This window comes from Thermosulfurimonas dismutans, from assembly GCF_001652585.1.
GTDB lineage: Bacteria > Desulfobacterota > Thermodesulfobacteria > Thermodesulfobacteriales > Thermodesulfobacteriaceae > Thermosulfurimonas > Thermosulfurimonas dismutans.
Window position 1 is genome coordinate 111228 of sequence record NZ_LWLG01000001.1, and the last position, 226515, is coordinate 337742.

General features: G+C 51.7%; 221 protein-coding genes, 11 tRNA genes, 3 rRNA genes, 3 other RNA genes and 1 pseudogene (2 of these 239 running past the window's edge). 126 read left to right on the forward strand and 113 right to left on the reverse strand.

What is annotated here, in order from left to right; translation table 11 throughout:
• On the forward strand, window positions 1-731 hold the 3' portion of the coding sequence (locus TDIS_RS00615; RefSeq protein WP_068668247.1) for a ParB/RepB/Spo0J family partition protein. Its footprint begins 127 nt before the window's first position; the window shows 731 of its 858 coding nt (coding positions 128-858); its start codon lies off the left edge, out of view; it ends in the stop codon at window positions 729-731.
• On the opposite strand, the gene TDIS_RS00620 is transcribed toward TDIS_RS00615, so the two are convergent.
• The 12 genes from TDIS_RS00620 to TDIS_RS00675 form a co-directional block, all read right to left on the reverse strand.
• Window positions 717-2108 (reverse strand): DUF342 domain-containing protein, encoded by a 1392-nt coding sequence (locus TDIS_RS00620; RefSeq protein WP_068668248.1) that lies wholly within the window; start codon window positions 2106-2108, stop codon window positions 717-719. The genes TDIS_RS00615 and TDIS_RS00620 overlap by 15 nt on opposite strands.
• A gap of 25 nt (window positions 2109-2133) precedes the next feature.
• Entirely contained in the window at window positions 2134-2733 is a 600-nt protein-coding gene (gene plsY / locus TDIS_RS00625; protein WP_068668251.1) for a glycerol-3-phosphate 1-O-acyltransferase PlsY, read from the reverse strand.
• 31 nt (window positions 2734-2764) lie between these two features.
• Window positions 2765-4147, reverse strand: a complete 1383-nt coding sequence (locus TDIS_RS00630; protein ID WP_068668253.1) for a M48 family metallopeptidase — start codon at window positions 4145-4147, stop codon at window positions 2765-2767.
• A gap of 81 nt (window positions 4148-4228) precedes the next feature.
• Entirely contained in the window at window positions 4229-5851 is a 1623-nt protein-coding gene (gene groL / locus TDIS_RS00635) for a chaperonin GroEL (RefSeq protein WP_068668255.1), read from the reverse strand.
• Between the two features lie 33 nt (window positions 5852-5884).
• Window positions 5885-6175, reverse strand: coding sequence for a co-chaperone GroES (groES, locus tag TDIS_RS00640; protein ID WP_068668257.1), 291 nt, complete (start codon window positions 6173-6175; stop codon window positions 5885-5887).
• Window positions 6176-6262: 87 nt separating this feature from the next.
• On the reverse strand, window positions 6263-8167 hold the full coding sequence (locus TDIS_RS00645; protein ID WP_068668259.1) for a hypothetical protein: 1905 nt from the start codon (window positions 8165-8167) through the stop codon (window positions 6263-6265).
• On the reverse strand, window positions 8164-8604 hold the full coding sequence (lspA, locus tag TDIS_RS00650; protein ID WP_068668261.1) for a signal peptidase II: 441 nt from the start codon (window positions 8602-8604) through the stop codon (window positions 8164-8166). The genes TDIS_RS00645 and lspA overlap by 4 nt, the downstream gene beginning before the upstream one ends.
• Window positions 8601-11420 (reverse strand): isoleucine--tRNA ligase, encoded by a 2820-nt coding sequence (gene ileS / locus TDIS_RS00655; protein WP_068668264.1) that lies wholly within the window; start codon window positions 11418-11420, stop codon window positions 8601-8603. The genes lspA and ileS overlap by 4 nt, the downstream gene beginning before the upstream one ends.
• 134 nt (window positions 11421-11554) lie before the next feature.
• Entirely contained in the window at window positions 11555-13090 is a 1536-nt protein-coding gene (locus TDIS_RS00660; RefSeq protein WP_161939448.1) for a sensor domain-containing diguanylate cyclase, read from the reverse strand.
• A 284-nt stretch (window positions 13091-13374) separates the two neighbouring features.
• Window positions 13375-13980 (reverse strand): SAM-dependent methyltransferase, encoded by a 606-nt coding sequence (locus TDIS_RS00665; protein ID WP_068668794.1) that lies wholly within the window; start codon window positions 13978-13980, stop codon window positions 13375-13377.
• Window positions 13981-13984: 4 nt separating this feature from the next.
• Window positions 13985-14794: a pyrroline-5-carboxylate reductase gene (proC, locus tag TDIS_RS00670; protein WP_068668268.1), complete on the reverse strand. Its 810-nt coding sequence runs from the start codon at window positions 14792-14794 to the stop codon at window positions 13985-13987.
• Window positions 14795-14978: 184 nt separating this feature from the next.
• Window positions 14979-15066: transfer RNA gene (locus tag TDIS_RS00675), tRNA-Leu, on the reverse strand.
• Window positions 15067-15179: 113 nt separating this feature from the next.
• Here TDIS_RS00675 and TDIS_RS00680 point away from each other — a divergent pair.
• Window positions 15180-15710: a GNAT family N-acetyltransferase gene (locus TDIS_RS00680; protein ID WP_068668271.1), complete on the forward strand. Its 531-nt coding sequence runs from the start codon at window positions 15180-15182 to the stop codon at window positions 15708-15710.
• Here TDIS_RS00680 and TDIS_RS00685 read toward each other — a convergent pair.
• Genes TDIS_RS00685 through TDIS_RS00700 form a run of 4 tightly spaced genes read right to left on the reverse strand, consistent with a single transcriptional unit; the run spans window position 15626 to window position 20176 of the window.
• Window positions 15626-16699: a M20 family metallopeptidase gene (locus tag TDIS_RS00685; protein ID WP_153303709.1), complete on the reverse strand. Its 1074-nt coding sequence runs from the start codon at window positions 16697-16699 to the stop codon at window positions 15626-15628. The genes TDIS_RS00680 and TDIS_RS00685 overlap by 85 nt on opposite strands.
• The gene (locus tag TDIS_RS00690) at window positions 16696-17445 is read right to left on the reverse strand and encodes a DUF169 domain-containing protein (RefSeq protein WP_068668275.1); all 750 of its coding nucleotides are present in this window, start codon (window positions 17443-17445) and stop codon (window positions 16696-16698) included. Before TDIS_RS00690 ends, TDIS_RS00685 begins: the two co-directional genes overlap by 4 nt.
• Window positions 17445-19340, reverse strand: a complete 1896-nt coding sequence (gene metG, locus TDIS_RS00695) for a methionine--tRNA ligase (RefSeq protein WP_068668278.1) — start codon at window positions 19338-19340, stop codon at window positions 17445-17447. Before metG ends, TDIS_RS00690 begins: the two co-directional genes overlap by 1 nt.
• Window positions 19340-20176, reverse strand: a complete 837-nt coding sequence (locus TDIS_RS00700; RefSeq protein WP_068668280.1) for a PSP1 domain-containing protein — start codon at window positions 20174-20176, stop codon at window positions 19340-19342. The genes metG and TDIS_RS00700 overlap by 1 nt, the downstream gene beginning before the upstream one ends.
• A gap of 79 nt (window positions 20177-20255) precedes the next feature.
• Between TDIS_RS00700 and TDIS_RS00705 the strand changes: the two genes are divergently transcribed.
• Window positions 20256-21617: a 4Fe-4S binding protein gene (locus TDIS_RS00705; RefSeq protein WP_068668282.1), complete on the forward strand. Its 1362-nt coding sequence runs from the start codon at window positions 20256-20258 to the stop codon at window positions 21615-21617.
• Between the two features lie 107 nt (window positions 21618-21724).
• On the forward strand, window positions 21725-22123 hold the full coding sequence (locus TDIS_RS00710; protein ID WP_161939449.1) for a DsrE family protein: 399 nt from the start codon (window positions 21725-21727) through the stop codon (window positions 22121-22123).
• On the opposite strand, the gene mobB is transcribed toward TDIS_RS00710, so the two are convergent.
• The 7 genes from mobB to TDIS_RS00745 all read right to left on the reverse strand — a co-directional run bounded on the left by mobB (window position 22112) and on the right by TDIS_RS00745 (window position 26602).
• Window positions 22112-22768 carry a molybdopterin-guanine dinucleotide biosynthesis protein B gene (mobB, locus tag TDIS_RS00715; RefSeq protein ID WP_068668284.1) on the reverse strand — a complete coding sequence of 219 codons (657 nt, stop codon included), beginning with the start codon at window positions 22766-22768 and terminating at the stop codon, window positions 22112-22114. The two genes, TDIS_RS00710 and mobB, sit on opposite strands and share 12 nt — an antisense overlap.
• Window positions 22769-22774: 6 nt before the next feature.
• A complete protein-coding gene (locus TDIS_RS00720; protein ID WP_068668286.1) occupies window positions 22775-23467 on the reverse strand; it encodes a metal-dependent hydrolase in 693 nt (230 codons plus the stop codon).
• A gap of 23 nt (window positions 23468-23490) precedes the next feature.
• Window positions 23491-23566, reverse strand: a tRNA-Gly gene (locus tag TDIS_RS00725).
• Between the two features lie 47 nt (window positions 23567-23613).
• Complete coding sequence (gene porB / locus TDIS_RS00730; RefSeq protein ID WP_068668288.1) at window positions 23614-24555, reverse strand: pyruvate synthase subunit PorB; 942 nt, start codon at window positions 24553-24555, stop codon at window positions 23614-23616.
• Between the two features lie 4 nt (window positions 24556-24559).
• The gene (gene porA, locus TDIS_RS00735) at window positions 24560-25735 is read right to left on the reverse strand and encodes a pyruvate ferredoxin oxidoreductase (protein ID WP_068668290.1); all 1176 of its coding nucleotides are present in this window, start codon (window positions 25733-25735) and stop codon (window positions 24560-24562) included.
• 2 nt (window positions 25736-25737) lie between these two features.
• Complete coding sequence (locus TDIS_RS00740) at window positions 25738-26037, reverse strand: 4Fe-4S binding protein (protein ID WP_084270876.1); 300 nt, start codon at window positions 26035-26037, stop codon at window positions 25738-25740.
• Between the two features lie 16 nt (window positions 26038-26053).
• The gene (locus tag TDIS_RS00745; RefSeq protein ID WP_068668292.1) at window positions 26054-26602 is read right to left on the reverse strand and encodes a pyruvate ferredoxin oxidoreductase subunit gamma; all 549 of its coding nucleotides are present in this window, start codon (window positions 26600-26602) and stop codon (window positions 26054-26056) included.
• Window positions 26603-26734: 132 nt separating this feature from the next.
• On the opposite strand from TDIS_RS00745, the gene TDIS_RS00750 reads away from it, so the two are divergent.
• Window positions 26735-26809, forward strand: a tRNA-Gln gene (locus TDIS_RS00750).
• A 10-nt stretch (window positions 26810-26819) separates the two neighbouring features.
• Here TDIS_RS00750 and TDIS_RS00755 read toward each other — a convergent pair.
• The 4 genes from TDIS_RS00755 to TDIS_RS00770 all read right to left on the reverse strand — a co-directional run bounded on the left by TDIS_RS00755 (window position 26820) and on the right by TDIS_RS00770 (window position 29151).
• Window positions 26820-27398, reverse strand: a complete 579-nt coding sequence (locus tag TDIS_RS00755; RefSeq protein WP_068668294.1) for a class I SAM-dependent methyltransferase — start codon at window positions 27396-27398, stop codon at window positions 26820-26822.
• 1 nt (window position 27399) lies between these two features.
• Window positions 27400-28368 carry an FAD-dependent thymidylate synthase gene (locus TDIS_RS00760; RefSeq protein WP_068668296.1) on the reverse strand — a complete coding sequence of 323 codons (969 nt, stop codon included), beginning with the start codon at window positions 28366-28368 and terminating at the stop codon, window positions 27400-27402.
• Complete coding sequence (locus TDIS_RS00765; RefSeq protein WP_068668298.1) at window positions 28365-28808, reverse strand: dUTP diphosphatase; 444 nt, start codon at window positions 28806-28808, stop codon at window positions 28365-28367. Before TDIS_RS00765 ends, TDIS_RS00760 begins: the two co-directional genes overlap by 4 nt.
• 61 nt (window positions 28809-28869) lie before the next feature.
• Window positions 28870-29151, reverse strand: coding sequence for a hypothetical protein (locus TDIS_RS00770; protein ID WP_068668300.1), 282 nt, complete (start codon window positions 29149-29151; stop codon window positions 28870-28872).
• A 293-nt stretch (window positions 29152-29444) separates the two neighbouring features.
• Here TDIS_RS00770 and zapB point away from each other — a divergent pair, with 293 nt between their 5' ends.
• The 8 genes and pseudogenes from zapB to TDIS_RS00805 all read left to right on the forward strand — a co-directional run bounded on the left by zapB (window position 29445) and on the right by TDIS_RS00805 (window position 34652).
• Window positions 29445-29684, forward strand: coding sequence for a cell division protein ZapB (zapB, locus tag TDIS_RS00775; RefSeq protein WP_068668302.1), 240 nt, complete (start codon window positions 29445-29447; stop codon window positions 29682-29684).
• Between the two features lie 4 nt (window positions 29685-29688).
• A pseudogene (zapA, locus tag TDIS_RS11520) lies at window positions 29689-29928 on the forward strand (cell division protein ZapA); the annotation flags it as partial.
• A 36-nt stretch (window positions 29929-29964) separates the two neighbouring features.
• A non-coding RNA gene (ssrS, locus tag TDIS_RS00780) (6S RNA) lies at window positions 29965-30154 on the forward strand.
• A gap of 56 nt (window positions 30155-30210) precedes the next feature.
• Window positions 30211-31773, forward strand: a complete 1563-nt coding sequence (gene rny / locus TDIS_RS00785; RefSeq protein ID WP_068668304.1) for a ribonuclease Y — start codon at window positions 30211-30213, stop codon at window positions 31771-31773.
• Window positions 31770-32549 carry a TIGR00282 family metallophosphoesterase gene (locus TDIS_RS00790; RefSeq protein WP_068668306.1) on the forward strand — a complete coding sequence of 260 codons (780 nt, stop codon included), beginning with the start codon at window positions 31770-31772 and terminating at the stop codon, window positions 32547-32549. The genes rny and TDIS_RS00790 overlap by 4 nt, the downstream gene beginning before the upstream one ends.
• Window positions 32543-33160 (forward strand): phosphorylase family protein, encoded by a 618-nt coding sequence (locus TDIS_RS00795; RefSeq protein ID WP_068668308.1) that lies wholly within the window; start codon window positions 32543-32545, stop codon window positions 33158-33160. The genes TDIS_RS00790 and TDIS_RS00795 overlap by 7 nt, the downstream gene beginning before the upstream one ends.
• Window positions 33136-33960, forward strand: a complete 825-nt coding sequence (locus TDIS_RS00800) for a 1,4-dihydroxy-6-naphtoate synthase (RefSeq protein ID WP_068668310.1) — start codon at window positions 33136-33138, stop codon at window positions 33958-33960. The genes TDIS_RS00795 and TDIS_RS00800 overlap by 25 nt, the downstream gene beginning before the upstream one ends.
• The gene (locus TDIS_RS00805) at window positions 33957-34652 is read left to right on the forward strand and encodes a MotA/TolQ/ExbB proton channel family protein (RefSeq protein ID WP_084270877.1); all 696 of its coding nucleotides are present in this window, start codon (window positions 33957-33959) and stop codon (window positions 34650-34652) included. Before TDIS_RS00800 ends, TDIS_RS00805 begins: the two co-directional genes overlap by 4 nt.
• Here the strand turns inward: TDIS_RS00805 and TDIS_RS00810 are convergent.
• Window positions 34649-35167 (reverse strand): ferritin, encoded by a 519-nt coding sequence (locus tag TDIS_RS00810; RefSeq protein ID WP_068668312.1) that lies wholly within the window; start codon window positions 35165-35167, stop codon window positions 34649-34651. The genes TDIS_RS00805 and TDIS_RS00810 overlap by 4 nt on opposite strands.
• A 61-nt stretch (window positions 35168-35228) precedes the next feature.
• Window positions 35229-36413 (reverse strand): aspartate aminotransferase family protein, encoded by a 1185-nt coding sequence (locus TDIS_RS00815; RefSeq protein WP_068668314.1) that lies wholly within the window; start codon window positions 36411-36413, stop codon window positions 35229-35231.
• A 71-nt stretch (window positions 36414-36484) separates the two neighbouring features.
• On the opposite strand from TDIS_RS00815, the gene TDIS_RS00820 reads away from it, so the two are divergent.
• From TDIS_RS00820 to TDIS_RS00840, 6 genes are all read left to right on the forward strand, one after another.
• Window positions 36485-36760 (forward strand): ArsR/SmtB family transcription factor, encoded by a 276-nt coding sequence (locus tag TDIS_RS00820; RefSeq protein WP_068668802.1) that lies wholly within the window; start codon window positions 36485-36487, stop codon window positions 36758-36760.
• On the forward strand, window positions 36757-36933 hold the full coding sequence (locus TDIS_RS10965) for a hypothetical protein (RefSeq protein WP_153303710.1): 177 nt from the start codon (window positions 36757-36759) through the stop codon (window positions 36931-36933). The genes TDIS_RS00820 and TDIS_RS10965 overlap by 4 nt, the downstream gene beginning before the upstream one ends.
• 24 nt (window positions 36934-36957) lie before the next feature.
• Window positions 36958-37200 carry a hypothetical protein gene (locus TDIS_RS00825; protein ID WP_068668316.1) on the forward strand — a complete coding sequence of 81 codons (243 nt, stop codon included), beginning with the start codon at window positions 36958-36960 and terminating at the stop codon, window positions 37198-37200.
• 259 nt (window positions 37201-37459) lie between these two features.
• Window positions 37460-38155 (forward strand): DUF5714 domain-containing protein, encoded by a 696-nt coding sequence (locus TDIS_RS00830; protein WP_153303711.1) that lies wholly within the window; start codon window positions 37460-37462, stop codon window positions 38153-38155.
• 21 nt (window positions 38156-38176) lie between these two features.
• Window positions 38177-38497, forward strand: coding sequence for a DsrE family protein (locus TDIS_RS00835; RefSeq protein ID WP_068668320.1), 321 nt, complete (start codon window positions 38177-38179; stop codon window positions 38495-38497).
• Window positions 38498-38527: 30 nt separating this feature from the next.
• A complete protein-coding gene (locus TDIS_RS00840; protein ID WP_068668322.1) occupies window positions 38528-38821 on the forward strand; it encodes a hypothetical protein in 294 nt (97 codons plus the stop codon).
• A 116-nt stretch (window positions 38822-38937) separates the two neighbouring features.
• Here TDIS_RS00840 and TDIS_RS00845 read toward each other — a convergent pair.
• The 10 genes from TDIS_RS00845 to TDIS_RS00890 form a co-directional block, all read right to left on the reverse strand.
• A tRNA-Gln gene (locus TDIS_RS00845) sits at window positions 38938-39012 on the reverse strand.
• A gap of 21 nt (window positions 39013-39033) precedes the next feature.
• Window positions 39034-39969 (reverse strand): deoxycytidylate deaminase, encoded by a 936-nt coding sequence (locus TDIS_RS11365; protein WP_244147451.1) that lies wholly within the window; start codon window positions 39967-39969, stop codon window positions 39034-39036.
• Entirely contained in the window at window positions 39970-41217 is a 1248-nt protein-coding gene (locus tag TDIS_RS00855) for a serine hydroxymethyltransferase (RefSeq protein WP_068668324.1), read from the reverse strand.
• Complete coding sequence (gene rpiB / locus TDIS_RS00860; protein WP_068668326.1) at window positions 41210-41662, reverse strand: ribose 5-phosphate isomerase B; 453 nt, start codon at window positions 41660-41662, stop codon at window positions 41210-41212. Before rpiB ends, TDIS_RS00855 begins: the two co-directional genes overlap by 8 nt.
• 12 nt (window positions 41663-41674) lie before the next feature.
• A complete protein-coding gene (fabF, locus tag TDIS_RS00865) occupies window positions 41675-42913 on the reverse strand; it encodes a beta-ketoacyl-ACP synthase II (RefSeq protein ID WP_068668328.1) in 1239 nt (412 codons plus the stop codon).
• A 13-nt stretch (window positions 42914-42926) separates the two neighbouring features.
• Window positions 42927-43160 carry an acyl carrier protein gene (acpP, locus tag TDIS_RS00870; RefSeq protein WP_068668330.1) on the reverse strand — a complete coding sequence of 78 codons (234 nt, stop codon included), beginning with the start codon at window positions 43158-43160 and terminating at the stop codon, window positions 42927-42929.
• Between the two features lie 70 nt (window positions 43161-43230).
• Window positions 43231-43974 (reverse strand): 3-oxoacyl-[acyl-carrier-protein] reductase, encoded by a 744-nt coding sequence (gene fabG, locus TDIS_RS00875; protein WP_068668332.1) that lies wholly within the window; start codon window positions 43972-43974, stop codon window positions 43231-43233.
• Window positions 43961-44962, reverse strand: coding sequence for an electron transfer flavoprotein subunit alpha/FixB family protein (locus TDIS_RS00880; RefSeq protein ID WP_068668334.1), 1002 nt, complete (start codon window positions 44960-44962; stop codon window positions 43961-43963). The genes fabG and TDIS_RS00880 overlap by 14 nt, the downstream gene beginning before the upstream one ends.
• 15 nt (window positions 44963-44977) lie before the next feature.
• Window positions 44978-45763 (reverse strand): electron transfer flavoprotein subunit beta/FixA family protein, encoded by a 786-nt coding sequence (locus tag TDIS_RS00885; RefSeq protein ID WP_068668336.1) that lies wholly within the window; start codon window positions 45761-45763, stop codon window positions 44978-44980.
• Window positions 45764-45771: 8 nt separating this feature from the next.
• Window positions 45772-46926, reverse strand: a complete 1155-nt coding sequence (locus TDIS_RS00890; RefSeq protein WP_068668338.1) for an acyl-CoA dehydrogenase family protein — start codon at window positions 46924-46926, stop codon at window positions 45772-45774.
• Between the two features lie 47 nt (window positions 46927-46973).
• On the opposite strand from TDIS_RS00890, the gene TDIS_RS00895 reads away from it, so the two are divergent.
• Complete coding sequence (locus tag TDIS_RS00895; RefSeq protein WP_068668340.1) at window positions 46974-47852, forward strand: sulfite exporter TauE/SafE family protein; 879 nt, start codon at window positions 46974-46976, stop codon at window positions 47850-47852.
• A 47-nt stretch (window positions 47853-47899) separates the two neighbouring features.
• Window positions 47900-49150: a class II fructose-bisphosphate aldolase gene (locus TDIS_RS00900; protein WP_068668341.1), complete on the forward strand. Its 1251-nt coding sequence runs from the start codon at window positions 47900-47902 to the stop codon at window positions 49148-49150.
• On the opposite strand, the gene TDIS_RS00905 is transcribed toward TDIS_RS00900, so the two are convergent.
• From TDIS_RS00905 to TDIS_RS00915, 3 genes are read right to left on the reverse strand one after another with little or no spacing between them, the layout of a single operon-like run.
• Window positions 49140-49574 (reverse strand): phosphate-starvation-inducible PsiE family protein, encoded by a 435-nt coding sequence (locus TDIS_RS00905; protein WP_068668343.1) that lies wholly within the window; start codon window positions 49572-49574, stop codon window positions 49140-49142. The two genes, TDIS_RS00900 and TDIS_RS00905, sit on opposite strands and share 11 nt — an antisense overlap.
• Window positions 49564-50913 (reverse strand): ATP-dependent 6-phosphofructokinase, encoded by a 1350-nt coding sequence (locus TDIS_RS00910; RefSeq protein WP_068668345.1) that lies wholly within the window; start codon window positions 50911-50913, stop codon window positions 49564-49566. The genes TDIS_RS00905 and TDIS_RS00910 overlap by 11 nt, the downstream gene beginning before the upstream one ends.
• 2 nt (window positions 50914-50915) lie before the next feature.
• Window positions 50916-51833: a TIGR01777 family oxidoreductase gene (locus TDIS_RS00915; RefSeq protein ID WP_068668347.1), complete on the reverse strand. Its 918-nt coding sequence runs from the start codon at window positions 51831-51833 to the stop codon at window positions 50916-50918.
• An 87-nt stretch (window positions 51834-51920) separates the two neighbouring features.
• On the opposite strand from TDIS_RS00915, the gene TDIS_RS00920 reads away from it, so the two are divergent.
• Window positions 51921-52736, forward strand: coding sequence for a permease (locus TDIS_RS00920; RefSeq protein WP_068668352.1), 816 nt, complete (start codon window positions 51921-51923; stop codon window positions 52734-52736).
• Window positions 52737-52968: 232 nt separating this feature from the next.
• On the opposite strand, the gene TDIS_RS00930 is transcribed toward TDIS_RS00920, so the two are convergent.
• Genes TDIS_RS00930 through TDIS_RS00950 form a run of 5 tightly spaced genes read right to left on the reverse strand, consistent with a single transcriptional unit; the run spans window position 52969 to window position 57550 of the window.
• Entirely contained in the window at window positions 52969-54135 is a 1167-nt protein-coding gene (locus tag TDIS_RS00930) for an RNA ligase (protein ID WP_068668356.1), read from the reverse strand.
• Entirely contained in the window at window positions 54116-55156 is a 1041-nt protein-coding gene (gene rtcA / locus TDIS_RS00935) for an RNA 3'-terminal phosphate cyclase (RefSeq protein ID WP_068668358.1), read from the reverse strand. The genes TDIS_RS00930 and rtcA overlap by 20 nt, the downstream gene beginning before the upstream one ends.
• 3 nt (window positions 55157-55159) lie before the next feature.
• Window positions 55160-56101 carry an ABC transporter ATP-binding protein gene (locus TDIS_RS00940; RefSeq protein WP_068668804.1) on the reverse strand — a complete coding sequence of 314 codons (942 nt, stop codon included), beginning with the start codon at window positions 56099-56101 and terminating at the stop codon, window positions 55160-55162.
• A complete protein-coding gene (locus tag TDIS_RS00945; protein ID WP_244147452.1) occupies window positions 56098-57096 on the reverse strand; it encodes an ABC transporter ATP-binding protein in 999 nt (332 codons plus the stop codon). Before TDIS_RS00945 ends, TDIS_RS00940 begins: the two co-directional genes overlap by 4 nt.
• Window positions 57062-57550, reverse strand: a complete 489-nt coding sequence (locus tag TDIS_RS00950; RefSeq protein WP_068668362.1) for an FKBP-type peptidyl-prolyl cis-trans isomerase — start codon at window positions 57548-57550, stop codon at window positions 57062-57064. The genes TDIS_RS00945 and TDIS_RS00950 overlap by 35 nt, the downstream gene beginning before the upstream one ends.
• A gap of 221 nt (window positions 57551-57771) precedes the next feature.
• Here TDIS_RS00950 and prxU point away from each other — a divergent pair, with 221 nt between their 5' ends.
• The 4 genes from prxU (at window position 57772) to TDIS_RS00970 (ending at window position 59785) form a co-directional block, all read left to right on the forward strand.
• Window positions 57772-58380 carry a thioredoxin-dependent peroxiredoxin gene (prxU, locus tag TDIS_RS00955; protein WP_084270879.1) on the forward strand — a complete coding sequence of 203 codons (609 nt, stop codon included), beginning with the start codon at window positions 57772-57774 and terminating at the stop codon, window positions 58378-58380.
• Window positions 58381-58439: 59 nt separating this feature from the next.
• Complete coding sequence (locus tag TDIS_RS00960; protein ID WP_068668364.1) at window positions 58440-59501, forward strand: cytochrome-c peroxidase; 1062 nt, start codon at window positions 58440-58442, stop codon at window positions 59499-59501.
• Window positions 59502-59583: 82 nt separating this feature from the next.
• An RNA gene (ffs, locus tag TDIS_RS00965) (signal recognition particle sRNA small type) lies at window positions 59584-59682 on the forward strand.
• Between the two features lie 7 nt (window positions 59683-59689).
• Window positions 59690-59785, forward strand: a tRNA-Sec gene (locus TDIS_RS00970).
• Window positions 59786-60139: 354 nt separating this feature from the next.
• Here the strand turns inward: TDIS_RS00970 and TDIS_RS00975 are convergent.
• The 8 genes from TDIS_RS00975 to TDIS_RS10770 all read right to left on the reverse strand — a co-directional run bounded on the left by TDIS_RS00975 (window position 60140) and on the right by TDIS_RS10770 (window position 68724).
• Window positions 60140-61336 carry an HD domain-containing phosphohydrolase gene (locus TDIS_RS00975; protein WP_161939450.1) on the reverse strand — a complete coding sequence of 399 codons (1197 nt, stop codon included), beginning with the start codon at window positions 61334-61336 and terminating at the stop codon, window positions 60140-60142.
• A 53-nt stretch (window positions 61337-61389) separates the two neighbouring features.
• Window positions 61390-62685, reverse strand: coding sequence for a radical SAM family protein (locus TDIS_RS00980; protein ID WP_068668368.1), 1296 nt, complete (start codon window positions 62683-62685; stop codon window positions 61390-61392).
• Window positions 62686-63960: a bifunctional folylpolyglutamate synthase/dihydrofolate synthase gene (locus TDIS_RS00985; protein ID WP_068668370.1), complete on the reverse strand. Its 1275-nt coding sequence runs from the start codon at window positions 63958-63960 to the stop codon at window positions 62686-62688.
• 71 nt (window positions 63961-64031) lie between these two features.
• Window positions 64032-65828 carry a sodium:solute symporter family protein gene (locus TDIS_RS00990; protein ID WP_068668372.1) on the reverse strand — a complete coding sequence of 599 codons (1797 nt, stop codon included), beginning with the start codon at window positions 65826-65828 and terminating at the stop codon, window positions 64032-64034.
• A 16-nt stretch (window positions 65829-65844) separates the two neighbouring features.
• On the reverse strand, window positions 65845-66108 hold the full coding sequence (locus TDIS_RS00995) for a DUF4212 domain-containing protein (protein ID WP_068668374.1): 264 nt from the start codon (window positions 66106-66108) through the stop codon (window positions 65845-65847).
• 250 nt (window positions 66109-66358) lie between these two features.
• The gene (locus TDIS_RS01005; protein ID WP_068668378.1) at window positions 66359-66817 is read right to left on the reverse strand and encodes a 3'-5' exonuclease; all 459 of its coding nucleotides are present in this window, start codon (window positions 66815-66817) and stop codon (window positions 66359-66361) included.
• A gap of 2 nt (window positions 66818-66819) precedes the next feature.
• A complete protein-coding gene (locus TDIS_RS01010) occupies window positions 66820-68379 on the reverse strand; it encodes a DUF294 nucleotidyltransferase-like domain-containing protein (RefSeq protein WP_161939452.1) in 1560 nt (519 codons plus the stop codon).
• Between the two features lie 21 nt (window positions 68380-68400).
• Complete coding sequence (locus TDIS_RS10770; protein ID WP_084270881.1) at window positions 68401-68724, reverse strand: Crp/Fnr family transcriptional regulator; 324 nt, start codon at window positions 68722-68724, stop codon at window positions 68401-68403.
• Window positions 68725-68871: 147 nt separating this feature from the next.
• On the opposite strand from TDIS_RS10770, the gene TDIS_RS01015 reads away from it, so the two are divergent.
• From TDIS_RS01015 to hemL, 15 genes are all read left to right on the forward strand, one after another.
• Window positions 68872-69423, forward strand: coding sequence for a hydrolase (locus TDIS_RS01015; protein ID WP_068668380.1), 552 nt, complete (start codon window positions 68872-68874; stop codon window positions 69421-69423).
• A gap of 13 nt (window positions 69424-69436) precedes the next feature.
• Window positions 69437-70735: a hypothetical protein gene (locus TDIS_RS01020; RefSeq protein ID WP_068668382.1), complete on the forward strand. Its 1299-nt coding sequence runs from the start codon at window positions 69437-69439 to the stop codon at window positions 70733-70735.
• Window positions 70736-70761: 26 nt separating this feature from the next.
• A complete protein-coding gene (acs, locus tag TDIS_RS01025; protein ID WP_068668384.1) occupies window positions 70762-72747 on the forward strand; it encodes an acetate--CoA ligase in 1986 nt (661 codons plus the stop codon).
• Window positions 72748-72824: 77 nt separating this feature from the next.
• The gene (locus tag TDIS_RS01030; protein WP_068668386.1) at window positions 72825-73532 is read left to right on the forward strand and encodes an NAD-dependent deacylase; all 708 of its coding nucleotides are present in this window, start codon (window positions 72825-72827) and stop codon (window positions 73530-73532) included.
• Window positions 73533-73535: 3 nt separating this feature from the next.
• Complete coding sequence (hslO, locus tag TDIS_RS01035; protein WP_068668388.1) at window positions 73536-74411, forward strand: Hsp33 family molecular chaperone HslO; 876 nt, start codon at window positions 73536-73538, stop codon at window positions 74409-74411.
• On the forward strand, window positions 74411-75526 hold the full coding sequence (locus TDIS_RS01040; protein WP_068668390.1) for a serine hydrolase domain-containing protein: 1116 nt from the start codon (window positions 74411-74413) through the stop codon (window positions 75524-75526). Before hslO ends, TDIS_RS01040 begins: the two co-directional genes overlap by 1 nt.
• Window positions 75527-75556: 30 nt before the next feature.
• On the forward strand, window positions 75557-76243 hold the full coding sequence (locus TDIS_RS01045; RefSeq protein ID WP_068668392.1) for a response regulator transcription factor: 687 nt from the start codon (window positions 75557-75559) through the stop codon (window positions 76241-76243).
• The gene (locus TDIS_RS01050) at window positions 76236-77363 is read left to right on the forward strand and encodes a sensor histidine kinase (protein ID WP_068668394.1); all 1128 of its coding nucleotides are present in this window, start codon (window positions 76236-76238) and stop codon (window positions 77361-77363) included. Before TDIS_RS01045 ends, TDIS_RS01050 begins: the two co-directional genes overlap by 8 nt.
• 29 nt (window positions 77364-77392) lie before the next feature.
• Window positions 77393-78436: a phosphate ABC transporter substrate-binding protein PstS gene (gene pstS / locus TDIS_RS01055; protein WP_068668396.1), complete on the forward strand. Its 1044-nt coding sequence runs from the start codon at window positions 77393-77395 to the stop codon at window positions 78434-78436.
• Between the two features lie 86 nt (window positions 78437-78522).
• A complete protein-coding gene (pstC, locus tag TDIS_RS01060; protein WP_244147453.1) occupies window positions 78523-79395 on the forward strand; it encodes a phosphate ABC transporter permease subunit PstC in 873 nt (290 codons plus the stop codon).
• The gene (pstA, locus tag TDIS_RS01065; RefSeq protein ID WP_068668400.1) at window positions 79392-80237 is read left to right on the forward strand and encodes a phosphate ABC transporter permease PstA; all 846 of its coding nucleotides are present in this window, start codon (window positions 79392-79394) and stop codon (window positions 80235-80237) included. Before pstC ends, pstA begins: the two co-directional genes overlap by 4 nt.
• Complete coding sequence (pstB, locus tag TDIS_RS01070) at window positions 80227-81012, forward strand: phosphate ABC transporter ATP-binding protein PstB (protein ID WP_068668402.1); 786 nt, start codon at window positions 80227-80229, stop codon at window positions 81010-81012. Before pstA ends, pstB begins: the two co-directional genes overlap by 11 nt.
• Window positions 81012-81278, forward strand: coding sequence for a TMEM165/GDT1 family protein (locus TDIS_RS01075; RefSeq protein WP_068668404.1), 267 nt, complete (start codon window positions 81012-81014; stop codon window positions 81276-81278). Before pstB ends, TDIS_RS01075 begins: the two co-directional genes overlap by 1 nt.
• On the forward strand, window positions 81263-81748 hold the full coding sequence (gene ahbB / locus TDIS_RS01080) for a siroheme decarboxylase subunit beta (RefSeq protein ID WP_084270882.1): 486 nt from the start codon (window positions 81263-81265) through the stop codon (window positions 81746-81748). Before TDIS_RS01075 ends, ahbB begins: the two co-directional genes overlap by 16 nt.
• 9 nt (window positions 81749-81757) lie before the next feature.
• A complete protein-coding gene (gene hemL / locus TDIS_RS01085) occupies window positions 81758-83044 on the forward strand; it encodes a glutamate-1-semialdehyde 2,1-aminomutase (protein WP_068668405.1) in 1287 nt (428 codons plus the stop codon).
• A gap of 67 nt (window positions 83045-83111) precedes the next feature.
• Here the strand turns inward: hemL and ilvC are convergent, their stop codons facing one another.
• Window positions 83112-84104 (reverse strand): ketol-acid reductoisomerase, encoded by a 993-nt coding sequence (ilvC, locus tag TDIS_RS01090; protein WP_068668407.1) that lies wholly within the window; start codon window positions 84102-84104, stop codon window positions 83112-83114.
• Window positions 84105-84218: 114 nt separating this feature from the next.
• Here ilvC and TDIS_RS01095 point away from each other — a divergent pair, with 114 nt between their 5' ends.
• Complete coding sequence (locus tag TDIS_RS01095) at window positions 84219-85895, forward strand: 2-isopropylmalate synthase (RefSeq protein ID WP_068668409.1); 1677 nt, start codon at window positions 84219-84221, stop codon at window positions 85893-85895.
• Here the strand turns inward: TDIS_RS01095 and TDIS_RS01100 are convergent.
• From TDIS_RS01100 to trpC, 4 genes are read right to left on the reverse strand one after another with little or no spacing between them, the layout of a single operon-like run.
• On the reverse strand, window positions 85882-86643 hold the full coding sequence (locus TDIS_RS01100; RefSeq protein ID WP_068668411.1) for a tetratricopeptide repeat protein: 762 nt from the start codon (window positions 86641-86643) through the stop codon (window positions 85882-85884). The genes TDIS_RS01095 and TDIS_RS01100 overlap by 14 nt on opposite strands.
• A 27-nt stretch (window positions 86644-86670) precedes the next feature.
• Complete coding sequence (gene hisG, locus TDIS_RS01105; RefSeq protein ID WP_068668413.1) at window positions 86671-87549, reverse strand: ATP phosphoribosyltransferase; 879 nt, start codon at window positions 87547-87549, stop codon at window positions 86671-86673.
• The gene (hisI, locus tag TDIS_RS01110; protein ID WP_068668415.1) at window positions 87530-87916 is read right to left on the reverse strand and encodes a phosphoribosyl-AMP cyclohydrolase; all 387 of its coding nucleotides are present in this window, start codon (window positions 87914-87916) and stop codon (window positions 87530-87532) included. The genes hisG and hisI overlap by 20 nt, the downstream gene beginning before the upstream one ends.
• Window positions 87917-88684 (reverse strand): indole-3-glycerol phosphate synthase TrpC, encoded by a 768-nt coding sequence (gene trpC / locus TDIS_RS01115; protein WP_244147454.1) that lies wholly within the window; start codon window positions 88682-88684, stop codon window positions 87917-87919.
• 84 nt (window positions 88685-88768) lie between these two features.
• Between trpC and rpmH the strand changes: the two genes are divergently transcribed.
• From rpmH to TDIS_RS01175, 12 genes are all read left to right on the forward strand, one after another.
• The gene (gene rpmH / locus TDIS_RS11270; protein ID WP_068668419.1) at window positions 88769-88903 is read left to right on the forward strand and encodes a 50S ribosomal protein L34; all 135 of its coding nucleotides are present in this window, start codon (window positions 88769-88771) and stop codon (window positions 88901-88903) included.
• A 2-nt stretch (window positions 88904-88905) separates the two neighbouring features.
• The gene (gene rnpA, locus TDIS_RS01125) at window positions 88906-89247 is read left to right on the forward strand and encodes a ribonuclease P protein component (RefSeq protein WP_068668421.1); all 342 of its coding nucleotides are present in this window, start codon (window positions 88906-88908) and stop codon (window positions 89245-89247) included.
• The gene (yidD, locus tag TDIS_RS01130) at window positions 89241-89468 is read left to right on the forward strand and encodes a membrane protein insertion efficiency factor YidD (protein WP_068668423.1); all 228 of its coding nucleotides are present in this window, start codon (window positions 89241-89243) and stop codon (window positions 89466-89468) included. The genes rnpA and yidD overlap by 7 nt, the downstream gene beginning before the upstream one ends.
• Window positions 89468-91063, forward strand: coding sequence for a membrane protein insertase YidC (gene yidC, locus TDIS_RS01135; RefSeq protein ID WP_068668425.1), 1596 nt, complete (start codon window positions 89468-89470; stop codon window positions 91061-91063). Before yidD ends, yidC begins: the two co-directional genes overlap by 1 nt.
• A gap of 5 nt (window positions 91064-91068) precedes the next feature.
• Entirely contained in the window at window positions 91069-91716 is a 648-nt protein-coding gene (jag, locus tag TDIS_RS01140; RefSeq protein WP_084270884.1) for an RNA-binding cell elongation regulator Jag/EloR, read from the forward strand.
• On the forward strand, window positions 91713-93107 hold the full coding sequence (mnmE, locus tag TDIS_RS01145) for a tRNA uridine-5-carboxymethylaminomethyl(34) synthesis GTPase MnmE (RefSeq protein ID WP_068668427.1): 1395 nt from the start codon (window positions 91713-91715) through the stop codon (window positions 93105-93107). The genes jag and mnmE overlap by 4 nt, the downstream gene beginning before the upstream one ends.
• Window positions 93108-93130: 23 nt before the next feature.
• Window positions 93131-94456, forward strand: a complete 1326-nt coding sequence (locus TDIS_RS01150; protein WP_084270885.1) for a thiamine-phosphate synthase family protein — start codon at window positions 93131-93133, stop codon at window positions 94454-94456.
• A 69-nt stretch (window positions 94457-94525) separates the two neighbouring features.
• Window positions 94526-94813, forward strand: coding sequence for an Asp-tRNA(Asn)/Glu-tRNA(Gln) amidotransferase subunit GatC (gene gatC / locus TDIS_RS01155; protein ID WP_068668430.1), 288 nt, complete (start codon window positions 94526-94528; stop codon window positions 94811-94813).
• A 9-nt stretch (window positions 94814-94822) separates the two neighbouring features.
• Window positions 94823-96271, forward strand: coding sequence for an Asp-tRNA(Asn)/Glu-tRNA(Gln) amidotransferase subunit GatA (gatA, locus tag TDIS_RS01160; RefSeq protein WP_068668432.1), 1449 nt, complete (start codon window positions 94823-94825; stop codon window positions 96269-96271).
• A gap of 3 nt (window positions 96272-96274) precedes the next feature.
• Entirely contained in the window at window positions 96275-96598 is a 324-nt protein-coding gene (locus tag TDIS_RS01165; RefSeq protein WP_068668434.1) for a hypothetical protein, read from the forward strand.
• Window positions 96588-97466: an HDOD domain-containing protein gene (locus TDIS_RS01170; protein ID WP_068668436.1), complete on the forward strand. Its 879-nt coding sequence runs from the start codon at window positions 96588-96590 to the stop codon at window positions 97464-97466. Before TDIS_RS01165 ends, TDIS_RS01170 begins: the two co-directional genes overlap by 11 nt.
• The gene (locus tag TDIS_RS01175; protein WP_068668438.1) at window positions 97441-98415 is read left to right on the forward strand and encodes a diguanylate cyclase domain-containing protein; all 975 of its coding nucleotides are present in this window, start codon (window positions 97441-97443) and stop codon (window positions 98413-98415) included. Before TDIS_RS01170 ends, TDIS_RS01175 begins: the two co-directional genes overlap by 26 nt.
• On the opposite strand, the gene TDIS_RS01180 is transcribed toward TDIS_RS01175, so the two are convergent.
• Entirely contained in the window at window positions 98341-99114 is a 774-nt protein-coding gene (locus TDIS_RS01180; RefSeq protein ID WP_068668440.1) for a prepilin peptidase, read from the reverse strand. The two genes, TDIS_RS01175 and TDIS_RS01180, sit on opposite strands and share 75 nt — an antisense overlap.
• Window positions 99111-99470, reverse strand: coding sequence for a PilZ domain-containing protein (locus tag TDIS_RS01185; RefSeq protein WP_068668442.1), 360 nt, complete (start codon window positions 99468-99470; stop codon window positions 99111-99113). The genes TDIS_RS01180 and TDIS_RS01185 overlap by 4 nt, the downstream gene beginning before the upstream one ends.
• Before the next feature lie 78 nt (window positions 99471-99548).
• On the opposite strand from TDIS_RS01185, the gene TDIS_RS01190 reads away from it, so the two are divergent.
• The 10 genes from TDIS_RS01190 to ssrA all read left to right on the forward strand — a co-directional run bounded on the left by TDIS_RS01190 (window position 99549) and on the right by ssrA (window position 107061).
• Entirely contained in the window at window positions 99549-100421 is an 873-nt protein-coding gene (locus TDIS_RS01190) for a KaiC domain-containing protein (RefSeq protein ID WP_068668444.1), read from the forward strand.
• Window positions 100418-101209 carry an LbetaH domain-containing protein gene (locus tag TDIS_RS01195; RefSeq protein ID WP_068668446.1) on the forward strand — a complete coding sequence of 264 codons (792 nt, stop codon included), beginning with the start codon at window positions 100418-100420 and terminating at the stop codon, window positions 101207-101209. The genes TDIS_RS01190 and TDIS_RS01195 overlap by 4 nt, the downstream gene beginning before the upstream one ends.
• 20 nt (window positions 101210-101229) lie before the next feature.
• A complete protein-coding gene (locus tag TDIS_RS01200; RefSeq protein ID WP_068668448.1) occupies window positions 101230-102096 on the forward strand; it encodes a peptidylprolyl isomerase in 867 nt (288 codons plus the stop codon).
• A complete protein-coding gene (locus TDIS_RS01205; RefSeq protein WP_068668449.1) occupies window positions 102093-102698 on the forward strand; it encodes a ribonuclease H-like domain-containing protein in 606 nt (201 codons plus the stop codon). The genes TDIS_RS01200 and TDIS_RS01205 overlap by 4 nt, the downstream gene beginning before the upstream one ends.
• Entirely contained in the window at window positions 102682-103656 is a 975-nt protein-coding gene (locus TDIS_RS01210) for a DNA integrity scanning protein DisA nucleotide-binding domain protein (protein ID WP_068668450.1), read from the forward strand. Before TDIS_RS01205 ends, TDIS_RS01210 begins: the two co-directional genes overlap by 17 nt.
• Window positions 103657-103669: 13 nt before the next feature.
• Complete coding sequence (locus tag TDIS_RS01215) at window positions 103670-105178, forward strand: DegQ family serine endoprotease (RefSeq protein WP_068668451.1); 1509 nt, start codon at window positions 103670-103672, stop codon at window positions 105176-105178.
• Between the two features lie 148 nt (window positions 105179-105326).
• Window positions 105327-105923 carry a sulfurtransferase-like selenium metabolism protein YedF gene (yedF, locus tag TDIS_RS01220; protein WP_068668452.1) on the forward strand — a complete coding sequence of 199 codons (597 nt, stop codon included), beginning with the start codon at window positions 105327-105329 and terminating at the stop codon, window positions 105921-105923.
• 59 nt (window positions 105924-105982) lie between these two features.
• A complete protein-coding gene (locus TDIS_RS01225) occupies window positions 105983-106240 on the forward strand; it encodes a hypothetical protein (RefSeq protein WP_068668453.1) in 258 nt (85 codons plus the stop codon).
• Between the two features lie 6 nt (window positions 106241-106246).
• Window positions 106247-106702 (forward strand): SsrA-binding protein SmpB, encoded by a 456-nt coding sequence (smpB, locus tag TDIS_RS01230; protein WP_068668454.1) that lies wholly within the window; start codon window positions 106247-106249, stop codon window positions 106700-106702.
• Window positions 106702-107061: a transfer-messenger RNA gene (gene ssrA, locus TDIS_RS01235) on the forward strand. The genes smpB and ssrA overlap by 1 nt, the downstream gene beginning before the upstream one ends.
• 159 nt (window positions 107062-107220) lie before the next feature.
• Here the strand turns inward: ssrA and TDIS_RS01240 are convergent.
• A complete protein-coding gene (locus TDIS_RS01240) occupies window positions 107221-108159 on the reverse strand; it encodes a LysR family transcriptional regulator (RefSeq protein ID WP_068668461.1) in 939 nt (312 codons plus the stop codon).
• 163 nt (window positions 108160-108322) lie between these two features.
• Between TDIS_RS01240 and TDIS_RS01245 the strand changes: the two genes are divergently transcribed.
• Both TDIS_RS01245 and TDIS_RS01250 read left to right on the forward strand, forming a co-directional pair.
• Window positions 108323-109351, forward strand: coding sequence for a sulfurtransferase (locus tag TDIS_RS01245; protein WP_084270887.1), 1029 nt, complete (start codon window positions 108323-108325; stop codon window positions 109349-109351).
• 220 nt (window positions 109352-109571) lie between these two features.
• Window positions 109572-109928 (forward strand): hypothetical protein, encoded by a 357-nt coding sequence (locus tag TDIS_RS01250; RefSeq protein WP_068668466.1) that lies wholly within the window; start codon window positions 109572-109574, stop codon window positions 109926-109928.
• Window positions 109929-110002: 74 nt separating this feature from the next.
• On the opposite strand, the gene TDIS_RS01255 is transcribed toward TDIS_RS01250, so the two are convergent.
• From TDIS_RS01255 to rplM, 6 genes are read right to left on the reverse strand one after another with little or no spacing between them, the layout of a single operon-like run.
• Window positions 110003-112345, reverse strand: coding sequence for an EAL domain-containing protein (locus TDIS_RS01255; RefSeq protein ID WP_068668469.1), 2343 nt, complete (start codon window positions 112343-112345; stop codon window positions 110003-110005).
• Between the two features lie 53 nt (window positions 112346-112398).
• A complete protein-coding gene (locus TDIS_RS01260; protein ID WP_068668470.1) occupies window positions 112399-113595 on the reverse strand; it encodes a pyridoxal phosphate-dependent aminotransferase in 1197 nt (398 codons plus the stop codon).
• The gene (gene truA, locus TDIS_RS01265) at window positions 113592-114383 is read right to left on the reverse strand and encodes a tRNA pseudouridine(38-40) synthase TruA (protein ID WP_068668471.1); all 792 of its coding nucleotides are present in this window, start codon (window positions 114381-114383) and stop codon (window positions 113592-113594) included. The genes TDIS_RS01260 and truA overlap by 4 nt, the downstream gene beginning before the upstream one ends.
• Window position 114384: 1 nt before the next feature.
• The gene (gene argC / locus TDIS_RS01270) at window positions 114385-115419 is read right to left on the reverse strand and encodes an N-acetyl-gamma-glutamyl-phosphate reductase (RefSeq protein ID WP_068668472.1); all 1035 of its coding nucleotides are present in this window, start codon (window positions 115417-115419) and stop codon (window positions 114385-114387) included.
• 24 nt (window positions 115420-115443) lie between these two features.
• The gene (gene rpsI / locus TDIS_RS01275) at window positions 115444-115845 is read right to left on the reverse strand and encodes a 30S ribosomal protein S9 (protein ID WP_068668474.1); all 402 of its coding nucleotides are present in this window, start codon (window positions 115843-115845) and stop codon (window positions 115444-115446) included.
• 11 nt (window positions 115846-115856) lie between these two features.
• Entirely contained in the window at window positions 115857-116300 is a 444-nt protein-coding gene (gene rplM, locus TDIS_RS01280; protein ID WP_068668475.1) for a 50S ribosomal protein L13, read from the reverse strand.
• Window positions 116301-116446: 146 nt separating this feature from the next.
• Between rplM and TDIS_RS01285 the strand changes: the two genes are divergently transcribed.
• The 3 genes from TDIS_RS01285 to TDIS_RS01295 are packed head-to-tail and all read left to right on the forward strand — an operon-like array spanning window position 116447 to window position 119772.
• Entirely contained in the window at window positions 116447-118525 is a 2079-nt protein-coding gene (locus TDIS_RS01285; RefSeq protein WP_068668477.1) for a bifunctional diguanylate cyclase/phosphodiesterase, read from the forward strand.
• A complete protein-coding gene (dtd, locus tag TDIS_RS01290; RefSeq protein ID WP_068668479.1) occupies window positions 118513-118962 on the forward strand; it encodes a D-aminoacyl-tRNA deacylase in 450 nt (149 codons plus the stop codon). Before TDIS_RS01285 ends, dtd begins: the two co-directional genes overlap by 13 nt.
• A 6-nt stretch (window positions 118963-118968) precedes the next feature.
• Entirely contained in the window at window positions 118969-119772 is an 804-nt protein-coding gene (locus TDIS_RS01295; RefSeq protein ID WP_068668480.1) for a 50S ribosomal protein L11 methyltransferase, read from the forward strand.
• Here TDIS_RS01295 and TDIS_RS01300 read toward each other — a convergent pair.
• Entirely contained in the window at window positions 119752-121050 is a 1299-nt protein-coding gene (locus TDIS_RS01300) for a bifunctional L-myo-inositol-1-phosphate cytidylyltransferase/CDP-L-myo-inositol myo-inositolphosphotransferase (protein WP_068668481.1), read from the reverse strand. The genes TDIS_RS01295 and TDIS_RS01300 overlap by 21 nt on opposite strands.
• A gap of 36 nt (window positions 121051-121086) precedes the next feature.
• Here TDIS_RS01300 and TDIS_RS01305 point away from each other — a divergent pair, with 36 nt between their 5' ends.
• Window positions 121087-121902 (forward strand): ATP-grasp domain-containing protein, encoded by an 816-nt coding sequence (locus TDIS_RS01305; protein WP_068668483.1) that lies wholly within the window; start codon window positions 121087-121089, stop codon window positions 121900-121902.
• On the opposite strand, the gene TDIS_RS01310 is transcribed toward TDIS_RS01305, so the two are convergent.
• The 6 genes from TDIS_RS01310 to gcvH are packed head-to-tail and all read right to left on the reverse strand — an operon-like array spanning window position 121857 to window position 125778.
• Complete coding sequence (locus TDIS_RS01310; RefSeq protein ID WP_068668485.1) at window positions 121857-122426, reverse strand: 2-oxoacid:acceptor oxidoreductase family protein; 570 nt, start codon at window positions 122424-122426, stop codon at window positions 121857-121859. The two genes, TDIS_RS01305 and TDIS_RS01310, sit on opposite strands and share 46 nt — an antisense overlap.
• Window positions 122416-123168: a thiamine pyrophosphate-dependent enzyme gene (locus tag TDIS_RS01315; protein WP_068668488.1), complete on the reverse strand. Its 753-nt coding sequence runs from the start codon at window positions 123166-123168 to the stop codon at window positions 122416-122418. The genes TDIS_RS01310 and TDIS_RS01315 overlap by 11 nt, the downstream gene beginning before the upstream one ends.
• Window positions 123144-124202, reverse strand: a complete 1059-nt coding sequence (gene vorB, locus TDIS_RS01320) for a 3-methyl-2-oxobutanoate dehydrogenase subunit VorB (protein ID WP_068668489.1) — start codon at window positions 124200-124202, stop codon at window positions 123144-123146. The genes TDIS_RS01315 and vorB overlap by 25 nt, the downstream gene beginning before the upstream one ends.
• Window positions 124199-124408 carry a 4Fe-4S binding protein gene (locus TDIS_RS01325; RefSeq protein ID WP_068668490.1) on the reverse strand — a complete coding sequence of 70 codons (210 nt, stop codon included), beginning with the start codon at window positions 124406-124408 and terminating at the stop codon, window positions 124199-124201. The genes vorB and TDIS_RS01325 overlap by 4 nt, the downstream gene beginning before the upstream one ends.
• Complete coding sequence (gene fabD, locus TDIS_RS01330) at window positions 124409-125341, reverse strand: ACP S-malonyltransferase (RefSeq protein ID WP_153303714.1); 933 nt, start codon at window positions 125339-125341, stop codon at window positions 124409-124411.
• Complete coding sequence (gene gcvH / locus TDIS_RS01335; RefSeq protein WP_068668495.1) at window positions 125341-125778, reverse strand: glycine cleavage system protein GcvH; 438 nt, start codon at window positions 125776-125778, stop codon at window positions 125341-125343. Before gcvH ends, fabD begins: the two co-directional genes overlap by 1 nt.
• 160 nt (window positions 125779-125938) lie before the next feature.
• Here gcvH and TDIS_RS01340 point away from each other — a divergent pair, with 160 nt between their 5' ends.
• Genes TDIS_RS01340 through TDIS_RS01370 form a run of 7 tightly spaced genes read left to right on the forward strand, consistent with a single transcriptional unit; the run spans window position 125939 to window position 131250 of the window.
• On the forward strand, window positions 125939-126691 hold the full coding sequence (locus tag TDIS_RS01340; RefSeq protein ID WP_068668497.1) for a hypothetical protein: 753 nt from the start codon (window positions 125939-125941) through the stop codon (window positions 126689-126691).
• A gap of 32 nt (window positions 126692-126723) precedes the next feature.
• Complete coding sequence (locus TDIS_RS01345) at window positions 126724-127251, forward strand: YeeE/YedE thiosulfate transporter family protein (RefSeq protein ID WP_068668499.1); 528 nt, start codon at window positions 126724-126726, stop codon at window positions 127249-127251.
• A 21-nt stretch (window positions 127252-127272) separates the two neighbouring features.
• Complete coding sequence (locus tag TDIS_RS01350; protein WP_068668501.1) at window positions 127273-127797, forward strand: YeeE/YedE thiosulfate transporter family protein; 525 nt, start codon at window positions 127273-127275, stop codon at window positions 127795-127797.
• Window positions 127794-128564, forward strand: coding sequence for a dihydroorotate dehydrogenase electron transfer subunit (locus TDIS_RS01355; RefSeq protein ID WP_084270890.1), 771 nt, complete (start codon window positions 127794-127796; stop codon window positions 128562-128564). The genes TDIS_RS01350 and TDIS_RS01355 overlap by 4 nt, the downstream gene beginning before the upstream one ends.
• Window positions 128548-129399 carry a dihydroorotate dehydrogenase gene (locus tag TDIS_RS01360; RefSeq protein ID WP_153303715.1) on the forward strand — a complete coding sequence of 284 codons (852 nt, stop codon included), beginning with the start codon at window positions 128548-128550 and terminating at the stop codon, window positions 129397-129399. The genes TDIS_RS01355 and TDIS_RS01360 overlap by 17 nt, the downstream gene beginning before the upstream one ends.
• A gap of 9 nt (window positions 129400-129408) precedes the next feature.
• A complete protein-coding gene (gene ybgF, locus TDIS_RS01365; protein WP_068668506.1) occupies window positions 129409-130212 on the forward strand; it encodes a tol-pal system protein YbgF in 804 nt (267 codons plus the stop codon).
• 3 nt (window positions 130213-130215) lie between these two features.
• The gene (locus TDIS_RS01370; protein ID WP_068668508.1) at window positions 130216-131250 is read left to right on the forward strand and encodes a type 1 periplasmic-binding domain-containing protein; all 1035 of its coding nucleotides are present in this window, start codon (window positions 130216-130218) and stop codon (window positions 131248-131250) included.
• Here the strand turns inward: TDIS_RS01370 and waaC are convergent.
• Together waaC and uvrA are read right to left on the reverse strand one after the other, a co-directional pair.
• Window positions 131219-132241 carry a lipopolysaccharide heptosyltransferase I gene (waaC, locus tag TDIS_RS01375; RefSeq protein WP_068668510.1) on the reverse strand — a complete coding sequence of 341 codons (1023 nt, stop codon included), beginning with the start codon at window positions 132239-132241 and terminating at the stop codon, window positions 131219-131221. The two genes, TDIS_RS01370 and waaC, sit on opposite strands and share 32 nt — an antisense overlap.
• Window positions 132238-137481, reverse strand: coding sequence for an excinuclease ABC subunit UvrA (uvrA, locus tag TDIS_RS01380; protein WP_068668513.1), 5244 nt, complete (start codon window positions 137479-137481; stop codon window positions 132238-132240). Before uvrA ends, waaC begins: the two co-directional genes overlap by 4 nt.
• A 65-nt stretch (window positions 137482-137546) precedes the next feature.
• Here uvrA and TDIS_RS01385 point away from each other — a divergent pair, with 65 nt between their 5' ends.
• Window positions 137547-139073 (forward strand): sensor domain-containing diguanylate cyclase, encoded by a 1527-nt coding sequence (locus TDIS_RS01385; protein ID WP_068668515.1) that lies wholly within the window; start codon window positions 137547-137549, stop codon window positions 139071-139073.
• Window positions 139074-139152: 79 nt separating this feature from the next.
• A complete protein-coding gene (locus TDIS_RS01390; RefSeq protein ID WP_068668518.1) occupies window positions 139153-140718 on the forward strand; it encodes a methyl-accepting chemotaxis protein in 1566 nt (521 codons plus the stop codon).
• A gap of 13 nt (window positions 140719-140731) precedes the next feature.
• Here the strand turns inward: TDIS_RS01390 and TDIS_RS01395 are convergent.
• The 3 genes from TDIS_RS01395 to TDIS_RS01405 all read right to left on the reverse strand — a co-directional run bounded on the left by TDIS_RS01395 (window position 140732) and on the right by TDIS_RS01405 (window position 141051).
• Window positions 140732-140804 (reverse strand) — tRNA-Thr (locus TDIS_RS01395).
• An 18-nt stretch (window positions 140805-140822) separates the two neighbouring features.
• Window positions 140823-140915, reverse strand: a tRNA-Ser gene (locus TDIS_RS01400).
• Window positions 140916-140962: 47 nt separating this feature from the next.
• Window positions 140963-141051: transfer RNA gene (locus tag TDIS_RS01405), tRNA-Ser, on the reverse strand.
• Window positions 141052-141146: 95 nt separating this feature from the next.
• On the opposite strand from TDIS_RS01405, the gene TDIS_RS01410 reads away from it, so the two are divergent.
• Complete coding sequence (locus TDIS_RS01410) at window positions 141147-141611, forward strand: tetratricopeptide repeat protein (RefSeq protein WP_068668520.1); 465 nt, start codon at window positions 141147-141149, stop codon at window positions 141609-141611.
• On the opposite strand, the gene TDIS_RS01415 is transcribed toward TDIS_RS01410, so the two are convergent.
• Window positions 141608-142678 carry a branched-chain amino acid aminotransferase gene (locus tag TDIS_RS01415; protein WP_068668522.1) on the reverse strand — a complete coding sequence of 357 codons (1071 nt, stop codon included), beginning with the start codon at window positions 142676-142678 and terminating at the stop codon, window positions 141608-141610. The two genes, TDIS_RS01410 and TDIS_RS01415, sit on opposite strands and share 4 nt — an antisense overlap.
• A gap of 62 nt (window positions 142679-142740) precedes the next feature.
• On the opposite strand from TDIS_RS01415, the gene ftsY reads away from it, so the two are divergent.
• From ftsY to rsmI, 10 genes are all read left to right on the forward strand, one after another.
• A complete protein-coding gene (ftsY, locus tag TDIS_RS01420; RefSeq protein ID WP_084270891.1) occupies window positions 142741-143766 on the forward strand; it encodes a signal recognition particle-docking protein FtsY in 1026 nt (341 codons plus the stop codon).
• Entirely contained in the window at window positions 143763-144401 is a 639-nt protein-coding gene (locus TDIS_RS01425; RefSeq protein WP_068668524.1) for a nucleoside monophosphate kinase, read from the forward strand. Before ftsY ends, TDIS_RS01425 begins: the two co-directional genes overlap by 4 nt.
• Before the next feature lie 21 nt (window positions 144402-144422).
• Window positions 144423-148574 (forward strand): acyl-CoA dehydratase activase, encoded by a 4152-nt coding sequence (locus TDIS_RS01430; RefSeq protein WP_068668526.1) that lies wholly within the window; start codon window positions 144423-144425, stop codon window positions 148572-148574.
• 115 nt (window positions 148575-148689) lie between these two features.
• On the forward strand, window positions 148690-148932 hold the full coding sequence (locus TDIS_RS01435) for an AtpZ/AtpI family protein (RefSeq protein ID WP_068668528.1): 243 nt from the start codon (window positions 148690-148692) through the stop codon (window positions 148930-148932).
• A gap of 3 nt (window positions 148933-148935) precedes the next feature.
• Window positions 148936-149412 carry an ATP synthase subunit I gene (locus TDIS_RS01440; RefSeq protein ID WP_068668530.1) on the forward strand — a complete coding sequence of 159 codons (477 nt, stop codon included), beginning with the start codon at window positions 148936-148938 and terminating at the stop codon, window positions 149410-149412.
• Complete coding sequence (gene atpB, locus TDIS_RS01445) at window positions 149382-150146, forward strand: F0F1 ATP synthase subunit A (protein WP_068668532.1); 765 nt, start codon at window positions 149382-149384, stop codon at window positions 150144-150146. Before TDIS_RS01440 ends, atpB begins: the two co-directional genes overlap by 31 nt.
• A gap of 61 nt (window positions 150147-150207) precedes the next feature.
• Window positions 150208-150567 carry an ATP synthase F0 subunit C gene (atpE, locus tag TDIS_RS01450; RefSeq protein WP_068668534.1) on the forward strand — a complete coding sequence of 120 codons (360 nt, stop codon included), beginning with the start codon at window positions 150208-150210 and terminating at the stop codon, window positions 150565-150567.
• Between the two features lie 82 nt (window positions 150568-150649).
• Entirely contained in the window at window positions 150650-152164 is a 1515-nt protein-coding gene (locus TDIS_RS01455) for a YifB family Mg chelatase-like AAA ATPase (protein WP_068668536.1), read from the forward strand.
• Between the two features lie 15 nt (window positions 152165-152179).
• Entirely contained in the window at window positions 152180-152761 is a 582-nt protein-coding gene (locus tag TDIS_RS01460; RefSeq protein ID WP_068668537.1) for a CDP-alcohol phosphatidyltransferase family protein, read from the forward strand.
• Entirely contained in the window at window positions 152736-153638 is a 903-nt protein-coding gene (gene rsmI / locus TDIS_RS01465) for a 16S rRNA (cytidine(1402)-2'-O)-methyltransferase (RefSeq protein ID WP_068668539.1), read from the forward strand. The genes TDIS_RS01460 and rsmI overlap by 26 nt, the downstream gene beginning before the upstream one ends.
• Here rsmI and ispG read toward each other — a convergent pair.
• Window positions 153563-154657 (reverse strand): flavodoxin-dependent (E)-4-hydroxy-3-methylbut-2-enyl-diphosphate synthase, encoded by a 1095-nt coding sequence (gene ispG / locus TDIS_RS01470; RefSeq protein WP_068668540.1) that lies wholly within the window; start codon window positions 154655-154657, stop codon window positions 153563-153565. The genes rsmI and ispG overlap by 76 nt on opposite strands.
• Window positions 154658-154717: 60 nt before the next feature.
• Here ispG and TDIS_RS01475 point away from each other — a divergent pair, with 60 nt between their 5' ends.
• Window positions 154718-155617 (forward strand): selenium metabolism-associated LysR family transcriptional regulator, encoded by a 900-nt coding sequence (locus TDIS_RS01475; protein WP_084270892.1) that lies wholly within the window; start codon window positions 154718-154720, stop codon window positions 155615-155617.
• Window positions 155618-155620: 3 nt separating this feature from the next.
• Entirely contained in the window at window positions 155621-155941 is a 321-nt protein-coding gene (locus tag TDIS_RS01480; protein ID WP_068668541.1) for a hypothetical protein, read from the forward strand.
• On the opposite strand, the gene gpmI is transcribed toward TDIS_RS01480, so the two are convergent.
• Genes gpmI through dnaN form a run of 6 tightly spaced genes read right to left on the reverse strand, consistent with a single transcriptional unit; the run spans window position 155925 to window position 162763 of the window.
• Window positions 155925-157475, reverse strand: coding sequence for a 2,3-bisphosphoglycerate-independent phosphoglycerate mutase (gene gpmI / locus TDIS_RS01485; protein WP_068668542.1), 1551 nt, complete (start codon window positions 157473-157475; stop codon window positions 155925-155927). The genes TDIS_RS01480 and gpmI overlap by 17 nt on opposite strands.
• Window positions 157472-157825: a ribosome silencing factor gene (gene rsfS, locus TDIS_RS01490; RefSeq protein ID WP_068668543.1), complete on the reverse strand. Its 354-nt coding sequence runs from the start codon at window positions 157823-157825 to the stop codon at window positions 157472-157474. The genes gpmI and rsfS overlap by 4 nt, the downstream gene beginning before the upstream one ends.
• Entirely contained in the window at window positions 157826-158029 is a 204-nt protein-coding gene (locus tag TDIS_RS01495; RefSeq protein ID WP_068668545.1) for a DUF6485 family protein, read from the reverse strand.
• 27 nt (window positions 158030-158056) lie between these two features.
• On the reverse strand, window positions 158057-159247 hold the full coding sequence (locus TDIS_RS01500) for a multiheme c-type cytochrome (RefSeq protein WP_068668546.1): 1191 nt from the start codon (window positions 159245-159247) through the stop codon (window positions 158057-158059).
• The gene (gene gyrB, locus TDIS_RS01505; RefSeq protein ID WP_068668547.1) at window positions 159240-161636 is read right to left on the reverse strand and encodes a DNA topoisomerase (ATP-hydrolyzing) subunit B; all 2397 of its coding nucleotides are present in this window, start codon (window positions 161634-161636) and stop codon (window positions 159240-159242) included. Before gyrB ends, TDIS_RS01500 begins: the two co-directional genes overlap by 8 nt.
• Before the next feature lie 14 nt (window positions 161637-161650).
• Window positions 161651-162763 carry a DNA polymerase III subunit beta gene (gene dnaN, locus TDIS_RS01510; protein ID WP_068668550.1) on the reverse strand — a complete coding sequence of 371 codons (1113 nt, stop codon included), beginning with the start codon at window positions 162761-162763 and terminating at the stop codon, window positions 161651-161653.
• A gap of 241 nt (window positions 162764-163004) precedes the next feature.
• Between dnaN and TDIS_RS01515 the strand changes: the two genes are divergently transcribed.
• Complete coding sequence (locus TDIS_RS01515) at window positions 163005-165116, forward strand: ATP-dependent helicase (protein WP_068668817.1); 2112 nt, start codon at window positions 163005-163007, stop codon at window positions 165114-165116.
• On the opposite strand, the gene TDIS_RS01520 is transcribed toward TDIS_RS01515, so the two are convergent.
• A complete protein-coding gene (locus tag TDIS_RS01520) occupies window positions 165113-166570 on the reverse strand; it encodes a TrkH family potassium uptake protein (RefSeq protein WP_068668552.1) in 1458 nt (485 codons plus the stop codon). The two genes, TDIS_RS01515 and TDIS_RS01520, sit on opposite strands and share 4 nt — an antisense overlap.
• Window positions 166567-167916: a Trk system potassium transporter TrkA gene (gene trkA, locus TDIS_RS01525; protein ID WP_068668818.1), complete on the reverse strand. Its 1350-nt coding sequence runs from the start codon at window positions 167914-167916 to the stop codon at window positions 166567-166569. The genes TDIS_RS01520 and trkA overlap by 4 nt, the downstream gene beginning before the upstream one ends.
• A gap of 60 nt (window positions 167917-167976) precedes the next feature.
• On the opposite strand from trkA, the gene TDIS_RS01530 reads away from it, so the two are divergent.
• Window positions 167977-168765, forward strand: coding sequence for an energy-coupling factor ABC transporter ATP-binding protein (locus TDIS_RS01530; protein WP_068668554.1), 789 nt, complete (start codon window positions 167977-167979; stop codon window positions 168763-168765).
• Window positions 168716-169543 (forward strand): hypothetical protein, encoded by an 828-nt coding sequence (locus TDIS_RS01535; protein ID WP_068668556.1) that lies wholly within the window; start codon window positions 168716-168718, stop codon window positions 169541-169543. The genes TDIS_RS01530 and TDIS_RS01535 overlap by 50 nt, the downstream gene beginning before the upstream one ends.
• Here TDIS_RS01535 and TDIS_RS01540 read toward each other — a convergent pair.
• From TDIS_RS01540 to TDIS_RS01555, 4 genes are read right to left on the reverse strand one after another with little or no spacing between them, the layout of a single operon-like run.
• Window positions 169524-170315: a 4Fe-4S binding protein gene (locus TDIS_RS01540; RefSeq protein WP_068668558.1), complete on the reverse strand. Its 792-nt coding sequence runs from the start codon at window positions 170313-170315 to the stop codon at window positions 169524-169526. The genes TDIS_RS01535 and TDIS_RS01540 overlap by 20 nt on opposite strands.
• Window position 170316: 1 nt before the next feature.
• Window positions 170317-171036, reverse strand: coding sequence for a 4Fe-4S binding protein (locus TDIS_RS01545; RefSeq protein ID WP_068668560.1), 720 nt, complete (start codon window positions 171034-171036; stop codon window positions 170317-170319).
• A 1-nt stretch (window position 171037) separates the two neighbouring features.
• Window positions 171038-171565: an FmdB family zinc ribbon protein gene (locus TDIS_RS01550; protein ID WP_068668562.1), complete on the reverse strand. Its 528-nt coding sequence runs from the start codon at window positions 171563-171565 to the stop codon at window positions 171038-171040.
• A 51-nt stretch (window positions 171566-171616) separates the two neighbouring features.
• Window positions 171617-172828: a cation:proton antiporter gene (locus TDIS_RS01555; protein WP_068668563.1), complete on the reverse strand. Its 1212-nt coding sequence runs from the start codon at window positions 172826-172828 to the stop codon at window positions 171617-171619.
• A gap of 59 nt (window positions 172829-172887) precedes the next feature.
• On the opposite strand from TDIS_RS01555, the gene TDIS_RS01560 reads away from it, so the two are divergent.
• From TDIS_RS01560 to extKL, 3 genes are all read left to right on the forward strand, one after another.
• Window positions 172888-173472 carry an epoxyqueuosine reductase QueH gene (locus TDIS_RS01560; RefSeq protein ID WP_068668567.1) on the forward strand — a complete coding sequence of 195 codons (585 nt, stop codon included), beginning with the start codon at window positions 172888-172890 and terminating at the stop codon, window positions 173470-173472.
• Between the two features lies 1 nt (window position 173473).
• The gene (locus TDIS_RS01565; protein ID WP_244147462.1) at window positions 173474-173668 is read left to right on the forward strand and encodes a DUF2905 family protein; all 195 of its coding nucleotides are present in this window, start codon (window positions 173474-173476) and stop codon (window positions 173666-173668) included.
• A gap of 126 nt (window positions 173669-173794) precedes the next feature.
• A complete protein-coding gene (extKL, locus tag TDIS_RS01570; protein ID WP_248595816.1) occupies window positions 173795-175027 on the forward strand; it encodes a multiheme c-type cytochrome (seleno)protein ExtKL in 1233 nt (410 codons plus the stop codon).
• A gap of 19 nt (window positions 175028-175046) precedes the next feature.
• Here the strand turns inward: extKL and TDIS_RS01580 are convergent, their stop codons facing one another.
• Window positions 175047-176378, reverse strand: a complete 1332-nt coding sequence (locus TDIS_RS01580; protein WP_068668577.1) for an EAL domain-containing protein — start codon at window positions 176376-176378, stop codon at window positions 175047-175049.
• A gap of 47 nt (window positions 176379-176425) precedes the next feature.
• Here TDIS_RS01580 and truD point away from each other — a divergent pair, with 47 nt between their 5' ends.
• The 3 genes from truD to TDIS_RS01595 are packed head-to-tail and all read left to right on the forward strand — an operon-like array spanning window position 176426 to window position 179123.
• Entirely contained in the window at window positions 176426-177595 is a 1170-nt protein-coding gene (gene truD / locus TDIS_RS01585; protein WP_068668578.1) for a tRNA pseudouridine(13) synthase TruD, read from the forward strand.
• A complete protein-coding gene (waaF, locus tag TDIS_RS01590) occupies window positions 177595-178566 on the forward strand; it encodes a lipopolysaccharide heptosyltransferase II (protein WP_068668580.1) in 972 nt (323 codons plus the stop codon). The genes truD and waaF overlap by 1 nt, the downstream gene beginning before the upstream one ends.
• Window positions 178563-179123: a D-glycero-alpha-D-manno-heptose-1,7-bisphosphate 7-phosphatase gene (locus tag TDIS_RS01595; protein WP_068668582.1), complete on the forward strand. Its 561-nt coding sequence runs from the start codon at window positions 178563-178565 to the stop codon at window positions 179121-179123. Before waaF ends, TDIS_RS01595 begins: the two co-directional genes overlap by 4 nt.
• On the opposite strand, the gene TDIS_RS01600 is transcribed toward TDIS_RS01595, so the two are convergent.
• The 5 genes from TDIS_RS01600 to TDIS_RS01620 form a co-directional block, all read right to left on the reverse strand.
• Window positions 179112-181772: a PhnD/SsuA/transferrin family substrate-binding protein gene (locus TDIS_RS01600; RefSeq protein ID WP_068668584.1), complete on the reverse strand. Its 2661-nt coding sequence runs from the start codon at window positions 181770-181772 to the stop codon at window positions 179112-179114. The two genes, TDIS_RS01595 and TDIS_RS01600, sit on opposite strands and share 12 nt — an antisense overlap.
• Window positions 181773-181855: 83 nt before the next feature.
• Window positions 181856-183286, reverse strand: coding sequence for an RtcB family protein (locus TDIS_RS01605; protein WP_068668586.1), 1431 nt, complete (start codon window positions 183284-183286; stop codon window positions 181856-181858).
• 47 nt (window positions 183287-183333) lie between these two features.
• Window positions 183334-185298 carry a hydantoinase/oxoprolinase family protein gene (locus tag TDIS_RS01610; protein ID WP_068668588.1) on the reverse strand — a complete coding sequence of 655 codons (1965 nt, stop codon included), beginning with the start codon at window positions 185296-185298 and terminating at the stop codon, window positions 183334-183336.
• A complete protein-coding gene (locus TDIS_RS01615) occupies window positions 185298-185786 on the reverse strand; it encodes a YfcE family phosphodiesterase (protein ID WP_068668590.1) in 489 nt (162 codons plus the stop codon). Before TDIS_RS01615 ends, TDIS_RS01610 begins: the two co-directional genes overlap by 1 nt.
• A 34-nt stretch (window positions 185787-185820) precedes the next feature.
• Window positions 185821-188367 carry a cation-translocating P-type ATPase gene (locus TDIS_RS01620; RefSeq protein ID WP_068668591.1) on the reverse strand — a complete coding sequence of 849 codons (2547 nt, stop codon included), beginning with the start codon at window positions 188365-188367 and terminating at the stop codon, window positions 185821-185823.
• Window positions 188368-188509: 142 nt separating this feature from the next.
• Between TDIS_RS01620 and TDIS_RS01625 the strand changes: the two genes are divergently transcribed.
• The 6 genes from TDIS_RS01625 (at window position 188510) to TDIS_RS01650 (ending at window position 195840) form a co-directional block, all read left to right on the forward strand.
• Window positions 188510-189955, forward strand: a complete 1446-nt coding sequence (locus tag TDIS_RS01625; protein ID WP_068668592.1) for a DUF342 domain-containing protein — start codon at window positions 188510-188512, stop codon at window positions 189953-189955.
• Between the two features lie 189 nt (window positions 189956-190144).
• A complete protein-coding gene (locus TDIS_RS10970) occupies window positions 190145-190465 on the forward strand; it encodes a CZB domain-containing protein (protein ID WP_153303716.1) in 321 nt (106 codons plus the stop codon).
• Between the two features lie 3 nt (window positions 190466-190468).
• Entirely contained in the window at window positions 190469-191458 is a 990-nt protein-coding gene (locus tag TDIS_RS01635; RefSeq protein ID WP_153303717.1) for a carbohydrate kinase family protein, read from the forward strand.
• The gene (locus TDIS_RS01640) at window positions 191455-192846 is read left to right on the forward strand and encodes a TldD/PmbA family protein (protein WP_244147456.1); all 1392 of its coding nucleotides are present in this window, start codon (window positions 191455-191457) and stop codon (window positions 192844-192846) included. The genes TDIS_RS01635 and TDIS_RS01640 overlap by 4 nt, the downstream gene beginning before the upstream one ends.
• A 139-nt stretch (window positions 192847-192985) precedes the next feature.
• Window positions 192986-194362, forward strand: coding sequence for an amidophosphoribosyltransferase (purF, locus tag TDIS_RS01645; RefSeq protein WP_068668596.1), 1377 nt, complete (start codon window positions 192986-192988; stop codon window positions 194360-194362).
• A complete protein-coding gene (locus TDIS_RS01650; protein WP_068668822.1) occupies window positions 194362-195840 on the forward strand; it encodes a menaquinone biosynthesis decarboxylase in 1479 nt (492 codons plus the stop codon). Before purF ends, TDIS_RS01650 begins: the two co-directional genes overlap by 1 nt.
• A 10-nt stretch (window positions 195841-195850) precedes the next feature.
• Here the strand turns inward: TDIS_RS01650 and TDIS_RS01655 are convergent, their stop codons facing one another.
• The 5 genes from TDIS_RS01655 to TDIS_RS01675 are packed head-to-tail and all read right to left on the reverse strand — an operon-like array spanning window position 195851 to window position 200799.
• Window positions 195851-196261, reverse strand: a complete 411-nt coding sequence (locus TDIS_RS01655) for a 2-thiouracil desulfurase family protein (RefSeq protein ID WP_068668597.1) — start codon at window positions 196259-196261, stop codon at window positions 195851-195853.
• Entirely contained in the window at window positions 196258-197304 is a 1047-nt protein-coding gene (purM, locus tag TDIS_RS01660; protein WP_068668601.1) for a phosphoribosylformylglycinamidine cyclo-ligase, read from the reverse strand. The genes TDIS_RS01655 and purM overlap by 4 nt, the downstream gene beginning before the upstream one ends.
• Before the next feature lie 3 nt (window positions 197305-197307).
• On the reverse strand, window positions 197308-198051 hold the full coding sequence (locus TDIS_RS01665; protein WP_068668603.1) for a GltB/FmdC/FwdC-like GXGXG domain-containing protein: 744 nt from the start codon (window positions 198049-198051) through the stop codon (window positions 197308-197310).
• An 18-nt stretch (window positions 198052-198069) separates the two neighbouring features.
• The gene (locus tag TDIS_RS01670) at window positions 198070-199245 is read right to left on the reverse strand and encodes a class II glutamine amidotransferase (protein ID WP_068668606.1); all 1176 of its coding nucleotides are present in this window, start codon (window positions 199243-199245) and stop codon (window positions 198070-198072) included.
• A 3-nt stretch (window positions 199246-199248) separates the two neighbouring features.
• Window positions 199249-200799, reverse strand: a complete 1551-nt coding sequence (locus TDIS_RS01675) for a glutamate synthase-related protein (protein WP_068668608.1) — start codon at window positions 200797-200799, stop codon at window positions 199249-199251.
• A 110-nt stretch (window positions 200800-200909) separates the two neighbouring features.
• Here TDIS_RS01675 and TDIS_RS01680 point away from each other — a divergent pair, with 110 nt between their 5' ends.
• A complete protein-coding gene (locus TDIS_RS01680; protein WP_068668610.1) occupies window positions 200910-201320 on the forward strand; it encodes an acyl-CoA thioesterase in 411 nt (136 codons plus the stop codon).
• Here TDIS_RS01680 and TDIS_RS01685 read toward each other — a convergent pair.
• Window positions 201278-202192 carry a transposase gene (locus TDIS_RS01685; protein WP_068668613.1) on the reverse strand — a complete coding sequence of 305 codons (915 nt, stop codon included), beginning with the start codon at window positions 202190-202192 and terminating at the stop codon, window positions 201278-201280. The genes TDIS_RS01680 and TDIS_RS01685 overlap by 43 nt on opposite strands.
• A 131-nt stretch (window positions 202193-202323) precedes the next feature.
• Between TDIS_RS01685 and rpsU the strand changes: the two genes are divergently transcribed.
• The 11 genes from rpsU to TDIS_RS01745 all read left to right on the forward strand — a co-directional run bounded on the left by rpsU (window position 202324) and on the right by TDIS_RS01745 (window position 214242).
• Window positions 202324-202527 (forward strand): 30S ribosomal protein S21, encoded by a 204-nt coding sequence (gene rpsU / locus TDIS_RS01690; protein WP_068668615.1) that lies wholly within the window; start codon window positions 202324-202326, stop codon window positions 202525-202527.
• A complete protein-coding gene (locus tag TDIS_RS01695; protein WP_068668617.1) occupies window positions 202528-204810 on the forward strand; it encodes an endonuclease MutS2 in 2283 nt (760 codons plus the stop codon).
• A complete protein-coding gene (gene dnaG, locus TDIS_RS01700) occupies window positions 204807-206555 on the forward strand; it encodes a DNA primase (protein ID WP_068668619.1) in 1749 nt (582 codons plus the stop codon). Before TDIS_RS01695 ends, dnaG begins: the two co-directional genes overlap by 4 nt.
• A 43-nt stretch (window positions 206556-206598) precedes the next feature.
• Window positions 206599-208128, forward strand: a complete 1530-nt coding sequence (rpoD, locus tag TDIS_RS01705) for an RNA polymerase sigma factor RpoD (RefSeq protein ID WP_279614529.1) — start codon at window positions 206599-206601, stop codon at window positions 208126-208128.
• A gap of 42 nt (window positions 208129-208170) precedes the next feature.
• A tRNA-Ile gene (locus tag TDIS_RS01710) sits at window positions 208171-208247 on the forward strand.
• Window positions 208248-208265: 18 nt separating this feature from the next.
• A complete protein-coding gene (locus TDIS_RS01715; RefSeq protein WP_068668625.1) occupies window positions 208266-209057 on the forward strand; it encodes a Nif3-like dinuclear metal center hexameric protein in 792 nt (263 codons plus the stop codon).
• 15 nt (window positions 209058-209072) lie between these two features.
• Window positions 209073-209831, forward strand: a complete 759-nt coding sequence (locus TDIS_RS01720; protein ID WP_068668627.1) for a zinc ribbon domain-containing protein — start codon at window positions 209073-209075, stop codon at window positions 209829-209831.
• A 176-nt stretch (window positions 209832-210007) separates the two neighbouring features.
• Window positions 210008-211045, forward strand: coding sequence for a class I SAM-dependent methyltransferase (locus TDIS_RS01725; RefSeq protein WP_084270894.1), 1038 nt, complete (start codon window positions 210008-210010; stop codon window positions 211043-211045).
• 395 nt (window positions 211046-211440) lie between these two features.
• Window positions 211441-212385 carry a sulfotransferase gene (locus TDIS_RS01735; protein WP_068668635.1) on the forward strand — a complete coding sequence of 315 codons (945 nt, stop codon included), beginning with the start codon at window positions 211441-211443 and terminating at the stop codon, window positions 212383-212385.
• A 2-nt stretch (window positions 212386-212387) separates the two neighbouring features.
• Window positions 212388-213533, forward strand: coding sequence for a glycosyltransferase (locus TDIS_RS01740; protein WP_068668637.1), 1146 nt, complete (start codon window positions 212388-212390; stop codon window positions 213531-213533).
• Window positions 213534-213636: 103 nt separating this feature from the next.
• Complete coding sequence (locus TDIS_RS01745) at window positions 213637-214242, forward strand: BUD32 family EKC/KEOPS complex subunit (RefSeq protein ID WP_161939453.1); 606 nt, start codon at window positions 213637-213639, stop codon at window positions 214240-214242.
• Here the strand turns inward: TDIS_RS01745 and TDIS_RS01750 are convergent.
• The 4 genes from TDIS_RS01750 to TDIS_RS01765 are packed head-to-tail and all read right to left on the reverse strand — an operon-like array spanning window position 214224 to window position 218975.
• Window positions 214224-215834 (reverse strand): ArnT family glycosyltransferase, encoded by a 1611-nt coding sequence (locus TDIS_RS01750; RefSeq protein WP_068668641.1) that lies wholly within the window; start codon window positions 215832-215834, stop codon window positions 214224-214226. The genes TDIS_RS01745 and TDIS_RS01750 overlap by 19 nt on opposite strands.
• The gene (locus TDIS_RS01755; protein WP_068668643.1) at window positions 215827-216963 is read right to left on the reverse strand and encodes a glycosyltransferase family 4 protein; all 1137 of its coding nucleotides are present in this window, start codon (window positions 216961-216963) and stop codon (window positions 215827-215829) included. The genes TDIS_RS01750 and TDIS_RS01755 overlap by 8 nt, the downstream gene beginning before the upstream one ends.
• Window positions 216960-217994: a glycosyltransferase family 4 protein gene (locus TDIS_RS01760; RefSeq protein ID WP_068668645.1), complete on the reverse strand. Its 1035-nt coding sequence runs from the start codon at window positions 217992-217994 to the stop codon at window positions 216960-216962. The genes TDIS_RS01755 and TDIS_RS01760 overlap by 4 nt, the downstream gene beginning before the upstream one ends.
• A gap of 39 nt (window positions 217995-218033) precedes the next feature.
• On the reverse strand, window positions 218034-218975 hold the full coding sequence (locus TDIS_RS01765) for an SPL family radical SAM protein (protein ID WP_068668647.1): 942 nt from the start codon (window positions 218973-218975) through the stop codon (window positions 218034-218036).
• Between the two features lie 279 nt (window positions 218976-219254).
• Between TDIS_RS01765 and TDIS_RS01770 the strand changes: the two genes are divergently transcribed.
• From TDIS_RS01770 to rrf, 5 genes are all read left to right on the forward strand, one after another.
• Window positions 219255-220829, forward strand: a 16S ribosomal RNA gene (locus TDIS_RS01770).
• A 117-nt stretch (window positions 220830-220946) separates the two neighbouring features.
• Window positions 220947-221025, forward strand: a tRNA-Ile gene (locus TDIS_RS01775).
• Window positions 221026-221050: 25 nt separating this feature from the next.
• Window positions 221051-221126 (forward strand) — tRNA-Ala (locus TDIS_RS01780).
• A gap of 126 nt (window positions 221127-221252) precedes the next feature.
• Window positions 221253-224276: ribosomal RNA gene (locus TDIS_RS01785) — 23S ribosomal RNA — on the forward strand.
• Between the two features lie 84 nt (window positions 224277-224360).
• Window positions 224361-224477: ribosomal RNA gene (gene rrf, locus TDIS_RS01790) — 5S ribosomal RNA — on the forward strand.
• Together the 16S, 23S and 5S rRNA genes with 2 tRNA genes alongside form the textbook arrangement of a ribosomal RNA operon.
• Before the next feature lie 364 nt (window positions 224478-224841).
• Here the strand turns inward: rrf and TDIS_RS10975 are convergent.
• Both TDIS_RS10975 and TDIS_RS01795 read right to left on the reverse strand, forming a co-directional pair.
• The gene (locus TDIS_RS10975; RefSeq protein WP_153303718.1) at window positions 224842-225006 is read right to left on the reverse strand and encodes a hypothetical protein; all 165 of its coding nucleotides are present in this window, start codon (window positions 225004-225006) and stop codon (window positions 224842-224844) included.
• 1 nt (window position 225007) lies between these two features.
• The gene (locus tag TDIS_RS01795; protein ID WP_068668649.1) at window positions 225008-225472 is read right to left on the reverse strand and encodes a hypothetical protein; all 465 of its coding nucleotides are present in this window, start codon (window positions 225470-225472) and stop codon (window positions 225008-225010) included.
• A 174-nt stretch (window positions 225473-225646) separates the two neighbouring features.
• Here TDIS_RS01795 and TDIS_RS10980 point away from each other — a divergent pair, with 174 nt between their 5' ends.
• Together TDIS_RS10980 and TDIS_RS01800 are read left to right on the forward strand one after the other, a co-directional pair.
• Complete coding sequence (locus TDIS_RS10980; protein WP_153303719.1) at window positions 225647-225823, forward strand: hypothetical protein; 177 nt, start codon at window positions 225647-225649, stop codon at window positions 225821-225823.
• A 420-nt stretch (window positions 225824-226243) separates the two neighbouring features.
• On the forward strand, window positions 226244-226515 hold the 5' portion of the coding sequence (locus TDIS_RS01800) for a hypothetical protein (RefSeq protein ID WP_068668651.1). Its footprint extends 202 nt past the window's final position; only the first 272 of its 474 coding nucleotides appear in the window; it begins with the start codon at window positions 226244-226246; the stop codon falls past the right edge of the window.

The window sequence follows — 226515 nt, forward strand, 5'->3', positions numbered from 1 at the left end:
GGCGAAACTTCTCCGAGGAATCCCTAGCAGAGCTTGCAGCCTCCATCAAAAGTCGGGGACTACTTCAGCCGCTCCTCGTACGAGAAATTGCCCCGGGGACCTACGAACTAGTAGCTGGGGAGCGACGCCTTAGGGCCGCTAAGATGGCCGGCCTTTCAGAAGTCCCGGTTTTGATAAAACACTTCTCGGATGAGGAGGCCTTGAGTGTAGCCCTTATCGAAAACCTTCAGCGCGAGGATCTTAATCCTCTTGAGGAGGCCGAGGGATACCGGCGCCTTATAGACGAATTCGGTCTCTCCCAAGAAGAGATAGCCCGTCGGGTAGGCAAAGATCGCTCCACAGTGGCCAATGCCCTAAGGCTCCTCAAGCTTCCGGAAAAAGTAAAGGAAGATCTGCTTGAGGAAAGGCTTTCGGCTGGACACGCCCGAGCCCTTTTAGCCTTAGAAGATGAAGGGCTCATCCTCAAGGCTAGAGATCAGGTCCTGAAACGCAAACTTTCGGTAAGAGAAACCGAACGGCTGGTAAACAGATTAAAGGAAGGCCGGCCCCAAAAGAAAAAAGCCCTTCCGGATCCGGATCTTGAGGCCCTGGGACGAGAACTCGCCGAACTTTCAGGGGCTAAAGTAAAGGTCGAAGTAGTAAAAGGACGCCCTCGTTTCCGCTTCGATTTTGAAGACCTGCAATCTGCCGAAAGGTTCTTAAGTCTCCTGAGAAGACTATCTAGATGTTGAAAGGAGGCGAAATTTTATCTTCTGGTCCTCAAGATAGAATTCTCCCGGGCCAGAAATTTCGCTTTTGACCTCGTATTTATTTCTTCCAATAAAAACTCTTACCCCGGGGTAGACCTTCTCCAGTACCTGTAAGGTATAATTCTGATAAGATAGGAGTTCTTCTTCCTTTTGCTTGATTTTTTCTTGAAGATCAGCCTGTTCGAACATCTTCTCCCTAAAGACCGCTTGAATCTTCTGTAATATCCGGAATTTTTCCGGGGTAAGTTTACCTTCCTTTTTGAGTTTAAGCCCCAGAAGCATGGCCTTGCGGAGCTTCTCCGTGGTCTCATCAAGAAGGAGCAGTTCCGCTTTAAGTTTTTCGATCTCTTCAAAAATTTCCGAAGGATGGCCCACCTTGATATAGGTTGGCATAAAAGATTCGTTGCCAACCACTTTAATCACCGCCCCTTCGCCGACCTCCACCTCCCCAGCGGCCAAAAGTCCTCGGCCCTCGATCACGGAAAGGTTCTTTCCTACTTTAACTCGGGCTTGAAGAATATAGTCTTTGACCGTTAGAGAGCCTTTCACTTTAACCGTAGCGTATTCAATGGCTTTGATAATAGCCTTTCCAGAGATCTCAACGAAGGTATTCTCACCATGAATGAGACCCCCTACAGAAAGATCGCCGTCTACTTTGATCTCGGTCCCGTCTTCCACGCCACCGCCGATCTCCACGTCTCCTTCAGCTAGGACCTTGAAGCCCCGCTTGACTCCGCCAGTAACGACCAGTTTTTCCCCATAAAACCGGATATTTCCCGACTTCCAGTCCACATCCCCTTCAAGGGTATAGGTGGGAACCAAATTTAGCTTCCCTTGTTTTTCGATCAGGCACCCGTCCCTTTCGGCGATAAGGATCTCGTTTTTTTCATCAGGACGAAGGCCTTCGCCGTAATTGAAAGAGACATCCTTTACCGGAGGCGGAGGGATAACCTCTCCCCAAATATTACAGCCCGGTTGTCCTGGCTTAGGAGGAATGTGCCTTATGATCGGAGTTCCGGCCTTAACCGAAACCACCAGATTCATTTCTCGGAAATCAATACGATTCTTATCAACCTCCCTTGGACCATGGGAGAGGTCTACCAAAAGCTCCAGACGGCCATCCTCCCCAGGCGTAGGCGGTTTACCCCGGGCGACAACGATCTTGCCATTCTTTACTTCCGGCTTCTCTAAAATTCCCGAAAGCCCGAGATTGGAAAGTTCTTCCCTAATCTTTGCCCATTCCTCAGCCGAAGGTATGCTTGCACCCTCCAGGTAGGCCTCTAGCTCATCATTTGAGGCCCGAAGGAGATAATCTCCCAGGGGGTAACCTTTTTTCTTCAAAGCTTCTCTTATACCCATGTTCTAAATATCTTATCGGCTGAAACTAGCGCTTACGCCAACTCTTCTCCTCTCCTCGAAGGAGACGTTTAATATTCTCGCGGTGTTTGATCCAAATGAGAACGGCCATAAAAGAAGCCAGTATCATATAGGGAACTCGGGGACAGAAGAGATACACCCATAAGGGTGCCGAAAGCGAGGCCAGAAGGGAACCTACCGATACGTACCCGCTAAGGGCCACCGAAAATATAAATAGAGGTAGGCTTATCCCTACTGCCAGTGGACAGAGAAGAAGCAAAACGCCGGTAGCACTGGCCACCCCCTTTCCTCCTCGGAAACGGAGATAAATTGGGTAAAGATGTCCAAGAAAGGCCGCCAACCCCACTCCGGAAAGCCACCAATAATAGTAAGGGTCGGTTCGTAAGAGATATTTAGCCAACGCCACCGGGCCAAGGGCCTTTCCCAAATCACCGACAAGGGTAAGGAATCCCCATTTTTTCCCCAAGAGTCGGGCCACATTGGTGGCTCCCGGATTTCCGGAGCCTGCCTTTCGAGGATCTATCCCAAAAGGTTTACATATTAGAATAGCAAAAGGGACAGAGCCCAAAAGATAGGCTCCGATTATAAAGACCAGGCCTTTTAGCATAAATCACCCATATCAGAATTAGGGCTTAATATCAAGATTTATGGCGAGCTTGGGACTTAAGCTTCTTTTCTATCTGTTCCCTTAACGGGTCATCCGGTGGGAGATTTTTTAAGGCCTTTTGATAGTGGTAAGTAGCCACCTTAAAGTCGCCCTTCAAGGTAAAATAACGCCCAAATTCGTAGTGGGCCCGACCTTCCTCTCCCAAATCCGAAAGGAGTTTCCCAAAATAAAAGTGGAATTGTGGGAAATCGGAAAGTTCGTCCTCGAGCTTCAAAAATTCTTCATGGGCCTTTTTCTTGAGTTTCAATTCCTGATAGGTCCGGGCAAGCAACCAGCGGGCCCGCACCTCTTCGGGATGGTATCGAAGATAGCCCTCTAAAACCTGAAGGGCTTCTTGATATCTACCGGCAGAAAAGTAAACCTCAGCCAAATCCAGGCGAAAGTAATCCTTTTCGGGGTAAACCGAAACCACGTAGAGCAACTCTTTGATGGCTTCCTTGAAGAATCTTCTTTTGGCCAATGCCATGCCTAGACCGTAATGAAGCAAGGGGTCTCTTGGAGAATACTTTAGGGCCTCTCGGTATCGGACTACCAGGGTTCCAGGATCATGAGTTATAACCTTGAGTCTTACCTGTATGCGACGAAGATAAAGAGGATCCGTCCGACGCCAGGGACGGGTTTTGTATTTCTCCACCACGGTCTCAAGATAAGTAAGCCGTTCCGGAGGGGCCGGATGAGTAAGAAGATAGTTGGGGCCATTCTGGGTAAGGAGCCACCGGTGTCGAACTATCTTGCTGAGAATAGTAAGAAAGGCTTGTGGATCGTAACCCGCGGCTATCAGATACTCAAAGCCCAGACGATCGGCTTCTTCTTCATCCGCTCGGCTATAAGAGAGCGCCCGAGTAAGGGCTAGAGCCGAACTCGTAGCCGCAATAGCCCCGCCAGCCTTACCGCCTCCCAAGAGAAGACCCGCGATGGTCACAGCTCCGGTGGCGATCTGAAGACGTTTCAAGGCCTCAAGTCTGCGGGCCACATGCCTGGCCTGTACGTGAGCAATCTCGTGGGCCATAACCGCTGCCAATTCATCCTCCCGGTCAACCTCTTCGATCAGACCAGAGGTAAAGAAGATATAACCTCCAGGTACCGCAAAGGCGTTGAGGCTGCTATCTCGGATGATGAAAAACTTGAACGGGAAATACTTTGGGCCTGCCTTTTCAAGCAGGTTCTGACCTATACGCTTCAAATAGGCGAGAACCTCCGGATCGTTTACCAGCTCGGCCTGGGCCCTAATTTCTGCGAGGATCTTTTTTCCTAAGATAGCCTCATCTTCAGGGGAGAGAACGGCCTTAGCCGGGGAAATGCGAACACCAAAAAGTAAAACTACCAGTAAAAAGAGCCAGAAGGTTCGTTTCATAACATAATTTTAAACTTTACCCTCAAAATAAAAAGAGGGGGCCGAAGCCCCCTCTTAGGTTTCCTCTCTCAAAGGGTATCTTTAGAACTCAGGCGGAGCGCCCGCGCCAGCCTTCTCTTCCTTCTTGGGTTTTTCGGCCACCATGGCCTCGGTAGTAAGGAGAAGACCGGCAATAGAGGCCGCATTCTGAAGGGCCGAACGACTTACCTTTTTGGGATCGATCACTCCGGACGCCAGGAGATCCTCGTACTCGCCCTTGGCGGCGTTGAAGCCCCGGGAACCATCTTCGGCCTTCACCTTTTCTACCACGATGGAACCCTCAAAACCGGCATTTTCCGCAATCTGACGAAGCGGCTCCTCCAGGGCCCGCATAATGATCTTGACACCATGTTTCTCGTCCCCTTCAACTTCATCAAGAAGCTTCTCAAGGGCAGGCAGGCAGCGGATAAAAGCCGTGCCACCTCCAGGGACAATACCCTCCTCTACCGCCGCCCGGGTAGCATTGAGGGCGTCTTCCACGCGAGCCTTCTTCTCTTTCATCTCAGTCTCGGTAGCCGCTCCCACATAGATCACCGCCACACCGCCCACGAGCTTGGCCAGACGCTCCTGAAGCTTCTCGCGGTCGTAATCCGAAGTAGTCTCCTCAATCTGGGCCCGGATCTGCTTCACACGGGCCTCAATGTCTTCTTTCTTACCGGCCCCATCAATGATGGTGGTATGTTCCTTGGTTACCACCACCCGACGGGCCCGACCGAGGTCCTTGAGTTGGGCGTTCTCAAGCTTGAGGCCCAGTTCCTCGGAGATCAGAGTTCCACCGGTGAGAATAGCAATGTCCTGGAGCATGGCTTTACGACGCTCACCGAAGCCCGGAGCCTTCACCGCACAGCACTGGAGTACCCCACGGAGTTTATTTACCACCAAGGTAGCGAGAGCCTCGCCCTCCACATCCTCGGCAATCACAAGAAGGGGCTTCCCGGAACGAACTACCTGCTCAAGGACCGGAAGGAGATCTTTCATAGAGCTGATCTTCTTGTCATGGATGAGGATATAAGGATCCTCAAGTACGCACTCCATCTTATCGGGATCGGTTACAAAGTAAGGAGAAATATAACCGCGGTCGAACTGCATACCTTCAACCACATCGAGGTAAGTCTCAAGGCTCTTGGACTCCTCAACCGTAATCACACCCTCTTTACCGACCTTGTCCATAGCGTCGGCAATAATATTCCCGATGGTCTCGTCGTTGTTAGCCGAAATGGTAGCTACCTGAGCGATCTCCTGACGATCCTTACAGGGTTTGGCGATCTTTTCGAGCTCCTTCACCACTACTTCCACAGCTTTGTCAATACCGCGCTTGAGGGCCATAGGATTGATACCAGCCGCCACCAGCTTGGTACCTTCACGAAAGATGCACTGAGCCAAAACGGTGGCCGTGGTGGTTCCATCACCAGCTACGTCACTAGTCTTAGAGGCCACCTCCTTGACCATCTGAGCACCCATGTTCTCGAACTTGTCCTCAAGTTCGATCTCCTTGGCCACCGTAACACCGTCCTTGGTGATGGTCGGAGAACCAAAGGTCTTTTCGATAACAACGTTACGGCCTTTAGGGCCCAGGGTCACCTTTACGGCATTGGCCAGTTTGTCTACACCCGCAAGGAGCTTTTCCCGAGCCTGCACATCGTAAATGATTTCCTTGGCCGCCATATCCTCACCTCCCTATTTGAATTTTTTGGATTTTTATTCCTCAATAATGGCAAGCACGTCGTCTTCACGCATAATCAGGTATTCTTCCCCTTTGATCTTGACCTCCGTCCCGGCGTATTTCCCAAAGAGGATCCGGTCGCCCTCTTTGACCGCCAGGGGCTGCCGCTGACCGTTCTCAAGAATTCGGCCATCTCCTACGGCAATTACCTTCCCCATTACAGGTTTCTCCTTGGCCGTGTCGGGAATAATAATTCCTGATTCAGTCTTCTCCTCCTCCTCCAGACGTTGAACCAGAATACGATCATGAAGCGGCTTGATCTTCATAGCAACCCCCTCCTTTAGAAATTTTTATTAGCACTCTCAAAGGTCGGTTGCTAATATAATCATTAAGAAGGGGAGTGCAAGAGGGGGTCAACGCCGGAAAAGGGCCCAAAAGAGCGCCAAGATAAAAAGTAGAAACGAGGCCCCTAAAAAAGAAGAAAAACTAAGTGGCAGATAGGGCAGAAGTTCTGGAGCGGTGACCGCCAGAAAGGAAGGCACCGAAAAATAGAGCAGAAAAAGAAGGATCTCTCCCACAACAAACACCTTGAGAAAGGTAGATAGTTGTTTTCGGAAAAGTCTTTTGGCCTCGAGTCTCTTCTTCTCCTGCTCTAAAGTTTCGATCAAACTGTGAATATTGGCAGCCTCTTTTAGAAGACTGCGGAATTCTTTGATCGGATCCTTGCCGAGGCGCTGCTCTAAGCGAAGCAAACGGTTACCGACCTCGCGTAATCTCTGATTGAACACGGATTCTCCATACTTATAGGGGTAGCTAGACCAATATCTCTTGAGTGCATGATATCGAGAAAAAAATTCCGATATCCGCTCTCGGATCTCCCGAATTTTCCGATAAGTGTATCCCTGAATCTCCAGACTCAATTCCATAGCCTCAAGGGCCGCCTTCTCAAGTTCGAAAAAGCAACCTTTATATATTTTCTCCCGAAAATTACTAAGCTGATCCTCAAGAGCAGAGAGTTCTTCTTCGGAAAGGAGTTGTTTCAGGCGATGAAGGCCATCTTCGGCCTTCCGGAGTGTCGTTAAAGCCTCGGCCTGTTTCTTCTCTATTCGGGAAAGCAATTCCTTTTCTAGCTCTTTACCAAAAAGCAAAAAGGCCGGCTCAAGGAACGCCAGAGTAAAAATCACCGGATGGCCAAGCAAGGGAGACAAGCGAAAAAGATCACGTTCGGTCCCTCCGAGATAAAAGGAAACCAAAAGTTTATGATAGGTAGCGGGCACCGCCGAATGGTCCTTCTTTAAGGCTTCGGCATAAAAACGCTCAGCAGAGACAAAATCTTTCTGCATCTCATAGATACGAGCTTTTAAGAGCAAAATGGAGGTCTGGACCAGCGGTGGGAGGTTTTCGGTCTTCACCTCTTCGAAATAGTAAAGGGCCCGTTCATAATCTTCCTGTAAGATCGCCAGATGACACAGTCCCAATCCTACCCGATAATCAGAAGGATCACCTGCGGCCAAGAACCTCTTTTCAGACTCCTTAAGGTTCCCGGTGTGAAGATTTTCCAAGGCTATGAGAAGATGACCTCCTTTGGTGGGAATCTCTTTCCCCAAACTGACCTGAGAAAAATGGGACCATTCCGGGACTTTGTAGTAAAGGATGCGCAGGAAGGCCGGCTGTAAGTAAAAGTATCGAGCGTAGAGTCCTTGAAGCTCCTTAGCGAAAAGTTCGCCTTTCAAAAGCCTTTGGGTGAGACTCTGCCCGAGGTCTTTCAAAGTCTGATAAAGATAGGCCTTTAAGGCCTTCCCGCTAACCATCTCTTTGAGTCCGGGGCAATCCGCATTACGATGCCAGGGCAGACCACAATAGAAACAAGGTCCCTTCTGCCCAACCCAAAGGAGATCTCTGGTTCTGAATAGGACCTCGGGATCAGCGGTTGTAGGCAAAATAACTTCGAGAAGATTTTGCCATGGTTTAATGGTTAACAAAAAGCCAAGTTTTTTAGAAGCCCTCTCTAAGGCTTCCTTCATGGAAGGACTTACATAAAGCTTCCCGGGTCTAAGCCAGGAAACATTGGCCTTTTCCGGAAGGAGGTTAAAGGGAAGAGGAGCTTCTCCAAGCTCCCTGCTAAAAGAGGACCTCAATTCCGAAAAGGTCTTATTCAGGGTGGCCAGATGCTCAGGGGCAAAATGAAAGAAATCACCTTCACGTCTCAGGTAGGCGGAGAGGTGTTTCAAGACCAGCGCTCGAAAATCGCGTTCTCTGCCGGGGAAGAGATAAGCCGCCAGCCTTTCATGGAAGAAAAAGCGCAATCTCTCATTCACTTTTTAAGCCCCCAGAGATAGAAAAAAAGCCCCAGGGTAATCGCAGCATCCGCAAGGTTGAAGGCTGGCCAATGATAGGGGCCGAGATGGAAGTCCAAAAAGTCAAAGACCGCTCCATGGGTAAACCGATCCCAGGCATTCCCTAGGGCTCCCCCAGCCACCATCCCCAAAGCTATTTGGCTGCCTCTTTTTTTTTCGGAACGCGCAAGCCATACTAAAACCACCAGCCCCACCAAGGCTAAACCTATAAAGACAAGCCGACCCTTTTCTCCAAAAGTGGCCAAAAGTCCAAAGGCCACGCCCGGATTGCGCACCTTAACCAAATTAAAAACCCCGGGGATGACCACCATTTTCCAAGGCAGGACCTTTGATAAAAGACTCTTAGAGAGTCCATCCAAGAAAACGACCACCAAAGCGGTAAGAAAAAAGATTCTCATTCCTTGAGCCTACCCTCTTCCTTGAGTCTTCGGACCACCTCCCGACAGCGGGAACAAAGGGCCGGATAATCCTCTAAGCTCCCCACCTCCGGTTTCCACTGCCAACAACGCTCGCATTTCTTTCCCGGCGCCCGTCGCACTAGAACCTTCAGCCCAGGGACCTCCTCGGCCTCCCAAAGGACTTCCTTTTCTCCAGGCTCGGGTAGGCTCTCCACCACCTTGAACGAGGATACAATGGCCAGGTATTCCCAGTAGGCGGGATCCGCAAAAATGGGACGCTTTTCCGCCGGAACCGCCGCCAGGACTTCGGCTTCAAGAGAACTCCTTATAAGCTTGGTTTCTTGCCGGGCCTTCTCAAGGGCCTTGGTGATCTCTCCCCTTATGAGAAGCCGCCTCTCCCAGGACTCAACAAATTCTTCGTCCGGCTCGGGCCAACTTATTTCGGGGAATGAAAGGAGGTGTACGCTCTCCGCTTCCCGTGGAAAAGGATAATATTGGTAGATATCCTCGGCCGTAAAGGAAAGAATAGGTGCCATGAGGCGCACCAAGGCCTCTAGGGCTTCATAAAGTATGGTTTGCGTAGCTCTTCGCAGTCGATCCTCAGGGTGGTCGCAGTAGAGCCGGTCTCGGTTGATGTCAATGGCCAGCGCCGAGAGTTCCACCACACAAAAGCGGTGTATCTCCTGGACTACAATATGAAATTGGTACTCCTCATACGCCCTGCGTACCCGTTTTATGAGTTGTCCAAGACGATAAAGAAGATACCGCTCAAATTCCGGAAGTTCTTCCCAGGGAACCCGATGTTTTTGAGGTTCAAAATCGCAGAGGACGCCTAAAAGATAGCGACAGGTATTACGGATTTTGCGATAGGCTTCCACCAGGCGCTTCAAGATCTCGTCTGAGAGTCTGATGTCCTCCCGATAGTCCTCGGAAGCTACCCAAAGTCGCAAGATCTCGGCCCCGTATTTTTTGATAATGTCCTGAGGATGGACCACGTTACCCAGGCTCTTTGACATCTTGCGCCCTTGACCGTCCACCACAAACCCGTGGGTAAGGACGGACTTGTATGGCGGCACACCTCGTGTGCCTACGGCACAAAGGAGGGAGCTTTGGAACCAGCCCCGGTGTTGGTCCGAACCCTCTAGATAAAGGTCCGCCGGAAAGGCCAGTTCCGGACGTCTCTCAAGCACGGCCGCGAAAGAGACCCCGGAATCGAACCAGACATCAAGTATATCTTCCTCCTTACGGAACTCTTCGTTTCCACAGACCGGACATCGCGTGCCTTCAGGCAAGAGTTCCTTCGGCTCCCGCTCGAACCAAAGATCCGTGCCCTCCTTCTCGAAGAGGGCCAAGACCTTTTGGTAATACTTTTCTTCCCTTAAAAGCTCGCCACATTTTTTACAGACAAAAACAGTAATAGGTACGCCCCAGGCCCGCTGACGCGAAAGACACCAATCCGGCCGTTTTTCCACCATCCCTCGAATACGCTCCCGTCCCCAGCGGGGGATCCAGGTTACTCGCTCTATAGCTTGCAGGGCTTTTTCTCTCAGGCCCGCCTCCTCCATGGAAATGAACCACTGCTCGGTGGCCCGAAAAATAACCGGTTTCTTGCACCGCCAGCAGTGAGGATAGCTGTGTTCTATCTCCGAGGCGTAAAGTAATCGCCCCTTTTCGCGAAGGACTTCGATAATCTCTTCATTGGCGGAAAAAATCTCCTTTCCACCGAAAAGGGGCATATCTTCTTCAAAATGGCCGGTATCATCCACCGGAGAATAAACCTCAAGACCGTATTTAAGACCGCTTTCGTAGTCCTCCTCACCGTGGCCGGGAGCAATGTGAACGCAACCGGTTCCGGCCTCAAGGGTCACGTAATCGGCCAGGATGAAAAGGGATTCCCGGTCGTAAAAGGGATGGCGAGCATGCCGACCCTCAAGCCTCCGGGGATCGAAACGGCAAAGGATCTCCGGAAGATCCCGGTCAAGCTCGGCACAAAGGGCCGAAAGGCGACCTTCAGCCAGCAGCAGAATCTCTTCGTCCCATTTCACCGCTACGTACTCAAATTCCGGGTTGAGCGCCACGGCCAAGTTGGCTGGAAGAGTCCAAGGAGTAGTAGTCCAAATAACCACTGAAACCGGGGCCTTAGGAAGATCCGGAAGGGCCGCCCGGGCATCCTCTGCCAGAGGAAACTTGACATAAATAGAAGGGGAACGGTGGTTTTCGTATTCCACTTCGGCCTCGGCCAGCGCCGTCACACAGTGTGTACACCAAAAAACCGGTTTTTTGCGGCGATAGACCTGTCCGGAAGCTAGAAACTTCACAAACTCCCTGGCGATGGTGGCCTCATATTCAGGGGTCATGGTGAGGTAGGGATTATCCCAGTCTCCTAGTACGCCCAGGCGTCGGAATTCCTCCCGCTGGATGTCTATAAAACGGTGGGCATAGGCCCGACAATTTTTACGAATTTCGTTTTTGGGAAGTTCTCCACGCCGAACACCCAGCTCCCGTTCCACATTGAGCTCGATGGGCAACCCGTGACAGTCCCAGCCCGGGACATAGGGGGCTCGATAGCCCATCATTCGCCGGCTCTTAAGGATTATGTCTTTCAAGACCTTGTTTAGGGCCGTGCCCATATGAATGTGTCCATTGGCGTAAGGGGGTCCATCGTGAAGCACGAAAACCGGCCCTTGGCGTTGATTAAGCCTCTCATAAAGCCCGATTTCCTCCCAGAACTTGAGAAACTCCGGCTCCCTCTCTGGGAGTTTACCTTTCATGGGAAAGTCCGTCTTCGGCAAATTGAGAGTCTCCTTCCAGTCCATAAATAAGCCCTCCTGCGCCTTCAAACTTGTTAATACTTAACCCACATACGCCTTCAATTTCAAGGAAATATCCGATTCTATAATAACACCGAATCCCTAAATTAAGGGGGGCTAAACTGAAATAAGAAAAGAAGTTAGTATTCCTCAGAAGGCCACATATCCGGAGTAAAACGTACTACCCGATTGCGCCCCATTTCTTTGGCCTTGTAAAGAGCCACATCCGCATACTTGATGGCTTCCCAAGCCCCCTGGGCATCAACTGGAAATTCACTTACCCCGATGGATATGGTTCGCTGCAAAACGCCTTTAGGAGTTTCAAACCTGTGAGCTTCTACAAGACTCCTTAACTTCTCTGCAATTTTGACACTTTCACCCTCTTTGACATCCACCAAAAGGATCAGGAACTCCTCGCCCCCAAATCTCACTACTAGATCGGAAGCCCTCACATTGGTTTTCAGAATCTGAGCCGTCTCCCTTAAGACCTTGTCGCCCACGTCGTGGCCATATTTGTCGTTTACGGACTTAAAGTAATCCAAGTCTGCCATAAGGATCCCAAGAACCGTGCCCCGGCGCAGAATTCCGGCCACTATATTATCCAAGGCCTCCTCAAGGAACCTACGATTGTAAAGTCCAGTCAAAGGATCTTTTAGGGTTTGCTCTTTAAGGGATTCAGCGTATCTTTTGGCCTCAATTACCGGTACTGCTTCTCGAATATATCTTTCAGCCAGCTTCAACTTTTCATGAATCTTTTTGGATTTCCTGGTCTCCTGGGTTTTGGGCAGAATGATTTGGGCCACCCCTACACATCGACCACCGCTCATGAAGGGCACACAGTAGTGCTCGGCTTCCTCTTTCCAAAGGAAAAGCCGACACACGCCGGGCTGCCCAATGGAACTCACCAAATGACCGGTCCTTTTGGCCCGACAAAGATCGGCATTAAAGAGTTTTTCGGAATTTACCTCTAGATCTGGATTCGAAAGTTGCATAATGCGCATGGAATTCTGGGAGTTTGAAACCTGATAAAAAGCAAAAGTCTTCAAATCAAGTTTTTCTTTAAAAACTTCGGCTAACCTTTCGTAAACTTCCTCTACAGTTTGATCCTCTTCGATAGTATGTTTAAATTGGGCTAGTTCTCCATAGCTACGAAGCAAATCTCTTACCGCCGACGAGAGACGACCTATCTCATCGTTAGCGTAATATTTCAGCTTGCAGCGTTCAGGATCATCCAAACACAAAGACTCTCCCTCGATAAGAAGCCTTTGAATTTGTGAAACAATGCGATCCAAAGGTCTTTTAACAATGAAAAAGAATGCTAAGGCCCCCCATATGAGGAAAAATCCCAAAATCAGGAAAAGCAAAATATAGAGATAGTCCGTTCTTTCAGAAAGATTCCTTAATTCCTTTTGTAAGATCTCTTCTTGGTTTATAGCCCATTTCAAAACCATATCCCAGTTTTTACGGACTTCAGGAATAGAAAAATTTTCGATTATGGCCTTCAGAGCCGCCTGAATCTCTTCGTCAGAAGCGGTTTTATAGATCTTTACTAGTTCTCGCCCATCCCTTTCATAGACTCCCCCTCTGAGGCCTATCCGGGCTAATTCTTTTATGGAAGCTTCCAAAAGCAGACGTTCGGCACTTTGAGAAGGGAGTTTTTCCCATTTTTCTAGCAATAAAAGGCCTTCTTGGGCCAAACTTTTATAAGCATAGAAGGGCGCTTCTTCTATATGTTTTCTTAAGTGGTTTAACCTTTCGTAAAAATAAAAGGCTATGAGGGTATTTATAAGAACACAGCTGCCAATTACAAAACCTATCTTCCAGAATAAACTTAAATCCAGAAGATACTTTAAGGGTTTAAGAATGTATTTCCTAAAATTTTCTGTCATAGATAAGTTTCTGAAAATTTTCATCCTCTATTAGCAAAATAGCTCCTAATAGTCAAGCCTTGGTGACAATATCAAGATAATTTCCGTTCAAAAGCCAAAACAAAGATTTCTCGACTTGAGGAACGGGTGCTTTTAGGACGAAACAATTTGATTCTCTTAAAATGTCTGGCGACCTCTTCTCTAAAAACCGGAAACCGCTCCCCCTCAAAGACCTTGACCATGAAAACTCCTTGAGGAGAAAGAAGTTCACAGGCTAATTCTAAGGCTCTTCGGGCCAAATGCAGGGAGCGAAAATGATCACCAGAACGATCTCCTGTAGTCTTGGGAGCCAGATCGCTCAAGACCGCATCATAGAAGTCCTTGGGAGAAAGCGCCCGTAATTCTTCGGAAGAAATCTCGAACACATCCTTTTGCAGGAAAACAAAATGGGCCGTTTTCAAAGACACTTGACCGAGATCCAAACCTACCACCAATCCTTTAGGTCCCACAATCTTTAGGGCATATTTGCTCCAGGCCCCCGGAGCACAGCCCAGATCAAGGACCACATCTCCGGGTTTAAGCAAGCGGTATTTGCTCTGGGCTTCCTTGAGCTTATAGACCGACCGGGCAGGGAAACCTTCCTGTTTGGCCTTGCGGGTATAATGATCCGCCCAAGGATTCTTCTTTTTCCGGGCCATAAGTTCAATCCTTACCAAGTTCCCTTGATCGCCTAGTGGCTGCCGATACGGCCTCCATAACTGCGCCGTGAAAACCCCGGTCGGCCAGGGCCTTGAGACCGGTGATGGTAGTCCCTCCAGGAGAGGTCACCATCGCTTTAAGGGCATAGGGGTCCTTTCCGGTCTCTTTCATGAGCTTGGCCGCCCCGAGCACGGTCTCAACCGCGAGCTTCTCCGCCACCTCCCTAGGGAGCCCCTCCTTGACGCCCCCATCCACTAGGGCCTCTATAAAGGCAAAAACGTAAGCCGGACCGCTTCCTGAAAGTCCGGTCACGGCGTCGAATAGAGTTTCCGGTAGCCTTACTACCTCTCCTAGGGCGGAAAAGATCTTCTCGGCAGTCTTCAGATCATCCTCGCTAGCCCCTGGGCCTTTACAGAGAGCGCTCACACCGGCCAGAACCAAGGCCGGCGTGTTGGGCATAACTCGCACGAGGCGAGCCCCTTCGCCCAAGAATTGGGTCATCTGCGAGAGGGTCACGCCTGCAGCGATTGATATCAAGAGGGGTTGGTGTTCCTCCACCTTCGTACGAATCTCAGAAAGTACCTGAGGAACGATTTGAGGTTTGACCGCCAGAATCACCACCGCGCATTTTTCAATAAGCTTGAGATTGTCAAATAAGACCTCAACTCCATATTTTTCGGCCAGAAAGGCCCTGCGGGACTCACTAGGCTCGGAAACCACCACTTCCTCTCCCTTAAAGACAGCAGCCGCAAGACCGCCTTTTATGATGGCTTCGGCCATCTGCCCCCCACCGATGAAGCCCACTTTCTCCATCCGAAACCTCCTCCACAAGGTCTCAAGTTAGTATACCACCTTTTTCCGATAATTATTTAGATGGCGGCCCTAATGACAATTTTCCTTCAATCCCCTGACTTCCATAAGACGGCCCCTCTTCAAAGTTACGGAGGAAATTTGCTGTGGTACCTCCCTTTGAAGGCCGCGAAGGACTTACTATGCTTGGTGCCGAGGGCGGGAGTCGAACCCGCACGGGGGTAAACCCCAGCGGATTTTGAGTCCGCCGCGTCTGCCAGTTCCGCCACCTCGGCTTATTCCAAATTTTAAAATTATAGCTCCCATTGCGCAAGCGGGGGATTGCAGCCTCACCAAAAGAATTATCTTTTGAATTAAAGCCCCAAGGTGTTATGTTAAATGCCTACAGATGTTAACCATAAAAAGGTTTAATACCCTCTCCAAGGAGCTCCTGGCGGCCCTGGTGGATCTTTACCAGGAAGCCTATCGGGATGATCCCACTTACGCTTACCGGGAGCGTAAACGAATAAAGAGTTACCTTAAATGGCTTCTGCGCCACGCGCGGGGTGGTTTTTTTGTAGCCTTTGAGAAAGAAAAACCCGTAGGGTTCCTCGCCCTTGAGGAAATGGCCCCGGCGCCGGAAATTCATGAGATCGTAGTTCTTCCGGAATTTAAAGGCCAACACCTGGCCGAAAAGCTCATGGCCGAGGCTCTCTCTTACCTTCAGGCCAAGGGTTATTCGCGGGTGGCCCTGTGGGTGGGCGAACATAATCTAAGGGCCCAACGGTTTTACGAAAAATTCGGTTTTAAAAAGATCGGAAAGGACGGGATCTGGATTCGCATGGAAAAGAATCTTCAGGAGAAAGACTTGACGAGTTCCCACAAAACTGCAAAGGCTTCTTCCACCTCGGAAAGAGAGATGGTCTCCTCCGGGGTATGACAGAGGGTCAAATCCCCCGGTCCGAAAACCACGGCTTGGGTACCAGCCGCTGCTAGATGGGCAGCGTCCGTCCAGCTGGGCATCCCGGAAAGAATGGCTTCTTTGCAAAGGGCCTTCCCAATAGCCCTTTCCAGGGCCACGACTATCCGAGAATTCTTATCAACATAGAAGGCCTCCGAAATATCCTTTATACGATAAGAAACCCAGGTGTATCTGTTTAACACGGCCTCAATGTCGGCGATAATACCCTTCAAGTCTTGTCCAGGAAGTATCCGGAACTCCAGTTCCAGTTCGGCCTTTTCGGGAACCCTTAAGAGCCCGTCCCCCCCGGAAAACTTTTCGATGTTGAGCCCTGCCGGCCCTACCAGAGGATGTTCCTCGTAGAGAAAGGACAATCTCTTAAGCTCTCCAATGAGCTCTATAGCCCGTTCAATGGCGTTTGCTCCCCGGTAAGCCAGGCTCCCGTGAACGGAACGCCCCCTGACTTCCACCTCAAATTCCACGGACCCCCCTTCGGCAATGGCCACGGTGAGACTGGTGGGTTCAAGGACCACCGCATAGGGAAACCGGTATTCCTCGGCCAGCTTTGCCGAACCTCGGCCCTCATTTTCCTCATCTACCAGAAAGGCCAGGGCCACCGGGGGCTTCAGGCCTTCGGCTACAAGCCTCTCAGCCAGAACCATAAGGAGGGCCACTCCGGCCTTGGCGTCGCACACCCCTACCCCGAAGAGGCGGTCTTCTTCGGCTTTAGGCGGGAAGAGCCCCAGAGATAAAGGAACGGTATCCACATGGGTAGCCAAAAGCAACTCCGGCTGCTCGGAAAAAGATACATAGAGATTGGGAGAACAGCCCGGAACTTCCTGAAGACGATAAGGAATTCGCAACCGGGAAAGGTAATCCCCTATAAAGCGAAGGACCGCCTCTTCTTTTCCACTTTCACTGGGAATAGAAGCCAGACTTAAAATAAGATCCTTAAAATAGGTCTTCATTTCCCTGGAGGCCCAAAAGTAATCAAAGGGCAATTACGACAGATATCTTCCCCCACAAGCCTAGGGCCTCCTAAGAAGGAAACCTTCCCCTCACGGGCTTTTTCCTCAAGGACTCTCAGTACGATCTTGAAGGCCTCGCCAGGAAAGGCCAAAATGAGCTCTCCTCTATCCATCTTTCCAGAAGAGAAGGCCCCCGGACAGGGGAAACTCATAACCGGATAACCCGTAAGGTAGGCCTTCACCATACTGCCACAGACCGCAGCGTTGGGATAGTGTGAAAGCGGAATTTCCGTCAATCCAGCCCCATAAAGATAAAAATCCAGAAGATGGGCGGCCTGCAGGGTATCCACCACCATGAGAACGACCTCTGGGTCCCGATAGGCCTTGGCAAGCGGCACAAATCCGAAGCCCCTAAACTCTCCCTCTTTTAGACGAGGCCTTTCCCGATAGAGTCTTTCCGCAGCCTCCGGCTGCAGAAACTTATGTAGAGTCTTCATGACGTTCTGTTCCCGATAGGGAAACCCCACCACAAAGGCCGCCGTCTGACAATGAAGATTCTCAGGAAGAAGGAGGAGGCTCTCCCCAACCTCCCTTACATGGGCCAGATACTGGCAGATGGAGAGCCGGTTTTTGGGCCGAGCCTCCGGCCGAAACTCTTCGTCTCCCCGGAGGAAAAAGACCGCTACGGGATCGTGATAGAGCCTCAGGGTCTTTAAAAGAAGTTCGGCGGCCTCATCCCAGCGCATTAGCCCACCTCCGCTCCGCAAGCTATTTCTCCCTCTGGAACAATAAGTTTAAGTCCCTGGGCGTCCTTGGCCGCAAGGACCATTCCCTGGGAAACCACACCCCGGATCTTGGCTGGCTTGAGGTTGGCCACCAAAACTATCTTCTTGCCCACCAGAGTCTCCGGCGGATAGTATTCCGCAATACCGGCTACCACCGTCCTCTCCTCTGGGCACTTTACAGTCAGCTTGAGCAACCGATCCGTGCCCGGAACCCTTTCGGCGGCCACTACTTCGGCCACCCGCAAATCCCATTTCTTGAACTCCTCAATGGGATAAGTCTTATCTTCCACGGTGGTTTCCTCCTTAGTTTTTTCGGATTCCGCTTTAAAGTCTGGCATCTCTAGCCTTGGAAAAAGGACTTTCCCCCTCTGGGTCTTTCCTCCGGGAGCAAGTAGGCCCCAGCTAAGGGCCCTTTCGAAGCGCAATTCTTCTTCCGGTGAAAGGCCAAGATTTATCAGGATCTTTTCCGAGGCCTTCGGCATCACCGGCGAAAAGGCCACCGAGAGAACCCGCAAGGCCTCAAGCAAGGTATAGAGTACCCGGGCAAGTCTTTCCTTGCGGCCTTCCTTGTTCAGCTGCCAAGGTGCCTGACGATCGATGTACTGATTGGCCGCCCCCACGGCCTCGGAAAGGGCCCCGAGCGCCCGATGGAATCGGAAGCCCTCCATCTCGCGGTCATAAGTTTTTACGGCTGAAAGGATGGTCTCTCGGAGCGCACGATCCTCGGGGACCTCCTCACCGGGTTCAGGCACTTCGCCCCCGAAATATTTTTTTACCATGGTAAGCGTCCGATAAACCAAGTTTCCGAAGTCGTTAGCCAGCTCGGCGTTTAGGCGTCGAATTAGGGCCTCCTCGCTGAACTCGGCGTCGTAGCCGAAGGCCATCTCCCGCAGAAGGAAATATCGCACCTGATCTGCACCGTAGCGAGCTACCAAATCGTCCGGACGTACCACATTCCCGAGGCTCTTGGACATCTTGGCCTGGTTGAGATTCCAGTAACCGTGGACATGAAGCCGTTTGAAGATCGGAAGTCCGATAGCCCGGAGCATGATGGGCCAGTAAAGGGCGTGGGGTTTCAAGATGTCCTTAGCGATAATGTGTTCGGCCGAGGCCCACCACTTCTGCCAGTTCGGATCCTCGGGGTAACCAATCCCGGAAAGGTAGTTGAGTAGAGCATCAAACCAGACGTAGGTCACGTATTCGGAATCAAAGGGGAATTCTATCCCCCAGGAAAGGCGACTCTTGGGACGTGAGATGCAGAGACGATCCAAAGGATCTCTCAGGAGCCCTAAAACCTCCTCCCGATAGTGGGGAGGCTGAATGAGATCCGGATTTGCCTTCAGATAATCCCTAAGCCAGTCCTGATACTTGGAGAGATCAAAGAAGTAATTACTTTCTTTAAGCGGCGTTGGAGGGATTTTGTGATCTGGGCACTTTCCGTCTTCGAGCTCCTTTTCGGTGAGGAAACGTTCGCAGCCAAAACAATAAAGCCCTTCGTATTCACCAAAGGAAATATCTCCCTGATCGTAAAGTTTCTGGAGAACTAGCTGGACCACCTTTTGGTGATAGGGTTCGGTAGTACGAATAAAACGGGAGTAATTAATATGTAATATGGGCCAAGTTTCTCGAAACTTTTGGGAGATCCGATCAACGTATTCTTTGGGGGTAAGGCCCTGGGCTTTGGCAGCCTTGACGATCTTGTCACCGTGTTCATCAGTCCCAGTAAGGAAGAAGACCTCTTCGCCTTTGAGGCGCTTGAACCGGGCCACTACATCCGCTACCACCGTGGTGTAGGCGTGCCCCAGGTGAGGCTCGGCGTTTACGTAATAGATAGGGGTAGTCACGTAAAAGGCCATCAGTTCTCGCCTCCGGCCGAAAGGATTTCCTTGAGTTCCTCTACCGGGATTTCTACCTCCCGCCCTTCCTGATTTTCAAGCACAATGGTGCGTCGAAAAATATTGTAACGCACCACCCGACAGGGGCCCACCGGGGTCTGAAGCTTTTTGCCAATCTTTGGAAGACTTCGAGAAAGTTCCTCATAGATATGATATTCATAGAGCAGACAACAGAGGAGCCTACCACAAAGACCGGAAATCTTGTTAGGATCAAGGGGAAGGCTTTGTTCCTTGGCCATTTTGATGGAAACCGGAGCAAATTCTTTAAGGAAGGCCGCACAGCAAATCTCTCGGCCGCAGCAGCCGAGGCCTCCATGCAAGCCGGCCTCGTTCCGCACTCCTATCTGACGCATCTCAATCCTGGTCCGCAGGGCCCGGACCAACTGCTTTACCAATTCTCGGAAGTCGATCCGACCCTCAGCAGTATAATAGAAAATGACCTTGCTCCGATCAAAAAGCCGCTCCACCCGGGTAAGTTTCATCTCTAGGCCCAGCTCCTCGGCAAACTGCCGACAAAAACTCTCGGCCTTTTTCTCGAATTCCAGATTTTCCCGGTATTGCTTGATTTCCTTTTGATTGGCAAGTCGCAAAACTCGTGGAAGAGTGCCAGGTTTCAAAGGTAAAGATAGACTATAAGAGACGGTCCTCAAGACCTCCTTCCTTTTCTCCGGGAAAGAAACCAAGACATAACTGCCTGGTCGGATCCTAAAGGAAGACTCTACATGCAGCCCCGGATATCCCTCTCTTAAAACCGCTTCCGTTACGAAATACCCCTTTTCGGAACGGCGTTTTTTCATGAATCATGAAATTAATCCCAAAAAACCTCTTTGTTAAGAGCAACTTTTAAGACCGATATCTTCGGATATAATCGATTTCATGAAAAAATGGAAACAGATACTTCGCATCCTCTTCATCCTAGATCTAGAAGATGGCCGTCTAAATCTCTTTGAATCCTTCCCGTTCATCAAACGTTTCTTTTACAACCGTAAATATTTCGCATGGATTCGGACTTTTGGAGACTTGGTTTTCGTAATTCTTATCCTTCTGGGGCTTTTGGGGCCTCAAGATCCCCAGCGAAATGTAATGCTTTTCCTGGCCTGGGGTATCTGGTGGACCAGCGTGGTCCTTTCCTGGTTTTTCGTAGGCCGAATGTGGTGTGCCTTTTGTCCCTTTCCAGGACTCGGAAGGCTACTTCAAAACCTGGGACTCTCCCGTTTCAAAAACCCTCCCAAATGGCTGACCTGCAAAGGCCTACATTTGGCCACGGCTCTCTTCTTTCTCATCATATGGGCCGAAACTGTTACCGACATGAAACACTCTCCTTTCTTGACGGCTCTTTTGCTGCTTTCCATCGTTCTGGGAGCTACGCTTATGGGAGTCCTGTACCGAGGCTACACTTGGTGCCGCTATCTGTGCCCTTTTGGAAAAATCACCGGTTCCGCAGCCACTATGGCTCTTACCGAGTTTCGGTCCGACTACGAAAAATGCAAGGATTGTAAGACCTTCTCTTGCCGACGGGGCAGGGATAAGATCCGTCCCTGTCCAGTTTTTTTAGGGGCTTACCACGCTAAAAACAATCTAGTCTGCCTGGTTTGCGGACACTGCCTTATCCTGTGCGAGAGAGATTCACCGGCTCTTTATCTTCGTCATCCTCTGCGGGAACAGATCATCAACAAGGGACGCTACATTACCTGCGGCTATGTTATTCCCCTCCTTATGGGCTCTCAGTTGGCCCGTTTCATTTATGAAACCCCTTACTTCACCTGGTTCGAAAATCTTCTCGGTTTCGGTAAGGCCGTCACCTTCACTTTCCTGTTCGCTGTAGGGACCTTGTTCTTCATAGAACTTATTAAAGGAGGTTCCATTCTTTTTACTTACTATGAGGACGAGCTTTTTGGACGCTTTTCGCCTATGGTTCCGGTAGTTATGCCTTTGGCTTTCACCGGAGAGCTCGTCTATCGCCTTCGATATTTTCTCGAGGAATTGGGCAACTTTTTACCTACCCTTGGAAGACAATTCCATATTTCCTTCTTGATTTCCTATCAATTCGAAGTCCCTCCTTTTTGGATAAAAACAATTTCCTATTTTCTAATCTTTTTGGGCCTTACCGGCGGATTCTATGTAGCTTGGTATTTTTACAAAAAAGAATTTGAAGGCTTAGTGCCTTTTAAAAATTACCTTTTTATCAATCTTCTACTCGTTTTTTGCGGAGGCCTCTACCTTTTCTTCCAGCCTTAAAAAACAACCTCTATGAAACCCCTTCATTTTATAAATAAAATCAATTTGACCATAGATTCTGTCTATTTATAATGGCCCCTAAAAAACCTAAAAAAGGAGGTGCTAGGATGAAAAGGTGGGTAGGGTTGTTGTTAGGTTTGTTTTTGTTGGTAGCTTTCCCTTTCACCAATGCCAAGGCCGAGGGCTCACATTGGGTTATAGTTATCTCTACCAAGGAGAAAGAGACGGCCTGGAACGCTCTCAGGGTAGCCGACTTCGCTTTGAAGCAAGGGGCCAAGGTCTCTGTTTTCTTATTGGGTGAGGGAGTTAAGGCCTCGGTAATAGAAGATGAGACCTTCAATGTAAAGAAGGCCCTTGAACATTTTGTTAAAGAAGGAGGTAAGGTTTATGCTTGCAGAGCGTGCCTGAAGATTCACCATTTAAAACCTACTGAAACCTGCCCGGTTGGAACACGAAAGATCCTTTATGATCTAATCTCGCAGGCAGACCGCATTTTAACCTTTTAATTTAAGTTCTACCTCTGAAAATCGGTGGGGCACGTCGCGAAGACTCTTCAAGAAGCCTTCTATTACCCCCCAAAGGGCCCGTCTTACGTAACGGCTTAGCCCCACCGGCCTTCCATCCACCAGAAGCCCAACTTCAGGCTCGAAGACTCGATAGAACCTTTCCAAAATAAAGTTCGCAATCCCTTCAATATCCTGAAGGTCAAAAACCGGTATCGACACTTGGGGTTTGAAGTCCGAAACCAGGGCCACCACCCCCGGAACTTCTTCCAACAGGAGTCTTTGAGAAACCTCCTTGCGAGCTACTTCTATCTTGGGGAGAAAGGCTAGGCTTTTGAAGCCTTCCGCAATTACTAAGGCGCAATCCGAAAAGTTGCGAAATATGAAAGACCAAAATTCCGTTTCCCGGGGCTGAGCCTCCCGATAAACAACGATTTCCTCTTGGGCCCATAAAGCTACGGGATTAGCCCCCGCGGCCCGATAGCGGAAGGTGTCCGTCCCGGGTTGGTCGGTCTCTCCCCTTTGCTCTTTGGTAGATTTGATCACCCCAATCTTGAGACCTTTGGCCTTTAGAACTTCGACAACTTTAACGACAAGGGTGGTCTTTCCTACAGCATGCGGACCGATAAAAGAAACTACCGGAACCAAGGCCTCTTATTCTCCGAAACGAAAGCTCTCCCCGGGTGAAAGAACCTTAACCAAGACCTCAAGGCCGGCCTCAGAAAGGGCCTTCTCTAAAGCCTCCGGCGTCCCGGTAAGGAGGGGGAAGGTACCATAGTGCATGGGAATGACCACTTTGGGTTTAAGAAGCTCACAGGCTTTGGCGGCCTCTCTTGGCCCCATTACGTAGTGACTCCCTATAGGGAGCAGGACCACTTCAGGCCGGTAAAGTTCTCTGATCAGCACCAGGTCGTAAAAGAGCCCAGTATCTCCGGCATGATATAGAGTCCGACCGTCTTCCATCTCCACTATAAACCCGCAGGCATCTCCACCGTAGCTTCCATCCTGGAAGGAAGAACTGTGCACGGCCTGCACCATAGTGATCTTGAGCCCCCGGGTCTCGTAAGTACCACCGATGTTCATACCGGTAACCTTGGGAAGACCCCTGGCCATGAGATACTGCTGGATCTCATGGATGGCCACCACCTCCGTAGCTGCCGTACGGGCGATCTCAAGCACGTCCCCTAAGTGATCCCCGTGGGCGTGCGTGATGAGGATCAAATCATAAGGTCCCCGATCAACCTCAGAAGGTGCTTTGGGATTGGAAAGCCAGGGATCGATAAGAATTTTTACCCCACGAGGAGTTACGACCTTGAAGGTAGCGTGCCCGTAGAAGGTTATCTGCATCTTTTTTCTCTACAAAATAAAAGTGGAGCGGGAAACGGGACTCGAACCCGCGACCTCCACCTTGGCAAGGTGGCGCTCTACCACCTGAGCTATTCCCGCTCCGTTGTCTATAAAATTAAAATCCTCGGAGCTCTCCTGTCAAGCCCTTAGAGACACTCCGCGAGCTTAAGCAAGCGCTCGTATTCCGCATCTACCCTCTGCTGAATGGCCCGGATCTGCTCCTCGGCGAGATGCCGGAAACGACGCTGACGCTTCAAATATTCCTCCACCGGTTTCGGTTTCGTAATCTTACGGGTGATATAGTACTTACCCTCGATGACCTCGTAAAGCGGAAATATCCTGGTTTCCACGGCAAGCTTTGCCAACATAATGGACTCTTCGCCTTTAGTCCCCCAACCCGTAGGACAGGGAGCAAAAATATGCACGTAAGCCGGCCCATCTACCAAAGCGGCCTTCTTCACCTTATTCATGAGATCCAGGAAGAAGGCTGGGGTAGCCGTGGCCACATAGGGAATACCATGAGCCGCAGCAATGGCCGGCACGTTTTTCTTCCAGGTCATCTGTCCGAAGGACTTTTCCCCCGGAGGACTGGTGGTTGTCATAGCCCCATAAGGGGTACAACTCGAACGCTGGACTCCGGTGTTCATGTAAGCCTCGTTATCAAGGCAGATGTAAACGAAGTCATGACCCCGTTCAAGCGCCCCGGAAAGGGCTTGGAGACCGATATCGGCCGTGCCTCCGTCTCCAGCGAAGACCACCACATCCACCCGTCTGTTTTTGGGAAAACGTCCCTTTCTCTTTAAGGCTTTTAAAGCCGACTCTACTCCAGAGGCCACCGCAGCTGCATTCTCAAAGGCAATGTGGATCCAAGGCACCCGCCAAGAGGTGTAAGGAAAAGGACTGGAGATGATCTCCATGCAACCGGTGGCACTCACCGCAATGACATTCATTCCCAAGGCCTTTAATGCCAGCCTCAATGCTAAGACCTCTCCACACCCCTGACAGGCTCGGTGTCCAGGAGCAAAAGGTTCTTCTTTAGGAAGATTCTTAGCGCTAAACCCTTTGAATTTGGCTAGTTCCTTCAGCATGGCTCTACTCCTTTACCCCGATCATTTCATAGGGTTCTTTGGGCTTCTTCTTCATGTAAAAGTAAGCCTTATCGGCCATTTCCTCGAAATCTTCAACGGTTACATCTCGTCCACCGAGCCCAGCAATGAAGTTCACTACCCGAGGGCGTCCCGGAACCTGATAGAGGGCCGAACGGGCCTCCACCGCCACCGGTCCCCCGGTAGCCCCAATCGAAAGGGCCCGGTCAATTACGGCTAGCATCTTCACGCCCTTAACGGCCTTCACAAAATCCTTGAGAGGGAAAGGCCGCCAAAGCCTGATCCGCACAAGACCTACTTTCTTTCCGGCTTCCCGCATCTTGTCCACCGCAGTCATCGCGGTTTCGGCCAGCGACCCCATGATGAGAAGCGCTACTTCGGCGTCTTCCATCCGATAGGTCTCAACAGGATTGTAACGGCGCCCGAAGATCCTTTCGAACTCGTCCCAGGCCTTGACGACAACCTTATAGGCGTTCTTGAAGGCCTCGTCCTGGGCCTTCTTGGCCTCTATATAAATCTCGGGAATCCCCACCGGCCCCATGCTTATGGGCTTACGGGGGTCAAGTTTGTATTTAGGCTTGAAGGGCGGAAGATACTGATCTACCAACTCCTGATCCGGAAGCTCGATGGGCTCGATCATGTGGCTAAGATTGAAGCCGTCGATGTTCACGATAAACGGGAACATCACCCGGCGATCCTCTGCCACGCGAAAGGCATGATAAACCAAATCTACAGCTTCCTGACCGTTTTCGGCAAAGGTCTGGATCCAACCGATATCTCGTTCGGCCATAATGTCGCTGTGGTCGTTCCAAATACTGATGGGGGCTGAAAGAGCTCGATTGGCCACCACCATGACCACCGGAAGCCTCAGGGCCGGGGCAATGAAAAGGATTTCATGCATAAGAGCCAATCCCTGAGCACTGGTGGAGGTAAAAGTACGAGCCCCGGTGGCCACCGAACCCAAACAGGCGCTCATGGCCGAATGCTCGGATTCCACGGTGACATATTCGGCATCAAGCTCCCCACTGGCCACCAATTCACTTAGATGTTCCACAATATGGGTCTGGGGCGTGATAGGATAGGCCGCAATCACATCGACCTTACATTGTTTCACAGCTTCGGCGATGGCTATGGACACTTCTTTGGCTATGCGCTTACCCATGATTAAACCTCCTCTACCACCATGGTAATGGCCCCCTTGGGACAAATGTTGGCACAGATCCCACACCCTTTACAGTAGGTGAGATCCACAATGTAATACCCTTCCTCATCAGCTTCATAGGCCGGCTCTGGGCACATGATGTAGCACTGACCGCACTTGATACACTTTTCTTTGTCCAATACCGGACGAAAGGACCTCCAGTCGCCGGTCTTGAATTTCACGGAATTTCCCGGCTCAAGGATATAGCACCCGAAGGGGACCTCTTTCCAGCTCATAAGGGCAGTGTCTTTTCCTTTAGGCATGGCTCCTCTCCTTCTACTAATAGATCTTGGTTTCTTTAACGGCCCGGGCCATGGCCTTCTTATTCTTTTCTGCCAGACGCCCGAACCTCTCCGTTAAGGCCTCCTCAAGATAATCCCGATCCACCAGACCGGTAGCCTTGAGGAAAGCCCCCAGCATGGTGGTGTTGGTAATGGGAAGACCAAGTTCCTCTAGCGCAATTTTGGTGGCATCCACCACGGCAAGTTTCCCCTGCCAGCCCCCGAGCATCTCCCGTAAAGTTTTTTCATCCTTGTTGGAGTTTACGATCACCAAGCCGGACTCTTTGAGACCCGCAGTGACCTTAACGATGGCCGGAAGCGAAGGGTCAAGCACCAGGATAACATCCGGAGCGTAGATTTTTTCCCGGGTCCGTATGGGGTCCTCGCTCACCCTGACGAAGGCCATCACCGGGGCCCCACGTCTTTCAGGGCCAAAGCTAGGGAAAGCCTGTGCGTATTTCCCCTGATTGATGGCGGCTACGGCAATGAGTTCGGCCGAAGTAACCGCCCCCTGACCTCCTCTACCGTGAAGTCTTACCTCTATCATCTTCCCTCTCCTTTTTTGGCGGGTATGTCAATGACTTAGAACCCTATTTACATACATCTGAAGATCTGTCAACAACATCGTTAAGGCCCTCCTCTTTACATTCCGGAAAAGTTCGATAACTTATTTCTGAGTTCCGGGGTCGTCTAACTGGCAGGACATGGGACTTTGGCTCCCAGAATCCTGGTTCGAATCCAGGCCCCGGAACCAACGATATTATCTAACTAGTTTTCTGCGCTATAAGGAGCCAGAACCAATCGCTTAGAGAAGAACTCCTGAGAATTTCAAAGCCAACTCTGTTAAGGACTCTAATAACTTCATCTTCCGAAAGTCTTTCCTCTACAGGAGGGCCCATATCGGTCTTTTTCTTCTGCCACTCGAGAACAAAAAGTTGGCCTCCGGGTTTGAGGAGTCTCCGGATTTCCGAAAGAAATTTTGCCCGCTCCTCAACCTCATGAAGGACAAAGGCAAGTAAGGCTTTTTCCGCTAATCCTGAAGGAAGTGGAATTTCATAGGTATGAGATTTTATGCATTCTATATTTGTTAAACCGGACTTTTCAGCCCGGCTTTTGAGTTCGTTGAGCAATTCCCTTGAAATATCCACGGCATAAACCTTACCGGAAGGGCCTACCAGTCTGCCGGCCGGAAGGGTAAAATATCCCGTACCGCAACCGATATCGAGAAACCAATCCCCTTTCCTGAGCCCGAATTCTTTTAAAATGGCCTCCGCCGGAAGACGTCTTTTTCTTTCTGGGGAATCGAGTTTATGTTTATCTCTGGGATTAAATACGTGGGCCATTCTATAAATAAGATTTCAGGGCCTCCGCGAGCAACCGGATCTCCCACTGGGCTTTAGGATGAGCCCTTTTTTCTACGAAGTCCTTCCAGACGAAATAAGGCCCGGTAGCAAGCACTGTGGTTGAAGCCCCTTGTGGAGTAAGAAAGCGGGCGTCCTCTTTCTTGACTCCAGAGGATATTAGCGCCCGGTAAGCCGAAAGCCCCCGCTCTATCTCTTCCCTATAAAGTTCTCGGGCTTCAGGGGCTTTCTCAAAAGAAGGGGGTATTACAAACTGATCCACGGAGGTGTAACGGTGGGAGCGCTGATTGAAGTTGAGCCAGGTATGCCGCACAAACTGGTGAGAGAAGATCCTGGAAAAACCCTCTACGATAACAGCATACCAGCCGAAAGGCTCGGTCTCTGGCACCCGGATCACGGTCACCCTGCGGGTGGCCAAAAGATCGGTTTCCCTGAGGTTTTCAAACCGGGGGAGCAGATCTTTCAAAGCTCCGGAAAAGATGAGTTTAAGCTCCGCTCCCTCAAGATACCAGGCCTCAAATTCAAGAAAGCTCTCATCCATTACCCCGGGGCCGATGAGGGCTTCAAAATCTCCATCTTCCATGACCTCGGCAAAGTGCCGGAGGTTGAGCTGGAGCTTCCGGCTTTCGGGATCAAACCAGGCCTTATAAAGGCTTGCAAGGAGTTCAGGATCGGGATCGCCGCTCTTGAATTCCCAGATCAAGGGCGAGTGAGCAAAGACGCTTCCGTGCCCTGCGGATTTAAGACGAAGAAAGAAGGCCTTAAGTTTTTCTGGATCCCGAAAGCGCTCCTCGGCAAAGAGGGAAAGAGGGGGAGTCTCGGCGTAACAGATCCGGGCTCCGAGGAAACTCAGGAAGAGCGTCTTGCGAAAGGCCTCTCCACCGAGCTCTTGAAATATCTCATGGATCAAAGCCTTTTGTTTCGAGTAATAAACCGCTCGCAGGTCCTTCAACGGTAACCCCCTGTGCTACCAAAGCCTCCACGAGAGATCGACCGGGGAGGACGAGGGACTTCCCGAAGCTTTACCTCGGTGGCCACGGCGAGCAGGACTAGCTGGGCAATCCTCTCTCCGGCCAACACCTTGACCGGCTCCTCTCGCAAATTTAGGACCAGTATTTTGAGCTCGTCCTCCTCGCCACAGTAATCGAAATCGATGACACCTGCGGAGTGGGGAAAGATGAGGCCCTTCTTTCGGAAGAGACTGGAACGGGGAAAAACAAACATAGCGTAAGGTCTTGGGGCCTCGATCACGAGACCAGTCCGTATAAAAGTAGGTTCCCCGGGAAGTATTTCCTGATCTTCAAGGGCAAAGAGATCGAACCCTACGGCTCCTTCGGAGGCCTTTTCCGGGAGACGAGCCCGCGGATCCCTGCGCCAGACCTTAAGTTCCATATCTTCCCTTTTATGTCAGGTTGTCGAAAAAGTCTAGTCTATGTACAGGTTGCCGAAAAGTCTAGGCCCTTCTTTTATGGGCCCAAAGCATAAAACTTCGGGGGAACTCCCGGGCAAAGAGCCTCTCAGCAAGCTTGAAAAGCTCCTTCTCCGGGACCTCAAAGTCCTCCCTAAAAAAGCCCCGTTCCTCCACCAGAAAACCTTCTCCTTTTCGGATGATCCTCACCAAACGGTTCCGCTTCTTACACAGAAAATCCAAACACTCTCCTTCCCGGAGTCCCGGAAGTCTTTCCGAAAGCCAGCGTAAGGCTTCTTCCTTCCTTATGCGGGCCATAGCTTGCATTTTAATCTCTTTGAAGCTACAAAAAAGACGTGAGAACCCTTCGCTGGCAATATGTCTGCTTTCCCCTTCCAGTTCTCGGCCCTAAATTGAAAGGAAACCGTCGAAAGAAGAGGTGAAATATTGGCCTCGGCTAATCCTCCCTAGAAGAAATCTCTCCTCAGGGCCAGGCCACGGGCTACCTCGAGCTTACTTCCTAAAAGTCCAAGATTTTTACCATTAAAGTGATCATCGAATATCCATACTCTTGACCAATCTCCCAAACCTTCATAAGCTTGTTATAGAAGGAGGCGGAGATGGAAATGGAGATCCAGGAATTACGGCTTCTTGAGGAAAGGATCGAAAGGCTTCTGCAATTGATAGGGCGTCTTAAAGGCGAAAAAGAGGAACTTTTGGCCAAACTTCAAGAAAAAGAAGCCGAAAATTCTCGGCTTAAGGAAGAGCTTAACCGCAGGGAGGAAGAAAGGAGGGCCATCAAAGAAAGGATTGGTACGCTTATAGAACGGCTCTCCCAGTTCTCCGAGGGAGGAGAGTAACTCCTTGGCCGAAAGGCTTATCGAATTCAATTTTGCAGGAAACAGCTTTACCTTCCGGGCCAATCTCCCGGAAGATGAAATAGAGGCTATTTTGAAGTATTTGGAAGAAAAAAAACAGAGGCTCAACGGCCAAAAGAAACTTTCGCCTTTAAAACAGGCGGTGCTCATGTTATTAGAGGTGGCCTCGGATTTAGTAAAACTTGAGAAGGAGCATCGTCTTCTCTCGGAGAAGATAGGGAGAGAAGCTATAAGGCTTAGAGAAACTATAGATCGGGAGCTAGAATGCCTGGGGTGTGCGTGATTGGCCTTGAAGCCCGCCGAGGCAACATTAATCAAAGAGGGGGATTCCTCTCCATCCTGGTGCAAGCTCCGGTGAATCTCACCGGAGAAGCCGAAGGGATGGACGAATCCCCCACCTTAGGCCAACGGTCCTCGAAGCGGGCCGGCTAACACGGCACCCCGGGTTCCTTTTCCTTTTAATTCCCTCCTGTTTCCTTCCTGCGGAAAAAATAAAGGAGGTTCTAATATGGAAGTGGTGGTAGCTCTGCTGACCCTCATTTTGGGAGGGGCGATCGGATTTCTGATAGCTTACAAGTTGAGGCGCAAGGAAGAGGTCCGCGAAAAGCTTGAAGCCGAAAGGGAAGCTCAGATCATCCTTGAAAGGGCCCGCCGAGAAGCGGAAACCATTACCCAAGAAGCCCGTATCAAGGCTAAAGAAGAGCTCCTTAAGGCCAAAGAAAAACTTGAGGAGGAAAACCGCCGGAAGTTAAAAGAGTTGGAATCCCGAGAGGATAGGCTTTCTCAGAAAGAAGAGGCCCTTGCCCGACGAGAGGACGAACTCAAAAAGATGGACGAGGCCCTCCGGGCCAAGCTAGCTGAGGTCGAAAAGACCCAGGAGGAAATTTCCCAAAAGGAAGAAGAACTCAAGGCCTTAATCGAAGAGGAAAAGAAGAAACTTGAAGAAGTTGCCCACATGAGCGAGGAAGAAGCTCGGGAATTGCTCCTTTCCCGGGTAGAAGAGGAGGCCCGAGAGGAAGCCGCTCGCATCCTCATGCGGGTTGAAGCCGAAACCAAGGAAGAGGCTAAACGCAGATCTCAAGAAATACTGGCTCTAGCGGTCTCCCGGTGTGCGGCCGAATTCGTTACCGAAAAGACGGTCTCAGTGGTGCCCCTCCCCAGTGAGGAAATGAAAGGCCGCATTATAGGAAGGGAAGGTCGGAACATCCGAGCCTTTGAGGCCGCCACCGGAGTAGATGTCCTCATAGACGACACCCCGGAGGTAGTGGTCCTTTCCTGTTTCAATCCCATTCGTAGGGAGATTGCCCGCATCGCCCTTGAGAGACTAGTGGCCGACGGCCGCATTCATCCGGCCCGCATCGAAGAGGTGGTCCGAAAAGTGGAAGAAGAGATGGAGGTTACCATTAAAGAAACTGGAGAGAAGGCCGCCTTTGACGTGGGAGTTTACGGGCTCCACCCCGAACTCATAAAACTCCTCGGCAAACTCAAATATCGTACCAGTTACACCCAAAATGTCCTCCAGCACTCCATCGAAGTAGCCTTCATCTGTGGAGTCATGGCCGGAGAACTTGGGCTAGACGTCAAGAAGGCTAAAAGGGCGGGCCTGCTTCACGATATAGGCAAGGCCGTGGACTACGAACAGGAAGGTCCCCACGCCCTCATTGGTGCGGACCTAGCCCGTAAGTATGGAGAGGACGAAGAGATCGTAAATGCCATCGCCGCTCACCACGAAGATGTTGAAGCAAACTCGGTGCTTGCAGTCCTAGTCCAGGCCGCGGACGCCGTTTCTGGTGCCAGACCTGGGGCCCGTAGGGAACTCTTAGAAACCTACATCAAACGTCTTCAAGACCTAGAAAATATCGCCTACTCCTTTGAAGGCGTGCAGAAGGCCTACGCCATCCAGGCAGGCCGGGAAGTACGGATCATGGTGGATAGCGGCAAAATCTCAGATGAAGAAGCCGTGCTTCTTGCCAGAGACATCGCCCAAAAGATAGAATCTGAGATGAAATTCCCCGGAATAATCAAGGTCACGGTGATCCGGGAGACCAGGGCTGTGGAGTACGCCAAATGAGAATTCTTTTCCTCGGAGACATCGTAGGAAACCCCGGCCGTCGGGCGGCAAAGCTCTTCCTGCCGGAGCTTAAGAAGGAGTTCCTCCCGGATTTCGTGATCGGAAACGCGGAAAATGCTGCCGGGGGCTACGGCTTAACCGAAAAGATTACCGAGGAACTTTTGGACTTGGGTTTTGATCTCCTTACTTCCGGAAATCACATCTGGAAGCGAGAATTCCTGCCCTATCTCTCAAAGAGCGAAAAGGTCCTCAGACCCGCAAATTACCCGGAGGAAGCTCCGGGAAGAGGGCACGCTCTGATAGAAAAGAATGGCCTAAAGCTCGGGGTCATAAACCTTGAAGGTCGGGTCTTTATGAGGCCCTTATTGTGTCCCTTTAGGACTGCCGAGCGTCTGAGCAAAGAACTACAGAAGGAAACCTCCTGCATCCTGGTGGATTTTCACGCTGAGGCCACTTCGGAAAAGATCGCCCTCGGCTGGTGGCTTGACGGCAGGGTCTCGGCTCTCCTAGGAACGCACACCCACGTCCAGACCGCGGACGAAAGAATTCTTCCCGAGGGCACGGCCTATATCTCGGATGTAGGCATGTGCGGTTTGGCGGACGGGGTTATCGGTATGCGGCGGGAGCAGGCCCTGGAAATGTACCTCACCCAAGTGCCAAGAAAACTTGAAGTCCCCAAGTCCGGTAGGGTCAAGCTTGAGGCGGTCTTTCTTGAAATTGAGCCTCAAACGGGCCGGGCCCTTCGAATAGAACGTATTAGGCGAGAAGAATGCTAATCCTTGTTCCCACGGAGCTTGAAGCTGCTCCTTTAAGAGACCTTGGGCTCAGGATGGAGATCATAGGCATGGGCCCGGTTGAAGCCGCGGTTTCAGCCTACGAGATTTTTCAGCAAGAAAAGTCCCAAGTAGCGTTTCTGGCCGGGCTTGCAGGGGCCTATCCCGAAAGCGGTCTTTCGGTGGGAGACCTGGTGCTCGCAATTGAAGAAGCCTTCGGGGATCTGGCCATCTGTTATCCCGAAAGGTTGGGGACCTTCGGCAAAAAGCTCCCGGTAAAGAATCGTCTTTCTCTGAGGTCTCCCTATCTGGAAAAAGCCGTGTGTATCCTGGAGGAAAATGAGTTCCATCCGGAAGTAGGTCCTTTGGTTACGGTTTGTTGCGCCACCCGAGACCCTGAACGAGCCCTTCTTTTCGGAAGACGTTATGCCGCCCTTGCGGAAAACATGGAGGGTTTCGGAGTGGCCCTGGCGGCGGAGAAAGCCGGTGTTACCTTGATCGAACTTCGAACAATAAGCAATCTCCTCGAAAAACCGGAGGATCCCTGGGAGACGGAGAGGGCCCTTTCGGCCTTAAAGGAGGCTTTGAGGTGTCTTTCGAAAAACTGGAGATAGCCATCTCCCCTTGCCCGAACGACACCTTCATCTTCGGGCCTCTTGTGCTCGGGTGGATCAAAGTTCCCTTCCGGATGGAGTTCTACTTTGAGGACATAGAAACCCTTAACCGTATGGCCCTTACGGGCGAAGTCCCGGTCATCAAGCTCTCTTTTGCGGTCCTTCCCGAGGTAGCCGAGAGATATCTAGTTCTTCCGGTAGGGGCGGCCTTGGGGCGAGGGGTAGGCCCGCTTCTCGTGGCCCGTAAGCCTTATACTCCCGCAAAAGTCCCAGAACTAAGGGTCCTCCTCCCTGGGGAACACACCACCGCCCACCTCCTCTTCCGCCTAGCTTTTCCGGGAGCAACGCGAAAGGCCTTTGTGCCCTACCATGAAATAATGCCCAGACTCCAGGACGGTGAGGCCGAGGCCGGGGTCATTATCCACGAGGGACGGTTCGTCTTCCGGGACTACGGTCTTTACGAAATTCTTGATCTCGGGGCCTGGTGGGAAAGAGAGACCGGACTTCCAATTCCCCTTGGGGGCATCTTTGCCCGCAGGGATCTCCTCCCGGAGAGACTTCAAGTATTGACTACAGCTATCCGGCAAAGCCTTGAACTTGCCCGGGAGCGTTTCGAAGAACTTTACCCCTTCATCGCCCAAAAGGCCCGCGAACTCTCCCGCGAAGTAATCGAACGTCACATCACTACCTATGTCAATGACTTCACTTGGGACCTTGGCCAGGAAGGCCGGAAGGTCCTCAAGGTTCTGGCCGAAAAGGTCAAACCCGACGCCCAAATCCTCGTCTGGGAGGAAAAATGAGTTTCTGGCACCTGATCCTATCTGCGGGACCAGTAGGCAAATTGACTCTCCTTGTCCTTTTTTTTCTTTCGGTCTTCACCTGGGCAGTCATCATAGTGAAGTTTCGAGGTATAAGGGAAAGCCGTAAGGGTCTTGAGGAACTGGCAGAACTGATTGATAAGAGTACGAATCTAGTAACCCTGGCGGAGGGGCTCAAAAGTATCCCCGAGGGTCTGGCCAAACGGACCGTAAGGGAATATCTTCTGGTCTATTCCCGACTCAAAAAGGACTTTCCTGCTCCGGAAAAACCAGAACTCCGGGGACTATGGTTCTCTTCCCTGAAAGGCCTCCTTCTTCAGGAATGGGAGCGCCTACGTGAAGAAAAGACGGCTTCCTTTCCGGTTTTCCTGGGTTTTCTCGCTACGGTGGGGAACACCGCCCCCTTCATCGGACTTTTCGGCACGGTCTGGGGCATCATGGCTGCCTTTCACCGTATAGGCCTTAAGGGAAGCGCAAGTCTTGCCACGGTAGCCCCCGGGATAGCCGAGGCCCTGATTGCCACCGCCATGGGACTTTTCGCCGCTATTCCTGCAGTGGTGGCCTATAACTACTTCACACGCGCGGGAGAGGCCGTCCTCGAAGACCTCTCCCGGATAGAAAAGAGATTGGTCTATCTATGCGAAAAAGATCTCCTCGAGGATGTTCTTTCCTAGGCCTCTTGGGCCAAGAGATTTAGATCGAGAACTCGGCCGGCAAGCTCTCGGTCGATATGAAAAAGCCCCTGAGGAGAATCCTTGATCAGTTTCATCTGATTGACTATCCGGCCGAAGGAATCTTCCTCCTCCACCTGTTCGGAGACAAACCACTGGAGAAAGATCTCCGTGGCGTGGTCTCCTTCCTCTTTGGCAAAATCCATGAGTCTGTTGATCCGCTTGGTGACCTCCCTTTCGTGATTCAGGGCGTATTCCATGGCCGCAAGCGGAGATTCCCACTCTATCGGAGGTTGAGGAATTTCCTGAAGCCTGACCCGACCGCCGCGCTCGTTTACAAACTTATAGAACTTCATGGCATGCATCGTCTCCTCGGCAGTCTGGGATTTCATCCAATGAGCAAAACCCTCAAGTCCCAAGTCCTCAAAATAAGCCGCCATCGAAAGATAAAGATAGGCCGAATAAAACTCCCACTTAATCTGCTCGTTCAGGGCTTCCTCCATCTTGGGCGTAAGCATTTCGTATTCCTCCTTTTAAAATTTATATTTGTTTGAAAGCTATCTAAACAAGTTTTGACTGTCAAGATTTCAAAATTTCCCGAAGAATTTCGTAAACCGCATCTATTTCACGATAGGCCACGGTAAGAGGCGGGGAAAAGCGGATCACCTCCGTTTTGGGAGCAGTCGCAAGCACCCGTCTTTCAAACAGGGCCTGCACCACATCGCCTGCCGGGATCCGGACCTCAAGACCCAGAAGAAGGCCGAGCCCCCTCACCCCGGAGACCTTGTCCGGGAACTCCTCCGCCAGAGCGGAGAGCCTTTTACGCAAGGCCTGGCCTTTGAGCCTTACCTCTTCAAGGAAACCCTCGGAAAGCACTATTTTCATCACCGCTACGGCTGCGGCACAGGCCACGGGGTTTCCCCCGAAGGTGGAGGCGTGAGAGCCTGGAGTAAGGGCTGACATGACCTTTTCTTTGGCCAATATCGCCCCCAGGGGAAGTCCCCCCGCAAGCCCCTTGGCCAGGCACATGATGTCCGGCACAATACCATAGTGTTCATAGGCAAAAAGGTGTCCGGTACGGCCGATACCGGTCTGGATCTCGTCAAAGATGAGGAGGGCCTGATAGCGGTCACAGAGGCTCCGGGCCTCAAGGAGAAACTCCCGGGAAAGGGGGATTACCCCTCCCTCACCCAGTACAGGCTCAAGGATCACGGCACAGGTACTCTCGTTTACGGCCTCCCGCAGGGCTTCACGGTCGTTTGGCGGAACGTGCACGAAGTCCGGAACCAGGGGCTCAAAGCCCTCCCAGTAGACAGGCTGGCCGGTAGCCGAAAGCGCCCCATAGGTGCGACCGTGAAAAGAATTTTCAAGGGCCACCATCTGGGTTTTGCCAGGACCGTGGTTAAGATAGCTCCAGCGGCGGGCGAGTTTCAGGGCCGCTTCCACGGCCTCGGCCCCGGAATTGCAAAAGAAGACCCTCTCGCCGAAGGAATTCTCTACCAGAATCTCGGCCAGTCTGGCTTGCGGTTCAGTCCAGTAAAGGTTTGAGACGTGGAGAAGCTTTTCGGCTTGCTCCTTGATGGCCGAGACCACGGGCTCAGGGGCATGCCCTAGGGTACAGACCGCAATCCCGGCACAGAAATCTAGGTACTCGCGTCCTTCCTCGTCCCAAAGTCGGGAGCCCTTCCCCCGGACAAAGGCTACCGGAAACCTCTTGTAATTTTGGGCTAGATAAAGCTCTCCCAGGTCTTTGATGATCGCCATTATTAGTATTCCTCTCTTTTAGAATTTGAAAATCTGTTATAAAAGATTTTGACGTGGGAGGAAAGGGGCCCTTGAATCAGCTAACGCTCTTCTTCAAAACCCTTGGGGACGAAAACCGTCTGAAGATCCTTTACGAGTTGCAAAAGGAAAAAGAACTCTCCGTAGGTGAACTGGTAGAAAGGCTGGAGATCTCCCAGCCGCTAGCATCCCATCATCTGAGGGAACTAAAGATGTCCGGACTGGTAACAACCAGAAAAAAAGGACCCTACGTCTTCTATCGCCTTAAAAATCCCCGAATCTTTGAACTGATAGCCCTAGCCCAATCCATACTGGAGGAGCAAGCATGAAATCGAGACTCAAGCATCTCCTCAAGGAGGCCTCCCTGGAGGAAATGAAAGAAGCCCTATTTTTCCTTCTTTCTCAAATTTACGCCCTCCTCGACGAAAAGGAACAGCAAACCTTCTTCCTGGAAATGTTTAAAGGCGAGGAGGGTAAGGTCCCTTCCATGGTATATTACTGACTGGCCAAGTGTTTCGACGCGGGCGTGGACCCGCGTTCAGTTTGTCGGGGCATAGTTTCAGCGGTAGGCGAAAAGGAAAGTCTTCCGGAAGAAGTCCCTGAATCCCTGAAACTCCTTTTCGAGGAATGGTTAGACGAACTTACCGAGGAGGCTCGTCGAATTACTGCTCAAAGAGCCCCTCTGTCCACCCCAGAGCTAGCGAAATACTTACGTATCTCTAAAGAAGGTGCGGAATACATTAGAGAACGCCTTAAAAGAATCTCTTGATAGAAGATATCCTCCCGAAAAGCTCCTATTCGTCTCTCTTTGCTACCCAAAAACCCTAATTTTTTAGGAATTCTTACTTCCTGACATAAAAGATGCGACCAATGGTCCCATAGCAGGACTTGACTATTTAAACAAATTTTTATATAAATAGATAAAAATACATTGATACATTAAAATGAGAAAGACCTTCTTAAACAAAACCGGTTGATGTCACCCAAAAGGTTCCCCAGTAGGGGAGCAAGCTTCCGAAAGAAAAAAGGTGCACTGTTCGATTTGCGGTCAGCCTTTGATTTATCTTACCAAAGAAAGAAAAGAAAAATGCTTCTATTGCAAACAAGAAAAATCAGCCTATGTCGTATGCCCTGAAAACCATTTTGTCTGCGACGACTGTCACGGGAACGAAATAAAAGCGGCCTTAAAACAAGAAGCATTCAAGGCTCAGACCCCCGACCCGATAAAACTATCTCTTCTTTGGCTTAAAAAGTACCCCTTCCCCATGCTAGGGTGTGAACATGCCTATTTAGCGGCGAGCTCATTATTAGGATCTCTGGTAGCTGCCGGTTTTAGCCTTTCGAAAGGAGACCTGGAAGAGGTGTTCTCCCGAATAGACCTCCAGGCTAGAGGTGGCTTTTGCGGGCTTACTGGCATTTGCGGCATAGTGCCAGCCCTAGGAGCCTCTCTCGCCATCCTTAACAGTTCACACTGCGGAACTGACCGAGAACAACGCGAAGTTATGGAACTTACAAGTGACCTCCTTAAGAAATTTGCGGAGTTAACCGGTCCTAGCTGTTGTAAAGCCTATCTTTGGGCAGGCTTGGAGGTTGTCACCAAAAGAATCAAGGCTTTTTATCCTCAGGTTAACCTCAGAACTTCCTCTCCCCTTTGCTTCTTCTCAAAGACGCATCCTCACGGTTGCAGACAAGAAAAGTGTCCATACTTTAACACGTTTAAATAATATTTCTTAAGGAGGTAAGCCATGAAACTAGGAATCATTCTTACAACCAAAGAACCCGAAAAGGCCTGGAATGCCATGCGACTGGCAAACTTTGCCCTCAAAGCTGGGGACGAGGTCAAGGTCTTTTTAACAGGAGAGGGCGTAGAAGCCTCGGAAGTGGCTGATGATAAGTTCAACATCAAACAAGAGATGAACAAGTTTCTAGAAGGGGGAGGCCAGATTCTGGCCTGTGGCACCTGTCTAAAATTACGCCACAAAGAGGCCTCGGAGATCTGCCCCCTTTCCACCTTGGAGGATCTTTATAGGTTAATTCTTCTCTCGGAAAAAGTTTTGACCTTTTAGACCTAAATCTTACATAAGGAGGTGGAGACCATGCGTGTTCCCAAATGGATCTTAGGATTCTGGTTGGTAGGCTGTCTCCTTTTATGGACTGGGGATCTTAAGGCCGACGAAGGTCGAAAGCTCCTCCTAGTGATCACCACCAACGAAACGGAAACGGTCTGGCAGGCTCTAAGACTATCTAATTTTGCAATCTCTCAAGGTGACGAAGTGCGCATCTACCTTACCGGGAAAGGGGTTGAGCTCCTCAAAATGGACAATAGCCCTTTAGATGTAGCCCAAAAACTTGAAAGTTTTTTGAAAAATGGAGGCGAAGTCTATGGTTGAAAAAAGGCCCTTAAGATGCACGGTGTGCATTCCGAGAAAGTAAAACCTGCGGGCAAGAAGGCGTTTTACCAGATGATCTGGGAAAGTGAGAAAGTCCTGGTCTATTAAAATCATAATGGCTGGGGGACCAGGATTCGAACCTGGACTGGCGGGTCCAGAGCCCGCTGTCCTGCCGATTAGACGATCCCCCAGCTGCCAAGCTTAATTATAATTTAGCCCTCTTTGAGGTCAAGGGTTGCTATCTTGAGAGTGAGAAAGGGAGTAGCCTGAAGTTCATAATCCCGGGCCAGGGAGGCCGCCATCCCTAGAACTTTCCTGAGCCCTCCCAGGGTCAACCGGTCAAAATTTAGCCGGAGGCCACCTTCGGAGATCAGGGTTAGCTCTCCGGAGAAGCCCTCGATCTCAACCGGTACGGTCTCCCCGGGCTCAGGGAAGATCACCTCTCCCGAAAACTCCTCTTCGAAATCCGAGGGATCGAGGACATTGAAGCTCACCTCTCCAAGCCGGTCAGAGAGACCGGCCTGATAGCGTAGTTTATTCAAAAGGGCTTCAGGATGGGGCAGGGTGTATGTCTTCCCGCTTTCAAAGGTACTCAGAAACTCCGTAGGTTTAAGGCGCCTCTTAGAAGTAGGATAGGGCAGGATCCCCGAAAGGGAGGCCAGCGTCTCTTCGGACACCCGCACCTGCCGAAACTCGGAAAGCCCGGCTTCGCGAATAGCTTCCCGCCAGAAACGATCACGCTCAAAATCCCGACTCTCGTAGTCGTATTCGTAATAAACGGCTTTAATGCCTGCTGAAGCAATGAGTTTCAGGCACACGTAACAAGGGGCTAGGGTACAATAAAGTTCTGCACCTTCCACCGAGATTCCAAACCGGGCCGCTTGGGCAATGGCGTTGGCCTCGGCGTGAGTGGCCCGACAAAAGTTGTATTTGTCTATGTCCGGGATCCCCTTTTCCCTGCGGAAGCAATACTCTGGCCCACGATCCGTGCAGTGCCAAGCCCCAGGCATAGGGCCATTGTAACCCGTGGCTAAAATTCTCTTGTCCTTCACGATCACCGCGCCCGAGGGTCTAGAATTGCACCCCGAACGCAAGGCTACCATCTTGGCAAGCAACATGAAGTATTCTTGCCAGGGAGGTCGCTTCATCTAACAGAGGTCCCGATAAACCGGAAATTCCTCGCAGAGACGACGGACTTTCTCACGAATCTCACGAAGAAGGCTCTCATTCTTGGGATCTTTGAGCACTGCAGATATCCACCCCCCAACCATCTCCATTTCCCTTTCCTTGAGGCCCCGCGTGGTTACCGCCGGGGTCCCGATACGGATGCCGCTGGTAACTTTGGGAGGAAGGGGATCGAAGGGGATGGCGTTTTTGTTGACTGTAATCCCGGCCCGACCAAGGGCTTCTTCGGCTTCGGCCCCCGTGAGCCCTTGCTTGGAGAGATCCACTAGAATGAGGTGGTTGTCCGTGCCGCCGGAAACAAGTCGGAACCCTTCTGCCGAAAGGACCTCGGCCAATTTCCGAGCGTTGGACACCACTTGCTGCTGATAAGCCTTGAATTTCGGAGAAAGGGCCTCTTTAAAACATACGGCCTTGGCCGCGATAATGTTCATGTGCGGTCCGCCCTGGATCCCAGGGAAGATAGTCTTGTCAATCAGTTTCCCGTAGCGTTCTTTGGCCAGAATGAACCCTCCTCGCGGACCACGCATGGTCTTGTGAGTGGTAGAGGTCACGAAATCCGCAAAGGGTACCGGTGAAGGATGGATCCCGGCAGCCACCAGGCCCGCAATATGGGCCATATCCACCATGAGATAAGCCCCCACTTCCTGGGCGATAGTATAAAAGGCCTCGAAATCAATCACCCGGGGGTAGGCACTGGCCCCGGCCACAATCATCTTGGGACGGTGCTCAAGGGCCAGCCGCCTTACCTCCTCGTAATCAATGGTCTCGGTCTCGCGAGAGACACCGTAGTGCACAATGCGGTAAAGCTTTCCAGAAAAATTCACCGGAGAGCCGTGGGAAAGATGTCCTCCGTGGGCCAAATTCATAGAGAGGATGGTGTCTCCCGGTTCAAGAACCGCGAAATAAACCCCCATGTTGGCCTGAGTCCCGGAATGGGGCTGGACATTGGCATATTCCGCCCCAAAAAGCATCTTGAGCCGCTCTCGGGCCAGTTCCTCCACTTGATCTACATACTGACAGCCCCCGTAATAACGGGCCCTAGGGTAACCTTCGGCGTATTTGTTCATGAGAGGAGAGCCCTCGGCCTCCATGACCGCTCGCGAGGCCAGGTTCTCCGAAGCGATCATCTCGAGTTGCCCCGAGAGCCTCTCGGCCTCAGACTTGATCAGTTCCCAGATCTCGGGATCGGTAGTCTTTACAGACTCAAACATTTTTAACCTCACCAGCAAGCTCTTCTATAAGTCTAAGTCTCCTTTCGTGTCGGTCCCCTTCAAAGGGGGTCTCAAGGAAGATCTTCACAAGCTCAAGGGCCAGGGCCTCTCCTACCACTCGCCCCCCCATAACCAGCACATTGGCGTCGTTATGGAGACGGCTCATACGAGCGGTGTAACAATCACAACAGAGGGCCGCCCTTATACCGGGGAACCGATTGGCCGTAATGCTCATTCCGATGCCGGTCCCGCAGATGAGGATACCTCTTTCTGCCTCGCCAGATAGGATCTTTTTAATGGCCTCAACTCCAAAAACCGGATAATCCACGGACTCGCAACTCCTACAGCCCACATCCAGGATCTCGTGCCCTTGCGTCTCAAGATAGGCCTTGATCTTCTCCTTCAAGCTAAACCCTGCGTGATCTGAAGCCAGAACGATCTTCACTTCAGTTACCCCTTATTCCTCAAACTTCTTGAAGACCAAAACCGCGTTTGTGCCCCCGAAACCAAAAGCGTTTGACATAGCCACCCGCACCTCTGTGCGCCGGGCCTCATTGGGAACATAATCCAAATCACACTCGGGATCCGGTTCCTCATAATTGACGGTAGGCGGAATAATATCCTCGTACACAGTTTTCACCGTAAAGACGGCCTCAAGCCCTCCGGCCCCACCTAAAAGATGCCCGGTCATGGATTTGGTGGAAGATATTGCCAGACGATGGGCGTGATCTCCGAAGACCTTTTTGATAGCCTTAGTCTCGGCGGCGTCATTAAGGGGAGTACTAGTCCCATGAGCATTGATGTAGTCCACATCCTGGGGCTTAAGGCCAGCATCTGAGAGAGCCATCTCCATACACCGGGCCGCACCCTCGCCTTCCGGATGCGGGGCTGTCATGTGATAAGCATCCGCATTAAGTCCATATCCTACAATCTCAGCGTAAATCTTCGCCCCACGGGCCTTGGCGTGTTCTAGAGATTCAAGGACGAGGATACCGCAACCCTCGGCGATCACAAAGCCATCCCGTTTGGCATCAAAGGGACGGCTTGCCCGCTGTGGCTCGTCGTTACGGGTGGAAAGGGCCTTCATAATAGCAAAGCCGCCCACCGAAAGGGGAGTTATAAGGCTCTCCGTCCCCCCGCAGATCATGACCTCCGCCAAACCCTCCCGAATAAGACGAAAGGCCTCCCCAATAGCATGGTTGCCGGCAGCACAGGCCGTACAGACCGCCGTGTTAGGTCCTTTCGCCCCGAAGAGGATAGCCACCTGCCCAGCCGCCATGTTAGGAATGACCATAGGGATGAAAAAGGGTGTAATCCGGCGGTAACCCTTTTCCCGTACAACGAGGCTGTAATTTTCAACCACACCCATGCCCCCCATGCCCACTCCAATGATGGCCCCGGCGGAAGGACCAAGATCCGAGGTAGGAAGACCCGCGTCCTCAAGGGCCATGCGGGCGGCGGCAATGGCGTATTGAATGAAAGTATCTATTCGGGAAACTAGTTTTCGAGGCATGAACTCCTCGGGCTTAAAGCCCTTGACCTCACCCGCAATCCTTGAGGGAAGCTCTGAGGCATCAAACTTGGTAATAGGGCCAATTCCGGACTCTCCGGCCACGGCCCGCTTCCAGGTCTCCTCTACCCCGATGCCTAGGGGGGAGACTGCTCCCAATCCTGTAACCACCACCCGCCGTCTCACGTAGGCCCTCCTATTACTTGACCCGTTCTTTGATATAGTCTAACACATCTTTTACAGTGCGTAGCTTCTCCGCTTCCTCGTCCGAGATCTCCATACCGAATTCCTCCTCCATAGCCATCACCAGTTCTACCAAATCCAGGGAATCCGCCCCGAGATCATCCACAAAGGATGCCTCCGGTTTGACCTGATCCTCAGAAACATTAAGTTTCTCGGCGATGATCTTGATGACCTTCTCCTCTACGGACATCGCATCCCTCCTTACCCAATTGGATTTGGAAAGCTTCTAGCCTATTTTAAAAGTTTTTTCAATATCTCGCTCACCAAAGGCCTCCGTTCACGTGGAGGACCGTGCCCGTAATGTAGGAGGCCTTATCCGAGGCTAAAAAGACCACGGCGTGGGCTACCTCTTCCGGGGTACCGGCCCGGCCCATAGGAACCTGCGAAAGAAGCGCCTCCCGGGCCTTCTCCGGAAGAGCCGCGGTCATGTCCGTCTCGATATACCCCGGGGCCACCACATTGACCGTAATACCCCGTCGGGCCACCTCAAGGGCCAGAGACCGGCTGAAACCTACCAGACCAGCTTTCGAGGCCGCGTAATTGGTCTGTCCGGGATTGCCGGAAAAAGCCACTACCGAGGAAATATTGATAATACGTCCATCACGGCGTTTCATCATCCCCGGAAGCACGGCTTTCGTTACCAAAAACGCACCCTTGAGATTTACCGAAAGCACCCGTTCCCAATCCTCGTCCTTCATACGCACCAGTAAGCCGTCCCGGGTAATCCCGGCGTTGTTCACCAAAATGTCAATCCGGCCAAAGGCCTCCTCCACGGCCTTCACCCCTTCGGCCACGGCGGAAGGGTCTGCCACATCGAATTTGACCAAGAAGGCCCTGCGGCCCAGGGACTCGATCTCGCGGGCGACCTCTTTAGCAGCCTCTTCCGAGACCGCATAGTTCACCGCCACATCCGCTCCGGCCCGGGCCAGTTCCACCGCCACCGCCCGGCCAATACCCCTTGAGGCCCCGGTAACCAGGGCCACCTTGTCCTTAAGAAGCTCCATCTCTTCCCTCCTTTATCTCCCGGATTCGGCGAATCAAAAGGGGGAGAATACGAGTGGCATCTCCCACCACCGCTATATCAGCTCGCTGCATCAGGGTGGCCTCGGGATCGGTGTTGACCGCCACTACCACTTCCGAACCTTCCATGCCAACGGTATGCTGAAGGGCTCCCGAAATCCCAAAACCGATATAAAGCCGTGGAGCCACGGTCTCTCCGCTCACCCCAATCATATGCTCCTCTGAGATCCAGCCCAGATGACAGACCGGCCTGGTAGCCCCCACCGCTCCGGAAAGGAGCTTAGCTAGTTCGTGGAGTTTTTCAAAATTCTCTTTGGTAAGGAGACCTCGGCCACCGGCCACCACCACCTTGGCCTCAGAAAGGGGGCTTTCCTTCCGTGGAACAGGATAAACGGCCCTGCGTCTCAGAACGCTTTTGGGAACCTCTGAGAGCCTGATCTCCTCGGGTTCTCCCTCTCCAGAGGCCTGTGGTTCGGCCTTAGGGAAGACCCCCGGACGAACGGTGGCCATCTGGGGCCGGGTTTTTGAGACGATTTTGGCCATGACGTTTTCCCCGAAAGAGGGACGAATCTGGATCAGCCGGGCCTCATCGTCAACCTCAAAGGCTATACAGTGGGCCGTAAGCCCGAGCCCGAGAAGACCGGCCACCCGCGGGGCTAGGGCCTGGCCCTCAGCCGTGGCCCCGAAAAGAAAGACCGAAGGATCTCTTTCCTTTATCGCAGCAGCCAGAATTTCGGCGTAAAGATCGTCCCGAAAATATGAAAGCTCGGGATGAATGAAAAGGAGGACCTTTTCCACCCCGTAGCGAAAAAGTTCCCGGGCAGCCTCTCTAAGATCATCCGTCCCTAAAACTACCACCGTGACCTTTTCGGCAAGTTTCGGGGCTAGCCTCCGAGCCACGGAAATGAGCTCATAGACCACCGGATGGAAACCATTCTCTCCCCATTCCCCATAAATCCAGAAACCGCCCATAGGAACCTCCTCGCCTCAGATTAATCCTCTCTCCCGCAAAATGGAAACTAACTTTTCTACCACTTCTTCCGGTTCGCCAGAAAGGACCTCTCTCTTCCCCTCATAGGTGGGAGTGAAGACATCGAGGACCTGTGTAGGGGAGCCGGAAAGACCGGTTTTTGTCGGGTCACAATCCACCTGCCTAGCCGAAAGGACTTGAGGTTCAAGGTTTCTTACCGCAAGCAACCGCTTAAGCGAAGGGGGACGAGGATCGTTTGTCTCTGGCTCAACCGTAATCACAGCCGGAGGAGAAAATTCCACTTCTTCCTCAAAGTCCTCAAAAATCCGACGGGCTACCCAGGCATCATTCTCCCCCCGGACAAGGGTCTTTACCTGGGTAATACTAGGGATTCCAAGCCAGGCCCCGGTTTCAGGACCTACCTGAGCCGTCTCCCCGTCTATGGAAGCCTTCCCCATCAAAACCAGATCAAAAGGGGAAAGCTTCTGGATGGCTTTAGCCAAGGCATAACTCGTGGCCAAAGTGTCCGAGCCCGCAAAGGCTCGATCTGAAAGAAGTACTAGCTCGTCAGCTCCGAGGGCATAGGCCTCCTTGAGGAGCGGCACGGCGTTCGGCGGTCCCATCATAAGGGCCGTAACCTTTCCTCCGTATCGCTCCTTGAGCTCTACCGCCATCTCAAGGGCAAATCTGTCTGGAGGATTGATAATAAGCTCTGAACTCGCTCGCTTCAGGGTATGAGTCTCCGGATCAACCTTCACCGTTCCGGGTTCCGGTACGGGTTTGAGGCAGACTATCAAGTTCATAAGACCTCCTAGTCCCGATAATACTTAAGTAATTCCCGAGCAATGACGTTACGCTGGATCTCATTGGTGCCCTCGTAGATCTGAAGGCACTTGGCATCTCGCATCATCTTCTCCGCGAGAAAATCCCGCATATAACCATAGCCTCCCATCATTTGGACCGCCCGTTCGGTAACCCACATGGCTACATCAGTGGCAAAGGCCTTGGCCATAGCCGAGGGACCGGAGATCTCTTTGGCCCCGGCGTCAATATTTTTGGCCGTCTGATAGACCAGACTTCTGGCGGCCTCGATCCGCATGGCCATTTCGGCAAAGGTATGACTTACGGCCTGAAAGTTGTAAATCGGCTGACCGAATTGCACTCGCGTACGGGCGTGTTTTAGGGCCAACTCCATGGCCCCCTGCGCCAGGCCCACGGCCTGAGCTCCTACCCCGACGCGAGCGTAATCTAGGGTTTTTAGAGCTATAATGAAACCCATGCCTTCCCGTCCAAGGAGCCGATTCTTGGGGATGCGGCAGTTGGTAAAAAAGAGCTCCGTGGTTACTGAGGCTCGAAGGCCCATCTTCTTCTCCTTGCGTCCCACCGAAAACCCGGGGTCTCCGCGCTCCACGATGAAAGCACTGGCACCGCGGGCCCCCTTTTTGAGATCCGTAAGGGCAATCACGATGTAAATATCGGCGATACCACCATTGGTAATCCACTGTTTGATGCCGTTTAGGACGTAATAATCACCGTCCTGTTCGGCCCGGGTTTGAATGGCCGCCGCGTCGCTTCCGGCCTGGGGTTCCGTAAGGGCAAAAGCGCACAGCCTGCGTCCCGCGGCCACCTCCGGAAGATATTTCGCCTTCTGCTCCTGGTTCCCGAAAAGGAGAATAGGGTAGGCCCCAAGGAAACTCGCGGCGTAAGTAGTAGCCACCCCGGTACAATATTTAGAAAGATGTTCCACCGCCAGACATAGAGCAAAGCTACCAAAACCTAGTCCTCCGTATTCCTTCGGGATGACCACCCCTAAAAGATCAGCCTTTGCAAGGGCCCTTATGGGGCGGGGATCATAAGTCTCCTCTTCATCCCAATCCCTAGCATAAGGCAAAATGTATTCTCGTCCGATCTGGTTTACCAGATCCACTAGGATCTCTTCTTCCTCCGAAAGAAAATACGAAAGCATACTGGGCCTCCTCTTGAGAACCTGCATGCTTTACCATATAAGAAATTATGGAATTTTTAAAGATTACCTTCCCCAATTCGGGAGTCCAAACTTACCTCTTCATTCCTCCGTTGGTAAGCTTTGGACTGGCCTTTTTTGGGGTCATGGGCGGAGTGACTGGGGCTTTTCTGCTTCTACCCTTTCAGTTCTCCGTACTCCACTATACCTCTCCAGGGGTTTCGGCTACCAACCTCCTTTATAATCTCTTCACCATTCCTCCGGCCCTCATTCGCTACCGCCGCGAGGGACGTTTTCATGTCCCTCTGACTGTAGTCATGATACTTGGTACCACACCAGGGATGTTTTTGGGATATCTTTTACGGCTCAAGATCTTCCAAGACCCCGCACGTTTCAAACTCCTGATCGGCCTAGTTCTTCTCTACCTCGCAATCCAGATATTGAAAAACCTCCTCACCAGTTCCCGTTCCGTTCATACCTCAAGCAAGATCCTGATTCTCCGTTCCAGTCCGCAAAAGCTGATCTTCTCCTTTGGGGAAAAGACCTACGAGATTCCGGTGATTTTCACCTGGGGGGTGAGCTTTCTAGTGGGCATCATAGGCGGAGCCTATGGCATCGGTGGAGGTGCCATCCTGGCGCCTTTCCTGATTTCGGTTCTCCGGCTACCGGTACATGCGGTCGCCGGCTCGACACTTGCCACCACCTTTCTGGCCTCGCTCTTCGGACTCTTCGTTTATGGCTTCGGCCCAGGATCCGGACCGGATACCCGACCGGATCTGCTTCTCGGAAGCCTCTTCGGTCTCGGAGGCATTATTGGAGCTTACCTAGGAGCCCGGTTCCAGAAACGCATCCCTGAGCGTCCCATCAAATGGGGACTCTTCGGAACGCTACTTTTTATAGCTTTGAAATACCTCTTCGGAGCGTTTTAATGATTTTGGGTTGTATGTAATAATAATAAAAATCTAGGAGGTCACACATGTCTCGCTTTACCCCCAGAGATCTGGACCGTAAAGTGTATGAGGCGGTCTTCACCGAAGGTCCGGAAAAGGAAAAGAGGCTCCTTGAGCTAAAGGGGTTTGCCAAGGAACTGGGGGCCCGACTGGCTTCCATCTATCCCCTTTATCGCGAAATGGCCCAGAAATTTCTGGGCTTCACTGTGCCGGCCATAAACATTCGGGGGATGACCTATGATGTGGCCCGCACCCTCTTCCAGGTAGCCAAAGAACTCAAGGTTGGAGCGCTCATCATTGAGATCGCCCGTTCTGAAATGGGTTATACCAAACAAAGACCCTTGGAATACGCTACCGTGATCCTCTGCGCTGCGGCTCGGGAAGAATTTCCGGGGCCGGTCTTTATCCAGGGAGATCACTTTCAGGCCAACCGCAAGGCCTATCTAGCAAATCCCGAAGCCGAAAAAAAGAACCTGAAAAACCTCATTCGAGAAGCTCTGGCGGCCGAATTCTACAACCTAGACCTTGACGCCTCCACTTTAGTAGATCTATCCCAAAAAACCCTTGAGGAACAGCAACGACCGAATTACGAGCTTACTGCTGAACTTGCGGCCTATGTACGTTCCCTTGAACCGGAGGGGGTTACCGTTAACCTGGGGGGGGAGATCGGTGAGATCGGGGGCCACAACAGTCGCCCAGAGGAACTCCGAGCCTTTATGGACGGCTTCAACCGTTGTTTTACGGAAAAAGTGGGACTTTCCAAAATTAGCGTCCAGACCGGCTCAAGCCACGGTGGTATAGTCCTCCCAGACGGCTCGGTAGCCAAAGTTCAAATAGACTTTGAAACTCTGAAACTCCTTTCAGAGATTGCCCGTCGTGAATACGGTATGGCTGGGGCCGTTCAGCATGGGGCTTCCACCCTTCCAGAAGAATATTTCGGAATCTTCCCGGAGGTGGGATGTGCAGAAATACACCTGGCCACCGGTTTCCAAAATATCATCTTTGACCATCCGGCTCTTCCCAAAGATTTCCGCCAGAAGATTTATCAGTATCTCAAGGAGAATTTGCGAAACGAGTGGAAGGAGGGACAGAGCGAGGCCCAATTTATCTATCGCACCCGCAAAAAGGCCTTTGGCATATTTAAAAAGGAGTGGTGGGACCTTCCGGAAAAAGCAAAGAAGCCTATCCTAGAAACATTGGGGGAGACCTTCGCCAAAATCTTCAAGGCCTTAAAGGTTACGGAGACCCTTGACATGGTCAAACACATCATTGCTTAGATGGGGATCTTTCAGGAGAATACACGACCGCAAGTGTTCTTCCGATAATCAAAAGTAGAATAGCTCCGGCCCATAACATGGTATCAAGCCCTTCAATTTTGCCTTCGAAGATATACAGCAACATCTCTCGAAGACAGAAGGCTATTACGACTTCCACCAAGATTTCCAGCCTAACCCTATCATGCTCAAAATAGTCCACAAAAGCTCTAACCAACTCCAAAACCACTATTAGAGACAAAACATTGGTAATCAAATCCTTGAAACCCAATCTAATGGTGGGTTCAGTGATAGTAAGACTAATTTCAAAGAGCGTTCTAATGATACCTACCACCAAAGCTATCAAAAGGGCAAAAATGATAACACAAAAAACAACATCGATTACCCAGCCATACATAACATGAAGCTTATTTTTTCTAGGCCTCATTTTTCAACCTCCGCTGTCCTGTAGATTCTAAGACCGAGAGCCAGAAGCGGCTGTGAACGTTCACTTGTTTGCGTTTCTTGACGGCCTCGGAAAGGGGAATGTGCACATAATGATGGTTCAGATAACTTATCATGAGGCCAGTCTTTCCGGCCATAGCTGCATGCACAGCATATTGCCCCAGGAAACCACAGTAGATCCGATCATCCACCACGGCCGGGACACTGCGAATGATGTAACTGGGATCTATATAACGTACATAAACCTCGATACCCTTTTGTGAGAAATACTCCTTGATGCGATCTCTAAGAAAGATTCCGATATCGCCGAGTTTAAGATTGCCGGAGGCGTCGTATTCGGGTTTTTCGCCCTGAACGTATTTCTGTCCGGCGCCCTCGGCTACCACGATCACGGCGTGCTTGCGTTCGGCAAGACGTCTTTCGAGGGCTGCCAGCAACCCTCCGGGGCCTTCGAGATCGAAGTCTTCCTCCGGGATAAGGCAGAAGTTGACCTCTTTGGTGGCCAGGGTGGCCGCGGCTGCGATGAAACCCGAGTACCGGCCCATGACCTTGACCAGGCCGATTCCGTTCGGGGCACCGATGGCCTCGGTGTGGGCACAGCGAATGGCCTTGCAGGCCTCCTCCACCGCGGTCACAAAACCGAAGGTCCGCGAGACCAGCCAGATGTCGTTATCAATGGTCTTCGGAATGCCCACCACCGCGATCTTCAATCCCCGGTGGGCGATCTCTTCCTTGATCTTGGTAGCCGCCCGGAAGGTGCCATCGCCCCCGATCATGAAAAGGATGTTTACGTTCATGCGCTCAAGGGCATCCACGATCTGGTCGATGGGCTGATGTCCACGGGAGGTCCCCAGGAATGTGCCACCGAGTTCGTGAATCTGAGCCACCACCTCTGGGGTGAGCTCCACCACATCATGGCCATAGCTTGGAATGAACCCCTGAAGTCCGTATTTGATGCCATAGATGTGTCTCACACCGTAGGAATGATAAAGGGTCAACACGATGGAACGAATGACATCGTTTATGCCGGGGCAGAGGCCACCACAGGTGACAATGGCCGCCCGGGTCTTGGCGGGATCGAAATAGATATAGGGCCTCGGGCCCGCAAGCTCTGCCGAGGGTATCCTTCCCTCCTTTTTAAAGGCCTCCCTAAGGGAACCCTCCGAGACCCTCAAAGAGACCCGCATATCATCGGTTATAAAACAGACCTCTGGAAGCCGCAGGGGATTTTCTATCCGGCACGGGCCGAGATTCTCGATCTCGGTATTAATCTCCTCGGAGATCTCTTCTAGAAAGTCAGGAAGAATACAGGTATTCCGCATTATTAACCTCCCTCTTTCGTAAAAAGATTCCTAATGGCTTCTTCGAGACGGGGATAGGAAAACTCGAACCCTAATTCAAGAAGCCTTTTGGGCCTGGGCCGGCAACTCGTGCTCAAAACCGTCCCGACTTCACCTAGAACGAATTTCAGGAGCTTGACCGGCAAGGGCAGGAAGGCCGGTCGTCTCAGGACGCGACCTAAGGTACGGGCAAACTCTTTCTGTCGCACGGCCTCCGGGGCCACCAGATTGAAGGGCCCCGAGGTCTCCTCCCGGCGGGCGAGAAATATGATGGCCGAAACCAGATCCTTCACGTGAATCCAAGGAAACCATTGGCGGCCATTCCCGATGGGGCCTCCCAGACCAAGCTTGAAGGCTGGAAGCATCTTGAGCAGGGCCCCACCGTCCGGCCCTAACACGATTCCAAATCTTCCAACACAGACCCTGAGACCCCGCCTCTGCCACTTTAAGGCCTCCGCCTCCCACTCTACGCACACCCGAGCCAAAAAGTCCTTTCCCGGGGGATGGGTTTCGTCTACGGCTTCCTCGCCGGTGTCCCCATAATATCCTACCGCAGAAGCATTAAAGAGGACTCTACCCTCTCCCCCGATGAGAGCCTCTGCCAGGAATCGGGTTGAAAGCACCCGCGACTCAAGGATTAGCCGTTTGTATCCCTCGTTCCAGCGGTGGAAGATATTGGCCCCCGCAAGATTGATCCCGATTTCACACTTAGAGGCCTCCTCCTGCCACTCCCCGGGCACACAGGCATCCCCGAGAACCGGCCGAACCTTTTCGGGAAGACGCGCGATCCTCTTGCGACTCCTCACCAGGGCCCAAACCTCATACCCTTGCTCCACCAGGGCCCCTACCAGATGGCGACCGATAAATCCCGTGCCTCCCACCACAAAGACCTTTGAGCCCATAACTTCCCCCTTTCCGCTATTATAGACTTGACAGCCCACGAAAGGGAAGATTAAGTTTAATCAAACAATTGAAACTGAGAATCTATTATGATTTCGAGCTATCTCGTAATACTGTGGCAAATGATACTTGAAAGTGCTCCCTATCTTTTGATAGGGCTGTTCATAGCAGGGCTTCTTAGGGCCTTTTTACCTCAGGAATTTCTGGCACGACATTTGGGGGACAACTCTTTAGGTAGTGCCTTTAAGGCCGCCCTGTTCGGTATTCCACTTCCGCTCTGCTGTTGTGGAGTATTACCCACAGCGGTCTCTTTGTATCGGCAGGGAGCTAGTCTTTCGGCTACCTTTGCCTTCTTAGTAGCTACTCCTCAAACCAGCGTAGATGCTATCCTTCTGGCCTATGGACTCCTTGGAGGTATTTTCGCAATAGCTTACCCAGTTTCCGCCCTTTTCGGAGCTTTTTTGACCTCACTAGCCATGGTGATTTTTATTAAAAGTACGTCCAAGGTCCTAAGTCCGGTCTTTTCCTGTGCAATGTGTAACGAAGAAACCCCACACACTCACCCCTTCGGAGAGAAAGTCACCTTTGCCCTGCAATATGCCGTAACGGAACTTTTTGCCGAGATAGCAAAACCCCTCCTTATAGGATTCCTCGCGGCTGCTCTGGTAGCCCTGATATTGCCCCCTAATCTCGCTGAAAGCCTCTCAGCCCACGGCCTTACCTACCCGGCCATGCTTGTCATCGGTCTCCCTCTTTACGTCTGCGCCACAGCCTCCATTCCGCTGGGATACGCCTTTTTACTTAAAGGTTTCAGTCCCGGAAGCGTCCTGGTTTTCCTCATGGCCGGTCCCGGAACCAACCTTACTTCTTTAAGCGTCCTTTCAAAGATCTTCGGAAAAAAGTAACTGGGATTTATCTCGTGGTCCTCTCACTTGCGGCTTTACTTTCGGGAATCATCCTCGACAGTCTGGTAGGTGAAATTCGGCCAAAGGCCCTTACCCCAAAGCAAGAAACCCTTGGTTTCTTGCACTTCCTTGCCGCCTTAATACTCTTACTACTCTTCCTACACCATTTCATTAGGCAAAGACTTTTGGACAAGAAAAACCATGATCCCATCTGCGGTTGCGGCTGCGGAGATTAGTCCACCACCGAAAAGCCCTCAAGCTTGTGCTTCCAAAAACCCGTAGCCCGAGGATAGATTTTGGCAAATTCCACCCTGAGATAACCATCTTCCCATCTCACCGAACGGATTTCGATTCTCACCTGCGCGTGACGAAAATGGGCCAGCAGGGCTTGAAAGGCCTTCTCCGTACGGAATCGGGCCCGGAAAATCTCCGTCACCGGCTCGCCACCATCCACTTTATGAAGCAACTCCGAAAGACCCCCTAGCATCTTACGGCCCACTCTGGCCAGATCCTCTTCGGCCGGGCCTCCGAAAAGCTCCCACTGGCTTATGAAATACCTCACCAGCCGGTGAGTCACATATTCCGGGGGTACCTCTCCGAGATAAGGGAAAACCACCCGGAGATCCTCAAGGTTCGAAATGGGCGTCACATACTTGACGTAAGGGCCACCGGAAGCCGGCTTTAGGACTACCCCTTCACGCCCTTCGGCCTCATAGCGTCTAAGGAGTTCCTTGAGTGGAGAAAGTTCCCCGGGATCAAAGGGGCCGTTTATCTCGGGATGAGGGAACCCGTAAGTCTCAAGCAACTGGTATTTTTCCTTCGGGGGAAGCAATTCTCCCGAGGGCAGGCGCATGAAATCGAACACAAAAAACCGCACATCTTCCCTGATGTAAGGCGGCCATTCACTTACAAAGGGGTTCTCCGGGCCAGCAACCTCGGCACAGACACAGAGGTTGGGATAAGTTTCAAAGAATTCCTCAAGATGCGGCAAAAAATCTGGAAAACGATCGGTGGCAAAGGGACAGACGAAACCGCGTCTAGTTACAGCTAGGATCTCATCTTCCACCTTGAAAAGCCTTATGTTATAGCCCTCGATCTTTTCTTCGGCGTAGAAAAATCCGGAAAAATAGCGTGGAACGCCGGCGGTGAGCCTGAAGATTCTCGGAATACGTGGGAAACCTGGCACAAAGAGATCCTTTGAGAAAACCGTCCCCTCAAGGAAGCCCTTAAAAGCCCGTCTTATCCGGAAAAGAGGCTTTGAGACCCCAGAAAGCGGAAGCACCCGTCCTTCTCTGAGGGCTTCCCGCCACGTCTCCTCAGGGAGCCTGCGCAAGAGAGAATTGTACTTCCAGATTTGGGAAAGTTTTTCCCACTGTTCCTCAAACAATCGGGGTTCCATTTACTATAACCTCGCCTGTTCTTCCTTCCTGGCCCCGAATCTCGATTTTGGCCTCCGGGAGAAAGTGGCTTATGACCCAAGCGTTGGTCAGGAGATGGCGGGTGATTTTCGGAGTCACATAAAAGGTCTGGCCTTCAGCGAGAGCTGCCGGAAGAAGAATCTGATCCGCAAGATATTCGTCCACCGAAGCCCGGGCCCTCATGGTTTCAAGATAAGGCCGAACAGCCTCCTCAGCCACCCTCTCAGCCGGTTTACCTCTGGCCCCTAAGGCAAAATAGCCGATCCTCTTGATCTCATCTTGGCCCCACACTCCCACAAAGGTTCCTGGGGAAGCACTCTTTACACTTTCAAGCCGAACCTCACATGCGAGACCGGCCTCCCTGAGGAGTTTTTCGGCCCTCTGGGCTTGGCGTCTTCGGATATGATCCGGAAGGTCCGAGGTCACCACCGAAAGCACGGAGGTGGCTTCGGGTGAAAAAGGAGGCTCAAGTCTGATACCCGATAAGGTCTCCAGGGGCCCAATTTCAGCCAGAATCTCACCTCCACCTACGGGATAGAAACCGTAGCGCCGGATCTCAAGCCTTGCCGAAAATCCCATGGCCGAAAGCACCGGCAGGAAGACCTCCGCGAGATAGTGGAAGCACGGACTCATCGGTACGTGGGTTCCCCCGCGTAGGATGAGGCGTCCACCGCCGGCGATGGCCAAAAGCAGATAGAGGGTCTGAAAGAGAAGGCCAGTGGCCCCGGCGGTCCCAATGTCAAAGGTATAGGCCCCAGGACGGAGCCTTCCGGGGACGAATAGCAGGTCCATGGAGCCCCTTTCGGCCCCGGAGACCTCGGCTTTCCCAAGGCGGGCCGCGGCCTTCACACAGGCCAGATGTTGCGGTCTGAGACCGGGTTTAGGACGTCCGGCCCGAATGTTTATCAGTCGAAAAGGCTTCTGGGTAAGAAGTGAAAGGGTAAGAGCGGTACGAAGAATCTGCCCCCCACCCTCACCGTAAGAACCATCGATGGTCAACAAGGCCTACCTCCGGTGACAGGCCACCATATGTCTCGGGCCTATCTCCCGAAGCTCTGGAGCAGTTTTTCGACAGATTTCCACGGCCTCCGGGCAACGAGGATGGAACACGCACCCCGGGGGCAGACGCAGAAGGCTGGGAGGTTCTCCGATGGTCTGCGGCCCCTTTCTCTTCCTACGCCCCGGAACGGAAGAGAGCAAAAGTTCCGTGTAGGGGTGGAGCTTGCCATTCAAAAAAACATCCCGCGGGCCGATTTCCACGACCTCTCCAAGATACATCACCCCCACACGATCACTCATGAAAAGGACCACCGGAAGATCGTGGGAGATGAAGAGATAGCTCAAACCGAATTGATCCTTTAGGTCCTTGAGGAGGGTAAGGATCTGGGCCTGGACGGAGACATCCAGAGCCGAGGTCGGTTCATCGAGCACGATGACTCTAGGCCGGGAGATAAGAGCCCGGGCCAGAGCCACCCTCTGCCGCTGGCCTCCAGAGAGTTGATGGGGAAAACGCGGAAGAACATCCGCCGAAAGCCCTACCATTTCGATCAGTTTTTCGGCTTCCTCACGGGCCGTCTTCCGGTTGACTCCCTGAAGCCTCAAAGGCTCGGATACCAAATCCTCTATCTTTTTGCGGGGATTTAGAGAGGCCGCTGGATCCTGGAAAACCGCCTGAAACTTGGGCCGCAAACGCTTCCGCTCTCCACGAGCAAGAGTCCAAAAATTATGGCCCAAGAAAAGAACCTCTCCAGCATCTGGGGCCTCAAGGGCCAGGGCAATCCTCGCAAGGGTGCTCTTGCCGCAACCGCTCTCTCCCACCAGCCCTAAAACCTCGTTTTCAAAAAGACTCAAACTAACCCCTCTCAAAACCCGCAAGCTCTCCCCCCGACCGAAAAACCGGCGCAGACGATAACTTTTCTCCACCCCTTTAAGTTCCAGAACCTTCATCTTCTGAAACACCGCACCGCGTGTCCTGGGCCCACCGGCCTCATCTCGGGATGTTCCTCTTCACACCGGAGCTCCCTTTCCCGGCACCTCGGGGCAAAGCGACAACCCGCGGGCCATTTTCCCGGAGAGGGAACCTGTCCCGGAAGGAGCCGGAGCTTCCGAGTACCGAATTCCGGGCGGGCGGAAAGCAGGGCCTCAGTATAGGGATGCCGGGGATTTTCAAAAAGCTCGTCTTTGCCAGCCACCTCCACCACCTCCCCGGCATACATTACCGCTACCCGGTCGGCCACCTCTCTTATAAGGGCAAGATCATGAGAGATGAAAAGAATGGCTAATCCACGCCTTTCGCGAAGCTCGAGTAAAAGATCCAAGATCTGGGCCTGAACAGTAACATCAAGGGCGGTGGTAGGCTCATCAGCCACTAGGAGTTCGGGCTCTCCGGCTAGGGCCATAGCGATCATGGCCCGCTGACGCATTCCTCCAGAAAGCTCATGGGGATAGTTCCTGATCCTGGTCTCTGGATCGGGGAGCCTTACTTCGGAAAGAAGCCTTATAGCTTCCGCGCGGGCAGCTTCCCCTCGGAGTCCTCGATGAAGCTTTAGGACCTCCTCTATCTGGTAGCCTACGGTAAAGACCGGATTCAGGGCGTTCAAAGGTTCCTGAAAGATGAGGGCCACCCGCCGGCCTCGGTAGGCTCGAACCTCCTTCTCAGGTAGGCAAAGCAGATCTTTTCCCTTGAAAAGGACGCGACCGGAAAAGGGTTTTACACCCGAGGGAAATAGTCCGAGACAGGCTAGGCCCGTAAGGCTCTTTCCACAGCCGCTCTCCCCCACTAGCCCCAGGATCTCACCGGGGAAGATCTCAAGATCTACTTTATCGAGAAGGGCATATCTCTTCGGTATGAAACACAGGCCTAAGGCTTCGATCCGAAGGAGGGGAACTCCCTCCCTAGCTCTAGGCTCAACCGCCGCCACACCGTCTGATCTCGGCTGCAAGGATCTCCTGGGGAGTAGCTTCCCTTACAGCCTCAATCCGAATCTTCAGAAGAACGTTTTTCCCAGCAGCAGGATGATTAAAATCCGCCTTCACTTTTTTGTCCGATACTTCAAGAACCTTGAAGAAGGTCTTCTGTCCGTAAGGGCCTACCTCTTCATAGTAAGATCCAGGTTTTACCTTGTCCGGATGTTTAAGCCTCTCCAGGGGAATCTCCTTTACCAAGTGGGCCTGATACGGACCATAGGCCTGTTCAGGGGGAACGCGAACTGTAATCTCATCGTTCTCTTTAGCACCCGAAATAGCCTGCTCGATCAGGGGTAGCACTGGCTCTCGCCCAAAGATGAAGGTAGCTTGAAGCGGTCTCTTGAACCAATCCGGCGCCTCTTCACCTTCAATATCCAGGGAATAAGTAAGAGTTACCACTTTATCTTGCCCAACCGTAAGTCCTTCCATAAAACCCCCTTTCAATATTCCGGTAACGTCAATTTTCTATTTAACCTCTCATTACCCCCAAGTCAATCGACTTCCCTAATCGAAAATAGTGACTATTTTTTGTACGCCGGAAGCCTTAAAATAGGGGGGGATAACAAAACAGACATTAAATTTAGACTTGACACAAACTTAAAATTGTTCTATTTAAAAAGTCACCAAAAATATAAAAGGAGGTGTAAATTATGTGCATTAGGCCAGGTTTAGTAGCTCCGGATTTTGAAGCCCAGGCTTACGCCGATGGACAGATTAAAACCCTCAAACTTTCAGACTTTCGAGGCAAGTGGGTGCTTCTGGTGTTTTACCCCGCAGATTTTACTTTTGTGTGTCCTACGGAGCTGGTAGCTATCGCTAAAAAGTATCAAGATCTCAAGAACATGAACGTTGAGGTCCTGGGGATTAGTATCGACACGCCTTTTGTTCACAAGGTCTGGCAGGAGATGGAGCTCTCCAAGATGATCGAGGGTGGAATACCCTATCCCCTGGTTTCCGATCCGGCTGGGAAGATCGGCCAGCTTTACGGAGTCTATGATGAAAAGGCCGGAATAAACCTTAGGGGTACCTTCCTTATCGACCCCGATGGAGTCATCCAGTTCATGGATATCCTCAACGCCCCGGTAGGCCGGAACGCCGATGAGTTAGTACGTCGCATCAAGGCCTTTCAGCATGTAAGGGAGACCGGAGGGGCGGAAGTGTGTCCAGCCCACTGGGAACCCGGGAAACCAACCCTGAAACCTGGGGCCGAACTTGCAGGCAAAGTTTACGAGACCTGGAAGGCTGAACTCATCGATTAGCCGTTCGAGAGGGGGCCTCTAAGCCCCCTCTTTTTTTAATCATTCTGTAGGGGGAAGTTATGAAAAAAGAAATTATTAAAGTATTTGCGGTATGGGCTTTGTTTTTGTTTTGGACTACTGGGGCACTGGCTGGAGACCAAAAACTCTTGCAGGAGGCCCAAAGTTATTTTGAACCCTTACCTAGTAAACCTCCAACCATAAAAGATAACCCTCTTACTCCTACCAAAATTGAACTCGGCAAAATGCTTTACTTTGACCCTCGTCTCTCGGCTTCACACCTTATAAGCTGTAACACCTGTCACAATCTCTCCCTTGCCGGGGTGGACATCCAAGAGACCTCCACCGGTCACATGTGGCAAAAAGGCCCCCGTAACGCTCCTACAGTCCTTAACGCCGTCTTCAATACTGCTCAGTTCTGGGACGGAAGAGCCAAGGATCTCGAAGAACAGGCCAAAGGGCCGGTTCAGGCCTCGGTGGAAATGAGCAACACCCCTGAACGCGTAGTTGCCACCCTAAAGTCTATCCCCGAATATGTTAAGATGTTCAAAAAGGCCTTCCCCGGTGAGAAAGATCCAGTAACCTTCGACAACGTGGCCCGAGCCATAGAAGCCTTTGAGGCTACGCTTCTCACCCCTGATTCTCGCTTCGACCGTTTTCTTAAAGGAGATCTCAAGGCTCTTTCCAGCGAAGAAAAAGAAGGCCTGCGACTTTTCATAACCAAAGGTTGTGCCGATTGCCACAATGGAGTGAACATAGGCGGAAACATGTATGCCCCCTTTGGGGTGGTGGAAAGGCCAGGAGCCGATGTCTTGCCTCCCGGTGACAAGGGGCGATTTGCGGTTACCAAGACCGCTTCAGACGAATACGTCTTCAAGGTTCCTTCTCTGCGGAACATAGAGCTCACTTATCCTTACTTTCATTCCGGTAAGGTCTGGAGACTTGAAGATGCGGTGGCCATTATGGGTTCGGCACAGCTGGGGGCCAAGCTCTCCCAAGATGAAGTCAAGAAAATTACGGCCTTTTTAAAAAGTCTGACAGGACGACAACCCGAAGTCACTTTACCCATTCTGCCTCCTAGTACCGATCGAACTCCTAAACCGATTTTGGGGAAGGTTAAGTAACCTAAAATCAAATCGGATTTGGACTAGGGCGGCCCAAAGGCCGCCCTTTATTTTTTTTAGGGGGCATTAAAATTATTTTGGCTGCCGGGTCCTGCGCGACGGATCCCGGTGAACCCCGCCAGGCCCGAAAGGGAGCAACGGTAGCCGGGCTCTCCGGGTGCCGCAGGGGTACCCGGCAGCCGTAAAGCGGAAGCGCCAGGGGCCTGGTGGCCCCCCCGGGCTTCAAACCCGGTGCACCGTCGGAGACGGCGGTGGGTGGGTTCGATTCCCATGCGCTTCCGCCATCACATTTCCAAAAAAGATTCTGCATGTATAGCAGTAAGATCCCGCGTAGAAAGGTTCAGCGAAATTGAGAGATTATGCTTAAGACCATTGTATGCTAAAGCCACAAGAGACTCTCCATAAGAAAGGGGGGCCAATTTTTGTGAAAAAGAGTAAAGGAGAACCCCTTTAAGGTTTAAGTCATCACAGAGCCCAGCTACTTTCGTTCCCACATCATATTAGAAGGACTTCGTCTTTATAGTTCATGAGGAGCATCGAAGTAGGACGTCTTCGGTCTGCCTCACAGTTCAAACAAGGGACACCTTCTGACCCCCTGGTCCCCAAAAAGAGGAGATACACCCATTTACTCCTTAACACTATCCTTCTGGGATATGCCCCCAGGCCTCGAAGCGTTCGTAGCGTTTGGCCCGAACTTGTGTAATAATTTCTCGAACATGATCCAGATTCTCGATAACAAGTTTCACAATCTGAGAGTCTAAAGCCTTCCCAGAAAGATTCTTGAGAACATCTCGTGCCCGAGTCAAAGGCATTCCGGTCCGATAAGGCCGATCCTCTAAAATAGCCGTAGTAACATCCGCTACCGCGAGCACCCGAGCCCCCAAAGATAGATCTCCTGCGGAAAGCTTTGCCGGATAGCCCTTGCCGTCAAGCCTTTCATGATGTGAAGAAGCCCAAGCAGTAATAGTTTCAAAGTAGGGAATTTTCTCGAGGATACGGTAAGTCACAAAAGGATGAGCCTTCATAATAGCCCACTCTTCTGGGGTAAGGGGCCCCGGCTTGTCAAGAATCTCCTCCGGTACAGAAAGCTTACCGATATCGTGAAGATAACCGGCTACCTTTAAATTTTCTAAGAGATTCTGCGAAAAGCCCAGGACTTCCCCCAACCATTTCGCAACCCAAGCTACTCCGGCAGAATGAACCCTAGTAAAAGGACTACGGAGGTCTATAACCACCGAAAAAAGAGAAGCTAGAGAACTTAAATCCTCACAAGGGAGGTAAGTAGAAAATTGAAGCTGCAAGATCAATTCCGTTTCCTTCTTAAAACGTTCGAGCCTAAGCCAGAAAAGTTCCTTTTCAGCTATCTCGGCCAAGGCTTCTCGTATCTCTGGGGCAAATCTACTCTTTTGCAATTGGAATTCTTCAAGGATCGCTCCCGAATGTAAAAGAATGGGCCTAAGATCCCGTGTTCTTACCTCTAGTCTGTCAGCCAAATAGATAATATTGCTGGCCAGAGCCGTATTGTAGTCTGTTTCAGACTTCAGCTCTTCCCAGGGAGTGTGATGATAAAGGACGAATTCGGCTGCTCTCTTGAGATAGGGAAACTCCCTCAACATTCGATATCCTAACCTGGTATGCCTCTCTATTATCCGGGGTTCATCCTCAAAGGCCCAAGCCTTTTCCTTGGTAGTAAAGAGGGCTATGTCATGAAGGGCTCCCGCTATAACTAGAGACTCAAGCTCTCGCCCCCCAATACCTAACTTCTTCCCTAGCATGCGGACGATATACGAAACCTTGAGCTGATGGTTAACTAAATGGGGAGCCGCACTATCCAAAGCCTCCGAGAGGGCAAAAACTATGCTTTCTAAAGGGAATAAAAAGGCCTCGGTCATCTCAAATAAGGATTAAAATATCCAAATCTCAAGCCTGGAAATTGCTTTCTCAAGGCGCTCAACAGCCCTTTGATGCCTATAATACTTGAGGCGGGGCGATATTCTAGTTCTTCGAAGATCCATAAGGGATCTATAGCAAAATTTCGGAGCTGAATAAAGTCCACTCCTAAAGAAATGAGTTCACATAAGGCTTCGAATTCCTCTTCTTCATCTGTAAATCCGGGCAAAACGAAATAATTCAACGAAACGAAACGGTCGTACTTTTTCATGCTCCGGATGCTTTCCCGAACCTCGTCAAGCCCCCAGCCACGGGGTCTGAAATAGGCCCTGTGATATCGTTCACGAGCACTAGCAAGGCTTATCCGAATACTATCGAGCCCGGCGCGGGCTAGGCGTTCCACAGCCTCCGGAAGGCTACCATTGGTATTGAGGTTGATGGTGCCTCTGGAAGTAGCCTTGCGGAGCAACCTAATGGCCTTCTCAATTACCGGTGCTTGAAGCAGGGGTTCGCCCTCACATCCCTGGCCAAAAGAAACCATAACCGGGCCGGGACGTCTGAGATGCGGCCCCATAGCCTCGGCTATCTCCTCTGGAAAAGGCACAAAGGTCATCCTTTCCTGAGCCACATGGGGGCCATCCTCGGGTTGTTCGGAAAGACACCCAAGGCAGGCCGCGTTGCATCCAGGTGAGACCGGGATCGGGGCTTCAAAACGGCCAAGGACAAAGTTCCGGGCCGCCGGGCAATGATAACGTCGCACACAGTTTTCAACTAGATGGCGTACAAGACGATTCTCAGGGAAACGGGCAAGCATTCTTCGAGCCGCGATCTCTATACGCTCGGGATCGAATAACCGTACCTCCTGCCTTACATCCCAATCAGATCTAAAAGCGGTGGCCCAGAACCGTCCCTGCCACCAGCCTACACAAGCATAAGAATAGAGAGGGAGGGGGGTGAGCCCATCACGAGTGGGCTCGTAGGGTGAAAGATACAGCTGGGTGTGAGCCGGTGCTAGGAAGGCCGCCACCGCATAAGCCGGCTCACCAGGCCGGAAAGGGTTCTCGTAAAGTATGACCGGAGTCCCGGTTTTAGGATCTAAACCCACGGGATGTCTTTCTGGCAGGACGTAAAGGGCCGAACCCAATGGAAGGGGTATAAAGTCATCCGGTTCTGGCAAAACCAGGTCATATCCTGAAAGACCTAAGGCTAGAAGCTCGGGATGATCATAAATCCGACCCGCGGGGTCCGCAAAAAGCAAACGAGGATGCCTTTCGGGCTGACTATAGATCTTCATTTATGTTAGTTTGGTTAAAATACTACGCAAAGCCCCCACCAAGTAAAGGGACCCCGTAACTAGAACCGTATAGCCCGTCTCCAAGGCCTCCTTCAAGGCCTTTTCAGGATTTTCGGAAAACTCTATGGGAGTCTTAAAATCCTCTCCTCGAAGATCAACCGCCCACTCCTTTAGAGTTACCGGGTTTCGTGGCCCCGGAGGCTCACATAAAAAAACCTTCTTGGCCCCAGGGAGGAGTTTTTTTAACATTCGGAGGTAAGGCTTATCACCGCCTTCATTAGTGGCTCCAAAGATAAGTGTATATACAGAAAGCCCTCTTTGACGCAAAGCCGACAAAAGAGCCCTTAGGCCATCTTCATTGTGTGCGCCATCAAGGATAATCCCCGGCCCAACAGCCCAAAACTCAAAACGTCCAGGCCAGGAAACCTCAAGAAGGGCTTTCCTTATGAGAGGCTCTTCGAAAGGGAAATCCCTTTCGTGGAGGAGTTCAAAGGCTGCCAGCGCCACCGCCAAATTTTCCTTTTGGAACTCGCCATCAAGAGAAAGGTTAAGTCCTCGGAGACGGGTCTTAAGGCCGTGGTAGCTAAAACCCGCTTTGGTTCTAGCAATTTTAAAATCACGTCCCAGAAGATATAAAGGACTTCGAGTCTCTTGGGCCTTCTCCAGAACCACTTCTTGAGCCGGACGGCGTAGCCTTCCTGTTACTACCGGCACCTCCGGTTTGAGGATACCGGCCTTCTCGTAGGCGATCTCTTTAAGGGTTCTGCCCAAGTATTTCGTATGATCTTTAGCCACATTGGTAATCACACAAACCACTGGCTGGCAAACATTGGTGGCATCCAGGCGCCCCCCGAGACCGCATTCGATGACCCCGATATCTACGCCTTCCTCCGCAAAATAAAGAAAGGCCGCCGTGGTAGTGATCTCGAAATAGGTGGCCGGAAGACTGAGAATCTCGATTTGTCTTTTTATACGTCCCAAAATTTCGGCCAATCTTTCGGGCGCAATGTTCTTACCGTCTATACTGAACCGTTCACAAACCGAAATGAGATGAGGCGAGGTGTAGAGGCCGGTTCTGAGTCCATGGTTTGAAAGAAGGCTAGCGAGAATAGCCGCGGTGGAACCTTTGCCGTTGGTTCCAGCAATATGGACACAAGGGAAACTCCTTTCTGGATGCCCTAGGGCGGAAAGCAAGATAGAAATCCTCTCCAGCCCGGGTTTTATCCCGTGAAACTGATAGCCGTTTAGCCAAGCTATAGCTTCCTCAAATCTCATGGGGCCACAAAATAAAAAAGGAGAGGGCCTTTGAGACCCTCTCCTCAAATGTTACCCCGAATCTACAAAGATTACATCTCTTTGGGGTAGCGGAGTTTGAGGACCATTTCCTGGACCTCCTTGGGAGGCTCTTTGGTAAGCAACGAGACCACCGTGGTGACAATAAAGTTGATGATCATTCCGATCATGCCGATACCTTCCGGAGAAATGCCAAACCACCAGTGCGCCGGATTGTTGGCCGCAGGATTGATGAACTTAAAGTAGATAATGTAGGCAGCGGTAAAGATGATACCAGAGAGCATACCCGCAATAGCGCCCTCCTTGGTAGTCCGCCTCCAGAAGACTCCCAAGACTAGGATGGGGAAGAAGGAGGAGGCAGCCAGTCCAAAGGCGAAGGCCACCACTTGGGCCACAAATCCAGGGGGATGGATACCAAAGTAACCCGCGATCACAACCGCAATGGCGGCTGCAATACGAGCCGCCAAAAGTTCTGTTCTCTCGGAGATCTGAGGCGCAAGCACGTTCTTCAGAAGGTCGTGAGAAAGTGCAGAAGAGATGACCAGAAGCAACCCCGCAGCCGTAGAAAGGGCCGCCGCCAAACCTCCAGCCGCCACCAGAGCCACTACCCAGGCCGGAAGCTTGGCAATCTCAGGGTTGGCCAAAACCATAATGTCACGATCCACATAAAGCTCGTTGGGGGAATCTTTAATGATCTCGTTTTTCACTAGGAGTTGACCGTGTTCCCCCCTCACGAAATTCCCGTTTTCATCCTTAACGAAGATCGGCTTCCCCTTGAAAGGCTTGCCCGGCCCATATTGCATCTTACCGTCACCGTTCTTGTCCACCCAAGCCACCAAACCGGTCTTTTCCCAGTTCTTGAACCAGGAAGGCGCTTCGGCATACGACTTGCCGTGAACGGTTTTAATAAAGTTGAGCTTGGCAAAGGCTCCGACCGCCGGGGCCGTAGTATAGAGGATAGCAATAAAAAGCAAGGCCCAACCCGCGGAAGCCCGGGCATCTTTCACCTTGGGAGTAGTAAAGAAACGGATGATGATGTGAGGAAGCCCAGCGGTACCTACCATCAAGGTTAGGGTGATCGCAAAGACGTCAATTTTGGGCTTGATTCCCGAGGTAAAAGCCGGCAACCCTAGGTCTCTCTGAATTTGGTCTAACTTTTCCAAAAGAAAGCCGGGATCACTATTAAGCAAACGCTGGCCGGCCTCGCTAAGGGCCGCTCCCAGGCCGATCTGAGGGATAGGAATACCGGTAAACATCAAAGAAATGAATATTGCCGGAATAAGATAAGCGGTAATAAGCACACAATACTGGGCTACCTGAGTATAGGTAATACCCTTCATGCCTCCGAGAACAGCGTAAAAGAACACGATGGCCATCCCAATGAGAACTCCGGTATTAATGTCCACTTCCAAGAATCGAGAGAAGACCACACCCACACCTCGCATCTGACCGGCAACATAGACAAAGGAGACAAATATGGCACAGATAACCGCTACCGTTCGGGCCACCTGAGAGTAGTATCGCTCACCCACAAACATGGGGACCGTGAACTTACCATACTTACGGAGATAAGGCGCAAGCAGCATGGCCAAAAGCACGTAACCTCCGGTCCATCCCATGAGATACATGGAACCGTCGCGTCCGAGGAAGGAGATCATACCGGCCATAGAAATAAAGGAAGCCGCCGACATCCAGTCCGCTCCGGTAGCCATACCATTTAATACCGGATGGACTTGCCGAGCAGCCACATAAAAGTCTCCTGTACTACGAGCTTTGGACCAGATAGCAATGCCTATGTAGACCGAAAAAGTTATACCCACCATTATCCATGTCCAGGTCATTATGCTCATGATCCACCTCCATCAACTAAATTTCAGCTACACCAAACTCTTTATCAAGTTTATTCATCAACTTGACGTAAACAGCTATCAAGACCACAAAGATCATCTCAGAACCCTGACAAGCAAACCAAAAACCCAAAGGATAACCACCAAGTTTAATTTTATCTAAAACGTCAACAAAAATAATACCACAAAGGTACGAAACCGTAAACCAAATAGCCAACAACACCACAATGTACTTCAAATTTTTTCGCCAATAACTTTGCATTTGCTCTTTAGACAAGCTCATCTCACACCTCCTCCTAAAATATTTTCAACTAAAATACTTACACCAAAAGTTTACTCATATATCACCCCCTTTCTTAGAAATACAGACTAAATCTCCAAGAGTTGTTATGCCATAACCTTGCAGTTGCCATATTTGTCTCTGAAAAATTTGAGCAGTAATGTAAGCATCATATAAAGCATTATGCAAGGTCTTCACCTCAATGCCATATTTATTAGCCATGTCTTCTAAAGATACCCTTTCATTCACAGGACTATAAAAAGCATCTGTCATTAGACTTTTTTTTAAGCCATTGATAAACCCTATAGACATCCACACTAGTTACCCGAGGAAACATTAAGTTGAATTTTCTGAAATACTTTTTGATAAAAGTCAAGTCTATCTTTGTATGATAGCCTACAAGCACACTATCTTTTATGAATTCTAAAAATTCTGGCAAAATTTTGGATATCTCCGGGGAATCTTCTATCTCAGAGGGCAAAATTTTATGAATAGCTACGGTCTCCTTGGAAAAACGCGAGACATAAACCTCGCGATAAAATATTTCCCCCAAAAGGATTTGAGAACCTCTCATCTTAATGGCCCCAAGCGACAAAAGTTCATCTCTTTTGACGTCAAGTCCGGTCAATTCTGTATCCAATACCACAAAAAAACAATCCTTTATGGCTTTAGACTTGGCAGAATCCCTAAATCTTTCCAGAAATTTCAACATTTTTACATCAAACGCCCCAAGAAATATTTGTGTTCAATTAAATCTTGGATATGACTAATGAGGCTACAAACCTCTTTAAAAAACTTCTTTTCCAAGTTACTCAAATGGTTGGGATTAATATAATTATCTGGTTGCTTACCTTTTAATATTTGTTCATATTGATGGTGAATCCTAAGAGACATTAGGAACTGGAATGCTTCTGCCAATTCTTCGGCATAGTCTTTCATCAAGGAATGGATATCCTTGAGTCTCTCAAGTCTATCCAAAGTAGAAGTCTCTCCTATCGGAACCTCCAAAGCAGCCAGCCTTACAATGTTCACTATAGGAGCCAGACATCGATATTTCAGATTAAGTTCGTTTTTATGTTCACCGCTCTTTTCAACCACGAAAGTCCTAAAAAAGCCCAAAGGAGGCTTAAACTGCACGGTAAGCTTGGCCATATGTAGGAGAAAAATATCTTTCTTCTGAACTTCTTTTAACAAAAAGCTTCTCAATTTCTCCGCTAGAGACAAATCACCATAGAGGCCTCTAAAGTCAAACAAAATTACAGATCTTAGAATAGCCTCAGGAGTAGGAGTATTGATCCACTTACGAAAGTAATCTTTCCAAGTCTTAAGAGGTTGGCACCATTGAGGATTACTCGCCATATAATTCCCACGACACCGGGCAAAACCACATCTAACCAAGGCTTCGACCACAAATTCGGAAAACTCCTTGAAATACCTTGCGCATTCTTTGGCCTCTTCCGAAGAAGAAGGATCGAGATAAACCAGCCCGTTGTCCTGATCGGTGGTAAAGGTTTGCTCCCGGCGACCTTCTGAACCATAAACGAGCCAACAAAAAGGCACTGGCGCCGGTCCCAGTTGATTTTGTGCAATATCAATCACACGGCAGATGATACTATCGTTTATTTCGGTAATTATGCGCAAAATGTTTCTAACGGGTACTTCTTCCTTTATCAGGAGCCCGATAAAAGGAATCACCTTCTGGGATACCTTAGAAAGCCCTTCTATCGTCTCTTGATTTTGGATCTCCTGGGCGATAGCCAAAGGCGAGATCCCCTGAAGAAGCAACAAATCGTGATTGGTTAGCATGCCACAGAGCCTGCCATCCTGTACCACCGGCAAGTGATGAATACGATTTTTTATCATAGTCGTTATCGCCTCAAAGGCGTACCGATCAGCCTCTACCGTAATAAGAGGGGCGTTCATAATCTCTCTAACAGGCCTTGATATCGGCCTTCCCGAAGCCACCACCTTCTCTCGCAAATCCCTATCGGTAATGATACCCACCGGCACCCCATTATCATCCACGACAATAAGAGAACCTATCCTCCTCTCAGCCATAAGTGAGGCCGCTTCTTGGATGGACACCTCCTCCTTTATGGTATGCACCTCTTTACTGGCGATATCTTTTATCTGCGTAGTAAATAGCGCCCTCTCAAGCCCGGTCTTTATCTCCGAACTCTTAAGACGCTCCTTCACAATACGATCTAGGTACTTAGAAATGTGCTTCTTGAGAAAAAATTCACTAAAAAGACCTTTTTGGTCCAGCAATTCCACAACTTTATCTTTAGGAAGCAACTAGCAAAGGGTGTCCTCGAGAGTTTTGACCGTTGTTTGCTGTTGTCCTTCAATCAAAGACCACAAACCAAAGGTCTCGCCCTCGCCCCTCATATCTACCAACATTTCTTCGCCATTTTCCCCTCTCAAAGTGATTTTTACGGCCCCCTTCTTGATTAAATAAAGAAATTCGCTACTTTTACCCCCTTCTTCCAAAATTACAGTACCTTTTGGATAAAATTCTAAACGAAGATATGGAATGATCCCATAGAGGGTCTCTTCGTCCAAAAACTGAAAAGGCGGAACTTTTTTCAAAAATTCTTTGGCTTCGTCATAGACTATCATCGTGGTGGTTTTATTTCTCTTTTTTGGAGCACTTGTCAAGTTTGTGAAATTTCGGCCAAAGGACTTGCCAAAATGAACCTTCGCTGCTATAAAGGCCTTGGCCTTTTCAGCAACTATAACTTAAAATTTTTTTAAAAAGGGAGTATCATGTTCATCAAACCTCAAGACAGTTTCTTGATGGTTATAGACCCTCAAGAAAGGCTTTTAAACGCCATTTATCAACCAGAAAGGGTTGTTAAGAATATTATTCTCCTTATCAAGGCTTCTCAGGAATTCGGAGTTCCTGTTGTACCTACCACTCAATACCGCAAAGGACTGGGAGATTATCTTCCAGAAATAAAAGATGCTTTAGGAGAAATTGAACCTCTGGACAAAATCGAATTCAGTGCCTTTAAAAACCAGGTTATTGCAGAAGAAGTCCAAAGGCTTTCTCGGCAAACTGTAATTCTTTGTGGGGTAGAAACACATATTTGCGTATATCAAACCGCTCTTTCAGCCTTAGAAAAAGGCTTTCGGGTAGTTGTGGTTGGAGATGCCACTTCCTCACGCTCGCCAGAGAATATCTCTTATGGTTTATCTCGAATGCGTGAGTTAGGAGTGGCGGTAGTTTCCACCGAAATGTTGATCTACGAATGGCTAGAAAAGGCCGGGACACCGGCCTTTAAAGCGCTTTTACCTTATTTCAAAAATAAAAACTAAAAAGGAGGGTGTCATGAAAGGGCTTTTGGGCAAGCTTTCGGCGATTTTTCTGCTGTGTTTGTTGTGGATAGCCCCGGTTTGGGCGACTGAGGATGTGGAGGCTCTTAAGGCCCAAATTGAGCTTCTTAAGCGCCAGATGGTTGAGATGCAGGCCGCCATGCAGGCCCAGATAGAGGCCCTGCAAAAAAAGCTTGAAGAAGTTCAGGCGAAACAGGCAGTAGCTCCTGCGCCTAAAAAGGCCAACGTGGTCTTAAGCAAACCGGGGATCCAATGGAAACTTTATGGTCGTGTAAAAGCTGATTTCAACTATGACACCGCTAAGTTTAAATATTACAACGACTTTCTGGGAGCGGTGGCCAATAGAGTCACCAATCCGGACTACCAAAACGATTCTACCAACTTCAATCCCCGAGACACCCGTTTTGGTTTTTGGGCTACCTACAAGGAAGATCAGTGGTTGATCAAGGGACGGTTTGAAATCGACTTTTACGGTGACAATAATGGCAACAATCTTATTCCCAGAATGCGCCTGGCCTATGCGGACATCTTGAACACCAATACCAACACCAGCCTGCGTATCGGGCAGGACTGGATACCGGTGGCCCAGCTCAACCCCAGCACGGTGGACTTTGGTATCCTTTCGGCGGCGGGTAACCTCTGGTGGCGCGTGCCTCAGATCACCTTGCGGCAAAAGGCCTTTAACAACTTCGAATTCCTGGCCTCGCTCATGAAACACCGTCGTACAGACACCGCCAGTGAGGACCGTATGCCCTGGGTCTTGGCCCGGATCGCTTACACTGGCGGCATCCTTGGTGGTAAAAACATGATCGCCATCGGCGGTGGCTATCGCCATGCAGATTATGGTTCCGCCAATTCAGAAAATACGGATCGCTATCTAGTGGTAGGAGAGTGGAAATTCGCCTTCCTGGAGAACAAGGTTATCTTCAAGGGTGAAGCCTGGTGGGGTAAAGGAGTAGGACGAGACTTCCTGCGTTACGATCTGGATATGGCCCAGGATGGTAGTCCGGCTGAGGCCTACGGTGGCTGGGTTGACGTAACCTGGAAATTTGCCCCCAGGTGGTCTCTCACTGTGGGCGCTGGCTTCGACAACCCCAATGACAGCGACATGCCGGCTATAGAAGCGATGAACGAGCGGCAGTTCACTAAAAATACCCAGTATTATGCCAATGTTTGGTACAAGCTCACCAACCCCCTAAGCCTAGGCTTTGAGGTCGTACACGTAGAAACCGAAAGATACGATGTCACCGATACTGGGAATAGGTTCACCTTCTCTATGAAGTATGATTTCTAACAAAATCTTGGTAAAGGAGGTGCGTCATGGGTGAGTCGAGCAAAATTGAGTCTGTTCTAAAGGAAGAGCGCGTCTTTTATCCTCCTCAGGCGGAGCGGGACCAGGCCTACATTACGTCTAAGTATGAGTACGAGGAAATCTACAAATACTCCCTGGCAGACCCGGATGGTTTTTGGAGCGAGCGAGCCAAAGAGCTTATTACCTGGTTCAAGCTCTGGAATCGCACCTGCTACTGGGATTTCAACAAACCTGAAATCCGCTGGTTTGAGGGCGGGAAACTGAATGCCAGCTACAACTGCCTTGATCGCCATCTTGAAGGCCCCAACAAGAACAAGGCGGCCATTATCTGGCAGGGTGAGCCGGACGAAGAGGTCAGGGTTTATACCTATCAGATGCTTCACCGGGAAGTCTGTCGTTTCGCTAACGTGCTCAAAAAGCTCGGGGTCAAGAAGGGGGACCGGGTCTCTATCTATCTCCCCATGATCCCGGAGCTTCCCATCGTGATGCTGGCTTGCGCCCGAATCGGGGCCATCCATTCCGTGGTTTTCGGAGGGTTTTCGGCCGAGGCCTTAAAGACCCGTATCCAGGACTGTGAGGCCAAAATCTTGATAACCGCGGACGGTTACTGGCGATCGGGTAAAAAAGTAGAATCCAAGAAAAACGCCGATGAGGCCCTCAAGGATTGTCCTACGGTTGAAAAATGCATTGTGGTGAAACGGCTGGGACTGGATATCAACTGGGTGGAAGGTAGAGACATTTGGTATCACGAAGCCATTAACGATCCTGATATTTCTGACTGGTGCGATTGCGAAGAGATGGATGCTGAAGACATCCTTTTTATCCTCTACACCTCCGGTTCCACCGGAAAGCCTAAGGGGGTCTTCCATACCACTGGAGGTTACTTGGTCTATGTAACTCACACCTTACAGTGGGTCTTTGATCTCAAGCCGGAGGATATCTTTTGGTGCACTGCAGACATAGGCTGGATCACTGGACACTCTTACATCGTCTATGGACCTTTGGCCCTTGGCGCCACGGAGATCATGTACGAAGGTGTGCCCACCTATCCTCATCCCGGGCGTTTCTGGGAGCTCTGTCAGAAATTCAAGGTTACCCTTTTCTATACCGCGCCCACGGTTATCCGGGCCCTCATGAGGGCCGGGGATGAATGGCCCAAAAAGTACGATCTTTCCAGCTTGCGGATTCTCGGTTCGGTCGGTGAGCCCATCAACCCCGAGGCCTGGCTCTGGTATCACAAAAACGTAGGCCGTGGGCGTTGCCCCATCGTGGATACCTGGTGGCAGACCGAAACCGGTGGCTTCTTGATCGCGCCTCTGCCTTATGCCATTCCGCAAAAACCCGGTTCGGCCACGGTGCCCCTTCCCGGTGTGGAGCCCATTATTCTTCGAGATGATGGTACTCCGGCTGAGGTAAACGAAGGCGGACACTTATGCATGAAAAGGGCTTGGCCCGGGATGCTCCGGGGAGTCTGGGGTGATCCGGAAAGGTTCAAACAGGTCTATTTCAGCCGGTTCCCCGGATACTACTACACCGGTGATGGTGCCCGCCGTGACGAAGACGGATATATCTGGATCATCGGACGTCTGGATGACGTCATCAACGTCTCTGGACACCGTTTGGGAACCATGGAACTTGAGTCCGCCCTAGTAGCCCATCCGGCGGTGGCTGAGGCTGCGGTCATCGGCATCCCTCACGAAGTAAAAGGTGAGACCATCTATGCCTTCGTGATCCTTCGGGAAGGCTATCAGCCCTCAGAGGAACTGGAGAAAGATCTCAAACAGCACGTCCGCAAGGCCATCGGGCCCATCGCCACGCCGGAGTTCATCCAGTTCGTCTCTGGGCTTCCCAAGACCAGAAGTGGAAAGATTATGCGGCGGATTCTGAGAAAAATCGCCACCGGCCAGTACGAAGACCTCGGTGACACCTCGACCCTTGCCGATCCCTCGGTGGTGGAGGACCTGGTCCGGACCCGCAAAGAAATGGAAAAATAATACTCCCAATTGTTGAACCAATATGATGCAAGGGCGGGGCTTCGGTCCCGCCCTTTTTGGTTTTAAAATACTTGTCTATGGGAAGCTATAAAAAGATCTTTGTCCTTACAGGGGCCGGAATTTCAGCCGAATCTGGTATCCCGACCTTTCGAGATCCGGGAGGGGTATGGGAAAAGTATGATCTCACCGAAGTGGCCACTCCGGAGGGTTTCCGGAGGAATCCGGATCTGGTGCACGAGTTTTACAACCAAAGACGTAAAGAACTCCTCAAAGTGAAACCGAACCCAGCCCACATTGCCTTGGCGGAACTAGAAAAGCACTATCCCGGAGAGGTCCTGGTGGTAACCCAGAATGTAGACGATCTTCATGAGCGAGCAGGCACCCGAAACCTTATCCACATGCACGGGGAGCTTCTCAAAGTCCATTGCGAGCTCTGTGGACAGGTCTTCCGTGAGACCGGCGAAATATTTACTCACACTCCGTGTCCGGCCTGCGGAAAAGCCGGTGGCTTGAGACCTTATGTGGTCTGGTTCGGAGAGATGCCCCTTCACCTGGAAGAGATTTATGAAGCCCTTAAAAAATGCGATCTCTTTGTGGCCATAGGTTCTTCTGGCACGGTTTATCCCGCTGCCGGCTTTGTGGAAGTGGCTCGGGGAAGCGGGGCTTACTGCCTGGAAATCAATCTCAAGCCCGCTGAAAACGCCCATCTATTTCATGAACACCGCTACGGACCCGCCAGCGAAAAGGTGAGGGAGTGGGTAAAGGAATTGCTTGAGGGGGTTTAGGAGATGGCCTACGTGGTAAGAGGACTCGCCCGCGAAGGAAGTTTTAGGGTCTTGGCCGTGGAGTGTCGAGAGGTAGTAGAGGAGGTGAGGCGTCTTCAGGGGCTTTCCCCTACGGCCACGGCGGCCCTGGGACGAGCCATAGCCGGAGTAGCCTTACTGGCAGCAGATCTCAAGGCCGGACGCGTAATGCTTCAAATAAACGGTGGGGGGCCGCTTGGAGAAATCTTGGCTGAGGGCGACGCCGAGGGGAACCTGCGGGGAACCGTAGCAAACCCTTGGGTGCATCCCGAGCCACAGGCCGGGAAACTTGCAGTAGGCGCGGCCGTGGGCAAGAACGGTTTCCTTTCCGTAGTGCGAGACCTGGGCCTCAAAGAACCCTATCAAGGCTCGGTAGCTTTGGTTTCAGGGGAAATTGCCAGGGACCTTGCCTATTACCTTACGGTCTCGGAGCAAATACCTTCGGCGGTGGCCCTGGGAGTACTGGTAGATACGGATGGTTCGGTGAAAGAGGCCGGAGGGTTTATGGTGCAGAGAATGCCGAGCGCTAGTGAGGAGGACATCACAGCCGCAGAGAAAGCTCTCTCCGAGGTTCCGGCCGTCACCGAGATGCTTTCCGAAGGTCTAAAACCGGAGGAAATCCTGGAACGTCTTTTTCCGGGGAGAATCGAAATCCTTGGAAAGAAAGAACTCCGGTATCGGTGCCGGTGCTCCCGAGAGAGGGTAGAGGCTGCCCTCGCGGCCCTGGGAAAGGAAGAACTCGAAGAGATGCTTCGGAAAGGCGAACCGGCCCAGGTGAGCTGCCATTTCTGTAGAAAAGAATACGTGCTTTCCCTTGAGGATCTCAGGCGTCTCCTCGAAGACTTGGAAAAGCGTGGCTAATGGCAAAGACCTTCGCGAAGCTTGCAAGGCTGTTCCAGCTTCTTCGAGAGGGGGTTGAAACCGGAGTTTTCCCTGGGGCCGTAGCCGGAATTCATTACGGGGATCGAGATTACTTCCTGGCTGTGGGCTATCGAGCCCTTTATCCTTCAAAAGAATTCAATAAAGAAGACACCGTCTACGATTTGGCTTCCCTTACTAAACCGCTAGCGACTACCCTGGCAATCATGAAATTGGTTTACGAAGGTCGGCTCAGCCTTTCGACACAGCTCGCACAGATTTTACCGGAAGAGTGGTTCGAGAATCCCTTCTGGCGCCGGACCTCCCTTGCGGCCCTGCTTTCGCACTCCTCTGGACTTCCAGATTACCGGCCTTATTTCAGGAAGCTCTCTTCCACCAGACCGTACACCAAAAGGAATTCTTTTTTCAGGACGATTCTTTCAGAGAAACCGAGCTATCAACCAGGGGAAAAGTACCTTTATAGCGACCTCGGTTTTTTCCTCCTAGGGGCGGTAGTGGAACGGATTAGCCGAAAAAACCTTGCGGAGATAGTGCGCGAAATCTATACCGAGATCGCCCCCGAAGCCGTCTCAGAGCTTACCTATCTACCCTTGGAAGCCGGTCTCGCACCAGAAAAAATAGCCCCCACCGAAAGGTGTCCCTTCCGAAAGAGACTCCTTCGCGGTGAGGTCCATGACGAGAACACCTGGGTGATCGGCGGGGTATCCGGAACTGCAGGACTTTTCGGAACGGCCCGGGCCGTGCTTGCCGTTTTAAAGGGCCTTACTTCCGCCTATCACGAAGAGGAGGAACGCGGTTTTCTCAACCGGGATCTCGTGCGGACCTTCTGGGACTTTCGCAGCAGACGGGGAACTTGGGCCCTGGGTTTTGACCGACCGGATCCCGGAGTAACCTCCAGCGCCGGTCCGTTTTTTCCCCGGCAAGCCCTGGGGCATCTAGGTTACACTGGGACCTCCTTTTGGCTTGATCCAGACTCCAGCCTCATAGCCGTCCTTCTCACCAATCGGGTTCATCCCACCCGTAAGAACCAGAAAATAAAAACCTTTCGGCCAAGGTTTTACACCGAAGTGGCCCTCACCTTTTCGGGCTTAGGTTGACAGACTTGCGAGATTTCCTAACTTGTAAGCATGAAGCCCCGGGTACTCATCGTGGAAGACGAGCCCGATGTAGCCGAAATAGAAAAACACGTCTTCGAAAGGGAGGGTTTCGACACAGAGATTGTGCAGACGGCTGCCGAAGCTTATCAAAGACTTTCGACCCATCCTCCCGATCTCCTCATTTTGGATCTCATGCTCCCAGATCAGGATGGTCTGGAAATCCTAAAATTTTTGCGTTTTCGCAAGGACCTTACCCACATCCCTGTAATCGTGGTCTCGGCTAGAGGAGAGGAACTGGATCGGGTCCTCGGTTTTGAGCTCGGGGCTGATGACTACGTAGTTAAGCCTTTCAGTCCCCGAGAACTGGTCCTTCGGGCCAAGGCCATTCTGAAACGACTCAAAACTCAAGAAAAATCGCGTGTTATCACCTACGGTCCCATTACTCTTTATGAAGAAGAATTCCGGGTGGAAGTCCAAGGCCAAGAAGTCAAGCTCACCGCCATGGAATTCAAATTACTCTCGACCCTCCTTTCCTCTCCCGGAAGGGTCTTTTCCCGGGAGGTCCTTCTCGACCGCGTTTGGGGCTACCAATATGAGGGCTACGCCCGTACAGTGGATACTCACATCAAAAGACTGCGTAAGAAATTAGGCCCCGCGGCGGAGCTTATAGAGACCGTCTGGGGCGTAGGTTATCGCGCAAAAGTCCTAAATGCTTGAGAACGTTCTCTTAGGTCTCCTTGTTCTTTCATGGCTGGGGCTTTATGTCCTAGTCCGTCAAAATCAAAAACTGCGACTCGAACTTTCGAAATCCCAAAAATCTTCAAAAGAAAACCCTACGGAGAGCCATAAAAGAAGTTGGCTGGAAGAATTTACTCTGCCGCTGGCGCTAGTAGACAGAAAAAGAAAGGTACTGATGGCCAGTAAGGCCCTAAAAAACTTCTCCCCCACCCCGGATCTTCAGAATCTTTTGGAACTCCCCTTTCAAGGTCTGCTTGAGTTCCATGAAAGACTCTTTACCAAAGGAAGGGCCGAAAATGAGGTCTGCTGGCAAAACAGATGGTATCGGCTTCAGGGAGAAAAAATTGGATCTGAGGAGGCTTTGATATATCTGACTGATATTACCCGAGAAAAAATACTTGAAGAGAGGACCAAAACTCTAACAGCGACTCTAGCCCATGAATTCCGGACTCCCCTTACCGCCATAAGGGGATATGCCGAAAGCATGGAAGATTATCTCCCCGAAGAAGACTTTCCCCGAAAGGCGCTCTCGGCTATTCTGGAGCACACCGAGCGGCTCTCTCGATTAGTAAAGGAACTCTTGCTCCTTTCTTCTTTTGAGACTGGACTCGAACTACGCCCAGAACCCGTCAAAGCCAAGGACCTCCTTGAAACCATCGTTTCTTTAGTAACTCCGCTTTTAGAAGAAAAAAAAATCTCTCTCAACGTTATCGGTGTTTTAGATTTTGAATTTTCAGGAGATAAGGACTATCTGGTTCAAGCTTTTCTCAAGATTTTGGAAAACGCCGTAAAATTTTCACCCGAAGAGGGGGTTATTACTCTGGAAGTAGAAACGAGCAAAGAATACGCCGTCTTTAAGATCAAAGATCAAGGCCCAGGTATACCAGAGGACCTTTACGAAAAGATCTTTCAGCCCTTTTTCCGTAAGGATTCCCAAAAAGGCCTGGGCCTCGGACTTCCCCTGGCTCGGCGCATCGTGGAGGCCCATGGTGGTACGCTTGAGGCGGAACCTTCCTTTAATGGGGCTTCCTTTGTGCTCAAAATCCCTTTAAATTCCCCTGGCGGTTCACAAAATGCTCACAATCAGGGAGGAATATGAAGAACAAACCAAATTAAGGAGGTGTTGCGATGTTAAAAAGGTGGTTGGGGTTTTGGTTGGGGATATTTTTTCTTCTGAGCGGAATTTCTTTAGCCGAAAAAATCACCCTTCTTGGCGCTGGGGCTACTTTCCCTTATCCTCTCTATGCCAAGTGGTTCCATGTCTATCACCAGAAAACCGGCATTAAGGTCAATTACCAGTCCATCGGTTCGGGAGGCGGAATTCGACAAATCTTAGCTCGCACCGTGGATTTTGGAGCTTCGGATGCGCCCATGAATGAAGAGGAACTAGCCAAGGCTCCGGGCAAAATCTTGCATCTTCCTATGGCTATCGGGGCGGTGGTAATAGCCTACAATGTGCCGGGAGTGCCCTCGGGGATGAAACTCACACCAGAGGTACTGGCAGATATCTTCCTTGGCAAGATCAAGAAATGGAACGATCCTCGCATCACAAAACTCAACCCCGGCGTGAAGTTCCCTAATATGAAGATCCTAGTGGTTTACCGTTCAGATGGATCCGGAACTACTTTCAATTTCACTTATTACCTCGCCAAGATCAGTCCGGAATGGAGAAAGCGAGTGGGTTATGGTAAGGCCGTACGCTGGCCTACCGGAGTAGGTGGTAAAGGCAACGAAGGGGTTACTGGATATGTCAAACAGCTTCCTGGGGCTATTGGTTACCTAGAACTGGCTTATGCCGAACAAAACCACCTTCCGGTAGCCGCTATCCGCAACCGAGCCGGCAAATTCGTCCTCCCTACCCTTGAAAGTATCTCAGCTGCGGCCAAGACTCAAATTCCTCCGGACACCCGAGTCCTCATTGTCGACACCGATGCAACTGACGGTTACCCCATTTCAGCCATGACCTGGATCTTGGTCTATCAGGAACAGGCTTACGGAGGGCGATCCTATGAGCGAGCCAAGGCCCTAGTGGACCTTCTCTGGTGGTGTATACATGAAGCCCAGCAATATAACGAGAGTCTTCTCTATGCCCGTATTCCGGAAAACATAGTCAAGATCAACGAAGATTTAATTCGATCCATCACCTATAAGGGAATCCCCCTCCTCAAATAATCTGCTGACAGGTTTTAACAACCGTTTTTGGAGACCCCGGGAGGGGTTGCCTTTCCCTCCCGGGGTCTGGTAAAAGGTAGATGGCCATGCGAGCACAGGATGCGGATCGACTTTTTTATTATCTTTGTGGGGGATTGGCCCTAGGTCTCATATTGCTCGTAATAGGTATAGGTCTCACCCTCTTGTGGGGAAGTCTACCGAGCATCAAGGCCTTCGGCTTCAAGTTCCTTTGGGGCAAGGTTTGGGACCCGGTAAACGAGGAGTTCGGAGCTCTACCCTTTATAGTCGGAACTCTTATCACTTCTTTCCTAGCTCTGATCATAACCTTTCCCTTTGCCATCTCATCCGGAATATTTCTGGCTGAATATGCTCCTCCTCGAATTGCTGGTCCGCTTTCGGCCTTGATCGAGCTTTTGGCCGGTATTCCCTCGGTAATCTATGGTCTATGGGCCCTTTTCTATTTAGTACCGGTAGTAAGATGGTTTGAGATGCGGCTCGGGGCGCCGCCCTTCGGGTTGGGACTTCCCACGGCCTCACTGGTGCTCGCCATCATGATATTACCATATGCGGCCTCCATCACCCGAGAGGTCTTGAAAATGGTGCCCCAAGAGCTCAAAGAAGCCGCTTACGGTTTAGGGGCCACGCGTTGGGAAGTCATTCGGGGAGTTTGTCTCCCGTATGCTAGTTCCGGTATAGTAGCCGGGTTGGTTCTCTCATTGGGTCGGGCTCTAGGGGAAACTATGGCCGTAACCATGGTTATCGGAAATCGCTCTGAAATGCCCACCAGTTTCTGGGATCTAGCCAATACTATGGCCAGTGTGATAGCCAACGAGTTCACCGAGGCCTCTAAAGACATCCATCTAGCGGCCCTAATTGAAGTAGGGCTCCTTCTTTTTGTTATCACTTTGCTAGTTAATATTTTGGCTCGGATGGTGATCATCCGACTAAAAGTAAAATGAATAGGCTCCTTTATCGCAAACTTAAAGATCGCTTGGCCTTTTTTCTAATTTTGGTATTAGCCTTGTGTCCCACTTTACCCCTGTTTCACATCCTCCTTGGAGTGGTCAAACAAGGCATATCTAGCATCTCTTTAGAGTTTTTCATTCATCTCCCCAAACCTCCGGGTGAAGAGGGCGGAGGAGTAGGCAATGCCATCGTAGGAACCCTCATGTTGGCCTTAAGTGCCTCTTTGCTCGCCGTCCCTATAGGGATCTTATGCGGCGTCTACCTCTCCGAATATGCCAAAGGACGTTTTGGAGAAGCGGTCCGAATAGCAGCCGATGTCCTCCAAGGGACCCCTTCCATCGTCTTTGGTATCATAGCCTACCTCTGGGTGGTCAAACCTATGGGTCACTTTTCGGCCTTTTCTGGTTCGGTAGCTTTAGCCATCATGATGCTCCCGGTCATAGTAAGATCCACGGAAGAGATCCTCCGCATGATCCCCGAAACCTTACGCGAAGCCTCTTTGGCTCTGGGAGTAAATTATTGGCGCACGGTCCTCAAAGTTATCATTCCTACCGGCTTGGTAGGCATCACTACCGGTATCCTGTTGTCCCTGGCTCGGATCATGGGAGAAACCGCGCCCCTCCTCTTTACGGCCTTTGGTAATCCCTTCTGGAACTTCAATCCCATGCAACCGGTTGAGGCCCTACCGCTTGTGGTCTTCAAATACGCCATAAGTCCTTATGAGGAATGGATCCGTCAGGCTTGGGGAGCCAGTCTGGTCTTGACCGGTCTGGTTCTTGTACTAAATCTTTCGGCGAGACTCCTAGCCCGGAGAATGGGAGGCCATGGCCGCTAGGACTGTAACCGATCCCAAGGAACTGGCTATTTTCGAAGTGCGTGATCTATGGGCCTATTACAACGAAAAACCGGCTATCAGAAAGGTCTCCCTCAAAATTCCCGAAAAAAAAATCACGGCCATCATGGGCCCCTCCGGGTGCGGGAAAACCACTTTTATCCGTTGTCTCAATCGTCTTCATGAATTGACCCCCGGGGCCTCCATAAAAGGTGAGATCCTGTTGCGGGACAAAAATATCCTGGAGATGGATCCCGTTTTGGTCCGCCGAAAGATAGGAATGGTGTTTCAAAGACCCAATCCCTTTCCCACCATGACCATTTACGACAATGTGATAGCCGGCTACAAGCTTCTGGGGGTAAGACTCAAGAGAGAGGAAGCAGACCGGATCGTGGAGGAGGCGCTGCGCAAGGCCGCCCTGTGGGACGAAGTCAAGGATAGCCTTCACAAAAGGGGAACCTACCTTTCCGGAGGGCAACAGCAGAGGTTGTGTATCGCCAGGGCGCTGGCGGTAAAACCGGAGGTCCTTCTCATGGATGAGCCCACCTCGGCTCTCGATCCCAAGTCCACGGCCAAGATCGAAGAATTGATCGTAGAGCTCAAGCGAAGTGTAACCATTGTGATCGTAACCCATAACATAGCCCAGGCCGGACGGGTGGCGGACTACACCGCCTTTTTCTATTTAGGTGAACTGGTAGAATTCGGCCCCACCTCCGAGATCTTTACCGTACCCAAGGATCCTCGGACGGAAGAATTTCTCAAAGGTAAGTTCGGATAATGCGGCTTTTCTGGATCACCTTCATTACGGTCTTTCTGGCAGAACTCGGAGACAAGACCCAGCTGGCGGCGCTTATGCTTTCGGCCAAGGAGAAACGATTCTGGCCCATTTTTCTGGCCGCGGCTATAGCCCTTACCTTGGCTTCAGCTCTGGGAGTAGCGGCTGGGAACTTCTTGGGGGAACTTCTTCCTCTGAAACTTATTCGAGTGCTTTCCGGCGCGGCCTTCATCCTTCTGGGAGTGCTCATCCTATGGGGAAAAATATAGAGATCACCGAACTAGAGAAAAGACTGGTGGATCTTCTTGCGGAAGGTTTGCCTCTGGTCGAAAGGCCCTTTTTGGTTTTGGCGGAAAGACTGGGGGTCAGCGAAGAGGAAATCCTTACGACCATAGAGGGCCTCCTAGAAAAAAAGATTATCAGACGGCTGGGGGCCACCATTAGACACAACCTTTCCGGATATGAGGGCAATGTGATGGTAGCCTGGAAGGTCCCGGAGGAACGCATAGAAGAGGTCGGTAACAGTTTGGCTAGCAAACCCTTTATCACCCACTGTTATCTGCGTCGCACTTATCCTGACTGGCCTTATAATCTCTACACCATGGTGCATGCCGAAACCGAGGAGGCCTGCCGGAGGCTCGTAGAGCAACTTGCTGAGGAGCTTGCCCTCTCGGATTACGAAATGTTATTTACGGAAAAAGAAATCACCCGCAAAAAACGAAAATATTTTACGGCATAGGAGGTCGAGATGGCGGGCATAAAATCCAAGAAATACTTCGCTGAGGCCGTGAAAGTCATTCCCGGAGGGGTGAACAGTCCGGTCAGGGCCTGCAAAAGCGTGGGGGCGGACCCCATCTTCTTTGAGCGTGGTGAAGGCCCCTATCTCATAGACGTGGACGGTAAGTGTTATCTCGACTATGTGGCCTCCTGGGGGCCACTCATCCTGGGGCACGCACATCCGGAGGTAGTAGCCGCGGTCAAGGCCGCAGCCGAAGGTGGGACCAGCTTCGGGGCCCCTACCTGGGCCGAGGTGGAACTGGCCCGCCTGATCTGTGAATGTGTGCCCTCCATCGAAAAGGTGCGGCTAGTCAACTCTGGAACCGAGGCCACCATGAGCGCGGTGAGGCTGGCCCGTGGGTTCACTGGTCGCAAAAAGATCGTGAAGTTCGACGGTTGCTATCACGGACACGCGGATTCCTTTCTGGTCAAGGCCGGCTCCGGCGTGGCCACTCTCGGGATCCCCGGAAGTCCCGGAGTGCCGGAGGAAATCGTGGCCAACACCGTGAGTCTTCCTTACAACGACCTTGAGGCCGTGAAGGACTGTTTTGCCAAAATGGGCAAAGAGATTGCGGCCGTCATCGTTGAACCCATTGCCGGGAACATGGGTGTGGTTCCACCGGAGCCCGGCTTTCTCGAAGGCCTCAGGGAGATTACCCGCGAGCACGGGGCCCTTCTCATCTTCGACGAGGTTATCACCGGTTTCCGGGTTGGGCTTTCGGGAGCCCAGGGGCTTTACGGGGTAGAACCGGATCTAACCTGCCTCGGAAAGATCATAGGCGGCGGGCTTCCGGTGGGCGCCTATGGCGGTAAATCCGAAATCATGAACCACATCGCCCCGGAAGGGCCAGTCTACCAGGCCGGGACTTTGTCTGGGAATCCGCTGGCGGTGGCCGCCGGTCTTGCTACCCTGCGCATCCTCACCCGCCCCGGAACCTACGAGCGCCTAGAAGAGCTTTCGGCTCGGCTCTTTGAGGGGCTGGCCGAGGCTGCTAGAGCCGCCGGGGTCAAGGTCACGGGTAACCGGGTGGGCTCCATGATGACCTGCTTTTTCCGCGAAGGCCGGGTCACCAATTTTGCCGAGGCCGCGGCCTCGGATACCGAACGCTACGGCCGTTTCTGGCGGGCCATGGCCAAAAGAGGCATCTACCTTGCGCCCTCTCAGTTCGAGGCGGCCTTCGTCTCGCTAGCCCACACCGAGGAAGAGATCGAACGGACTGTTAAGGCCGCGTATGAGGCCTTCAAAGAGGTGAGCTAAAAGATCCCCCGAGGAGGTAGACCTCAAGGTCTCCCTCGCTCGGGGGATCTTTTAATAAATAGAATTTTTATTTCTTCTTGAGCCAGGGCATCATGTCGCGAAGGCGCTTACCTACTTCTTCAATGGGGTGCTCGGCCTCTCGGCGACGGAGGGCGTTCATAACCGGACGGCCGGCCTGGTTCTCAAGGATCCACTCCCGAGCGAAACGTCCGCTCTGAATTTCCTCGAGGATTCGCTTCATTTCCTTCTTCACTTCCTCGTTTACGATCCTGGGACCACGGGTGAGATCCCCGTATTCCGCGGTGTCGCTGATAGAATAGCGCATAAAAGCCAGGCCGCCTTCGTAAATCAAGTCCACGATGAGCTTGAGCTCGTGGCAACATTCAAAGTAGGCGATTTCCGGCTGGTAGCCGGCCTCCACCAAAGTCTCGAAACCGGCCTTAATCAACGCCGCCACTCCTCCGCAGAGCACGCACTGTTCTCCGAAAAGGTCGGTCTCGGTTTCCTCTCGGAAGGTGGTTTCAATAACCCCAGCCCGGGCACCACCGATCCCCTTGGCATAGGCCAGGGCCCGCGCCAGGGCCTCACCGGTGGCATCCTGATGCACAGCTACCAGACAAGGCACCCCTGCTCCCCGCTCAAACTCTCGGCGTACGAGATGTCCCGGCCCCTTGGGGGCTACCATAGTCACATCCACATCCTTGGGAGGTACGATCTGCCCAAAGTGAATGTTGAAACCGTGGGCGAACATGAGCATCTTCCCGGCTGAAAGGTTAGGCTCAATGGCCTCTTTGTAAATCTGTGGCTGGATCTGGTCCGGAACGAGGACCATGATAACATCCGCCTTGGCACAAGCCTCGGCCGGGGGCAGAGGTTCAAAACCATCGGCCTTGGCCTTTTCAAAACTTGCTCCTCCGGGGCGCAGCCCCACGATAACATTTAGGCCGCTATCCCTCAGGTTCAGAGCATGAGCGTGTCCCTGGCTACCATATCCCAGAACGGCGATGGTCTTGTCCTTCAAGAGGGAAAGATCCGCATCCTGCTCGTAATAGATCTTCATTTCGGGCCTCCTTCAGAGGTTTACTTCCTAACTAGCACTCCTTGTTAGGCCCGTCAACGGGCATTAAAATGATTTTAACTACATTTATTACATTTAAAGGAGGCTGTGTTCTCTATGATAAACCGAGTCTATATCTTCGATACTACTCTCAGGGACGGAGAACAGTCCCCGGGAGTTTCCCTCAATATGTCCCAGAAGATCGAGATCGGAAAGGCCTTGGTGGAATTGGGCGTGGATGTGATCGAGGCCGGTTTTCCCATCTCCTCTCCCGGAGACTTCGAAGGCGTGAAGACCCTGGCTCGGGAGCTCAAAGGGGTGGAAATCGCGGCCCTTGCCCGGGCCAACCGGAAGGACATCGAAGTTGCTTGGGAGGCCTTAAAAGAGGCTGAAAACCCAAGGATTCATACTTTCATAGCTACCTCAGACATCCACCTCCAGTACAAGCTTCGTAAAAGTCGGGAGGAGGTTTTAGAACTTGCGGAAGAGGCCGTTAAATTCGCCTGCGAGTTCACTTCCAATGTGGAGTTCTCCGCTGAAGACGCCACCCGGAGTGATTGGGAGTATCTTGCAGAGGTAGTGATCCGGGTGGCCCGAGCCGGAGCGAAGGTCATCAACATTCCCGATACCGTAGGCTACACCGTTCCCCAAGAGTACTACGAGCTCATTGCCTTTTTGATCGAGAAACTGAAAGCCGCCGGTTTTGAAGAATCCTTGGAAACCGGAGAACTCCAGCTCTCGGTTCACTGTCACAACGACTTGGGGCTTGCGGTGGCCAACAGTCTTTCGGCAGTGCTGGCCGGGGCCCGTCAGGTGGAGTGCACGGTAAACGGCATTGGAGAGCGAGCCGGGAACGCGGCTATGGAGGAGATCGTCATGACCCTTAAGACCCGGGCGGACTTCTTCCGGACCCGGCTGGGAGAGGCCCTTGAGACCGGCATCAACACCCGCAAGATCGTGCCTACTAGCCAGCTGGTGGCCCAACTCACCGGGATGTATGTTCAGCCCAACAAGGCCATCGTGGGGGCCAACGCCTTCGCCCATGAATCCGGCATCCACCAACATGGAGTAATAGCCCATCGTCTGACCTACGAGATCATGAATCGGGAAGACGTGGGCTGGAGTGGAAGCGCCATCGTACTAGGCAAACATTCCGGTCGTCACGCCGTGGATTACAAGCTCCGGAGCCGCGGCTGGAAGCTCTCTAAGAAGGCCCTCTCACGAATCTTTGAGCGTTTCCGGGCCGAAATAAAGGATGTCCTCCGTCGGATTCCGGACGAGTATCTCGAGGGCATCATCTACGACGAGTTTCTCTCCGAGGCCTACCCTTATCGGGTAATTTCGGCTCAGGTCTCAAGCCTCTACGGTACCTCTCTCAACCCCATCTCCCAGGTAGAGGTAGAGGACCGCAGAGTCGGTAGAAGGGTAGCGGTGGCCGTGGGAGTAGGCTCGGTGGATGCAGCCTTTAAGGCCGTGGCCCAGGCTCTGGGCTATCGTTTCGGAAATGAGGGTGATGGAGAGAGACTCAAGCTGGTCGATTTCCATATCGATGCCTTGGGTAAGGGTACAGAGGCCGAGGGGGTTTGTGGGGTCATTCTTGAGGACGAGGCCGGAAGACGCACGGCCGGCCTCGGTCGCGACGGAGACATCGTAGCCGCAGGTATCAAGGCCCTAATAAACGCCCTGAACCGACTTGAGGCCTCCCGCGAAAAGGAGAGTGAACTCAGGGTAACCCTCGCCAAAGAGGCTGAAGGTGAGCCCTCGGAGCCCGGGGTTCAACCTATGTGTCGATAGAGAGGTTTTCTAGCAGGAGCAGTTTTTCCTCGGCTTTAAGGGCCCACTCGCTTTCCGGAGCTAGTTGCGTGATGGATTGCCAGAGCCGTCGGGCCTTGTCTACCTCCCCCAAACGGAAGAAAACCTCGCCGAGATAATACCGGGCGGCCATGTTGTTGTGGTCGAAACGTACCGCCCGCCGGAAGTTCAGCTTGGCCTCTTCCCATTGACCTTTTTCATAAGCGATCAGCCCCGCATAGTAGTAGGCCTTGGCATAACGCGGATTGAGCTTAAGGGCCTTTTCCAAACTCTCCAAAGCTTTAGCGTCCTTTCCTTTCTTGTGCCAAGCCCATCCCAGGTTGGTTAAAGCCATAAAAGGATTGAGATAAAGGGGATTGGCCAGGGCCTTTTCAAAATACTCAATGGCCGTGTCATAATCTCCTTCCAAGAGATAAAGAGCCCCGAGATTATTCAGGGCTTCAGAATACTCCGGGTCAAGGGTTAGGGCCGTATTAAAATTCTCGCGGGCCTTCGCATATTCCCTACGCCCCATATAAATCAGCCCCAGGATATTATAGATTTCCGGGTCCTTAGGGCGCTCCTCCTTGGCCAGGAGAGCCTCTCGCAAGGCCTCAGGATATCGACTATCCTTCAGATACACATAGGCCAGCTCCTTGTGCATGCTGGCGGCTTCTTTGTGATAGGTTACCGACGGCCCACAGGCACTCAAAACTAAAAGTATCAAAAAAAGACCACCGATTTCTCTCATCCCGCCCCCCTTAAGGTCTTTCCCCTGTTATATCACTTTATTGAGGGAATATTCAATAATGCCTCTGGCTCCAGCCTCGATTAGTTTGGGAATAAGTTCTCTTACTTCTCCTTCCGAAATCACGGTTTCCACCGCGTACCAACCTTCCTGATAAAGTTTAGAAATGGTGGGGGCGGTAAGACTGGGCAGGATTTCCACAACCTTGTCCAAGTCCTTCTCGGAAACATTCATCTTGAGCCCGACCAACCGGTCAGCCTTAAGGGCGCCCTGAAGAAGAAGGGCCAATTGTTCGATTTTCTTACGCTTCCAAGGATCCTTCCAGGCAGCCTCGTTGGCGATGAGCTGAGGGTTGGTGACCATGAGTTCGTGAATGATCCTCAGCCCGTGGGCCCGAATGGTAGATCCGGTCTCGGTAACCTCCACAATGGCATCCGCAAGCCCCTGGACTACCTTGGCCTCCGTAGCCCCCCAGGAGAACTCCACCTTTACCTCAATGCCCCTTTCGGCAAAATAGCGTTTGGTAAAGTTGACCAGCTCGGTGGCAATCTTTTTGCCCTGAAGATCTTCAAGGGTCTTGATGTCTGAGTCCGCGGGCACGGCCAGCACCCAGCGGGCCGGACGCTTGCTCACCTTGGAATAGATGAGATCCGCCACCGGAACCACCTTGGAGTCGTTCTCGAGGATCCAGTCCTTACCGGTAATCCCAGCGTCCAGCACTCCGGCCTCCACATAGCGGCTCATTTCCTGGGCCCGACAAATAGCGCACGAGATCTCGGGATCGTCTATCTCCGGAAAATAGCTCCGGTGATGAACCTTGACCCGCCAGCCAGATTTCTCAAGCAACTCGATGGTAGCCTGCTCGAGACTTCCCTTAGGGATACCGAATTTAAGCACTCTTTCGCCCATAGACTTCCTCCGGATCAAAGATTTTTTCCGAAACAATCTCAACCGAGCCGTCCTTAAGGCGGCGATAGAAACACGAACGATAACCGGTGTGGCAAGCGGCCTTGCCGTATTGTTTGACTTTAAGGAGCACGGTGTCGGCATCACAATCAATAAGGATCTCTTTCACCTCCTGGATGTGCCCGGAGCTCTCGCCCTTAAGCCAAATCTTCTGCCTACTGCGGCTGAAGTAATGGGCCTTTCCGGTCTCAAGGGTCTTCTTCCAAGCCTCTTCGTTCATATAAGCCAGCATAAGGACCTCTCCGCTTTCGGCGTCCTGGACTATTACCGGCACCAGTCCTCCCATCTTCTTAAAGTCCGGCGCAAGCATTTAGGCCTCCCTGAGGGCTTTTTGCCATTCTTTTAATAAATAATCGGGGTGAGGATCTTTTACCAGGGCCTCACCAATCAGGGCCCCGGCCACCCCTGCCGAAAAAAGCCTTTTCAAGCTCTCTGCTTCCGAAAGACCGCTCTCGGAGATCACCGGAACCCCACTGGGCACGTGTTTCAAAAGCCGAAAGGTGGTCTCCACCGTAACCTCAAAGGTTTTGAGATTGCGGTTGTTGATACCAATGATATCCGCACCGGCGGAAAGAGCGATCTCAAGTTCCTCCTCGTCGTGGACCTCAACCAGAGCCGAAAGTTCGAGTTTTCGGGCGTAGGCCAGAAACTCCCGAAGTTCCTCGAAAGACAAAGCGGCCACGATGAGCAATACCGCATCCGCTCCGAAGGCCCGGGCCTCCTCGATCTGAACGGGATCAAGGATGAAATCCTTTCTCAAAAGAGGAAGCTCCACCACGCCTCTCACCGCAGCCAAATATTCCAGGGAACCTTGGAAATAAGGCTCGTCCGTAATGACGGAAATGGCCCCAGCCCTTCCCTGTTCATAAGAGCGGGCCAATCGGATGGGATCGAAATCGGGACATAACAGGCCTTTGGAGGGGGAGGCCCTTTTGACCTCCGCAATAATGGTAAAACCCGGAGCCGTGAGCGCTCCCCGAAAATCCCTCCGAGGGCTATCCCAAAAGGGTCTAAAGAAAAGCCCTCGGCTCTTGCGGAGCTCTATCTCTTTTCTCTTAGTTTCTAAAATACGTTCCAAAAATAGCTTTCCCGTTGACATCTTTTGGGCGACCGGTTTTATTTAAGTCTAAACTTTCCACGATTTTATATAGTGGAGGCGGAAATGAAAAGGACCTATCAACCAAGTCGGATAAAACGCAAACGGTGCCATGGTTTCCGAGCCCGGATGAGCAGCCGTTCAGGCAGAAAGATCCTAAAGAACCGCCGACGGAAGGGACGCTGGCGGCTTACGGTTTAGGCTTGAAACCCCAAGGACTTTCTAAGGCCGAAAGACTCTCCAGGAAAAGAGATTTTGAACGGGTTTTTAGGCGAGGCAAAAGGATTGATCTGCCTTATCTTAGGGTAATTTGCGCCGAAAATGGTCTTCCGTGGCGGAGGATAGGTTTTGCGGTCTCGAAAAAGGTGGGAAACGCGGTGGTGAGAAATCGGATAAAGAGGCTGCTACGCGAAACATTTCGCAAAAATAAAGACTTGTTTCCTCCGGGTTGCGATTTGGTCTTTATTCCCCGACGAGAAATAATCTCTTTATCACCGGAAAAAATCGCTCTAGATCTCAAAGAGGCCTTCGAAAAAAGATGCTGACTAAACTATTTATCTTTTTCATCCGGGCTTACCGTTACCTGATTTCTCCGTGGTTACCAAGGACCTGCCGGTTCTATCCCACCTGTAGCCACTATGCCGAGGAGGCCATACGGGAGTGGGGAGTATCAAGAGGCCTTCTCTTGGCCCTTAAACGAATCCTGAGGTGCCATCCCTTTCATCCCGGAGGCTTCGATCCAGTACCCAAAGGAGGTTCTTCTTGATGGAACAGCGAGCCCTTCTGGCCGTCATAATTTCTATTCTAATCATCATGGGTTTCCACTACTGGTTTGCCTCCCATTATGCTCCGCCCACAAAAAACCCTCAAAAAGTCACCCTTCAGAAAACAGCTTCAAAGGCCACGCCGGCTCGGGAAGTCTTGAAAGAACCCGCCAAGAAGACCGCCATAGATCTTTCTCGGGTCAAAGATTTCACCGTAGAAAACGAGGTCTTTCGGGCGATTCTTACCGAAGCCGGGGCCCGCTTTAAGAGTTTTGAGCTTAAAGGTTATCGCAAATACCTCTCCAAAGACGCGCCTCTCATTCAGCTCATCTCCGCGCCCAAAGAGGGGCTCCCCATCGAGATCTATCTGGCCAGTCGTCCCGAAACCGCTGTTTATCCCTATCGCGGCTCTAGAAGCAGTTCGGAATTATCTTTGACTTTCGAACCCCTGTTCAAAAGCCCTCTAGAACTCGTCAAGAGCTTTACTTTTCTGGAAAAAAGCTACCTTTTCCATTTCATGGTGAAAATACGGAATGAAGGCCAAAAAACAGCGAAAGACCGTCTCCTTCTGCGTATGGTGGCTTCTCCCTTCTCTGACGGCACTCGTTATGTCTCTAAAGGGCCTGCCTACTACGATGGCAAAAAGGTGGAACAGCTAAAACTCAAAAAAGGTCTTCGGGAGTATGCTGGTCCTCTCTCATGGGTGGGTTACGAAGATGTCTATTTCCTCATGGCTATCCTTCCCGAAGAAAATCTCAATTATCGCGTAACCTTTAGACGTCTCTCCAAGGAGACCGATGAGATCATCCTCTGGACTCCGGAGTTTACCCTTGGACCCGGCGAAGAAAAAGTTTTTAAATTTTCGGCTTATTTTGGGCCTAAGAAAATGGAAGTCTTGAAAGAGGTGGGAAGGGGGCTCCCACAGGCCCTTCATTTCGGGTTCTTCGATCCCGTGGCCAAGCCCCTTCTCTGGTGTCTCAAGTTCTTTAATCGTTATGTGGGCAACTATGGCTTGGCCATCGTTCTCCTCACCGTCCTCATAAGGATCCTTTTCTGGCCCCTAAACCACTACAGCTACAAGAGTATGAAAAAGATGCAGGAAATCCAGCCCCTGATAAAACGGCTGAGGGAAAAATACAAAGATGATCCTCAGGCCTTAAACCGTGAACTCATGCAGGTCTATCGTACTTACAAGATCAATCCCTTTTCCGGGTGTCTGCCCATGCTAATTCAGATCCCGGTCTTCTTTGCCCTTTATAAGGTCCTTCTCCAGGCCATTGAATTGCGCCACGCGCCCTTCTTCGGTTGGATCAAGGATCTTTCGGCCCCGGATCGCCTGCCGATAGGCTTTGATATCCCTTACCTTGGAGGACTCCCGGTACTCACCATCCTCATGGGGCTCTCCATGTACATCCAGCAGAAACTTTCTCCCTCTTCACTTGATCCTACTCAGGCCAGAATCATGCTCATCATGCCTATCTTTTTCACCGTGCTTTTTGTGAACTTCCCTTCGGGGTTAGTACTTTACTGGTTGGTCAACAATCTCCTTTCCATAGCCCAACAAGTTACCACTAACAAAATCCTTCAGGCGAGGTGAGAGCTATGATGGAAGAAAAGATTTTCGAGGCCAAAAGCGTGGATCAAGCCATTGAAGAGGCCTGCCGGGTGTTAGGGTGTTTACCCGAGGACTTAGAGATTGAGATCCTGGAACACGGTTCTTCCGGTCTTTTTGGAATAGGGGCCAAAAAGGCCAAAATCAAGGTCCGCATGAAACCCGAAAAGCTCCTTTCCGAGCGGGCCAATCGGGCGGTGATGTTTCTAAAGGAACTATTTCTATCTGGAGAGCTCAAGATTGAACCCCAAGCCCAGCTTGAAAAGGATTATGTAAAAATCAATCTCGAAGGCGAAGACGCCGCCCTTTTTACGGCCAACGGTGGCACGGCCCTTGAGGCCCTAGAATTTCTCACCAACAAGATTGTAGCCCGTCGGCTCGGTGTAGGAGCCAAGATCGTAGTGGATGTGAACGGCTTCCGGGAAAACCGCGAGCGTCGGCTCATCAAAATGGCCCGAGAGGCGGCGGACAAAGCCAAAAGGACCAGGAAACCGATATCTCTCCCCCCCATGAACGCCAAGGAACGGCGCATCGTTCACCTGGCCCTGAAGGATCGGCGGGATGTCCACACCCGGAGTGCGGGCGAAGGGGAAAGGCGCCACGTGGTGGTTTACCCCGGCCCGCCTCGTAAGAAATGAAGCCCGAACTTTCGCGGACCGAAGATACCATTGCCGCCATCGCTACCCCTCCAGGCCCGGGGGCCATCGGGGTCATAAAGATAAGCGGGCCGGAGGCCGAAACCATCGCCCATCGGCTCTTCCGGCCCAAAAAGCCCCGAAAATACTTTGAGTCCCATCGGCTTTATTACGGCCACATCCTCGATCCTGAAAACGGAGAGGTCATAGACGAGGTCCTGGTGGCCCTCATGCGAAAACCACATTCCTACACCCGGGAGGATGTCTTAGAGATTTACGCCCACAGCGGCTATCTGGTGCTCACTAGGATCCTAGAGTTAGTGCTAAAGAGCGGAGCTCGCCTGGCCGAACCAGGAGAGTTCACCCGGAGGGCCTTTCTCAACGGCCGGATCGACCTAGCCCAAGCCGAAGCCGTACAGGAACTCATAACCGCCCGCTCGGAATCCGCCCTGAAACTGGCTCTGAATCAGTTATCCGGGAAACTCTCCGAAAGAATAAACGAAGTCAAGGAACGGTTACTTTCTCTCCTTGCAATTGTTGAGGCCGCAGTGGATTTCCCGGAAGAGGATATCGAGATCATAGCCCCTGCTGAAATGGCCCGCACTCTGCGAGAGGGAATCCTACGGCCTATTGAGAAACTAGTAGCAAGCTTCCGGGAAGGACGGATCTACCGGGAGGGGCTAGCCGTGGTGCTTGCGGGCAGACCCAACGTGGGAAAGTCCAGTCTGCTCAACGCCCTCCTTCGGGAGGAAAGGGCCATCGTGACCCCCATACCCGGGACTACCCGAGACGTCCTTGAGGAGACCGCCCAGATCGGAGGACTTCCTGTGCGATTGATTGATACCGCTGGCCTCAGGGAAACCGAAGATGTGGTGGAAGCCCTAGGAGTGGCCAAGGCCAAGGAAAAACTCGAGACCGCAGACTTGGTGATCTTTCTCGTGGATGGAAAAGAGTTACCCACCGAGGAGGACCGCAGGCTTTATGAACAAGTCATAGAGCGACCTCATCTTGTGGCTGTAAACAAGATCGATATCGCCCCAGAGGAACATCTTTCCAAATGGGAGAGATTCTTCCCAGAAAAACCGGTCTTCATTTCAGCCAAGGAGGGAACTGGCCTCTCCGAACTTTCCCGGAAGGTCTTTGAGATCGTGATCGGGAAGGGTCCGAGTGAACCTCCAGAGATCGCCCCCAATCTGCGACAAAAGGCCGCCCTTGAGCGAGCCGCCGAGGCCGTGAAAAGGGCCCTCGGCCTTCTGGAACAAGCGGCTCCCCTTCCAGAGCTCCTAGCCATCGAACTCCGGGAGGCCCTTTCCGCCCTCTCTGAGATTACCGGAGAGGTCACCACCGAAGATCTTCTAGACCGCATTTTCAGCACTTTCTGTATCGGAAAGTAAAAGGTAAATTGAAGTCTGGGGGAATGATGCCGCCTATAGTCTGTGTCATAGCTGGTTCCGATCCTTCCGGGGCTGCTGGGCTCCAGATGGATCTCCGCGTGTTGAGTCTCCTTGGAGTTTACGGTACGAGTATTCCCACGGCTTTCACCGTTCAGGGACTTGATAAAGGAATTGCTTGGGAGCCTTCCCCACCGGATCTATTTGAAAAGGCCCTCCAAACCGTGTTTTCAGAGCTTCCAGTAAAGGTTGTAAAATGCGGCATGCTAGGGACGGCGGAAGTGGCCCTCAAATTAGCCGAAGTTCTTCCCTCCTTTTCTGGCAAAGTAATCATTGATCCCATCCTTTCGGCCTCAAGCGGACTTTTCCTTTCGGAAAAGAAGCTGGTATCAGTCCTCCGGGAGAGACTTTTTCCCCTTGCTACCCTGGTGACTCCCAATATTCCAGAGGCCGAAGCCCTACTGGGCCTAAAAATCAATCCTGGAGATGAGCCCGAAGCGGTAAAGGCCCTCAAGGCCCTGGGGCCCCAGGCCGTACTTCTTAAAGGGGGACACCGAAAGGCGGAAAAAGTCCAAGATTTCTTTTTTGACGGCTATACCTTAAAAATCTTTGAACACCCACGTCTTGAGGGAAATTTTCGAGGCACAGGCTGTTTTTTAGCTTCGGCCATTGCTGGACTCCTTGCCCAGGACAAGGCCCTCGTTTCGGCCGTAGAAGAGGCTATAAGTCTCCTTGAGCTGGCCCTATATTCGGCCCAAAGTTCAAATATTTTCCCCCCTCCCGCCAATGCCTTAGTGCTTTGGGAAAGACTTTCCGGCGGACGGAAAGTCCTTGAAGATCTTATGGCCGCGGTGGAAAAGTTCGTAAGTCATCCGGTAAGGCCCCTTATCCCGGAGGTCCAGAGCAATTTGGCCTATGCCCTACCTTACGCCCGGAAGGTGTCTGAAGTGGCGGCCTTTCCCGGACGGATTGTGGGTTACGGAAATTCAGCCCGGCCTGTTGGTTGTCCCCGCTTTGGAGCTTCCAGTCATGTGGCCCGCATCGTGCTTACAGCCATGCGGTTTGAGCCTTCCAAAAGGGCCGCCCTCAATATCCGCTTCGACCGAAAGTTTATAGAAAAAGCCCAAAACCTGGGCTTAAAAGTGGGTTGGTTCTCCCGCAGGGATGAGCCAGAGGAAATCAAGGCCCGCGAGGGAGGTACCCTTTCTTGGGGGGTAAGGCGGGTCATTCAGGAACTCGGACTCGTCCCTGACCTCATAGCCGACGAGGGCGATCTCGGCAAGGAACCCATGATACGAATCCTGGCCGAAGACCCCTTCAAAGCCGTGGAGATCGCCCTGAGTCTTCTATGAAAGGCCTCTGCCCTTGTGATGGGCTAGTATACATGCTAAAGAAAAAGAAAAGGGCGTAGGGAGGAACCTATGGCTATAAGCCGGGAGGAGGTTCAGCATGTAGCCCATCTGGCTCGCTTGGAATTTTCTGAGGCCGAACTTGAACGCTTCACCCAAGAGTTGTCCAAGATTCTGGACTACATGGAAAAACTCTCGGAACTTGACACCTCCGGGGTAGAACCAACCTACCACGCCTTAAATCTTGCCAACCGTTTCCGGGAAGATGAAGTTCGGCCCTCGTTTCCACCGGAGGAGATTCTCTCAAACGCCCCCCAGAAGGAGGGAACCTCTTTTGTAGTCCCCAGAGTCATCAAGTAGGGAGGTAATATGCAGAGGCTTTCCATACTGGAAATCCGGGAAAAGCTCCGTAAAAAAGAGATAAGCTCGAGAGAGATTACGGAATATTACCTTTCGCGGATAGAAAAGCTTGATCCCCAGATCAAGGCTTATCTCACGGTGACCCGGGAGGAGGCCCTGGCCCAGGCCCAAGCCGCAGACGAAAAACTTGCCCGGGGCGAGGAGCTCCCCTTATTGGGGGTGCCCCTCTCGGTAAAGGACAACATCTGCACCAAAGGCATCCGGACCACCTGTGCCTCCCGGATCTTGGAAAATTTCGTACCGCCTTATGACGCTACGGTGGTAGAAAGGCTCAAGGAGGCCGGGGCGGTCATCCTGGGGAAGACTAACCTAGACGAATTTGCTATGGGCTCTTCCACGGAAAACTCAGCCTTTTTCCCCACGCGTAATCCCTGGGATCTTGAGAGAGTCCCGGGAGGATCCTCTGGTGGTTCAGCGGCTGCGGTTGCGGCGGAACTGTGTGCCGGCTCCCTGGGATCAGACACCGGAGGTTCCATCCGGCAACCAGCAGCCTTCTGCGGGGTGGTGGGGCTAAAACCTACCTACGGTCGGGTCTCCCGATACGGGCTGGTGGCCTTTGCCTCCTCGCTCGATCAGATCGGGCCCCTTACCCGAACGGTGTCGGATGCGGCCCTTCTTCTTCAGATAATAGGTGGGCCCGATTCCCGGGATTCTACCTGCTACCCCGAAGCCCAGCCGGACTACCTTTCCGAGCTTGAAAAACCCTTGCCCAGGCTCAAGCTAGGACTTCCCAAGGAGTATTTCGGCGAAGGCCTTTCGGATGAGATCAGGATCAAGTTAGAAGAAAGCTTCCGGGAGCTTGAAAAGTTGGGTTTTGAGCTCAGAGAGGTCAGCTTGCCTCACACCGAATATGCCGTAGCAGCCTACTATATCATTGCCCCGGCTGAGGCCAGTTCTAACCTGGCCCGTTATGACGGGGTGAAATACGGCTTGAGACTGGAAGGCCGGGACCTCCTAGATATGTATAAGAAAACCCGTTCGCAGGGCTTCGGAGCGGAGGTCAAACGTCGTATCATGATCGGTACCTACGCCCTTTCGGCCGGATACTATGACGCTTATTACCGCAAGGCTTCCCAGGTGAGAACACTCATCGCTCGCGATTTCGAAGAGGCCTTTAAGGAGGTGGACCTCATCCTCACGCCGGTAACGCCCACCTCGGCCTTTAGGCTGGGAGAAAAGACTCAGGATCCCCTGCAAATGTATCTCTCCGACATTTTTACTATTCCGGTAAATCTCGCCGGCCTAGTGGGACTCAGCCTCCCGGTAGGACTTACCTCTGAAAATCTGCCAGTAGGACTTCAGATCATTGGCCCTCATTTCAGTGAACCCCTGGTTTTGAACCTGGCGCATCGGCTCGAGGAGGCCCTTTCCCTGAACCTAAATCCGCCTCCGGAGTAAAGGGTGCAGAGATTACCCCTCAACTACCTGAAACCCGGCATGATTACCGCCGAAGAAGTCAAAGATGAAAAGGGCCGGGTGTTATGTCCCACAGGCACAAAAATTAGCCCCGAATTGCTCGAAAGATTCTCCAGAATGGGGGTACAATTTGTCACGGTCAAAGGCCGGCCGGTAAACTTCCCCTGGGAAAAGTCTCTTGAGGAGGAATTGTCCGAGCTAGAAAAAAGATTTTCACAAGCTAAACATCCTTTTCTCGTTGAGCTCAAGGAAAGCTTAAAGGAGTTCTTGTCAGCTCAGTTTTCTGAGGCCCAAGAAAATGTGGGATGATAAACGACGTGAGATCAAGAAGAAACTGCGAAGTCTACAAGGACTTCCCACCCTACCTCCCATTGTGGTCAAACTCACCCAGATGATCGGTGACGATACGGTTTCGGCCCCTCAAATTGCGGCGGTTATAGAAAGAGATCAGGTATTGACTAGCAAAGTCCTCCGTTTGGTCAACTCGGCCTTTTACGGTTTTCCTCGCCGCATCTCTACGGTCTCGAACGCTATCGTCCTTTTGGGGTTCAATGTTATTCGGACGCTGGTCATCACGGCTTCCATTTTCGAGATCATGCAAAGCCGCGATATAGGGCTTTGGGAACATTCTTTAGGAGTAGCCGCGGTCTCCGGTATCCTGGCCAAGAAACTTGAAATTCCTAATCCCGAAGAAGTCACCACTGCGGGTCTGCTCCACGATCTCGGAAAGGTGGTAGAAAGGGCTTCTCTCCTTGAAGACTACAAAGCTATTCAAAACCTAGTTGAGGCCCGGGGAATCCCTTGGCGAGAGGCCGAAAGAGAAATTTTACACATGGATCACGCCGAAATCGGAGGTTATCTATTAAATCGTTGGAATCTTCCAGAAAGGTTAATCGAGCCGGTGGCTTTTCACCATGAAATCAAAAAGGCCAGGAAATTTCCGCTAGAGACCGCCGTTATTCAGCTTGCAGATATTCTGGTTCGGGCTCGGGGATTCGGGTACGCGGGAGACCCGTGGGTCCCTGAACCCGAAGAAAAGGCCTTGAAACTCTCAGGCCTTACCGTGGAGGCTATCAAACCCCTTTGGCCGATTTTGGAATCCAAATTCTATGAATTAAGATTTTTCACTGAAGAGATGCGGGAGGCCCTTGTTGAAAAACATCCTTCTGGTAGCTGAAAAGGTTCCGCCTTACACCCATTGGACCAAGTTGCTTTTGGAAAGGGGCTATCATGCTGAAATATTTTCGGACATTAACCTAGCTGCCGAGCACATCCTTTTCAAACTTCCGGATATGTTACTCATTGAAGAAAAACTCCATCCTGCGCTGGTCAAAGATCTGGTCTTTGCCCTCAAGGCCGATTTGAGCCTTTCGTCCCTTCCGGTTTTGCTTATCCTTTTGCCTGAAAGGATTTCGGAAATAGAATGGGAAGAATACCTTATAGACGACTTCATCTGTGAAGGGGCCTCCGACGAAGAAGTAATTTCAAGGGTTCACTTGGCCTTTGTAAGGGCCAGTCGTCTAGCTGACAACAATCCCCTTACCGGACTTCCTGGAAATACTTCTATCTTGAGGAAAATAGAGGAGGTCTTGAAGAGTGAAAGTCCCCAGGCAGTAGCCTATGTGGATATAGACCACTTCAAACCCTTCAATGATGCTTACGGCTTTTCTCGCGGTGACGAAATCATTCGCATGCTGGCCCGAATCTTGGTCCATACCGTGGAGCAGTATGCGGGCGCCAAAGGTTTTGTAGGTCACATCGGAGGAGACGATTTCGTGTTCATCTGTCCCCTAGAATACGCTGAAGATATAGCCCGCGAACTCATTCAGAAGTTCGATCAACTGATCTTAAGTTTCATAGAGCCTGAAGACAAGGAACGGGGCTGCATCATCACCACCGATCGACAAGGGGTCCTCTGTCGAATACCCTGGCCTTCGATCTCCATTGCCATTGTGCCGGTCTGGAAAGACCATTTTGAGCATTATGGAGAGGTGGCTTCGGTCGCAGCCCAGATCAAAAAATATGTCAAAAGTATCTCTGGAAGCGCTTATCTAGTAGATCGACGGGGAAAAAACCGTAGCAAATTTTTCCGGGAAGAGAAGGACCAAAAGAGCTCCCAAAGCTAGAAACGGTCCAAAGGGAATACTGGTAGTGCCCGAAATTTTCTGTCGCTTTATAAGGGCTATGAAAAGGGCTCCGAACACCCCGGAAAGAGAGGCCGCAAAGACCACTGAAAGAAGTCGTTCAAGTCCTAAAAAGCTCCCGATCATGGCCAGAAGCTTATAATCTCCTCCTCCAAGGCCCTCTCGTCCTCGAAACCAAAAATAGAACTCTCCCAGAAGATAAAACCCTCCGGCTCCACACAGAGCCCCAAGGAAAGCCCCCTTGGGGTCTACCAGAGGATTGAACGGTGAAAATACAAGCCCAACCAAAAGTCCCCCCAGCGAAAGTTCATCCGGAATGATCCTATGTTCCAAGTCTATGAAAGAAATCGCCAGGAGAAACAGGGAAAAAACATAAAAAATAAAGGCTGTCAAAGTCAAATCGAATTTTGCCACAAAATAAAAGGCTAGTGCGCCGGATAGAAATTCCACCAGAGGATATCTCATCGAAATCTTTGTGCCGCAAGCGCGGCATCGCCCTTTCTGCAAGAAAAAGGATAACAGGGGCACGTTCTCGTACCAGGAAAGCTCGTGTCCACAGGTCGGACAGAACGATCGGGGCGCGATCACCGAAAGGCCTCTAGGCAAACGATAAATAACCACATTCAGGAAGCTTCCAAAACAGAGCCCGAAAAGGAAGGCCAAAAAGGGAAAAAGCTTCATTCTTCGGAGGAAATCAACTCATCATAGATGTTTCGAGCTTCTTCTATCAATTGAAGGGCCTTCAAGAATTTAGCATAGACGTGATGGAACCCACCCTCTATTTCCAAAAACTGAAGTCCTGCTCCCCTGGTTCCCGAGCCTCCCTGATGCATGACTATAGCCCTTATCGGAATACGTCCTATCGAAGGCAATTCCAACTCTAGATTCAAGATTGTACCGGGACGAGGAGGGTTCTCCATAGGAATAAAGCAACCCTTCAGAGAAAGATTGCCCACTTCAAAGGGCTTTGCGTATCCCGGGATATAGGCACGTACACATTCATAATAAAATCTGGGAAATTTTCTTCTATCCCTCAACCGAAGCCCCCTTGGTTTCTTCTTAGATCTATGATAAATTCAAAACAATAAAAAAGCAAATTTAATAATAAAAAGTCGATTTTTGTGGAGCGCGAAAAGGTTATTTTAAAAGAGGCTATTTTAACTCCCCAAGAAGCCGTCAAAAAGGCTCCTCCATTACAGGGAGTACCCACAGGTGTAGAAGGTCTTGATGAGCTCTTTTTTCGGGTGGAATGGGAGAGCGGAAATCCTCAGCGCAAACCGTTAGGGGGCATTCCTCTTGGGGCTGTGGTCAATATCACGGGGATGCCCGATACCGGGAAGAGCCTTATGGCTGAACAATTCACGATCAAACAGGCCTCTGTCGGCCAAAGGGTCTGCTTTGTCACCGTAGAGACTCCAGCGGCCTTTGTGGTCAAAGGGCTAGAGGAAAGGGCCAAGGCCATGGGTATCAAGTTCTCCGAAATCGAGGACCGAATCGTTTTGCTAGACGCTGCCAGCTATCACCGCTTACGGGAAGATCTGCCCACTCTCATGGATACTTTGGCCCACATCTACCGCACCTACAAAGTAAATCATACGGTTGTCGACTCTGTGACAGGGCTTTATGAGGCTCGAGAAATGATGGCCCGCAGTGTGGTACGGGCCCTTTATTCCTTCTGTAAAAAATGGCAACAGACGGCAGTTTTTGTTTCTCAGAAAAGAAGTTCCCACGAAGAACTTTCAGCCGAAGCTGCCGGAGGCTACGCCGTAGGCCATATCGTGGACTGTACCTTAGTGCTCTCCAAAGAACTCCTTCTTTCTCCCCGCTCGGCTGCGGCCTATAAATTGCCCCCGGGGTCCATCCTCAGGCTCTTTCGCATTGACGGTTGTCGCCTCTGCGGGCACGATACCTCGGTAAGGACGCTTGAAATCACGGAACTAGGCCTGGTAAGAATTGGAAAACCCCTTTCGGAAGTTCTTAAGACATGAACCTTGCACCTGAAGACTTCTTCGATTTCAGAAGTCTATCCCGTCATGGGGTGCTATTCGATGGTCTGAGCTTCGTTTGGGAGGCCTTAGCTCGCCTAAAGGACTATCTTAAAGATCACGTAAAACCTCTTCCTATAGAGGTTCCCGTAGGTGAACCCCTACAGGAAGGCTTGGTACTCTATCGGGACGTGGTTTTGCCTTTTAAGGCTGTTACCTGGCACCTTCAAAAGAAGGGGCCCGTGGTAGAGTATGGGGGGGAAAGGCTTCCCGGGGCATCCTTGATCTTCCCGGGAGCGGTTCTTTTTGATCGGGAAATCGAGATTGAGGAAGGCGTAATAATCGAACCCGGGGCCCTTATCAAAGGACCAGCCATTTTAGGACCTGGGACTGAAGTTAGACAGGGGGCCTATATTCGAGGGAACCTCCTTTGTGGTCAGGGTTGCGTCATTGGCCACACCACCGAGGTCAAAAATGCCATTTTACTTGATGGGGCCAAAGCCGGCCATTTCGCCTATATTGGAGATAGCATTTTAGGAAAAGAAGTCAATCTTGGTGCCGGTACCAAACTGGCCAATCTCAAACTCACAGGCACTACCGTTAAAATCCGTCACAAGGGCCAGGTTTTAGATACCGGTTTGCGGAAGCTAGGAGCTATTCTGGGAGACGAGGTCCAGACCGGTTGCAACAGTGTCACCAACCCCGGAACCTTGATAGGCCCTGGAAGCTACGTCTTGCCCAATACTACGGCTGGTCCCGGAGTCATTCCGGGCAAAAAGATTATACGTTAATAAACCTAAAGGAGGTTCGAATGCTTAAACGTTTGGCTACTCTGTGTTTGACGGTCCTTTTGTTTTTGAGTGGGATCGCCTGGTCCAAGGATGCCCAGGTTATTGCCAAAGTGGGACCCTATAGCCTGACTAAGGCAGACTTCGAAAAGGAACTCGAAAAAAACTCTCGCCTCAAAGCCCTTCTCGCTATGAGACCGGAACTCAAGCAAGTATTGGTTAAACGATGGGTAGAGGTTACCCTTCTGGCCCTAGCCGGGGAAGACGAAGGACTTCTCAAAGATCCTGAGGTCAAGGCCCAAATAGAGGAACAGACCCGCATGATCCTCGCCCAAAATTACTATGAACGCAAAGTCTTAAAGAATCTCAAGGTATCCGAGCGTGAGCTTCAGGAGTACTACCTGAAACACAAGAAAGACTACCGTGTTCCTGAAAGGGTAAAGGCCAGGCACATCTTGATTCGGGTACCAGAGAAGGCCGGCCCCGAGGCCCAAAAGGCGGCCTTAAAGAAAGCTGAAGATCTCCGGCAGAAGATCCTTGCTGGGGCCGACTTTTCGGAAATAGCCCGCAAATACTCCGAAGATCCCGGAACCAAAGATAAAGGTGGAGATCTCGGATTTTTCGCCCGGGGTCAAATGATTCCTGAATTCGAAGAAGCAGTCTTCAAGCTCAAGGTGGGGGAAATCAGCCCGCCTATTAAGACCCGGTTCGGATATCATTTGGTTCAAGTAGAGGCCAAGGTTCCGGCCCAAGAACAACCTTACGAAAAAGTAAAGGATCAGGTCAGGCAAGACCTCCTGGAGGCCAAAAAGACCGAGAGGATCAAGGCCCTCATGACCAAACTGAGCAAAAAATATCCGGTTGAGATCTATACGGAAAACCTTCCGTGATTCCGAAGTTTCTGCTTAGCAAGCTAGAAAATCCTCTGAGGTCAGCCCTAGAGGAGGAACCGGAAAGGTTCCTCCTCTTTCTAGATCTTGAGACCGAAGGTCTCTCCAAAGAACGAAACGGGATTACTGTCCTAGGGACCTTTGCCGAAGGGACCTACAGGGCCTTTGTCTCAGGTGTCAATCTCGAGAAAGGACCAGCATATCTTTCTCGCTATCCTGTGTGGGTCACCTTTGGAGGCACGCACTTCGATCTTCCTTTTCTAAAAAATCATTTTCCGCATCTCAAAGCTCCAGAGCTCCACATCGATCTTAAATTTCTTTTTCGAAGGCTCGGCTTCAAAGGCGGCCTCAAAAAACTTGAAGTCCGTTTCGGGCTCGCCCGAAAAACTCAGGGACTTACAGGTTATGACGCCGTAAAGCTCTGGCAAAGGTGGAGGCAGAAGAAGGATAAGCGAGCCCTTAGAACTCTCCTTCTTTACAACCGTGAAGACGTGGAAAACCTGAAACCCCTTCTCGAAACCGCCAAAAGACTCTTTGAGTTGACAGCCACGGAAACCCTAAATACCTTACCTCAGGAGGCTGGCCTTGTCTGCAAGGGATGAACTTCCCCTAGCTATAACGGAAAAGTTCCTAGAATACGCCGCCGATCTCTCTTGTTCACTTCCTTCAAGTGCCATCTTGGTCTACGCGGATGTCTTTGCCGGCGGGGAAAAGCTCGACCGATTTCTTGAAAAGACCAATCATCGAAGGCTCTTTCTCGTAACCAGAGAGAAAGGGTTCCAAGCCCCGGAAGGTATTGAAATCATCGAAGTCCCGGAGATCAAACTCACCCGACTGGGCCAAATCAAAGTGGCCATTCTCATCGGAGTGGCTAGGGGGCTTTTTTCCCATCAGGATATATTGGTCTGTCTCTCCGGGGTGGCCGAAAGCGGCTACCTGGACACTCTCTTTATCCTCGATTTGGACAAGGAATTTGAGATCTTTGCCCTTTCTCAACTAGAAGATCTAAAAGAGATCGTAAGACCCGAAGTCTTCCAACGGGTCCTTTCGCTTGCCATCACCTTGGCCACCCAAGGCCGAGAGGGCAAACCCGTAGGCACCTGTTTTATTATGGGAGATTCGGACGAAGTCCTAGCCCACTGCGAACAAATGGTCATCAATCCTTTTAGGGGTTATCCTGAAAACGAACGCAACATTTTAGATCCTCGACTCGAAGAAACCATCAAGGAATTCGCACTTCTTGACGGGGCCTTTGTCATTCGAGGAGATGGAATTATCGAGACCGCCGGGGCCTTTATCCGGACCGGTATCGTGAGTGCGGATATCCCTAGTGGTCTCGGAGCTAGGCACCGTTCGGCAGCCGCCATTACAGCCATCACCAAAGCGGTAGCCATCACGGTGAGCGAATCCACGGGTACCGTAACCGTTTTTCGAGACGGCAAGATTGTCATGGAAATCGAAAAACCACACCCCCTAGGACCCGAAACCCAGTGGCGACGAGCCTTTTACGCCGGGCCGCATGCACCTTCGGAATGGCCGCATAAAACCAAAATCGACTAAAGGAGGGTTATAAATGAGATTTGTTAAAGGCTATGCACTTTTAGTGGTATGGCTCCTTCTAATAGGAAGTCTTCCAGCTTGGGCCGACCCCGGAGTGTGGGACAGCCTTTTTAAGGTCACAAAGGTAACACCTCAGAAAAGTCCTGCCAAAGGGGTCTCTTCTAAAGATATGGCTGTGGCTCAAAGTCTCTCTCGGGCTTTTGCTGCGGTGGTAGAAAAGGCCGCCCCAGCAGTGGTCTTCATTGAAGTAGAAAAAACGGTCATCCGAAAATCCCCTGGGCCTCATCCTTTTCCTTTCGGTCCCTTTCCTTTCGATTTCTTTGGCGACGATTTCATGAGACGTTTCTTCCCTCAGCTTCCGCAGAAATTTAAGCAACGTGGTGCCGGCTCCGGCTTCATTGTGAGTTCGGATGGCCTGATATTTACCAACAATCATGTGGTAGAAGGTGCCGATAAGGTCACAGTCAAACTGGCTGATGGCCGGGCCTTTAAGGCCAAAATAGTGGGGCGAGATCCCCAATCGGATGTGGCTGTCCTTAAGGTTAAGGCCAAGAATCTTCCTACCGTACCTCTTGGCGATTCGGACAAAATCGAGGTGGGGGAATGGGTGATCGCTATCGGAAATCCTTTTGGTCTCAGCCACACCGTAACCGTGGGAGTGGTAAGTGCTAAAGGCCGAAGTGGTCTCGGGATCACCGATTACGAGGACTTCATCCAGACCGACGCCGCCATCAACCCCGGAAACTCTGGAGGGCCGCTCCTCAATCTTCGGGGGGAGGTCATCGGGATGAATACCGCCATTTTTACTCGTTCCGGGGGCTACATGGGTATCGGCTTCGCCATCCCTATTAATATAGTAAAGCTGGTAGCCCAGCAGCTGGTCAAACAAGGCAAGGTCATCCGGGGCTGGTTAGGAGTGGTGATTCAAGATCTCACCCCGGCACTAGCCGAGGAGTTCGGATTGAAGAAGACCGAAGGAGCCCTGGTGGCTGAAGTCCTCAAAGACTCTCCAGCAGACAAAGCGGGCCTCAAGCAAGGGGATGTGATCGTCAAATACAACGGCAAACCCGTAAAAAATGCCTCCGAACTTCGAACTTTTGTAGGTCTGACTCGTCCCGGAACCAAGGTAGACCTAGAAGTGATAAGGGATGGCAAATCTCTAGTCCTGAAGGTTACTATTGGCGAATATCCCAAGGAAGCCCGTCTTTCGAGTGCTTCTCCGGAAATAAGCGATCTTCTTGAAAAATTGGGCTTTAAAGTGGAAGCCCTGACTCCGGAGATAGCCAAAGAACTCGGTTATGCTGTCAGGCACGGGGTGATCATTTCAGCGGTAGCTCCGGGAAGCCCAGCGGCCATGGCTGACCTCCGTCCGGGGCTGCTCATAGAAGAGGTAAACCGTAAACCAGTCAAAAGCCTTACGGATTTCTATGAAGCCCTGGCCCTTTCCAAGAAAACCGGACGGGTGTTACTTCTCGTAAGGGATCAACGCTTCCGGCGCTTCGTGGTCCTTTCTTTGAGATAATCCCTTCTATTCCTGGGGCGGGGCTCAAACCCCCGCCCCTTTTTATCGAGTTTTTCGATCTTTATCAGGCGTCGCTATCAACATTTCCCATTTGCCTCTCTGAAAGGCCTCCTTTATTCTCAAATTGAATACCGTAGGGAGAAAAGGCATGCGAGAGATCGACTGTCGCGGGCTTGCCTGTCCCCAACCGGTCATCAAGACCAAAGAGGCCCTGGAAGAACTGTCGGATGGGCAAATCCTCCAAGTATTGGTGGATAACGAAGCCGCGGTCAAGAATGTCTCCCGTTTTGCTGAAACCCAGGGACACGCGGTGGAGGTCATCGAAAAAGGACAAGACTTTGTCATAAAGATTACCAAAAAAGGTTCAGGACATCCTGTAAGTGAGATTACCTGCGAACGTCCGGAGGGTGTCTTTCGGGTAATAGTTTTTCCCTCGGACCGTATGGGAGAAGGCGACGAGGAGCTAGGCCGTAAGCTTGCAGTAAATTTCATCAAAACCCTTAAAGAGATATCTCCTCTGCCGCAGAGCCTCATTTTCTATAACCGAGGGGTCTTCCTCACCACTGAGCCCTCTCCGGTCCTTGAGGATCTAAAGATCCTCGAGGATTATGGGGTAGAGATCCTTTCCTGCTGGACTTGTCTTTCGCATTATGGCCTCGAGGACAAACTTCGGGTGGGCCGGGCTAGCAATATGTACGAAATATTATCCCATCTAATGCGGGCTACGGTAGTTATTCGTCCTTAAGGCCTAGCCTTTTTATCCAAAAACCGTTATATTTTAGTAAATCTTGAAAGGACTGTAATATGTTTAGAAATCTCGCTTTGATTTGGACATTCCTCTTTTGGGCCTCTTTGGCCCTGGCCGGTGGCTCCCAGGAAGAGAAAGGGGGAAGCTTTGCCCTTATCTCTGGCCTGGTACTTCTAGGCTTACTCTTTAGTACGGCCCTAGCGGGGCACCTTTTTTTAAAGCGCCGGGTTTCACGAAAGGTTCATCATCTCCTGGCTTATTTGACTCTTGTAGTAGCTCTGATACACGCGACTTATAACATCTTTCTACACTAAGAGACCATGGAAAAGACCGTCGCTACCAACAAAAAGGCCCGTTTCCTTTATGACATCGAAGAAACCTACGAGGCCGGTCTGGTCCTTCTGGGGCCGGAAGTAAAGAGTTTGCGGATGGGGCGGGCCAATCTCGCGGACAGTTTCGCCCGGGTGGTAAACGGGGAGGTGTATCTTTACAACCTCCACATTAGTCCTTATCCTTATTCTAGAGAGGCTGCTCTTTTAGATCCGAGGAGAACGCGCAAGCTACTTTTGAAAAAGGCCGAGATTAACCGCTTGGCCGGTAAAGTGGCCGAGCGGGGGTATACCCTCGTGCCCTTACGGATCTACTTTAAAGACGGCTGGGCTAAAGTAGAACTAGCCTTAGCCAAGGGTAAAAAGCTCTATGACCGGCGCGAGACCATTAAGCGCCGGGAAGAAGAGCGTGAGCTTAGGCGACGTTTCAAAGGCAAGATCAAGTAGGGGGCGAAGAGGGCTCGACGGGGGTGTGTAGGCCTAAACGGCGTGCCGAGGTCCCCACCGCCTCGTAAAAAAGGTGGGAAAAACACAAGTGCCGACGAATACGCTTACGCTCTGGCGGCCTAAAAAATAGAGCCGCCCGCTCCGGATGAGCCTTCGGCCCGCGGGGCCTCCGGAGCGCCGGGTTAGCGGGCTGGATGGAAGGGAGTGCCTGCCTCCCTTCCATCGAGAGTCCAGCAGGCTGGGCGAGGAGGAAGCGCCCGGGTCTTTCTCCTCGTCGAGATCGACTACCCGGGCTACGCACGTAGAAGTTTAGGCTGAAGCACCTCCGGACGCGGGTTCGATTCCCGCCGCCTCCACCAGTTTTTGGTAATTTCTTACGGAGTTATGAACACCCAAATCGGATTGGGGTACCTTTAGGTCACCTTCCAGAGAATCGTTGATAAATCAAACTTTCTCAAGGTAAACCTGAAGCCCTTTACAAGGTGTTTTTGGGCGCTCAGGGGCTTAAGGAAATCCTCTTAATCCTCAGACACGCTCGACGAAGCACTATGGGGGGCAGGGGATTGTCCTCGTTTCCATTCCTCACAAAATGTCAAAAATTTTGACAAAAGGTTGGTCTGAATCTTTTTAGAATGGATCACTATCAGAAACTTTCGATGTAACTGGAGAAAGGGGACTGACAGTCGAACTAGCCAGCCTTGTTCAATTTCTCGTCTTACGGCTAGGAAAGAAAGGCAAGCTATACCCAAGCCCGACTCTACGGTCTTCTTGATGGCCTCTGTATGCCCCAGTCTTAATAAGACGTTAAACTGTCTCACATGTTTAGAAATCTCGGCCTCAAAAATTTCTTCAGTACCAGAGCCCTTCTCGCGCACTATCCACTTAGCTTTTTCCAGATCAGATGGAGTTAGTTCCTCCTTTTGGGATAAGGGGTGACGTGGGCTAGCAATGATCACTAGTTCATCATCGAGCCAGGGCAGAGCCTTTATCTCTTCATGGTGAGTATAGCCCTCAATAAACCCCACATCAAAGGCTCCCGATAATATTCCAGACTCAATTTGCTCTGTATTGCCAATACTAAGATTGATCGTAACACCGGGATACCTATCTACAAAGGCCCCTATTAAATAGGGCAGCAAATAGCTACCTATGGTGGTGCTGGCCCCCACCCTCAGATCCCCTGTTATAGAATCTCCCCTCTCTGCCAACAATGTCTCCACATTTTCAACCTGACGCAGGATTTCCCTAGCGTGGGAGAGCAGAAGCCGCCCCCGATCATTGAGAACTAGCCGCCGTCCGATTCGATCAAAAAGAGGAGTCCCTAACTGATTTTCCAGCTCTGATATGGCCATACTGACAGCAGGCTGACTCAGAAACAGCCGCTGGCTGGCCTTAGAGACATGACCCGTCTCAGCGACCGCCAGAAAGATCTCTAACTGCCTAAGGGTAATGGTCATTTTTTCTTTTTCCTTTATCAATATAATTTATTTAAATTTTAAAAAATATAAATTGGACTTTTATAATATAGAAGCCTATACTTTCCATAGATATTACTAGAGTTTTCGGGCTTTAGGATTTACGGGGTAGCCGGCACCCCAGAAATAGGAATGGGGAGGAAAAATGTTGACCAAGACTATAAAAATCCTGTGGATTTGCTCCTTATGGAGCATATTAACGGTTTCTCATTGTATGGGCAAGGTCTCACGTAATGAGGTTAAGGGCGCATTTAGAATATGGTCTACTGCCCAGGTTGAAGAAGCCCTTAAAAAGGGAAAAGTGGTCATCATTGATGCCCGAAATATACCGGAAGAAGATTATTTAGAGGAACACCTGCCGGGGGCAGTGCGATTGAATAATCATATGTTGACCACGAAAAGATACGGAGTTCCGGGGATACTCCTCTCAGACAGAGAACTAGAGGAGAAGATATCCCAGGCTGGTTTATCCGAGAATTCTCGCGTGATCGTCTATGCTCAGGGAGAAACTCCAAAAGACTACGTTGATGCCGCCCGTGTGCTGGCTATTTTAAATTATGTGGGAATTAAGGACACCTATTTCATGGACGGAGGGCTAGCCAAGTGGGAAGCAGAAGGTCGGCCCCTTGCGGAAGGCCCCGTCTCGGTGAAAAAGACCAATTTTAAAATCAAGCACCCTGATCGATCTATTTTCTGTGATCTGGTGACTGTGGAAGAAATCCTATGCAAGAAACGTCAGGGAATCTTGGTGGATGCACGTCCTATAAAATACTACGAAGGAAGGGACCAAGACCCGCGACTCTATCGACATGGTCATATTCCGGGAGCAATAGATCTTCCAGCCTCTCTGTTTACAAAAAAAATAAAAGATTACTATATCCTAAAATCTCCGGAAGAGATTAAGGCCATTCTGAAAATTTATGGACTAACGCTAGACAGGCCCCCCGTCTGGATCAGCTATTGCAATACCGGCCATCTCGCTTCCGGCCTCTGGTTTGTAGCTCGTTATGTCTTGCACAAGAGGACGGTCAAAATCTACGATGGGTCTATGGTTCAGTATGCAAAGACAAACCTGCCTATCGAGAAGGCGAGAGAGTTGAAGCCAAAGAGATTACTTGCTCAATGCCCAGCTCAATTAGAGCACAAATTGAGGTCCGAGAAAAGCATCCACTAAACCCGTTGATATGTTTGAGATTGAGCCGAATAGCTGATCCCAGGCGGTAAGTTAAAGGAAAATCGGAAAATACCAAGGCTGAACCGAAAGGCACCGCAGGAGGTTTCAGGGGGCGTAAGCCCCCTGACAAAACAATTGAGCAGAGATCATGGTCATTAAAAGACCGAGCGAAGAGTAATTTGGGCTATGACAAAAAGGGGAGAGTTAGGAGGTACCATCAATGAGTTCTAACCAAAACATTGTTGAGTTTTCCGTGTCACCGGTGGATCATGTGTGTGATCTCCACGGAGATCCTTGTCATCCCGATCTGGTATTGTTTTTCAATGGCAACCAATGGATGGTTATTGAGGAGCTTTTAGCGGCTTTTCGACAAGAACATCCGGATATCAAGAATATCTTTTACGAGACTCTGCCTCCGGGCATCTTAGCCCACCAGATAAGACATGGGACCCTGCGAATTGGCGAGCTTATAATCAGCACCCCACCTGGTATTTTCACCGCCGGCCGTGAAGAAATGGAGGCCTCCTTGAGGAGGGCCTCATCAACAGCTACCATCTTTACGCCGAAAACGGTCTGAGCATCTTGGTTCCAAAGGGTAATCCTGCCGATATCCGGCCTAAGATAAGATTCACGCTGGGTTCATAAGTTTGGCTATCTAAAAAACCTGTCAGGATTAAAGCTTTCTAAAAAGCTCAAGGCCTGATCGCCCGGCATGGGACGGGCAAAGTAATAGCCCTGCACTTCGTCCACCCCCAGGCCCATCAGAAAGGCCAGTTGTTCCCGTCTCTCTACGCCTTCGGCAACGATCTTCTTACCGAGGTTGCGGGCCATGGCCACGATAGCCATCACCACGCTAGCGTCCTCCCGATCTTCAGGAATTCCTTTAACAAAGGAATAATCTATCTTGAGGCTTTCGGCCGGAATCTTTTTGAGATATGCAAATGAAGAATAGCCGGTCCCGAAATCGTCAATGGCTATCTTTAGCCCCAAATTGTTTATATTCTTTAGAATTTCCGAGGCCTGGGCACCGGCTTCAAAGAACAAGCTTTCGGTAATCTCCACTTCTAGCCATTCCGGCGGAATGGATACCTCCCGTAAGGTCTCCTCTAGGACTTTTAGCAAATGATTATCCTGAAATTGTTTCATGGAAACATTGAAAGATATGCTAATTTCTGAATGTTTGGGAAGTAACTTTTTAAGAAAGAGGGCGCTCTCTTTGACTACCCATCGGCCGACTTTAGTAATGAGTCCGGTGTCTTCTAATACGGAAATAAATTTACCAGGCGAAATTATTCCTTTTTGGGGATGCCTCCAGCGTAGGAGGGCCTCGAAAGATGAAATCCTTCGGTTAAAGAGATCCACCCGGGGTTGAAAGAAAAGAACAAATTCTTTCTGTTCGCAAGCCCGCTCAAGTTCCTCAGTAAGACGCCAGCGGGAAAGGACTTCCCGGGCCTCCTTTTCGGAATAGAAAGCCACTCCTCCAGGGGCCTGTTTTTTGGCCCTCCTGAGGGCTACCGAAGCTGCCTCCAGAAGTCCTCTGGGAGAAGAGGCGTCTTCCGGGAAGAATGCTAATCCCATACTAGCACTCACCCGAATCACACTTTCGGCCGTATAGACAGGAAGAGAAAGGGCATTTTTAATCCTTCCCATAAAGCTTCCAATCTCGGAATTATTTTCAAATAAATAAGAACAAGAAAATTCGTCGGCTCCGCTTCGGACCACCGTGCCCCGACTCCCTACTAAGCGTACTAGACGCTGTCCAACTTCTTTGAGGACCTCGTCCCCCGCGGCTCGCCCCAAACTATGGGTAAGCAAAGAAAACTCGTCTATGTCAAGTCGGACTAGAGCTAACCTTTGTTTCTGTTTTTTCGCTACTTCAAATTCGTGTTCTAAGGTATCGATAAGATATCGTTCGTTCCCGAGCCCGGTAAGCTCATCTGTAAAAAGTACCCGCTCAAGCTCTCGGCTCTTTTCAATATGCGCCCAGCCCAAAGAAAGATCCCGGGAAATTTCAAGGAGAAGTTGGGCCTCCTTCGAAGTAAAGTATTGCGGTTTAGGATGATAAAGAAGAAGAACTCCTTTGACCTCGTTTCCCAGAACCAGGGGTAGCGCCACCGCCGAACGCAGGCCGTATTGCCGGGCTCTCTCCCTCCAAGGTATAAACCTTGAATCCTCCTCCGTATCCTGGACGACCACCGGTCTTCCAGTCCGGAGAGCCTCTCCGCAAGGGCCACGGCCCTCGGCAATGGCGGGATCAATAGAGGCATAAAAATCGTTCAAATAGTCTGTTTTACCAGCCGCTGCAAGCGGCTTGACCTCTTTGGTTTTAGGTTCAATAAGACCGATCCAAGCCAGGGCAAACCCACCATCCCTCACAAGGATCTTACAAGCCTCTTTAAAAAGCTTTTCTGAAGAAACCTTTTCCTCAAAAATAAGAAGATTTATTTCTCGCAAGAGCACATAAATACGATTCAGCCTTGCAATCTCGGCATAGGCTTCTTCAAGATCTTGATCCAAACGCTTGAAATAGGCCGCTAAGACAACACTCACCAGATAGAAGAGTAGCTTAACCGCAAGCTGGATAAGACTTTTCTGAAGGGCCTGATCTTCTATCCGATTCCATATATGTTCCCGGAAAAGAGACCAAAACCTAAAGAGAGCCTTCAAGAACAGGGGAGGACTGACCCCTTTTTCGGCATGGACAGTTCCTATCTTAAAGGCATACTGAAACACATCTTCCGAGAAAGGTTCAAGAAAAAATTTTATCCAAAAAGAACGCAAAGAATCCTTATAGCGTTCAAAGGCCTCTTTTTGAGATAAAATAGGGCCTAAAATCTGAAAGCCTTCTTCGAACTCAAGAATATGTGTATAGAATCTTTCGAGAGAGGAATTCGGAAAGGCTTCCACCAGAGCCGAAAGAGTAGCTAAGAGCTCTTTTTCATCTGGCCCCAACTTAAAGAACAGGCGACTATCAGAGAACAATTTAGATAACATAACAAAGTTTGTCTAAATTTAAGGTATAAAAATGTTTCGCGCAAGGAGAAAAATCAAGTCAACCTTGAAAGGGAAGCTTTAAGACGCTGCACGGCCTCTTTTAAAGTCTCTAGACCCTGGGCGAAGGAAAGACGCAGGAAGCGATCATCGCCGAAGGCCACCCCCGGAACGGTAGCCACTCGTCCCTCTTCAAGGAGATATTCCGCAAGGCTCACCGAATCTTTTATGGTCTGGCCCGTCGGAGTTTTACGTCCATAATAGGACGAAAAATCGCAGAAAAGATAGAAAGTTCCCTGGGGGCGAACCGGTTTGAGGCCCCCAATCTCCGAAAGACTCCGGAAAAGAAACTCCGCCCGTTCGGCAAAGGCCCGGCGCATTTCCGCTACACAGTCCTGAGGGCCGGTCAAGGCCGCCACCGCGGCCTTCTGGGCAAAGGCCGTGGCGTTTGAGGTGCTCTGCCCCTGGAGTTTGGCTAAAGCCTTAATAATTTCCTCCGGTCCTACGGCCCAGCCTATACGCCATCCGGTCATAGCATAAGCCTTGGAAACCCCGTTTACCAAGATAACCTGTCCCCTAAGGTCTGGAGCCACCGAAAGGATGTTCTCCGGAGGCTTTCCATCAAATCGCAAGCGATCATAGATGTCGTCGCTTATTACCCAGAGCCCATGTCTCTTAACAATATCAGCCACTCCGGAAAGAAAATCGCGGGAATATATACAACCCGTGGGGTTTGAAGGACTGTTGAGGATAATCCCCCGAGTTCTTTCCGTGATACGGGCCTCGACCTCCGAAAGATCAGGCTCAAAGTTTGCCTCCGGCCCTGAAGGCACAATCACCGGCACTCCGCCGGCAAGCTCTACAATAGGAGGATAGGAAACCCAGTAAGGGGAAAGGATCAGAACCTCGTCTCCGAGATCAAGCAGGGCCTGAGCCAGGTTGTAAATGGCCTGTTTAGCCCCGCAGGTGATAACCACTTCCTCCGGCCGGTAATCCAGCCCATAGTCTTCCTTGAGACGAAAACAGACCGCCTCCCGGAGTTCAGGGAGCCCCACCGCCGGAAGATAACGGGTAAAACCGCGATCGAGGGCCTCTTTGGCGGCCTTGCGGATATGTTCCGGAGTATCAAAATCCGGTTCTCCGGCCGAGAGATTGATGACATCTATCCCTTTGGCCCGCATAGCCTTGGCCTTGGCGTCCACCGCCAGCGTAGCCGAGGGTTTAAGCCGCCTGATCCTCTCCGAAAGTTTCATGGCCTGACTCCTTTGGGGGCATAATCCTTTGCTCTCCATTTTTTACCGTAATAAATCCCTTTCAGGAAGAGCCCTTGGGGTGGGGCCGGAGGCGGAGCCACAGAACGATCTCGGGCCTCCAGAATGGCCTTGAAGTCCTCTGGGGAGAGACGGCCAAGGCCGACCTCCACCAGGGCCCCTACAATGTTCCGTACCATATACCTCATAAATCCCCGACCGGTAATCTCAAACCGTATGACATGGGCCATGCCCACCGCCCGTTTGATCTGGGCCTCATAGACCGTACGTATAGTGGATTTCAGATCCGTTCCGGATTTGCGGAAACTAGCGAAGTCCTTTTCCCCTATAAGATAGGGTAAACAGGCCCGCATGGCAGAAAGGTCCAGAGGCTCCGGCACCCACCAGGAATAAAGCCTCAAGACCGGATTGCGGATGGGATGGTTGTAGATCTGGTAAAAATAGGTCTTCCGCAGGGCGTGATACTGAGAATGGAACTTGAAATCCATCTCCTCCACTCGGAGGACGGCGATGTCTTTGGGGAGCAAGGCATTGACCGCCCGGAAAATAGTTTCAAGATCCCGTTTGCTGGTGGTGTGGAAGTGGGCTACCTGCGCCAGGGCGTGCACCCCAGCGTCCGTACGCCCGGCAGCCCGAAGCTTGATCTTGTGCCCTAGGATACGACGCAGGACATCCTCCAGGATGCCTTGGACCGTCGGCCCCTGCTTCTGCTTTTGCCAACCGAGATAATTTGTACCGTCGTAGGCGATGGTGAGCTTGATATTTCGCATTTCAGGGAAAGACCGGACTTTTCGGAAGCCCGAGGTCTTCTGGCCACCCCATCATGAGATTCATGTTTTGGATAGCCTGGCCGCTGGCTCCCTTGACCAGGTTATCAATTACAGAAAGCAAAATAAGACGGCCGGTCCGAGGGTCAAGTTTAAGGCCGATACGGCATCGATTCGTCCCACGGACCTCGGCCACCCGCGGGATCCTACCCGGAGATAATACCTCCACAAAGGGCTTTTCGGCATAAAAATCTCGTAGAGCCTCATAGATTTCTTTTTCCGAGGCCAGAGGGTGGACATAGATGGTGGCAAAGATCCCACGCTCCATAGGGGTCAGATGAGGAGTAAAGAGCACCTTAACCTCTCCGCCTGCAGCCCTGGAGAGCTCAGCCTCAATCTCCGGGGTATGGCGGTGAGAAGCCACTTTATAGGCCCGAAAATCCTCATTGACTTCACAAAAGGCCAGGGCCACCTCCGCCTTGCGCCCCGCCCCGGAGACTCCACTCTTAGCATCGATAAGGATGTCTCTAGGCTCAATAAGTTTCCGATTTAAAAGAGGTACTAACGGCAAAAGAGCCGCCGTGGGATAACAGCCGGGATTAGCAATGAGCCTAGATTTAGAGATCCTTTCGGCGTAGATTTCCGAAAGACCGTAAACGGCTTCCCGTAGGAGTTCCGGAAACCGATGAGAGACCCCGTACCAGGCTTCATATACCGAAGGATCAGCAAGCCTAAAATCCGCGGAAAGATCAATTACCTTCAGGCCTCGGGAAACCAGTTCCTTGGCCATTTCTTGAGCCGTCCCGTGGGGGACGCAAAGAAAGGCCACTTCAGCCTCTTCAGCGATAGCCGACGGCTCTGGGGAAGAAAGCTCAAGCTCGTAAGGTAGCGGGGCAAAGCCCCAGTATTCCGTAAGGGACTTACCTGTTTCCCTACGGGAGGTAACACAGGTGACCTGCATCTTCGGGTGGCCGGAGGCCAATCTCAGAAGTTCAAGCCCCGTATATCCTGTGGCCCCCACCACGGCCACCCGTACCAAGATCGAACCTCCAGAAGAATTTCTTTATCGTTTGGAGTACTGTTGACCGCGCCTGGCTCCGCGAAGCCCGTACTTCTTCCGCTCCTTGACCCTGGCATCACGGGTAAGAAGCCCCGCTTTCTTAAGAGGGGGCCTAAGATCAGGATGATAGCCCAGCAGGGCCTTGGCGATACCGTGGCGGATGGCCTCTGCCTGAGCATTCTTGCCACCGCCTATAACCGTACAGTAAACATCAAACTTACCCTCAAGACCCGTTATACGGAAGGGCTGCTCCACGATGTAACGGGCTACAATGTGATCATAAAAATACTCGTCGAAATCCTTTTTGTTAACCACGATCTTGCCAGTGCCCGGAGTCAGCCAGACCCTAGCAATAGCCGTTTTTCTTTTGCCGGTAGCGTAATATCTTTCTTTAGCTTCGGCCATGATCTATCCTCCTAGATTTCAAGGGGTTTTGGATTCTGAGCCTGATGAGGATGCTCCGGCCCAACATAGATCTTGAGTTTTTTGAGAAGCTTGTGGCCCAGACGATTCTTAGGAAGCATACGTTTGACTGCTAGACGCAGGATTTCTTCTGGCTTTTGCTCAAGCATTTGTCTAGCCGTCCGAAGTTTAAGCCCCCCCATGTAGCCCGAGTGCCGCCAGTAGATCTTCTGATCCCACTTTTTACCAGTAAGCCGGATTTTCTCGGCGTTCACGACCACTATGAAATCCCCCACATCCACATGAGGAGCAAAATCTGGACGGTGCTTACCCCGTAGCCGCTTGGCAATCTCACTGGCTAGACGTCCGAGGACTTTACCCTCGGCATCTACCACATACCACTCGCGCTTGACCTCCTCCTTTCGTGGCATAGGTGTTTGCGGCGTAAAAATCTCCATAGCTCTCAACCCCTTTTACAAGAATTACGGCCTTTTACTAAAAAACGCTCCCTTCCATTTGTCAAGTCTTTTTAAATTTCACCTCTCTCTGGACAATTATACCTAACATACTTAACTTTTTGTGGAACCGCAGGGAGGGAACTCTCTTGCTTGAAAACTGGGACTCTCTCAAGCCCCAGTGTGAAAAATATCTGGAAAGTTTCCCAGTTGGAATTTATGTCGTGGAAGTCTCCGTCGAGTCCGAAAGTATACGCTTCGAAAAAATCAAGTTTCTGAATGCTGAAGTAGAACGCCTTACAGGCTGGTCCCGAAAGGAAATTGAGGCCGAACCCTACTGGTGGTTCAACAATCTTCATCCCGAAGATCGCCCCAAAATCCTAAAGCTCGAGCAAAAATTATTGGAAAGCAACGAACGAGGTAGTCACCTCTACCGTTTCCGAAAAAAGAGCGGCGATTACCTTTGGATCAAAGATTACTTCTCGGTAATATCCAGAGACGATTCCCGATTCCTTCTAGCAGGCCTTTGGCTTGATTTTAGCCGGGAAAAAGCCCTTGAAGAGGAGCTTCAAGAAAAAGAAGCCTTCTTTAGACTGTTCGTAACCAAGGCCCCGGTGGCCATTCTTCTTTATGATGAAAGGATTATCTACGCCAATCCTTATGTGGAAAAACTAACCGGATACCCTCTGGAAGAGCTTCGGAAAAAGTACATCTGGGAGCTGGCTACTCCGTCACATCGGGAAGCGATAAAGGAAATCGTAGCCCGACGGCTAAGAGGCGAAAAGATCCCGAAATATTATCACGAGTTCGTGATCCTCACCAAAGACGGACAGGAAAAAGTAGGACGATTTTATGCCGAAACAGTCAAGTACAAAGGTCGTTATTTAGGCCTAGCAATAGGTTTTGACATCACCCCAGAAAAAACCTTGAAAAAGCGACTGGTCGAAGTAGCCTTCTTTGACCCCCTTACCGGCCTTCCCAACCGGGATCTCTTTATAGAAAAACTGAAAATTCTTCTAGCCAAGGCCAGACGTCGCAAAGAGGGCCTCATGGTGGCCATTCTGGATCTGGTCAAATTCCGTGAAATCAACGCCACCTTCGGTTTTGAAAACGGAAATACTATTCTCAGGCAGGTGGGAGAGCGACTTAAGCGGACCTTAAGAGAAGGCGATGTCAAAAGTCGCTTCTTTGCCGACAAGTTCGGATTAGTTTTAACAGAGCTGAGGACCCCCTATGGTATCTGGGTGGTAATGGAAAAGTTGAAAAAGCTTTTCAAACAGCCGTTCCGTGTCGGAGATCGGGATTTGTATCTCTCCGCTAACATCGGCGTAGCCCTCTTCCCACGGGATGGCACGAAGGCTGAAGAGCTCCTCCAGAAGGCTGAAATAGCCTTAAAGCGTGCCAAGGAGAGTGGCGAAAACTATTTTGCCTTTTACTCTCCTGAAATGGAAAAGGAACTCCTCGAGGACGCCTTTTTCCGGAACGCCTTGGTGGAAGGCCTCAGACGCCAAGAATTCTTCTTAGAATACCAACCTATTTTGAATCTTCGGACCAAAAGGGTGATAGGTGTGGAGGCCCTGATAAGATGGCGCCATCCCGAGCTTGGTCTCATTTCTCCGGCGAAATTTATTCCCGTAGCCGAGAAATCCGGTTTCATCTTTGAGCTGGAAGAATTCATCCTCTCTCAAAGCCTTAAAGAAATGGCACTATTATCCAATCCGGATCTGTTTCTGGCCATAAACTTTTCAGGACGGCAGTTTCGAGACCCTAAACTTCCGGAAAAGATCGAAGCAGCCCTAAAGGGCTTCGACTTCCCTCCGGAAAAGTTCATTTTGGAGATTACCGAGACCGCCGCTATGGAGGATGCAGAAAGAAGTCGAAAAATCCTCTCCAATCTTCGGGAAATCGGAATAAAGATAGCCTTGGACGATTTTGGCATTGGCTATTCCTCTATGGAGTATCTCATTGAATTTGAAGTGGACAAGATTAAAATTGATCGTAGTTTCGTGACCGCCATGCTCAAGAGTGAAAAGGCCTTGAAGGTAATAAACACCGTGATAGAGCTTAGTCACGGAATAGGAGTTTCCTGTCTAGCCGAAGGCATCGAGAACAAAGAACAGCTTGAAAAGCTGATCTGTCTGGGTTGTGATGAGGGCCAGGGATTCTATTTTGCCCCTCCCATGGGCCTAGAGGCGCTAACGGAGTTTCTTTCGAGATGCGGGCAGTAGTTCAACGCGTTAAAGAAGCTAAGGTAAAGGTTGAGGGCGAGGAAATCGCCCGGATCGGGCCGGGATTGCTTGTCCTTTTAGGAGTGGAAAAGGGAGATGAAGAGAAGGATCTCGTATGGCTCTCCGACAAGGTCGCCGGCTTAAGGATTTTTGAGGATACCTCTGGCAAGATGAACCTGAGTGTGGGAGATGTCTCCGGAGAGGTCCTAGTGGTTTCTAACTTCACCCTCTGCGGAGACTGCCGTAAAGGGAAACGGCCTTCCTTTGATCCTGCAGAAAAGCCCGAGCAGGCCCGAGGGCTTTGCGAGAGGTTTGTGTCCCGGCTCCAAGAAAAGGGTCTTAAGGTCCAGACCGGACGTTTCGGGGCTTACATGGAGGTCCATCTCGTAAACGATGGCCCGGTAACCCTTATCCTGGATTCAAGGAAAAGGATTTAGTCCTTTATGTCTTATCTACGGGTAAAGATCCGTACGGATGATCCGGAAAGGCTTCTTGCAATCCTGGAAAAGCAGGCTTTAAGTCCTTTAAAGGCCTTCCATCTTCCCGAGGAGAATCTCTTCTATCTCACCTATCCCGCCGAAGATCCTCACAGGCTGTTACGGAAACTCTTGAAAGCTCTTCCCCAGGCCGAGTTTGAAGAAACCGAACTCACGGAGGAGGCCGAAGTTAAGCCCCGACGTTTCCAGTTAGGATCACTGGTCTTTTTCTCACCGCTCGAACCTGAACCCAGCCCACAGGGAGAGATCTATCTCCGCTCAAGCCTTTCGTTTGGTAGCGGAAGGCACCCTACTACCAAGCTCTGTCTCAAGCTTATGCTGGAGAAGTTTGAAGAGGATAGGGCCGCGAGGGTTTTTGATCTCGGTTGTGGTAGTGGGATTCTCTCCCTTGCGGCGGCAAGGCTAGGGGCCCAAAAGGTGCTGGCGGCGGATATTGATCCCAGGGCCTGCCGTGAGGCTAAACATAATGTAGAAATGAACGCCTTTTCGGACCGGATACTTGTGGTTCAGGGAAGCCTTCCGGCCGCCCGGCCTGGAACCTTTGATCTGGTGCTGGCCAATCTTACCATCGGAACCATTACGGCCCTAGCGCCGGGGATCAAAGAGGTGCTTGCCCCCGGGGGCTTGGCCATCCTTTCGGGGTTTTCGGTGGCCCAGAAAGGCGAGGTGCTCGCCAGAACACCCTCGGCCTCCGTCGTCGCCGAGGCCCAGGAGGAAGGCTGGCTGGCCCTAGCCCTGCGCTTCCTCTAGCTCCGATCTCTTCCGCCAGAACACCGTTAAGGTAAAAAGGACCTTGAGGTGCGTTAAGAGCGCCAGAACCGGGAACAGAAGCTCGGGTCTTCCCGAAAGGCAGAAGAGGAAGATCAAAAAGATTCTCTCGTCCCGTTTCCCCGGAAAGTAGTGAAGAACAGGAAAGATCCCGTAGGCGTCCTTCCCGTAAGCCCCCTTAAATCTTTCGGTGGTGTAACTTACCATCACTGTACCAAGCAGGGCCAACAACCCGGCCGCAAGCAGTAAACCTCCGGGCTTAAGCTTTAACAGCAAAAACGAAAGGAAAATGAAGTCCACATAACGATCCAGCACCGAGTCCAGCAGCCCTCCAAAACGGCTCTTCATGAGAGCCGCTCGGGCAATCTCACCGTCCACCCCGTCGAGCACGGAATGAATCTGGTAGAGAAGTCCCCCGAAAGCAGTATGAAAGTAAGCCAGAGCTGCCGAAAGGAGTCCCAACAAAAAGCTCAGGATAGTGGCCTGATTGGGGGTGATCCTCCCGCAGAGATAGGGTGAGATGCGGGTTGAAAGCCTGCGATTGAGAGTCCTAGAAATGAGGCCGTCCCCGGCCCCTTTAACGCTAGCCCTGATAAGGAGCTTTCTGGCCTGCTTGAGATCCTCCGGGGTGTCCACATCCGTCCAGAATAACCCGGAGACCTCGGTTACCGGTATCCGGGCCGCCTGGACTATCTCCGAGAGGGAAATTTCCTGCCGGATTTCGACCAGCCTTTCGGCGGCCTTGAAGATCTCGGGGGCAAGCACAAAAAAACCGGTATCAAAGCCGTCATAGGGCTCAAGGCCTTTACCAATCTCGACGACCCGGCCCTCCGAAACCTTCACCCGGGTAGCCTCTACCGGGTCTACATAAAAGCCCTGGCGGTCTAAGATGAGCCCCTGGCCCCGTACGGCCCTCTTAACGAAGGCCTCCTCGAAGAGGTGATCCGACATGGTGAGAACGAAGGGCCCCGAGACCGCTAGCCTGGCACACCAAAGAGAATAGCCGTTTCCTCTTTCCGGATGGGAATTTTCTACCAGGATTACCCGGTATTCGGGATACCGAGCCAGAAACTCCTCGAAATATTTGCGATTCCGGGGGTTTACCACCAACACGAATTTCTCTACGCCTTCCCGGGAAAGAAGGATGAGGTGCCTTAAAAGTAGCTCCCTTCCAGCCACCTTCAGAAGGCCCTTAGGATAGGCCTTTTCCTCGAGCCCCAGCCGGGTCCCCAGACCGGCTGCAAGGATCACCGCCTGCACCTTCCCCTCCCTCCCTTTAGCGTTTTTAATAAAGACATGGGTACGAAAACCGTCTCTTTCAACCCCTGGATAGAAGGCGATCTCAACTTTTTCCAATTCAGCGGTCTCACCCCAGAGGTTATAGCAGCCTTGCGAGAAGCCGAAATCGTTATCTTTCCACAAACTGTCCCTCCGGAACTATACTTTTTTGCTCGCCAGCTGGGCAAACGTGTCTTCCCGCACTACGACCTGCGGTTCGCCTTTCCTGGGAAAATCGGCCAAATCATGCTTTTCGAAGCCCTTTCGCTCCCTCATCCGCGAACCATATGCGTGCCGAGGATCTGCGCCTTCGGGCCACACCCCGGAGCCACAGAGATCCCCTTTCCCCCTTATCCCTTTGTGGTCAAGGGCAACCACGGCCACGAAGGCCGAGAGGTCTTCCTGGTGGAAAGCTCGAAGGACTGGGAGGAAATCCTTAGGATCCTTCGTACTTTCGAGGCCTCTGGGCGCTACGGGTTCCTAATCCAAGAATACCTCCCCTGGGATTACGACCTTCGGGTGGTGGTCATCGGAAAGAGGCATCTGCCGTTCTGGCGAAAAGGACGCTTTCTCAAGAACCTGGTTCAGGAAGGTGAGGTTGCGGAATGCCCAGACCGGGAGCTGGAGGAGCGGGCCCTCAAGGTAGTAAGGGCACTCTGCCAGAAGACGGGCTTCAATCTCATGGCGGTAGATTTCCTCTTTAGGCCGGAGACCGGAGAAGCCCTTTTAAACGAAATAAACTTCGTCTTTGGTCTGAGGCTCCTCGGGGGCGAAGAAAGGTTTCGGACCTATCTGCGGACGGCGGTGGATGAGTTTCTCTCGACGAACTCGTAGCCCCGTCGGAAAACCTTCCGGTTGGGCTCAAAGAGGTGTTTCCTTTCCGGGGGAAGGAGGCCTTTAAGTCCTGAGAGCACCTTTTCGGGAGGCACAACTCCGGAGGCCGCCACCAGGGCCCCTAGGGCGGCCATGTTCCCTAGGCCAGGGTGTCCCTCCTCCTCTGCCAGATCGTCGGCCGGCACGAAGAGAAAACGCCGGCCAGGAAACTCCACGGCGCACTCCTCCGGGATCAAGCTCCGGTTTACCACTGCCAGGCCCCCACGGACGAGACACGGAACGAACTTCTCGAAGGAGGGACGGTTCATGATGAGAAGGGCCTTCGGGCGGGTAACCACCGGGGAGGCGATCTCCCGGTCCGATAGGACCACCGTGCAGTTGCAGGTTCCGCCCCGCATCTCCGGTCCGTAGACCGGAAGGAAGGTCACCTGGAGCCCGGCCTCCATACCGGCCTGCGCCAGGAGATTCCCGGCAAAAAGAATCCCCTGACCTCCAAAACCGGCCAGAATAACCTCAAATTTCATCCTTGAACACCTTAATAGGAAAGGTCTCGGCGAGTTCGTCCACCTTTTCCGCGGCCTTGATCGGATCCAATCTCCAGTTCACCGGACAGGCCGAAAGGAATTCTACATAACCGAAGCCGCGGTCCTCGATTTGGGCCAGAAAGGCCTTTCGCAGGGCCTCACGGGCCTCAAGGACCCTCTTTGGCTTGTTCACCGCTACCCGAGCGCAGAAGGCCACTCCCGGAAACTCGGCGAGCATCTCCGCCACCTTCATGGGGTACCCATAGACCCGCGGATCCCGACCCTCCGGGGTGGTAGTAGTCCTTTGGCCGGGCAAGGTAGTGGGGGAGAGCTGACCTCCGGTCATACCGTAGACGGTATTGTTTATCATGATGGCGGTTATGCGTTCTCCACGGGCCGCGGCGTGCAGGCTCTCCGTAAGACCAATGGCGGCAAAGTCCCCGTCCCCCTGATAGGTGAAGACCACCAGTTCCGGCCGGGCCCGTTTGGCCCCGGTAGCCGCGGCACAGGCCCGTCCGTGCGGGGCCTCGCAGATGTCCACATCGAAGTAGTAATAGAGAAAACAGGAACACCCGATGGAGGCCACCCCGTAGGCCCGATCTCTCACACCTAGTTCCTCGATGACCTCCGCCAATAGTCGATGAGCGATCCCGTGGTGGCACCCGGGACAATAGTGGAAGGGTCTGTCACGGAGCACCCGAGGAAAACGATAATCCTTTACCTTCTGGGACTTCTCAGACACCTCTTGATCTCCCGATAGATGTCCTCCGGGGCCGGAAGATCGCTCGGCGGGAAGGGCAGGCTCCTCACTTCAGTGCTTCCGCAGATCGAAAGCCTAACATCCTCTACCATCTGCCCGCAGTTGAGCTCTACTACCAAGAAACGTACCCCGGCCTCGGCCAATTTACGGAACTCTCGCTCGGGGAAGGGGAAAAGGGTAATAGGGCGCAGGAAGCCCACCGGATATCCCTTCTCCCGGGCCAGGTTCACAGCCTCCTTTACAATTCGCGCCAGTGAACCGAAGGCCGAAACCACCAGTTCCGCCCCCTCAAGGAGATAGCTTTCCACCCGGACCTCGCGCCGCATGGCCCGGTATTTCTTTTGTAAAAGCTCGTTACGGGACCGGAGTTCCCCCGGACCGAGGAAAAGACTCCGCAGGACTCGCCCCGGTCGGCCCTTGGCCCCGGTTAAGGCCCAGTCTTTGGGATACTTCCTAGGTTTGATCTTCCGGAGAATCAAGGGCTCCTTCATCTGACCAAGAAGAGCGTCTGTAAGGATCATGACTGGCTGCCGGTACTTCTCAGCCAGATCAAAGGCCCGAGCCGTAAGCTCATAGGCTTCCTGGATACTGGCGGGCGAGAGCACTAGAAAATGGTAGTCTCCGTGCCCGGCTCCTTTGGTGGCCTGGAAGTAGTCTCCCTGAGAAGCCTCGATACCCCCAAGTCCAGGACCACCTCGGGCCACATTCACGACCACCGCAGGAAGCTCCAGGGCTGCCATGTAGGAAAAGGCCTCGGCCATAAGAGAGATTCCAGGACTGGAGGAGGAGGTCATGGCCCGCACCCCGGTGGAAGCCGCCCCGAGCAACATATTAGCCGCGGCCAGCTCGCTTTCAGCCTGTAAAAAAACCCCGCCCCTCTTAGGAAGCTCCCGGGCCAGCAACTCTGGGATTTCGTTCTGGGGGGTGATGGGATAGCCAAAGTAACAGCGACAACCCGCGGCCAGGGCCCCGAGGGCAATGGCCTCCGAGCCCTTAACCAAAATGGGTTTCACTATTTAACCTCCAGAACTACATCCGGACACATAAGATAGCATATACCGCAACCGGTACATTTTTCGTAGGCTACCACCTCCACCACCCGATAACCCTGGACATTGCGATTGCGACCCACGACGAGCGCCTCTTTAGGGCAGAAATGTGCACAAAGACCACACCCCTTACAACGGTCCGGAAAAGAAATCCGAACCTTGAGGCGTGCCAATTACCCCCCCTCCTTTACCTTCGAAAGGACAACCTCTATTTCTTCCGGCTTTTCGGCCTGAAGGATAAGCACCTCGGGATCGGAAAGGATCTTATTTATGAGTCCAGAGAGCACGCGTTTAGGCCCGGCTTCAATAAAGATTCTCACGCCATTATTATACATAAATTCTACGCTTTCCACCCAGCGGACCGGAGAAAGGATTTGTTCGGCCATGAGTTTACGGATGACCTCTGGATCGCCCTCCGTCTTGGCCGAAACATTGAAGACCACCGGTATGCGCGGCAAACCAAAATTGGCCTCCGCGAGGGCCTCGCGGAACTCCTCGGCGGCCCTGGTCATAAGCGGGGAATGAAAAGCCCCGGAGACCTTGAGTTTCACCACCTTAGCCCCGGACTCCTTGGCCTTCTTGGCGGCCTCGTCCGTAGCCGACTGCTCCCCGCTTATCACGATCTGCTCCGGAGAATTGTGATTGGCCAGGAAAACTTGGCCGGAAATTCCGGAAAGAATCTCTTCTAGTCTCTCACGCGAAAGGCCGATTACGGCGTACATGGTCCCGGGAGCCGTTTCAGCGGCTTGAGCCATGACCTCTCCCCGCCGTTTGACCAGGCGAAAAGTGTCCTCCACAGAAAGACATCCTGCGGCGCAGAGGGCACTATACTCGCCGAGACTGTGCCCGGCCAGGAAGGCCGGTTTCACCCCAGCCTCCTCAAGCACCCTCCAGACCGCAAGATTAACAGCCGTTAAGGCCGGCTGCAGATTTTCCGTACGGGTGAGCTCGCCAGCTGGACCCTCGAAACAGAGTTCCTTTATAGGTAGGGCACAGACCTCTTCGGCTAGTTCAAAAAGCTCTCTCACCGACGCATATTTCTCGTAAAGGGCCTTGCCCATACCCACGTATTGCGACCCTTGCCCGGGGAAGACCACCGCCAGCACTATTCTTCCTCCTCGAAGAAGAATTCTTCTTCCTCTTCGGTAGGAATTTCTCCCTGCTCTTCCAGGAAATCCTCATATTCGTCGGCCGCCATGAGTTCTTCAAGTTCATCTAGATCGGAAAGTTTCACTTTAATAAGCCAGCCATCCCCGTAAGGATCGCCGTTTACGATCTCCGGGTCCTCCAAGATCTCTTCGTTCACTTCCACCACTTCTCCGGACACCGGAGCCACCAACTCCTCCACCCCTCTAGCGCTCTCCACACTGCCAAAAATTTCGCCCTTTATCAGTTCGTCTCCTTCTTCTGGCAGCTCCAAATCTAGAATCTCCCCATAAAGACGTTGGGCAAAAGCGGAAAGACCAATTGAAGCCCGATTCCCTCTTTCTTTCTTGACCCAGAGATGTTCTTCGGAATAAAACCGATCCTCCGGAATAGCCATGAACCACCTCCTCTCAGGTTTATGTCCTCCGATTAGCCGAATTCCAACCTTTTGGCAAGAGGGGACATTTATACGTCTTGTCTTTTTCCCTAAAAGACTTATCTTAAAGCCTAAAAGAACGAGCTAGCGTTAAAAAATAAAAGTTCGTAAGGAGGTTATCATGAAAAGGATTTGGCAAGCATTGATGATGGCCATCCTTTTAGGGGCTGCGGTTTCGACCTGGGCCATGCCCACCAAGATAGTCGTGGGGATCAAGGCACGGGATGCCAAATTTATTGGGACTTCTATGGGTGGTGTACTAGTCATGATTCAAGACGTGGAAACTGGGGAACTTCTGGCCAAAGGCTATGCCCAAGGAAGCACCGGTAATACCAAGCTCCTCATGGAGACCCCCAAGGAACGCTATACTAAGCTTATCGTGGACCACACCGCGCGATTTGAGGCCAATCTGGATCTGAAAGAACCGCGTAAGATCAAGATCATCGCTCGAGGTCCTTTGGCCCAACCGCAGGCCGTCAACGAAGTTTCGGTAACTACCTGGGTAGTTCCGGGCAAAGACATAAACGAACTTGTGTTGGAGATGCCTGGTCTGGTGGTAAGGGCCTTGAGTCCTTCGGCTCACACCATGATAAAAGGGCCGGCGAATGTAGAAGTCGTGGCCTCGGTAACGCCCATGTGTGGGTGCCCGGTAAACCCCAAATTCTACTGGAAACCAGAGAACTACGAAGTGGCCGTAATAGTCAAGAAAAACGGTCAATACTTCAATACCTATCCTCTAAAGTTTTCGGGAAAAACCAACATCTTTCAGACCGACTTGCAACTTGACAAGGGAGTTTACGAATTTATCGTCTACGCCTATGATGCCAAAACCGGAAATACGGGTGTAGACAAGACGACCGTAATCGTAAAATAGGCCTTTAGATAGCCTTATCGGGAGGTTTAAAAATGCGAAACGGATGGTCGCCTTATATGGGAGGAGCTCTAACCGGTCTGCTGTTAATCCTCTCCGTATTGGTAACACAACAACTTCTAGGGGCTCCCAAATACTTGGGGACCTCCACGGCTTACGTCAAAGTGGCCGGTTTGATAGAAAGAGCCGTTTCTCCCGAAACGGTGGCCACCAATGCTTACTATCAAAAGAAAAAGCCTGGTATAGACTGGAAAGTGATGCTAGTCCTCGGAGTTCCCATCGGGGCCTTTATAGCGGCAGTAAGAAATCGGGAGTTCCGCCTTCGGTTGGTTCCCGATAGATGGCAGGAACGCTTTGGACCATCCCCGGCTCTCCGGGCGGCAGGGGCCTTTATTGGAGGGTTCCTCATCATCTACGGTGCCCGCCTGGCTGGCGGATGCCCCAGCGGACACGGGCTTTCTGGCATGAGCCAGATGGCCATAAGCGCCTTCATCGTGGTTGCGGGATTCTTTGCAGGAGGCATACCTCTGGCCCTTCTATTGTACGGCCGGAAAAAGGACTAATCTCAGCGGGGAGGAAATAAGATGGAACTCGTGATAGGTCTTGTAACCGGTATTCTATGGGGATACATCTTTCAAAGAACCCGTATTCTCCGTTTCGAGAAACACGTAGGGCTCCTTACCCTCACCGATCTTACGGTATTAAAGTTCCTTCTTACAGGTGTTCTGATAGGGGCCATCGGGATTCAGATCCTTACCACTTTGGGCCTAGCCACCTATCACCTGAAACCTACCTTCGTGCTAGCCAACCTCCTTGGGGGGGTGATCTACGGTCTCGGCTGGGCTATCCTGGGGTACTGCCCGGGGACCGCGCCCGGAGCGGTGGGAGAGGGTTCGCTCGACGGAATCTTTGCGGTCCTGGGCGGTCTATGCGGGGCCATGGCCTTCGCCCACACCTACCCCTTCTGGCAAAAGACAGTTTACGGCGTGGGCGCCCTGGGCAAGATCTCGCTGCCTGCCATTTTACATTTTCCCCCGCTTCTACTGGGCATAATCTTTGCGGGGCTTCTCTTGGCCTTTATCCTTTTTCTTGAGAAAATGGGCTGGTGATCGGAGCGCGAGTTGTTTCTCAGCGCGAGGTCTCTCCGGGCTACTTTCTCCTAAAACTGGAGGCCCCGGAGATTGCTCACCAGGCCCGGCCTGGACAGTTTGTCAAGATCACGGCCTGGGAAGGCCGGGATCCCCTCCTTCCCAGGCCTTTTTCGATACACGAAGTCAAAGATTCCCATCTTTGGATCCTATATCAAAGAAGGGGGTTAGGAACCAAGCTCCTCAGTAAAATCCACAGAGGCGAAACCGTTTGGCTGAGCGGGCCCTTTGGTCGTCCCTTCCCCTTGCCTGAAGAGGGATCGGTCTGGCTGGTAGCCGGAGGCGTAGGCGTAGCCCCTTTTTTCTTTTATGCTGGCGTACTCAGAACCCATAATATTCCTTTTCGTTTCTTTTACGGGGCCCGGTCAAAGGGCGATCTCCTAAGGCTCAAGCATTTGCAAAGTCTGGGAAAGCTTCGGATAGCAACGGAAGACGGTTCCTTGGGATATCAGGGGTTCGTCACGGATTTGATCAAAGTCCAACTTGAGCAGGAAGATAGGCCAAAGATGATGGTAGCTTGCGGGCCGCCGGGGATGCTTTCGGCAGTGGGCCAAATCGGGGAGGCCTATGGGATTCCCACCTATCTCTCGTTGGAGGCCTTCATGGCCTGCGGACAAGGACTTTGCTTGGGCTGCGTAGTGCAACGCCGCCGAGGTGGATATCTTAGGGTCTGCCTAGAGGGGCCGGCGGTGGATTCCCGGGAGGTGGCGCTTGACAAACTCAGTTGAACTAGGCGAACTCAAACTCCCAAACCCCCTCATGCTGGCCTCGGGCACTTGGGGTTTCGGAGAGACCCTCCCCCGGAAGATCCTTTCCTCGGTAGGAGCCCTGGTCACCAAAGGCCTCTCTCTTGAGCCTCGAACCGGCAACCCTCCCCCCAGGCTTTCGGAAACCCCCTGTGGCTTGGTAAATTCTATCGGGCTGGAGAACCCGGGGTTCGAAGTCTTCCGTAACCGCATCCTTCCCCGGCTCTTGGCCCTGGGCCCGCCGGTGATCGTAAACATCTTCGGCGAAAGCGAGGACGACTTTTTCAGACTTGCCGAAGGGCTAGCGGAGACAGGGATAGCCGGACTTGAGGTCAACATCTCCTGCCCCAACGTCAAGAAAGGGGGCATCGCCTTTGCCCGTGATCCAGAAGGGGTATTCAGGCTGGTAAGAGGCTTGACGTCCGTATGGGAACGTTTTTTTAGCGTGAAGTTATCGCCGGTAGGCCCGGTGGAAGAAGTGGCCCTGGCCGCCGAGGAGGCCGGAGCCCGGGCCCTTACCTGCGCCAACACCTACCCCGCCATGACGGTAGATCTCTCACGAGGCACCCCTAGGCTCCATCTGGGAGGCCTTTCTGGACCGGCCATAAAGCCCTTGACCTTAAGACTAGTTTATGAGCTTTCACGGAAGGTAAAGATCCCTATTATTGCCTCCGGCGGCATCATGAGCGCACGCGATGCCCTGGAGTATCTTTCGGTTGGCGCCCGAGCCTTTCAAGTGGGGACCGCCATTCTTATAGATCCTGAGGCCCCTCGGAATATTCTCTCTGAGCTTGACGTCGCTCTCAAAGATCGCTAAAGGAAAACTATGCGAGGCCTAATACTCTTGTTTATGACCCTTCTCGTTACCGGTTGCGTCACGTCTCAGGAAGAAATACAGGGTCTAAGACTTCAAATTTCTACTTTGGAAACCCAGATTTCGGCCCAAGAGAAAAGGCTCAACGCCCTGGAGAAAACCCTTGCCAAAGAAAAGACCCGGCTTTTGGCCTTAGAAAAAAGGCTGGCTGCCCTTGAGAAACAGACCGGAGTCCTTACCGAGAGACGAGCAGAGCTCCTTTCGGAGATGACCAAGATCCGAGCCGAAATCGCACGTCTGAACGGTCTCTACGAAGAACTTTCCTACCAGCAGAAACAGGACCGTGAAGCCTTTTCCGAGTTTCAAACCGAGGTCTTGAAACGTCTGGCCACGCTTTCGAAGCCTAAGAAACTCACAACCCAAAAGGAGCCCCCTTCCAAGGTTTCAGAGAAGGACCTCTATCAATCTGGTCTCCTGGCTTTTAAACAAAGAAAGTTCGAAGCGGCCCGGAAGGCTTTCCGGCAATATCTAGAAAAATATCCCAAAGGACGGTACGCAGCCAATGCCTATTTCTGGATCGGGGAAACCTACTACGCCGAGCGCCGTTATGAAGAAGCCATCCTAGAGTACCAGAAGGTGATCGACCGATTCCCGCAGAGTTACAAGGTACCGGCAGCCCTTCTCAAACAGGGGCTTTCCTTTCTTAGGCTGGGAGACACCGAAGCGGCTCGGATTCTTTTCAAAAAGATCGTCAAAGATTATCCCAAAAGCGAGCAAGCCACTACGGCCCGGAAATATCTTAAGCGATTGAAATAACCGGTGCGAATCCTAATCTTTTGCCTGTGTCTATTTCTTCCTCTTCACAGTTGGGCCTTAAAAGTAGGGCTCCTGTTAAAGGACACCTCGCCTGAAAAAGAAAAATTCCTTCGCCTCACCGAAGAACTCACTTCTCGCTTTCGGCTGGAGGGCCTGAGTTACTATTTCTCGACCTACGATTCAAGGCGTCCTTTTAAGGCCATACGCCAGGCCAAAAGCGAGGGCGTGGCGGTGCTCATCGGCCCTTTCCATCCTGGGGACAACGAAAAGGCCATGGAAGCCGCCAGGGCCTATGGTATCCCCATCATTTTACTCACAGGCGACCTAGATCCCTTGAGGATGCCGGACGAACCCTTTAGAGGAGTCTTTCGCACAGGCCTCTCGCCACGCTTAGCTGCCAAGGGCATCCTGCGCTGTCTAGCGAAGAGAGGATTCCAGCGGATTGGCCTACTTCTCTCCCTTGACCAATACGGCCACACCGGGGTGAAATGGCTCAAGGTTTATGCCTGGGAGTATCGCCTGCGAATATCGAAAACGGTGTGGTTCGGGCCTCGGGATACTACGCTCTTCAACAGGCTCGAAGAACTTCTGCCGATGGAGGCCGTGGTGGTCTGGTGTGGACGAGAATCCGCCCTCAAAGTGGTGCGCGAAATGGATCGATACGGCCTAAAAATACCGGTGATCTTTGGCCCAGAGATCGCAGACGAAGAATTCCTAAGGTCACACCCCGAACTTCATGGTTATCCTTTCCCGGCCACGGCCCTTTATCTTTCATCTCAAAGAAGAGCCTTAGAGATTCAATCTTTGTCTTTAAAAATTTCCGCTTTGGTAGATGCTTTGTTTCTGATAAAGCATCTGATAGCCATCGGGGCCTATCCCACCGAAAAGGCCTTTGAGGAGCTGGGGAAGGTAGAGCTTCCAGGAGGCACTTATTATCTTTCCTCGGACGACCACTACGGCCTTCTGCCCCAAAGCGTAGGCCTCTTTATTTACGATCTAGGAGGTTTTAGGCCTTACTGTGCTCCAAGATCTCTTTGAGAGCTAGCAAGACCTCTTCCGGCTCGAGTTCAATAAGACACCTCGGTTCCGGGCACCTTTTCCTAAAACAGGGGCTACAGGAAAGGTCCTTCCGCAGGACTCGGTGCCCGCCCCCAAAGGGGCCCGTACGCCATGGGGCCGTAGGTCCGAAAAGCGCGACCACCGGTCGCCCGAGGGCCGCAGCCAGGTGCATGGGCCCGGTGTCCACTGAGACCACCGCCACCGCCCCTGAAAGGACCCCGGCCAGTTCTTTTAAACTGAGCCTCCCAGCAAGGTTCAGCCCCTTCACCGCAAGTCGATCCAAATACTCCCGATCCCCTGGGCCGCCCACCCAGAGCAGGGGATAACCTAGACTAGAAGCCCTTCGGGCTAGCTCTCGCCAGCCCGCCTCCGTCCAGAGCTTGGTGGGCCAGCGGGTGGCCGGGATAAAGACTAACCAGGGGGGAGGTGGAAAACCTAGTTTTTCAGCCAGAATATTGGCAGATGGATAGGGTGCTAGAGGGAATTCTACCGGTTCGGCGATCCCCCCCAGATAGGCGGCCGCCGAAAGATAGCGCCTTACGGCGTGAAGATCCGGATCGTAGGGGGGCAACTTTTCGGTAAGGGGCAAGGTACTCCCCTCACGGTGGTTGGCAAAACCGACCTTCCGCGCGCTTTTTGCCAGGGCCACCACCAGGGCGCTCTTTAAGAGGCCCTGGAGATCCAAGATTACCTCGTAGGTCTCCGCCCGGAGCTCGGCCATAAAACGCCGAAAAAGGGACATCCCCTTCCGGAATCCCGAGGCACTCTTGAGCAACCGCAGAATACGCCGGCGGGGAAAGATGAGGAGCCGGCGTATAAGAGGGTGGCCCATAAGGATCTCGGCGTTTTGTTCTTCCACCACCCAGTCGATCTCAAGTCCAGGATAGGCCCGCTTTAAGGCCGAAAGCACGGGCAACGTCTGGACGACATCTCCCAAGGCTGAAAGTTTTACGATCAGAATGTTTCTCATTCGTCTCCCTGAGCCAAGTACCTTCGCAAGGCCTCCGCAGTGGGGGTCTCAAGCGCAATGAGGCCTTCCGGAGGCCCCTCGTAGAGAACCTGGCCACCAGCCTCGCCACCCTCCGGGCCAAGGTCCACGATCCAGTCGGCCTCCTTGATGACTTCAAGATTGTGTTCGATCACCACCACGGTGTTTCCCTGATCCACCAGGCCGTGGAGGAGCCGCATCAACTTCTGCACATCCGCAATATGGAGTCCGGACGAGGGTTCGTCCAGCACGAATAAGGTCCCGCCGCGGCCGCCCTTCACGAACTCCGTGGCCAGTTTCACACGCTGGGCCTCGCCGCCCGAAAGCGTAGGGCTGGGTTGCCCCAACGTGAGGTAATCCAGCCCCAAGTCACAAAGAATTTCAAGGGGCCTTCTCACCTGTGGCACCGCGGAAAAAAAGTCCCGGGCTTCCTCAAAGGTCATCGCCAGGACCTCTGCGATGTTCTTACCCTTATACCGGATGTTTAGAGTCTCTTCGTTAAACCGGGCCCCTCCGCAGACCTCACAGACCTGATAGACCTCCGGCAGGAATTTCATTTCCACCCGGATGATGCCCTGCCCCTTACAGGCCGGGCACCGACCTACCTCCACATTAAAGGAAAACCGGCTCTCGGTATAGCCCCGAGCCCGGGCCTCACGTGTACCGGCAAAGAGCCTCCGGATTTCGGTCATAAAGCCCACATAGGTGGCTGGCGTGGATCGGGGCGTACGTCCGATGGGCGAGTGGTCAACCTGAAGAACCCTTCTCAATTCTTCGTAACCCTCAAGCCTCCTCGCCCCCACCGGACCACCCTTCCCGGAAAGGAGGTTTTGCAGGCTCCGGTAAAGCACCTCCGTGATCAGGGTGGACTTGCCCGAACCCGAGACTCCAGTGACCACCGTGAGGGCCCGGAGAGGAAACCTAACGGTTACCTCCTTGAGATTGTAAAGGGAGGCCCCGTGCACGGTAAGAAAACTTTCCGGTTTTCGTCCTTTTCCTGAAAGGCGATAGCGGCTACGGTCGGCAAGCACCTTGGCCGTAACGGAATTCTTGGTTTCGGATAGTCCTTCTGGAGAGCCGAAATAAACTACCTCTCCGCCCCGGCGACCGCCTCCGGGCCCAAGGTCCACCACCAGATCCGCAGCCAGGATGGTCTCCTCGTCGTGTTCCACCACGATGACGGTGTTACCCCGGTCGCGCAGACGCCTCAGGGCCGCAAGGAGTTTTTCCGTATCCCGGGGATGTAGCCCGACCGTAGGTTCGTCCAGGATATAGGCCACGCCGGTAAGGTTCGAACCCAGCTCTGCCGAAAGCCTAACCCGTTGGGCTTCGCCTCCGGAAAGGCTCTCCCCGGGTCTCGAAAGTGAAAGATAGGGCAAACCCACCTCCACCAAGAACTTAAGACGTGCAAGAACCTCGCGGAGGATGGGCTTGGCGATCTCGGCTTCACGGCCGGAAAATTTTAGACGGCGTAAAAAGTCTATGAGCTCCGAGACCGGGAGGTCCGAAAGCTCGGCGATGTTCCGGCCTCCGATACGGAAGGCCAGGGCTTCGGGCCTGAGCCTGGTGCCGTTGCAGGCCGAACAGACCTCACCATCGGTCTCCCCCAGCCCATTGCACTCTGGGCAGGCCCCGGCCCGGGTGTTGAAGGAAAAGAGCAGGGGATCGGGCTCTGGGAGACTCACTCCGCACTCCCCACAGGAAAGTCTCTCGCTCACGAAAAGCTCGCCCTCTTCGTGCCAGATCACGGCCTCGCCCCGGCCGGCCTCAAGGGCCAGAAAGAGGAGCTTCCGGAGCTCTCTTTCCGCGGAACGGCTCACCTCCGTTTCCCCAACCACCACTTCAATGGTGTGTTCCCGGAAACGGGAAAGTTCCGGGAACGGCGGCATGGTGATGAACCTTCCGTCTACACGGACCTCACGGTAGCCGGCCGAAAGCGCTCGCTCAAAAACCGGCCGGTGGAACCCCTTCCGGCGTCTCACCCGCGGCGAAAGCACTTTCACCCGTCTGCCGGAAAGTTCCGCGAGGATCCGCTGGAGTATCGCCTCCCGGGAAAGCCTGGTAAGGGGCCGTTCACAGCGGGGACAGTGGGCCTGTCCGAGCCGGGAGAAAAGCAGACGCAGATAAGGCAAAATGTCGGTAATGGTCCCTACTGTGGAACGTGGACCAGGTCGGCTTGATCTTTGTTCGAGAGCCACCGTGGGGGGGATACCTGAGATGAGGTCTACCTCCGGTTCCTCGTAGAGTTTCACGAATTGGCGGAGATAGGCCGGAAGACTCTCCAGATACCGCCGCTGGCCTTCGGCAAAAAGCAGATCAAAGGCTAGGGTGGACTTGCCCGAGCCCGAGACCCCGGTAACCACGATCAGTTTCTCACGGGGGAGGTCGAGAGCCAAATTTTTAAGGTTGTGATGCCTGGCACCCCGCACACTTATTAATTTCTCGCGAGGCTTTAAGTCGGGGAAATGAGAAGCCTCCACCCGCAGGTCTCCGGAAAGATACCTCTTAAGCCACTCTCCGGTGGGGGTATCTCGTTCAAGAAGCCCGGAAAGAGGCCCCTCGTAGAGTAGGTGCCCTCCGGCCACGCCCCCTTCAGGGCCTAGTTCGATGACCCAATCGGCCGAAAGGATGACCTCCGGGTGATGCTCCACCGCGACGACGGTGTGGCCCTTCTCGACCAGGCGCCTCAACGCCACAAGAAGCTTTTCTATGTCCTTGAGGTGAAGCCCCACCGTGGGTTCGTCCAGGATCAGAAGGGCCTTCTGGCTATCGGGAAGCCCGAAAGCCCTTGCCATCTTTAACCTCTGGGCCTCACCGCCCGAGAGAGTGGAAAGAGGCTGGCCCAGCCTAAGGTAGGAGAGCCCCACCTCTTTCGCCGGCAAGAGCCGGCGCACTAGCTCCCGATGGCCGGAGAAGAAGGCCAGGGCTTCCTCAACCGTCATCTCAAGGATCTCGGCCACGTTCTTCCCTCGCCAGCGAACGGAAAGCACCTCCGGCTGGAATCGTTTTCCTCCGCAGGCCTCACAGGGAAAGGTCAGGTCCGAGAGAAACTGCATCTCCACCACTTGAAAGCCTAGGCCCTCACACTCCGGACATCGGCCTTCGGGGGAGTTGAAAGAGAAATGTGCGGGCGTAAGTCCCCGCTCTTTGGCTTCGGGCGAGGCAGCGAGCAGGCGCCGGATAAGGTTGTAGGCCCCGAGATAGGTGGCCAGGTTGCCCCGCGGGGTCCGTGAAAGCGGACTCTGGTCTAGCAGGATCACCTCCGAGATATCCTCGTGCCCTTCAAGGGCCTTGAAACGGCCAGGGGGTTCGGTAGCCTCTCCCCGGGCCCGCTTTAACCCCCGGTAGAGGCAGAGTTCCACCAGGGTGGACTTTCCGGACCCCGAGACCCCACAGACCACCGTGAGGGCCTCCTTCGGGATTCGCACCCTAATGTTCTTAAGATTGTTTTCCGAGACTCCCCGTAGGACCAGAAATTTCTCAAGCCGCGCCTTATAAGGCCGGGATAATTCTTTCTTGCGGGGGCGACGAAGGGCCCGCAGGGCCTCCGCAGTGGGGGTATCCTTTTCGAGAAGATTATCGGGTTTTCCCACATAAAGGAGGTTTCCCCCGGCCTCTCCGGCCCCTGGCCCGAGGTCCACCACCAGGTCCGCGGAGAGGATGACCTCCGGGTCGTGTTCTACCACCACGGCCGTGTTTCCATAAGCGGAAAGCCTTTTCAGAAATCGGATTACCCGTTCCGTATCTCGGGGATGAAGTCCGGTGGTGGGTTCGTCGAGGAGATAGAGAGTCTCGGTGAGCTCGGAGGAAAGGGCCCGGGTGAGTAGCACCCTGGCTACCTCACCGCCAGAAAGCGTACGGCTCTGGCGGTCGAGGGTGAGGTAGGAGAGCCCTACCTCGTCCAGATAGGCAAGACGCCGATATATTTCTCGAGCCAAAAGGTTCTCGGCGCGTGGAAGGTCGCCTCTAAGAAGGTCCTCAATAAATCTCCGGGCCTCCGAGACCGGAAGGGCGTAAAACTCCCCCAGATTGAGTCCATTGAGGAAAAACTGCAGGGCCTCCGACCGGAAACGGGTGCCCCCACAGGCTGGGCACTGTCGGTAGGCCCGGAACCGAGAAAGGAGTATACGCACGTGGGCCTTGTAGCGTTTGGTTTCGAGCCAGTCAAAAAGGTCCTTTACCCCGTACCAGGTCCCGTCCCCGAAAAGGATTTTCCGGCGCACCTCTTCTGGAAGGTCCTCCCAGGGCCTCTCGAGTGGGATACCGGCTCGCCGGCAGTATTCCCAGAGGTCCTCCTTTACCTCCCAGGCGAAGGGCATCTCGAGCACGGTAATGGCCCCATCCTTAAGGGACTTTTTAGGATCGGGGATGACCAGATCCCAGTCTATGTCGAGTACCCGGCCAAATCCTCTACACTCCGGGCAGGCCCCAAGGGGACTGTTGAAGGAAAAGAGATTGGGAACCTTGCGGGGCACCGAAAGCCCGCAGTAGGGACAGCGGGCCCAGGGCGAAAAGCGATATTCTTCCCCGTAAGGGAGATGCACCCTCACCTCTCCGGCCATCTCAAATCCGCGTTCAAGGGCCTCCACTAGGCGATCTAAGACCGCAGACTCGAGCTTTACTCGGTCGAGGACCACTTCTATCTCCGGGGGAAGAGAAGAAACCTCCTCAAGCTCGCAGATCCGACCCGAGAGATAGGCCCGATAAAAACCGGCCTGAAGAAGGCCCTCGCGCAAAAGCGCTGGGTCTTCTCGGGCCTTAACCGGTGCGGTCACAATGGCCGGTTTCCCTTCGGCGAGCAGGAGGAGTTTCCTGGCCGCCGAAAGGGGATCCGAAGCCGAAACTGACCTTCCGCACCCGGCACATCGGGCCTCAGCGGCACGGAAATAAAGCATCTTGGCAAAGTGCGTAATCTCCGAGAGGGTCCCCACCGTGGAACGGGAGCTCTTTACGGGGTTGACCTGGGAGATGGCGATGGCCGGAGGAATGTTCTCGATAGCCTCCACTTTTGGCCTGGGAAGCCTTTCAAAGTACTGACGTACATAGGAAGAGAAGGTCTCGAGATATCTCCTTTCACCTTCCGCAAAGAGGGTATCGAAGACCAAAGAAGACTTTCCAGAACCCGAAACCCCGGTCACACAGATAACGTGGTAAAGGGGCAGTTTCAGATCCAGACCTTTAAGATTGTGCTCATGACAGCCTTTAAGGATAATTTCTCGCATATTTCGCCTTTTCACTCCGAAAAATTCATAGTAGACTTGCAAGGTCTATCGAAGGAAATAACCAGATGTTTAAAAAGATAGAGGAATTTTTAGGAAACCGGAAGGTTACTCTTCCGTCCCCACCCACCCTGGCCGTAAGGCTACTTGAACTAGTAAAAAAAGAAGATTATACCAAACTGGCGGAAGTGATTCGTCTTGACCCGGCCCTGGCGGCTCGAGTGTTAGCCCTGGCCAACTCTCCACTCTATCGAACAGACCAAAAAGAGATTACTTCTATAGAAACCGCCATCTCTTTACTAGGAACCGAACTCATCAAAAATGTTGCACTCTCTTTCATCGTTGCCCGAAATTTTAAGCCCAAAGGGTTTCGAGAACTAACCTTTGATTTTGAGCGTTTCTGGAAACGGGCGGTAACACAAGCCGTAGCGGCAAGGCTTCTGGGCCTCAAACTCGAAGATAAAAACGAAGACCATCTTTTTACCAGTGCTCTCCTTATGGATATCGGAATAATCGTCTTTTATCTCCTTTTGGGTGACGAATATCTAGAAGTATTTGACGAAAAAGAAATCTCCGGCAAGTCCCTTCGTGAGATTGAAAAGAACTTTTACGGCTTTTCACATGAAATCTTGGGAGCCTACCTTTTAAAACAATGGCACCTCCCCGCACATATCGTTCAGGATGTCCATTATCATCATGACTGGGAAAAAGCCCCGGAGAAATACAGAACTCACGCCCGAATCCTCTATTATGCTGATCTTATTGGAGGCATCTATTTCAGTTATACATCTACCCTCAAATACCAAAAAATTCTAAAAGAATTACCGGAATTCCTAAAAATCTCTGAGAGAGAAATTCTAGAACTCATAGACCGGGTTGCACTTGAATGTCGGGATATCTTTGCCTTCTTCGATCTTCCACAAGAAAAGCTCCCCTCTTACTCGGAGATTTTGGAGCAGTCCAAAACCGAGCTCGAGAGACTCAGTATTTCCTATGTCCTCCTCCTTAGGCAGTTAAAAGAGGAGAAAAGGCGTGCGGAAGAACTTGCCCGCAAGTTAAAAATGGTTAACGAAAAGCTCCGCAAATTGAGTATTATTGACGGTTTAACTGGGCTATACAATCACCGTTATTTTCAGGAACGCCTCCAGGAAGAATTTGAACGGACCCGACGCTACCGCCACAGTCTCTCTCTGATCATGCTGGATATTGACTATTTTAAAAAAGTCAATGATACCTATGGTCATCTTTTCGGGGACTTCGTTTTAAAGGAACTGGCTCGGATCATAAAAGAAAGTTCGCGAAAAACAGACATCGCGGCCCGTTACGGAGGGGAAGAATTTGCCCTTATTCTACCGGAAACCGAAATCCAAGGCGCAAGTGCACTAGGAGAAAGGCTACGCTCACGAGTAGAAAAGCATTCCTTCCAAATGAATGGTATGTCTCTCCACATCACTATCAGTCTTGGGGCCGCTTCCATTTTTCCGGCTGAAAGCTCCAAAACCCCTCGGGATCTTATTGAGACTGCAGATAAGGCCCTTTATTACTCTAAGACGCACGGTCGAAATCGCCTTACGGCCGTAAATATCACCGAGTAAATTTTAATTTTTAATTGACTTTTAATTTTTGTTTCCCTATGATTAGGGAACACAGAAATCCTGCCTCAGGAGGTTTTTTATGAGGCGTTTTGGCTTAATAGCCCGTATAGGCTTGATCTTCAGTTTTATCGTAATCCTGAATCTCACAGGTCTAGCCGCCCTATTCTGGGCTAAATGGGAATACCGTAAGACTAATAAAATGGTAGATGTACATATTGAGGAACTTCTCCGCATTCAGGAGCTCAAATACCAGTTTACCCGCTGGAAGGTAAATATCCTATCCGGCATGTTCAATCTGGCCGAATTTCGCTTTTCTACTAAGGCCTTGAAGGAACACCTCAAAGAACTTTCGCCTCATACCCCTGAGGAAAAGGCCTTTGCCGCCGAAATAAACCAAAAATATCGGAATATGCAGGCTCTTTCCTCCGAGATCCTTCAGATGCTGGCGAGTTCAGACGAGTGGGAGGATGAAGACGACCTTCGGGATGAGCTTCTGGAAATTTATAACGAAAAACTTAGCCCCCTCACCAAGAAGATCTATAAGATCCTTGACCAGGGATTGGAAAGCACCAAAAAAGACCTCCTTTCCTACCAGAGGGCCGCTGATGAAAAACTGCGATTGGTATCTCTTTTACAAATATGCACAGCCTTCCTTTCCATCTTATCCTTGATAGGTCTGGGGCTTTACCTGCATAGGAAACTGCGGCGTGGCTTTTCGGCTTTAGATGAAGCCCTAAGTCTTATGGCCCGGGGTGACTTTACCCACCAGTTGACAGTTAAAGGACAGGACGAGATTGCCCAGATGTTGACAAAGATAAACCAAACCATTGAGGAATTAAGGCCTATCATCCGGAAAATCCGTTCCATTTCTTCCGATCTTGACAACGATGCTCGGGATATGAAAGCCTTCTCCGAAGAAACTATTCAGGAGAATGAACATACCAAAAACCGGGCGGAAAGTATGCAACGTGGAGCCGAAAACATTCTGGCCAACGCTGAAGTGGAGGCCCAGGCCGTAAATGAAATCTCGTCCGCTATTCAGGAAATCAGTCAAAATACCACCAAGGCTAGCCAGGTAACCAACGAGGCCGTGGAAAAGGCACGTTTGGCCCAGCAAGTTATTCATCGTGTAGGGGAAGTGTCTCGAGAGATAGAATCCGTAATCCAGCTCATAAACAGCGTGGCCGAACAGACCAAATTTTTGGCTTTAAACGCCACCATTGAGGCCGCCCGGGCCGGAGAGGCCGGCAAGGGCTTTGCGGTGGTGGCTAACGAAGTCAAGGAGCTGGCCCGCCAGACCGCGGAAGCCACTGGTGAAATCACGCAAAAGATCCGGGCTATGCAGGACGAATCCTCACAGGCCATTCAGGTCACCGATGAAATCGTAGGTATCATTGAAGAGATTAATCAGATCGCCTCCACTATTGCGGCTGCGGTAGAAGAACAGACAGCGGTCATTAGCGAAATTGCTGAAAAGCTTGAAACCACCAGAATGGACGCCGAAACCCTTTCTACCGAAGCCCAGGAAGCTTACAAAGTGGCCGTTCGAGCGGTAGAGACCGCCCGCAAGAACCTGGAACACGCTCAGGGACTTTCAAATCTGGCCCAAGAACTGGCCTCTTTAGTGGCCCAATTCAAGGTTTAAGGCCCAGCCAAAGAGCCGGCGGAGGGACTTGAACCCTCAACCCTGGGATTACAAATCCCATGCTCTGCCAGTTGAGCTACGCCGGCAGGGGGATCATCGAAGAGTGGCGGAGGGGGTGGGATTCGAACCCACGGTGCCCCTTTTGGGGGCACACTCGCTTAGCAGGCGAGCGCCTTCGACCACTCGGCCACCCCTCCGAACTTTTCTCAGTTTAGCCAGACTTTTTCCAGCTAGCAACCCTCAGCGGAGGGGGAGGGATTCGAACCCCCGGAGGGCGCTAGGGCCCTCAGCGGCTTTCAAGGCCGCCCCCTTCGACCACTCGGGCACCCCTCCTCAAATTCTAAAAATAGCCTATTTCCTCTTAAACTCAAGCTTGTATATCCTGCCTTTCCCTGTAAAATGCATACCAAAATTTCGGGGAGGCCGCTATGAGCCCGGAGGAACTTTTCGAGGAAGGTGCCTTCCTCCTCGTAAAACAAGAGTTCGAAAAGGCTTTAGAATACCTTTCGAAAGCCATTGAGGCCGACCCTAGAATGACGAAAGCTTACCAGGCCCGAGCGGCGATCTATCTGCGTCTCGAACGGCTGGACGAGGCCGAAACCGATCTTCAAAAAGCCTTGGAGCTTGAGCCCAAAAACGCCCGGCTTTATTTCCGTTTGGGACAAATATTTTACCGCCGCAGCCAACTCGGAGAAAAAGAAAAGAACCTCGAAAAGGCTTTAGAACTTTTTAATAAGGCCATTGACCTCGATCCCCTCTACGCCGCAGCCTTCATGGCCCGCAGCCAGGTCTATCGGGACTTGGGCGAGGAAGAGCTAGCGGATTTTGATCTAGACAAGGCCGTGGCCGTACAGAGGGAAACGGCCAAGGCCAAAAAGATTATAGATTTTTAGCCCAAAACTACCGTCCAGCCGAAGGGATCTTCTTTTTCGCCGTACTGGATAGCGGTAAGTTCGTCAAAAAGCCTTCGGGCAAGGGGACCGGTCTCTCCCCGATTAATCAGGTATTCTTGGCCTTGGTAACATAAGACTCCCACCGGAGAAATTACGGCCGCGGTACCAGTGCCGAAACATTCCTTGAGGCGTCCGCTCGCCGCCCCTTCTATTACTTCTTCAATACTTACGCGCCTTTCCGAAACCGGAAGACCCCAGTGACGGGCAAGTTTGATGACCGAGTCTCTTGTAATTCCCGGAAGGATACTTCCCGAAAGGGCCGGAGTCACCAGTTCGTCCTCGAAGTAAAAGAAGATATTCATGGTGCCCACTTCTTCCACATAGCGCCGTTCCACGGCGTCAAGCCAGAGGACCTGGGTATAGCCCTTGCTTTTGGCCACCTCTGCGGCCTTAAGGCTGGCAGCGTAGTTCCCTCCGGCCTTGACCTCTCCCGTGCCTCCAGGAGCGGCCCGCACAAATTCATCGGTGACATAGATCTTCACAGGATTGAAACCCTCCTGATAATAAGCACTAACCGGCGAAAGGATCACTATCAAAAGGTACGAATGGCTAGGTTTCACCCCTAAAGAAGGTTCGGTTCCGAACATAAAGGGCCGAATGTAAAGGGCCGCCCCCTTCTCCCTAGGGATCCAGGCCCGATCAATGAGAATCAGCTTTTTAATGGCCTCGAGCACAAAGTCTTCATCAATCTTTGGCATACACAACCGTTCGGCCGAACGATTAAGTCGCCGCATGTTCTCCCATGGACGGAAAAGACGAATCTTCCCGTCCACCCCGAAATAGGCCTTCAAGCCCTCAAAAATGGTCTGGGCGTAGTGAAGAACAATGGCCGCGGGATCAAGCGTAATGGCACCGTAAGGTTCAATGCGGGCTGAATGCCATCCCCGGTTGCAGTCATACTCCATGACAAACATGTGCTCGGTAAAAAGCCTCCCGAAGATAAGATTCTTGAGTTCCGGAACCGGACGGCGTTTATTCTCGGGAACCAGCCTGAGTTCGATCTCCATTTTCTTGCCTCACCGAAAAATTGATAATAAAGTATGCACAACCTTTAACTCAAGGAGAGCAAATGCTCAAGTGGTTCCGTCGCAAAAAAGAAGAGGCTCCGGGAACCCAACCGGAAAGGGCACCGGAAAAAGCCCCCTTGTCCGAACCTGTTATCTCTCAGCCCCAACAGGAGACCAAGAAGAATCTCTGGCAGAAGTTCAAGGACGGGCTTTCCAAGACTCGGGAGCGGCTGAAAGACTCCCTGGGAGAGCTCTTTGAGATCGATCGGCTGGTGGATCAGGCCTTCCTCGAGGAACTGGAAGAAATCCTCATCACCGCCGATATAGGCATCGAGACCGTCAATCGGTTGCTTGAGCCCTCACGCAAAAAGATCCTTACTGGCGAACCTCTTAAGGTTAGTGAGCTCAGAAGGAGCCTGCGAGAGGAAATGCTCCAGATGCTTACGGTTCCAACTCCTCCTTTCCCTCCTGAGGCCAGCCCGGCGGTCATCTTTTTTATTGGGGTAAACGGAGTAGGCAAGACCACCACCCTGGCCAAAGTAGCCTGGCATCTCAAGAATCGAGGATTTTCGGTGCTGGCGATCGCGGCCGATACCTTCCGGGCCGCGGCCATCGAACAGCTCGAGACCTGGGGCAACCGGGTTGGAATAGAGGTTATTAAACAGGCTCCCGGAGCCGACCCTGGAGCGGTGGTGTATCAAGGGCTTCAGGCCGCCAAGGCCCGGGGAACAGAGGTGGTTCTGGTAGACACTGCCGGCCGACTGCATACCAAATACAACCTCATGGAGGAGCTCAAAAAGATGGTCCGAGTGGCAGATAAGGTGATTCCCGGAGCCCCGCACGAAAATATCTTGGTGCTTGACGCCACCACCGGTCAAAACGCCGTGAATCAGGCCAAACTTTTTGGAGAAGCGGTCAAACTCCATTCTCTTATCATCACCAAAATGGACGGCACAGCCAAAGGCGGTATAGCCGTCACGGTGGCCCATCTATTCAAACTTCCCATTCGCTTTGTGGGCCTTGGCGAAAAGATGGAAGACCTTGCGCCTTTTGAACCCAAGGCTTTCGTGGACGCCTTGTTGCCATGAGGGCTCTACACCTCATCGGCCCTACCGGTTCTGGCAAAACTCCTCTGGGAGAAACCTTACAGACACGAGGTCTTTTCGGTCACCGGACTCACCACTTTGATTTCGGGGCGGAGTTAAGACGTGTCGCCCGGGGGGAAGGACCTCCAGAAATTCTCCCGGAGGAGGTGGATTTTATCAAACGTGTGCTTTCCGAAGGCCTGCTCCTAGAAAACGAACACTTCTATCTGGCGGAAAAGATCTTCCAGGCCTATCTCAGACAGAAAGGCGTCAGGGCCGAGGATCTCATCGTGCTTAATGGTCTACCCCGACACGAAGGCCAGGCCCGAGACATGGAAAGGCTGGTTGAAATCAAGCTATGTGTAGAACTAGCAGTCGATAAAAAGATTCTGCAATTTAGACTCTCCAAGGATCCTGCTGGAGACCGCCGAGAGCGTGAGGACGATCTGGCTGAACTCGTAGCCCGCAAATTAGAATGGTATTACAAGCGCACCCTGCCCTTGAAAGATTATTACCGCGAGAGAAAAATTCCGGTGCTGACCATTCCAGTTGAAAAAGAGGATACCGGCGAAAATCTTTACCAGAAGCTCTTAGAGTTCTTGTCAGAAAAAGAATTTAAAATTATTTTTTCTTTCTAAAGAATCTTCCTGGGGGGGTCTATGGCCGAGCTTTATGTGGGTCTGGATGTGGGTTCGGGAACAGCCAAAGTGGCCGTCCTGGATAAAAATCGCCATCTTATCCATAAGGTCTATAAAAAGACTCACGGACAACCGGTAGAGACCGCCGAACGCCTCCTTTCCGAAGTAGAAAAACTTTTTGGCCAAGACCTTTCTGGGATCACTTGTACCGGGACCGCTGGAAAGTTCATCTCCCAGATCCTGGGGGTGGCCTTTGTAAACGAGGTCATGGCCCATGCCCGGGCCGTGGAACACTTCCACCCAGAGGCCCGGACCATCATTGATATCGGAGGCGAAGACTCCAAACTGGTATTCATCAAACATGAAGATGGCAAGTTTCGCATCGCGGATTTCGCCTTAAACACCCTGTGTGCTGCGGGCACCGGGGCTTTTCTTGAGCAGCAGGCCGCCCGCCTGGGTTACTCTATTGAAGAGTTCAGTCGGCTAGCCTTAAAGGCTCAGAACATCCCCCGGATCGCCGGTCGCTGTACGGTCTTTGCCAAGTCCGACATGATCCATCTCCAGCAGGCCGCCGTTCCAGACTATGAGATTATTGCCGGGCTCTGCTTTGCCATTATAAGAAACCTCAAGAGCAATCTAGCCAAGGGCCGTAAGGTGGAACCGCCCGTGGTCTTCCAAGGGGGCGTAGCCGCCAACTTGGGAGTCCGGCGGGCCATAAAAGAAGTCTTTGGCCTTAAAGACCACGAACTCATCATACCCGAGCACCACGGGATCATGGGGGCCATTGGAGCTGCTCTATATGGTCTCGATGGTAGGGCAACTTCCGATTATCGGGGCTCAGAGATCCTCAGGGCCTATCTCAAAGAGCGTCGTCCGGCTCCTAAACGTTTCCCTCCGCTGGCACCTTTTTCCTCGGTGTATATAAAACCCCGCAAGGTCCAGACCTCAGCTAAAAAGATCTATCTCGGTATTGACGTAGGCTCGGTGAGCACCAAATTGGTGGCCCTTGACGAAGAGGGCAATGTAGTAGCCAAGGTCTATAACCTCCATCACGGTAAACCTTTGGAAAGTGTAAAAGAAGGCCTGGCCCAACTCCGCCAAAAACTTCCCCAAGAAGTTGAAGTTCTAGGGGTAGGGACCACTGGTTCCGGAAGGTATCTCGTGGGAGACTTCGTAGGTGCGGATGTCATCCGGAACGAGATCACGGCCCAGGCTATGGGGGCGCTGCTCCTTGATCCCGAAGTGGACACCATCTTTGAAATCGGAGGCCAGGATTCCAAATACATCCGACTTGAAGTGGGAACTATTGTGGACTTCACCATGAACAAGGCCTGTGCCGCGGGCACTGGTTCCTTCCTAGAGGAGCAGGCCGTACGTCTGGGGGTCCCCATCGAAAAATTCGGAGAAATGGCCTTGAAAAGCTCGGCTCCTCTTGAGATGGGCGAGCGCTGTACGGTCTTCATGCAGTCCGACCTTCTTCACTACCAGCAACAGGGGCTCCCCAAGGAAGACCTCATCGCCGGTCTATGCTACGCCATCGTTTACAACTACCTCAACAAGGTGGTCGAGGACCGCAAGATTGGGAAAAAGATCTTCTTCCAGGGAGCCACAGCCTTCAATAAAGGGATGGTGGCGGCCTTTGAGAAGGTCCTCGGACGGCCCATCGTCGTGCCCCCCCATCACGAGGTCACCGGGGCCATGGGCGTGGCGCTTCTGGCCAAAAAGGAACGCCGTTGGGAAAAGAGCCGTTTCAAGGGCTTTGACCTCACCCGAGTGCGCTACAGCATATCCACTTTTGAGTGCCGAGCCTGTCCCAATCGCTGCGAGATTCACAAGGTCTCCGTAGAAGGCAATCCACCCTATTACTACGGTGGACGCTGTGAACGTTATGAAGTGGAGCACCGCAAACCCCCAGCGGATCTTCCCAATCTCGTGCTTGAAAGGGAGCGCAAAATCCTCTCCTACGTGCAGGAGGAAGGTGAGTTTCCCCGGGGCGAGATCGGTATCCCCCGCACCCTCTTTTTCTGGGAGCGTCTGCCTTTCTTCGCGGTTCTACTCCAGGAGCTCGGCTTTCGGGTAATCCTCTCTTCGCCCACCAGCAAGGAGATCATCAAGGAAGGCTGTGAGATCGTGGCCGCCGAGACCTGTTTCCCGGTAAAACTGGCACACGGTCATGTTCTAGATCTCTTGAGGCGCGGCGTAAAACGCATTTTCATCCCCCAGATCTCGGACTTGCCTTCGGATCATCCGGAACTCAAGAGCGGAAAGATCTGTCCTTATGTACAGGGCTTCCCGTGGGCGGTGCATTCCTCCATCAATTTCAAAGAACACGGTAGCGAGATTATCTCCCCGGTCTTCCACTTTGGTACCGGGGGCTCCCTTCTACGGGATGAATTCAAAGTACTAGCCAAAGAGTTAGGTGTCTCCTGGAAAGAAATGAAAAAGGCCCTGGAGAAAGCCTTCACCGCCCAGGAGGAATTTTACGCCTGGCTCAAAGCCCGGGGCCGGGAGGTCCTTGAGGGTCTTAAACCCCACGAGGTAGCCCTGGTAATCGTAGGGCGGCCTTACAACGCCTTTGATCCCGGAGCCAATCTTGCCATCCACAATAAGATTCGGAGCCTTGGGGTCCTAGGCATCCCGGTGGATATGCTCCCTCTTTCCGAGGTCCGTGAGCTTGACGGCCTTGAAGGTATGTACTGGCGCTACGGTCAGCGGATTCTCCTTGCTGCCCATGTCTGCCGAGAGCACCCGCAACTCTTCCCAGTCTTCATCACCAACTTCTCCTGCGGGCCGGATTCCTTTATCGAACACTTTTTTGAAGAACTTCTGGCCGGGAAACCCTATCTTCAGATTGAAATTGATGAACATAGTGCGGATGCCGGGGTAGTCACCCGGATCGAGGCCTTCCTTGATAGCATTCGAGGTAAGACTAGAAGCTACCCCAAGCCGAAAAAACCCCGACGGCCCCGTATCGTCCCCACCGATGGACGCATCCTTTATATCCCCTACATGGCGGATCACGCCCGGGTTCTCGCAGCGGCCTTTCGGGCCTGCGGAGTGAAAGCCGAGGTCCTCCCTGAGCCAGACGAAGAGGCCTTGCGTCTTGGTCGGCGATACACCTCCGGCAAGGAGTGCTATCCCACGGTGCTTACCACCGGAGACATGATCAAGCTTATCAATCAGCCAGACTTCGACCCCAAACGGGCGGCCTTCTTCATGCCCTCTGGGGCTGGTCCTTGCCGCTTCGGACAATACAACCGTCTCCACCGCAAGATCCTTGACGAACTTGGCTACCCCGAAGTACCCATCTATTCCCCCCAGCAGGATGTAAAGCTTTACGAAGACCTTGGTATAGTGGGAGGCGATTTTACCCGCCTCACCTGGAAGGGCCTGATTTGTATGGATCTCTTGGACAAGCTCCTCCGGGAGACAAGGCCCTATGAGGTCAATCCTGGGGAGACGGAAAGGATCTACTGGGAGTCTGTGGCCCGGTTGGAAGAAGCTGTAGAGAGACGGGAAGACCTAACAGAAGTCATGCAAGAGATTCGTGAAAAATTCGCCCGTATCCCTACAAACGGCAAAGGTCAGAAACCGGTAGTGGGAATCGTAGGTGAAATCTATGTGCGTTCTAATCGGTTTGCCAACGAAAACATCGTGAAGGTTCTTGAGGGTTTAGGGGCCGAAGTTTGGGTACCCACCATCGCAGAGTGGTTCTACTACATCAATTATACCTCCAAGCGCTGGGCCAAGAGACACCGGCTTTTTAAGCAACTCCTGAAATTGGTGATTGAACATCGCGTACAGCTTGAAGATGAGCACCGCTTTGCAGAGTTAGTAAAAGATCTCCTGCGAACCGCCGAGGAACCCACGGTAGAGGAACTTATTGCGCTAGCCCGCAAGTATATGAGTGATGAGTTTGAAGGGGAGGCCATCCTTTCGGTAGGCAAATCCCTAGATTATCTTCGCCACGGCGTAAACGGTATCGTGAACGTGATCCCTTTCACTTGCATGCCGGGTACGGTAGTTTCCATGCTGCTGAAACGGGTCCGGGAAGACGAAGGTTATGTGCCCGTGTTGACCATACCCTGCGACGGCCAGCGCTCTATGGGTACCCGTATGCGCATCGAGGCCTTCATGTATCAAGTACGGGAGCATTTCGAGGAGCACTCTTGATAAGGTTTGATAGTAAAATGGCCTGCATTTTTTCAATAAAATTTTTCAAACCCTCCTAAGAGGTATTTATGGCTATTGACTTGAAGTTAAATTCCTGATAAAAGCTCTTCCTAAGTTGGCTCTTAAAGACTGGCAAGAAATTTTTGGAGCTTTAGGAAGGGCTTTGGACGTAGGTCTTATGGTTGGAGGGGCTGTAGGAGCGGGTGTGGCCTGTGGTTGGCTTATTGATAACAAAATTTTTCACGGAAAAACCCAACCGTGGTTTACTCTTTTAGGTATAGTGCTCGGTAGCATAGCTGGTTTAAAAAACTTTATTTATTATGCTAAAAAGCTAACTAATAAAAACAAAAAGAGTTAGTGAATGGCTTTTTTTTCTACATCTAAAAAGGATGAAATTAAAGAACCTTTATTAATGCAATTTGAATTACGAGTTTTTTTGTTTTCATCTTGCTTACTCATTTCCATGCTAATACTTTTTAGGGATCTTCAAGTATTTAATAGTTGTGCTATAGGAGTTTTGCTCTCTATAGCTAATTTTAAGTACCTAAAAAAGCAAGGTTCTAAAGTTAAAGCAAAAGCTTTAGCAGGCCTGAATCCTTCTAAAATAGCATTGGGGGTAGTATTAAATTTTTATTTTCGCCTTTTAGGTATTGGTTTGCTCTTTGCTTTTCTTTTTAAATATAAGATTGCTGATCCTGTTTTTCTAATTTTAGGCTTGTCAGTAATTCCTGTGCAATCATTTATAATTTTAATTGAGCGCAAGCTCATTGGGAAGCTTTCTCCATTCTTAGAAAGGAGGGTTAAGTTATGGAAGAGCCGATTCTTTTCTTATGCTTAATATTGCAAAAACTGGGGTTGCCTTCGGGTGAGAGATTTTATCAACATGTTTACCAGGAAGGTGGTCAACCCAGTTTGTTAGCGAAACTTGTAGCTCCTCACATGGTATATGGCTATTTAGCCATCGTAATTATTTTAGTTCTAGCCATAATTGGCACTCGAAAACTAGAATTTATCCCAAAGGGTCTTCAAAATTTTTGGGAAACCTTTTTAGAAGCGCTTTATAACTTCACCCGCGAAAATGTCCCTACTGGTGACCATGGTTCACCAAATCTTGTACCTCTAGTTTATCCATTAATTGTGATGTTTACCTTATTTATAGGAATATCTAATTTCATGGGATTGGTTCCTGGGTTTATTTGTCCGACCGCTAATTTAAATGTTACTTTGGGGCTTACTCTTATAACAATTGTCTATTATCACTTTTTAGGATTGAGATTTCAAGGATTAAGGTATTTTAAAACTTTCTTGGGTCCTATTCCTTGGCTTGTTCCTTTAATGCTTCCCATAGAAATTTTCGGCCATATCGGTAGAATCATTTCTTTGTCTGTCCGACTTTTTGCAAATATGATGTCTAAAGAACTTCTTTTGGGCATTCTGATTACTTTGGCAGGACCTTTCTTTGCTCCTTTACCTATTCTATTGCTGGGTGTTCTAGTAGCCGTTATTCAAGTATTTATCTTTATCATTCTTTCTCTGGCTTACTTTGCAGGTGCGGTAGAAGAAGCACATTAAAGAGAGAGGTAAAAAGGAGGCACAAAATAATAAAAAATATCACAAATAAAGGAGGGGAGTCATGAAGAAAGGGTTACTGACACTGTTTTTTCTGCTGATGAGTACCGGTTTAGCGCTAGCTGCAGAACCTGGTATGGGGAAAATGGTTGCAGGGTTTGGATTTTTCTCGGCGGTTGTCTTAGGAGCCGCTCTTGGAATTGGAGTGGCTGCTGGAGGAGCCGGAGCTGGTATGGGACAGTGTGTGCGTGGTGCTTGTGAAGGTATCGCTCGGAATCCGGAGCTAAGCGGAAAGCTCACCACCACCATGATCTTGGGTTTGGCGTTTATCGAAGCTCAGGTGCTTTACGCCCTGGTTATCGGATTGATCCTGTTCTACGCGAATCCCGTTGTCTCCAAGCTTTCAGCCTTTATCGGAGGATAAATCTCTACTTCTATTTAGATCAAAGAAAGGGCCGTGGAAGAGACACTTCCACGGCCCTTTCTTTTGGTTCTAACCAAGAGTTATGCCTGCCCGGGTTTATACTGCGGCAGTAGTAGGGGTAGAGGCCTTCCCGATAGAAGTAGAAGTGGATCTCTCCTTTGGGCTCCCAGGAACTACTATTGTGGGACTTCCAGACAGTGCCGTTAAAGAGAGTCGAGAGCGCATCAAAGCGGCCATCAAAAACTCCGGCTACGATTACCCCACCCAAAAGGTTACGGTGAACCTAGCCCCGGCGGATGTCAAAAAAGAAGGGGCCGGATTCGATCTGCCCATCGCCCTGGGAATTCTTGCTGAAACTAAAATCCTTCCTCAAGAAGTTTTTAAAAACTCCATCTTTCTCGGGGAACTAGCCTTAGATGGACGGCTTAAGGCAACGCGAGGAGTGTTGCCGGTGGCCTTAAAGGCCCGGGAACTTGGTTTCGAAAAGTTGATAGTTCCGAAAGAAAACGGTCGAGAAGCTGCTCTAGCGCCAGATTTGAAGATCGTAGCCCTGGAACACTTGTATCAAGTAGTGGAATACCTTTTAGGCCGTATCGATCTGGAGCCCCTGCCGGAATTAAAACCCGAACCGCCCCACTATGAGGAAGATCTTGCGGATATCATCGGCCAGGAACAGGCCCGGAGGGCCCTAGAAGTAGCCGCAGCCGGGGGACACAATCTCCTCATGATCGGCCCTCCTGGAGCCGGAAAGACCATGCTTGCCCGACGTCTGCCCTCCATTCTACCTGAGATGAGCCCTGAAGAGGCCCTTGAAACCACTAAGATCTACAGTGTAGCCGGACTTTTGCCACCGGACAGGCCTCTTGTTACCGCCCGCCCTTTTCGAAATCCTCATCACACGATTTCAGATGTTGGACTTATAGGTGGAGGAGCTCATCCCAGACCGGGAGAGATCAGTCTGGCCCACAATGGAGTACTTCTCCTGGACGAACTCCCAGAGTTCAACCGCAAGGCCCTGGAGGCCTTGCGGGAACCCCTGGAAGAAGGCCAGGTGACCATCACCCGGGCGGCCACCAGCGTAACCTATCCCGCGCGCTTCATTTTAGTGGTGGCCCTCAACCCCTGCCGATGCGGTTACTACGGAGACCCTCGTCGTCCCTGTCAGTGCAGTCCTCAAGAGGTAAAACGTTACCGTTCCAAACTCTCCGGTCCTCTTCTTGATCGAATTGACATTCATTTAGAAGTACCCGCGGTAGATTATCGGGAGCTCTCGGAGGAAAGACGTGGAGAGGATTCGAAGACGGTTAGAAAGCGCATAAAGCGTGCCCGGAAGATTCAGAGCACGCGCTACGGACGACCGGACAAACTCAACGCCCACCTTTCGAGCCGGGAGATCAAGAAATGGTGCCGGGTGGATGAAACCGGAAGGAAACTCCTCGAGACCGCCTGCGAGCGTCTGGGGCTTTCGGCTAGGGCCTATCATCGTATTCTCAAGGTAGCCCGAACCATCGCCGATCTGGAAGGCACGGAAGCCATCTCTCCGGCTCATATTTCCGAGGCCATCCAGTACCGTAGCCTTGACCGTCCTCTGTTTTGAAGTCAAAATGCAAGTATGACCTTTACCGAAAAGGTAAAGACCAGAAGCGAACCTTTTCTACTGCCTTTAGTTCGGGCTCTGGCCCGGGTAAAAATCCCGCCCAACGCCGTCTCCATCGCCGGATTCATAGGAGTAGGATTGGCGGGACTAGCCATTGCCTTGGGGCATATCGGTTGGGGAGGGATTTTGCTTCTGGTGTTTGGGCCGCTTGATGCTGTGGACGGGTTGCTAGCCAGAAAAACTAACCAGGCCTCTACCTTTGGGGCCTTTCTGGATTCCACCTTGGATCGCTATGCCGAAATTGCCCTCTTCTTGGGGCTCACCTACTACTTTCTGAAAGAGGGCTCTACAATCGGTGTACTCCTTTCATTCCTTACCCTCACGGGATCGCTCATGGTTAGTTACGCCCGGGCCCGGGCCGAGGGTCTTAAGATGGAATGCAAGGTGGGCCTCTTCACCCGCTTTGAACGCCTGCTGGCCCTTACCTTAGGGCTGGTTACGGGCTTCGTTTTGCCGGTGCTCGTGATCTTGGCCCTGCTTACTCATTACACCGCCCTTCAACGCATACTTCATGTCTATCGCCAGAGCCGGAAGTAAAGGCCGCCTCTATGTGGTGGCCACCCCTATAGGAAATCTCAAGGACATCACTCTTAGGGCCCTTGAGATCCTTCGTGAGGCCGATCTCATCCTATGTGAGGACACCCGCACCACCCGCAAGCTCCTCACTCATTACGGGATATCTGGGAAAAGACTTCTGAGTCTCTACAAGGACAACGAACCCAAACGGTTGCCCCGTGTCCTTGAGGCCTTGAATAAAGGTCTACAGGTGGCCTTGGTTTCCGAGGCAGGAACGCCGGGAATCTCCGACCCCGGGGCTTTAGTAGTGGCGGAGGCCCGCAAAGCCGGCTTTCCGGTGGTTCCTATACCCGGGCCTTCAGCCCTCACCGCCGCCCTGAGCCTCTCAGGAATTGACCTTTCAAAGGGTTTTCTCTTCCTGGGTTTCCTTCCCCGCCGGAAAAAAGAGAGGCAGAAACTCCTCTCCGAAATCAGAAACCTGAACCGACCCCTGATGTTTTTCGAGGCCCCTCATCGTTTAAAAGCCGCCCTTTCTGATATCCTGGAGAGCTTCGGCGATCAAGAAATCCTCCTCTTTCGGGAACTCACTAAGATTCACGAGGAGGTCTCAAGCTTGAGGGTCTCCGAGGCCCTTGAACTTTTCCGGGAAAGAGAACCTCAGGGAGAATTCGTGATCCTGATAAAGGCCCCTGAAAAAGAAAACTTAGCTCTGGATCAAAGCAAAATTCGGTCCCTTCTTGAGAAAAAGCTTAACCAGGGTATGTCCCTAAAGGAAGCGGTTAAGGCCGTGTCTGAGGAATGGTCTCTTTCCAAAAAAGAGGTTTATGCCTTGGCTGTGAGATCCGGTCTTTCCGCGAGGAACTTATCTATCTCCTCAAAGAAGGCCGAAAGCAGTTGATCTTCCGGCACCTTCCGGACGATTTTCCCTTTGCGGAAGATAAGGCCGACGCCTTTGCCTCCGGCAAGACCCACATCGGCCTCCCGGGCCTCCCCAGGGCCATTTACCACACAGCCCATAACCGCGATCTTAATGGGGGCCGTTATCTTCTTTGCTCGACGCTCTACCTCCTCGTACAATTCCATGAGGTTGATCTCGCAGCGCCCGCAGGTGGGACAGGCCACGATCTCCGGCCCCCGGCGTCTCACACCCACGGCCTTGAGGATTTCCCAGGCCACCCGGACCTCCTCCCGAGGGTGGGCGGTAAGGGAGACCCGAAGGGTATCGCCGATGCCTTCCGAAAGGAGGATTCCCAGGGCAAGCGCGCTTTTCACCGTCCCCGGAATGAGCCCTCCAGCCTCCGTCACCCCTAGGTGCAAGGGGAAGTCCGATCTTTCAGAAAACTCGCGATAGGCCGAGACCGTGTGCCAGAGGTCCGAGGACTTAAGCGAGACCTTGACGTTTTCAAAACCGAGGTCACCCACGATATAATCTAGCCACCGCAGGGCGCTTTCTACCAGGGCCTCCGGCCTCGGCCAGCCATATTTTTTTAACAGGTCCTTTTCAAGAGAACCGGCGTTGACCCCGATCCGCACGCAGGCCTCTCGCCTCCGGGCCTCCTCTATGATCTTCTTAACATTCTCCCGCCCTTTGATGTTTCCGGGGTTGATCCTCACCCCGTGGGCCCCGGCCTTGAGAGCCGTCACCGCCAGCCGCCAGTCGAAATGAATATCCGCGATGAGGGGAACCTGGATCTGAGGAATAATTTCTTTCAGGGCCTCAGCCGCCTTCTCGTCAGGTACCGCCACCCGAATGACTTCACAGCCCTCTTCCTCTAGCTCCCGAATTTGGGCCACGGTGGCCGGGACATCTCGGGTATCCGTGTTGGTCATACTCTGGACCACCACCGGGTTAGGCCCTCCAATCCGGATCCAACCCAGTCTGACCTCCCTAGTCCTGCGCCGAGGGATAGTACTCATCTATAGACAACTCCTATGGTTTTTATTAGATTTTAGCCAAATTGTTCAAGGAGGCCAAGGGTGATTGATCTGAGAAAACTTGAGGCCCTGGTAGCGGTAGTAGAAAACGGGAGTTTCTCCAAAGCCGCCGAACGGATTTATCTTACCCAACCCACCATCTCCGGACACATCAAATCTCTAGAGGAGTATTTCGGACTAAAACTCTTTGACCGGCACACCCGGGCGGTGACTCCCACCCGAGCCGGAAAACTTCTTTACGGCTATGCCAAAAAACTGTTGTTGATCTACAAGGAAATGGAACGAGAAATGGCTTATTTCAAAGGTGAAAAGACCGGAAAACTCGATCTGGGAGGAAGTACCATCCCAGGCCAGTACATCCTGCCCCATCTCATTGCGGAGTTCCGCAGAAACTATCCTGACATTTCGATCTTCGTGAAGGTGGGAGACACTGAAGAAATCATAGAACTGGTAAAGAACGGAGAACTCGAAGTCGGTATGGTGGGAGCTAGGGAGGAAGACCAAGAACTCTTTTTTGAGCCTTGCTGTGAAGACGAAATCATACTCATTGGTTCTCGAAATCTAGATATTCCTTCCGAAATAAAGGTTTCAGACTTATCGTCCTTGCCCATCATTGCTCGAGAAGTAGGTTCTGGAACCTGGAGAACGGTTTGGACCGCTCTGGAGAAGAAAGGTTATTCTCCTGAAAAGCTCCAGATTGTAGCCGAAATGGGCTCCACGGAGGCCGTCAAACAAGCGGCCAAAGCCGGCTTAGGCTTGGCCTTTGTGTCCAAATTGGCCGTAGAGGAAGAACTGGCTTCTGGAGAATTAAGGATCGTTTACGTAAAAGATTTGCCTCTCAAAAGGAAATTTTTCCTGGTTTATCCGGTCAAACGCACACTTTCTCCATTGGCCAAAGCCTTTCTTAATTTTGGCCGAGAGAAAATAATACGCTATATTTAAGGCATGGCTAGGGTTTGTACTCTCAAAGATTGGCTGGAGGCTTTCTATCGCAAGCAAGAAGATGATCTACACTTCTTTGCGGATCTCCTTACCTCTCCCAAGGTCTCGGAGGAAATTTCCTGGGAACTTAACCGTCGGCTACAGGAAAGACGTCAATTTTCATTCTTCTTTAAAACTCTCTCTTGGCACAACCTATCCCTCGAAGAACTCGAATGGTGCGAAAGGAAGATGGAGGAAATCCTTTCGCGGGAGGACGAAATAAGGGAGATCTTAGACCGACTCCTAGAAATGCTTGGAAGCAATTCAATTAAACGCCCTCAATAAGTACTTTCCCTGTCATTTCATCCGGGATATTAAGCCCCATAAGATAGAGTCCGGTTGGAGCAATATCGGCAAGAATACCCTCTTTAAGTTTCCGTCCTCGAAACCGGTCATCTACCAGATAAAAAGGGATCGGGTTGGCGGTATGGGCCGTATGAGGATGTCCGTTTTCATCGGCCATAAGCTCACAGTTTCCGTGATCCGCGGTCACGATCACCGATCCGCCGTGGGTTTCCCTGAAGACCCGGATTACCTTACCCACACACTCATCCACCACTCTTACGGCCTTCACGGCGGCCTCAAGCACCCCGGTGTGCCCCACCATGTCCCCATTGGCAAAGTTGAGAACCACCAGAGCGTAACGATTCCTTTGTAGCCTCTGTATCAATTCCTCCGTAACCTCATAAGCGCTCATCTCGGGCTTCAAGTCGTAGGTTGGAACCTCTCGAGGTGAAGGCACCAGTTTGCGTTCCTCTCGTGGAAATGGATTTTCTTCACCACCGTTAAAAAAATAGGTTACATGGGCATACTTTTCGGTCTCGGCGATGCGGAGCTGAGTAAGACCGGCCCGGCTTACCTCTTCGCCCCATATCCTTTGCAGTTTTTCTGGGGGAAAGGCTACTGGAAGATCGAATTCTTTATCGTAAAGGGTAAAACAGACGTAATAGCTCAGCTTCGGGATCTTTTCCCTTGAAAATTCGTTGAATTCCGGATCCGTTAAGGCCTGAGTGAGCTGTCGGGCCCGGTCGGCCCGAAAGTTGAAAAACACCACCGCATCCCCGTCCTCTATGGTGGCTACCGGCTGACCATCCTCTACTATGACCGTAGGTTTGATGAACTCGTCGGTCTCCCCTCGGGCAAAGGCCTCTTTTACAGCTATTAAGGGATCTTGAGCCGTAAGCCCGCGGCCGAGCACCAGGGCCTCGTAAGCTAGTTGCGTGCGTTCCCAGCGCCGATCTCGATCCATAGCGTAGTAACGACCAGAGACGGTGGCGATCTTGCCGCAACCGAGTTCGGCCATCTTTTTAAGTAAGGCCTCTACAAAACGGTCAGCCACATCCGGGGCCGTATCTCGGCCATCGGTAAAGACATGCACGAATAAGCGATCACATAGGCCCTCTTTACGATAGAGCTCAAGCAAGGCGTAAAGGTGCTCGATAGAGCTGTGCACCCCGCCGTCAGAGACCAGACCCATGAGATGGATCCTTCCCCCGGTTTCCCGCACCTTTTCGGCCACCTTGAGGAGTTCGGGATTACGAAAAAAAGTTCCCTCCCGGATGGCCAGATTTATGCGGGTTAGGTCCTGATAAACAATACGCCCGGCCCCGATATTAAGATGTCCCACCTCGGAGTTTCCCATCTGTCCAGCCGGAAGCCCTACGGCTTCTCCCGAAGCTTGAAGCAGGGTAAAGGGATATTCGGCCTTGATGGCGTCTAAATTTGGGGTTCCGGCAAGCCTTATGGCGTTGGCATGCTCATCCTCCCGCCATCCCCAGCCATCCATGATGATGAGAAGAAGAGGTCTCACCTCCCTCATGCCTTCCCCTCTTCTATTTCTAATCTGGGAGCCTCAGACCACAGACCCTCAAGGTCGTAAACTTTTCTTACCGGTTCATAAAAGATGTGTACCACCGCGTCTTCATAGTCCATCACTACCCAGTGCCCCTGGGTGAGGCCTTCTACGCTCAGGGGGTGTATACCCTCCCGCGCGGCCTCGCTCTCGATAAATTCGGCCAATCCCTGCACGTGCCTGGCCGAACGGGCACTACAGATGAGGATAAAATCGGTATAACTAGCCCGCCCTCTTACATCTATGATTACCAGTTCCTCGCCCTTTTTCTCCTCGATCAGTCGGGCAAGCTTGAGCGCCAACTCTCGAGAATCCATCTAAACTCTTCCCTCGTTCACCAGGCGGGCGAAATGCTCGAAACTACGATCGTAGGTGCGTTCAGCCTCCGGCGGGAAACAGCAAGCCGGAAGCTGTCTCATGGAAAGATGATACTTCAAACACTCACAGCAAATCCCCTTTTTGGGACAGGGATCATAAGTGCAATTGCATCGCTTGAGATTCTGCTCCCTCTTACATTCCATCTCCTACCTCCTGAAAAAACCTCGTAATTAAAAGCTAAATCCTTCTTTAGCATAATCCAGTAACTTTTGTAACCGTTCGGGACTATCCTTTTTGTGATAGTGACAGGCATTGCAAGAGTTAGGTTGTTTTTCAAAACTTCCAATCTTTAAGGTCCACGCCGGATAAATTACCCGAAAACGATGACTATGGACATCCCGATTTATACCTCTCCTTCCCACCAGAGGCATATGACAGCCTATACAATTATTAACACTATGTAGGCCGTGGACGCCCTTTCTCTCTACTTCGTGGCAGCTACGGCAAAGCTTATTTCCAGGAAGTTTGGTCTGGAAGCGATTGGCACGGCCTTTACTGTGAACTTCATGACAATCCCAGCACATCACTCCGGCCCGGTAATGACCGCTCTCTAACCAGTCTCGGTATTGCTGATAATTGACTTTGGAACTGCCATCCGGATAGATCACTGGTTTGAAGACGAAATTGAAGTCAAAGGAAGTGCCTGGAAGGAAACCTACGGGATAACGGTAAAGACCATCTAGAGTTTCGCCGCGATTATGACAAGCCCCACAAACCATGGCCGCCCTGCGAGTATAAGGAATACGGGCCGGATTGACGATGGTCTCGCTCTTCTTTTCCGCAGGGGCCTTTATGTGCTCCTCTCCCGGACCGTGGCAAGCCTCACAGCCCACCCCCAGTTCTTTAAAGCGGGTCTCTATAATCTTCCCCTTGGCATCTCGAACAATCTTTAAACCGGTGACATGACAGCCCATACACTGGTATTGATAAACCGTCCCCGGCCAATACTTGTTTATTTCCCATTTTCTATCCTCAACCAACCAACTTATAGGAAGAATATGGATCTCGCCGTTTGGAAAAACCGTAAGATAGAGCTGTTTCCAATTTCCGCCGAAGACATAATCCACCCGATAAGACTTCTTTTTTCCAAGACGCTCTATCTCTACCCAATACTCAGAACCTATCTTTTTTAGACGAATCTCTTTTTTTCCAAATTTCAGGGTGGTGTCTTTCCAATTCGAAACTAGACTCCCCTCACGGGCCTTTCTCAACATGTAGGGATGGAGCGTAGAACGCCAACCTTGATAGATCTTGGGGTGACATTTTTTACAACTTTCAGAACCTACATAAGATGCCGGCCAGGAGTTTGAACTGAGAATTCCTAAAAAAAGAGTCAAAAGACTTAAAATAAGCCTACACATCCAGTTCACGGTATTCTAGGGCGTGGGTTTGGATAAATTCCCTGCGAGGTTCAACCTTGTCTCCCATAAGGGTCGAAAACAGTTCATCGGCCTCCGCGGCGTCCTGAACCTCCACCCTAAGAAGAATTCTTCTTTCGGGATCCATGGTGGTTTCCCAAAGCTGGGAGGGGTTCATTTCTCCAAGACCTTTATAGCGCTGGATATGGAGACCTTTTCTACCGGTATCCCTCACCAAAACCAATATCTCTGAGAGCCCAGAGATAAGATCTTGGTAGGCTCTTTTTTCTTCTCCTATCTTTATCTCTACCCTTTTTCCGAGGTAGGGTTCCAATCTCCGATAAAAGCGAACCACCTCCCGGAATTCCCTTCTTACCGGAATGGCCGGACCCACAGTGTAAGAAAGATAACCCTCTTTTTGGGAGGTGACCTCAAATTCGTAGGCCTCCGGTCTTTCACTACTGGATTTTAAGCGGCCAACCGCGTAACCTTTCTCCTTGAACCTTTCAGCCAGTTCAGCCACCCGCTCCTCAGAATCAAAATGATCCGCCCGGGTAAAACCCGAAGAAACTAGAACCAGGGCCCCATCTGGAGGGATACCCCGACGCAGAAGCTCCGAAAGGGCTCGCTCAAGACCGGCCATATCCTCAAGTATCCTTCGGGAGAGGTCCGCCGAAACGATCTCGCCCGAAAGATTGAGGATTACCTTCTTTAAGGCCCTTCCAAAAAGATACGCGTCTAAAGAAGCATCATCTTTAATATAGATATCCTTCTTGTTTTCACTTACCCGATAGAGAGGAGGCTGGGCAATATAAAGCCATCCCCTCTCTAGAAGTTCCGTCATTTGGCGATAAAAAAAGGTTAAAAGTAGAGTCCGGATATGGGCCCCGTCCACATCTGCGTCCGTCATGATAATAATACGCCGAAACCGAGCCTTCTCGGGATCAAAATCTGGCCCGATACCCGTACCAAGAGAAGCTACTAACTGCTTGATCTCCTCGGAGGAAAGAACCTTGTCTATGCGAGCCTTTTCCACATTAAGGATTTTTCCCCTCAAGGGAAGAATAGCCTGGAAACGCCGGTCACGAGCCTGTTTGGCTGAACCGCCTGCGGAATCACCCTCCACGATGAAAAGTTCCCTCTTTTCGGGATCCTTTTCCTGACATTCGGCGAGTTTCCCGGCCACTAGAGTCTCTAGAGCTTCTCCCTTTTTGCGAGCGATCTCCCGGGCCTTACGGGCGGCCTCCCGGGCTCGGGCGGCCTGCACCACCTTGGCCATAATCTTCTTGGCCTCTCCGGGGTTCTCCTCAAAGAACCGCATGAGGCCCTCAAAAACGATAGAATCCACTAAGGGCTTAATTTCACTATTCCCTAGTTTCATCTTGGTCTGGCCTTCAAACTGCGGATCAGGCATCCTCAAAGAAATGACGGCGCAGAGGCCTTCTCTTACGTCCTCACCTTCCACCTTGACCCGCATATTCTTGGGAAGACCTTCCGCCGAGGAGAGATAGCGATTGATGGCCCGGGTCAGAGCCGTCCGGAAACCTACCAGATGGCTGCCTCCTTCACGGGTGTGGATGTTGTTGACATAGGCATATACGGTCTCGGTATAACCAGTGTGATATTGTAAGGCCACTTCGACCTTTACTAGATCCCTTTCCCCGGAAAGATGAACAATTTTTCGGTGGATAGGTTCACGTTTACGATTCAGGTACTTGACGAACTCCGAAAGACCGCCTTTGAAATGAAATGTCTCCTCGGCCCCGGTCCTCTCGTCCCTCAAAATGAACTTCACCTCGGGATTTAGGAAGGCCAACTCTCGAAGACGGTTTTTTATGACCTCGTAATCGAATTCTAGCTCCCCAAAGATCTCGGGATCGGGCTTGAAGGTCACCCGAGTTCCAGTCTTCTGAGTCCTGCCTATCTTTTCAACCGGCCCATCCGGAATTCCACGCCGATAGCTCTGGCGGTAGATAAAACCCTCCCGGTAAACCTCGGCGACAAGCCACTCCGAAAGGGCGTTTACCACTGAAACCCCCACCCCGTGAAGACCGCCGGAAACCTTATAGACCGCTCTTTCAAACTTTCCGCCGGCATGAAGCCGTGTCATCACCACTTCAAGGGCTGAGATACCTTCCTGGGGATGGATATCAACCGGAATACCCCGTCCATTGTCCTCTACAGTGGCCGAACCATCGGCATTGAGGACTACCTGAATCTGGTTGCAATAGCCGGCCAGGGCTTCGTCCACCGAATTGTCCAGAACTTCCCAGAGGAGATGATGAAACCCCTCCGGGCCGGTGGAACCAATGTACATGGCTGGCCTTACCCGAACCCCTTCAAGACCAGAAAGGACCCTAATACTTTCAGCACCGTAGGTTTGCTTAGACATACCGCAAAGACTCCTTAAAGCGCCATCGGCATTACCAGGGCCATAAAGCCCTCATCTTTGGAACCGGTAATGCGACAGGGAGTGCGCTCAGAACCAATATCAAGCTCCACTTCCTCAGAGGCCATCACATTGAAGACCTCAAGTAAATAGCGGGCATTGAAGTTGATGGTGAAGGGTTCGCCCTCATAGGCCACCGTAAGACGCTCCCGGGCCTCTCCAAGTTCCCCTCCGGTTCCGATAAGTACCACTTCACCCGGAGAAAACTCGAAACGCACTACCTTGTATTTTTCAGTGGAAAGAAGGGTAACTCGTTTTAAGGCCTCGGAAAGCTTCGCTCGGTCAAAAACGACCACCCGACCGCTCTCCTGAGGTATGACAGCCCGATAGTCCGGAAACTGGCCTTCTATGAAACGGGCCATGAGCATGCCCTCAGAAGAGGCAAGTAGAAAATGATTTTCCCGCACACCAATCCTTACAACCATTTCGTCAGCGGCTATACGCTTCATTTCCTGAGCGGCCTTACGGGGCACGATTACCCCCTCGGAAAGATCCAGGCTTTCCACCCCGGGAACCTCACGATCTATAAGGGAAAGACGATGTCCATCGGTGGCTACCATTCTAAGCTTGTCATCTCCCTCCCGGGTTACGAAAATACCCGAAAGGGCATACCGAGCCTCTTCGGTAGAGGCCGCAAATATGGTCTTCTCAATCATCTCTTCCAGAGTCTCCCCCGGTATGTCTATCATAGCCTCTCCCGAGATCTCCGGAAGACTAGGAAAATCCTCTGCCGGAAAGACTGCCAGTCTATAGGCCAGATCTTCATCCAGATCCCTTACCACTACCCCTTCGCCGTCCGCAGTCTCAATAACTACATTTTCCTTAGGAAAACTCTTTACGATCTCATAAAATTTGCGTGCCGGAAGACAGAAGGCCCCTTCGCCTTCAATATCCGAAACCAAAGTTCCCCGATAGCCTATTTCTAAGTCCGTAGCTGAAAAAGTAAGCTTTTCTTCCCGTCCTTCTACCAACACCGTAGAAAGGATGGCCATAGAAGACTTCTTGTCTGCTACGGCCTGTATCCTGCTCAAGACTTTCAAAAGTCTTTCCTTATCTACTATAGCTTTCATATATCATTCTCCTTATTAGAAATTGATTCAGAGCTTTTCCTTGTAAAAGATCTAACTAAAGTTTTTTCTGAGACTTTTTGATTAACTTCATTGTCAGAAAAGGTGTTGAAAAAGATCTTGAATTTTGGAGACGTAATTTTCAACCTCCCTTTCAACAGCTTTTCCCAAAATATTTGAACACCGGAGATCTAAGAATGGGCACTTTCTTTATTTTGAAGAAGGATTATACTACAGGGTGTTTTTGAAGGGAAGGCGTGTGGATTACTCAAAAGAGCTCAATCCGGCCCAGCTTGAGGCCGTAAGGACTCTTTTTGGGCCGATTTTAGTCATAGCTGGGGCGGGTTCTGGAAAGACTCGCACCTTGGTTTACCGGGTAGCCCGTCTGGTGGAAGAAGGCGTTCCTCCGGAAAAGATCCTTCTTTTAACCTTTACCCGTAAGGCTTCTCGGGAGATGCTGCGACGGGCGGCTATGATCTTGGACGCCTCTTGTGAGCGCGTATCCGGTGGCACTTTTCATTCCCTGGCCCATAGTATGCTTAGAGAGTACGGACATCTCATAGGCTATGGGCCGAATTTTACTGTGCTTGACCGTGGGGATACCGAGGACGCCATCAACCTTTTGAGGGCCGCCCTCGGATTTTCGGAAAAGAGCAAGCGTTTTCCGAAAAAGTCAACCTTGGCCTCCCTTTTCAGTAAGGCTGTAAACCAGGGAAAAACCATTTCCGAACTCCTTGAAAGGGAATATCCCCATTTTCTAGATCATCTTCCTGATATAGAGCGGTTATTTGCTGAATACCAGCGCTACAAGCAGGAACATCAACTTATGGACTACGATGATTTGCTTCTCAACTGGTACCGTGTCCTTCTCGAAAATCGGGCGGTACGAAGAGAAATCTCTCAGCGCTTTGAGTTCATTATGGTGGACGAATATCAGGACACCAACCGCCTCCAGGCCGAAATTGTGAGGCTCATGGCCGAAGGACACGGAAACGTAATGGTGGTGGGAGATGACTCCCAGAGCATTTACGCCTTCCGGGGCGCCAATTTTAGAAATATCCTGGAGTTCCCGAAACTCTTTCCTGGGACCCGTATCATAAAGCTTGAGGAGAACTATCGGAGCACTCAGCCTATTTTGGATCTGGCCAACGCGGTCATCGAAAGGGCCCGTGAGAAATACACTAAGTGTCTTTTTACACGAAAGAAAGGTGGTCGGAAACCTAAAATTTATCGTGCCCGGGATGAGGCCGATCAGAGTAGCTTTGTGGCCCAACGCATTCTGGAACTCCGGGAGGAAGGCGTGCCCCTTTCAGAAGTGGCCGTTCTCTTCCGGGCGGCCTTTCACTCCTTCGATCTCGAACTCGAACTTGCCAAGAGGGATATTCCTTTCGTAAAGTATGGAGGTTTGAAACTAATTGAGGCCGCACATATCAAAGATGTGGTCGCTCATCTCCGGATCTTACTCAACCCTTACGATTTTCTTTCTTGGAACAGGGCCTTGCTTCTGCTTGAGGGCGTGGGCCCGCGGAGCGCAGAGAGGATCATAGCCCACCTTCGGTCTTCCTCGGATCCCATTCGGGCTCTTTCGGAGTTTAGGGCCAAGCCATCCTTTGAAAGGCACCTTGCGGCCTTGGCTGAAGTCCTGAGGGAGCTCCAGAAGTTGTCTTCGGTGGAAGAAAAACTCGAAAAGCTGGTGGACTACTATTCTCCCATCCTTGAGCGGGTCTATCACGATGACTATCCCAAACGTGAGAGGGATCTCGAGAGTTTGATCACGCTTTCTCATAAGTACGGAGATTTAGCGGAGTTCCTTACGGATCTGGCCCTTGAGCCTCCAGAATCATCAGTGGCCGGTCTTGAGCCTGAGACCGAGGACGAGGACCATATGGTGCTCTCCACCATCCACTCCGCCAAGGGACTTGAGTGGCACACGGTCTTCGTGATTTCGCTTTCTGAAGGTCGGTTTCCTTCGGCCTATGCCGCCGGCAGTGAGGAGGAACTTGAGGAAGAAAGGCGCCTATTTTACGTGGCTGTAACTAGAGCCCGTGAAAATCTCTATCTTTGCTATCCGGTAACCGGTTATGTGCCGGGAGAAGGTCGGGTCATCCTCAAACCCTCCCGTTTTCTGGAAGAGTTGCCAGGTTCTTTATTTGAGCCTTACCGAGATGAAAAGCCAGAAGAAGATCTTTCCGAGGAAACTGGCAGTGAGTTCAGGCCGGGTGATCTGGTCTGGCACCCCCGTTTCGGAGAAGGCGAAGTCCGTGACGTTCTCAGCGAAGAAAAGATTCGCGTCCATTTTATCACCCACGGCGAAAAGACCCTCCATCTTAAGTTTGCCCGCTTGGAGAGACTCTAGAACCTAAAATTCGGGCCTTTGACGTCCTTCCAGTAAGAGCGGGTGAGGATGATCATCATGGGAAAGAGTTCTAAACGTCCCGCGAGCATACAGAAAGTGAGGACCAGTTTGGATAGATCGGGTAAATGGGCGAAGTTCTGGGTAGGCCCCACTTTCGCCAGTCCTGGTCCAATGTTGTTTAAGGTGGCGGCTACGGCCGAAACTCCGGTCTCAAGATCAACTCCCTGAGCACAGACGATAAATGAGGCTGCAAGAAATATCAAGAGATAAAGGGCCAAGAATCCGAAAAGACTCTGGATCACTTCCTGCGGAACCCTTTCGCCCTGATATTTGAGGGTTTCCACTGCTCGGGGGTGTAGGAGCTTTCGGAACTGGATCTTTATAAATCTAAAGAAAAGGAGCATACGGACCTGTTTGACGCCGCCTCCGGTAGATCCGGCCATACCACCGAAGCACATGAGGATCACCATCATGAGTCTCAAAATCTGGGGCCAGGCATCGTAGTCCGCGGTGCCGTAACCGGTGGTGGTCATAATGGAGACTACCTGAAAAGTTCCGTAACGGAAGGCCGAAATAAGCCCGTATTTTGGTAGAGTGAAGATCAGACAGAGCAGGGTAGCGAGCAGAGTGACCATAAAATAGAACCGAAATTCTTCGTCTTGAAGATAGACTTTGAGGTCACCTTTCAAGGCCCGGTAATGCAAAGCGAAGTTGGTACCCGCAAGGAACATGAAAAAGGTTACTACGTAGTCTATGTAGGCTGAATCGAAGGCCCCTATACTTGCGGTCCGTGTGGAAAAACCCCCGGTAGCCATGGTGGTGAAGGCGTGGGATATAGCTTCGTAGGGAGAAAGACCTCCCAACAGTAGAAGCAGGGTTTCTACGAGGGTGAAGAGCACATAAACGCTCCACAAGATGCGGGCAGTGTCCTGAATACGAGGGGTGAGGCGGTCCTTGACCAATCCCGGTACTTCGGCCTGATAAAGCTGGGCCCCTCCGATCCCGAGAAATGGTAGTATGGCTAGCGACAACACAATAATGCCCATACCACCAAGCCACTGGCTAAGAGAACGCCAGAAAAGAAGTCCTCGGGGAAGGTTCTCCAGTTTTTCGAAGACCGTGGAACCGGTGGTGGTGAAACCGGAAACAGATTCGAAAAGGGCGTCCACCGGCGAAAGGACTCCGGAAAGGATATAGGGCAGGGCCCCTATGGCACCGGCAAGGATCCACGAGAAGGCCACTACTGCAAACCCTTCCCGGTAACCCAGGTCTTCCTCGCTTTTTATGGAAAAAATAAGGATGGCCCCTAGCGAGGCCGAAACGGCCGCTGAGACCGGAAAGACCCACCAGATACTCTCGTGATACCAAAGGGCTATTAAAAGGGGAAGAAGTAAAGCTACCGAAAAAAAGAGGAGGAAACCCCCTAGAAAGTAGAGAAGGACTCCGAGTTTCATAATTCGAAGATCTTTTCTACCTTAGAAAGACCCTTGCGGAGACCTATGATCACCAAGAGATCTCCGCTTTTTATGACGGTTTCTCCGGAAGGGATGAGGACTTCGCCGTTACGGTAAAGGGCCCCCACAATAGTATCTTCGGGAAGGTCGAGTTCTCGGATCTTTACGCCCTCCTCAAATGTCCTTTTCGGTGGGACTTCAATTTCCTCCACCTCTACCATGGTTTCCAGAAAACTGGTTACAGAAAATATCCGGCTGCTTTTTACAAACCGCAGGATCTGATCCGAAGTTACCAGGCGAGAGGAGAGGGTCTTATCAATTCCTAAAGGATTAAGAAGGGGGATAAAATCCGGGTGATCCACGCGAATGATGACCCTTTGGGCCCCATAATGTTTGGCCAGCAGGGCCGAAAGGATATTTACGGTGTCGCTATTGGTTACCGAGATCACCAAATCTGCCCTATCTAGCCCCTCTTTGATCAGTTCCTGGGCCTCAAGGCCATCAACATTGAGAACTAGGGCTCGGGAAAGGCTCTCAGAAAGGAGTTCACAACGTTCAAGATCGGTTTCTACTACTACTACTTCTTCTACTTCTTTTTCCAGTTGTTCGGCCACGAGTTTGCCCACCTTGCCGCCGCCAATGACAAAAACCTTTTTGGGAGGGGCAAGTTTTATTCCTAAAAGATGTTCAATGGCCTTGAGGTCTTTCTTTTTTAAGATCAGAAAGACTCTATCTTGTGGTCTCAGAATGGTATCTCCCCGAGGGATGATGGTTTTACCCTTTCGCACGATAGCCACGATGAGGAAAGCGTAAAGTTTGCGGAGTTCCATGAGATCCGAAATCTTAACTCCAGCAAGAGCCGTTTTGGGCCTTACCTGATAGCCAATAAGAAGGATCTGTCCTCCACCAAATTCTTCCCAGTCGGAAAGTTGAGAGAACCGGGAAAGCCGGACGATTTCCTCCGCAAGCGCTCGCACAGGGTTGACGATTAGATCTAGTCCTAGTTTTTCCTCGTTCAAGGGCGACTCCGGTGAGAGATATTCCTCACTCTTTACCCGAGCGATCTTTCGGGGAACGCCATATTCCCGGGCTAGGAGACAGGAAATGAGGTTGATCTCGTCGCTGTTGGTGACCGCAATAAAGAGATCGGCCTCCCGTATACCGGCTTCCTCAAGGGTCTTGGCGGAGGCTCCGCTTCCCTTTACCGCAAGGATGTTGAGTTTTTCGAGGCGTTTTATTTTTTGAGTATTGGTTTCGATGATCACTACCTGGTGGCCTTCGGCCGAAAGCCTTTCGGCTAGGTGATAGCCTACCTCTCCAGCTCCCACGATAAGGATGCGTTTCATACCCGGAAAGGTTAGCCCAAACTTTAGCAGAAGCAAACCCCATGCTAAAATGAATTTTAAATGACAAAAATCTTTGAGGTCCGAAGTTTAAGCTATACCTATCCCGATGGCCGGCAGGCCCTTCGAGGGGTAAACCTGGAGGTCTTTTCTGGGGAAGCGGTAGCGATTATTGGTCCCAACGGGGCTGGCAAATCTACCTTGCTTTTGGCCTTGGCCGGTCTCATTCCCGTAGAGGGAGAAGTCCTCTATAAAGGCCGTCACTTAAATGGTCTCAAGGACCCTCGACGACTGGAGATTGGGATCCTCTTTCAAGATCCGGACACCCAGCTTTTTTCCCTTACGGTCTATGAGGATGTGGCCTTTGGTCCTAGGCAGATGGGCTTTTCCGAGGAGGAGGTTCACCGCCGGGTGAAGGAGGCCCTTGAGAAGGTTGGCCTTTCTGGCTTCGAAGAGCGCAGTCCTCATCACCTGAGTTTTGGAGAGCGGCGGCGGGTTGCCCTGGCCACTGTGCTTTCTATGCAACCCGACGTCCTGCTCCTTGATGAACCTACCAGTAACCTCGATCCCCGGGCCCGAAAACAGTTTTTGGAGCTCATGAAAGGTCTTAGGCTTACGCGAATCGTTGCCACTCACGACTTGGAACTGGCCTATGAGACGGCTGATCGGGTAGTGGTTCTTTATCAGGGAAAGGTCGTGGCTTGCGGAAGGCCATCGGATGTGATCCTGAACGAAAAGCTTCTCAAGAGTTATGGCCTTGAGCTCCCCCTTTTTGTAAGATACTTGAAAGGCGAGGTTGAATATGCCCGAAAAGATAAGGCTTCCCTCTTATCTACGCCAGACGCTTTATAAAAGAAATCTTCAGATCAATTCTTTCGATAAGCTCCCCAGGCCTATAAGGGCTGAAGTGCTTTTTAAGAAAAAGGAGATTCTCGCCTTTCATCAAGGAAAACCTTTTAAGGCTCTAGTCGAAGAAGGTGCGGGGAAGGAACTTAAAATAGCATTTTCAGAGGATAAACCTACGATCAAACCCAACGAAAACTTAGTCCTGGTGGTGGCCACTCCCAAAGAGCGCTATGTCCTTCAAGGGAAGGTAGAAGAAGTGGTAGATGATCATAAAGTAAAACTTGCCATCACTAACCCCAGAATGGAGGAAAGGTTAGAGATTCCTCGTGAAGAAGCGGTTTTCATATCTTTTTTACCTATTTCACTCTTTGAAGCCCTTTTTTCGGAAAGATATTTCCTCCTTAGAGATACCAATATCTCCAAAGAAACCTTTGAGATTGTGAACAAAGGATACGTATACGACCTCATTATAGACCAGAACGAAAATGTAGTGGATGAATTTTCAGAGATCTTGAAGACTTCCGGGTTAGTAACCTTCCTCAAGGATATTTCTAGAGGCGGGGCCTGCGTTTTTGCCAAAAAAGTCCTTTCTTTTGATTGGCACGTTTTGCCAATTTATTTGAGGGGCAGTATTAATGTCTCCGATGAGAAGGGTTTCACCTTGGGATTAGTGGGTATGACTCGCCAGATAAGAGTAGAGGGTTCACAGACCTTTTTTCATATCATGTGGGCAAGGCCTCTTCCGGAAGAGGTTTTTGCCTTCATTAAAGCACTTTTTTCTTAAATTCTTCAAAGCCCAATCTTTCTATGATGGTCCCGAGGCGTTCTCCCTTTTGGTTCTCTTCTTGATACACTTTAAGTACCCGCTCGAGTATTGAAAGCACACCTTCGATGTCGGTAAAGGGTACGAGCTCGGTGGCCAATCTCGGTCGTCTTCCGAGTTTGCCCCCCACGAGGATACGATAACCCCGGTTGGCCTCTCGCAGGGCCCCGGTAGGGCAGATCCGGGTGCAGGCTCCGCAGGCCACACAACGCTCCTCGTCCACCAAGGGACCGGCCTCCGATAGCCTTATGGCCTCCTCCTCGCAAACCTCAAGGCAGGACTCACAAAAACTACATAGGCCTGGTTCTACTTCAAGTAAGATCCGGCCATGAATAGCGAAGTCCTTAATATGAATCTGGGAGCAGGCGTTGGGACACTCTGAAAGTCCTACCCGAAAGGCGTTGTGATGCTTGAGCGGTCCGCCAACTTTTCCTTTTAAGAAATCCGTAAGTCCGGCGGCTTTTAGGATCTCTTCTATCCTGGAAAGCAGCTTTTTTGAATCTGTGAGGGCGTTTTCGCAACCGCTTCCCCCGAAACAGGCTTCTACCGCAAAGCCCTCTCGGGCCTCCGAAGCCTTGCCCCTCAGTGCTTGCTTGGCCTTGAGGAAGTCCTCTTCCGTAACCTCAGTTTTACCCTGAGCGGAGAGCCATTTTTCAACTTCCTGTTTTACCTTTTTTCTGACAAAAAAGGGCACCCGTTTGAGCCAGGCCTCGGCCTCCGGGGTCCATCGCATCCTAAATCTCCTCCTCCTGCAGGATATCGCCTTTTACGCTTACCACCTGGACTTTGATGGGTATTTCAATCCCGGCCCTTCGACGGGCCTCCTCAAGGATCATGGCCAGGCCTCGGCAGCAGGGAACCTCCATAATAACTAAAGTTACGCTCCGGGGTTGGGCTTGCCTTAGAACCTCGCTCAAGCGGGCTACGTATTCTTCCGCGGGATCAAATTTAGGACATCCGATCATGATCTTTTTGCCGGGAAGCATCTTAGTATGAAGCTCTGGATAGGCCACCGGTACGCAGTCGGCGGCGATCAGGAGGTCGGCCCCTTTGAGGAAAGGGGCGGTGGGCGGCACTAGGCGGATCTGGACCGGCCACTGCGTTAGAGCCGAAGGGATTTCAGCCTCAGAGGTCCCAGTAACAACGGCTTCGAATTCCCGTACCTGACTTCTAGGACATCCGCAGGCCAAGGTCTCCTTTGCACGTAAATGCTGTAGGTGCTCTTCCACTGCTTGATGGTCGAATTCTTCGGCTTCCCTTTCCACTATCTTGAGAGCTCCCTTAGGGCAGTTTCCGATACAGGCTCCCAAGCCATCGCACAGTTTTTCCGCTATCAGGCGGGCCTTGCCGTTTATGATCTGAATAGCCCCCTCCGCACAGGCCGGCACACACTGCCCGCAGCCGTCACACAACTCTTCATCAATTTCGATGATCTTCCGTAAAGTCTTAGCCATTTTAATCCTCCTTTAAAAAGTTTTTGGGTTCTGGTTTTTCGCCAAGTCTGGAAATTACGGAAAGGATTTCTTCCCGTAAAACCTCCGGGACATTGGCCTCTTTAAAGACCTGTTGTCTTTCCTTAGAATTCAGGAAAAACAAGTAAGCGGCTATAAGCGGGGCTCCCGGAGAACGCTTTCGCACCTTTGTTAGGGCCTCTACTTTCTGCACCAGTCCTAGAATGCGCTCAAGCCTTTCAAAGTCGTTCCCAACTATCCGTTTCACCGCCAGTCCTACCCGTTCCTTAAGGAGTTCTCCTCGCTGAGCCAGTAGCTCTGGAGGCAGATTTCCCAGACACTGTTCCGCAAACCGACAATAGGCCGCACACCCGAAATCCATGCGGGGGTTAGGTACCTGTTGGCCACAGGCAGGGCACTTCCTTACGGTATCGTCCTTAAAAAACTCGATCTCCTCCCCACAAAAGGGACACGGAGCCTCAAAGATGGCGTCTTCTTTCCAGTATCGGGTATCCTGTCCCGGACAACGCATTTTAAACCTCCTGCAAATTAGGATAAAACTTATTCGCTTTTAGACCTTGATTTAGGTCAAGGGAGGTTTACTCTCCGGGCATAAATGGGGACTGTGACCTCCGGCACAGACCCGTTTAAGGGCCCATCTAAGGAGAATAGGGGTAACGAGAACGCTGGCATAAATAGCCGAAAGCAAGGCCCCGAAGAGGTCCGGGGAGAGAAGTCCGGTTTCAAAGGCCGCGGAGGCCAACACCAGATCCACGCTTCCCCGACCGTTTAAGGCTAGGCCGCAAGCGATAGATTCCCAAAGGTTTCTGGTTCTGAGCCATTGAAAAAAACCGCTTCCGATCACTTTCCCTAGGAGACCTATGGCAAGAAACAGTAAAGCCAGCTCAAGAAATTCCAAAGAAAAGGTCATTTGCAACTGAAAGCCCAAGGAGGCGAAGAAGACTGGCGAAAGGAAACCGAAGGTGAGACCAAAATAGCGTTGCTTCAATTTCTCAAAGACCTCCGGATCGAAAATTTCTTCGCTTACGAACTGTCCTGCAAGAAAGGCTCCCAAGGTTATATGGATTCCAAGTTCTTCGGCTAGATAGGCCAAACCTAAGGCCGCAAGGAGAGAAAAAGTAAAGGCTCGATCTTCATTTTTGATGAAACGTCGAGCCAAAGGAGGGACTAAAAACCTTCCTACTAATACGGTGGAGGCAAAAAAGAGGACGATTTTGAATCCAGACCAAAACAAGGCTCCGTATTCAAAAAGTTTCTTTTGGTAGATTTCAAAGACCGCCGTAAAAGATAGGATGGCGAGAAGCTCTACAAAAAGAGTAGCTGCCAATATCAAGTGTCCAAAGGCCAGGCGATGAAGCTCGAATTTCTTTAGAATCAAGAGGTTAATTGCGATGGCGGACACCGAGAGAAGGAGCCCTAGAACCAAGGCCTGAAGATAGGGTATTCCCATGAGAAGACCTAAGCCGAGACCGAGGCCAAAGGGCAAGAAGAAGCCGCCTAGGGCTATGGGGAGGGCTCGGAAAAAATATTTTTCAAGTTCTCGAGGTTCGATCTCAAGCCCGGCGTAAAAGAGGATGAAAAAGGCCCCCAGCTCGGAGAGGAATCTCAAACTTTCGGAGTGGGAAACCACCCCGAAAATGGGGGGGCCCAGAAGAACACCGGCCAGGATCTCTCCTAAGAGCATGGGAAACCCCAAACGCAGGGCCAGCCTACCTAGTCCCCAGGCCGCAAAAAGAAGGAGAAAAAGTTTGGGTAAGAGATGAGCAAAAGCCATAGTTCCATTTTACTACAACCGTGGTCAAAAGGATTTAAAGGATTAATATTTTTAAGAGAATGAAAAAGAAGCAGATTCTGCTACATATCTGTTGTGGTCCGTGTACCCTTTACCCCTTGAAGGTTTTGAGGGAGGAGGGTTTTGAGGCTATAGGTTTTTTCTATAACCCCAACATTCATCCTTATCGTGAGTTCCGGCGGCGTATTTCGGCCTTGAGACAGGTGGCCGAAAAAAAGGACTTGGAGGTCATCTGGAACAGAGACTACGGTCTAAGGACTTTTTTGCGGGAGGTCATTTTCCGGGAAGACGATCGTTGTGAGGTCTGCTACTACCTAAGACTCAGGGAGACCGCACGGCTGGCCGCGGAACTCAAGGCCGAGGCCTTTACCACTACCCTTCTCTACAGTCCCTTCCAAAAGCATGAACTCATCCGTGACATCGGAGAAGCCCTAGCGGCCCAGTTTAAGGTTACTTTTTTCTATCAGGATTTCCGGCCCGGATATCGTAAGGGCCAAGAAGAGGCCATCACCCTGGGTATCTATCGTCAGCCTTATTGCGGCTGTATATTCAGCGAGGAGGAGCGCTACGACAAGAAACTTCGCCGAAGGAGGCAACGCCATGAATCCTTTCACCGAATTAGCTAAAATGCTCATCTTCTTCGGGCTGTTTCTTGTCCTGGTCGGTCTTCTAACCTTGGCTCTTCCCAAAATTTCCTCTTGGCCTCGCCTTCCCGGAGATATTCTCATCCGCAAAGGCAATTTCACCTTCTATTTTCCTTTGGCCACCTGCCTACTTTTAAGCCTCCTTTTAACTTTAATTTTCAGTCTTTTAAAGAGATAAATCGAGAATATTATTTTTCGAAAAATAAAAATCCATAGAAATTTAGATTTCTTGATTTTATCTTGACAAAAAGTGCATTTCTTATGGATACTACTTTTAGACAGAAAACTAATAAGGAGGTGTATTATGTTAAAAAGTTTTAGGTTCTTATTTTTAATTTTTATGTTTTTCTGGATATCTTTTTCAAGCTATGCCGATGAAAAAAAGTTGGAGCTCCCCACTGGAAGATTGATTGACAACTTCGATGAATTTGTGGCGACCTTCAGTTCCAAGAAGTGTATGGAATGTCACGAGGACATCTATCACGAATGGGAAAAATCCTTTCATGCGCGTTCGATGGTAGATTCTATCAAGGGTATAGCAAATTTTTTTACGGTTGGAGTTCCTAAAGAATGGCAGAAGGAGCTTAACAAAGAGGAGGTACTCAAGTGTCTAGACTGCCATTTGCCCCAGGTTCGATATGCCACGGAAAGGCTGGCCCTAGAGATAGCGGAATTGATGATCGAGGCCAAAAAGGCCAAAGAGGCCAAAGACGAAGCCCGGTTCAAAAGGGCGGTGGCCAAGCTTTCCAAGTTGAACATCTCCTGTTATGCCTGCCATAATATTGTAGTTCACCGGGCGGCGCCGGGCTGGTTCGGAGAGCCTGATCCGCAGACTATTTATACTGCCAATGAGGATGTAGAGGCCGAGCACCCTACGGAATACACGCCCACCTTGAAAAGTGCGGCCTTTTGTGCCTGGTGCCACGGAGTGTATGTCGCTTCTGATGGCGAAAGTACTATGTGTAACACCCTGTCTCAAAGCTACTATCATGGGTATATCTCCCTTGGAGGGCGCAAGACCTGTCAAGAATGCCATATGTATGCCAAGGGCCGAGGACACCGGTTTCCTGGAGGCCATGACTTGGAAATTGTCAAAGAAGGTCTTGATTTTCAGGCTGAGATCAAAGGGTTCCGTTATGGCGTAGGTAAATGGATTCCGGCAGTGAATGTAGAGGCTTTTCTTACCAATAGAGCCGGACACCGGATACCTGACGGCTGACTTTGGTCAGGCAAGGTGGTCCTGGAAGTGACCGCCAAGGATCCCCGGAGTGATAAAGTCCTCCACCAGGAAAAGAGAGAATTCTTCGAGATCGGTCTGGACATTGAGGGTCGTATGCGATATGGGGCCTGGCAGATCAAGGAAATTTTAGATCTCACTTTGCCCCCTATAAAGACCCGAGAGGAACGCTTTCTTTTTACCCTTCCCAAGGATACCAAAGAGGCGATAATAGAAGTGAAAACTTATTACTGTATAAAAGGCAGTAAGTGCGACCTTATCTATTCTGAAAAGAAGGAGGTTACGTATCCTGAGCTTTAAAACTCTTGAGGAGGGGGGTTCACCCCTCCTCCCTCCTTGGAGGTTTAAGGAATCGGGTCTCCGGAATAATTTCCGGTTTGCCGCAGAAAAAGCCTTGGGCGTAGTGGATACCGAACCTAAAAAGTTCATTGAAGACATGAGCGTCTTCCACCTGTTCGGCCACAAGCTTGAATTTCAAAAGTTTGGTGCAACCGGAGAGGAAGCGCACCACTTCTTGGTCAAACTTATTGGTTACAAGACCTTTTATAAAGCGTCCGTCCACTTTAACTAGATCCCATGAAATTTCACGAAGGAGGAAGAGGTTTGAGATTTCTACTCCGAAATCGTCTAAACCCAAATTAAAACCGTTGCTTTTGAGAAAATGGAGCTTAGAAGACAAAGCCAGGGGAGAGAATGGGCTTTTTCGTTCGGTGATTTCTAGAATTACCGCCTCGTGGAGGATCTCAAGTTCTTTGGTCCAGCGAAGCAGATCACTTTCCAATTCTCGAAAGAGATATTCTAGAGAAATATTAATAGAAAGTTTTTCTATTTCAGGAGATTCCTTAAGAACGGCTAAAGCTTTGTAAAGAATTTGCCGATCCATTTCTCGAAATAGTCCTAGGGTCTCCACCGCAGGCATAAAGACTTGGGCCGGAAAGGTGTCGTTTTCGGATACATAGCGGGCTAGGACTTCATAAAAGACCACCTTTTTGGTGTGAATGTCTATGATAGGCTGAAGAGCCAGGGCCAGTTCTCCGCGGGAGATGGTTTTGAAGATTTCACTCTCAATGATCATTCTTTTAGAATTTTCTTCGCCCAAAAGGATTAAGGGTTCCTGGGCTAAGCGGGCCTTGGGAAGGAGTTTTAAGTGTTGATTCAGGATCTCAGGTATCCATTGAGTCCCGCAAACTATGCGAGTTATGATAGCCACCCTGATCGAAAAGACGATTTCACCATCGTCGTAAACCAATTGATTGAGTTTTTTGTAAAGTCGTTCGGAGATTTTGGCGCCTTCGCTACTTCGTTTGACGGAACAAACTGCCCAGAAGAGGCCTTTATTAGTAGTGCCCAAAATATCGTATTTTCGGAGTATACGTTTGAGCTCTTGGGCTACGAAGGCCACTACTTTCTGGACGCCATAGACTCCATAAACGTTTTGGAGGACATCCAAACTTTGTATTTCGATTAGTGAAATAGCGACGAAGTGGTCTTCTCTAAGACATCGAGACATTTCGGCTGAAAGGGCTCTTTTAAAACCTTGTTCATTGAAAAAGCCAGTGAGAGGATCAAGTAGAAGGAGCGCTTGAGCTCTGTTAAGTTCTTCTTCGCACTCTGATAGGCGCTTTTTTAAGATTTCGAAATAGTTACTCATGAGTTATCTTTTTTATTTATAACTTAAAAGGAGCCTTAAAAACAAGTATGCACATTAAGGAGATACCAGAAGATTTCATAGTCTATGAGGTAGCCGACATTCATCCTGAAGGACAAGGGAATTACGCCCTATATCGCTTAAAAAAACGCGACCTTACTACCTGGGATGTTTTAGGCGAGATAGCTCGAAAGCTACGGCGGCGACAGGACGAGATCGGCTATGGAGGCCTCAAGGATCGTCATGCCGTCTCTTATCAGTTTGTGACTATCCCCCAGGGGCCCAAAAAGGATCTTCACGGCGAAGGTTGGACCTTGGAATACCTAGGGAAGGTCTCCTCTCCCATGTCGAAGGCCAGACTTCAGGGAAACCTTTTTGAGATCACGGTTAGAGAGGTAGAAGCCTCCGAAGAAGAGCTTTCGCAAGAGGTGGAGGCGGTTAAGCGTTTCGGGCTTCCTAACTATTTTGATGAACAACGGTTCGGATCTGTTAGACATGGCCAGGGTTTTGCCGCTAGGGAGGCTGTCCTTGGAAACTATGAAAGAGCCCTTTATCTTCTGCTGGTTGAGGGTTCCCAATACGAATATCGCCGCACCGAGAAGTTTCGGGAATGCCTGCGTCGTAATTGGCCTAAGGTGGAATCTTGCCTTGAGTTGGCTCCCAGTCCTTGGGAGAGGCGTCTCCTTGAATTTCTGGTCGCCCATAAGCCTAGCAAGAGGACTTTTAAACGGGCTTTTGCTTTGATAGATGCCGAGTACCTTCTCATGTTAGCCCATGCTTACCAGGCCTACCTCTGGAATGAGATCCTAAGGCGATATCTTAACAGAAGAAATTTAGACCACTTCACTGTTCCTTATCTCCTTGGCGAGTTTGCCTTTTATGAGAAATTGTCCCCAGAGGCTCTAGAGGAGTTAAGCTCTTTGAGACTGCCTTTGCCCAGCCCGAGGCTCAAACTGACTCCTGATGTGAGAATCCTTTACGAGGAGGTCCTTACACGAGAGGGCATTCCAGCCCTGTCAAAACTTCGGACTTTGGTCAAAGGCCTGGTCTTCAAAACGTATCCCCGGGAGGCTGTTATATTTCCAGAGGGGCTTACCTTTAGCTTACAAGAGGACGAAAGACATCCCGGAAAGAAGAAAGCCGTTTTTCGGTACTTCCTCCCCAAGGGATCCTATGCCACTTTGGTCCTCAAAAGGATTTTTAGGAGAGGATACTTTTGATGGCAACGCTTCTTGTGCGTCTTCCAAACTGGCTTGGAGATGCCGTTATGGCCACCCCGGTGCTCAAGGCCTTGGCCCGGGAAGGGGAATTTTTGGTTCTGGGGCGGCCTTTTTTGAAGCCCCTTTTCGAAGTTTTTCCAGGGGTCAAAGGGTTTATTCCCTTGGCAAACGGGAAGCTTGGAATCTTTCGGACGGCTAAGGCGATCAGGCCCTATGGTTTCAAGCGCGGTCTGCTTCTTCCCAATTCCTTTTCTTCGGCGCTTATTTATTTTCTGGCGGGGATTCCGGAAAGAATGGGCTACCCTACTGATGGCCGACGATACCTTCTGACTAAGGCTGTGAGGCCTCCTCGTCTAAAACTCCACCAGCGGGATTATTATCTCCACCTTATTTCGTCTCTGGGGTATGAGATCAGGGATAGAGAGCTTGAACTTTTTATCCCAGAGAAAATGCAAGTTTACACTGCAAGCCTTTTAAGTGAGCTCCCGGGGCCTTATGCCGTCCTGGCCCCGGGAGCGGCGTATGGGCCGGCCAAGCGCTGGCCACCGGACCGTTTCCGAGCGCTTGCGGTGGAATTTATCCGGCGGGGTTTTTCGGTGGTGGTGGTGGGTGGTCCGGCCGAAAGAGTTGCCGGAGAAAAGATCCTTGCGGATCTCCCTCATAGTCGCAATCTTTGTGGACGTACCGATCTTCTTGCGGTTTCGGCCGTAATTGCCAAGGCAGCCGTTTTTGTCTCAAACGATTCCGGGCTCATGCATGTAGCGGCGGCGTTGAAAAGGCCCCAGGTGGCCATCTTTGGCTCTACCGACCCGGAGGCCACGGGCCCTCTGAACCCTCGTGCCAAAATTGTAAAGAAGGATCTTCCCTGCAGCCCCTGTCTCAAAAGAACCTGTAAAAGGGGGTATATCTGCCTTACAGAGATTTCGGTGGAGGAGGTCTTGGAAAAAGCCTTGGAGGTCTGCAATCCATGAGACCAGTAGTTTTTCTGGACCGAGACGGCACCGTAAACGAAGAAGTGGGCTATCTGAACCATATTTCGCGCCTGAAGATTATTCCGGGCGCAGCCGAAGGAATAAAGCGGCTTAAGGCGGCCGGTTTTGCCGTAGTCATCGTGACCAATCAGACCGGTCCAGCCAGAGGGTATTTTCCGGAAAGCCTGGTGCATGAAGTCAACCGAGAGCTCTTGAAGAGACTTTCTGTCGAAGGTGCGGAGGTGGATGGGGTTTATGTCTGTCTTCACCTTCCTGATGCCGGCTGCGATTGCCGTAAACCGAAGCCTGGAATGGTCCTCAGGGCCGCGGAAGAGCTGGATCTCGATCTCTCCCGCTCCTATGTGGTGGGTGATCGTTGGGTGGATATTGAGCTGGCCCAAAGAGTAGGAGCCAGGGGGGTTCTAGTACTTACTGGCTACGGCCGAGGAGAACTGGAATACGTGTTACCACAGAAGGGGCTTAAGCCCCATATTGTAGCGCAGGATCTTCGGGAGGCCGCAGATCTTATTCTTGAAGATCTGGGCTCACTCCGATAAAATCCTTTCTATAGTCGCAAGAAGGGCCTGATGAGAGAAAGGTTTAATGATGGCACCGTTGAATCCGAATTCCTTGTATTTTTCCATCACTGGGTCTTGAGAATAGCCACTGACCACAATAGCCTTAACTTCCGGGAAAAGTTTCCGTAGTTTGGGTAAAAGGTCTCGGCCTCCCAGACCTCCTGGCACGGTTAGATCAAGGATCACCAGATCGAAGGGGGTTCCGGCGTCCAGGGCTTGTTTGAAGATCGTCAGGGCCCGTTCTCCGTTCTCGGCGGTCTCTACCTCAAAACCGGAAAGCCTAAGGATCTCGGCCACGGGTTCCCTTACACCTTCCTCGTCGTCCATAATGAGGATTCGGGCAGAGCAGGTTTTAGTCCCAGCCTCGTAGGGTTTCTCGTGAGTTTCCACTTTCCCTTCAGGGTTGGCCGGAAGGAGGATCCGGAAAATTGCGCCTTTTCCTGGCGGAGATTCTGCTAGAATCCTTCCGTTGTGGGCTTCCACGATGCGGTGACAACTAAAGAGCCCCAGCCCAGAGCCGCCCTCCTTGGTGGTGAAGAAGGGTTCAAAGATGTGAGGCAGTATGTTTTCTGGAATTCCCGGCCCGGTGTCCTCGATTTCGATTTCAAGATAAGGACCAGGCGGAAGACCGAAGGGATTGGGAGAATCGAGCTTGACATTCCGGGCCCGGATGTAAACCTTCCCGCCCTCGGGCATGACCTGACGGGCATTGAGAAGGATGTTGTGTAGACAAATGCTCATCTGATCCGGATCAACCTCCGTCGGCCACAGATCGAGGGGAAAGTCTATCTCGGCCTTGATTTTTGACCCCGAAAGGGCAAAGCTAATATTTTCTTGTATACACTCGACAAGAGAGACCATACGCTTTACCGGGCCGCCGCCGGTGGTATAGGTCAGAAGCTCGCGGGTGAGAGTTTTGGCCGTAAAACAGGCCCGCTCGGCCTTGTTCACCGTCTCCTCAAGCTCTCGATCCTTTAGCTTTAGACGAATGACATTGAGGTAACCAACAATGGCCGAAAGGAGATTGTTGAAGTCGTGGGCTACCCCGGAGGCCAGGAGGCTCAGGGTCTCAAGCCGCGAGGCCTTGAGGGCCTCTTCTTCGAGTCGTTTCCGGGCGGTGATGTCCCGTAGTACAATTACGCTTCCCAGGACCTCGTTGGCCTCTGAATGCACGGGTGTGGCTACTCCTTCTACAAGCAGGGTTCTTCCAGATGGTAGTTTGAGTTCGGCTTCTTTGAAGCTTATTAGCTTATTTTCAACCGAAGCCCAATGTAGGATATCTCTACAAAGACGCGATTTCTTTTCTTTTGTTTTTAAAGAAATGAGTTCACAAAAAGATTTCCCAAGCGCAATTTGGGCGCTTATTTCTAGAAGTCTTTCGGCCGCAGGATTTAGGAGCGTGATTCGGCCAGTGATATCGGTGACGATTACGGCATCCGTAAGAGAACGCAATATGACCGCCAGCCGTTCCTTTTCTTCGGAGGTCGCTCTTTCGGCCCGCCGTCTTTCCTCGACCTCTTCCTCTAGATTCCGGGTAGTTTTTTCAAGGTGAAGGGTCCGTTCACTTACCAGGGATTCCAGGTGATTTCGGTGTTTCTTTAGTTCTTGGTAGGCCCTGGAAAGACGTTTGTTGAGCGAAAAGATATAGAAGGCAGTTAGGGCCGCGATTATGGTTGCAAGGGCTAGGCTGATGATGAGCTTGAGGTATTTTTCCCTAGCCTCATACATGAGCTGGGCCTTGAGTTCCGCATAGGGGCCCACACCCAGTTCTCGTAGGCACTCGTGCACCGGCTGATAGTTGTGGGGAATGGTCCAAGCCGCGCCGGTGGCCCTGGCCACCTCAGAATCTTTGGGTAGGGCCAGGAGCACGGAAGCCAAAACCTCGGCCACCTCATCCTTCAAGGTCGGAGCCCGGGCCAGGGGCCATTCGGGGTAAATAGGAGTGCTGAGCCACAAATCAAATCCGGGTGCTCTTTGGGGATGGATGAGCTTTAGGTCCTTGAGGCGTATTTTGCCTTCGGCGGACATGGCCTCAAGGATGTCCGTTCGCACGCACCCCACATCCACCACGCCCTTCAGCACGGCATAGACCACGGCGTCATGAGTCTTATAAAATTGAACCTTAAAGTCCCTCCCCCGCTTGAGGCCCGCCTGCATGAATTCTCGCCACTGCATGAGCCAGCCTCCAAAGGAGGCCGGATCCACAGTGCCTACTAGAGGTTTAACCTTTTTAAAGTCTTCAAGAGTAGATAGATATCTGTGCTCCGAGCGGGTAAAGATGACCCCTCCAAAACGGGTATAGGTTTTTCCGAACTTGAGGTTTTTCATGGTCACAATCGGTGAAAGCCCGCAGCAGGCCTTAAATTCCATATACATGGCCGGGTTGGCCAGTACTAGATCCGCCTGGCCCTTTTGGACCGCCTCCTTCAAAGCCTCGAAAGGAAGAGGTTCCAGTTTGATGGTGTAAGGAGTGGTCTCATGGAGATAATCAACTAAGGGTTGCCACCTTTTAATGGCGGCCTCTTTTCCTCTTTTGGCGAGGACGGCAAAGGTTATAGTTTGGGCTGAAACCGCGACAGGGCTAAAAACGAGGGATATCCAGAGGAAAACAAGATGAATTACCAACATAAATCCATAATATTTCTAGAAAGCCTTAAATACAAGCTCAGGCCGGATCAAAATTGGGAAAGCCCTTCCTTATAAAGAAGGATTTATCCTTTGATACACCCGAGGGGTAAGAGTTTCACCACTTTTCGGGTAAGGCCGGCCCGGCAGGTGGCCTCGATCACCTGGGTAACATCTTTATAGGCCTCCGGGGCTTCCTCTGCGGCCCCGCGCTTGCTTTTGGCCCGCACGATGATGCCCCGCTTTCGCAGATCATCGATGACCCTCTCGCCCCGGAAGCGTTTTAAGGCCTGGTGACGGCTCATGGTGCGACCGGCTCCGTGGCAGGCCGAACCGAAGGCCTTTTTCTCTCCCTCCTCCGTTCCGGCCAGAATGTAGGAGGCCGTACCCATGGAACCCCCGATGATCACTGGCTGGCCCACCTCACGGTAAGCTTCAGGAAGTTCCTTTCGTCCCGGTCCCCAGGCCCGGGTGGCCCCCTTCCGGTGCACGTAAAGCCTCCGGGGTTTGCCGTCTATCTCGTGGACCTCCACCTTGCAGGTGTTGTGGCTCACGTCATAAAGAAGGGTGACCCGGGCGTGCTTGAAGAAAGCGTTTATGACTTCTCGCACGAGGTGCGTGATGACCTGCCGGTTGGCGAGTGCACAGTTCACCCCGCAGGCCATGGCCTTGAAGTATTTTTCTCCCTCCGGGGAACGGATGGGAGCACAGACCAGCTCTTTTTCTTTGATGGGAATCCCGTACTTGCGGGAGGCCTTGGCGAGCACCTGGAGGTAATCGGTGGCGATCTGGTGCCCTAGGGCCCTAGAGCCACAATGAATGGTGATGACCACATCGTCCTTCTCAAGGCCAAAGGCCTCCGCTATTTTCCGGTCGTAAACCTCGGCCACATACTGGATCTCGAGATAATGGTTTCCAGACCCCAAGGTCCCTACCTGTCGGTGTTGCCTGCGCTTGGCCTCCATAGAGACACAAGACGGATCAGCTCCGGGAAGGCAACCTTTCTCCTCGATGTATTCGAGATCTTCGGGTTCGCCGTAGCCTTTTTCTACTGCCCAGCGGGCCCCGCCTACCAAGACTTCGTCCAGTTTTTGTGGCGAAAGTCGGATTTCGCCCTCGGAACCTACTCCCGAGGGCACGGTTTCGAAGAGTTCGTCCACCAGGCGCTCAAGAACCGGTAGAACCTCCTCGCGTTTGAGGCCGGTCCTAAGAGTTCTTACCCCGCAGGAGATGTCGTAGCCTACCCCGCCCACAGAGATGATACCGCCTTCGTCTGGATCAAAGGCCGCTACTCCTCCGATGGGAAAGCCGTAGCCCCAATGGGCATCCGGCATAGCGATGGAGGCGCGAACGATTCCCGGAAGACAGGCCACATTGGTGACTTGCTCATATACCTTATCGTCCATGTCTTCGATTAGATCCTGGCTAGCGAAAACTCTTCCGGGAACCCTCATTTCCCCTCGGGGAGGGATTTCCCATTCATAATCGTTTATTTTTTTAAGTTTTTTTATTTCCATGACTGCCCCTTAGGGGATCGGACCGCGATTTTAATATAAGTTGGTTTTCATGCCGGGTAAAGGTGGAGGTTTCCGTATCGGTCGCAAGCTGCCCGGAAGTCCTCCGGAAGATACACCGTGGTATAGTCTCCAATGATGAGGGCCGGACCAGAGACTTCGGCCTCCACTGGAAGCTCGTCCCAGAGATAAACCGGTGTTCTTAGACGCTTTTGGGGGGAAACTAAGAGTTCGGTAGTTTCGATGCTTCTTAATTCTTGGCCGCCCTGAAAGAGGGGCCATTCTAAAGGGGGCCTTTTTTGGATGATCGTGAGTCTTAAAGCGGTTGCCTCTATTGGGGTGTCGGGGAGTCGGTATCCGTAAAGCCTTTCATGTTCCCTATGGAAGTCTTCTTCAAAGGTCGGGGAAAAGGGCACTGTAATTTCAAAAGACTGGCCTCGATAGCGTAAATCCACCTTTTCTTCAAAAATCAAGTCTTTGGTTATACCCAAGGCCCTAAGTTCACTTTCGGCCCGGGCTCTTAGTTCTGAAAAACCTTTCTTTAGAGTTTCATAGTCCGGAGAAATTTTTAGGCTCAAACCTTTTGAGAAATCGAACCTTGGTTCGGAGGTGAGGATACCCAGAGCCGAAAGCACACCGGAGAGTTTGGGAATGAGCACTCTAGGAATGTTAAGCCTTTTGGCAAGCTCAGCCGCGTGCAGGCCACCGGCTCCGCCGAAGGCTGTAAGCACAAACTCTCGAGGATCGTATCCTCTCTCAAGGGAAACTTTGCGTAGGGCCTTTTCCATATTGGTGTTTACGATCTCTAATATCGCCAGGGCTAAGGCCTCGGGGGTAAGACCACGGTTTCTCGTAAGCTCGACCAAGGCCCTTTCTGCGAGATCTAGTTTTAGCAACATACGGCCTGCGAGAAAGCGATGGGGAAGGAGGCGTCCGGCAAACAGGTTGGCGTCAGTAACAGTGGGCCGGGTTCCTCCCCGAGCGTAACACGCCGGTCCGGGATCGGCTCCGGCGCTCTGCGGCCCAACCCTTAAGGCTCCGCCGGGGTCAAACCAAGCGATGGAACCTCCGCCAGCTCCGATGGTATGGATGTCTATAAGGGGCAGGGCCACGGGGTGTCCCTCAAGTTCGTATTCCCGGGTGTAAGTGGGGCCTTGGTCACAAAGGGAGACATCTGTGGAGGTGCCCCCCATGTCAAAGGTAAGGATGCGATTGAAACCAAGGGCTTGGGCTAGTTTTACCGCTCCGGCTACGCCGCCTGCAGGGCCGGAAAGCAAGGTCATGACCGCCCGCTCGGCCACCGCCTCCGCTGGCATGAGCCCACCGTTTGACTGCATAATAAAGATCCGCCTTCCGGGAAGTTCGCGCGAGAGCCTGGCCACATATCTTTCCATCACCGGGGCCAGATAGGCGTTAAGGAGGGTGGTCGTCGTACGCTCGAACTCTCGGAACTCAGGTCGTACTTCCGAGGATAGGGAAATGTGGAGCTCCAGATCGGAAAGAGCTTCCCGGATCTGCCTTTCATGTTCCGGGAAGAGGTAAGCGTGAAGCAGACAAATCGCTACGGCCTCGGGATTTTTCTTGCGGACCCAATTACGGATCCGCTCGAGTTCCTCTTGAGTAAGAGGAGTTTCTACCGTGCCATCGGCCAGTACCCGTTCGTTTACCCCAAGAATTCGACTTTTAGCCACTACTGGCCGGGGTTTTTCTACCATGAAGTTGTAGAGTTCCGGTCGGTTCTGGCGTCCAATAAAGATCACATCCTCGAATCCCCTGGTGGTAAGGAGAACCACCTTCGCTCCCCGGCGAGTAAGAAAAGCGTTGGTGCCTACGGTGGTCCCGTGGAATACTTCTTTAACCTTTTTGCCGGCTTGGCTTTCGAGGTCTTTGATACCCGAAAGTATGGCCTGGGAGGGATCTCCTGGTGTGGAGGGCACTTTGTGCGTTAAGAGGCGGCCTTCGGCCTCCGCTACAAAGTCCGTAAAGGTTCCTCCGGTGTCAACCGCCACCCGCATTAGAGGGTTACCTTTTCCACTTCTCCGGTCTCGGTGTCATAGAGGGCCAAAGTAGGGGGGCCTTCCTTGCCTAGGAGCTCTCCGGGGTTTATGAGTGTGGCTCGGCCGTGTTTAAGGACCTTGTAGACATGGGTATGTCCGCAAAGGACGAGATCGTAATCTCCTGTGGCTGCAAAACCGCGGGCCAGGTCTGGATAGTGCACCATGGCGATGGCGAGCCCTGCAACCTCAAGAAAGGCGAATTCGCCATGAAAGTGGACATTTTCGAAACGGGCCACCTGTTTTTCAAGAAGATGAGGGTCTCCTCGGTTGTTCCCTAAAATAAGGTGAACCGAGCCCGGGAATTCCGCTAGCACCGGAATCATAAAAGGCGAGATCAGGTCCCCGCAGTGGAAGAGTATTTTCGCTCCGGCCTCGCGGGCCTTGCCGATAGCTGTGCGAAGATGGGGAATATGATCATGGCTGTCGCTCACGATGGCGAACTTCATAGATGACCTCCTTGTTACGGGTCTTTTCGAATATTTACCGGAAGCCCTTTTCCGTCAAGTTTCTTTGGGAAAGAAACCATTTTTCAATCTCAACCAAGACGAAGAGGAGTAGGCTTCCGATGCCCACCAAGCCCCAGGCTTTGAGAGGGAGAGGGGCTACTTTGAAGATCCGATTCAGGACGGGAAGATAGGTGAAAAGGGCCTGGAAGAGAACTATGGCAGCCAGTCCGGGGAGGAGGGCCGAGTTGCCAGAAAGGAGTTTGACAGGATTGAGAGGGGCCTTTTTGAGAAAACGGGTGTTTAGGAGATAGAGGGCCTCCATGAAGACGATGAGGTTTACCGCCAGGCACCTAGCTTCCTCTACTCCATGACGAGCCTTCCAGAATTCAAAACCCGCCCAGGTGACACTGGCCATGATCACCGAGACCAGAAGGATTTGGAAAATGAGATAGCCGTCCAGAAGGGGGGCCTTCGGAGGCCTGGGCGGACGGGCCATGACGTCCTCTTCCGCAGGTTCAAAAGCCAGGGTCACTGCAAGGGCTACGGTGGTCACCAGATTGATCCAAAGGATGTGAAGGGGAAGTACGGGAAGGACCGTGGCCAGGAAAAGGGCCGCGAGCAGGAGCAGACACTCCCCGCCGTTGGTGGGGAAGACGAAGAGCAGGGTCTTCTTGAGGTTGTCAAAGACCGTACGTCCTTCTTCCACGGCTGCTACCAAGGTGACGAAGTTGTCGTCCAGAAGGACCATATCTGCGGCCTCCTTGGCCACCTCTGTTCCGCTCCCCATAGCCACTCCGATATGGGCAGACTTCAGCGCCGGGGCGTCGTTCACCCCATCCCCAGTCATGGCTACGATCTCATCTTGTTTCTTGAAAGCCTCGATCAGCCGGAGTTTGGTTTCCGGGGTAGCCCGCGCTACGATGTCCGTGTGTTCAAGTAGGATGTAAAGTTCTCCGGGGTCAAGCTTTTCGATTTTCCTTCCGGTGACCGCCCTTCCGGAAAAGCCAACGCGATGACCTATAGCCTCGGCGGTGAGGGGATGATCCCCGGTGACCATCTTGACCCTGATTCCGGCGGAAAGACAGGTTTTTACCGCGATCTCGGCCTCGGGGCGGGGAGGGTCTCGGAACCCTACCAGCCCGAGGGGAGTTAAATTCCCCTCCGAAAGGGCCTCCGAAATATTTAGGCGAGAGGTTTCTTTTTGAGCCAGGGCTATTAATCTTAGCCCCGAAGCGGCGAGTTTCTGAAGTTTCCTTTCAAGGGTACCTTTTTCCTTGCACAGGGCGAAGACTATTTCTGGAGCCCCCTTGAGGATGATGAACTTCCGCCCCCTTTTTTCTATCAGAAGGGCCGAATATTTCCGAGAGGAATCGAAAGGTAGCTTCTCGAGGATCCGGTGGTCGGAGGCCTTGGTCTCCCGAGGCGGAAGGATCTTCTTTAGGGCCTCGTCCAGAGGGTGGCCTTCTTCAAGGGTAAGGGCCACGGCTTCAAGGAGAGGCTTAAGTTCTTTCCTGAGGTAAGCGGTTTCGGGCTTTGTGCTTTCTCCTCTGGAGTCCACCAGGATTTCGGGCTCCAGGCGGTTCTGGGTAAGGGTTCCGGTCTTGTCGGTGAAGATCACGGTAGTGCTTCCGAGGGTCTCAACCGCCGGAAGATACCGAATAATGGCCTTCTTTTCGGCCATGCGTTTTACGCCCATGGCTAGAGCGACGGTGAGGATGACGGGAAGCCCTTCCGGGATGGCTGATACTGCCAGGGCCACCGCAGCCATGAAGGATTCTTCTAGCGAAAACTTCCGAAAATATCCCACGGCAAAAGTCAGGCCGGCCAGGAATACGATGGCCACCGTTACCCAGCGGGTGAACCCTTCGAGTTTTTCCGCCAGGGGGGTTTTCGGGAGACGAATTTCGCCCATCATACGGGCAATCTTTCCGAACTCGGTCTCAGCCCCGGTGGCCACTACCAAGGCCCGGCCCTCACCAGCTACCACCAGGGTTCCGGAGAAGACTAAATTTTTCCTTTCAGCTAGAGGGACTTCTTCAGGGAGGACTTCCGGAGACTTTTCAACCGGAAGGCTTTCTCCCGTGAGCACGGCCTCATCCACGGAGAGTCCGCGAGTCTCAACTAGCCGGGCATCCGCCGGGATCTTTATCCCGGTACTAAGAAGCAGGAGATCACCTGGCACAATGTCTTCAGCCGAGATTATTCGGCTTCGGCCCTCACGAATTACTATCGCTTTGGGACTCAATAAATCTTTAAGGCTCTCTAGGGTTCGTTCGGCCTTGTACTCCTGGAAGAAGCCGATCATGGCATTTATGACCACCACAGCAAGAATCACGGCCGCATCCACGGGTTCTCCTATGAAAAAAGAGATAAACCCTGCCACTATGAGGGCGTAAATAAAGAGCGATCGAAATTGAGCGAGGAAGATCTTTAGAGGATTCCTCCCGGGTTGAGTGGGTAAACGATTGGGACCGTAGCGTTCTTTCCGCAAAAGGGCCTCTTTTTCTGAGAGCCCTTTTACGGGATCTGTCTTTAGGGAAAGAGCGATTTCTTCAGCGGAGTATTGATGGGCATTCTTCATTTCAGTAGAAACTTTTACCAAATTTTAAGAGACGTTGCACTTATTTTAAAACTAGACTTAAAATATAAAATTTTAGTATTATCTTATTTTGGAATTTTGGTGTTAACTTATTTTAGGAGCTTTGTTTGGGAGTCGGTCCTTTATGGGACAAACGGTTTTAGAGCTTGAAGGCGGATACCAGCTTAAGACTTCTCCTGATGGAATGGAGGCCTGGATAGAGGTTCCTCCAGGGACAACCTTTAAAGATTTTTCTCGTCTAAAAGAACAATTGGAGTCTTTGGGCTTACAAAACCTTTTGGATCCTCCGATCCTCGAAGAAGGTCGTCTGATAGTGGCCCGAGGAAAACCGCCTCAGGACGGGGAGGATGGGAGGATAGAGTTTTTGGTAGATTTTTCCCAGGGTCCCCGAGAGATTTCTCCCCACCGCGTAGATTGGCGAGAGGTAAACGCCTTGGTTTCTGTGCCAGCTGGGACTCCGGTGGCCAGGGTCTTGCCGCCTTCACCTGGTATCCCCGGGCTTACGGTTTGGGGAGAACCTGTGCCTCCCAAACCCGGGAAAAAGGTGCATATCAAGATCGAATCCCGAGCGGAAGATAAAGATATAGAAGCTATAGAAAAGGAACTTAGAGAGCTTGAACAGGAGAAGGTTCGGGCAGACTTGATTTTGGGGCCGGGGCTGAAATACGAAATCAAAGAAGGACTAATTGTAGCTCGGGAGGGAGGTTTTCTAGAACTAAAGGAGCGTCGTCTCCGTCTGTATTCGGTTTACACCTTGGAAGGAGATGTGGACTGGAATACCGGAAACATATACTTTCACGGGAAGAAACTGACAATCAATGGCTCGGTGAAGAGAGGTTTTAAAGTGGAATCTCAAGGGGATCTGGAGATTAAAGGGGATATAGAGGATGGAGCCGCGATCAGAGCCGAAGGAGCCTTATTTATTTTCGGGATTATCAAGGGCGAACGCATTGAAATTTTTGCCGGCCGGGAGGCGATCCTAAACATTGTAGAATACGCTACCCTGAAGGTAAAAGGCAATCTAAACGTTACCGGCTACCTGCTCCAGGTCCGGGCTATTGTGGGGGGGATGCTTTCTGTTATCGGAGAAAAGGGGATCATTGGCGGAGAGATTTATACCGAGGGCTCGGCCACCGTAAGCGTGGTCGGAAGTTCAGCTTTCGTAAGGACTTTGATAAAAGTAGGTTATAGTTACGAAGTGGCTGAAGAAGTAGAAAGGCTTGAGAAGGAGTTTTCTAAACTAGATGAAGCCACTGATAAACTGAAGGATCTTTTGGTTAAAGGGATAAGGTTGGCCAAGGCTGGCAAACTTAGTCCAGAGAAAAAGGAAATGCTCAAACAGTTGCACGCCTTTTTAAAGAAAAAGATCATCGAAATGGCCGATATCAAGGAAAAAATAAAAAGTCTCGAAGAGCATATAGACAAGGGAGAATATGCCATTTTACAAATTACCGTAAAGGCCTATCCCAATGTAATCGTAGGTATAGGCAAATACTCTATGCTTTTAAAAAAGGAGCATGGTCCGGGTATATTTTGTTTACAAGGCAAGAAAATAGTATTCAGGGGGTAACATTTGAAAGAAAAACCTTCATTAGAACTTAAAAGACTCCGAGAGAGCCTGAATAAGGCTGTAAAAGAATTTAATCGAATTTTTGGAAAAGATGTTTCTGACACGTCCTTAGAAAAAAGTATTTCGGGGAATATAGATAGTGTCTGTTTAGATTTACTCCTTATGGAATATTTGAGGTGGAAGACGATAATGATTAAGGAGGCCTTAAAGTGCAATGATTTTTCCCATATGTTGGAGCTGGATCATACTAAATGTTCGATCGGTCAATTTATTTTGGACTTTACCCCTCCGGATGAGACTTCAAAGAGACTGATAGAAGAAATTGCTCGGATTCACGAAAAACTACACTCGGAGTTTCGAAAATTGTCGGAGGATCTCAAGTCCGGCCAGGTGGATTGCGAGGATGTCAAAAAAAGACTTAAGCAAAGATTATTTCCTTTATTAAATGAGCTAGTGGATCTTTTGACAGATCTTTCTAACCATCTTGAGAAACTGGAAGCTGAGAGATAGCCTTTGGGGATCGCTGTTCCCGGACATATGAAGTTTGTAGGCTCCGGGGCCCTGAACCTGGATCTTTTCTATGAGGTCCCGGATCTGACCGAACTCGAATTCGGAGGGATAAAATTCCGGCCGGGGAGCGAGGCCTCCGGTGACCGGAAGACCTTTTACGCCCTGAGAGACTATCTCGAGGCTCGGGGACGCTTTCTGGGGGCCTCTGGTGGCGGTTCGGCGGCCAACACCATCTACGCCCTCGCTCGTTTCGGTTTTGAGACCGCCTTTATCGGGGCCGCCGGACAGGACGAGGAGGGCGAAAGAGTTCTTTCCGAGCTTTCGGCCGAAGGGGTGGAGCTTTCAAGGGCCCTGGTCTCCGGGACTACCGGACTAGCCCTCATCGTCCTTGATGAAAAGCGGGACCGTTTCATCTTCGTCTCACCCGGAACCGCCGAAAAGACCCTTGCGGATTTCGATCCCTCGGTGACCGAGGGGGAATGGCTACACTTGAGCTCGCTCGTCACCGATGAGGGTTTTGCCTTTCACAAGAGGCTTGTCCTCCGGACTTCCGGGCCGGTGAGCCTTGATCCTGGTGAGATCTACGCCGCAAGGGGGCGAGAGGCCTTGCTTCCAATATTACAAAGGGTGACCCACCTCTTCATAACTGAAAGGGAGCTAGCTGTGCTTGCATTGTCCCAAGATGAGCTTTTTGAGACCGGAATTGAGGTCCTTTTCGTAAAAATGGGTGCCCGGGGGGCAAGGCTTGTCCTTCCCAGAAAAGAGCTTTCCCTCCCGGCGGAGACGCCCTCCCGGTTGATTGACAACACTGGGGCCGGAGATTTCTTCGACGCCGGAGTGCTTGCGGGCTTGGCCCTGGGATTGTCCCCGAAGAGGGCCTTAAAGCTTGGCCTTAAGGTGGCCGCTACCAGCCTTTCCGACTATGGCCGCCGGGGTTGTCCCGAAAGGGAGGAGTTTTTAAACTGGGTGAGAGAACTTAAGGAGGGCCTTTGATCGTAAGAGAAAAGAAGTTAATACTTCCTGCCGGTGTTGAGACCGTTCTTTCGGCCCTCTCCGAAGGGGCCCTTTTTGCGGATCTCTATTTTGAACGTTCACGGGACCTCCGAATCGTTCTTGAGGGCGAGAAGATAGAGCAACTTTCTACTGGCGAGGACGCCGGTGTCGGCCTTCGCCGCATCGAGGAGGATTTCCATACCAACTACGCCTTCTCAAACGATTTTTCCGGAGAGACCCTGCTGGCTCTGGCAAGAAGGCTCGGTGGTCGAGAAAGCGCAAGGGCGCTCGAGCTCAATAAGCCAGTTGCCAGTCAGCTCTCCGTAAAGGTTGATCCTGAGGAAGTAAGGCTTTCCCGTAAGATAGAGTTTGTAAAACAGGCGGCAGAGGTGGCCCGCAGAAAATCCCCGGAGATAAGGCAGGTGCGGGTGGTCTATCAGGAGAGCTTTAAGGAACTTGTCATGCTTGCTTCCGAAGGCCGAATGGTTGAGGAGAGCCGGCTCTACACCCTCTTTGCGGTACAAGTAGTAGCCGAAAGGGATGGCCTGCTTCAGCAGGGCTATGAACCCGTGGGTGGCACGGTTGGACTTGAGCTTTTTGAGGAGGATCCGCCGGAGGAGGTGGCCCGGCGGGCGGCTGAAAGGGCCCTTCTCATGCTTTCAGCTCGCAGGGCCCCGGGGGGGCGCATGCCGGTGGTGCTTTCTTCTTCCGCCGGGGGGACCATGATTCACGAGGCCGTGGGCCATGGACTTGAGGCCGATCATGCCGAGGAAGGGTTTTCGGTCTATGCCGGCCGCCTGGGAGAGAAGGTGGCCTCTCCCCTTATCACCGTGATCGACGACCCCACCCTTCCGGGAAAACGCGGTTCCTATCTTTTTGACGACGAGGGGGTTCCGGCGGAAAGGGTGGTTCTCATCGAAAATGGTGTGCTCAAGAACTTCCTTTACGATCGGGCTACGGCCTTAAAATTCGGAAAAAAGCCAAACGGTCATGGGCGCCGGGAATCTTACCGCCACCGTCCCATTCCTCGGATGGCCAACACCTACATCGCCCCTGGCCCCCACGATCCTGGGGAAATCATCCGTAGCGTCTCCCGTGGACTTCTGGTGAAAAAGATGGGCGGAGGTGAAGTCAACCCCGTAACCGGGGACTTCGTCTTTGAGGTTACAGAGGGCTATCTAATCGAAGACGGCGAGGTGGGAGAGCCCATAAGGGGAGCCACCCTTGTGGGGAATGGCCCCGAGGTCCTCAGGATTATCGACATGGTGGGAAATGACCTCGGATTCGGTATCGGCACCTGCGGCAAGGACGGCCAGGGCGTCCCGGTCTCCGACGCTCAACCCACTCTCCGCATCCCCGAACTCATCGTCGGCGGCGAGGTGAGGTAAAGCCCAAAGCTGGGTGTATAGCGATATTGTGTTGAATTCACTAAAGTATTTTAGTTGACTTCCTGTCTCTGGAGATTTGACGCTGTAACTTTACTGGTAAAATAATCCGGCGGGATAAAGTGCAAAAGGAGACGAACAGATGTGCGGAATCTTCGGAGTTTTCGGGCACAAGGAGGCGGCCAAACTTACTTATTTCGGGCTTTATGCCCTTCAGCACCGGGGACAGGAAAGCGCCGGGATGGCGGTCTCGGATGGGCGGGAGGTCCGGGAGTACCGGGCTCTGGGACTGGTGCCGGATGTCTTCAATGAAGAGATCCTCAGCCGGCTTCCTGGACACATCGCTGTGGGCCATGTGCGCTACTCCACCACCGGCTCCACAACCGTTAAAAACGCCCAGCCCTTCTGTGTAACCCATGGGGGTTGCACGCTTGCGCTTGCCCATAACGGAAACCTGGTAAACGCCTACGAGATCCGGCGGGAACTCGAGTCCCAGGGCTCAATCTTTCAGACCACCATGGACAGCGAGGTTATTGTGCATTTGCTGGCCAAGGCCTCCCGCAAGGGGATCGTGGAGGCCATCCGGGAGGCCATGGGAATCATCCGCGGGGCCTACTCCGTGATCCTTCTGCTTCCGGACAAGCTCATCGCCTTCCGGGATCCTTATGGCTTCCGTCCCCTTTGTCTCGGGATGGTTAACGGGGGCTACGTGGTGGCCTCCGAGACTTGTGCCCTGGATCTTATCCAGGCCCAATATCTTCGGGACATTGAGCCCGGGGAAATCCTGGTGATAGACGAAAATGGCCTTTCTTCTTACAAAGGGATGGAAAGTGCCCGCCGAGCCCACTGCATCTTTGAGTTCATTTATTTTGCCCGGCCGGACAGTTACATCTTCGGCGAAAATGTTTATGCCTTTCGCAAACATTTGGGGGAGGGGCTGGCCCGCGAAAATCCTTTAGAAGTAGACTTCGTAATGCCCTTTCCCGACTCCGGAAACTACGCGGCCATCGGTTACGCCCAGGCCACCGGGCTTCCCTTTGAGATGGGGGTTATTCGGAACCACTATGTGGGGCGTACCTTCATTCAGCCCTCAGCCGGGATGCGGGATTTTTCGGTAAGGGTAAAGCTGAACCCGGTAAAGGAGATCCTGCGTGGGAAAAAGGTGGCGGTGGTGGACGATTCTCTGGTTCGGGGAACCACCAGCCGCACCAGGGTTAAGGCCATCCGGGAGGCCGGGGCCCATGAGATCTATATGCTCATAAGTTGTCCCCCCATTCGCCATCCCTGCTTTTACGGCATAGATTTCCCCACTCCCGGAGAGCTCATCGCGGCCAAACACTCGGTGGAGGAGATTCGACGGTATCTTGAACTCGACGGGCTCTATTACCTGAGCCTTGAGGGCCTGATCTCGGCCGCCGGCGGGGAAGGTGACAAGTTCTGTCTAGCCTGTTTTACCGGGGAGTATCCGGTCCCGGTGGAAAGGGGATTTAGAAAAGACATTCTGGAGAAAGGCGAATGATAGCGTACCGTAATCTTCAGGAATTCGTAGAAAGGCTTTCTGCCGAGGGTGAGCTTTTACGCATAAAGGAACCGGTTTCTCCCGACCTTGAGATCACGGAGATTACGGACCGGGTGGTAAAGCGCGGGGGGCCGGCCCTTCTCTTTGAAAGGGTGAAGGGCTACGACCTGCCGGTCCTTACCAACGCCTTCGGAAGCATGCGCCGCATGAGCCTGGCCCTGGGGGTCTCGGATCTCGAAGCCCTGGGCCGAGAGATCTCGGATTTCCTTCAGGTGGAGGCCCCGGATTCGCTCTTCAAAAAACTGAAACTGGTCCCGAAGCTGAAACGCCTGGCCAATATGTTTCCGAAGATGGTGAGCAAAGCGCCCTGCCAGGAGATCATTCTAAAGGGCGACGAAGTGGATCTTTTGAGGCTTCCGGTGCTCAAGTGCTGGCCGAAGGACGGCGGGCCCTTCATCACCCTTCCGGTGGTGATCACCAAACACCCGGAAACCGGGGTGAGAAACGCCGGAATGTATCGCATGCAGGTCTTTGACAAAAACACCACCGGAATGCACTGGCACACCCACAAGGGCGGGGCCCATCACTTCCGGGTGGCCGAGCGCTTGGGGCAAAGGCTTCCGGTGGCGGTGGCCATCGGGCCGGATCCGGCGGTGACCTACGCCGCCACTGCGCCCCTTCCCGAGGACGTAGACGAGTTCGTCTTTGCCGGATTTTTGCGAGGCAAACCGGTTGAGCTGGTCAAATGTATCACCGTACCGCTTGAGGTTCCGGCCGAAAGTCAGATCGTGCTTGAGGGCTATGTGGAGCCCGGGGAGAGGCGGCTCGAAGGTCCCTTCGGAGACCACACCGGCTACTATTCCCTTCCGGATTACTATCCCGTCTTCCATATAACCTGCATGACCATGCGGAAGGACGCCATCTATCCCGCCACCATCGTGGGACGCCCCCCGCAGGAAGACTGCTACATGGCCAAGGCCACCGAAAGGCTGTTTTTGCCCCTTATAAAAAAGACCCTTCCCGAGATCGTGGACATGAATCTCCCCATCGAGGGGGTGTTTCACAACCTGGCCTTCGTTTCCATTGACAAACGCTATCCCGGACATGCCCGGAAGGTGGCCTGTGCCCTCTGGGGCCTCGGGCAGATGATGTTTACCAAGATCATAGTGATCTTTGACAAAGAGGTGAACGTGCAAGATCTTTCGGAGTGTCTTTGGCGGCTCGGGAACAATGTGGACCCGGCCCGGGATATCTTTTTCGTGCAGGGGCCGGTAGATGCCCTGGATCACGCCTCCCCCTACCCCTTCTACGGCAGTAAGATGGCCATCGACGCCACTCGCAAGTGGCCGGAGGAGGGCTTCGGCCGCGACTGGCCGGAGGTCATAGAAATGACTCCGGAGGTCAAAGCCCGCATTGACAAGCTCTGGTCCAAACTTGGGGTGGAAAAGTTTCTGGAAAGGACTAAGCGAGACCTTTAAAGATTAATTTCTACCCCAGTTCGTAAACCTCAAGCCCTTTGGAAAGGAGAAGGGCGGCGGTGACGCCGAGCTTGGGCGAGAGGCCGCAGGAGGGACTCCGGGCTTTAAGAAAAGCCCGTCTTATTCCGAGTGTCTGGCAAATCTTTAGGACTTCTCGGGCCCCTCGCACAAAGGCTTCGGTGACTTCTTCGCCCTGTCGGTTTACTACCCGGGCCTTGCCGGAAAGAACGGCCAAGCCGTCTCCTTCAAGGATCTCAGCCGCTGGTCTCGGGGTGGAAAGGCCTCCTAACTGTTCGGGACAGGCCGGAATAAGGAGATACCGTTCCTTTAAGATAGTCACTACGGGCTCAGAGAGGATCTCTCCGTCGTAGCGGGTGGCGAGTCCCAGGAGACAGGCCGAGATCAGGACCGGTTCTCTCACACTAGGACTACCTGAGGGGAATCCCCGGAGGAGGCCTCGATAACCCCAATCCGGTAGACCGTATCCCCGAGCCCCCGACAGACGGTCTCCACCTCTTCCACGGCTTTGGGCGGAACCACCAGCACGAACCCGATTCCGCAGTTGAAGACCCGATACATCTCTTCCTCGGAGATGCGCCCCTTTTCCTTGAGGAAGTGGAAAACGGGCGGTACCTCCCAGGCCGATTTTTCGATTACCGCCCTTACCCCTCGGGGCAGCACTCGGGAAAGGTTGTCGTAAAAACCTCCGCCCGTGATATGGGCCATAGCTTTGATCCGAGTGCCCCGATGGAGGAGGTTTAGAACCGTATTGACATAAATCCTTGTAGGTTTGAGGAGCTCCTCTCCTAGAGGGAGGCCGAACTCCGGAACCTCTACCGAAAGATCGAGCTTGAGCTCCTCAAGGACGATCTTTCGGACCAGGGAAAACCCGTTTGAGTGCAATCCATTTGAGGCCAAGCCTAAAATCACATCTCCCACCGAGACCTCGGAGCCGTCAATGATACGGTTCCTATCTACTACGCCTACCGCAAAACCGGCGCAGTCATATTCTCCGGGAGGATACATACCCGGCATCTCCGCAGTTTCTCCTCCGAGAAGGGCACAGTGGCCCTCACGGCAGCCCTCGGCGATACCCTCTAAGAGCTCGAGATAGATCTTTTCCTCAAGTTTGCCGAAGGCCAGATAGTCCAGGAAAAACAGGGGTTTGGCCCCGCAGACGATGAGGTCGTTTACGCACATGGCTACGAGATCAATACCGATGTCCCGGTGTTTTCCGTAAAGCACGGCCAGTTTGATCTTGGTGCCTACCCCATCGGTAGTGGCACAGAGCACCGGCTCCTGGAAATGGTTGAGATCCAGGGCAAAAAGACCGGAAAAACCCCCGATGTCCGTAAGAACTCCCTGCCGGGGAGTGCTTTTCACCAGGCGCTTGACTTCTTCAACCAGACGGTTAGCCTTGTCAATGTCCACCCCGGCTTCGGCGTAACGTGAACTTTTCGACATGGCTTAATAAGCGTAGAGCTTTCCGTAAGGCCTGTGGGTGTAAGGCTCAATCTTAATGAAAGGTTCTTTCATTATCTCTTCGAGATCGAGATTGAAGTCTTCGCAGTATTCAGAAAGATGTTTCCTCAACAGGGCTTCGTCCTCCTCGGTAAGCTTGTGGGGTTTTAGGCCCAGACCAAGTTGCGTTTCCGAAACCTGGCCCCGCACATAGATGGTCCCACCATGCATCCCTGTGCCGAGATAGATGCCGGCGATAGGTCTTTCCGGATAACGCGAAAACATCCCCAGGAGGATGATGATACCTCCGGCCATGTATTCGCCGAGAAAGTCTCCGGCCTTGCCACCGATGACGATTACTGGGACCTTGTCCATATAGGCCTTCATGTGGATGCCCACCCGGTAGCCCACGTCCGAATAGACGTGGATCTTGCCCCCGCGCATGGCGTAGCCCAGCACGTCACCGGCCATGCCGTGGACCACGATCTTGCCCTCGTCCATGGTGTTCCCGGTACCGTCCTGGGTGTTGCCGTGCACGATGATCTCTGGTCCCCGCATGAAGGCCCCGAGATCGAGCCCCGGCGTGCCATAGATCTCAAGGCGCACCTTTTCGGAAACGCCCGCCGCGATGTACCGCTGACCGTTTATGTTCCTAAGGAGGAATTCCCTCTCTCCCTCCTCGATTTTAGCTCGAAGAAGCCGATTGAGATCCCGATAGTGGATGTCTTTAGCGTCAATCTCGGTGGCCATGTTTTCCTCCTCGAAACTCTATCCCGGATATCGGCAGACCGAGGCCTCGGTCCTTTTTCCCTGTCCCCGCAGGTAACTCCGCTGGTTGGGGATGACCCCGGGCTCAAGCTCTACGATAACCGGCTCTCCGGCCTTGGGAGCCCAGACCCGATCCGGATCTGGACAGATAGCCCGGATGGCGGCTTCTTCGCTGGCCATATAAACCAGGTCGCCCTTCTCCGCAGCTACCAGCGGCCGGAGCTTTACTCGATCGTTGAGGCCTACCAGACCGCCGTTATAGGCGAAAAGAATGGCAAAGGGACCGTTGAGCATGGCCCCTCCGTAAACCGCCCGCACAGCCGTGCAGAGCTCCCGTTCTTCTTCGGGCATACGGTCGATTTCTTCCCAGAAGGGCGGAGCCAGCGCTAGACAGGCCACCTCCACGGGCAACCGGTGCCGTCGGATGAGAAGGTCAAGTAGATAGGCTACTACCTCCGTGTCTGTAAGCAGCGTGCAGTGGTAGCCGAACATCTCAAGATACCGGCGGTTTGTGCCGTAACTCGAGATCTCGCCGTTATGCACGATGGACCAGTCGAGAATGGTAAAGGGGTGAGCTCCACCCCACCAGCCAGGGGTGTTGGTGGGGAAACGATTGTGCGCGGTCCAGATGTAGGCCTTATATTCCTCAATCCGGAAGAATTCCGCAATCTGGTGGGGAAAACCTACCCCCTTGAAGGCCCCCATGTTTTTCCCGGAGGAAATCACATAGGCTCCGTCAATCTTGGTATTGATCTCCATGACCAGGGAGACCATGTAGTCGTCCTCGTCCTCCGTGTCCGCACAGAGCTCTCGAGCCTCACCCTCGTACTTGGGTTTCACAAAGTAGCGCTTGAAAAGCGGGGGATCTTCTATTCCCGGTGTCCTGCGGGTGGGGATAGGTTCCTCGTGGGTGATGTAGGTGCGGTGGGCTAGTAACTCCTCTACGTCCTCCAGGGCCTTACGATGGTCGGCCATCACGTGCAGGGCGTAGTAATCGGCAAGGTCGGGATAGATGCCGTAGGCCGCAAATCCGGCCCCGAGGCCGTTTCCACGTTCTTCCTGGCAGCAGATGGACTTGATGATGATTTCTCCCGGGATGAGCTCTCCCTTGCGGTGGATGACCCCCGAAAGTCCACAACCCGAAATGTCTTTGCTTAATCCTCTTAAAAACTCCATAGGCTATTCCCCCGCGTGTTTTACCCCGAGGATCTTCATCTCGGTCTCGGTAAGCCCTACGGCTCGAAGTTTGTCCCGATTGGCTCGGAGACTCTCTATGGAATTGAGTCCCATAGCTCCGAGCATTTCCTTCATCTCGTGGGCCCAGCCATGCACGAGATTGTAGATCTTTTCATAGGCCACCTCTGGGGGCAAGCGCTTTATGAGCTCGGGATTGTTGGTGGCAATTCCCCAGGGACACTTGCCGGTGAAACAGTGCTGGCACATGGTGCAACCACAGGCGATGAGGGCCGGCGTTCCGATGTAGACGGCATCGGCCCCCAGGGCGATAAGCTTGATCACGTCCGCACTGGAACGAATGCCACCGGAGGCCACTAGCGAGGCCCGGTTGCGGATACCTTCCTCTCGCAGTCTTTGATCCACGGCCGCCACCGCTAATTCTATGGGGATACCGATGTAATCCCGGAACATGGTGGGTGCGGCTCCGGTGCCACCCTTGAGACCGTCTATAACCACCACGTCCGCTCCGGCCCGAACGATGCCGGAGGCGATGGCCGCCACGTTGTGTACGGCTGCGATTTTCACGAAGACTAGCTTCTTGTACTCCGTGGCCTCCTTGAGAGCGAAGATGAGGCCCCGCAGGTCCTCAATGGAATAGATGTCATGGTGCGGGGCCGGGGAAATGGCGTCCGCCCCTACCGGAATCATGCGGGTCTTTGAGATCTCCTCCGTGACCTTCTCGCCGGGAAGGTGACCACCGATCCCGGGCTTGGCTCCCTGCCCGATCTTGATCTCGATGGCTACTCCGGCGTTTAGATAGTCTACGTGAAGCCCAAAGCGCCCGGAGGCACACTGCACGATAGTGTTGGAGCCGTATTCGTAAAGGGAAGCGTGAAGACCACCCTCACCAGTATTGTATAAGGTTCCAAGGTCACGGGCCGCCCGAGCTAGCCCCTGATGCACGTGAAGACTTATGGCCCCGTAGCTCATGGCTGCAAACATGATGGGCACTTCGAGTTTGATCTGCCGGGGAAGGGGCTCTTTGAGCCGGAAACGGCCGTCTTTGATTTCTACCTCCAGGGCATCCGGCTTCGGCCCCAAATAGGTCCGAAGCTCCATGGGTTCCCGCAGAGGGTCGATGGGCGGATTGGTCACCTGGCAGGCATCAAGCACAAGATGATCAAAGTAATTACGGAAGGGGACGGCACATCCGGTAGAGGTAAGAAGAACACCACCCTGATCGGCCTGTTTGTAGACATTCTTAATGAACCAAGGTGTCCATACGGCGTGTTCCCGGAACTCCGAAGGATTACGCCGAATAACAATGGCCCGTGTAGGGCACATGGCCTCACACCGGTGACATCCCACGCACTTGGTGTGATCCTCGGAAAGTTCCTTCTTCTTGGCATTCCAAATATGGGCCCCGTACGAACATTCCTTTACACAGATGCGACAATTGATGCATTTTTCGGGATCACGTTCAATGATGAAGTCGGGGAAGAAACTAGCCCATTGAGGAACCTTCTTTTTCTTTGTGGTCTTTTTCTCGCCCACCTAAAGACCTCCTTTCCGTCCGGTAAGAAGCCACTTTAATGTAATTTTTAAATGTATTCAAGGGGCTGGAGTTTGCAAAATAGGGTTTCGGAGCTAAATTTCTTCCTGTTATGGAGGTGAAATATCGGGTCATCTACGGGGATACCGATACCGGGGGAGTTATGTACTACGGGAACTATCTTCGTCTCTTTGAGATCGGCCGCACAGAACTTTTGCGTGTTCAGGGGATAACATATCGGGAGATTGAAGAGGGGGAAGGCCTGATTCTCCCGGTAGTAGAGGCGCATGTGCGCTACAAGGCCCCGGCTCGGTATGACGATCTTCTTACCATCCGCACGGTCCTTTCTGAAGTAAAGCCTCACCGGATACGCTTTAATTATGAGATAAGGCGCGAGGAGAAGCTTCTCGTCCAAGGATACACTGTGCATGTTCCCGTAACTCGAGAGGGACGTCTTACTCGTTTTTCTCAGACCCTTTATCAGAAACTTCTTTCTATTTGCCGTGAGAGTGTTCGAAAATAGTTTTTAAGGAGCAACGAGATATAGAGGAAGGTAGCCAGGAGGTACATATTATAGAGCACAAAAGCGGCCAGTCCTCTCTTCTGGGCTATTTCTTCCTTTCTTACCCTAAAATGCGAGCCTATTTTCAGTTTTACCGTACCAAACAAACTTTCAATCAGATATCTATTTCGGCCCCATTTCTCCCAGAAAATTCTGGAATCTTTCCGCAGAGGATGTTTTACCTTCTGCCTGAAGGTTTCTTTTACTTTTATGGCCGGTTTTAATCCAAGCTCTACAAGTTTTTCCATGACCTTGAGACTGTCATAGCATTTATCTGCTATAAGACATTCGGCTTTAAAAGTGACCGGATCAATCTCTGTCAGAGCTTCCAGGAGAAGTTTTACCTCGCTGGCATAGGGACCTCCGGTTTCAGCGGTAATGACGATTCTTTTTCCGGATGAAGTTACTCCGATTATGGGGACCACTCTTATATGGGCTTTTACTTTTCTGATTTCTGAGCCTCTTAAGAATTTTAAAGGATAGAGGTCATGATAACTAAAACCGGTGCCATCAGAGATAAAGGAAAAGAGGTGGTGTTCTTTTGCTAGAAGTTTTCGGGCCAATTCTTGGAGAAGGATTTTCAGGGATTGTTTAGGGAATTTTGAGACTCGGTAGTGGTAGGTAGAAAGGGCGGGTCTTCGTCCCAATATATCGAAGGCCTCTTCTAGTGCTTCTCGGTAGGATAGATTTTTTAGGGTTTGGTAGAGGAAGATAGAGATAATGAAGGCATCGGAATAAGTTTTTGGGCGACCTCGAAAGGCCAGGGGCTTTTCATTTATTATGGCTCGGGTTATTTTGAAAATGGTCTTGAGACGCAGTTTGCTTCTTCTCATGTTGGGGGAGTTAATTCTAGGCTCCCCCAACGTCAATATCTAGTTTTTTCGAACACCCTCTATTTGCCGTTGACAGAGTTTTTAAGGGTGTTAATATGCCGAAAATCCTAAAGAGGAAGGAGGGGTAGCCGTTGCCTGGAGTAATTGTGCGGGAGGACGAACCTTTTGAGCAGGCTCTAAAGCGTTTTAAGAAACAAGTCGAGCGGGACAAGATCCTTTCAGAGGTCAAAAAGCGCGAATTTTACGAAAAACCGGGGGTGCGCCGGCGTAAAAAGCTCATGGCCGCTAGAAAGCGACTCTTAAAGAAGCTTAAAAAGATGAGACAATATGAATAGATGCCGGAAAGCCTCCAAAAATTAGAGTGGCCGGATTTTCTCGATTTTCTTAAAAAAAAGGTTTCTACCGAAGCCGGAGAGGAAAAGGTAGAAAGGCTCTCTCCGGCTTTTTCTTTTGAGGAAGCCCGTCTTCGTCAGAGCCGTCTTCAGGAACTAAAGCTCTTTTCTGAAAGGACTGGCCTTTCAAGACTTCCGAGGCTTGGAAGACTTGCTCCTGTGGTACATAAGGCCCGGAAGGGAGCCATTCTCGCCCCGGAGGAGCTTCATCTTATAAAGAAGCACCTTGAGGCGGCCCGGGAACCTGAGGAGCTTTCCTACTTTCCGGATCTGGCGCCCCTGAAGCCTATTTATTATGAACTTTCGGCCTCACTAGATCCTTCTGGACGGGACCTTGCGGATTCGGCTTCACCAGAGTTGCAGGCGGTAAGGAAAAAACTTCGGAGTTTTTTCGAAAGACTTCATGAGGTCATGGAGCGGCTCCTCAGGCGATATGCCAGGGAGGGCGTTCTTCGTGAAGAACATATTTTTCAGCGTAAGGGGCGTCTGGTTCTTCCGGTGCGCTCAGAATATAAGAATCGGGTACCGGGGATCCTTCACGACGTCTCTCAGACCGGGGCTACCGTGTTTATCGAGCCTTCGGAGGCCGTTCCTCTTTCAAACGAGCTTGAAGCGGCTCGGATCGAAGAAGAGCGAATAAAACGGGAGATACTCAAACGACTTTCGAGCCTAGTAGCGGTCTTTGCGGAAAGGCTCTTGGACCTGGAAGAGGCCTTGGCGGAGGTGGATATCGGACTTGCGGTCCTGGCTCTTGCCCGTCAGTACCATGGGAACTTTCCCGTACTCAAAACTACGGGGAGGCTTAAGCTTTCTTCCGCGGCCCATCCTTTATTTTATTTAAGAGGTGAGGCCCCGGTTACGAACGATTTTAAGATTTCTCCTGAAAAGCCTCTTCTTATAATCAGCGGTCCCAATTTCGGGGGAAAGACGGTAGCCCTTAAGACGCTTGGTTTGTGCGTACTTATGGCCCAGGCCGGTTTTCCTATCCCGGCGGCGGAGGGCTCGGAGATTCCTGTTTTTCGGAAAGTGCTTGCCGATTTAGGGGATGATCAGACCCTGATTGCGCACGAAAGCTCCTTTTCCGCCCATCTCAAGGCCTTGCGAGATATTCTTGAGACCGCTGGTAAAGACACCTTGGTTTTGCTCGATGAGCCCGGACGAGGAACCGATCCCCGGGAAGGCGCAGCCTTGGCGGTGGCGGTTCTTGAGGCCTTGGAGGACTCCGGGGCTTTGGTGATCGCTACTACCCATTATCCCGAAATAAAACGCTTGGCCTTGACCCGGGAAAGGGCTGTTCCGGCCTCCATGCATTTCGACGAGTCTAGGGGGATTCCTACCTATAAACTCTTGTATGGGACCTTAGCGTCCTCCCACGGGCTAGGGCTCGCCAAAAGGTTCCTGCCCGAGGAAATCATTCGCCGGGCGGAGGGTTACATTTCCGGCAAAGATGGGACGGAGGCTTTTCTGAAGGCCCTCAAGGATCTTGAGAGGCGCCTACGAGAGAAGGAAGAGGCGCTAGAGAAGGAACGGGAGAGCCTGGCCTCTGAAAGAGAAGCCCTTCTTAGAGAAAAGAAAGTCTTGGAAGAACGTTTTAACCAAGAAAGGGAACTTCTGAGGAAAGAAGTAGAGCGGCGTTTACTAGAGCTTGAGGCGCGTTTTCGGGAGCTGTCCGCAGAGCTTGTGCGTCGTGGACGGAAAGCGGTTGAGAATGAGATTTCCGAGCTCAAAAAGAAGACCCTTGATATTTTAGAAGCTAGAGAGGAGGCCCCGAAAGAGGTCTATCCGGGACAGAAGGTGTATTTGCGGGAATTCAGATGTGAGGGGGAGGTCCTTCGGGATCTGGGCGACGAGGTCGAGGTCCGAGTAGGATCTTTCAGGGTTGCGGTTTCCAAAAAAGGTATTAAAGTCCTTGCGGATGCGCCATCAAAACCTCGAGTTCAGATTTCGGTTTCGGCCGAAACAGAGGTTCCAGAGGCCCTCCATCTTCTTGGTCTGCGCGTGGAAGAGGCCTTGTCTCTCGTCGAACGGCATATCAATCGGGCAATTTTAGCGGGCAAAAAGGAGGTTCGTATTATACACGGACTGGGGACCGGAAGGCTTCAACGGGCCGTTAGGTCCTATCTCAAGGACCACGAGGCCGTGGAAGCCATTCGGTCTGGGGCCCCTTTTGAGGGCGGGGAAGGGGTAACTATTGTTACCCTTGCGCCCAAAAGGGAGGCCGCGTGAGCCTTAACGAGGCCGTCTTTCGCATAAAGGAAACGGTAAACATCGTAGATTTCATTTCCGAGTACGTAGCCCTAAAGAAGGTTGGCCGCAACTATGTAGGGCTTTGTCCCTTCCATTCTGAAAGTAAGCCCTCCTTTACGGTAAACGAAGAAAAACAGATCTTTCGATGTTTCGGATGTGGGGCCGGTGGAGATGTCATTGGTTTTTACATGCGGATTACCGGACTCTCCTTTGTGGAAGCCGTAAGAGAGCTTGCTAGACGTTTCAATATTCCTATAGAAGAAACCCCTTATGATTCAGAAATCGACGAGAAGCGGAAAACCCTCTATCGAATAAATGAGAAGGCGGCCCGTTTCTTCCGACATTTTCTGGAGACTTCGCCTGAAGCCGAAAGGGCCAGGGCTTATTTAAAAGAACGCGGTCTTTCGGGAGAAACGGCCAAGACATTTCTTTTAGGATACGCCCCCGAGGGAGGGGGAATCTTGGCCTCGCACTTGAGACTCTCGGGGGTAGAGCTTCCTCTGGCCGAGGAGGCCGGGGTGGTCATTCATCGGGAGGACGGTTCTTTTTACGACCGTTTTAGGGGAAGGCTCATTTTCCCCATTCGGGATGTGTCTGGAAGGGTGGTGGCCTTCGGTGGCCGGATCCTGGCTGAGGGTGAACCCAAGTATCTTAACTCTCCAGAAACCCCCGTTTATCACAAAAGTCGAATCCTTTACGGGTTTTATGAGTCCCGCACTTACATCCGGCAAAAAGATAGCGGGTTCCTAGTGGAGGGCTACTTTGATCTCCTTACCCTTTGGGATCGGGGTATACGTAATGTGGTGGCCTCTTGTGGAACAGCCTTGACGCGTGAGCATGTAAAGCTCCTGCGGCGTCTTTCCCGGAACTGGTATCTAGTTTTTGACGCAGATCCTGCCGGTGAAAGGGCGGCCGTAAAGGCTCTGGGGCTCTTTTTCCAGGAAAACCTCTTTCCTAAGGTGGTTTTTCTCCCCTCCGGAGAAGATCCCGACAGTTTGGTTAGAAATTTTGGCCCGGAAGCCTTTTTTAGGGAGGTTGAACGGGCCAAGGAAGCCCTTCCTTTCCTTTTGGAATACCTTTTGCGGGAATATGGAACCTCCCCTCAAGGTAAAAGTGCGGTGGTAAAGGAATTAAGGGAGATCCTCTCGGGCATTCCGGATCCGGTAGTCCGCTACGAGTATTTTCGGCTTTCGGCCGAAAGATTGGGGCTTCCGGTGCCTCTTCTTCTTTCCGAATCCCGAAGGGAAACCTCTTCTCCAAAGGGCACTTCTTCAACCGGTACGCCCTTTGAGCGGGCCCTCCTTCAGTTTTTGGTTCACTTTCCCTCCTTCGCGGCTGAACTACGGGCTCTTCGAGCTGAAGAGTTTCTGAAGACCCCGGCTTTTAGAGCCTTATTCGAGAACATCATGAAAGCCCTTGAAGATAATCTTCCGTTGGAGACCTTATCCTTTTCAGATGTAGATCTTCAAGCCCTATTTAGTGAACTCCTTTTCTCGCCTCCACCGGATGAGCCTCCGGAAGAGGTGTGGGCTCAGATCAAAAGTCGTTTGCTTCGAGAAAGGTTTAATCAGGAGAAAACGGATATTCTTTCTGCTATCCGGGAAGCAGAGAGTTCGGGGCAAAAAGAAAGCCTTCTAAGGCTTCTCCAAGAATATCGAAACCTTTGCCTTCAAAATCTTTTAAAATGCCGCGGGGAGGGGGAGTATAAATCGATCCAAAAATGAGATCGAAGCCTTAGAAAAAGAAAGACTTTCCTGTCTGGAAGAAATTGAGGCCTCCTACGGTTGGGATCTGGATACCGCTAAAGAAGAATTTGAGACTGCTGGGGGGGCAGATCCTGTCAAGTTTTATCTAAGAGATATGGGGGACATACCCCTTCTTTCCAAGGAGGAAGAAGTTGAACTCGCTAAAGAGATAGAGTTCGGAGAGAGGAAGGCCCTTTCAGCGGCCTTGAAAGTGAGGCCGGCTATCGAAAATCTCCATCAAATCTTTAAGGCCTTTCTTTCAGGAAAGATCCGCACGCGAGATATATTGAGGGATGCCGATGAATTTTCAGAGGATTCCGCACAAGAAGAGAAGACTGGTTTAAAGGCTTGGGGAGAAAAGGTGCTGACCCATCTTGAGAGCATTCTTTCCGGGCTCGATAGGATTCCCCAAGCCCGGGAGGCCCAACTTTCTTATTATCGCTATCTTAGCCGTTTAAGGGAGGAGCTGGTAGATACCCTTTTCGAAAGGAGACCTTCTCGCAAATTGATTGATGAGATTACTCGAGAGATTCTCAGAGCTTCCTGCGAACTCAAGCGTTCTCAAAAGGAAATAGAGCGTCTTGAGGAGGAGTCCGGATATAATTTTTCGGTTCTACTCCAGTATTTTGTACGTACCAACGGAGAGTTCTCGAGGATCGAGGAGGCTGCGGCCAAATTAAACATGTCGGTTGAGGATTTTCTCCGTCTGAGAGCACGTTATTTTATGGCCGTAAAAACCCGCCGGGAAATCGGGAAGCATTTCGGAGTCTCCCTCAAACAGTTCCGGAAGATTGCCAGGGAGATAGAGGAAGGTCTAACTCAGGCCAAGCAGGCAAAGGAGGCCCTTATTCGAGCTAATCTCAGATTGGTGGTCTCGGTGGCTAAAAAATATGTAGGCCGTGGACTTCAATTCCTAGACCTCATTCAGGAGGGCAATATCGGCCTCATGAAGGCTGTGGAGAAGTTTGATTACCGAAGGGGCTATAAGTTCAGTACTTACGCCACCTGGTGGATTAGACAGGCCATCACTCGAGCCATAGCGGATCAAGCCCGCACCATCCGCATCCCAGTGCACATGATAGAGCTGGTCAACAAACTTGTACGCACATCCATCCGGTATTACCAGGAACACGGCGAGGAGCCTACGCCGGAGATCCTAGCTCAGGAAATGGGACTTTCTGTGGAAAAGGTGAAAACCATTTTAAAGATTACCAAGGATCCGGTCTCTCTTGAGACTCCGGTAGGAGACGATGAAGAGTCCCAACTGGGGGATTTTATAGAAGATGAGATGATTCTGGCCCCTCATGAGGCCACTGAGGATCTTTCTCTAGCGGAGGAAGTAAGGAAACTCCTTTCTTTTCTTAGCCCTCGAGAGGAAAAAGTCTTGCGATTGCGGTTTGGTATCGGAGAAAAATACGAACACACCCTAGAGGAGGTAGGCCGGGCCTTCCGGGTGACTCGTGAGAGGATCCGTCAGATCGAATCTAAGGCCCTCAGGAAGCTTCGGCATCCCAGCCGTAGCAAACATCTCAAGTATTATCTAACTTCCTAATTCCTTGACAGAAAATTAGAGAAGGCTACATTAAAGGCAGGTGGGCCTGTAGCTCAGCTGGTTAGAGCCACCGGCTCATAACCGGGAGGTCGGAGGTTCGAATCCTCCCAGGCCCACCAAAGTTATTTTTTGAGAAGATGTCAGTCTCAGTCGAGGAAATATGCCGATATATTGAAGACTTTGCGCCGGTTGCCTGGGCTGAGTCCTGGGACAACGTAGGTCTTCAGTTAGGATCTTCAAAGACTCAAATAAACCATTTGGGGTTAGCTCTAGAGTTGACGGCTGAAGTGGTGGATTGGCTCTTTTCCGAAGAGATCGATTGTCTTCTTACCCACCATCCGCTTTTTTTTCGACCTTTAAAGAGTCTCAGAGAGGATGATCCCTGGACGCAATTAATAGTTCGTCTTATAAGGGCAGAGAAGGTCGTAATTTCATACCACACCAATCTGGATGCCGCTCCCGGAGGTGTAACAGAAGTTCTTGCGGAGGCTCTGGGATTTAAATGTGAGAAGGCACTGAAACCGGTCTCTCCAGATCTTCCCAAAATAGGATTGGGCCGGATGGCCTATGTGGAGTTTCCGATTTCGGTTTCAGAGATAGCCCGCAAGCTCGCGTCCCTTATCCATTTTCCAGTCTTTACGGTTGGTCCGGACCGGAAGGTTAAACGGGTGGCGATTTGTGCCGGATCTGGAGCGGGTCTCATTCCTAAGGTCTTGCAAAACGGGGCTGAAGCCTATATAACCGGGGAGGTCAAACATCACGTAGCCAGAGACGTGGAGCTCGTGGGACTTTCGATGGTGGTAGCGGATCATTACGCTATGGAGGTCTATTTCTTGAAAAATTTAAAGGAGAGGCTTGCAGCCCGATTCCCGGGACTAAAAATAAGTCTCTTTAAAGGCCGAAGTCCATTTCATCCTGTTACAAATTAATAAGGAGGCGGAAAGGTGCGTGAAGAAATGGTCAATCTCATAAAACTCCAAGAGCTTGATCTCAAGATCCTCTCTTTGGAAAGGAGAAAATCCGAGTTACCCTCTTCTCTTAGGGAGGCCGAGGAATCCTTGGAAAAGAAGAGGGATGTACTTGCAAAATTGGGGCAAAGACTTGAGGAGTTGTCCCTTAAGAAAAAAATGGAAGAGGACGAGCTTGAAGAGGAGTACAAAAGACTTAAGCGTAGTCAGAACCGCCTTATGCAGATTCGCGGAAGCCGCGAATATCAGGCCCTTCTTCGTGAGATCGAGGAGATCAAGAAGGCCAACAAGCAACGTGAGGAAAACATCTTGAAACTCATGGAGGAGCTCGAAGAGCTGAAGAAACAAGAAGAAAGTTTAAAGAAGGAATTGGAAGAGCTTGAGAAAAAAGTGTCAGAGGAGCGGGCCAATTTTGAGGCCTTCTGTAAGAAACTGGAGGAAGAGAAGGCGAGCTATCTGAAGGAAAGAGAGAGTCTTGCAGGTAATATTTCGCAATCCCTTCTCAAAAGATATGAATTTATCCGTGAACGGCGCGGTGGTCTTGCGGTGGTAGGGGTAGATAATGGTACCTGTGAAGGGTGTCACATGAATATTCCTCCGCAACTTTTCAATGAACTTCAGCGTGATGACCGCTACTTCGAATGTCCCCTATGTCGCCGTCTTATCTATTATAAGAAGATTTATTTTCCAGAAGAGCCAGAAAGTTCGGGGCCCGCTGAGACAGGTGATGAATAGATGGCTAAGCTAGTTAACCGAGTTTATAGCCTCTTATTGAAGACAAGGGGTTTTTATCCTTTTCCTTTTTAGGGTCTCATTAGGAGGATTCTGGTATGAAATATTTTCGTCAATGATAAGTCTAGTTTTGTATATGCTTAACTTCTTTAGTTTTTGAGTTGGTTTAGTGTGAAAAAATGAATCGTCAATCTAGTTTTGCCAGGTTCCCGGGTACAATTTTTTGTCCAATTTGTGGTGCTAGCTCAATTTCTTCATGCAAAGAGGTTTATATTGATCCTTATTTTAAAAACGAATATAAACTTTATTCTTGTAACATATGTGATTTAGATTTTTGGGAGCCGCGTAAGATAATACCAGAGTTTTATGAAGAAGAGTTTTTGGATGAATATTATATGCGACATAGTGGATTAACCAAAAAACCGAGATATTATCATTTAGAGTTTTTTGAAAATTTTCGAATAATTGGTAATCTCTTTAATAGAGATCCTGTTAAATTATTGGATATCGGCTGTGGTAACGGCACTTTTATTAAAGAAGCTCAAAAGCTTGGTTTAGAAGTTTGGGGAATAGATCTTGATAAAAATAGCATTAAGTGTGCACAAAATCTTTTTGGCTTAAGAAATACTTTTGTTATGGATTTAGAAAGTTTTGTGAATTATGCCTTAAATAAGAACTTAAAATTTGATATAATCACTTTCTTTGAAGTTTTAGAGCATCAAGATGATCCTAGAAAATTTATTCAGAATATTAAGAAAATTCTTAATATTCCTGGAATTATTGCAGGTACAGTCCCTAACCGAGATAATTTTTTCTCTAAAAGATTTTCCAGGATTTCTTTAATAGATTATCCTCCCAATCATTTTTTAAGGTTTTCTAAGAAATCTTTGGAATTTTTGTTGGATCTTGAAGATTTTAACCAAAGAAAAGTTTATGATATTAATTTGTCGTTTTTTAAATTTTTAAAAGAATTTGAAAAATATTTATTGAGTCATAAAGTGATAGAAGAAAGAATTTCAAAGTTTTTTTTGAAGTTATTATTTGGTCCAGAATATACCTTAGCTAAACGCCGCAGTACAGGAATGCGTAAAAGAATATATAAAACTTTAAAGTTTGTTAAAAGCCTTACCATAAGACCGCTTTTAATACCTTTTGTTTTGTATCTAAAGTCCAAAGTGCAAATGCCAGTACTTTATTTTCAGGGAATTTTAAGGTGAAAATATCGGTTCGTAAAGAAGTTTTGTCTTTAAATAATATTGTAAAGCGTTTTTTGTTGGGATGTATTGCTATTTGGATTCCCTGTCTAGAGTTTTTTTGTATGCAGGAGATGTTCTTTTGCTTTTTTATCTTTCTGCTTTTTTGTCTCTATACTCTTAAAAATTGTAGTTATTTAATAAAAAGTTATTCTAATACTCCGGACTTTTTACTTGCGAGTCTATTTGTGTTTTTAGTGGCTTATTTCTTCATGTCCATATTCGCCGGCCTGGAGGAACTTACCATGTTTGTGCCTTTCTGGATAGTTAGTGGACTGGTGTAGGGTTATGCTACGCGGGCGAATAAGGCGCTTTCGGGATAAATCTTCATAAGATTCAATCTTAATTGAGAAGGTAAGGTGTCTGAACTTGTCTTGATTTACATTGCAGGAGCCGGACGTTCCGGGAGTACCATCCTAGACGAGATCCTAGGTGAGGGGCGGGGTTGTTTTTCTCTGGGAGAGATGCGTCAAATATGGAAAAGCTTCATCCGGAAACAAGCCCTCTGTTCCTGCGGTCGTATATATAGGGACTGTCCCTTCTGGTCCGAGGTGCTGAGAAGAGTTTTCGGGAAAGACGCTCCTTCGTCGGGAGAGCTGGAGGAAATCCTTCGGGCTCAAAGGGTGGTGGAAAACATCCCTCTCCTCTCTGAAGGGCGGCGTAAAAGATATTTGGCTTCACATAGAAAACGGCTGACGTTCTACAGGAATTTATTGCAGGCGATCCTGAGGGAGGTACGGGAGGTTTCCGGGGCTAAAGTCCTGATCGATTCCACCAAACATCCCCATTATCTATACCTTCTCCGGGAGCTCGAAGATATTCGGATTTTCCTCCTCCATCTGGTCAGAGACAGTCGTGCGGTGGCCTTTTCCTGGTTGCGGCGCAAGTACAATCCCGCCATACGGGATTACATGAAAAGACATCATCCCTATACCAGCACCCGTCTCTGGGTGCGATTCAACTGGGGCGTTCATCGGCTCCAAGAGGTTTTTTCCTTTCCATACTATCGTCTGAGATACGAAGATTTTGTAAGAGCTCCCAACCGGGAACTCGCGAGGATAGAAGAGACTTTCAATCTGCAAGGGGTTTTCCCCCGGATAGAGGGGTGTTTGAAACTAGGAGAAAAACACCTCCTGGGCGGGAACCCTGCAGGATTTGTTTCCCGGGAGATTTCTCTGAGACCGGATACCCAGTGGCTGAAGGAAATGCGTGTTAGAGACCGGATCCTGGTGACGCTCATGAGCTGGCCTCTTCTCAGGCGTTACGGTTATCCTCTCTTCCCGACCTTCGGAGGAAAAAATTGAGAATGTCGGCTCGGAAAACCGTGGCCCTAGTGGTGGACAGAGCGGAGAGGACAGGGGCCTACCGTCCCTATCTGTTACGCTTCCTTCGGGAGAAAGGCTACCGGGTGCTGGTAATCGTGCTTGATCAGGATCTCCGGAAGTGCAAGGTGTCCCCGCCGGAGGTGGAGGTGGTCTCTCTGGGTCTTTTGCCCCGGGATTATCGGCGGTTTAAACCGGTCGTTTTTTGGAAACTCAAGTCCGTGCTGGAGAGGGAGGAGGTACAGGTTGCATGGGTGCAGAAATATCGTCTGGCACTATGCCTTTCCCTGTTGAAATGGAGACTGCCCTACCTGAAGATCATTTTCCATCTGGTGAATGTGGACATTTTTAGGAACAGGTTGCGTCGTATAGGATGGCACTTTTTGCGCCGCCAGGTGGCTTTTTGGGTTGCAAACAGTTACGGGGTTCTAGAGGATCTTCCGGGAGCCAGCCTCCCCGGAGACAACATGCGGGTCATCTTCAACGGAGTAGACCTGGAACGTTTTGTGGAGGGACCTTCAAAGGCGGAAGTCCGACGAATATTTAATCTTCCGGAGGGAGGATTCCTTATAGGGATGCTGGCTCGCTTCCGGAAGGAGAAGGATCAGGAGGGTCTCCTCAAAGGATTCGCTGAATTGCGGGCGAGAGGGGCGGAGGACTCCTATCTGGTTCTGGCCGGGGGAGGTCCCAAAAAGGAGACTCTGGCGGAGATGGTGAATCGCCTTGCCCTGCGGGAACGGGTCTTTCTGATGGATCGCATTTCGCCCGCCGAAGTACCAGCCTTTTTAAGGGCTCTTGACGTCTTTGCCCATCCTACCTGGCGGGAGGGAATGCCCAACGCTGTCCTTGAGGCCATGGCCGCGGGGCTGCCGGTGGTGGTCACCGATGCCCCGGGGTTGCCGGAGATCTTCGACTGTCCTTATCGGTTCGGATATATGGTGCCCCGGGGAGATGTGTCCGCTCTGGCTAAGGCCCTATGGGAACTCTATCGTCTTTCTCCGGCGGAAAGGGAGACCCTGGGGCGCCTGGCCCAGCGAAGGGTTGAGGAGGCTTTTACTATAGAACGTATGGCCCGGGAATTTTTGGAAGTATTCGATCACCTTACAGGAGGTGCTCATACTGTTTCCTGAAACCGGTTCGCTGAAAATTTCTCAAAAAGGATCTTCAGGGGAAAGGTTCTTTAAGTGGCGTTCCTATCGCCTTTTTACTTCGGGAAGCAAAGAGATTATTCCGGTGCTGCAGGCTTTTCTTTCTCGTCCTGCGGAAAGCCGGGTTCTCAAATCCGGGCCGAAACTCGGCAGTTTTGAGTACAGAACGGGCGAACGGAAATTTTTTATCAAAGTTCGCTACGGAAACTTTTTTACGCCCCTCCTGGAGCTATTTCGAACCCCCTGGGCCCTTAGAATCCTTGATAGATACAAAAGGTTTGAGGCTTCCGGGCTGTCCACCCTCATTCCCCTCGGAGGATGGGTAGCGGTGAAACCCTGGGATAAGTTTTATTCGGGACTGTGTTTTGAATATTTACCCTGGGAATACAAGGCCAGTTTCATTTGCCGGCATTTCAAGGAACGCGGGCGAGAAATACTTCTCCTCCTCGTGCAATATCTATATCGGATGCACGAGGAAGGCTTCACCATTCGGGATCCCAAGCTCAGCAACTTTTTCGTGCTCGGGAAAAAAGTAATACTTGTGGACCTTGACTCCCTCAGGCACTTTTCCCGACCGGTGGAATTTGCCCGGCGTATTCGGGATCTGGAGGTTCTGGCTCGTTCCCTAGGAAGAGTGGGCTGGGAGAATCCGGAAAAACTGGTCCGGGACCTCTACTTTGCTTTATTATAAGGCTCCTGAACCTCTGGCTTTTTAACCCACAGGCTCCATTTTCTGCGACGGGCCTTGATATCGGTTATTTTTACGAAATTGTCCCCGGGAGGCCTCCTCCAAGAGAGAACGAAACGACACCGACGAAGCTCCCCTTCCGGAACGAGTCTAACTTCTTTCACCCACTGCCATTTATACTTTAGGTAATAGGTGATGTGAGGGGTATTGACCCGGTAGTCACACAGCTCTACACTCCGGGGCAGAAGGGTCTGAAGTTTTCGGGCTGCGAAGACATAATGGCTTCGGTAACGGGCTTGATAAGGAAAATATGCGGCGGCGAAGGAGAGTTTGGCCAACCACATGAAAAGAAAAAGGAGGATCACTCTGGAGGTAGCCCGGCGGAGGAAAAAGAAAAGAGCCGCCAGGGGGATTAACCCGAGAAGGGAAACCACCGCAAAGGGATTTTCGGCTAAATGCAGACGCTGCCAGCTCAGAATCAGGAAGGCGGTAACTCCCAATACGACCGCAACCATTAGTACTCCAAGCAAACCCTGAATCAAGGCCGAAAATTTTCCCCAAAAGAGATACCGGTGAAGGGGAATAGCAACCAGCAGGGTGAGGCCTCCCACAGCCGGAAGTACGTAACGCAGTCTTGTCCCGGGAAGCAACCAGTAAACCGGGAAGGAGAAGGCTACCAGGCAGAAACTAAAGAGGGCTAGCTTGCTTAGCCCGGGAGATAGCTCTTTTCTCAAACGGCGGTCGGCCCAGCCCGGAAGAAAAAGTATCCAGGGGAGATGCCCTTGCAGATATTCCAGCGGAAACCCGAAGAAATGTCCCCAGAATCCGGAGGGTTCAAGGGGAGATTTCCTCCCCAGATACTCCCCGAGCCAGGCCTGGAGAATGGCCTGAGCTCCCACCCGCTCGGCCGCCGGAACGAACCACAGGGCAAAGACCACGGCGTAAGCCGCAAGTCCCAGGAGATGCGTGGCGGAGAAAAATTCTCGTAGGCGCTTTTTGATGAGGAGATAAGGTCCCACCGCCCCATAGAGAAAGGCCGGAGCCTGAAAGGTCTTGGTCAGAGTGGCGAGCGCCGCAAGGCCCAGAGCTAGAGTCCAGGCTAGCCCCGGCCGATTTTTCACTTCATGGAGATAGAACCACGAGAAGACCGATATGGTCACGAGGAAGGTATAGGTCATATCTATTTCGGCCCGACAGGCCTTGTCCAGTACTTCGGGGATAGAAAGAAAGACTAGACCCGGGAGAACCCAGAGAAGACCCTTCGGTCGCGCCACCTCCCGAAAAATAAAAGCCAGAAAAAGGGCCGTAAGCGTGGCCGCAGCCACCGAAGATAACCTCGCTACAAACTCGGAATGGCTTCCAGTAAGCTTGAAAAAGCTTATCAGCACCCAGTTGTAAAGCGGGGGTTTCAGAAGATAAGGGCGGCCTTCTATGTAGGGAATTACATAATCTTGCCGTTCCATCATCTCCAAAGAAGCCACCACCCGACGGGCGGCTTCGCCTTGAAACTCCCTCTCCCACAGATAGGGCAGGTTGAGGGCTAGGGAATATCCCACTATGAGGAGCAAGCCCAGGAGGAGCGTTTTCCTAGACATGGCAGGTTTCCTCCAGTATTCGGATGAGTTTTCGAGTGCGTGCCGGCCAATCAAACTGTTTGGCCCGTAGGAAGGCCTTTCGGGCGAGTTCTCGGGCCAATTTCGGTTGTAGAAGTACTTCATTCGCCGCCTTGGCTAGGGTCTCTGGGTCCCCAGGAGGAAAGAGTAAGGCTTCATCCTTGGTGATTTCCTCTCGTATGGAAGGAAGATCGCTGGCAATTATGGGACGCCCCGCCGAAAAATATTCGTATAGTTTTTGATGGGCCACATAGGGTTGTTTGCCTTCAGAAAGGGCCGGCAGAATTAAAAGGTCTGCGGCGAGTAGGTAGTTCTTGATTTTCCGGTGAGGTTGGTATCCTAGGAAGGCTATTCGGTTCCCCTGTCCTAATTCTAGAGCTAGCTTCTCCAACTTTTTGACTTGTTTCTTTTGGCCACCTATGACAATAAGCTGTCCTTTTTTGATATGAGGCATGGCCCGAAGGAGGACCTCTACCCCTTGGGTCTCATAGAGCTGACCGACGTATACCATGAGAGGAGGATCCTTGGGGCCCGTATAGGGTTGAGAGTCCATTGGTTCGGAAGCCAGGGGAAGATGTATCAAGGGAGTGGAGGGACCATAGATTTTTGCTATCAAATTTTTAAGGGATTGTGTGGTGACCAAGCCTAAAGAGGCCTCTTCCAAGGCCTCTTTTTCTCTGGGATCAGGCTTTCCTCTTTTAAAATAGGAAAGACCATGAATTTCAAAGACAGCCGGCTGACCATGGGCGCACTTTCGAGCTATACGGGTGAGTCTTTTTTCTGAAAAAAGAAGGACAGCCTTTTCGCGATTTAGAGCCCTTTTGGCTTTCAAAAACCAAAGGTAAAGGATGAAATCATATAAAGCATTGGAGGTGATTGGGATAAAACCTCTTTTTCTAAGGGTTGGGAATGGAATGAACCGAAGTTCGTAGGGAGGTTGCCCCAATCCGTAATAAGTAAGAAGTCGATGGAGACTGAAGCCTTTTTTTATTGGGGCAAGAAGGAGGGTTTCTATTCCAGAACGGGCCAAGTAATAAACAGTCTTTATAACATGTACGTCATGAGCTCTTCCCCAGGGGAAGGGTAAGTGGTGAAGATAGTAAATTTTCATAGGAGCTTTTGCAAATGGTTTTCCCAGGAAAAATCTTTTACGCTTTCCCTGCAATCTTCCAAGGACGGAAGATTTTTTAGTAGCTTTTGGATTTCCTTTGCCCAGAGTTGAGGATCATAGATGACTATAGAGCCGTTTATTCCGTCTTTGATCAATTCCGAGGCCCCGTTCTCTGGCGTGGTCACCACCGGAAGACCGCAGGCCAGAGCTTCGAGCACTACGTTGGCAAAGGGATCGTAACGTGTGGGTAGCACCAAAATGTCGGCCGCTCCATATAGTTTTTCCATTTCTCTGACCATTCCAAGATAGTGCACCCGCCCCTTCGGCCCCAGTTTTTTTCCTCCGGCCACCACCAGTTTGACTGTTTCCGGCAATTTTTCAAGGGCCGAAAGCACTACCGGAAGCCCCTTCCTTCGCCAGTCCGAGCCTGCAAAGAGGAGGGCGATTTCTTTGGGCCCAAGCCCTAATTTGGCCCTCCATTCCTCCCGGAATTTTCGAACCTCTAAGTTGTAGCGTTCAAAGTCTACCCCGTTATAGATGACTTCCACCCGGGAGGCTACCTCCGGATAGTGTTCGGCCACCTGGCGCTGAACCAGTTTGGAGTTAGCGATGATCCGTCGGGCCGCGACGAGGCTTCGCTGCTCAAGCCAGAGGATCAGACGATGCCTGGGACGGAGCTTCCGGAGTGCTACGGCCCCTCCCTCGTAACCCAGGTTGATCCAGACCGCGTGCAAAGGATCCGAGAGCCTTACCCAGTCCGCCGGGAAGAAACGCCAGGTGGTATAGACGATGTCAAACTTTTCCTGGGCCAGAACCTTGCGGGCGCTTAAGAAAAAAGAGAGGGTCTTGGCTATACTCCCCCGGCCGTAGATGCGGGCTTTAGCGTGCCGCACCCCCGAGACGTTACAGTAATCCGCCACCACGACCACTTCGTGTCCCAGGCTGGCGAGTTCTTGGGCCACGGTGGCGGTGTAGTTCTCGGCCCCTCCCAGACTGAAACCCACTTTTGGACGGACGAGTGCGATTTTCATCTCCCTTCGGCATTTTACCACGGGTCTCCCGAAGGGCTTTTAGTTTTGGAAAAGCGGGAGTTCCGGAGAGAAGGATTCGATCTCCCACGGGGTGCAGGCTTCAAAGGGGAAATCCGGATTCTTGCAGCCGCAGATTCTTACCGTCAGACCGAAATGTGAGGCTATATCTTTTATGCGCCGGAAGCCCTCTTCCCGGACCGCCCTTTTGGCCAGCTTGGTGGTAGCGGAGGTGATAACCTTCTGCCAGGGCTGACCTTTATAATATTTGAGGATAGGCCCGAAGATTTTGTTCGGAAGTTCCCTGGCCATTTGCCGGATAACCCCTGGTCGCAAAACGAGATAACTTACCGAGACCTCTTTTGCTCCCACCAGAGAAAGCCTCCGAAAAAGGGCCTCAAGGGCCTCCTCTTGGTCGGTAAGGCCCGGGATTACGGGATCAACCCTTACGGAGGGATTAAGGCCGAGAGCGACCAGACGTTCGAGCTGGGCCAGGCGCACCGGAGGCGGAGCTGTCCGAGGTTCAAAGAGCCGGTGGTAATCCCTGGAGACGGAGACCAGGCCTATGCGTGGCTTGATGAGGGAAGGATAATCCGCAAAGAGGGCCCAGGCCTCCTCCGGAATAAAACCTTTCGTGAGAAAAGAGACCCGCAGACCGGCGGAAAGCACTAGTCTCAGAACCTCAAGAGCAAGTCGTTTTATCTCTGGATGAGGCTGGAAGAGGTCAGAGGCCGTAGAAAAGGTTACGGTTGCGGGGAGCTTTCCCCGGAGCTTTAGTCGCTGTATTTCGGCTTTCAATTTTTCGGAGAGGTTGGCGTAAAGCCAGACCTCTCTGTCCGGCGTTTCTGGAAAGGCCCGAGCGTAGCAGTAGACACAGGCATGAAGACATCCCCGGGTAAGATTTATGGAAGGGGTGCCTTTGAGGCACCCGAAGGCCGGCTTTTTTAAAACTGGGGTTTTCCTTTCGATTGTCCGGAGATACATTAGCTTTAAAAGATTATAACATTCGGGGCTTGACAGCAGGAAAGGAAGGGTTACATTAAAAGCCGTCAGTCGCTCTTTAGAACCTGTCAGGTGTTAGAGCCCCCAACGGGATGTCCGATGGGGGGTTGACAGTCTTCTGTGAGTAGTTATAATAAGCTTCGCCTGGTTGAGGTTGATCTTTGAAAACTGAATAGTGGCGCATGGGCAGGCCTCCGTGTTTCAGCCTCGGCGGCCTGGAATCTTCCCTTAAGGGTGATTCCGGAGCCGGGAGGTTTGAATTTTGCTGAGGGTTTGATCCTGGCTCAGGGCGAACGCTGGCGGCGTGCCTAACACATGCAAGTCGTGGGGGAAAGGGAGGCTTCGGCCTCCCGAGTACACCGGCAGACGGGTGAGTAACACGTGGGTAACCTGCCCCCGGGTCCGGGATAACCTCTCGAAAGGGGGGCTAATACCGGATAAAGTGCGTGGGCGCAAGCTCACGCACCAAAGGGGGCCTCTGCATAGCAAGCTCCTGCCTGGGGAGGGGCCCGCGGCCCATCAGCTAGTTGGTGGGGTAACGGCCCACCAAGGCTACGACGGGTAGCCGGCCTGAGAGGGTGGTCGGCCACACGGGCACTGAGACACGGGCCCGACTCCTACGGGAGGCAGCAGTGGGGAATCTTGGGCAATGGGCGCAAGCCTGACCCAGCGACGCCGCGTGGGGGAAGAAGGCCTTCGGGTCGTAAACCCCTGTCAGGGGGGAAGAACCCTGCTCCGGTGAATAACCGGATGCAGGCTGACGGTACCCCCAGAGGAAGCCACGGCTAACTCCGTGCCAGCAGCCGCGGTAATACGGAGGTGGCAAGCGTTGCCCGGAATCACTGGGCGTAAAGGGGGCGTAGGCGGCCAGGCAAGTCGGAGGTTAAAGCCCGGGGCTCAACCCCGGAAAGGCCTCCGATACTGCTTGGCTTGAGGACCGGAGAGGCTGGCGGAATTCCCGGTGTAGGGGTGAAATCCGTAGATATCGGGAGGAACACCAGTGGGGAAGCCGGCCAGCTGGACGGTTCCTGACGCTGAGGCCCGAAAGCGTGGGGAGCAAACCGGATTAGATACCCGGGTAGTCCACGCCGTAAACGATGGGCGCTGGGTGTGGGGGGTTAATCCCTCCGTGCCGTAGCTAACGCGTTAAGCGCCCCGCCTGGGGAGTACGGCCGCAAGGCTGAAACTCAAAGGAATTGACGGGGGCCCGCACAAGCGGTGGAGCACGTGGTTTAATTCGATGCAAAGCGAAGAACCTTACCCGGGCTTGACATGCTAGGGTCGTACCCGGCAGAGATGTCGGGGAGGTCAGACTTTGTCTGACCGCTCTAGCACAGGTGCTGCATGGCTGTCGTCAGCTCGTGTCGTGAGATGTTGGGTTAAGTCCCGCAACGAGCGCAACCCTCGCCCCTAGTTGCCAGCGGTTCGGCCGGGCACTCTAGGGGGACTGCCGGGGACAACCCGGAGGAAGGAGGGGATGACGTCAAGTCCTCATGGCCCTTATGCCCGGGGCTACACACGTGCTACAATGGGCGGTACAGAGGGTTGCGAACCCGCAAGGGGGAGCTAATCCCAGAAAGCCGCCCTCAGTTCGGATCGGGGTCTGCAACTCGACCCCGTGAAGCCGGAATCGCTAGTAACGGCGGATCAGCATGCCGCCGTGAATACGTTCCCGGGCCTTGTACACACCGCCCGTCACACCACGGAAGCCGGCTCTGCCCGAAGTCGCTGTCCCAACCCCGTAAGGGGAGGGAGGCGCCTACGGCAGGGCTGGTGACTGGGGTGAAGTCGTAACAAGGTATCCCTACCGGAAGGTGGGGATGGATCACCTCCTTTCTAAGGAGTAATCTTTAAGAACTTGAAAGAACGGCCTGTCCATGTAAGCCACTATTCAGCTTTCAGGGATCAACTTTGCTCTTTAAAAGTTTTTGTTTGGGGTGAACGGGCAAGGTTGGGCCTATAGCTCAGCGTAGGTCAGAGCGCACGCCTGATAAGCGTGAGGTCGGTGGTTCGAATCCACCTAGGCCCACCAAATATTTGGGCCGTAGGGCCCTAGTGGGGGTGTAGCTCAGTTGGGAGAGCACCGGCTTTGCAAGCCGGGGGTCGACGGTTCGAGTCCGTTCACCTCCACCACCTGCGGGTTTAAGAAGAGAGTTTGGGCTCTCGCTTAAGCCCGCAGGTTGGGTATGCTCTTTGACAAGTGAATATGGGTATCCGTTTGGCATCTTGACCGGCCTGAGCAAATTTTTAAAAGTTTGTGGCCAAGCTACTAAGGGCCGGCGGTGGATGCCTCGGGCGGGGGAGGCGATGAAGGGCGTGGCAAGCTGCGATAAGCCCCGGGGAGCCGCAAGCAGGCGTTGATCCGGGGATGCCCGAATGGGGAAACCCGGCCGGGGTCATGCCCGGTCATCCACGGGTGAATCCATAGCCCGTGGAGGCGAGACCCGGGGAAGTGAAACATCTCAGTACCCGGAGGAAAAGAAATCAACCGAGATTCCCCGAGTAGCGGCGAGCGAAAGGGGAGGAGCCTAAACCGGATGAGTGTCAAAGCCCCTGGGCGTTGCTCATCCGGGGTAGTGGGGGCGCACCGGAGGGGGCCAGGGACCCCTCAGGGAGTTACAAAACTGTCTCTCTAGCCGAAGGCGCCTGGAATGGCCCGCCAGAGAGGGTGAAAGCCCCGTAGGCGAAAGGGAGGCAGTCTCCTGGGGTGCGCTACCCAAGTAGCGCGGGACACGGGAAATCCCGCGTGAATCTGGGGGGACCACCCTCCAAGGCTAAATACTACCCCCGCACCGATAGTGCACCAGTACCGTGAGGGAAAGGTGAAAAGAACCCCGGGAGGGGAGTGAAATAGAACCTGAAACCGCCGGCCTACAAGCGGTCGGAGGGGGCTTCGGCCCCTGACGGCGTGCCTTTTGCATAATGAGCCCGGGAGTTGTCGTCGGCGGCGAGGCTAAGCCGTTTAGGCGGAGCCGTAGCGAAAGCGAGTCCGAATAGGGCGTTTAGTCGCCGGCGGCAGACCCGAAGCGGGACGAGCTACCCATGGCCAGGGTGAAGGCGGGCTAAACCCCGCTGGAGGCCCGAACCGGTGGAGGGTGAAAACTCCTCGGATGAGCTGTGGGTAGGAGTGAAAAGCTAATCGAGTCCCGTGATAGCTGGTTCTCCCCGAAATATATTGAGGTATAGCCTCGGGTGGTCGCTGCCGGGGGTAGAGCACTGTTTGGGCTAGGGGGCTTACCGGCCTACCGAACCCAGGCAAACTCCGAATACCGGCAAGCGCAGCCCGGGAGTCAGCCCTAGGGCGATAAAGTCCTAGGACGAGAGGGGAACAACCCAGACCGCCAGCTAAGGCCCCAAAGTCCCGGCTAAGTGGTAAAGGAGGTGCCCCTGCTTAGACACCCAGGATGTTGGCTTAGAAGCAGCCATCATTTAAAGAGTGCGTAACAGCTCACTGGGCGAGCGGGGGTGCGCCGAAAATACCACGGGGCTTAAGCCGGGCGCCGAAGCTGCGGGTCTGCGCGTATTGGGCGCGCAGGCGGTAGGGGAGCACTCCGGTTGCCGATGAAGGCGGACCCGCGAGGGCCGCTGGAGGCCCCGGAGGAGAGAATCCGGGCACGAGTAGCGATAAGGAGGGTGAGAATCCCTCCCGCCGTAAGCCCAAGGTTTCCTGGGGAAGGGTCGTCCGCCCAGGGTTAGCCGGCCCCTAACCCGAGGCCGAAAGGCGTAGGGGATGGGAAGTGGGGTTAATAATCCCCCGCCATCAGGGTGGAGGCCGAGGGGTGACGCAGGAGGGAAGGGCCCCGGGGCTGTATGGTTGGCCCTCCAAACCTCTAGCCCGATGATGGACCGAGGCAAATCCCGGTCCGGAGGGTGAGGGGGAGTAAGTAACCGCGAGCCACGGCTCGCGGGAAGGGGCTCGGACCACACTGCCAAGAAATAGCCTCGCGGCTGTTGAAGCCCTGGTGACCGTACCGCAAACCGACACAGGTGGGCGGGCAGAATATGCTCAGGCGCGTGGGGTAACCCCGGCTAAGGAACTCGGCAAAATGGCCCCGTAACTTCGGGAGAAGGGGTGCCCGCGTGTAGGTGTAGGTCCTTGCGACCGAAGCCGAGGCGGGTCGCAGTGAAGAGGCGGTGGCGACTGTTTACCAAAAACACAGGGCTCTGCTAACTCGTAAGAGGACGTATAGGGCCTGACGCCTGCCCGGTGCCGGAAGGTGAAGGGGCGGGGTTAGGGGATTCGTCCCCGAAGCTCTGCCCTTAAGCCCCGGTAAACGGCGGCCGTAACTATAACGGTCCTAAGGTAGCGAAATTCCTTGTCGGGTAAGTTCCGACCTGCATGAATGGCGTAACGACCGCCGCGCTGTCTCGGCCGGGGGCCCAGCGAAACTGTAGTCTCGGTGAAGATGCCGGGTACCCGCGGTGGGACGGAAAGACCCCGTGGAGCTTTACTGCAGCTTGGCATTGAACTTCGGGGTAGGATGTGCAGGATAGGTGGGAGGCTGTGAAGCCGGGGCGCCAGCTCCGGTGGAGCCGCCCTTGAGATACCACCCTTCCTGCTCCGGGGTTCTAACCTGCGAGGGTTATCCCCTCGAGGGACAGTGCCTGGCGGGCAGTTTGACTGGGGCGGTCGCCTCCTGAAAGGTAACGGAGGCGCCCAAAGGTCCCCTCAGGCGGATTGGAAACCCGCCGTTGAGTGCAAGGGCATAAGGGGGCCTGACTGCGAGGCCGACGGGCCGAGCAGGGGCGAAAGCCGGGCCTAGTGATCCGGCGGCTCCGTGTGGAAGGGCCGTCGCTCAACGGATAAAAGTTACCCCGGGGATAACAGGCTGATCACCCCCAAGAGTTCACATCGACGGGGTGGTTTGGCACCTCGATGTCGGCTCATCCCATCCTGGGGCTGGAGAAGGTCCCAAGGGTCGGGCTGTTCGCCCGTTAAAGGGGTACGTGAGCTGGGTTCAGAACGTCGTGAGACAGTTCGGTCCCTATCCACCGCGGGCGCAGGAGGCTTGAGGGGAGCTGCCCCTAGTACGAGAGGACCGGGGTGGACGCACCTCTGGTGGCCCGGTTGTCGCACCAGCGGCACAGCCGGGTAGCCATGTGCGGACGGGATAACCGCTGAAAGCATCTAAGCGGGAAGCCCACCCCAAGATTAGGCCTCCCGCGGGTGGGGCAACCCACCCCCTGAAGGGCCCTCCGAGAACAGGAGGTTGATAGGCCGGAGGTGGAAGCCCAGTAATGGGTGGAGCCTACCGGTACTAATCGCCCGTGCGGCTTGGCCACAGCTGGCTTTATTTAAGAATTCTTGGGCCGGCAAGGTGCCGGCGGTATACCCATATTCGCTTGTCCTAGATTTGGACAAGTTTCCCGGGTGCCCATACCGGAGGGGCCACACCCGTTCCCATTCCGAACACGGTCGTTAAGCCCTCCAGGGCCGATGGTACTGGGGCGTTACCGCCCTGGGAGAGTAGGTCGGTGCCCGGGGTTGATTTTCTGAGCCCGGCTGGGAGTTATCCTGGCCGGGCTTTTTTGTTTTTAAAGGGATAAAACTCTTTCTTTGTTGCTGCACAGGGAAAATGTTACCCCCTTCGGATTTTCGGTTCTGATCTTTAGTCGTAGCCGCTTTTTTGCCTCGTCTTACCCAGCCCTTAATAGGGTATCTCTCCTTGGCTCGGGATAAAAGATCGTGAAGGTGCCATCGAAAATCTTCTTCACTTTCACCTCGAGTCCTGCAAGTCTTTTCATCCGTATTTTGGATTTGAGCTGAAGGATTCGTCCTTCTACCGAGATGGTGAGATCGTTTTTGAGGCTTCTCTCAAAGGTCCGGCAGAGGATTTCTTTCAGGTCATTAGGAGGTGTTCTCCAGGCCAGGGATTGGATCTTCCGGTTCTACGGCGAACTTTCTCATATAGCTGAAGAACCGGTTGAGGTAATGGATGACTTCTTCGGGATCAGAAATCCCCTCAAGGGCCCGTTTTTTGACCAATCGATCTTGGAGGTGGCGAAACTTCATTCTATGCGGCCTCGGGCTTGAGGGGGGAATGGGCGAAGATGAGGTTTATGTTGATTTTGGCCATGGCTATTTGGAAACAGGTAGGGTTTCCTACAGTCTGTTTGACGTGAACGCCTTCGTGCCGGGTGGTTATGAAGACCGAATGTCTGTCGAGGCAAAGGTTTTCTGGGAGGCTGTATTTTTGGAAGACTTGGTAGCAGACTTCGAAGTAGGCCATAAGGGACTCTCTTTTGACGAAATTTCCGTAGAGAGGTTTTCCTCCGGTGGCGTCATCGAGGGCGTAGGGTTTACACCGAACCAGGGGTGGAGGGAACCGTCGATGAAGACGATCTGGCCTTCTTTGGGGCTCGCTTTCGGCGTTTTGTGCGGCGGTAACGTTTTTAGGTGGTGGAAGGGGATCCGCCTCCTTAAGCCAACGTCTTAGGGTTTCCCGGCTTAGCCGGATACATTCCAGTTCTTTGAGCATATCAGTGAAATGGGAAAGGTTGAAGTATTGAAGTTTTGGTATTTGGACTGGTAGAGGGTCAGGACGGTTTGCTTAAGGGAGGAGGGGAAGGCATTTTGGGGTTTGCGACCACGGTTACCGTGAAGGGGCCCTTTAGGGCCATATTTTGAGGACTTTCTTTTTGAGGCGGATAAATTGTCGTTTGGAGAGGCCGAGTTGTTTGGGCCCTTCGGCATTGGAGAGTTTATGATTCAGAGCTTGCTGGATGACATGGTATCTGACGGGATCCTAGACGGTAAACCTCCCTTTGTGATCTCCATGGGTCCCTCCCGAGACAAGATCTTTGAGACCTATGGGTACCTCAGGGGGTGACAAAATCCCTATGCACTTAAGGGGTGACATAGTCGCTGTGCAATGACACATATAACGATACCCCCCTTGACAGAAAAATAAGCAAAAGCTATCCCTTCTCTTAAGGCCTAGGGGTAGAGGTGGGGTATCTATTTCGAAAACAGGGTTGAGATTGTAAAGAACAACCTCAGAGAAGGGCTGGATGAGGGGGGCCGATCCTGCCTCACGGAGGCCTTCGGGCTCGGGGACGAGGAACGGCTGATCCTTCTCCTGGCCTTCGCCTTCGAAAGCGGAAAGCTTGTTCCTTCTCCCGATTTCCCCTGGGCTAAACCGAGGGCCGTAGCTCGCCTGGCCGGACTATATTACCGGAGGGGCCGAGCCCTTTTCGACCCCCGTGGGAGGCTTCTCCGTTTTCGACTTCTCAGATTTCTTCTGGGCTTTGTGGACTATCCCCTCCTTGATCGACCTTACGTGTTGCCGGAGGCCCTCCTCGATCGTTTAACCGGTATCAGCTCCGTCCTTTCCGGGGTAAAGGAGCTTCCTCCTGCGGAAGATGGTCTTTTTCACGAGAAGGCCGTAGAGATCGCCCAGGTCTGTCGTTGCAAGAAGGTCGCCGGCGGAACCCTGCTCCTAGAACTGATGCGTTCCCCCGAGGCCTCTATCCTTCTCATCGAAGGTATTCTGGCCTTACTCGGCCTTTCGGCCTGGACATT

What these genes read in the sequence shown, in the direction of transcription:
- TDIS_RS00620 (WP_068668248.1), bottom strand. Translation starts at nt 2,108, where the DNA reads ATGGGTATAAGAGAAGCTTTGAAGAAAAAAGGTTACCCCCTGGGAGAT.
- plsY (WP_068668251.1), bottom strand. Translation starts at nt 2,733, where the DNA reads ATGCTAAAAGGCCTGGTCTTTATAATCGGAGCCTATCTTTTGGGCTCT.
- TDIS_RS00630 (WP_068668253.1), bottom strand. Translation starts at nt 4,147, where the DNA reads ATGAAACGAACCTTCTGGCTCTTTTTACTGGTAGTTTTACTTTTTGGT.
- groL (WP_068668255.1), bottom strand. Translation starts at nt 5,851, where the DNA reads ATGGCGGCCAAGGAAATCATTTACGATGTGCAGGCTCGGGAAAAGCTC.
- groES (WP_068668257.1), bottom strand. Translation starts at nt 6,175, where the DNA reads ATGAAGATCAAGCCGCTTCATGATCGTATTCTGGTTCAACGTCTGGAG.
- lspA (WP_068668261.1), bottom strand. Translation starts at nt 8,604, where the DNA reads ATGAGAATCTTTTTTCTTACCGCTTTGGTGGTCGTTTTCTTGGATGGA.
- ileS (WP_068668264.1), bottom strand. Translation starts at nt 11,420, where the DNA reads ATGGACTGGAAGGAGACTCTCAATTTGCCGAAGACGGACTTTCCCATG.
- TDIS_RS00665 (WP_068668794.1), bottom strand. Translation starts at nt 13,980, where the DNA reads ATGGCCCGGAAAAAGAAGAATCCTTGGGCGGATCATTATACCCGCAAG.
- proC (WP_068668268.1), bottom strand. Translation starts at nt 14,794, where the DNA reads ATGGAGAAAGTGGGCTTCATCGGTGGGGGGCAGATGGCCGAAGCCATC.
- TDIS_RS00680 (WP_068668271.1), top strand. Translation starts at nt 15,180, where the DNA reads ATGTTAACCATAAAAAGGTTTAATACCCTCTCCAAGGAGCTCCTGGCG.
- TDIS_RS00685 (WP_153303709.1), bottom strand. Translation starts at nt 16,699, where the DNA reads ATGAAGACCTATTTTAAGGATCTTATTTTAAGTCTGGCTTCTATTCCC.
- TDIS_RS00690 (WP_068668275.1), bottom strand. Translation starts at nt 17,445, where the DNA reads ATGCGCTGGGATGAGGCCGCCGAACTTCTTTTAAAGACCCTGAGGCTC.
- metG (WP_068668278.1), bottom strand. Translation starts at nt 19,340, where the DNA reads ATGGCCTTTTACGTGACTACCCCTATCTATTACGTAAACGCCGAGCCT.
- TDIS_RS00700 (WP_068668280.1), bottom strand. Translation starts at nt 20,176, where the DNA reads ATGAAAAAACGCCGTTCCGAAAAGGGGTATTTCGTAACGGAAGCGGTT.
- TDIS_RS00705 (WP_068668282.1), top strand. Translation starts at nt 20,256, where the DNA reads ATGAAAAAATGGAAACAGATACTTCGCATCCTCTTCATCCTAGATCTA.
- TDIS_RS00710 (WP_161939449.1), top strand. Translation starts at nt 21,725, where the DNA reads ATGAAAAGGTGGGTAGGGTTGTTGTTAGGTTTGTTTTTGTTGGTAGCT.
- TDIS_RS00720 (WP_068668286.1), bottom strand. Translation starts at nt 23,467, where the DNA reads ATGCAGATAACCTTCTACGGGCACGCTACCTTCAAGGTCGTAACTCCT.
- porB (WP_068668288.1), bottom strand. Translation starts at nt 24,555, where the DNA reads ATGCTGAAGGAACTAGCCAAATTCAAAGGGTTTAGCGCTAAGAATCTT.
- porA (WP_068668290.1), bottom strand. Translation starts at nt 25,735, where the DNA reads ATGGGTAAGCGCATAGCCAAAGAAGTGTCCATAGCCATCGCCGAAGCT.
- TDIS_RS00740 (WP_084270876.1), bottom strand. Translation starts at nt 26,037, where the DNA reads ATGCCTAAAGGAAAAGACACTGCCCTTATGAGCTGGAAAGAGGTCCCC.
- TDIS_RS00745 (WP_068668292.1), bottom strand. Translation starts at nt 26,602, where the DNA reads ATGATAGAGGTAAGACTTCACGGTAGAGGAGGTCAGGGGGCGGTTACT.
- TDIS_RS00755 (WP_068668294.1), bottom strand. Translation starts at nt 27,398, where the DNA reads ATGGCCCACGTATTTAATCCCAGAGATAAACATAAACTCGATTCCCCA.
- TDIS_RS00765 (WP_068668298.1), bottom strand. Translation starts at nt 28,808, where the DNA reads ATGGAACTTAAGGTCTGGCGCAGGGATCCGCGGGCTCGTCTCCCGGAA.
- TDIS_RS00770 (WP_068668300.1), bottom strand. Translation starts at nt 29,151, where the DNA reads ATGCAAGCTATGGCCCGCATAAGGAAGGAAGAAGCCTTACGCTGGCTT.
- zapB (WP_068668302.1), top strand. Translation starts at nt 29,445, where the DNA reads ATGGAAATGGAGATCCAGGAATTACGGCTTCTTGAGGAAAGGATCGAA.
- rny (WP_068668304.1), top strand. Translation starts at nt 30,211, where the DNA reads ATGGAAGTGGTGGTAGCTCTGCTGACCCTCATTTTGGGAGGGGCGATC.
- TDIS_RS00790 (WP_068668306.1), top strand. Translation starts at nt 31,770, where the DNA reads ATGAGAATTCTTTTCCTCGGAGACATCGTAGGAAACCCCGGCCGTCGG.
- TDIS_RS00795 (WP_068668308.1), top strand. Translation starts at nt 32,543, where the DNA reads ATGCTAATCCTTGTTCCCACGGAGCTTGAAGCTGCTCCTTTAAGAGAC.
- TDIS_RS00805 (WP_084270877.1), top strand. Translation starts at nt 33,957, where the DNA reads ATGAGTTTCTGGCACCTGATCCTATCTGCGGGACCAGTAGGCAAATTG.
- TDIS_RS00810 (WP_068668312.1), bottom strand. Translation starts at nt 35,167, where the DNA reads ATGCTTACGCCCAAGATGGAGGAAGCCCTGAACGAGCAGATTAAGTGG.
- TDIS_RS00815 (WP_068668314.1), bottom strand. Translation starts at nt 36,413, where the DNA reads ATGGCGATCATCAAAGACCTGGGAGAGCTTTATCTAGCCCAAAATTAC.
- TDIS_RS10965 (WP_153303710.1), top strand. Translation starts at nt 36,757, where the DNA reads ATGAAATCGAGACTCAAGCATCTCCTCAAGGAGGCCTCCCTGGAGGAA.
- TDIS_RS00835 (WP_068668320.1), top strand. Translation starts at nt 38,177, where the DNA reads ATGAAACTAGGAATCATTCTTACAACCAAAGAACCCGAAAAGGCCTGG.
- TDIS_RS00840 (WP_068668322.1), top strand. Translation starts at nt 38,528, where the DNA reads ATGCGTGTTCCCAAATGGATCTTAGGATTCTGGTTGGTAGGCTGTCTC.
- TDIS_RS11365 (WP_244147451.1), bottom strand. Translation starts at nt 39,969, where the DNA reads ATGAAGCGACCTCCCTGGCAAGAATACTTCATGTTGCTTGCCAAGATG.
- TDIS_RS00855 (WP_068668324.1), bottom strand. Translation starts at nt 41,217, where the DNA reads ATGTTTGAGTCTGTAAAGACTACCGATCCCGAGATCTGGGAACTGATC.
- acpP (WP_068668330.1), bottom strand. Translation starts at nt 43,160, where the DNA reads ATGTCCGTAGAGGAGAAGGTCATCAAGATCATCGCCGAGAAACTTAAT.
- fabG (WP_068668332.1), bottom strand. Translation starts at nt 43,974, where the DNA reads ATGGAGCTTCTTAAGGACAAGGTGGCCCTGGTTACCGGGGCCTCAAGG.
- TDIS_RS00880 (WP_068668334.1), bottom strand. Translation starts at nt 44,962, where the DNA reads ATGGGCGGTTTCTGGATTTATGGGGAATGGGGAGAGAATGGTTTCCAT.
- TDIS_RS00885 (WP_068668336.1), bottom strand. Translation starts at nt 45,763, where the DNA reads ATGAACTTGATAGTCTGCCTCAAACCCGTACCGGAACCCGGAACGGTG.
- TDIS_RS00890 (WP_068668338.1), bottom strand. Translation starts at nt 46,926, where the DNA reads ATGCTTTCGTATTTTCTTTCGGAGGAAGAAGAGATCCTAGTGGATCTG.
- TDIS_RS00895 (WP_068668340.1), top strand. Translation starts at nt 46,974, where the DNA reads ATGGAATTTTTAAAGATTACCTTCCCCAATTCGGGAGTCCAAACTTAC.
- TDIS_RS00900 (WP_068668341.1), top strand. Translation starts at nt 47,900, where the DNA reads ATGTCTCGCTTTACCCCCAGAGATCTGGACCGTAAAGTGTATGAGGCG.
- TDIS_RS00905 (WP_068668343.1), bottom strand. Translation starts at nt 49,574, where the DNA reads ATGAGGCCTAGAAAAAATAAGCTTCATGTTATGTATGGCTGGGTAATC.
- TDIS_RS00910 (WP_068668345.1), bottom strand. Translation starts at nt 50,913, where the DNA reads ATGCGGAATACCTGTATTCTTCCTGACTTTCTAGAAGAGATCTCCGAG.
- TDIS_RS00915 (WP_068668347.1), bottom strand. Translation starts at nt 51,833, where the DNA reads ATGGGCTCAAAGGTCTTTGTGGTGGGAGGCACGGGATTTATCGGTCGC.
- TDIS_RS00920 (WP_068668352.1), top strand. Translation starts at nt 51,921, where the DNA reads ATGATTTCGAGCTATCTCGTAATACTGTGGCAAATGATACTTGAAAGT.
- TDIS_RS00930 (WP_068668356.1), bottom strand. Translation starts at nt 54,135, where the DNA reads ATGGAACCCCGATTGTTTGAGGAACAGTGGGAAAAACTTTCCCAAATC.
- TDIS_RS00940 (WP_068668804.1), bottom strand. Translation starts at nt 56,101, where the DNA reads ATGAAGGTTCTGGAACTTAAAGGGGTGGAGAAAAGTTATCGTCTGCGC.
- TDIS_RS00950 (WP_068668362.1), bottom strand. Translation starts at nt 57,550, where the DNA reads ATGGAAGGACTTACGGTTGGGCAAGATAAAGTGGTAACTCTTACTTAT.
- prxU (WP_084270879.1), top strand. Translation starts at nt 57,772, where the DNA reads ATGTGCATTAGGCCAGGTTTAGTAGCTCCGGATTTTGAAGCCCAGGCT.
- TDIS_RS00960 (WP_068668364.1), top strand. Translation starts at nt 58,440, where the DNA reads ATGAAAAAAGAAATTATTAAAGTATTTGCGGTATGGGCTTTGTTTTTG.
- TDIS_RS00980 (WP_068668368.1), bottom strand. Translation starts at nt 62,685, where the DNA reads ATGAAGATCTATAGTCAGCCCGAAAGGCATCCTCGTTTGCTTTTTGCG.
- TDIS_RS00985 (WP_068668370.1), bottom strand. Translation starts at nt 63,960, where the DNA reads ATGAGATTTGAGGAAGCTATAGCTTGGCTAAACGGCTATCAGTTTCAC.
- TDIS_RS00990 (WP_068668372.1), bottom strand. Translation starts at nt 65,828, where the DNA reads ATGAGCATAATGACCTGGACATGGATAATGGTGGGTATAACTTTTTCG.
- TDIS_RS00995 (WP_068668374.1), bottom strand. Translation starts at nt 66,108, where the DNA reads ATGAGCTTGTCTAAAGAGCAAATGCAAAGTTATTGGCGAAAAAATTTG.
- TDIS_RS01005 (WP_068668378.1), bottom strand. Translation starts at nt 66,817, where the DNA reads ATGTTGAAATTTCTGGAAAGATTTAGGGATTCTGCCAAGTCTAAAGCC.
- TDIS_RS10770 (WP_084270881.1), bottom strand. Translation starts at nt 68,724, where the DNA reads ATGATAGTCTATGACGAAGCCAAAGAATTTTTGAAAAAAGTTCCGCCT.
- TDIS_RS01015 (WP_068668380.1), top strand. Translation starts at nt 68,872, where the DNA reads ATGTTCATCAAACCTCAAGACAGTTTCTTGATGGTTATAGACCCTCAA.
- TDIS_RS01020 (WP_068668382.1), top strand. Translation starts at nt 69,437, where the DNA reads ATGAAAGGGCTTTTGGGCAAGCTTTCGGCGATTTTTCTGCTGTGTTTG.
- acs (WP_068668384.1), top strand. Translation starts at nt 70,762, where the DNA reads ATGGGTGAGTCGAGCAAAATTGAGTCTGTTCTAAAGGAAGAGCGCGTC.
- TDIS_RS01030 (WP_068668386.1), top strand. Translation starts at nt 72,825, where the DNA reads ATGGGAAGCTATAAAAAGATCTTTGTCCTTACAGGGGCCGGAATTTCA.
- hslO (WP_068668388.1), top strand. Translation starts at nt 73,536, where the DNA reads ATGGCCTACGTGGTAAGAGGACTCGCCCGCGAAGGAAGTTTTAGGGTC.
- TDIS_RS01040 (WP_068668390.1), top strand. Translation starts at nt 74,411, where the DNA reads ATGGCAAAGACCTTCGCGAAGCTTGCAAGGCTGTTCCAGCTTCTTCGA.
- TDIS_RS01045 (WP_068668392.1), top strand. Translation starts at nt 75,557, where the DNA reads ATGAAGCCCCGGGTACTCATCGTGGAAGACGAGCCCGATGTAGCCGAA.
- TDIS_RS01050 (WP_068668394.1), top strand. Translation starts at nt 76,236, where the DNA reads ATGCTTGAGAACGTTCTCTTAGGTCTCCTTGTTCTTTCATGGCTGGGG.
- pstS (WP_068668396.1), top strand. Translation starts at nt 77,393, where the DNA reads ATGTTAAAAAGGTGGTTGGGGTTTTGGTTGGGGATATTTTTTCTTCTG.
- pstC (WP_244147453.1), top strand. Translation starts at nt 78,523, where the DNA reads ATGCGAGCACAGGATGCGGATCGACTTTTTTATTATCTTTGTGGGGGA.
- pstA (WP_068668400.1), top strand. Translation starts at nt 79,392, where the DNA reads ATGAATAGGCTCCTTTATCGCAAACTTAAAGATCGCTTGGCCTTTTTT.
- pstB (WP_068668402.1), top strand. Translation starts at nt 80,227, where the DNA reads ATGGCCGCTAGGACTGTAACCGATCCCAAGGAACTGGCTATTTTCGAA.
- TDIS_RS01075 (WP_068668404.1), top strand. Translation starts at nt 81,012, where the DNA reads ATGCGGCTTTTCTGGATCACCTTCATTACGGTCTTTCTGGCAGAACTC.
- ahbB (WP_084270882.1), top strand. Translation starts at nt 81,263, where the DNA reads ATGGGGAAAAATATAGAGATCACCGAACTAGAGAAAAGACTGGTGGAT.
- hemL (WP_068668405.1), top strand. Translation starts at nt 81,758, where the DNA reads ATGGCGGGCATAAAATCCAAGAAATACTTCGCTGAGGCCGTGAAAGTC.
- ilvC (WP_068668407.1), bottom strand. Translation starts at nt 84,104, where the DNA reads ATGAAGATCTATTACGAGCAGGATGCGGATCTTTCCCTCTTGAAGGAC.
- TDIS_RS01095 (WP_068668409.1), top strand. Translation starts at nt 84,219, where the DNA reads ATGATAAACCGAGTCTATATCTTCGATACTACTCTCAGGGACGGAGAA.
- TDIS_RS01100 (WP_068668411.1), bottom strand. Translation starts at nt 86,643, where the DNA reads ATGAGAGAAATCGGTGGTCTTTTTTTGATACTTTTAGTTTTGAGTGCC.
- hisG (WP_068668413.1), bottom strand. Translation starts at nt 87,549, where the DNA reads ATGGGCGAAAGAGTGCTTAAATTCGGTATCCCTAAGGGAAGTCTCGAG.
- hisI (WP_068668415.1), bottom strand. Translation starts at nt 87,916, where the DNA reads ATGCTTGCGCCGGACTTTAAGAAGATGGGAGGACTGGTGCCGGTAATA.
- rpmH (WP_068668419.1), top strand. Translation starts at nt 88,769, where the DNA reads ATGAAAAGGACCTATCAACCAAGTCGGATAAAACGCAAACGGTGCCAT.
- yidD (WP_068668423.1), top strand. Translation starts at nt 89,241, where the DNA reads ATGCTGACTAAACTATTTATCTTTTTCATCCGGGCTTACCGTTACCTG.
- yidC (WP_068668425.1), top strand. Translation starts at nt 89,468, where the DNA reads ATGGAACAGCGAGCCCTTCTGGCCGTCATAATTTCTATTCTAATCATC.
- jag (WP_084270884.1), top strand. Translation starts at nt 91,069, where the DNA reads ATGATGGAAGAAAAGATTTTCGAGGCCAAAAGCGTGGATCAAGCCATT.
- mnmE (WP_068668427.1), top strand. Translation starts at nt 91,713, where the DNA reads ATGAAGCCCGAACTTTCGCGGACCGAAGATACCATTGCCGCCATCGCT.
- TDIS_RS01150 (WP_084270885.1), top strand. Translation starts at nt 93,131, where the DNA reads ATGATGCCGCCTATAGTCTGTGTCATAGCTGGTTCCGATCCTTCCGGG.
- gatC (WP_068668430.1), top strand. Translation starts at nt 94,526, where the DNA reads ATGGCTATAAGCCGGGAGGAGGTTCAGCATGTAGCCCATCTGGCTCGC.
- gatA (WP_068668432.1), top strand. Translation starts at nt 94,823, where the DNA reads ATGCAGAGGCTTTCCATACTGGAAATCCGGGAAAAGCTCCGTAAAAAA.
- TDIS_RS01170 (WP_068668436.1), top strand. Translation starts at nt 96,588, where the DNA reads ATGTGGGATGATAAACGACGTGAGATCAAGAAGAAACTGCGAAGTCTA.
- TDIS_RS01180 (WP_068668440.1), bottom strand. Translation starts at nt 99,114, where the DNA reads ATGAAGCTTTTTCCCTTTTTGGCCTTCCTTTTCGGGCTCTGTTTTGGA.
- TDIS_RS01195 (WP_068668446.1), top strand. Translation starts at nt 100,418, where the DNA reads ATGAACCTTGCACCTGAAGACTTCTTCGATTTCAGAAGTCTATCCCGT.
- TDIS_RS01200 (WP_068668448.1), top strand. Translation starts at nt 101,230, where the DNA reads ATGCTTAAACGTTTGGCTACTCTGTGTTTGACGGTCCTTTTGTTTTTG.
- TDIS_RS01215 (WP_068668451.1), top strand. Translation starts at nt 103,670, where the DNA reads ATGAGATTTGTTAAAGGCTATGCACTTTTAGTGGTATGGCTCCTTCTA.
- yedF (WP_068668452.1), top strand. Translation starts at nt 105,327, where the DNA reads ATGCGAGAGATCGACTGTCGCGGGCTTGCCTGTCCCCAACCGGTCATC.
- TDIS_RS01225 (WP_068668453.1), top strand. Translation starts at nt 105,983, where the DNA reads ATGTTTAGAAATCTCGCTTTGATTTGGACATTCCTCTTTTGGGCCTCT.
- smpB (WP_068668454.1), top strand. Translation starts at nt 106,247, where the DNA reads ATGGAAAAGACCGTCGCTACCAACAAAAAGGCCCGTTTCCTTTATGAC.
- TDIS_RS01240 (WP_068668461.1), bottom strand. Translation starts at nt 108,159, where the DNA reads ATGACCATTACCCTTAGGCAGTTAGAGATCTTTCTGGCGGTCGCTGAG.
- TDIS_RS01245 (WP_084270887.1), top strand. Translation starts at nt 108,323, where the DNA reads ATGTTGACCAAGACTATAAAAATCCTGTGGATTTGCTCCTTATGGAGC.
- TDIS_RS01250 (WP_068668466.1), top strand. Translation starts at nt 109,572, where the DNA reads ATGAGTTCTAACCAAAACATTGTTGAGTTTTCCGTGTCACCGGTGGAT.
- TDIS_RS01255 (WP_068668469.1), bottom strand. Translation starts at nt 112,345, where the DNA reads ATGTTATCTAAATTGTTCTCTGATAGTCGCCTGTTCTTTAAGTTGGGG.
- TDIS_RS01260 (WP_068668470.1), bottom strand. Translation starts at nt 113,595, where the DNA reads ATGAAACTTTCGGAGAGGATCAGGCGGCTTAAACCCTCGGCTACGCTG.
- truA (WP_068668471.1), bottom strand. Translation starts at nt 114,383, where the DNA reads ATGCGAAATATCAAGCTCACCATCGCCTACGACGGTACAAATTATCTC.
- rpsI (WP_068668474.1), bottom strand. Translation starts at nt 115,845, where the DNA reads ATGGCCGAAGCTAAAGAAAGATATTACGCTACCGGCAAAAGAAAAACG.
- rplM (WP_068668475.1), bottom strand. Translation starts at nt 116,300, where the DNA reads ATGGAGATTTTTACGCCGCAAACACCTATGCCACGAAAGGAGGAGGTC.
- dtd (WP_068668479.1), top strand. Translation starts at nt 118,513, where the DNA reads ATGCGGGCAGTAGTTCAACGCGTTAAAGAAGCTAAGGTAAAGGTTGAG.
- TDIS_RS01295 (WP_068668480.1), top strand. Translation starts at nt 118,969, where the DNA reads ATGTCTTATCTACGGGTAAAGATCCGTACGGATGATCCGGAAAGGCTT.
- TDIS_RS01305 (WP_068668483.1), top strand. Translation starts at nt 121,087, where the DNA reads ATGGGTACGAAAACCGTCTCTTTCAACCCCTGGATAGAAGGCGATCTC.
- TDIS_RS01310 (WP_068668485.1), bottom strand. Translation starts at nt 122,426, where the DNA reads ATGAAATTTGAGGTTATTCTGGCCGGTTTTGGAGGTCAGGGGATTCTT.
- gcvH (WP_068668495.1), bottom strand. Translation starts at nt 125,778, where the DNA reads ATGGCTATTCCGGAGGATCGGTTTTATTCCGAAGAACATCTCTGGGTC.
- TDIS_RS01340 (WP_068668497.1), top strand. Translation starts at nt 125,939, where the DNA reads ATGAAAAGGATTTGGCAAGCATTGATGATGGCCATCCTTTTAGGGGCT.
- TDIS_RS01345 (WP_068668499.1), top strand. Translation starts at nt 126,724, where the DNA reads ATGCGAAACGGATGGTCGCCTTATATGGGAGGAGCTCTAACCGGTCTG.
- TDIS_RS01350 (WP_068668501.1), top strand. Translation starts at nt 127,273, where the DNA reads ATGGAACTCGTGATAGGTCTTGTAACCGGTATTCTATGGGGATACATC.
- ybgF (WP_068668506.1), top strand. Translation starts at nt 129,409, where the DNA reads ATGCGAGGCCTAATACTCTTGTTTATGACCCTTCTCGTTACCGGTTGC.
- waaC (WP_068668510.1), bottom strand. Translation starts at nt 132,241, where the DNA reads ATGAGAAACATTCTGATCGTAAAACTTTCAGCCTTGGGAGATGTCGTC.
- uvrA (WP_068668513.1), bottom strand. Translation starts at nt 137,481, where the DNA reads ATGCGAGAAATTATCCTTAAAGGCTGTCATGAGCACAATCTTAAAGGT.
- TDIS_RS01385 (WP_068668515.1), top strand. Translation starts at nt 137,547, where the DNA reads ATGTTTAAAAAGATAGAGGAATTTTTAGGAAACCGGAAGGTTACTCTT.
- TDIS_RS01390 (WP_068668518.1), top strand. Translation starts at nt 139,153, where the DNA reads ATGAGGCGTTTTGGCTTAATAGCCCGTATAGGCTTGATCTTCAGTTTT.
- TDIS_RS01410 (WP_068668520.1), top strand. Translation starts at nt 141,147, where the DNA reads ATGAGCCCGGAGGAACTTTTCGAGGAAGGTGCCTTCCTCCTCGTAAAA.
- TDIS_RS01415 (WP_068668522.1), bottom strand. Translation starts at nt 142,678, where the DNA reads ATGGAGATCGAACTCAGGCTGGTTCCCGAGAATAAACGCCGTCCGGTT.
- ftsY (WP_084270891.1), top strand. Translation starts at nt 142,741, where the DNA reads ATGCTCAAGTGGTTCCGTCGCAAAAAAGAAGAGGCTCCGGGAACCCAA.
- TDIS_RS01425 (WP_068668524.1), top strand. Translation starts at nt 143,763, where the DNA reads ATGAGGGCTCTACACCTCATCGGCCCTACCGGTTCTGGCAAAACTCCT.
- TDIS_RS01430 (WP_068668526.1), top strand. Translation starts at nt 144,423, where the DNA reads ATGGCCGAGCTTTATGTGGGTCTGGATGTGGGTTCGGGAACAGCCAAA.
- TDIS_RS01440 (WP_068668530.1), top strand. Translation starts at nt 148,936, where the DNA reads ATGGCTTTTTTTTCTACATCTAAAAAGGATGAAATTAAAGAACCTTTA.
- atpB (WP_068668532.1), top strand. Translation starts at nt 149,382, where the DNA reads ATGGAAGAGCCGATTCTTTTCTTATGCTTAATATTGCAAAAACTGGGG.
- atpE (WP_068668534.1), top strand. Translation starts at nt 150,208, where the DNA reads ATGAAGAAAGGGTTACTGACACTGTTTTTTCTGCTGATGAGTACCGGT.
- TDIS_RS01455 (WP_068668536.1), top strand. Translation starts at nt 150,650, where the DNA reads ATGCCTGCCCGGGTTTATACTGCGGCAGTAGTAGGGGTAGAGGCCTTC.
- TDIS_RS01460 (WP_068668537.1), top strand. Translation starts at nt 152,180, where the DNA reads ATGACCTTTACCGAAAAGGTAAAGACCAGAAGCGAACCTTTTCTACTG.
- rsmI (WP_068668539.1), top strand. Translation starts at nt 152,736, where the DNA reads ATGTCTATCGCCAGAGCCGGAAGTAAAGGCCGCCTCTATGTGGTGGCC.
- ispG (WP_068668540.1), bottom strand. Translation starts at nt 154,657, where the DNA reads ATGAGTACTATCCCTCGGCGCAGGACTAGGGAGGTCAGACTGGGTTGG.
- TDIS_RS01480 (WP_068668541.1), top strand. Translation starts at nt 155,621, where the DNA reads ATGGCTAGGGTTTGTACTCTCAAAGATTGGCTGGAGGCTTTCTATCGC.
- gpmI (WP_068668542.1), bottom strand. Translation starts at nt 157,475, where the DNA reads ATGAGGGAGGTGAGACCTCTTCTTCTCATCATCATGGATGGCTGGGGA.
- rsfS (WP_068668543.1), bottom strand. Translation starts at nt 157,825, where the DNA reads ATGGATTCTCGAGAGTTGGCGCTCAAGCTTGCCCGACTGATCGAGGAG.
- TDIS_RS01495 (WP_068668545.1), bottom strand. Translation starts at nt 158,029, where the DNA reads ATGGAATGTAAGAGGGAGCAGAATCTCAAGCGATGCAATTGCACTTAT.
- TDIS_RS01500 (WP_068668546.1), bottom strand. Translation starts at nt 159,247, where the DNA reads ATGTGTAGGCTTATTTTAAGTCTTTTGACTCTTTTTTTAGGAATTCTC.
- gyrB (WP_068668547.1), bottom strand. Translation starts at nt 161,636, where the DNA reads ATGTCTAAGCAAACCTACGGTGCTGAAAGTATTAGGGTCCTTTCTGGT.
- dnaN (WP_068668550.1), bottom strand. Translation starts at nt 162,763, where the DNA reads ATGAAAGCTATAGTAGATAAGGAAAGACTTTTGAAAGTCTTGAGCAGG.
- TDIS_RS01520 (WP_068668552.1), bottom strand. Translation starts at nt 166,570, where the DNA reads ATGAAACTCGGAGTCCTTCTCTACTTTCTAGGGGGTTTCCTCCTCTTT.
- trkA (WP_068668818.1), bottom strand. Translation starts at nt 167,916, where the DNA reads ATGAAACGCATCCTTATCGTGGGAGCTGGAGAGGTAGGCTATCACCTA.
- TDIS_RS01530 (WP_068668554.1), top strand. Translation starts at nt 167,977, where the DNA reads ATGACAAAAATCTTTGAGGTCCGAAGTTTAAGCTATACCTATCCCGAT.
- TDIS_RS01535 (WP_068668556.1), top strand. Translation starts at nt 168,716, where the DNA reads ATGCCCGAAAAGATAAGGCTTCCCTCTTATCTACGCCAGACGCTTTAT.
- TDIS_RS01540 (WP_068668558.1), bottom strand. Translation starts at nt 170,315, where the DNA reads ATGCGATGGACCCCGGAGGCCGAGGCCTGGCTCAAACGGGTGCCCTTT.
- TDIS_RS01545 (WP_068668560.1), bottom strand. Translation starts at nt 171,036, where the DNA reads ATGGCTAAGACTTTACGGAAGATCATCGAAATTGATGAAGAGTTGTGT.
- TDIS_RS01550 (WP_068668562.1), bottom strand. Translation starts at nt 171,565, where the DNA reads ATGCGTTGTCCGGGACAGGATACCCGATACTGGAAAGAAGACGCCATC.
- TDIS_RS01555 (WP_068668563.1), bottom strand. Translation starts at nt 172,828, where the DNA reads ATGGCTTTTGCTCATCTCTTACCCAAACTTTTTCTCCTTCTTTTTGCG.
- TDIS_RS01560 (WP_068668567.1), top strand. Translation starts at nt 172,888, where the DNA reads ATGAAAAAGAAGCAGATTCTGCTACATATCTGTTGTGGTCCGTGTACC.
- TDIS_RS01565 (WP_244147462.1), top strand. Translation starts at nt 173,474, where the DNA reads ATGCTCATCTTCTTCGGGCTGTTTCTTGTCCTGGTCGGTCTTCTAACC.
- TDIS_RS01580 (WP_068668577.1), bottom strand. Translation starts at nt 176,378, where the DNA reads ATGAGTAACTATTTCGAAATCTTAAAAAAGCGCCTATCAGAGTGCGAA.
- truD (WP_068668578.1), top strand. Translation starts at nt 176,426, where the DNA reads ATGCACATTAAGGAGATACCAGAAGATTTCATAGTCTATGAGGTAGCC.
- waaF (WP_068668580.1), top strand. Translation starts at nt 177,595, where the DNA reads ATGGCAACGCTTCTTGTGCGTCTTCCAAACTGGCTTGGAGATGCCGTT.
- TDIS_RS01595 (WP_068668582.1), top strand. Translation starts at nt 178,563, where the DNA reads ATGAGACCAGTAGTTTTTCTGGACCGAGACGGCACCGTAAACGAAGAA.
- TDIS_RS01600 (WP_068668584.1), bottom strand. Translation starts at nt 181,772, where the DNA reads ATGTTGGTAATTCATCTTGTTTTCCTCTGGATATCCCTCGTTTTTAGC.
- TDIS_RS01605 (WP_068668586.1), bottom strand. Translation starts at nt 183,286, where the DNA reads ATGGAAATAAAAAAACTTAAAAAAATAAACGATTATGAATGGGAAATC.
- TDIS_RS01610 (WP_068668588.1), bottom strand. Translation starts at nt 185,298, where the DNA reads ATGCGGGTGGCGGTTGACACCGGAGGAACCTTTACGGACTTTGTAGCG.
- TDIS_RS01615 (WP_068668590.1), bottom strand. Translation starts at nt 185,786, where the DNA reads ATGAAGTTCGCCATCGTGAGCGACAGCCATGATCATATTCCCCATCTT.
- TDIS_RS01620 (WP_068668591.1), bottom strand. Translation starts at nt 188,367, where the DNA reads ATGAAGAATGCCCATCAATACTCCGCTGAAGAAATCGCTCTTTCCCTA.
- TDIS_RS01625 (WP_068668592.1), top strand. Translation starts at nt 188,510, where the DNA reads ATGGGACAAACGGTTTTAGAGCTTGAAGGCGGATACCAGCTTAAGACT.
- TDIS_RS10970 (WP_153303716.1), top strand. Translation starts at nt 190,145, where the DNA reads ATGATTAAGGAGGCCTTAAAGTGCAATGATTTTTCCCATATGTTGGAG.
- purF (WP_068668596.1), top strand. Translation starts at nt 192,986, where the DNA reads ATGTGCGGAATCTTCGGAGTTTTCGGGCACAAGGAGGCGGCCAAACTT.
- purM (WP_068668601.1), bottom strand. Translation starts at nt 197,304, where the DNA reads ATGTCGAAAAGTTCACGTTACGCCGAAGCCGGGGTGGACATTGACAAG.
- TDIS_RS01665 (WP_068668603.1), bottom strand. Translation starts at nt 198,051, where the DNA reads ATGGCCACCGAGATTGACGCTAAAGACATCCACTATCGGGATCTCAAT.
- TDIS_RS01670 (WP_068668606.1), bottom strand. Translation starts at nt 199,245, where the DNA reads ATGGAGTTTTTAAGAGGATTAAGCAAAGACATTTCGGGTTGTGGACTT.
- TDIS_RS01680 (WP_068668610.1), top strand. Translation starts at nt 200,910, where the DNA reads ATGGAGGTGAAATATCGGGTCATCTACGGGGATACCGATACCGGGGGA.
- TDIS_RS01685 (WP_068668613.1), bottom strand. Translation starts at nt 202,192, where the DNA reads ATGAGAAGAAGCAAACTGCGTCTCAAGACCATTTTCAAAATAACCCGA.
- TDIS_RS01695 (WP_068668617.1), top strand. Translation starts at nt 202,528, where the DNA reads ATGCCGGAAAGCCTCCAAAAATTAGAGTGGCCGGATTTTCTCGATTTT.
- TDIS_RS01715 (WP_068668625.1), top strand. Translation starts at nt 208,266, where the DNA reads ATGTCAGTCTCAGTCGAGGAAATATGCCGATATATTGAAGACTTTGCG.
- TDIS_RS01725 (WP_084270894.1), top strand. Translation starts at nt 210,008, where the DNA reads ATGAATCGTCAATCTAGTTTTGCCAGGTTCCCGGGTACAATTTTTTGT.
- TDIS_RS01740 (WP_068668637.1), top strand. Translation starts at nt 212,388, where the DNA reads ATGTCGGCTCGGAAAACCGTGGCCCTAGTGGTGGACAGAGCGGAGAGG.
- TDIS_RS01750 (WP_068668641.1), bottom strand. Translation starts at nt 215,834, where the DNA reads ATGTCTAGGAAAACGCTCCTCCTGGGCTTGCTCCTCATAGTGGGATAT.
- TDIS_RS01755 (WP_068668643.1), bottom strand. Translation starts at nt 216,963, where the DNA reads ATGAAAATTTACTATCTTCACCACTTACCCTTCCCCTGGGGAAGAGCT.
- TDIS_RS01760 (WP_068668645.1), bottom strand. Translation starts at nt 217,994, where the DNA reads ATGAAAATCGCACTCGTCCGTCCAAAAGTGGGTTTCAGTCTGGGAGGG.
- TDIS_RS01765 (WP_068668647.1), bottom strand. Translation starts at nt 218,975, where the DNA reads ATGTATCTCCGGACAATCGAAAGGAAAACCCCAGTTTTAAAAAAGCCG.
- TDIS_RS10975 (WP_153303718.1), bottom strand. Translation starts at nt 225,006, where the DNA reads ATGAAGTTTCGCCACCTCCAAGATCGATTGGTCAAAAAACGGGCCCTT.
- TDIS_RS01795 (WP_068668649.1), bottom strand. Translation starts at nt 225,472, where the DNA reads ATGCTCAAAGAACTGGAATGTATCCGGCTAAGCCGGGAAACCCTAAGA.